Source organism: Methylophilus sp. Leaf416, from assembly GCF_001424665.1.
Lineage (GTDB): Bacteria > Pseudomonadota > Gammaproteobacteria > Burkholderiales > Methylophilaceae > Methylophilus.
On the sequence record NZ_LMQS01000004.1, the window covers coordinates 288358 to 519043 of the forward strand.

Consider the following 230686-nt stretch of genomic DNA (forward strand, 5'->3'; position numbering starts at 1 on the left):
GCACGCAGCGGCTTGCGATGCAGGTTGAAACGCATTTGCGACAACTCGGGATCAATCAGACGTTGCAGACCGAACTCAGAGGTCGGGCCATCCAGCTGCTCTACATCGCCACGTTCCATAATCCATTGCGCGCGCAAAGCAGGCAAACCGTTACGGATATCAATCTCTACTGCTGGGTCGGTATAAGGGCCGGAAGTGTCATATACCACTACCGGGGGATTAACATCACCGCCAAAACTGGAAGGCGTATCACTCAGCGAGATTTCACGGAACGGCACCTGGATGTCCGGACGTGAACCTTGTATGTAGATTTTGCGTGACTTAGCGAAAGGTTTGGTAGCCCCTTCATCAACTTTGGCATCCGCGTTGACGAATTTGATATTTTTGCTTTGAGAAATCTGGGATTGCGGAGTCTGGGACTGAAGGTTTTTGTCTATGGCGTTCATTGGCATCCTTAAAAGATAAAGACGTAAGGATGCGCGGAGATATGCATTCCCTACGGCGGAATAACCCGCATCAGGTTCGAAGGGTAACTCTCACTGTAAAAACTTCGAATGAAATGAAGGATTTACAGACCCCTAGCAAGGAACGAATTGTGCGCGAAAACGCCGGAGAACGCAAGTTTTCATGCATTGAATAATGCAGCATATTGACAGACAGACAGATCTGTCTACAATCACATTTCCCGACACAATAACAATACGGGAAACCCTTTTAAATCAGAGCTCAGGAGAGAAAAATGGACGTCTTATTGATAGGCGCAGTCGCTTGTACTACCGCTTTAATTTTATCCGCATGGTTGATGACTTTTGCACGCTGGTTTCCTATTCAGGGAATCGATGGCGGCTTTCTGGTCGATTACAAAACCATGATCCGTGCCCACGTGGATTACGCCTTGATGGCACTTTTCCAACTTGGCTTTTTTGCTGCATCCAAAACCGCTGGCATTGAATTACATCATTTTGCCTGTGTCTGCATGGCTATCGGCGGCTTTACCAACCCGACCATTTTCACCATTGCGGCATTTGATACCGATTTCTGGAGCAAAATGAAATGGAAGGTATTTTCTGCCATCAGTTTTATGCTGACCACCATCGGCTTTATGACGATTTGTTACCAGCTGATTTGTCACGTGCTGTGTCATTAACCACCTGAAAATCAGCACTGCCTGCCCCAGAAAAACCCTGCATCTGCGGGGTTTTCTGCTTTTCCGACACATGCAAAATACCGATGTATTTCAATCACCTAAATGGCGAAATAGCCTTTAAAAACAGCATTGTTCTCAATATTATTTATCGTATGCACAAGATAAAATATCGCTAGCACGATTAACATTTTTTATTGAGGGCAATCACCGCATGGATTGGTACAGTATTTTCTTTTTCAGGGAAGGATCGCCCACCGCCCTGCTCTATGGAACTTATAATCCATGGCTAGTGATACTATCCGCGCTGGTAGCCATCGGCACCTCGGTGCTGGCGCTACAGCTAACCCGCATTTCACAAAAACAAACTTCGCTGGTGTCACAGAAGTTTTCCATTATCGCCAGCTCAATCTCCCTTGGAGCAGGCATTTGGGCCATGCATTTTATCGGCATGCTGGCCTACGAAATCTGCACAAAAGTCACTTACAACCCGGAAGTCACCATGATTTCGATGATGCCCGGCATCCTGGCCTCTTATTACGCACTCAACCTGATGACAGAGAACCAGCTTGATTACAGTAAACTGATTAAAGGTGGGCTCTCAGTCGGCACCGGTATCGGTGCCATGCATTACACCGGCATGCTAGCCATGAAAATGGAGCCTGTGCTCAAATTTGACCTGGCCTGGGTATTGATGTCTGTCGTTGTGGTGATCAGTCTGGCCACCCTTTCATTATGGACAGGTATTTTCCTCAACCAGACAGGCAAGCTGCCAGCCAAAGTCAGCATCTTGCTAGGCGGTGCGTTAATGGGCAGTGCCATCACCGCCATGCATTACACCGGCATGGCCTCTGCGCGCTTTATCGGGCAGGCACAACCCGGTTTCAATCCTGAGGATAACCAATCCATTTCACTGGCACTAGGCATTACGCTGGTCACCATATTGATAGGCATCATTGCCGCGGCAATCAATGTGCTGATCAGTTACCGACAGGCCCTGGCGAGTGTTCAGGTCAGCGAAACCAGATTATCGACTATTTTGAATACTGCGGTGGATGGCATTGTGACTATCGACACCAGCGGTCAGATTATTTCCTGCAACGAAGCGGTGGAGCGGCTGTTTGGTTGGCAAAAATCCGACATTGAGGGCCAAAACATTTCGATGTTAATGCCCGAACCCGACTTTAAAAATCGCTGGCGTTACTTTAAAACCAATGCTGCAAATGCGCAGGCGCTAGGCGAAGGCCACGATCTAGATGCCATCAAAAAAGATGGTACGTTATTCCCCATTCGCCTGGCAATGGGCGAGGTCAAGCTGCCGAATGAAAGATTATTTGTTGGATTTATTACCGACCTCACGCAGCGTAAAACGATTGAAAAGGTGATCCGAGAAAAAGATCAGCAGATCCGCTCCATGATGAACAACATACCCGGCGTGACGTTCCGCTGCAATCTGGATGAGAACTGGAGTATGCGTCTGATCAGCGATGCTGCGCTGGAAATGACCGGCTGGGCAGTTGAAGACTTCCTGAATGGGTCAGTTAACTTTGCGCAATTGATTCATCCCGACGATGCCCAGCGGATCCAACCAATCGTGGAAGCAGCGGTTGGCAACCGTACCAACTATGCGATTGAATACAGGATTACTGACCGCAATGGTAATGAAAAGTGGATATCGGAGTTTGCCTCCGCCATTTACAGCAACGATGGTAGGGCCGAGGCACTTGACGGGGTTATGCTAGACGTGACCGAATCCAAACACAAAAATGCGGAGTTTGAAGGGATTGCCAATGCCATTAATAATTCCACCAGCATGGCCGAGTTCAGCATTGATGGTTTCGTGCTGAACGCCAATCGCAGCTTTCTGGACTTGCTCGGTTATGAGCTGGTTGAAATCCGCGGCCGCCATCATTCCATCCTTTGTCCACCGGACTTTGTCTCCACAGACCGCTATAAACAAAAGTGGATTTCGCTTAAAAAAGGTGAGTTTGTGCATGGCGAATTCTTGCGCTATGGCAAACATGGTAAGCAAATCTGGATTCATGCCTCCTATAGCCCGATACGCAATATAGATGGCAAGGTCATTAAAGTGGTGATGTTTATGATCGACATCAGTGAACGCAAACAGATGGAACAGGAAATGCTGCAGGCCAAGGATAAAGCTGAAGAGGCGGCCAATGTAAAAAGCACTTTCCTGGCCAATATGAGTCATGAAATCCGCACACCGATGAACTCGATTATCGGTTTCAGTGAATTGCTGCTCGACACCGCCATGCAGCAGGAGCAACGCAATTACTTGTCGACCATCAGCCAGTCGGCCAAGTCCCTGCTGCATTTGCTGAATGACATTCTCGATAGCGCCAAGCTGGAAAAAGGCATGCTGGAACTGGAAATACTGGATTTCTCCATGCGCGAACTGGTCGATAGCGTGATTTCATCTTTGTGGCTGCAAGCACGTAAAAAGCAGATCGAATTAAAGTTATCACTGGATCCGCAAGCCGCTGGTTATTACAAAGGTGCTGAACATCGCATCCGCCAGGTGTTAACCAATCTGCTCGGTAACGCGGTCAAGTTTACCGAATCCGGCTATGTCGAATTAAAAGTTTACCCCACGCCACATGGAGAAATACAGTTTGACCTGATAGATACTGGCATCGGCATTGATGCCGATCGTCTGGAAAGCATATTCGCGCCTTTTACCCAGGCGGATGCCACCATGAGCCGCCGTTTTGGCGGCACCGGACTAGGTACTACGATTAGTAAACAGCTGGTGGAACTGATGAATGGCCGTATCACTGCCGCCAGCACGCTGGGGCAAGGTAGTTGCTTTAGTGTCACCCTGCCTTTAGCAGAGGGCACGCGCAAAGAGAGCCCGATTGAGCTTAATCCCAGCCAGAATTTCCTGCCTTCACTGAATATTCTGGCAGCTGATGATATTGAACAAAATCGCAAACTGTTACATATCATGCTCGAGAAACAGGGCCATAGAGTCACACTGGCCACCAACGGCCAAGAAGTCATAGACGCCCTGCAAACCCGGGCATTTGATATTATTTTGATGGATGTACAGATGCCGGTGGTCGATGGTTTAACCGCCAGCATTCGCATTCGCGAGATGGAACGCGAAGCAGGCTGGGATAGAACGCCGATTATCGCCTTGACGGCCAGCGTTCTGGAGCAGGACCGTTTAGCAGCCAAACAGGCCGATATGGATGGATTCAGTTCCAAACCTATTGAATTACCGTTATTGCTGGCCGAAATGGCGCGGGTGCTGCATGGCGTGACTGTCTCACCACCCGCGACTCACATTGCACAAACCATGACCCAGCAAGATATCGACCTCAACAAAGGCGTGATGTTGTGGGGCGACCTACAGATTTATTTGCATGAGGTCGGCCAATATTTGCTGGAAACGCCAAGGCACATAGATAACTTAACCGACGCTATACAGGCGAATGACCTTGCAACATTAAAGCTCATCGCACATGCCAATAAAGGCGTGAGCGCCAATCTTGCCCTACCGAAAATGCAGTCTATTTATCATGCACTGGAACATATCACAGAAGAAACCTGGCAAGAATCTGGGGCATTGATTGAGAAGTTGCAGACATTTGCCCAAGCATTGCAGCAAGCGTTTACTTCATTGCAAGACTTGCAACCAGCAATTGTTGGAAACCCCGCTGCCAGTGAAGACACGGATATAGACCAGATCATCAGCTGGTTGAAAGCACTACGCACGTTGGCTGCCATGGCAGAACTGGATGATGCGCTGGCAAACAAACTGATGCGGCATGCCCCTGCCGACTGGCGCGAAGCAAGCAATGCCATTGTGCAATCTCTGAACGAGTTTGATTTTGAACAAGCAGTGATGCAGATCGACCAACTACTGGAGACCCAGACACAAGGAATACCTTCATGACGGATTATATTACCCAGCAACCGCGGATTCTGATTGTCGACGACGAACCGCTCAACCTGAAAGTACTCAAGCAAGTTTTGCAGGACGACTATCGCTTAAGCTTTGCCAAGAATGGTATGGATGCACTGGAGCTGGTGAAAAAAGAAAAGCCGCGGCTGATTTTGCTCGACGTCATGATGCCTGGCATGACCGGTTTTGAAGTCTGCAAACAGTTGAAAGATGACCCTGACACCCAGACCATCCCGGTGATTTTTGTCACCGCGCTGGCGGATGAAACCGATGAGTCACAAGGATTTAAAGCCGGTGGCGTTGATTATATTAACAAGCCGATTTCACCTGCTATTGTGCGGGCGCGTGTCAAAACCCATTTGTCACTGATTCATATCGACGAGTTGAAAAGCACGCACCTGGAACTGATCCAACGCCTGGGACGTGCAGCAGAATTCAAGGACAATGAAACCGGTATGCATGTGATCCGCATGAGCCATGTCTCTGGCCGGATAGCCCTGGAAATGGGCATGGATGCGGGCTTTGCCGAACAACTGGTACATGCAGCGCCTATGCATGACATCGGCAAAATTGGTATCCCCGACCAGGTACTACTTAAACCCGGCAAACTGGATGAGGAGGAACTGGCCACCATGCGTACCCATCCTCAACTGGGGGCAGATATCCTGGATAAATCCACTTCACCGCTGATCAAACTGGCCTATACCGTCGCCTTGTATCACCATGAAAAATGGGATGGCACCGGCTACCCATATGGTTTAAAAGGGGAAGAGATTCCGATTGAAGCCCGCATTGTGGCCATCGCCGATGTGTTTGATGCGCTCCTGAGCAAACGCCCTTACAAAGAGGCCTGGCCAATTGATAAGGTAGTAGAAGAAATCAAATCACAAAGCAACCGACACTTTGACCCGGCGGTGGTAGAAGCCCTGCTGAACTGTTTACCAGATTTGATCGCCATTAACGCAAAATGGCGCGAAGAGTAATCTTCACGCCATCTTTTTCCTGTTAAACCTCAACCCTCTCGCCAATCAGATGGCGTTAGGAAAGATGGTCATTAACCCAGTTTGCTTTTCAGCAACTCATTGACCTGTGCCGGGTTGGCCTTGCCTTTAGATGCTTTCATGCACTGACCCACCAGCGCATTAAAGGCTTTTTCTTTACCGGCTTTGTATTCTTCGACCATGGCCTGGTTTGCCGCCAGCACGTCATTAATAATCGCTTCAATCGCGCCGGTGTCTGAAACTTGTTTGAGGCCTTTGGCTTCGATAATGGCATCCACCTCGCCTTCACCTGCCCATAATCCCTCAAACACCTGTTTAGCAGCATTGTTAGAAATAGTGTTGTCAGCAATCCGCTTGAGTAATGCTGCGAGCTGGCCAGCGGAAACCGGACTCTCGGCAACCGTTTTTTCTTCCGCATTGAGTTTGGCCGATAGTGCGCCCATCACCCAGTTAGCAGCCTGTTTGGCGTCGCCACCCGCATTCACTACAGCAACGAAATAATCAGCCACTGCACGTGAACTGGTCAGGTTACTGGCATCATAACCGGAGAGTTGGTACTCACTGGTAAAACGCGCTTGTAACGCTTGCGGCAATTCCGGCATATCTGCTCTGACGCGTGTTTTATCAGCTTCTGTCACTTCCAGCGGCAGCAAATCGGGGTCCGGGAAATAACGGTAATCGTTGGCTTCTTCCTTGGAACGCATGGCGCGGGTTTCGCCGGTGTCCGGGTTAAACAGGATAGTGGCTTGTTGAATGGTACCGCCATCTTCCAGTGTTTCGATCTGCCACTGGGTTTCGTACTCAATCGCCTGCAACATGAATTTGAACGAGTTGAGGTTCTTGATTTCGCGGCGGGTGCCCAGTTTTTCTGTACCTTTTGGACGCACTGACACGTTAACGTCGCAACGGAACGAACCTTCCTGCATGTTACCGTCGCAAATGCCTATCCATTGCACCAGTTCGTGCAGTTTTTTTGCATAGGCAACCGCTTCCGCCGCACTGCGCATATCCGGTTCCGTCACGATTTCCAGCAATGGCGTACCCGCGCGGTTTAAATCGATACCGGACATACCTTCAACCGCATCGTGCACGGATTTACCGGCATCTTCTTCCAGATGCGCACGGGTGATGTTGATGACTTTTTCGTAAGCTTCAGTATTTTTACCTGCAGGCACCTGGATAGTGATTTTGCCTTTGCCAACCACCGGCAATTCGAACTGGCTGATCTGGTAGCCTTTAGGCAAATCCGGGTAAAAGTAATTCTTGCGAGCGAAAATGCTGCGGGGCGCAATGTCGGCATCGATAGCCAGGCCAAACTTGATCGCGCATTCCACGGACTGTTTATTGAGGACCGGCAACACACCCGGCAACGCAATACTCACTTCACAAGCTTGCGTGTTTGGCTCAGCACCATACGTGGTCGAAGCGCCACTGAATTGTTTGGACTTGGTTTGTAACTGCACATGGGTTTCCAACCCGATCACGACTTCCCACTGCATTTAGATGTTCTCCAATGCTACTGGCATTTGGGTATGCCAGTCTGTTACTTGTTGATAGGCGTGGCCGACATCCAGCATTCGCGCTTCATCAAAATAATTACCGATAATCTGCAAGCCGACTGGCAGCGGTTTACCATCGCCATTTTGGGCAAAGCCGGCAGGAATACTCATGCCAGGCAAACCGGCCAGGTTGACGGCAATGGTATACAAATCTTCGAGGTACATAGCGACCGGGTCGCTGGTCTTCTCCCCGGCCTTAAAGGCTGTCGAAGGGGCAGCGGGCCCCATGATCACATCACAGTGCTTGAATGCTTCCACAAAATCCTGCGCAATCAGGCGGCGGATTTGCTGGGCTTTCAGGTAGTAGGCATCGTAGTAACCGGCGCTCAATACATAGGTACCAATCAGGATACGGCGCTTAACCTCGGCACCAAAGCCTTCGGCGCGCGACTTCATGTACATTTCCTGCAGGTCATTGTATTCGGCAGCGCGGTGACCGTAACGCACACCGTCATAGCGAGACAAATTGCTGGAAGCTTCTGCAGGCGCCAGCACGTAGTACACCGGGATAGACAGGTTGTTATTCGGCAGGCTGATATCCACGATTTCAGCGCCCAGTTTTTTGTATTCGGCAATCGCCGTTTCAATCACTTTGGCAACATCAGCACTCAGGCCTTCGGCAAAGTACTCTTTTGGCAGGCCGATACGCAGGCCTTTTAACGGTTGCTCGCCATGCATGTGGGCGAGGCCACGCGTGTAATCTTCTTTTTCGCGGTTGACGCTGGTGGAGTCACGTTCGTCGAAACCAGCCATCACATTGAGCATTAGGGCACAGTCTTCAGCCGACTTAGCCATCGGACCTGCCTGGTCTAATGACGAAGCAAACGCGATCATGCCATAGCGGGAGACTAAGCCATAAGTAGGCTTCAAACCAGTGAAGCCACACAGGGAGGCGGGTTGACGGATGGAACCACCGGTGTCAGTACCAGTCGCTGCTGCGCACAAGCGCGCCGCGACAGCAGCTGCGGAACCGCCCGAGCTACCACCAGGTACGCGGTCAAAGTCCCAGGGGTTTTTCACGCCACCAAAGTAACTGGTCTCGTTGGAGGAGCCCATGGCGAATTCGTCCATATTGGTTTTGCCAAGGTTCACGGCGCCGGCAGCATCAAACTGGCTGATCACATGTGCGTCATAAGGCGCAATAAAGGTTTCCAGCATTTTCGAGCTGCAAGTGGTGCGCCAGCCTTTGGCACAAAAAATGTCTTTTTGGGCGAGCGGAATACCCGTCAGCGGCCCGAAGTCACCGGCAGCAATACGCGCATCAGCGGCCTTGGCCTGGGTTATGGTTTTTTCTTCATCCAGCGTGATAAAAGCATTGATGGTCGGATTGAGTTGCGTCACGCGCTGCAAGTAGGCTTGCGTGAGCTCGACACTGGAAATTTGCTTGCTGGCCAACTGTTGGCCCAGCTGTTTAAGGCTACTGTTAATCATCATTAAAACCGTAAAGGAGGTGGCGACTTAATTATTTGATCACTGCGTTTGATCAATGTTTATTCAATGACCTTGGGCACGAGATATAACCCATCTTGCGTGGCAGGGGCAATTGACTGGAACAGTTCGCGCTGATTGGTTTGGGTGACCACGTCTTCACGCAAGCGCTGCGTGACATCCTGTGAGTGCGACATAGGCGCAATTCCGGCGGTATCTACTGCTTGCATTTGCTCGATCAGCCCTAAAATGCCGGAAAGTTTATTTAAAGTTTCTTGCGCTTCAGTGTCACTGACTTCGATGCGAGCCAGATGCGCTATACGTTTAATGTCTTCAAGATTGAGTGCCATAGAGGATAAGTCTTCAAGAATTCGAAATCACATCTTAATTTCATGTGCGTTTTGCGCTATTATACCTTGATTTCAAGCCACACTCGGCTGGCGCTTCAAAAGTCGGAATTTTACAGGATAAAACATGTTCGGTGCACTTAACAGCTACTTCTCCAATGATCTCGCAATCGACCTTGGCACAGCCAACACCCTGATTTACGTGCGCGGCAAGGGTGTGGTGCTGGACGAGCCGTCTGTCGTTGCCATTCGTACCGAGGGCGGGCCCAACGGTAAAAAAGTGTTGCTGGCAGTGGGTTCCGATGCGAAAAGCATGCTGGGACGTGCGCCAGCCAACATCCAGGCGATCCGCCCGATGAAGGATGGTGTGATTGCCGACTTCACCATCACCGAGCAAATGCTCAAGTTTTTTATCCGTAAAGTACATGAATCCCGCTGGTTCTCACCCAGCCCACGCATCATCATCTGTGTACCGGTAGGTTCCACCCAGGTTGAACGCCGTGCGATTAAAGAGTCTGCCGAGCGCGCCGGCGCCAAACAGGTTTTCCTGATTGAAGAGCCAATGGCTGCTGCCATTGGTGCTGACATGCCGGTGGCTGAAGCGACTGGTTCCATGGTGGTGGATATTGGCGGCGGCACCACGGAAGTTGGCGTGATTTCACTGGGTGGTATTGTGTACGCCAAATCCGAACGCGTCGGTGGCGACAAGTTTGACCAGGCGATTATCGACTACATCCGCCGTAACTACGGCATGCAGATTTCCGAACCTACCGCCGAAGCAATCAAGAAAAGAATCGGCTCCGCTTTCCCGGGTTCTGAAGTGCTGGAAATGGAAGTCACCGGTCGCAACCTGGCGGAAGGCCTGCCACGTAAATTCACGATTTCAAGCAACGAAATCCTGGAAGCACTTACCGAGCCTCTGAACTCTATCGTCGGTGCAGTGAAATCCGCACTGGAACAAACGCCACCAGAACTGGGTGCCGATATTGCTGAAAAAGGCATGGTACTGACCGGTGGTGGCGCGTTACTGCGTGACCTGGATCGTTTGCTGGTGGAAGAAACCGGCTTGCCGGTCATCGTTGCTGAAGACCCATTGACTTGTGTGGCCCGTGGTTGTGGCCGTGCATTGGAAGAAATGGATAAATTGGGCAATGTGTTTGCCAGTGAGTAATGTAAGGCCCGGCTGGCGATACCCTCATTATGCTCAAAGGCATACACCAACAGCTTGATCCGCACGAATCCCCGGCCTTTTTTATCCAGGGGCCGCGGCCTTTTTCACGCCTGATGTTTTTTTGCGCATTGTCTCTGGTCATGATGGCCATCGATGCACGTTTTGACTATTTGAGCCAGGTGCGGCAATGGTTTAGCGCCGCCCTGCATCCGCTGGAAATTGTCGCCAGCGCCCCGAATGAGTGGGGTCGCAACATTAATACCTACTTTACCTCGCATAACCAATTGATCCAGGAAAACTTCAAGCTCAAGCAACAAGGTTTGATTGATAACGCAGCGCTACAGCGCCTGGCGACCGTGGATGCAGAAAATGTGCACTTACGCACACTGCTGTCAGGTGATGCGCCTATCATCCCTAAAGCGACACTGGGTGAAGTGATGCATATGGGACGCGACCCGTTCAGCAATATCATCACACTCAACCGTGGCAGCCGTCACGACATCACACCTGGACAAGCAGTGGTGGACGAGCAAGGCGTGGTTGGCCAGATCACCCGGGTTTACCCGTTCACCAGTGAAGTCACGCTGATTACCGATAAAAAACTGTCCATCCCTATACAGATTGAACGCAATCAATTGCGCGCGATTGCTTTCGGCGAAGGCAAGCGCAACACGCTGGATATCCCTTACCTGCCAACCAGCGTGGATATTAAAGTCGGCGATAAACTGGTCACCTCAGGCATTGATGGTGTATATCCAGCCGGCTTGGCCGTGGCGGTAGTGACACAGATTAAACAAAGCCAGGATTCACCGTTTGCCAAAATCGTCAGCCGCCCGATTGCCGGCGTCAACAACCATAAACATGTGCTGATTCTGAAAATCCCTGAGTCACCGGCAATTAATCCGGTGACAGACAACAAGCCGGTATTGCCGCGCAATAATGCGCAACATCTCGATCAATCGGTGGTCGATGTACTGCAAAAAAATAATGCGGCGGTAGATCCGCATCCAGTCACCGAACTGCCTAGTTTGGACTCCACAGACACTGACCCCGCTGCCGTGAATGCGATAACGCCGCCAGCCAGCACGCAGACAAATAATGGCAGCACTAATACTGCCACGCCTAACAGCACATCACCACCTAACAGCCAAGCGCCAACTGCACCGGAGCGTCCATGAAACCGGTAAAATTCAGCACCTTCTTTTTTACCTTGCTGGTTGGCTTGGTGTTCCAGTTATATCCATGGTCAAACTCCGGAGTGATTATCCGCCCTGACTTCCTGCTGGTGATTGCGCTTTACTGGCTGCTGCAGGCGCCCTATCACTGCAATATCGGCTGGGTATGGTTTGCAGGGTTACTGGTAGACCTGGCTACCGGCAGCCTGCTCGGCCAGCACGCACTGACATTTTCGATTACTGCTTTTCTTGGTTTGATTTACCAACGCCGCCTGGTGCTGTTCAACCGCTGGCAGTTGCATCTATACCTGATCTTCCTGTTCGGCATGCAACGCATATTGATTATGCTGCTGAAGCTTTTTGCCGGTAGCGAGATGCCTGACTGGACCTATGGCTTGCCGATCATTTCCGACCTGATCCTCTGGCAAATCATGATTGTGTGGTTTGGCGAATTATCGCGCCCGAAAAAGTTATAAGCGCATGGGGTACAGCACCGAACTCAAGAACCACCAGAACGAACAGCACAAGTTCCGGGTTCGCCTGGTTTTCCTGGTATTAGCGGTCATTGCCGCTTTTTCTGCTTTAGCAGGCCGTTTTTATTTTTTACAGGTCTACCGCTACGACTATTACCAGACGCTGGCAGAAAACAACCGCATCTCGATTGTGCCAATCACGCCTAACCGCGGCCTGATTTCTGACCGTAACGGTATTATCCTGGCGCATAACTTTTTTGTGTATACGCTGGAAATCACGCCCTCCAAAACCGACGACTTGCAGGACACCATTGAAGAGTTAGGCCAGCTGGTAGAAGTCTCGCCAATCGACCTCAAGCGATTTAAGAAATTGCGTAGCCAAAGCCATACCTTTGAGAGTATCCCGATTCGTACCCACCTGAACGAGTATGAAGCGGCCAAATTTGCGGTAAACCGCTTCCGTTTTCCGGGCGTAGAATTAAAATCACGACTGTTCAGGCACTATCCTTATGGCACACTGGGTACGCATGCGATTGGCTATATTAGCCGCATCAACGAGAATGACCTCAAGCAACTCAAAGAAAATAACCAGCTTTCCAATTACAAAGGCACCGAGCATATCGGCAAGGCCGGTGTTGAGCAGGCTTATGAAGAGCAATTGCATGGTATCACCGGTTTCCAGCAAGTAGAGATTGACGCGGATGGGCGCGCAGTTCGGGTGCTTTCCAGCGCATCGCCAACGTCTGGTAACAATATTGTGCTATCAATGGACGCCAAATTGCAGGAAATCGCCGAGCATGAATTTGCCGGCAGGCGTGGCGCATTGGTTGCCATTCAACCTAAAACCGGCGAAGTGCTGGCGATGGCAAGTATGCCGTCATTTGATGCCAACCTGTTTGTGGATGGTATTGATTACGACAACTGGAACCTGCTGAATAATTCACTGGATAAACCATTGATCAACCGCAGCCTGAAAGGCATTTACCCGCCAGGCTCGACTTTTAAACCATTTGTGGCGCTGGCGGGGTTAGAGTCCGGCAAGCGCCAGCCGCCTTTTGCCATCAGCGACCCTGGCTATTTCATGTTGCCAAATAGCCGTCACCGTTACCGCGACTGGAAGCCTTCCGGTCATGGCGCGGTCGATATGCGCCGGGCAATTACCGTTTCCTGTGATACCTTTTTCTACGGGTTGGCGATGGAACTGGGCATAGACCGCCTGACCGATTTTGTACGCCATTTTGGGTTTGGCGAAAAAACCAATATCGATATCCAAGGCGAATTGTCAGGATTACTGCCCACACCAGCCTGGAAGAAGAAACGCTTTAAACAACCGTGGTATATGGGTGAAACCGTGATTGTTGGTATCGGGCAAGGGTATACCTTGGTGACACCTATGCAACTCGCGCATGCCACTGCCATGCTAGCCAACAGTGGCAAATCTATCCGGCCGCATCTGGTAAATGCCATCGTTAACTCGAAAACCAACCAGGTCAGCTTATTGCCGCATGCAATTGCCGACCAGTTGAATTTGAGCGCCAATAATCTGGAAATCGTCAAGCTGGGCATGATGGATGTAACCCAGCCAGGCGGCACTGCCGCTGCGATTGGTACCAATGCAGGTTATTTAATCGCGGCCAAAACCGGTACCGCACAAGTGGTCGGTATCAAACAAAACGAGAAATATAACGAAAAACTGATTAACGAACGGCACCGCGACCACGCCTGGTTTATTTCGTATGCGCCTGCCGAAGACCCGAAAATCGCAGTCGCCGTGATTGTAGAAAACGGTAGCCATGGTGGCTCAACAGCCGGCCCGATTGCGCGCAAGGTGATGGATTATTATTTACTTGGCAAAGTACCGGTTGACCCGGCCGCTGCAGCAGTGCCGGAAGTCACCATTACCAATGCGCCAGAAGTAGAAGAGGAGCCACATGATTAGGCAATTGATCGTCCGCTTTATACGGCATGTAGACTCTGTCCTGCTCGCCACTGTTCTGATGGTGCTGGTGGTGGCATTGATGGTGCTGTATAGCGCATCTGGCCAGGCGCTGACCAAAGTGAACGCGCAAATCGTGAATATCATGATCATGATGGGCGTCATGCTGCTGGTAGCCAATACACAACCGCAATTCATTGAGCGCATTGCGCTGCCGGTGTATTTGTTTGGTCTGACACTGCTGCTGGCTGTCGCCTTGATAGGTGACATCAGCCATGGTGCGCGGCGCTGGTTAAACCTGGGTGTGACCAAAATCCAGCCTTCAGAACTGATGAAGCTGGCCGTGCCCATCATGTTGTCCTGGTATTTTTCCAAACGCGAAAGTATGTTGCGTACCGGCGATTACTTAGTCGCCGGGGTGATTCTGCTGGTGCCGGTACTATTGATTGCAAAGCAGCCTGATCTGGGTACTGCCACCCTGGTATTTGCTTCCGGATTTTTTGTAATTTTCCTGGCTGGCCTGAGCTGGAAATTTATCTTCGGTAGCGCGATTGCCTTTGGTGCTGCCTTGCCGATTTTGTGGTCTATGCTGCACGACTATCAACGGCGCAGGGTTGAAATCCTGGTCGACCCGAGCCAGGATCCATTGGGTGCGGGCTACCATATTATCCAGGCCACCATTGCGATTGGTTCCGGTGGGATGACCGGCAAAGGTTGGCTGAATGGCACCCAATCACAACTGGACTTTGTACCTGAACGCACCACCGACTTTATTTTTGCCGTATTCGCTGAAGAATTTGGCCTGGTCGGCTGCTGCCTGTTGTTACTGCTGTTCACCATTATCATTGGCCGCGCTTTTATTATTGCCTCGCAAGCCAAAAATACTTTTTCACGCTTGCTGGCAGGCAGTATTGCCGCCACCTTCTTCACTTATTGTTTTGTGAATATGGGCATGGTCAGCGGCATTTTACCGGTGGTGGGCATTCCGTTGCCATTGGTCAGTTATGGCGGTACTTCTTTGTTGACCCTGGGCCTGAGCCTGGGCTTGCTAATGAGTGTGCAATCGCATAAACGACTGGTTGCCACCGACTAGTGTACTTTGTGAGGACAAGATGTCTTTTAATTCAAAACTGATAGCGATTGCGTTGCTAAGCAGCCTGCTGGCTGCCTGTAACAGCAGTATGCCACCACGCCAGACATCTCCGTCTCAGCCACCAACCAGCAAATCGACACCCGCAGAAAGACCACGCGCCACACCTCCCATGGCGTCTTCACCTTCTGCCCCGCCTGTCATGGGTCCGCGCATCATCAACATTGACCCAAAACCGGAATTTGAAGGCAATGCTACCGATGGCATAGACCCGAACACGCCGTTGGAAACGTCAGTGACGCCCAGGCTGGACCCTATCGTCAAATCCACGACCAAGCCTTATATCGTCAATGGCGAGACCATTACACCGATGTCAGCTATCGCCACGCCTTTTACCCAGACCGGCCACGCTTCATGGTATGGCAAAAAATTTCATGGCCGCAAAACCGCCAGCGGTGAAGTCTATGATATGTTCAAACTCTCTGCCGCACATAAAACCCTGCCTATTCCCAGCTATGTGCGCGTAACCAATCTCAGTAACCGCAAGTCGGTCATTGTCAGGGTCAATGACCGCGGGCCGTTCGGGCGTCCGCGGGTAATTGATCTGTCTTATGCCGCAGCAAAACAGCTGGATATTATCCAGCATGGTTCCAGCCAGGTAGAAGTGACCCTGATAGATACGACACAGCAGACACCCGAACCCTTGCAGCCATCTACTGAAACCGTTCAAGTGACCAGGCAGATCATCCAGCCGGTATCAGCAGGCGCTTCACCGGCAAGCGTGCCTTCACCGGCAAGCACACCTTCTACAGCAAATACCTCCGCTGCAAACATTCCTGCAAACGGACTGGAAGCCAATGGTATTTACATCCAGGTTGGCGCTTTTGGCCAGGAAGAAAATGCCGACCGATTGCAGAAGCGCATCTTCACCGCCATCCCCGAGACACAAACCCTGCTCAACAAAGTGTATAATGGCAAGCTGTTCCAGGTCGTACTGGGACCGTATCCAGATCACGCATTGGCAGCACAGGCGGCCAGTCAGATGCGTGACCAATTGCAGTTACCTGCACTTATTTTTTCCCGGTAATTGTTTTTTCACGAGAAGTTTTTCTGCGTGAAGTTTGTATCCCGTAAGGGGTTTTTCTCATTGACTGTTTATCTCGTTAAGTGACTAACCATGTGGCGCTCTTGTATTGCTGTTCTATTTTCACTCCCATTCATTACGCTGGCCGCTGAAGCCATTACCCTCAATGTGCCGTCGCCGACACTGGCTGCCAAAGCCTTTGTATTGCGCGATGCCAATACAGGTGGATTGTTGGCGGCCAATAACCCGGATATGCCGGTAGAACCAGCATCGCTGACCAAGGTAATGACAGCCTACTTGGCTTTTGAAGCAGTCAAGCAAAAGCGCTTGTCACTGACACAAACATTGCCGGTAAGCCATAAAGCCTGGAAGGTCGAAGGGTCCAAAATGTTTATCGACACCACCATGACGGTGACAGTCGATGAGCTGCTGCATGGCCTGATTATCCAATCCGGTAACGATGCTGCCATTACGCTGGCTGAAGGGATTGCCGGTAGTGAAGAGTTATTTGCCACACTGATGAATAAAAAAGCCGTGGCATTGGGCATGAAAAACAGCCATTTCATTAACTCAACCGGCTTGCCTGACCCTACCCATACCACCACAGCGCGTGATTTGTCGATCCTGGCCAATGCCTTGATCCGAGACTTCCCTCAAGATTACGCGCGCTTATACTCACAAAAATCTTACACCTATAACAAGATTACCCAGCCTAATCGTAACCGCTTGCTGTTCCTAGACCCGACTGTCGATGGCATGAAAACCGGCCACACCGAATCTGCGGGTTACTGCCTGATTTCTTCTGCCAAACGCGATGATTTCCGCCTGATTTCTGTCGTTTTGGGCACGACTTCAGACAATGTACGTGCCGCCGAAAGCCAGAAGCTGCTGAACTTCGGCTTCCGTTTCTTTGAATCCAAACTGATCTACCCGGCCGCTAAAGCCATCACCCGTCAAAAAGTCTGGAAAGGAACTGAAAGCGAAGTCGATTTGACAGTTGCCAAGCCTGTTTACCTGACTTTGCCACAAGGCGAATATGCCAATATGAAAGCCAACGTACGGATTGCCAAGCCGCTGGAAGCGCCACTGAAAGCCCAGCAAGCAGTAGGTAAAATCGAGTTTACCTTGAACGGAAAAGTCGTCCACAGTGTGCCATTGGTGACCATGCAGGCGGTAGAAGCCAGCAATATCTTTTCACGCATGATTGACCAAGTGCGTTTGTATTTGCAATAACATGTTTCAACAGGTGACCGTATGAGCGAACCAGATAAACCATCTTCTGAACAAACGCCTGTAGCAGAAGAGACCCTGATTGAGTTTCCCTGTGACTTTCCGATCAAAGTCATGGGTGAAACACATGATGACTTCACCAGTGAAGTGACCAAAACCATACAGCGGCACCTGCCTGAGTTTGGTGCCCATTTAATCGAGATGCGCGGCAGCAGCGCGGGCAAATACCTGAGCCTGACTTGCATGGTGTACGTCACCTCCAAACCGCAACTGGATGATATCTATCGCAGCCTGACCTCGCACCCGATGGTCAAGGTCGTGCTTTAGTCACCCTTTCAAAATCACATGCCTGCTCTGGAAATTCGCCAGCTGGGCCTGACTGACTATGCAGTCACCCTGGCCGAAATGCAGGCTTACACCGCGCAACGCAATAGCAGCTCTGCTGACCAGTTGTGGGTAACTGAACACCCGCCGGTTTATACGCTGGGCCTTAATCGGCGCGGGGTTAGATTGCCTGATAACGATATCCCCGTCGTAAATGTAGACCGTGGCGGCAAAATCACTTATCACGGCCCAGGCCAGTTAATTATTTATTGCCTGATAGACCTCGCACGTAGCCACTTGAATGTGCGGCAACTTGTCTCCATCTTGGAAAACAGCCTGATAGAATTCCTGGCCGTCCATGGCGTGACTGCTGAAGCACGTCCTGATGCGCCAGGCGTTTATGTGTCCGGTAAAAAAATAGCGTCGTTAGGGCTACGCCTTAAAAATCAGTGCTGTTATCATGGCTTAAGCTTGAATATTGATATGGATTTGCAGCCGTTTGCCGACATAGACCCCTGCGGTTATGCCGGCATGCAAATGACACAAACCAAAGAATTACAGATTCCGTTAGCCATGGCTGAGATTGCCGCAGCGTTAACTCAAACACTGAAAGAGAAACTGGCGCATGTCAGATAAATGCCAAACTGAACGCCCGGCGAAAAAAGTGGCGGGTGTCAAAGAAATTGACGCCGCGAAAACCTCACGTATCCCGATAAAAATCGTGCCCATGCCGGTATTGCGCAAGCCGGAGTGGATACGCATGAAAGTGCCGGATTCAGCGCGCTTCCAGGAAATCAAACAGGTTTTGCGTGACAACAACCTGCACACCGTCTGTGAAGAAGCCAGTTGCCCGAACATAGGCGAATGCTTTAGTGGCGGCACCGCCACTTTTATGATCCTGGGTGATATCTGCACCCGCCGCTGCCCGTTTTGCGATGTGGCACACGGCAAACCCCTGCCGCCTGACCCGAATGAACCGGAAAACCTGGCGCGTACCATTGCACAGATGAAACTGCGTTATGTCGTGGTCACTTCGGTAGACCGCGATGATTTGCCCGATGGCGGTGCGCAGCATTTTGTCGATTGCATACGCGCGATCCGTGCCCAATCCCCACACATCAAAATTGAAATCCTGGTACCGGACTTCCGTGGCCGCCTGGATGTGTCTCTGAAAATCCTGCGTGAAGCGCCGCCGGATGTGATGAATCACAATCTGGAAACGGTGCCGCGCTTATATAAACAAGCTCGCCCCGGGTCTGATTACCAGCACTCACTCAACCTGCTCAAGCAGTTCAGCGAGATGTATCCGCATGTGCCGGCCAAATCCGGCCTCATGCTGGGCCTGGGTGAAACTGATGAAGAAATTCTGGAAGTGATGCGTGACCTGCGTGCGCACAATGTCAGCATGCTAACCCTGGGGCAATATCTGCAACCAAGCGTGCATCACCTGCCCGTGCTGCGTTATGTGACACCTGATACGTTTGCCTGGTTTAAAGAGCAGGCAGACAGCATGGGGTTTGATAATGCTGCCAGCGGTCCGATGGTACGCAGCAGCTATCATGCAGACCAGCAGGCACATGCAGTCATCGCCCAGGAAGCATAAATTAAAAGCCCGCTGGCCCTCATCCTTGAAAAACCCAGCCTAAGAAGATACGTACAGGAGCAAGATATGGTTCCCCATTTAACCACCGCCTTAAGCGGTCCGTTGGACAGTCTGGAAAAACGCATTTTACAAGCCATGCCGGATATCGAACACTGGTTTCGTACTCAGTGGCAGGAAGTTGCCGCGCCATTTTATGCCAGTGTGGATCTGCGTAATTCGGGCTTCAAACTCGCACCGGTAGATACCAATTTGTTTCCAGGCGGATTCAATAACCTGAACCCGGAATTTCTTAGTTTATCGGTACATGCCGCTCAGGTTGCGGTGGAGAAAGTCTGCCCGGATGCACGCAGATTGTTGCTGATCCCGGAAAACCATACCCGTAACACTTACTATCTGCGCAACGTTGTTGAACTGTGTCATATTCTGAAATCGGCGGGTATGGAGGTGCGCGTTGGCAGCCTGTCACCCGAGATCACTGAAGTGACCAGGCTGGAAACCCACGATGGCCTGCCTTTGATTCTGGAACCGCTGGTACGCGAAAAAAATCGCCTCAAACTCAATGCTGCTTCTTTTGAAGGTATCGATTATCCGGCATTCGATAGCTGTGCCATCCTGCTCAATAATGATTTATCAGGTGGCGTACCGGATATGCTGCAAAACCTGGAGCAGACTTTAATTCCACCTTTACATGCCGGCTGGTTTACCCGCCGCAAATCGCAACATTTTGCCGCTTATGACAAAGTGGTAGCCAACTTTGCCAAGCTGCTGGATGTCGACCCGTGGCAGCTAAACCCTTATTTTGACACCGCCAGCGGCATTGATTTCCATCAGCGCGTCGGTGAAGACCAACTGGCTGAAAAAGTCGATGCCATGCTCAAGAAAATCCAGGCTAAATATGACGAATACGGCATTACCCATGCCCCGTTTGTGATTGTAAAAGCCGATGCCGGCACTTATGGTATGGGTATCATGAGTGTGAAATCTGCCGACGAAGTGCGTGACCTCAACCGCAAAACGCGCAACAAAATGTCAGTCATCAAAGAAGGCATGGAAGTCTCTGAAGTGATGATACAGGAAGGCGTATATACCTTTGAGAACATCAATGATGCGGTGGCGGAACCCGTGGTCTATATGATGGATCACTTTGTGGTCGGCGGCTTTTACCGCGTGCACACCAGCCGCGGCGTGGATGAAAACCTAAATGCTCCCGGCATGCAGTTTGTGCCACTGGCATTTGAAAAGCCCTGTACCCTGCCCGACTGTTCCGACGCCCCAGATGCACCGCCTAACCGCTTTTATGCCTATGGCGTAGTGGCGCGCCTGGCACTGCTGGCCGCCGGAATGGAACTGCAGGAAAATGACCACTGACCGCATAAACGACTCGAAGGTGCATGATGAAACTGCTGTTTATCCTCGACCCGCTGCATAAACTAACCGTTTATAAAGACACCAGTCTCGCCATCATGCGTGCCGCGCATGCGCGTGGGCACGAGCTATGGGTATGTGAACAACAGGACTGGCACTTGCAGCGTGAAGTTTCACTGGTGGATGCGCAGCCGTTTGCATTTGAGGGTAGTGGCTGGGTAGTCGGCGAGAAAAACACGTATATGCCGACTGCTTTTGATGCCGTATTGATGCGCAAAGACCCACCGTTCGATAACGAATATTTATATAGCACCTATTTGCTGGAATTCGCCCAGCAACAAGGTGCACGCATCATCAATGACCCCGCATCCATACGCGGCTGGAACGAGAAGCTATCCGTAGCCCGCTTTCCGCAATTTGCACCGCCTTTTATCGTCACCAGCCAGCGGGAAAAGATACTGGCTTTTCTGGCCGAGCATGACGATATCATTGTCAAACCGCTGGATGGCATGGGTGGCAGCGGTATTTTTCGTTTGCGTAAAGACGACCCAAATATTTTCGCCATCCTGGAAACACTTACCCAATTTCAAACCCAGACCATCATGGTGCAGCGTTACATCCCGGAGATAGTCAAAGGCGATAAACGTATCCTGATCATCAATGGCGAGCCTCTACCATATGCACTTGCCCGTATCCCCAAAGCCGGCGAAACCCGTGGCAACCTCGCTGCCGGCGGTAAAGGCGTCGCACAACCATTAAGTGCTCGTGACTTGGAGATCGCCGAAACCGTTGGTAAAACCCTCCAACAACACGGTCTGTTTTTAGTCGGGCTGGATGTGATTGGTGATTATTTAACGGAAGTGAATGTCACCAGCCCGACCGGTATGGTGGAAATTGCGGCACAATCCAGGGAATGGGCAGAGCCTTGTGACCCCGCGCAAGTAATGGTGGAGGCGTTAGAGAAAATGGTCGTCAATTAAAGTCATCTGAATTCACTGGCGGTCCGGACGCTTATTACCCTTTACCAGCAAGCCTCACCTGATCAAAATACTTATTTCAAAAATTACGTCACCATTGACGAGCAAACAAGCCTCCGTGCAGGTCGCAAGTCACCAACATCCCGCCTGCAATGCTTAAAGATTAATTTTTTAATTAATCAGTTCAATATTCCTCTTCTTAAACCAGGCTTTTCCTATCAATTTTGATAATATGGTTTAACAGTTTAAAAATGCTTTATATCATCGATTGCTGCTTCAGGAGTGTCATCAATGCGAGTGTTAGTGCTAGGTTCCGGTGTGATTGGCGTGACAAGCGCCTATTACCTGGCATTGAAAGGCTTTGATGTCACCGTTGTTGATCGGCAGCCGGCAGTCGGCCTGGAAACGAGTTTTGCGAATGCCGGGCAGATTTCACCCGGTTATTCTGCGCCATGGGCTGGCCCCGGTGTGCCGCTAAAAGCATTTCAATGGTTGTTTCAGCGCTATGCGCCGCTCTCCATCCGTCCGGACTTAAGCCGGTGGCAATTGCAATGGATGTCCCAGTTTCTCAAAAACTGCTCACTTGAACGCTACACCCTGAACAAATCACGTATGGTACGACTGGCGGAATATAGCCGTGATTGCCTGCGTGAGTTGCGTGCTGACACTGGCATCCAGTATGAGCAGCGCAGCCGGGGGACCTTGCAAGTTTTTCGAACCCAAAAACAGCTTGATGTTGAATTCAAAGATATTGCGGTGCTCAGTGAAATGGGCGTGCCTTTTCAACATGTGGACCCTGATGGCTGCGCGCTGATTGAGCCTGCTTTAATTCATGTGAAAGACCAACTATTAGGCGGCCTGCATTTACCGGATGATGAGACCGGTGATTGCCAATTGTTTACCACCCGCTTGGCCGCGCTTGCACAGACCATGGGGGTCAAATTCAGGCAGGAAGCCACTATCAATCGCCTGATCACCCAGCAAAATCTATTGTCAGGTGTTGAAATTAAAACAACCCACGGAATCGAGAATTTGGATGCAGATCACTATGTGATCGCCCTCGGTAGTTACTCGCGCGAGCTGATGCTAAGCCTGGGCTTAAACTTGCCGGTCTACCCGGTGAAAGGCTATTCGCTGACCGTGCCGATTATTAATAGTGATGCCGCGCCTGTTTCCACGGTGATGGATGAAACCTACAAAGTTGCCATCACCCGCTTTGACCAACGTATACGTGTGGGCGGCATGGCCGAATTGGCAGGCTTTGACTTGACGCTGAATCCGCGTCGCCGTTTAACACTGGAAAAAGTGTTGAGTGGATTATTCCCTCAAGCCGGTGATGTCTCTCAAGCCAGTTTCTGGACAGGCTTGCGCCCGATGACACCGGATGGCACGCCGATTATCGGCCAGGCAAATAGCATGTATCCAAACGTTTGGTTGAACACCGGGCATGGCACCTTAGGTTGGACCATGGCTTGCGGTTCTGGCAAAGTACTGGCTGACCTGATTGCCCAAGATAAACCAGCGATTGAAACTAGCGACCTTCAATATTCGCGCTACAAAAGATAAACATTGGTACAGATGTTTCTCAATCGCGCTGAAGCATACAGTGATTACATCAGCAAGAATTCTTTCGGCACAGGTAACGGCGGAATCTCTTTATCACCCAATGCTTCTTTGGTTTCAATCTCAATCACATCTGCCAGCGCACTGATCGGTAAAGCATTGGCGCCCATGCCAAATGGCTCTTCGAGTTCGTTACCCAAGGCATCCAGGCCAAAAAAAGTATAGGCAGCCAGCGCAGTAACGAAAGGAGTCGCCCAGCCCAGCGTGTTGGCAAAACAAAACGGTAACAAAAAGCAGAATGTGTAGGCCGTTCTGTGCAGCAGCAAGGTATAGCCAAACGGGATTGGCGTATTTTGAATACGCTCGCACGAAGCCTGTACCAACGCCAGTTTTTGCACCAGCTCATCCAGCATGTTGAACTGGATAGTGTCTATGCGGTGGCTATGTAATGCCTGAATCAGCACAGATTCCATCGCCCGCAGAATCGACTCGGGTGGATTTCTGCTGTTTTTATATTCCTTGAATACCGGCTCGGTGAGGTAGGTTTGAATTTTGTACGCGGAATTGGTCGGCCTGAGTTGTACCAGCAACGCTTGTGCATAGGCAATATTACCTTGCAGTAAAATTCTGCGCGGCGATTGGTCGGCTGCTTCATTCGTATTCAGTATCTGGCTCAAGCGGGCGAGGCTGCGCGAAGTCAGTACAAATTCGCCCCAGATTTTTCTCGCCTCCCACCAGCGTTCGTAACAGGCATTGTTCCTGAACGCCAGAAAAATGGACAAGGTAATGCCCAGCAAGGCAAACGGCCCGCCATCGAACTTGGGCAGCCAGCCCGGCTCGTAGGTATACACAGCGACAATAAGGGTAGAGAGCGTAGCGACAAATATCAGCAGTGGCATGATACGCAGCACGATTGAACCCTTGATAATAAAAAACAGTTCAAGCAAATGGGGCCTGGGTCTGACGATCAAATGGTTTCTCCCGCGAATCGAACTATTGTTGTGATGATATACTCGATGATTAAAGTGTATCGGCAAGCTGCTTAATTACATTGCTAAAATAAGCATGGAATTACAGCGGGTTTAAGCGCTTTTTTGTTACCTGTCACCTTCATAACCGTCAGTGAGTAAATGATGATGTTGAAATGGAAAGATGTACTCAAGTTTGCCAGAGAAGGCAATCCTGAGCCAAATTACAGAGTGCGTAAATCAGTGGATGAATGGCGTGCAATACTGGATGAAGATGTCTTCACCATCGCCCGCCTGAGTGCTACCGAACGCCCTTTTTCTTCAGAAATGTGTGAAGCTTTCACGCCAGGACGTTATGCCTGTGCCTGTTGCGAGCAAGAGTTGTTCGATTCAGGACAAAAGTTTGAATCTTCCTCAGGTTGGCCATCGTTTGACCAGCCGCTGACACCCAATGCGATTGCTTACATCGAAGATGGCAGCCACGGCATGCACCGCATCGAAGTGAAATGTAATGTTTGCGACGCACATCTGGGACATGTGTTTCCCGATGGCAAAACGGAAAGTGGCTTACGCTACTGTATTAATGGCAAAGCGACTACGTTTGTGAGTGCTTAAATAAAAGGCCCCGGCTGATGCGATCAACCGGGGCCTTTTCATTTCTAATCAAACCAGGCTTTATTTACCCAGTCTCCTGCCAAAGCTTACTGCATAAGAAGTCGGACGGGCCAGCAGGATAGGATCCTGGCTAGCTTCAATCCCTTCTGTCAATTGGAGTGGATTAAACATCAGTGTTTTCTCTTTTGCCTTGCTATCCGCAACCAGAGATTTCAGGGTCAAAGTGCCTAATTCAACGATCTTGCGGCTTTCGGGCCATTGAACCGTCGCATTGTTAACTTCATCCCCTTTATCCGCAATTTGCAGCAGCAGCTTGTATTGCACGGCGTTTGCTTTCACACGTTCGCCGATATCTGTCATCAGGTAATCCGGCGCCGCGGCATCTGCTGCTTCCTTGGTTAAATATTGCGCACCTGCCACCGGGATAATCTGGTAACGGCCATAAACACTTTGGCCAGCCGCGTTGGTAAATTTAAAAGCATTCACGCCAAAAAATGGCTGTGTTGCAAAGCTGACCGGCGCTGGCTTGGGTGTGGTCACAAATTTCAAAGCTGCCGGATGTGAGCCTAAAAACTGTTCTACAGGACTTGGTTTAGCGGTGCTATTTTGCGAATCGCGCACGGCATTGAGCAAGCCTAAAAAGTCTTCTGGCGTCGCCGCGGGAAAATTATTCACCGAGATACTGACAATATCTGTGCTCAAGCCATCAGGCAGTTGAAAACGGATAGCGATCCCTTTGGGGAAGGCATTGCCATTGGCATCCGGGATATTAGGTACACCAGTCGCATCAGAGAAACGCACCAGCACCGGGCTGTCGGCTTTCTGTAAATGCGCGGCTTTGCTGATACTGGCGGCCTGTGCAGATGGCTGGAAAGTGCCTTCCAGCATCACGCCTTTGGCATGGTTAGAGCGGAATCCGGCATGTGGTCCACCCGAAAGGGTGGTTAAGGTATCGACCAATTGCTCGGTCACCGGTTTTTCCTCTGCCATGGCTGGCATTGCAGTGATAATTGAAGCTGCTGATAACACGCTGATAAGTATTTTTATTTTCATGATGATGTCCTTTCAATCTGTAGATAAGTAAAAATTAACACTGTAAAACAAGTAATGCAAAATTAAATAGTGCGCTATATTTATGCCAAAAAAAATGTAAAACAACCCCCACTACGAAAAAATTTCTTCTAGCCCGCGTGCTGTATCAAATGGTTACGTAACACCTTCATTCTGTCGCGCAGCGACATGAGCTCTTCAACCGGGCAACCCATAGCGCATAGCATCTCATCCATAATGTTGGATGCCTGCTCACGCAAACTGCGTCCGCTATCAGTCAGGCAAATAATCACCTGTCGCTCATCTTTACTAGAACGCACTCTTTGTAACAATTCGGCGGATTCCAGCCGCTTTAACAAAGGCGTCAAGGTTGCCGAATCCAGAAACAGCTGTTCGCCAATGTCGCTCACTGTGCGCTGGTCACTTTCCCACAACACCAGCATTACCAGATATTGCGAATAAGTGAGCCCCAATTTTTTCAGTAAAGGCCGGTAAGCCTTGTTGATTGCCAGCGATAAGGAATACACAGCAAAGCATAACTGCTCGTTTAAAATGGGTGTTTTGCTTGCTGTTGTGCTACTCATAAAAAAGATTATAAATAGCGCGCTATTAAATGGCAATAAAAATAAAAATTATTTTCTGAAATAATCCAACAAGGTCTGGATCATAAAATTGCCTTTTTTGTGCATTCTGATTTTGCTCATTTCAATCTCCTTTATTAAGTATATGAAAAGCATGGTAAAACCAACCAGCCACTAAGGGAAGTTGAATGTTTTTATAGCAATGATTAGCGAAAGTTATCGCTGTCAGGTGGGAGAATTAAATCCGTCCAGCGGATTGATGGCAAATGACAGGTCATCACCAATATCGATATCAATCTCGTTCTGGCTTTCCCAGCGTTCGAGCCAGATTGAGAAATCTTTTTCCGGCATGGGCTTGCCGATAAAATATCCCTGGCCTTCATTACAGCCGAGTTTGGATAGCTGACCAAGCACCTCTTCGTTCTCGATGCCCTCTGCGACTACTGTGAGCCCCAGGTTATGTGCCAGGTCGATGGTTGATTTCACAATACTGGCATCACTGGCGTTTTTATCCATGAACATGACAAACGAACGGTCAATTTTAAGCTCTTGCACAGGTAATTGCCTCAGGTAGGCTAATGATGAATATCCTGTACCAAAATCATCAATCGCCAGGTGCAAGCCCATCGATGCCAGTTTCCTTACCACGGTTTCAGCACGCTCCGGGTCCTGCATCAGACTGCCCTCCGTGATCTCCAGTTTAAGGGCTTTTGCATCCAGCCTATGCGTCTTTAGCAAAGCTTCAATCTGCTGAGGCAGTTCCATATTGTTGAGATCACGGGTAGATAAATTCACTGCCAGAGTCATGTACAAACCCTGGCTACGATAATCAGCTAACACTTGGCAGGCACGCTGCAGCATCCAGTTGGTAATCTCACTGATAATGCCAGTCTGTTCAGCAAACGGAATAAACTGGTCAGGGAAAATCATGCCTTTTTCGGGATGTACCCAGCGGATCAAAGCTTCGCCACCCAGGGTCTTACGCGTTTTGACATCAATTTTCGGCTGGATATACAGCAATAACTGATCTTTCTGGATAGCTTCTTTCAAGTCTGAAATCAGGGTCAAGGTTTCCGATTGGTCAATCTCCAGCGCGGTGTTGTATACAATCCAGTCTGCCTTCTTGACTTTGGATTCATGCAAGGCCGTTTCCGCATGGTTGAGTAACTCTTCTTCACTGACGCCATGCTCCGGGTAAAGCGCAATCCCCATGGCGATACGCACATCGATCGCCTGACCTTGTACATTGACCGGCGTATCGAAAATACGGTTAACTTTTTCGGCATATTTGGTCGCTTTGGCCTGATCGGTGTGTTGCAGCATCACGGCAAATTCATCTGCATCCAGACGAGCGACGACATCCTCCCCGGAAAGTACATTTTGTTTCAACACCTGACCGACATGGCGCAATAAATCATCACCAAAATCCCTGCCCAGGGTTTTATTGATAGGCTTGAAACGGTGGATATTAATCACAATCACACTCAGCGATTGCCGGGTTTCTGCATGCCGGGTAATTGACTGGCTTAGCCCCTGGGTTAACGCCAGGCGGTTCGAGAGACCGGTCAACTCATCGTTAAACGCCAGTCGCTGGATACGCAGCGTACGCTGCAACACCGCTTCGCGCATGCTATTGAGTGCTTTGCCCAGGTAACCGACTTCATCAATGCTATTCACATGGATTTCTTTTTCATAGTTACCCATGGCGATTTCGTCTGCATTTTTAACCAGCTCGGCAATCGGCTCCGTGGTCTTGCGAGAGACATACCAGATCAGGGCGGCAAAAATCAGTACGCCGACAAAAGTTAGGACCACCATGTTTTGAAATAAGGTGTTCAGGTCGCGCGTGAAAGGAGCGACAGAGCCTTGCAGCACCACCAGCAACACCTCATCTTTGGTTTCGTGCAAAGAACGGATTTTGAGTTGATAGGTTTGGCCTTGTAAATCGACTTTGTGCAGTGATAATCTTTGGCGATAAATATCTGAGACAGTTTTAACCAGCACATTAGAAAGCCGGTTGGTACCGGTGCCACTCATCAGTTGCCATTCATGTTCACGGGTTTTTTGCAGGAATGACACATCCAGATGCGTCAGTTGCTTGATCTGGTCAGCCAGCCGGCCATCCACAGCAAAGCCCATCACAATCCAGCCGATCACATCTGGCGCTTTGACCGGCACGGTAATCAGCTGGTAGGGTTTACCTTCAACAATATCAAACTGCAGGGTGCCATTCTGGTTATGCAGGATTGCCTGTTTTGCATCTTCACTGGCTTGCAGGTCAAACATGGCTTTTTCGCTATTGGCCGTGCCAATCACCAGGTCTTCACTATTGCTAATGTAAAAAGCAATCTGCGCATGTATACGCCCCTGATAATTCTCCAGCGCTGACTCTATGGTTTCGGCATCGTTGCTGGCTACCGCATCGCGGAATGCATAGTCAGCGGCCAGCACTTGGGTGGCTTGTTTCAGGCTTTGGGTATTGTGTTGCAGCAGGTTAACAAACACGCGTTCGCCGACGTTAATCTGCTCTTCGGCAAGCTCATTTGCGTGCTTAACTAGTGCGTATTTGAGCGGTATCAGACCGGCAAGCTGGATAGCGACAACGACGGAAAGAAATGTAAACGCTATTCGTGAGCGAATATGTTTGAATTTAATCATTCAGATTTATTTTATGGAATGGACACTTTAACTTCTGTAGCACCCTCAATTTTAACTTTTTGCTCGGCAACCGGTTTATTCACCCCAGGCAATAATACTTGGTAAGAATATTGACCATCGCTTAATTTAATGACGGCCCTGCCCTTGTCATCTGTTTTCGCAAAGAATGGTGTATCTACAACGTAGATGTACCCTACCATAGAATCATGAATGTTGCATCCTAAGGTCACCAAACCGGCTTGGTTAAATAACACGGGATCAGCCGCTACGCCGGAATATAGTTTTAGCTCAAACTTCTTGGCTGGCGAGAACGAATATACATGGTGCCTGAAGCTGTCTTCGTTAGGAAAATTAATGCTGGTGCCAGTTTGCACAATGGTCACTTTTGGGTTAAACATTTTGTTCTTTTGCACAATTTTACCCATGGCATTCGGGTTGCTGGCGGGCGTTTTACCATCATAAAAAACCACTACTGCATCCTCTACCGGATTACCCGACGCACTCAAAACAATCACTGTAACATCGGCATGGGCCATGCCAAAAAAAGTCATTGTGCTGACCACCCACAGCTTACGCATTACTACTGTCAACATGCGTGTTTCCTTCACTTTTGAATTGAAACTACATCTTAATCGGTTACTACATCATATTTCATCGGTGCCAATATTCTCAGCAACTCATTTTTTTCTCTAGTGCCTACGCCATTCGCATCCATGCGCTCACGCAAAACATCTACCATAATCTCAAATTCGGCTACCGTGTTGTGCAAATCCGCATGAGACTTCTTCATCGTCTCACCTTCATACACGCAATTGCCACCGGTTTTCACACACAGAAAATTAGTCACACTTTCTTTCAAGGTTTTCATTTTCACGCCCTCAAATGAGCGACTGGTACGCGGGTCTTTGCTGACGATATCCAGGGTTTGATTAGATAACCTGCTCAACATGGGCAAGCCGCCTATCCGCTGGAACAAGGTGGCTTCCGGCTTGGGTTGCGCCACACACCCTGCACATATCAATATTGCCATCGCGATCACATAATAACGCATTGATTTTTTCCCTATTCTTTCGATCAATTACCACATCTTACAGTGGAGCTGTCGAAAGTAATTTGAAAAAAAGCCGATATTCCACAGTTTGTTCTCACAATGATATTTATCGCAATGTCGGATAATGCATCAATCATTAAATAAACAAGACATTTATTATGACTAACACTACATCCATTTCATATGTGCTGTCAGCCTTGGTTGCCCTAGGTGCACTTTCGCCGGCTGTTCATGCAGGTGACCGCTTGCTTGCGACAGGAGGTGTGACGCAGGTGGAAGGTTCTGCCGGTGGCGGTTTAATGCCGTGGGCAGTGATTAGCGGTTACGGTACTGACAAGCAAGTCGGTGGCTCGGCATTTTATACTCATGCCGAAACCAAAGCCGATTACAAATTAAATTCAGCCGGTATTTCACTGGGCTTTGTTAACCGTGTGGAAGTCAGTGCAGCACAAACAAGATTTGGCCTAGGCGATACCGTGCCAGGCAAAGAAATTCGCTTGAATACGCTAGGTGTTAAATTGCGCCTCATCGGTGATGCCATTTATGACCAGGATAGCTGGATGCCGCAGATTTCAGTGGGCGCTCAATATAAATATAATGAAAATTATGACTTAGTCCCTAAATCGTTAGGTGCCAAAGATCGTAGCGGTGTCGATTACTACGTGGCTGCCAGCAAACTATTTCTCGGCGCAGCCAATGGCTATAACCTGCTTGTGAATGCCAACTTGCATGCAACAAAAGCAAACCAGTTTGGTTTGCTGGGGTTTGGTGGCGACAGACGCGACAGTTATCGTATTTACCCTGCAGTGTCTGCGGCGGTGATGTTGTCGGATAGTTTTTTGGTAGGTACGGAATTACGCTTCAAACCTGATAATCTTTCGGCTGCTGAAGAGAAAAAAGCGCAAGATATTTTCCTGACCTGGTTTCCACATAGAAACGTGTCTGTAACTGGCGCTTATATAGACTTAGGCACGATTGCCACCAAAGAGAACCAGACCGGCTGGTATTTATCTGGCCAGTTTAACTATTAATAAGGTGTAGTGAATTTAAAGGCTGAGCCCGCAGGAAGTTTGTAGCGTCTTATCCAAGCGCTTAAACTCCTCACCATTGCCTGTGGCAAACGCGTAAGGGTTGGTCAACAAATAGCGATTGTACTTCACCTGTCTTGCCGAATATTTTTCCGCCAGGCCTCGACTGTAACAGTCGCAAGCGGCTTCAGTACTGCTGGCGTGGAATTGTTGCTGGCAGCTTGCTTGAGCAGATTGCAATTCCGCTGGTGACCATTCTGCATGCGTTTCCTGCACATTGGTCCTTGCTTGTGTAAGCATGGCATACATCAATTCAACACTGGCCCGTAATTTACCTAATGGAGCAGTTTGCAAAACCTCTTTTCGCAAAGGCTGCAAGTTAGTTGGGTCTACAAAAAAATCTGCTTCGACATCCTCTCGCTCAGGTATCTGGTAACCCTGAGCAGCAAGCATAATCTGTTTAGCTGGTTCCGCCTGCAGCAAGGCTTGCGCTTCAGCAATATCTTTAGCGGGCAGTGTCAACTGCCAGTGTACCTGACAATCATCACCAGCTTTTGAATGCATATGACGATGAATCAATTGGTCAGATACAGCATCGCCAAAGGCCGGTGGGATACGCTGTAGCAGATATTGCATTTCCTTGTCTGCCAATGCTTGCAACGATTGTTGATCCAAACAAGCCTGTAGCGGTAAGCAACTAACTAATAACACACCACCAACGTAGCGGATAAATCCAGAAGTGCTTGAAAATATGTTCATTGTAGTCAAGGGTAATGATTGTTGCGATTTTTGAGCGAGTCCCGGCTAAAAAGTTTAAGGTCTCAAACATAAATAAACGGTACTATACAAATGACAACGGGCGCTGATAGCGCCCGTTTTTCGTAGCAAAGAACAATTATTTGTTCATTACGTACATAGTTACTTCAAAGCCGAAACGCATTTCGGTAGCAGCTGGTTTTGTCCACATGATTAATTTCCTTTAATTAGTTTCGTTTTAGCGTTTGCTATTACGTGTGTCCATATTAAAACTGGCACCTAAGCTTGTCGTGCTTAAACTGCGCAACATGCCATCATGATTTTCATGAGACTACGCTAAGCACGCTTTCCGGCACGCAAGTTTTTGAGCTTGCTCAATAACTTGCGCATGCCTTTGCGGCCTATGGTGCGTTTCAAATGTACTTTAAAATCATAGAGATAGAATGGCAGCAAAGTGCCTATATTCAAGCTGTGTCCGGACATGCCCAGGTAGAGCGCCAAAAATTGTTTGCGGCCATCCCAGTGCAGTTTTTGTACCGCACGGGTGAGATCGGCAATTCGTTCACTATACGTCGTCGCAGTTGGGTGAGCATGCAAGCGGGCAGTATCAATCAATGAAAACGTCAGGCCATCATCTTGTTTGCTGACCAGGATGTTACCGCCGGAAAAATCCCTAAAATAAATACCTGAAGCGTGCATATGCAAGCAGAATCGCGCAAACGACTGGTACAAGCTAAGCGCCGGCACCTCATTAAACTGTTCTGCGCCTTGACTGAAAGCAATAAACGCCTGGGCGATAGTGAAATCGTGCGTCACGAACTCACAAATAAAGAAATTCTGCTTGAGTGAAGTGTCATCTGCACGCTCGAAATAAGCCAGTGGCATGGCTGTGCCTACACCGCGACGCAATAATTCCATGGCGCCATTCCAGCTACGTTTGGCTTTGCTTGGCTTGAGCCGATCAAGCAAGGTCTTGTGCCAGTGCATGCGGATTGGCTGTTTGACAGTGACTTTTCTTTCAGCCACTTTGCCTGATCTCTGACTGGTTAATTCCTTATGGCTCAACCTTGGGTCGGCAATCGGCCAGATCGCATTCCTGGCATGGCGTAACGCCTGCTCTTTGGCGGGCGCTTTCAGCGTGCCTGGATGCCAGGCATACCATAATTGCGCTGCCTGCTCTTTGCTCTCCGCCAGGATCATGCCGCGCCAGTCGCCTTCCTGCACCGGGAAATATTGCATGCCTTGAATGTGAGCGTGAATAATTGTTTGCGACAGCTTGGGATGAGTTGTATGCAACTCAACCGTTTCAGCTGCATCCCACATAAGGTATACAGGCATTTCGGTAATCAGCGCAGGTTGTGCAATGGCCTGGCCATTGCGATTGATACACTCAACCTGGCGCAAGCTGGATTCCGCATACACCTGATTTAAAACCGCACAGTGGCCATTGACCGTCCATGCGATATGAAACTGTTTTTGATGTTTGCGTAACTGATGAATTTCCAGGCCATTGCCGGTGGCTAGCGGCCCTACATATTCGGCACCATTCAGCCAGCGCGCCACGGTACGCAGTGCAGAAAAACTCGGATTGCGCTGGTATTCATGCAGGTTGCCATCGGCTGACTGATAATAGGCTACGCGCTCCAGTGCTGGATACCGCGCATCATCCAGGCCGTCGTTGATCACACCTTCACGGTGGCAAATCATCGCTCCCCAATTCGCCTGTTGCAAGGCGCCGGAAGCAGCCAGCAACGTGAAGTAGCGCGTGACGTAATCAGCCTGCTTTTGTCCGCCATCGGGCAAATGCCGCTGGATGCGGTAAATCGCCCAGAAAGCCACCGGCGAAATCAGTGTTTCTACCCCGTAATCCGCGCCGATTTTTTGTAGCAGGCGGGCTTTTTTAATCAGGTTAAACTTGAAATAACGCGTCCAGCGGAACTGGAAAATGCGGTGATCAGGCTGCTCGGGCTCAATCACACGTTCAACAAACAGGTTGTTGCTGTGGATATCCGGCAGCAAATGCTCCGCCTGCAGCTTTTTGAAAGCGCTAATGTTATACAACGGCTCAAAATCCTGGATATTCGGACCGACCACTTTCACACCATATTGGCGGGCCAGTCGATGCGCAATCTGCCAGGCATGCATAAAGCCAGGCCAGTGATAACCGGACCAGCGCTTGCGGTTAATGGTATTGCCGATTTCCAAACTGGCAATCTGGCTGGCATATTGCTGCAAGAATTGTTCGACAAACTGCTGCCATCTGGCCTGCACTTGTCCATCCAGCATATGTTTGGCAATGGCGAACGGCTGCACTAAATGCACATCCACAATCAGGCTGGCATCCAGCAGTCGCTGCAATAGCCGGATCTGGTGCACATACATATCATCATCGCCAATATCCAACCGTACGCGACCCAAGCCCAACGCTGCCAGTTGCGCCAGCACATAGTCATCGGTTTCAGGTTGCGTATTCGTCGCCACGCAGATACCGACAAAATGCGCAGGCACCGCATGATTCTTCTGCGGCAGGTGGCTGTTTTTGAGCCACAACCCGCCTTTAAAAATATAAGACAGCCCATCCAGCAGCACCTGGCTGGTTAGCATTGACGGCAAAGGGGAACGTTTCAAACCAACCTCTTACTCTGGCAAGCGATAACGCTGCTCTTTATACAACAAGGCCGGCAACAAGGCATTGGCCAGAGCCCGCTCGGATAAAGCCGGCGCATCGGCGGGTACAGCGGTGTTCTGCAGCTTTTTGCTGTTAGGCTCGTAATGCCCGTAAGCCGGCGCCTTGTCCTCACGTAACACCACCACTTCATTCTGCGCTATGCTGGCTCCCGTTTGCTGCATCCAGCCATAGTTATAGTTGTATTGCATCATGGCGCGGCCGCGGTAATCGGCATTGATATTGGATAAATCATGACCGGTCATCGGGTGCTGCGCGGCGATGCCCATTAATGACAACACAGTCACCGGCAAATCGATCTGGCTGGCGATGGCTTCCACCGTTTTGGGCTGTACCGCACCGCCTAAAATCAACGCCGGGATATGAAAATGCTCGATCGGCACCAGCGAATCACCGCGCACGCGGATATCGTGATCAGCCACAATCAGGAACACCGTATCATTCCAGTATGGGCTGGCCTTGGCTTTCTTGAAAAATTCGCCTATCGCATAATCTGCGTATTTCACCGCATTATTATCAGTCGCTTTCGGTTGCTCAAAAAGCTCGATACGGCCATCGGGGAATTCAAACGGCGCATGGTTGGATGAGCTGAATGCCAAGGTGAAAAATGGTTTTCCGCTGGCATGGTGCGCAAGCAATTGCTCATGGGTTTTATTGAGTAAATCTTCATCGGAAGCACCCCAGCTGGCCACAAATGCCGGATTCTTGAAATCCGGCTGGTCGGTAATCTGCTGGAAACCGTTGCCCATGAAGAAGCTGCGCATATTGTCAAAGTGCGACTCGCCGCCGTAAATAAACTCGGTGTGGTAGCCCTGTTTGCCTAATAAGGAAGCCAGTGTAAAGAAGTTGCCCTGGCTTAAGCCCAGTTTGACTGTACTGTCTGCCGGTGTAGGCTGAAAGCCGGTGACCACCGCTTCAATGCCACGTACAGAACGCGTACCCGTGGCATACAAATGCGTAAACCAGATACCTTCGGATTTAAGTTGTTCCAGGTTAGGCGTGACTTGTTTTCCGCCCAGCGATTCAACAAAACCTGCGCCCAGGCTTTCTTGCAACAGAATTACCAGGTTTAATGGCTTATCGCGTTTAACTGAGGGCACCAGCGTGGTTAAAGTGGGGATATCGCCTTCTTTTGCACCGGTGATCGCAAATATTTTTTCACGCGGCAATTTGCCATACATTTCGCTCGATTTAGCTTCATGCTGCAGGCTGTAAGCAGCGTAAAAAACCGAATAGGTAGAATTCAAAATCAGGCTGTTGACCATGCTGTCCTGCGTAATCGCAAACAGGGCGGGGTTAGCCGGTCTATGGGTCAAGGTCGAGCGTACTGCGAAAGCGGTCAGCACTAATATGAAAGGGAATATCAGCCATACCTGGACATTTGACCAGGTGGATTCAGCTTCACGCCAGGGTTTGAATAACTTGGCAACCAGCACTAACGCGATCAACGTCATCATCAGGCCAAAAAATAATTCAACCTTGAAGCCTTGCCACAACATGCCAAATACTTCATGCGGATACTTGAGGTATTCCACAAAAATCCGGTTTGGGCGGATATCGTATTCGAGAATAAATCCTGGCGTGGCGGCTTCCAGAAACACCAGCAATACCAGTGAAAGCAGCACCCACCAGAAGGTAAACGTACGCCAGACATGGAACAATTTGCGGGTGGCGAGGATGGGCGAAAGCAATACCGGAATAATGGCAAGCAAGCCAAGCTGAATCAAATCAACGCGCACACCTTGTAGCAATATCTGGCAAAGCTCGCCAGTCGCCAGCACACGCTCCCATTTCCAGCCTACCAGCCCTAAGCGGGTCAGGGAAAGAAAAACCAGGCCGGCCACAAACATTACAATTAGCGGCGCGTATGGCCCAAACCAATGACCAAACGCCCATAATTTTGATTGTGAACGGCGCTTACCGAAATAACTTGTTCGCATGTTGTGCTTAATCAGAATTGATTTAAGCGTGTAATTATAACGGGTTATTGCGCAATGTTATTGCAAAGTGCCAGATACCTTGCCAGCCTCCTGGCTGTCAAGCTAAACGCTATCTTGCAGTGACTTGTTTTTCCTCAGGTCAAGATAGACAGCCGATAGCAACACCACCGGAATCACAAAGCCTACCAACAGAGGGATTAAATCCACCAGCATATCCACAATACCGGTCTGGCTGGTAAATGCACTCCATAATTTAGCTAGTAGTGGAATCACGGTAAATAACAAAGTCGGCACCAAAAACCAGATAGTGCTGGTGGCACCACGCTTGGCTAGTCTTGCGGAGACATAAGAAACGACCGCAACGACCAATGCTGCACCCGCACCCCACACCGCACCGGCGACTACGGTAATCCAGGTACCAACCTGGTATAACAACAAGCAAATCAGGGCAGTTAAGACAAGTTTTCGATTAATTGACACTGACATAAGAGGCCTTTTTATTATGTAAAAAATTATAGGACGACATTTAACAGATAATTAACGAAGCAATAAGTTGCGTCCAAACAGTTTTTTTAGCTATTTATAGCCTGAAATATTCAGGATTTGGGGCGGGAAACGAATGTATGGTCTCTTAATTAATCTTGGACCACACTGCCAATGCCTGCAGATCTTCATAAATCGGAATTTCAGGGTTCACATCCAGTATTCCTCTGTCGATGAGTGACACAGCACGCTGGCAGTTTTCCCGTTTGCCGCTTTTACCTACCCAGGCAGCAATGGTCGCCTCGCCTTCTTTACGCACAATGGACGAGTATTCTTTAAGCACCGCGTCCCTTGCGACAACGCCGCCTGAAGCATCCGCAGCTTCCATTTTTTTCGCAACGTATTTTGTCGAGGCGTCGTAATATTTGGCATTGCGCTCCTGCCAGATATTCACGTACTCTCTTGGGGTTTCAAGCCGGCCCAACATAGACAGGCATTCAACCCCTATCCTGCCAACAACAAAATTGGCCGCACCCATAAATGCCGATGCCACATTTCGTGATTCTGTCTCTAGAGGATCTGTTTCCTGTGCATTGGCATCGCATATCAAAAGATTGGTTAACAGCGCAACCAAAATCAGAGAATTCTTTTTCATAAATAGCATCTGCTTTCATCAGTTTTTAACCTGCCAGCAAAACGTAAGTGATCTAGAATGTTGATCATACCTTAGCTTTTTGTCCGGTTTATGAACAGCTTGTGCAAGCTTCGTTTTAGCAATAAAAACAAAAACCACAGCAGCCCAATCACACTAAGCAAAAACAATATAGCCGGTAGCGGAATCAGGGCCGGGGCTTGCGGTTTCAGCGCCAGGCCATTTTTTAATTTATCCGGCAACGGATTAGGCGTGACCGGGATGATTTTCCACTGGCTTCTATCGGCAGGTGCCTGTTTCAAATATTGCTCGAAGCTATATACCGGCGCCAGGCCTGTAACCCGGCTGGAAGGAATCTGCGGGATGCGTACAAAATAAATCGCTTCGATCTGGCTTGCGATTGCTTGCATTTCAGGTGAAGCCAGGGTTTGTGTGCTGCCGGTATGGGAAATATTGAGCAGGTCGTTGCCTATGGCATCAAACGCCACCGCAGGGAACAAGCGGGTCATTTCCGTATTCAGGTAATCGTAGATGGCACGGCCTTTGGTCAGGCTGCGTTCAGTCGCAGCCATGTACCAATAAGCAGCACTGGCTTTAAGTAAGCTTTCGCCACCGATTTCCGGTACTTTCCAGCCCAGGTTGTGCAACACATCAACACTGATACCTGCGCAGTTATTCAAGGCATGGTCATACACAAAATCATTGCGGTAAAAATGCTGGTAGGTGCGGTTGCTTGCCGCTTGAATAGTGGCCGGCACAGTTGGCTGCGAGAACACGGCCACCAGCATGTATGACGGGCGGTAAAACGCCTGCCCGCTGTTGAGGTCCGCCATGTATTTATCAAACGGGGTCACCCCGGCAATAATGCCTTTTTCACTATTGGTGGCCAGGTTGTAATAGTTGTTCACCAGCCAGTGATGGTAACTGCCATCGGCAGAAATGATGCCGGTTGTAAGCGCGAAGTGACCGCCGTGCGCTTCATCGTCGTCGCCTTGCGCACCATTTAATAACACGCCTAATACCGCTTTACCTGTGAATGACTGCGCAACGCCTGGCGCTTTTTGCCACAATAACCGGCTTTCATGCGGGCTATGCGCGCCACCCTGCTCATATTGCACCAGCTGTTTGAGGGATTCACCTCGTTGCAAGGGCTGAGCCTGGGCTTGCAGGTTAAGACGAAAATCTTCCGGCCAGAGAGTGCGCGCCACGATAGCCTGCCCAACTTGCTCGCCACGAATGCTCAGGGCTCGTTGCGCGTAAAAGGCCTGTGTGTCCTGATTCCAGTAAGACAGATTGGTCGGGATTTTTGGCACGATTCCAAACGGCATTTCTTTGCCATCACCTAACTGCAAACGCTTTCCATCGCCTGATAAACGCGTATGTGTCCAATGGTGGGTCGAGCCGGTCCACACGACATCTGGCAATGCATGCAAATCCAGAGAAGCTACATCATCAGCACCGCGTTTATCCAGTGAAAAGCTGGTCAATGATTGACCGGCTGCCGGCACTGCCACAATTACATTTTTGAAATACCATTGTGCCTGCGGCAAACTCTGGCAATGCGCGCACGGCATACTCAGGGTTATAAACTGCTCGCTGTCATACTGCCCTAAGGGATGTTTCAAAGCCTCACCTGCCTGCGCCGCCACTAACACCTGGGAGCAACCCAGTACCCACCAACCCCATTTCCCCATGCGAGTTGCCCTTACTCTGACGCAAACCAGCGTTTAATATACGCCACGCTACTGAACCAGTATTCCGGCTGGCGCAGGCATAAATAACCCGCTACCAGCAGATTCAAACCGGCAGTCACTGAAAACAATTGTGGAATACTTAAGCCCTGGCCAAATAACAATAGCGAAAAACCAGCTGAAAGCACCATAAACAAGGCATTCATAATATTGTTGGCGGCAATCACCCGCGATTGATAGCGCGCCTCAACCCGTGATTGCAGCAGGACGTAAAGAGGCACAATATAAAGACCACCACTCACGCCGAGCAAAGCCACATCTAGCAGCATGCGCCAGTAGTCCAGCTGGCTGATGGCTTGCAGCGACCAGCCTGGATTAGCCAAAAACTGTTGCTGGATGCTGCCTGCAGTAGAGGCGAAATCCCAGGCGAACAGCGACATGCCAGCGGCACCTAACATCACCAGTCCAAGCTCCTGCTTGCCTTTGGAGAGTTTTTCGCACCAGATCGACCCTATGCCCACGCCTACCGAAAAGATGGATAACAAGGCAATAAAATCGCGTTCGCTGCCATGCAAACCATCTTTTGCCAGGTTGGGAAACTGGGCCAGTAAAGTTGCGCCAAAAAACCAGAACCAGGAGATGGCGACGATACCCACCCACAAGATTTGTTGCGCCCAGAAGAGTCGCACGTTATTGATTGTTTCGCTGATGGGATTCCAGTTGATTTTCATCTCGGGCACTGGCGCTGGTGACAGCGGAATACTGCGGCTGATGTGGTAGCCGGAGATAGCGATCAGCAAAATACTCATGCTGGTGAAGAACTCATGTTGCGACAGGCTGCCTAGCCAGGCACCTAATACTTGCCCTAACAGAATCGCGACGAAGCTGCCCATTTCCACCAGGCCATTACCTGCGGTCAATTCATGCGCTTTCAGGTGTTGAGGCAAGTATGAATATTTCACCGGGCCAAACATGGTGGAATGCACACCCATCAGAAACAAGGCCAGCGCCAGCATGGCCAGGCTATGGATCATAAAGCCGATGCTGGCGAACAGCATGATGGCAATCTCAAGCAGTTTGACCAGGCGGATAATCTGCGACTTCTCATATTTATCCGCCAGTTGACCGGCAGAGGCCGAAAACAGGAAAAACGGCAGGATAAACAGGCCGGGCAGCAAAGTAACCAGGGTACTGCCATCCAGCGTGGTCAGGCTGGCGGTGTTGAATGCTACCTGCGTAATCAATGCGGTTTTGAATACATTATCGTTAAATGCGCCTAATCCCTGGGTCCAGAAAAATGGGCGGAAACGGTTTTGCGTAAGTAAGCTGAATTGGTTATTCATGATGGATTCTTCAAAGTCGCTCAAATAATGACCTGGTTTCGAAAACGTGAGGTGAAAACGCTTGCCCCTCAATAGTAAGCAAACGCTTGAGGGCAAAGTCGTACAGAAGAGGATTTGTTTGTTTCAAACCCAATAAAAAGGGTTTGTGTTCATCGGCCAGCCAGCCGTCCGCAATCAAGGTATTGATATTGGTCAGTGGCATAATGCCGGGCAACGGGTAATCCGAGCCATTCACCAGTCTAGGGTGCCAATCCTGGCGGGCAATCAGCGTGGGCAACACCCAGGCATGATTAATCAGGGTAGTCGCAGAAATATCGCCAAACACGAGTGATTGATAATCTGGCGTATCCATCATGCGGGTGAATAAATCGAAGCTTTTCACGACGCGGTCGCCATGATCAAGGTCTTCATCGCTCCCATCGCTGGCGCAATGCGCAAGTACCACTTTTACACCCTGGTCCAGCGCCTGCCGCATGCGTAGCGGGTTACCATAGGTTTGGTCACCACCGGCAACCGCGCTTTCCTTGCCGGTATGACTGATGATAGGCAAGTTCAGGCTAGCCAGCTTTTTATAAAAAGCCGCACACTTTTTTGAGGCAGGGTCTATGCCCATGCCTGAAGGCAGCCATTTGATGGCACGGGCGCCATTCTCATAGACTTTATCCAGTTCATCCAGCGCATCGGGGCGGTAGGGATGAATACTCGCTACCCACTCAAACCGGTCCGGCAACTGGCTGGCAATGTTTGCTGCATAGGTATTGGAAACATGGAAAATGGAAGAAGCTTCCAGAATCTGCCCCGCGTGGTCGCGGTACCAGTCAAAGGCATACAGCATGAGTTTGACGCCCACGGGCATCGCAGTCACCAATTGCGTCATTTTCTCGACTGTGGATTCATCGATACGCGCCGGGTCAGCACAGGTGCCATTCATATAAAACGCTTTTTGCAGCTTTAACGATGGATGCATCCAGCTATCCATATCCGGATTAAACCAGGTTTCATTGCTGGCATCGCCCACGCCTACCAGGTGCACATGCATGTCCCACACCTGGTCTGGCCTGATGCCCTGCCAGATTTTTTGATAGGTCGGGTGTTGCAGCATACTGTCTGGCATGCCTGCCAGACAAGGGTTACTTAATCCGGCATCAGGCCAATAGCGCCAGGCGGCGTGACCGATGCCAGCGAAGGCCAGGCCTCCCGCTGCCAGCAAGAACTGTCGCCGGTTCATTGCTGCTCTTCAGCCATTTGTTTCAAGGTCACATAATCCGTCTTGCCGGTGCCCAGCAGCGGAATCGCATCTACCTTGATAATTTTCCTGGCAATGGCGATTTCCGGTGCACCCAGATTTTTGGCGACCACTTGTAAGTCTTCCCGTTTGAGTGCCGCATCGGTGGTGAACAGCACGATATTCTCACCCCGGTTGGCGTTGGATTGCGTTGTCGCCGCATGTTGCTGCTCCGGCGCTGCCGTATTGGCGATTTTCTCGACCATTTCCAGGGAGACCATCTCACCCGCTATTTTGGCAAAGCGTTTGACGCGACCTTTGATATGGATAAATCCTTCCTGGTCGACTTCTACCACGTCACCGGTGTCATACCAGCCATTGGCCGGTGGAATAAGTTTGCCAGGCTCGTCATACAGGTAGTAGCCCTGCATGATATTTTCGCCTTTGACATGCAACTGGCCGCCATTTTCAATGCCCGGCACAGGCTCAAGCCTGTATTCCATACCAGGGCAAAACTGGCCTACCGTACCGTATTTGTTCGCCATCGGCGTGTTGGCTGATACCACCGGCGCGCATTCGGTCGTGCCATACCCTTCTAAAACACGGATGCCAAATTTCTCGCTATACACCTTGCGCACTTCTTCATTCAGTTTTTCAGCACCCGCCACCACAATCCTTAATTTATAAAAATCATATGGGTGAGCGAAGCGTGCATAGTTGGCGAGGAAGGTATTGGTGGAGAAAAACACCGTGCAGTTTTTCTCATAAATCACTTCCGGAATCACCTTGTATTGCAGCGGTGACGGAAACAGCATGATGCGGATACCGTTGAGCAAGGGCAGCAAGGTGCCGGTAAAGCCAAACGCGTGAAACATCGGCAGTGACATCATGAATTTGTCGCTGGCGTTAAAATCCAGCATGGCCATGATCTGGTGAATATTGGCCAGGATACTTTTGTGGCTGTGCACCACACCCTTGGGTTTGCCTTCAGAACCCGAGGTAAACAGGATAACGGCCGTATCTCCCGTTTGTGCAGGCACCATCACAGCACGTGGAAAATGCAGCGCATAGCCCATTAACCAGGCTTTGTCCCATAAGCTAAACTGCGCGCGCAAATCTTCAAGGTAGACAATCTTGATGTCTTTTAACTGCGCGACCACCTCTTGCAGTTTGGCGGTTTCCAGAAACTTGCGCGAGGTCATCACGGTACGGACTTTGGCAGCAATACAGGCATTTTGCAGGCCGGCAGTACCAGCCGTGTAATTGAGCATGGCAGGGATACGCTTGAACGCAGTCATGCCCAAAATTAGCGCAGCGGTATTCGTCACATTCGGCATCAGCACGCCAACGGCTTCATTCGGCTGGCTTACTTTGCAGGCCAACCGGCCCAAGGCCAGGCTTTTCTTAAGGAGATCCTGGTAAGTTTCTTCCACCAGATTCAAGTCTTCGATCACCTTCATACCGCTGCCGGATTTGGCGATAGTTTCCAGTAAAGTCTCAAATAAAGTGGTGCTTTGCTTGGTCTGGTACAGCAGGTTCTGCATGATCTTGCGCATGACTACGCCGGCAATGCGGCGGCGTTGCTTGCTGGTAAGCGGTGCCTCACCCCCGGAATCAGTATTTATTTCAGTGGTTGGCAATACCGTCAGCGTTACTTTAGGAAATAATTTACGCGGATGTGCGGCAGACAACCGACCAAAATAAGATTGCGCAGCGCCTTCCACCCGCACCGGCAATACTTTGACGGCGGTTTTTGCGGCCACAAAACCGGGGCCATCATAGACTTTCATCAGGGCACCGGTTGAGGTAATACGCCCTTCCGGAAAGATCACGACGTTTTCACCTGCATTTAAACGCTGGATTACTTTTTTCATGGCTAACGGGCTGGTCGGGTTGACTGCCACATGGGGCGTCAGACTCAAGATCCCTCTGAAAAACGGATTCTTTAACACGTCACTGTGTACAACAAACGTCGCGCGCTTGGGTAAAAACAGGCCAATCAGCATGCCATCCAGTAAAGATTCATGATTGGCGATAATCAGTAAGCGGTCTTCCGCCGGAATATTTTCAAGGCCTAATACACGTACTCTAAATACCAAACGGCATAACACTCTCAAAATGCTGGCAAGCATCCAATTCCCCTTATATCTCTTCTTTTAGATAAGTCATCACGTTTTGCAGCGCCTGCTGCATCCAGTCTTTTTTGACCCAGAAATACACTTCGCGGCCAATTTTCTCGCTTTGCAAGGCGCCGCCGCGTTCAAGCACCTTCAGGTGATGTGTGACGGCGGTGCGACTGAGTTTTGAATTCTCGGCAATTTGTAAAATGGTCAGGCGCTCGTTCTTGTCAAACGATAGCAAAATTCGTTGCCGGTGTGCATCACCTAATGCAACAAACAGGTCCGAAATATCCGACCAGGCTTCCGGGATATGTGTGATTAACTTCATAACTAAATAATTAGTTATATAGTTATTTATGTCAAGCATTTTTTAATGCTTTCGAAATAAATTTACTATTGAGAATGAAAATGCTTGGTCAGTAATTGCAGCATGGCTTCATCGCCGGGTTGCCCGGCACTGATCACTTTTAGGCCATGTGACTGCGCTTGTTCAGCAATGCGGTCATGATTCACAAACAGCGGCACAGCCTTAAGCCAGTCTGATTCGCCAGCCACATCAAGCAAAAAACGTAACGCTTCCGAGCTGGTAATAATAATGGCCTGTAACTGGTTGCCGGCATAAGCCTGCGCCAATACATCCGCATTTTTCTGCGGGTTGACACGCCTGTAACATTCTCCGAACACCACATCGGCACCGCGTTGTTTCAAGGTATCGGCCAATACTTCACGCCCACCGACACCACGGACTATCAACACACGCTGACCCTGCATCTGTTGCAATTCCGGCAATGCCAGCAGCGATTCGCTATCGAAACGGTCAGACGGCTTTAATACTTCAGCCACCCCAAAAGACCCTAAAGCGCTAGCTGTGGTTGGCCCAATCGCAGCGAACTTCAATCTGGCAGGCAGTGAAGCTTGTTGCAACAACGGCATGCCATATTGCACAGCATTGCTACTGATAAAAATGGCCCAGTCAAACTGGTCCAGCGGTGTGATGGCAGCATGGAATGCTGAGAGATCAGGCAGGCTGGCGATATCCAGCAACGGGAATGAGATCACCGAACCACCTGCCTGTGCAATCGCCGCATTCAGTTTGGTCGCCTGTTCCGGCGGGCGGGTGACTGCAATATGCACACCTGCCAGCGGCTGCGTCATTTTACGCCGTCCAGCGCTGCCAGGATCTTATCCGCCCCACGGGCGACCAGCTGTTGCGCCAATTGCTGGCCTAGCTTCTCTGCCAACACGGCATCACCAGTAACGGATTCTTTGAGCATCTGCTGACCATCAACGCTGGCGACAAACCCTTGCATAGAAATCGTATCGCCCTGTTTAGTCGCATAAGCCCCCAGCGGTACTGTACAGCTGCCGGCCAACGCACGACTAAATCCACGCTCGGCCTCTACGCATAGTTGGGTATCAACATGGTTGAGCGGCGCCAGAATCTCGATCAAATCGGTGCGGCTGGCGTTGATTTCAATGCCTAAAGCGCCCTGGCCTACCGCCGGGATACTGTGTGCCGGATCAATAAAGCCTTTAATACGCTCACCCAGGCCCAGGCGGATCAAACCGGCAGCTGCCAGAATAATGGCGGCATACTGGTTTTCATCCAGCTTACGCAAACGCGTTTGTACATTGCCGCGCAAGGATTCTATTTTCAGGCGAGGGAAACGCGCCTGAATCTGGCTTTGTCGGCGCAAGCTGGAAGTGCCGACGATGCTGCCATCCGGCAACTCTTCCAGGCTGGCATAGGTATTGGAGACAAATGCATCTCGCGGATCTTCACGCTCACCGGTAGCTGCTAATGCAAAACCTTCCGGTAAATGCATGGGTACGTCTTTCATGCTGTGCACGGCGAGATCAGCACTACCATCCGCCAGTGCATTTTCCAGCTCTTTTACAAACAAGCCTTTGCCGCCTATGCGAGATAAAGGTGAATCCAGAATCTGGTCGCCGGTCGTGGTCATGCCTAAAATGCTGACGTCACACTGCGGGTAAAGCGCTTGTAAGCGGGCCTGGATATGTCTGGCTTGCCACATCGCCAATGCACTTTCACGCGAGGCAATCACCAGGGATTTTGGAGGGTTAACGGTAGTCATTCCGCCATTTTAACATAGGGGATTGGCCGTCTGCGCAGCTTCAATACCAGCTGCTTTTTCAAGAACCTTTTACGCCACAGCCCGGTCGGATTGAGTTATGCTAACGAAGCTTTACAGCAGAAACTTTGCTAAGGAAACACGAAATTAAGTTGTTACGCAGGCAAATTGCTGCGTTGCGCGGTACTCATCCTGACTCCCGCTCACTTATTTTGTCTTTCCTAAAATTAAAGTATTAACGATAAAAACGGAGGGCTGCCATGCAGTATCAAATCGATATTTTTCTTTCTTCACTCAATCAATTCTGGATTGAGCTAGTCAACTTTGTCCCCAAATTGCTCGCAGTCATTGTCATCCTGTTTTTCGGCTGGCTGGTCGCTAAACTGGTGCGTATAGGCGTGAAACGTCTGCTGGAAATTACCCAGTTTGACGCCTTTGCCAAACGTTCCGGCCTCGAATCATTTATGCGTAGCGCCAATTTGAATGTCACGCTCAGTGGCATCATCAGCCAGGTAGTTTACTGGTTGGTCATTTTGCTGTTTGTGATTACCTGCGCCAATTCACTTGGCATGACAGAAGTGGCGATGTTATTGCGTGAACTGGCCAGCTACCTGCCACACATTATTGTCGCTATCCTGGTCGTGATCTTCGGTACCTTGTTTGCTCGTTTTATCAACCGCCTGGTGTTTGCTTGGTTGCACAGCATTAAATTCGAGCAAGCGCTGATCATCAGTACGTCAGCTGAATATTGCATTCAGATTCTGGCGATTTTCATTGGTCTGGAACAATTAGGGATAGGCATGCAATTGATTCACGCCCTGTTTGTGATCGTATTTGGTGCCGTGTTCCTGGCACTGGCGATTGCGTTTGGGCTGGGCGGTAAAGACTGGGCTGCAAAAGTGATTGAACAAGCAGAACAGAAGAAAAACCTTAAATAGATATGGTTTAAATTTTAGCTAGCGATTCAGGGCCGTTCTATACGGCCCTGATCATATGCTGGTGTCTACGGCTGACCACAAGTGTTTCTGGAATACCTTTAATCAGCACCACCCAACTCAATTCGCCAGGCTCTTCGGTTTCTGCATTTTGCTGTATACGTTGTTTTTCATACCCGGTTATCGCGTGCTTTGCTACCAGCGCATTCCTGTGTACACGCACAAATCGGTCAGCGTAATTCTGCTCCAGCTGGTTTAGCGACATTTCCAGCAAGTAGCTTTTTGACTGTGTCCGTACCGTGACATATTTCAACTCAGCACGGAAATACAATACTTCATCCACCGCAATCAGCAACACCCTGCCACGCTCATGTATGCTCAAATGCTGCCGCGTCTCCTGCAATGATTGCAGGCCTTGCGACTGCTTTAAATTCAATGGGCGCGCTTTGGTTAAAGCTGCGGATAAACGCTCGGCCCGTATGGGTTTTAACAGGTAATCAATGGCATTCAGGTCAAACGCCTGCAAGGCATAATGATCGTAAGCAGTGGTAAAAATCAGGTTGGGCGGTCTTGGTAATTGACGGATATGTTGCGCCAGCTCAATGCCATCCATCACCGGCATACGGATATCCACCAAAGCGATATCCACCTGCTGGTTTTGTAATACTGCCATCGCTTCTAAACCATTCGCAGCTTCGCCAACTACCGTATAACCACCAATATCGCCGACCAGGTCGCGCAAGCGCTGTCTTGCCAGCGGCTCGTCGTCGACAATCAGCAATTGCTGCCTAGCCATGCGAAACCTCGGATAAAGGCCGGGTCGGGATGCTGATCTCAACCACATATTGCCCGTGCTCTTCATATTGCCTGAGCTGGGCTTCCAGGTCGTAATGCAACCGCAAACGTTCACGGATATTTTTGAGCGCCATTTTGTTGCCACCGGTTTTTTCCGGGCGCGGCGACAGCGGGTTACTGATACGCAACAGCAGGCTTTGGGCGCTGGTAGTGATATTGATCACGATAGTGCCGCCCTGAGACAGCGTTTCTATCCCGTGGTATACCGCATTTTCCAGTAGCGGTTGCAGAATCAATGGCGGGATCATCAGTGTGGAAGGTATTTCCGCAATATGCCATTCAACCTGCAAACGTTCATCCAGGCGCAGCTTTTCAATACTCAGATACTGCTGGCAAAGTGTGATTTCCTGCGACAACGGCACCAGTGCGCGATTATCCGCCATGAGCACGCGGAACAGCTCCGCCATATCTTCCAGTGCAGTCTCGGCACGTTGCGGCTGGCTGCGTATCAGCGACAATACTGCATTCAGGCTATTGAATAAAAAGTGCGGGCGGATGCGTGCCTGCAATGCCTGCAAGCGGGCTTCGGCAATGGCCGGGGAATAGGCGCGCTGCAATAAATCCAGGTAATACAGGCTTAAGGCGATATCCCCCAGACAAAGCAGCAGGATTTGTGTGTATTGTGTCGTCGCTAGCGGCGAAATCCACACATGATATGCATAGGCTGACAAAGAAGTGAGCACTAACGTTAATGTTGTTATAGCAGCCAAGCCGGCAATATAAGGTAACCTTAGGATGATCGGATAAAGCAGGGTCAAGCCGCCCATGGTCAATAGCAGCGGCGGTAACCATTGCCCCGCCAATTGCACCAGGTCACTGGCCCAGAGCCCAACGCTCCATCCCGGCTGGCCATCATAGACCGTTAATAATCCCAGCAAACCGGCATGCATTAACAGCACGCGTAAATGTATGCCCAGATTACGGAAATTCGGGATGCGGTTAGTTTTACGCACTAAGGGATGTCCGTTCATGAAACTCGGAGCGAGCAAAAGCGCTAACGAGTTGTCCGTAAAGCTTACTGCCAGCTGCGCCAGTTTTTCCAAACACAACCTCGCAACCGTGCTGCATGACGCATACTACGGTTAATGCGTTCCGTGCGCCTCGCACTTTATCTCGCTCAATCACTTAATCGCGCGTTTCATTTATAATGTCGTGCCAGCATCATAAGTATTAAGCGCCAGTGGCGCAAGCATGCGCTAGACGCCCAATTTCTGGCAGAAAGAATTTTTGCTTTGACAACTTCGCAATCCACACCACAATCTTCGCTGCATCAAAAAGACCAGGCCTGGTCCGGTCGTTTCAATGAGCCGGTGGCTGAGCTGGTCAAACGTTACACCGCTTCGGTTCACTTCGACAAACGCCTGGCTGCATTTGATATCCAGGGTTCGATCGCGCATGCGACCATGCTAGGTGCGCAAAACATTATTTCTACACAGGATGTTGAAGATATCAAACGCGGCCTCGGCGAAATCCTGGCCGAGATTGAAGCCGGCCAATTTGAATGGCTGCTGGATCTTGAAGATGTGCACCTGAACATCGAAAGACGCCTGACCGAGAAAATCGGCGATGCCGGCAAACGCCTGCACACCGGCCGCTCACGTAATGACCAGGTCGCCACCGATGTACGCTTATGGTTGCGTAGCGTGGTTGATGACACCATTGCCGGTATCCGTGCCCTGCAAACCTCTCTGCTGGATCTGGCAGAACAAAATGCCGCCACCATTATGCCAGGCTTCACTCATCTGCAAGTGGCGCAACCGGTGACTTTCGGCCATCACCTGATGGCCTATTTTGAAATGCTGAACCGCGATGCCGAACGCTTTGCCGATGCACGCAAGCGTATCAACCGCCTGCCGCTAGGTGCTGCTGCCTTGGCCGGTACCAGCTACCCGATCAACCGTGAACTGGTCGCCGAATTACTAGGCTTTGATAGCGTCTGCCAGAACTCGCTGGACGCGGTATCCGACCGTGATTTCGCGATTGAATTTAATGCCGCCGCCTCGCTGCTGATGATGCACCTGTCACGCTTTTCCGAAGAACTGATTTTATGGATGAGCCCAAGATTCGGTTTTATCGATATTGCCGACCGCTTCTGTACCGGCTCTTCCATCATGCCGCAAAAGAAAAACCCGGATGTGCCGGAACTGGTACGCGGTAAAACCGGCCGTGTCTACGGCCACCTGATCGGCTTGCTGACCCTGATGAAAGGCCAGCCTCTGGCCTATAACAAAGACAACCAGGAAGATAAAGAGCCACTGTTTGACGTGGCCGACACCCTGCTGGTGACATTGCAGATTTACGCCGACATGCTGCGCGGCATCACCGTCAAAGCCGACAATATGCGCCAGGCCGCACTGGAAGGCTTTGCCACCGCCACAGACCTGGCTGACTACCTGGTGAAAAAAGGCATGCCTTTCCGTGATGCGCACGAAGTGGTCGCCCACGCCGTCAAAGCGGGCGTGGAATCCGGCCGTGACCTGGCAGAATTCAGCCTGGCAGAGTTACAGGCATTCAGCGCAACAATTGGTGATGATGTATTTGAAGTCCTGACGCTCGAAGGCTCAGTCGCCAGCCGTAACCACACCGGCGGCACCGCCCCCGAACAAGTCCGCCGCGCCATCGCGCAAGCCAGGGAACAGTTAGGGCGCTGATGACACGCCTGCCTCATCTCCAGTGGAATCGCAGATCACATTGGCTGATGATGGCGGGAGTAATCCTTTGCTTCGCTTTGATGACAGGTCTGCGTCATCAACCAGCGCAAGCCGCGTTCGGCATTGCCAATCCCAAGCACGAACAATCCATGTTATGGCCGCTGTTACCGGGCGAGAGCATCAACAGCCTGGCCGCCAAACTGTATCCGCAAAGCCCAGTGTTGCAGCAGCGCTTTGTGCAGCAATCACTCACCTTTAGCCGTGGCCGTGGCATTCTGCTGACTGCCGATCAGCGCGTGGACTCTGCGCAATTGATTGCAGTGCCGAATGCACAGGCTTTGCATACGGTGACGCATCGCATTAAGAAAGCGGATGAGGCAGACCCGCAAGTGTTTGCTACGCCGACAGGGTTGGTGATGAGTTTGCAGATGCGGCAGTGGGAGCAATCGGGAAGTATCTTTCCTAGCTTGAGTTTGCCGTCTATTCAGGTACCAGCATGGATGAAACTGAATAATGTAAAATCTTCGGCATCGGGATTAACAGCCCAGGTGCGGTATAACTTTCAGTCGAATATTAAGGCGCTGGGGCATATGTCGGTGAAGAGTTTATCCAAACAACCGCATTTGGTGATGATTATTAGTAGTGGGTTATTGTTGCTTGTGTTGATAGTGGTTTGGGGATTACAGAGGAAACGTGATTCTTCGCTCATAGATTAGCTTGATGGATTCTTTCTCGCCTGCCGGCAATCTTTTGCCTGAAGCAATATTCCTTTTCGCCTCTAGGCGACCCTCTTTCTTATGCTTGTCCATAAGAAAGAAGGCAAAGAACACGACACCCTAGCTTCCGCTTGTTTCCTGTGTTGCTCATCAGCATGGGCGGCCAACGAAACTCGCCCTGACAAGCCACACCCAACGTGGCTTGTTGCGGAACTCAAACAGACGCTGGCCGACACCTCCCACGCTGACTGCGCTACTCGGCGCGTCAGATAGGGGCCCGTGAAAAACACTACGCATTCAGTTAGGCTGAGACTCGTCGCATTCATCCCCGCTCAGTCATTCAAATAAAAACAACAAAACATATGGAATTGGTTTGTTGGTTTTAGCATTTGAAATTAAAACAGTTACTTAGCGCTCTCTGTCCTTTGCATTAACCACTGTTTCAACGTGATGGTTTCAATGGGCCCCTATCTGACGCGCCGAGTAGCGCAGTCAAAACAAGATGAAGGGAGCGTTTGTTTGAGTCCCGCAGCAGCTCACGTATTTTGTGAGCTGCCAGGTCGAGTTTCGCGACCGCTTGTTTTGACGAGCAACACAGGAATCAAGCGGAAGCTAGGGTGCATTTCTTTTGGTTAGCTTTTCTTTGGGCAAGCAAAGAAAAGTAACTCGCCAAGAGGCGAAAGAGAATGCTGAATATCCTGAAGAATTACTTATTTAAGATATACAGCAAGCGCAGGATCCGCTCTTCGATTACAACCAAGCAAAGCATTCCCCTTGCCTGGATTCCGGCCTTCGCCGGAATGACGGAATGCTGCAGGGCTCACCGATTCTGCCTAAAGCAACCATGCTGTAAGCACACAGCAGGCCCTGCAACATTGTGCCGCGCCAACTGCATTCGAAACTTACCTATTCTGGCAAAAACATTTCCAACAACGTATTCAAAAACCGCTGCCCCAGCAACGTAGGTTTAATCACTCCCCCAACCTGCTCCAGCAACCCCTTCTGCTGCGCCAGCTGTAACTGCGCCTGAATCACCCTTAACGGCAATCCCGTCCGTTGCTGGAACAAGCCCGCTTCCACCCCATCCACCAGCCTTAACGCATTCATCATAAATTCAAACGCCAGATCCTCACGCCCAATCTGCCATTCACTATCCACCACCTGCCCTGTCGTCACAGATTCCACATATCTCTTCGGATGTTTATGCCGGCTCTGGCGAATGATCTTGTCATGAAAACTCAGCTTGGAATGCGCCCCTGCCCCGATGCCCAGGTAATCGCCAAAGGTCCAGTAATTGAGGTTGTGCTGACATTGCTGACCGGGCTGGGCAAAGCCTGATGTTTCGTAATGCTGGTAGCCATTAGCGGCAAGTATCTTCTCAATCTCTTCCTGCATGGTGGCGCTGGTATCGTCATCCGGCAGGCTCGGTGGCGTGCGGTGAAAAGGTGTGTTGGGTTCCAGCGTCAGGTGGTAGAACGACAGATGCGCGGGCTTGATATGGCAGGCAGTTTCAGCATCTAGCAATGCATCTTCCAGGCTCTGCTCTGGCAATGCATACATCACATCCAGGTTGACCTTTTCGAAGGTATTTAACGCCAGCTCAGCTGCTGCCAGCGCCTGCTCCCTGTCATGGATACGGCCCAGCGCTTTGAGATATTGCGGCTGGAAACTCTGGATACCCAGCGAAACCCGGTTTACCCCAGCATCACGATACCCTTTGAAATTGGCGATATCCACTGTGCCGGGGTTGGCTTCCAGCGTGACTTCGGCGCCATACTCCAGCGGCGTCAGCATGCGCACATGACTCAGGATTTTATCGATCGACTCGGCAGAGAAAATGCTGGGCGTGCCACCACCAAAAAACACGCTGCGGATTTTGCGGCCCCACACCAGTGGCGTGGCTTGTTCGAGGTCGGCAATCAGTGCATCGACATAGGCGGCTTCAGGGATTTCCTGGCGTGCTTCGTGGGAGTTGAAGTCGCAGTATGGGCATTTACGTACACACCAGGGAATATGAATATACAGCGAAAGCGGCGGCGGGTTGGTGAGGCCGCTCAGCGTGACGTCGCCTTGCAAGGGCGCGTCACTCAAACTGTTGGCAGGGTAAATCGGGATCATGTGCGTATTTTACCGCGTAACCGTGAGACAACCGGCGTTTATATGCTTTGCAATAATGCCCTTGGCGGCTGGTTAAACTGGTTACGCGCCACCAGCCAGGCCGAGAACGGCACCAGCACAATCGCGGCCAGCAATGCCTGGACACTTAACCAGGCGTTGAACTGGTATTCCATATCCAGCACCAGCGTCGCCAGGTAATAGGCAGCAATATTGGTAAAAATATTGGCGACGACACTGGCCAATATGCCTATGCATAAAAATTCCACAAGCATGGCCAGTACCACCTGTTTTCTTGAAGCACCCAGCACCCGCATCAATGTGCTTTCGCGCACCCTCTCCTCGCGGGTTGCCATCAGGGCGGCATACAACACTGCCAGGCCTGCCAGCAGGCTAAAGCCGAATACGAATTCAATCGCATAACTCATTTTGCTGATCAGGCTTTGAATCTGCTCCATCACTGCGGCGACATTGATAATGGTCAGATTGGGGAATTTCCTGACCAACTGGTTCAGCGCTTCTTCCTTGCCTTCAGGCAGGTGGAAGCTGGTGAGGTAATTGGCAGCATAATCATTAAGCACTTTCGGTGGTGTCACCGCAAAAAAGTTAACGTGCATGCTGTTCCACTCCACCTTGCGCAAGCTGGAAATGGTCAGTTCTAGCTGTGTACCCGCCACATCATAAGTCAACTTATCGCCCAGCTTTAAATTGAGCGTCTCGGCAAGCCCCTGTTCTAGAGACAGCAGCGGTTTGCCAGCATCTTCGGCCTGCCACCATTGCCCGGCCACCAGCTCGTTATCGGCCTGCATCTGCGCTGCCCAAGATAAATTGAATTCGCGCTCGGCCAGGCGTTTGGCGCGGTCATCTTTGTAATTCTCGATATTGAGCGGTTTGCCATTCACCGCTTGTAAGCGTGCGCGCACCATGGGGAAAATGTCAGCATGCTGGATGGCATTCGCAGTGAGCACCTGATTGATACCCGGAATCTGGTCTGCCTGGATATTGATCACAAAGCGGTTAGGCGCATCTGCCGGTAACGAGCTTTGCCAGTTTTTCAGCAGGTCACTACGCACGAATGCCAGCAATAATATCGCCATCAGGCCCATGCTTAAGCCAACTACCTGGGCGATGGTCAGGATGGGGCGGCGCCTTAAGCCCATCAAACCCAGCTTGATCACGCCGAAATTCTGCACACTGAATGACTGTACCAGTCGCAACCCGGCCAATGCCAGCAAACCTGCTACCACGACCAATGCCAATAACGCAGCGAATACAATCCCGGCCAGTTTGATATCCCCTGCATGCCAGAACACCAGCCCTGCCAGCACCAGGAATGCAGGGATAAATACAATGACATTCATACGCACATTGCCTTCCAGGTCCTGGCGCAAAATGCGTAATGCCGGTACTGCGCGCAGGCGCATCAGTTGCGGCCACACCACAGTCAGCAAGGTGGCAAATCCGGTAGCCAAACCTAGAAAAACTGGCATCCAGCCGGGTGCGGGTAACGTCTCTACAAACAGGCGGCCCGCCAGGATGGCTAAGCCGTATTGCGCGGCAAACCCCAGCAAACACCCGACCAAACTGCCGACCAACGCCAGCAGCAAGGTTTGGTAAAGCAGAATCTGCGTAATCAGTTTTTTTGTCGCGCCGAAGCAACGCATCAGCGCATACGCATCCAGGCTTTTCTGTACATAGGGGATACTCGCCAGCAACATCGCCACCATCGCCAGAATCACGCCGACCATGGAGGCAATACCGAGGAACTGTTGGGCCTTGTTAAGCGCATTGCGCATTTCCGGGCGGGCACTGCGAATATCATCTACGCGCTCACCTCGGGCTAACTGCGGTTTCAGCCATTCGGCGTAGTCTTCCATCGCCTGGTTCACCACTGCGCCATCCATATTGGCTGCAACCAGCAACTGGTATTTCACGCGGCTGCCAAATTGCACCAGATTAGTGGCAGGCACATCGGCGCTGTTCATAAATAACCGCGGCGCAATACTGAACATATCACCGCCACGCGATGGCTCCTGCAATACAAATGCCGCGAGTGTAAACTGGCTTTCACCAACGCTGACCTCTTCGCCTATCTTCAATGCGAGTTTTTGCGCCAGTCGTGGCTCCATCCACACCGTGCCGGGCACAGGAATATCTGTCGAAGATGGTTCCGCTTTTCCCGAGGTCGTTGACTGCTTGCTGATGGTTAAATGACCACGTAACGGAAAACCAGCTTCCACCGCCTTAATCTCGGCCAGCTCACTACGCTCACCTTTCAGCACCATGCTGGAAAATTCCAGTGCCTGCGTGGTCTGGTACTGGCGGCGTTGCGCTTCCACCAGGTAAGCTGGCGGAATAGCATGGTCAGAATTCACCACCAGATCAGCCCCCAGCAGCACATTGCCCTGGGTTTGCATGCTGGACTTGATACGGTCAGTAAAAAAACTGACTGAGGTGGTCGCCGTGACTGCCAATATCAGCGCAAACAGCAATACACGGATTTCGCCGGAAGACCACAGGCTGCGAAACTGGCGCCAGGCAATCGAGAACGCCAGCATTAATGTACTCCCGCATGCGTGTCGGCAATAGTGATCTCACTGAGCACGCCATTCTGCAAATTCAGCACCCGCTGACAACGCCTTGCCAGGTTCATATCATGCGTCACCAGCACCAGCGTCGTACCGCTCTTCGCGTTTAGATCGAACAGCAATTTGATAATTGCTTCCCCGGTCGCGACATCCAGATTACCGGTCGGCTCATCCGCAAATAAAATAGAAGGCTTGGCCGCAAATGCCCGGGCAATCGCCACCCGCTGCTGTTCGCCACCTGATAACTGTTTTGGGTAATGTGTGCCACGCGCTGCCAAGCCTACGCTTTCCAGTGCCGCTATCGCAATCGCCTGCGCATCACGGCGACCTGCTAACTGCAAAGGCAACATCACATTTTCCAGCGCGGTCAGTGAGCCCAGCAACTGGAATGATTGAAACACAAAGCCCATATGCTCGGCACGTACAGCCGCACGGCCATCTTCATCCATCCGCCCAATATCTTTCCCAGCAATCAGGACTTTTCCGCTACTAGGCGTATCCAACCCCGCCAGCAGGCCCAGCAAAGTAGATTTACCGGAACCGGAACTCCCAATGATTGCCAGCCTCTCACCCTTGGGTACGGCAAGATTCAAATTGGTCAAAATGGGGATTGTTGTATCATTGCTCACAACAGATTTACTTAAAGACAGCGCTTCAACAGCATAAGGGCTTTGCATTAATGATGTTCCGATTTCTAAAGATATTAGTCGTGTTACCTGGTTTACTATTTACTCATTTAGCTATGGCAGATGCCACATCCAAACCAACGATACTGGTATTTGGCGATAGCTTATCTGCCGCCTACAGAATCCCACAGGCACAAGGCTGGGTCAGTCTGCTGGGACAACGAGTGAAAGACAACCAATTGCCCTATGAAGTTGCCAACGCCAGTGTCAGTGGTGAAACAACGGCGGGTGGACTCAGCAGATTACCTGCTGCACTCAAGCAGTTTAAACCCAGTATCGTCGTGATAGAACTAGGCGCCAATGACGGCCTGCGTGCCTTACCGCTGGATGCAATGAAAAACAATCTGGAAAAAATGATTCAGGCCAGCCAGCAAGCCAATGCGCAAGTGGTGTTATTAGGCATGTTTATTCCACCGAATTATGGCCCGAAATACACCAATGGTTTTAAGGCGGTTTACCTGGATTTATCAGAAAAATATAAAACGCCATTTATCCCGTTTTTCCTGGATGGAATTAGTGGGCACAGTGATCTGGTGCTGGAGGATGGGCTGCATCCTAATGTGAATGCTCAGCGTAAGATATTGGAAAATGTTTGGCCGACTTTGAAACCATTAACAATAAGCAATATTAAGCCCCCAAGATAATTAATAGATATTTTCTTTCAGGCTTTAATATTGGAGAGACATGACTTAAAACATCAATGGTTTACGTTTCACTAGTTAGTTGAACGTCAGATGACGAATCTAACCCCTCCTCTAGGCGGACTCGCCTAAATTCTTTTAGAACTTGTTTACCGAGCTTTGTAAGCGTCCAATAACGGTTTTTATCATTTACTGAGTGTTTTTTTCTTGAAGGTTCTACTAAATCTAAGGCTGCCATGTCTGCAATCATGTCTGAGACAATATTTGAACCAATAGGAAAATTTTTATAGTAATTAGTATCAGAAACGGCTAATGCTATATTTTGTGCTACACCTAAGTCAGTATTTTCAGTAATAAGATTTGCTGCTGAATAATGAAAAATATCAGCTAAGGTGTTTGTGTAGCGAGTTGCATCATCCCACGAACTTGTTTTACGTACTTTGAATTTGCGTGAGTTATTGGAAAGAATTCTAATAGTTGATCTAACTTCATCCAGTTGTTCTTCACGCTGTTTCCGCAGATTTTGTGTTTCTTCTCTCAAGGCTGCATTTTCACTGCTTAGTCTGCTGAGTTCTTTTATTACTTCTGGTCCAGTAGCTTCATTCGCTCTTACCCAACCAGTTCTAGGATTTGCAGTTATCGATTTCATAAGTGAAATCGAAACTTTTCCATGTAATTCTTCTTTATTTTTCCAAAAGTGAATTAGCCTACCTTTTACTTTCTGTTTAAAAGAGGTTAGTTTCTTTTGCCCTGCGGAATCTTCCTCATGCCGACTTTTTGGCCACGGGGCATCGTCATCAATTACAAAACCTAATACAGGTACCCCTTTTAATACTGCATAATCAAATTCTTTTTCAGTGTAACTTATTCCTTCAGTGGTAACTGAACCATACCGATGAGCCACTATGAGTACGTAATAATCGATTTCGTCAATCTGACGCGCAATTAACTTCCATTGTTCATCATCTGCCGCGCTGAACATTTCCATCCCAACTGGTATATGCCCCATTTCGAGTACCGCTTTAATGACTTGCTCTCTTTCATCAATAAGATCGCTATATGTTGAGCTTACGAAAATTTGATATTTTTTTGTCATTTTTCTCTCTTATTAATAATCAATATTGAGTTTTTAACATTTAGCAAAATCCGTGTATCAGTTTACATATATTAAAGTGAGTCGATAATAATATAAGCTGCATTACTAAAACTAAACTTCTTGTAATATAAACAAAAATGCATCTCCATACTTCTTCAGTTTCGCCTGCCCTATCCCACTAATCTGCCCCATATCATCCAAGGTCTGCGGTTTGCGGTTATGGATTTCCAGCAGCGTACTATCGTGAAAAATCACATACGGCGGCACGCCTTGCTCTCTTGCCAGTTCCAACCGTTTGGCTTTAAGTGCTTGCCACAGTGAGTCATCATTGGCACCTTCAAATGCTTCTTTAGCGCGGGCACTGCGTTCGGCTTTGCCCATGCGTTTTTCGGGTTCGGTGTCGCGGCGTAGCCAGACTTCTTGCTCGCCTTTTAATACTGGCCTTGCAGCTTCAGTCAGTTTTAAGCCGCCGTAGGCTGCCATATCTGCCTCCAGTAATCCCGCGGCAATCAGCTGGCGATAGACACCGCTCCACTGGTTTTGATTGAGGGTTTTACCTATGCCGAAGGTGCTGACTTTATCGTGATTAAAGCGCTCAACTTGCGCAGTGACTTTGCCGGTAAGTACGTCGATTAAATGGCCGACGCCAAATCTTTGGCCAGTGCGGAATACGCAGGAAAGTGCCATTTGCGCGACTTGGGTGGCTTGCCAGGTTTCTATCGGGTGCAGGCAGTTGTCGCATTGTTCGCAGGCGCCGGGGTGACTTTCGCCGAAGTAGCGCAAAATGCTTTGGTGGCGACAGGCGGTAGATTCGCAGTAGCCTAGCAAGGCGTCCAGCTTTAACCTTTCCAGCCGTTTGCGTTCTTCGGAGGCTTCGCCGCTATCCAGCATTTGCCGCATGGAGACGACATCACCCATGCCGTAAACCATCCACGCGTTTGCTTGCAGGCCATCGCGCCCGGCGCGGCCGGTTTCCTGGTAGTAGCCTTCCATGCTTTTTGGCAGGTCCAGATGCGCGACAAAGCGGACGTTGGGTTTATCGATGCCCATGCCGAACGCGATGGTCGCCACCATGATGATGCCTTCTTCACGCAGGAAGCGGCGCTGATGGTGTTCGCGTAATTGCGCGGGCAAACCGGCATGATAAGGCAGTGCCGACCAGCCTTTTTCAACCAGCCAGGCGGCGGTTTCTTCCACTTTTTTGCGCGATAAACAATAAATGATGCCAGCGTCGTTGGCGTGTTCACGTTCCAGAAATGCCTGCAACTGCTGGCGCGCATTGTTTTTAATGCCGACGTGGTAGCGGATATTCGGGCGGTCAAAACTGGAAACGAACTGGCGGGCGTTTTCGAGGTTGAGCTGGCTGATGATCTCGGCACGGGTCGGTGCATCAGCCGTGGCGGTCAGCGCGATACGCGGCACATCGGGGAAGCGATTGTGCAGCACGGTGAGCTGGCGATATTCTGGCCGGAAATCATGGCCCCATTGCGAGACACAATGCGCTTCATCAATCGCAAACAATGCGAGGCCTGTGTGCTGCTGCACTTCATCAAGCAGGCTTAAAAAGCTGCCGACCATCAGGCGCTCGGGTGCCACGTACAATAATTTGATTTCACCGCTCACGACTTCACGGGTGATGCGGGTATTATCTTCAGCGCTTAAACTGGAATTCAGGAAGGCAGCGTTGACGCCTAACTGTTGCAAGGCCTCAACCTGATCTTGCATCAGGGCGATCAATGGTGAGACTACGAGAGCAAGGCCATCTCGGGCCAAGGCAGGTATTTGGTAACACAGCGATTTACCACCGCCGGTAGGCATGAGCACCAGCGCATCCTGCCCGGCAATCACATGTTCAACGATGGCTTGTTGCTGATGGCGAAACTGGTTGTAACCGAAAACGTCGTGGAGGATTTGTTGCGGTGAGGAGCTTGCCATGTTGGCAAGCCTATATCTTGTTGTAAGGATTAACTAAAGTATCGACGAGCGCATGCAAAGCCTGGCGCATCTGTTCTTCGCTGACTTCCATCAGCAAGCCATCTTCCAGCGCATCCTGGGCGATCTGTTTGAGTTCATCAAAGTTTTCAGACATGACTTTGACTTTTTCAGTACAGGAAACCACCGAGCCGTCGTCACGCACCCATTTGGGCCACTCATTTGTCATATGCTGTTTCTTTCACCTACGTGTGCTTTCAGTTACTTTTTTTACTGACTTTTCTCTAAAGCTTGCAGCAATTTTACCAAGGCCTGGCCTCTGTGGCTCATTTTGCTTTTTACTTCCAGCGGTAATTCAGCCACGGTCTTGCGTGTTTCCAAATCCATAAACAAGGGGTCATAGCCAAACCCTTCTGACCCGCGAAACTCGCGCAAGATTTCACCCATCCAAACGCCATCGGCAATAATCGGTTGCGGATCGTTGGGCGACCGCACCAACACCAGCACACTATAAAAATAGGCACGGCGGTCACTTTCGCGCGACATCACTGTGAGCAGTTTATCGTTGTTGCGTTCATCCTGCGTCAACAGGCTACCTGATGGTTGTGGGCCTGCATAACGTGCGGAGATCACACCTGGTGCGCCATGCAGGGCATTCACGCATAAACCGGAATCATCAGCCAGTGCCGGTAAACCGGTATGCTGGCTGGCATGCCGTGCTTTGGCCAGGGCATTTTCAACAAAGGTTTCATACGGCTCCGGGCACTCCGGTACATTGAATTCAGATTGCGACACAATCTCAATATTCAAGGGGGACAGAACATGCGCGATTTCGCGGATTTTGTTTTTGTTGCCGGAGGCGATGACCAGTTTGTTGAACGCTAGTGCCATGTTATTTCGCTAATGCCTGTTGTTGCAGTTTAGATAATTCGGCAATGCCTTTGGCTGCCAGATCCAGCATTTCGTTCATCGCGTCGCGGCTGAAAGGTTCGCCTTCGGCGGTGCCCTGAATTTCGACAAAACCGCCGCTGCCGGTCATGACTACATTCATGTCGGTATCACAGTCGGAGTCTTCAATATAATCCAGATCCAGCACCGGAATACCCTGGTAAACACCGACCGAAATCGCACCGACTGAATCTTTAATCGGGCTTTCAGTGAGCAAACCTTTTGCCAGCAAAGTGCTGACGGCATCGACCATCGCCACATAAGCGCCGGTGATGCTGGCTGTGCGCGTCCCGCCATCGGCCTGGATCACGTCACAGTCAAAATGGATGGTGCGCTCGCCCAGCTTTTGCATATCGATCACCGCGCGCAGACTGCGGCCGATCAGGCGCTGGATTTCCTGGGTGCGACCGGTTTGCTTGCCACGGGCAGCTTCGCGATCCATACGTGAACCGGTAGAACGTGGCAGCATGCCGTATTCGGCAGTCACCCAGCCTTGGTTTTTGCCTTTGAGGAAGCCGGGCACTTTTTCTTCGATACTGGCGGTGCAAATCACATGGGTATCGCCAAATTTGACCAAGACTGAGCCTTCGGCGTGTTTGGTGTAGCTGCGGATGATTTCTATGCTGCGCAACTGGTCGTTGGCACGTTGGCTGGGTCTGGTCATTTCAAATTTTCCTGTCTGTTTCAAGTTTCTTGTTTTTTGAGATGCTGGCCGGTTCTGCCCAGCGCATCCTGTATATCGGCAATGGCCTTTTCAATTTCGTCATCGGTCAGATCAAGCGCATGCGGGTGCGGCATGGTCCCGGCATGGTTGAGCATGGTGGTCGTCCCGTCACCTGGTAAATCCAGGGTAGACACTGCCAGTGGGGCGGTATTTCTTTCACCCCACTGCAAGGCGATGGCACTCATGTTATCACCGACGGTAATGCTGGCGGTATCGGCATCATCCAGCAGGCGCGTGACGCCATCCTGCATATTGGCGGCCAGCATATGCTGCGCCATGGTGATGGCAGGCACCGTATTCCATACACCATCCGAGCATAGCAAAATGACATCGCCCTCGCTGAGCGGCATAGGGTCAGCCAGGTCAACTTGCGGCGGTTTGTCGCCACCCAGGCAATTATAGATTTTGTTGCGATGCGGGTGTCGCTCAATCTGCTCGGCGGTGATCCTGCCTTCACGCAATAGCGATTGCACTACGGAGTGATCCTGGGTCTGGAACTCTTCCAGGCCGTTGCGGTATAAATAGAGACGGGAATCGCCGACATGCGCACAAAACAGTTTGTTGTGCTGGATCAAGGCGACAACGATTGTCGTGCGCGGCGATTCGGATAACTTCTTGCGCACACGCACATTCTCAATCACGTCGTGCACCTGGCCGATCTGTTCACGAAGAAACTGCGCCGGCTGCGCGATGAGCGGGTCAGATTCGCGCTGGAAGGCTTCCACCATGGTTTTGACTGCAATTTCGGCCGCGACATCGCCATGCTGGTGACCACCCATTCCATCGGCCAACACCATCAAAATGGAATGCCTGTGATAGGAGTATGCCAGCCGATCCTGGTTATACGGACGCGGCCCCTGGCGGCTGCCTTGCGCAATTGAAAACTTCATGGCATCAAGCGTTTCGTCAAATGTTTCATAGTGGTTTGGTGAGCACTTTAATAATTTTATCGACCAGGGAGCCACGGGCGTCATCTGCCACATGCACCTCTATCATTTTTTTCTGCAATGAAAACACACTTTGCGGCCGTTGCAGGTAATCAATATGCATACAGTCATCAATAATCGATAACAGTTTTTCTGAATAAATTTGCTTGCCTAGCTGTATCGCCGGCACCAGTGTATCTTCATTGAGGCGGATATTGGCGGCCAGCGGCGATGAACGTTGCAGGCAGGCATACATGCTGGCACCTATGCTGTAAATATCGCTCCACGGGCCCAAATGCTTGCGGTCTATGTATTGTTCCGGCGGTGCAAAACCCGGCGTGTAAGTCGGCGCCAGTGTCACCTCGGACAAGGCCTGGCGTGCCGAACCGAAGTCCAGCAACACCGGCGAGCCATCCAGTCGTATATAAATATTGGCCGGTTTGATATCCAGGTGCAGCAGTTTACGGCTATGCACCTCACGCAAACCATTTAGCAATTCAACAAACATGCGGATCATGAAGTTTTCCGGCACCGGCTGCGTTAACGCCATGATGTAATCCTGCAGCGATTTGCCGCGCTCGTATTTCATCACCATATACACAGTGTTATTGGCGCGGAAGAAGTTTTTCACGCGCACAATATTCTTGTGCTCGATATTGGCCAGCGCCAGCCCTTCTTCAAAAAAGCACTTCATGCCATGTTTATACGCGGCTTCATTTTTACCGTTAGAACGGATATGCGTCTGGCCATCGCGCTTGGCCAGTGTCACCGGCATATACTCTTTGATGGCGACAGTATTTTTCTGTTTATCCTGTGCCAGATAGACGAAGCTGAACCCGCCCAGACTCAGCACCCGTGTAATGGTGTAGTCATGCAACACGGTGCCTACTGGCAGTGCAATATCGATTTTATTGGCGAGCTTCACTTAATGGTTAACGTACTTATCATGGCTTTTATTGAGGAAAACACGAAATAAACTGTGTTAACTTGTTATAACGCTATTTTCGCATATCGATACCGCATTTGATACAATCCCCCGCTTAGCTCGGAGCGAATAATGACTTCCAAAAAGAATACCAATCATCAACCCATTTTAAGTATGACTGGCTTTGCCAACAGCGAAACCCGCTTTCCGGCAGGCCTGTTACTGATCGAATTGCGCGCAGTGAATCATCGTTACCTGGAGTTGAATGTCAAAATTGAAGACAGCTTGCGCCAGTTTGAACCGTTGGTGCGCGAACAGCTGCAGACCAGGCTTGGCCGTGGCAAAGTGGAATGCCGGTTGAGCCTGAAAAGCGATAGCGCAAGTACCAGTAAACTGGCGCTGAACCCAACCATGGTCGCGCAGATTGCACAGACTTTGAAAGACCTGAACCAGCACTTCCCACAAGCACAGCCGGTAAATCTGGTGGATATTTTCAAGTTACCGGGCGTATTGCAAACTGAGGCGGTAGATACTGAAGCCATGGCAGAAAGTCTGCAACAGGGACTGAGCCAGACGATAGACGAACTGATTGCCGCGCGCCAGCGTGAAGGCGAAAAACTCAAACAGGTATTGCTGGACAGGCTGCAAGGCGTGCGTGAGCAAATCAGCATTGTGAAGCCGTTATTACCGCAAGCGATTCAGCAATATCAGGAAAAACTCACCGCCAAATTGCGCGAAGCGATGCAAGCCGATGATGACCGCGTGCGCCAGGAAATCGTGTTGTATGCGCAGCGCACCGATGTGGATGAGGAGCTGGCGAGACTGAATTCGCACATTACCGAGATGGACCGTATTCTTAGCGTTGGTGGCGCCGTCGGTAAAAAGCTGGATTTCCTGATGCAGGAAATGAACCGTGAAGCGAATACACTGGGCTCAAAATCAGTAGCGATTGAAACCACCCAGGTGTCCATGCAGTTAAAAGTGCTGATCGAGCAAATGCGCGAACAAATCCAGAATATTGAATAAATGCAACAATTTGCATAATAATTAAGCCACTTCGCCTGCAAAGTGGCTTAACCCTACTGGCATGATGGTATAGTCAGATCACTCCAAGAAAACATAGGGTCTAGAACCATGCCTCTTCTCCGCTATGCTTTACCTTTCTGTGTCTATGTCTTGACCAGCGTATTTCCCCAACTTTCCGTTGCTGAAATTACCACCCTGACTATCCCGGACCAGGGCTGGGCGATTAGCTTCGACGCACCTCCGCTCCGGCCGGTCAGGGAAGCGGATTCAAACGATCACTATATGTATTATGGCAACGCCAATTTCTTCTCGGTAGTAATCAATGTGGATACGCCAGCGTGCGATGGCGGTGACTCACATGAAAATGTACTGAACTGCTTTTGGACTAAGGCCAGTAAAGAACCGTTGATCAACCAGGCCAGCGTGCAAAAAAGCTGCAACAGCAATTACTGCAAACTCAGCTATGAGCTGGAAAACAGTTTTCAGGATAAAAATATCAAACAACGGCATGTCTATTTTCTATTTGCCTATCGCAACAAGTGGAACAATGTGCATATTTCTTATGTCAATCCCACCGAAGTGGATTTAAAGGTTCTGGAAAAATTTGAGCAATCGTTCAGCTACAAATAAGCACTTTCAAGACCTTTACGGATCCAACTTCTAAAATATCGCACCAATAACCGCATCCTCACACGCACCTTAATGGTGCATTAAGTATGTTCTCGAAATCATGTTTTTACTTAACTCAATGATTTAAAACTATTTTTCTGGCTGGCACACACCTTGCTGATATCAGATACAAATAATGTAAAGGTCATGGACCATGACGCAAACGGCCAAACAGTTTTTTGATGAAATGCAGGGGTATGGTGGCAATGTACGTGGCATCTACCAGGCTTACGACCGCTGGTTGAGTGCTGTACCTACACAGCAATTGGCGGCTAAACGGGCTGAAGCCGAAGTATTGTTCCGCCGTGTCGGCATTACTTTTAATGTCTACGGTGAAGAAGACGGAGCCGAGCGCCTGATTCCGTTTGACGTGATCCCGCGCATGATTTCTGCCAGTGAATGGGCGCATCTCTCCAAAGGTGCGGTGCAACGTGTCCGCGCCCTGAATATGTTCCTGCATGATATTTACCATGACCAGGAAATTATCAAGGCCGGCATTGTGCCGCACAGCATTTTGACCAACTCGCAATACCGCCCGGAAATGGTCGGTGTGAATGTGCCAAACCAGATTTATGCACATGTAGCCGGGATTGACCTGGTACGCACCAGCGAATCGCAGTTCTATGTACTGGAAGATAACCTGCGTACGCCGTCTGGCGTATCGTACATGCTGGAAGACCGCAAAATGATGATGCGGTTGTTCCCTGATTTATTCAAAAAATACCCGATTGCCCCTGTCGAACACTACCCGCATGTGCTGCTAAACAATTTGCGCTCTGTCGCGCAGACCGGGGTCACTGACCCGACCGTGGTATTACTTTCTCCTGGCGCCTACAACAGCGCCTACTTTGAACATGCCTTCCTCGCCCAGCAAATGGGTATTGAACTGGTGGAAGGCCAGGATTTGTTTGTCCGCAATAACGCCGTCTATATGCGCACCACGCAAGGCCCGCAACGGGTGGACGTGATTTACCGCCGCATCGACGACGACTACCTTGACCCTCTGGTATTCAAGCCCGACTCCATGCTGGGCGTGCCGGGTCTGCTCTCCGTCTACCGCAATGGTGGCGTCACATTGGCTAACGCCGTAGGTACCGGCGTGGCCGATGACAAGGCAACATATATTTATGTGCCGGAGATGATTAAATTTTACCTGGGTGAGTCTCCCATCCTGCAGAACGTACCTACGTATCAACTCAGCAAGGAAGATGATCTGGCCTATGTGCTGGATCATCTGCCCGAGCTGGTCGTCAAGGAAGTGCAAGGCTCAGGCGGCTACGGCATGCTGGTCGGCCCGACTGCCAGTAAAAGCGAAATTGAAGAATTCAGGCTACGCATTGTTTCCAAGCCATCAAACTACATTGCACAACCTACATTAGCTTTATCAACCTGCCCTACACTGGTTGACCAAGGAATTGCGCCACGCCATGTGGATCTGCGCCCATTTGTGCTGTCAGGCAAAACTGTCAGCGTGGTGCCCGGCGGATTGTCGCGCGTGGCCCTCAAGCAAGGCTCGTTAGTGGTCAATTCGTCACAAGGTGGCGGCACCAAGGATACCTGGGTGCTGGAGCGCGATGATGTGTATGCCGACCAAATGCAGTCGCAAATGGCTGCTCAACAGTTATCTCAAGAGGCCGTGATATGTTAAGCCGCACCGCAGATCATTTATATTGGATGGCGCGTTATATCGAGCGGGCCGAAAACGTGGCGCGCGTGCTGGATGTGACTTACGGTATGTCGCTGCTACCTTCCGATGCCAGCAACGATGAAGAATTATGGGACAGCGTGCTGGAAATCGCCGGCGTCAGGGATATTTACGAGGCGAGTTATAAAGATATCAGCGCTGCACAAGTGATTCAACACCTGGTGATGGATAGCCAAAATCCTTCCAGCATTTACAGCTCGTTGCGCAGTGCCCGCGAAAATGCGCGCGCCGTGCGGGTAGCGATGACAGTAGAAACCTGGGAAAACATGAACACGCTGTGGCTGGAGTTTGACCAGTTTATCAAACAGGACCTGACGCAATCCGGGTTGAGCGAGTTTTGCGAATGGGTAAAGAGCCGCTCCCACCTGTTCCGCGGCGTGTGTTTCGGCACCATGTTGCGCGACGAGGCGTTCAGCTTTGTCCGGCTGGGCACTTTTATGGAGCGTGCCGACAACACTGCCCGCCTGCTGGATGTGAAATACGAGTTTTTAATCCCCATGCAGGAAGCCAATGAGGGCGCGGTGGATTATTACGAATGGAGCGCTGTGTTGCGCTCAGTCGCTGCTTTCCAGGCTTACCAGAAGGTTTACCGCGATGCGATTGAGCCAACCAAAGTCTCTGAATTATTAATACTGCGCGAGGATATGCCGCGCTCATTACATGCCTGCTACGCCGAGATTATGCCGATTTTGCGGCAGGTTGCCGGCAGCCGGCAAACCGAGGCTGAGCGCCTGGCCGGGCAAATGCATGCCAAACTGCATTACGGTCGCATGCTGGATATCGTCAAAGATGGTGTACATCACTTTCTGGATGAATTTATCCTGGCTAACCGCAAACTGGGTGAAGAGATTCAGCGCAACTTCTTAAGTGCAACTGCATGATCAACACTATGATGGCTTTAAGCCGGATTGTTCAGCTTGATAGCGAAATAGGTATATCGTTATTGTGCAGACACGATTGCGGCGCTTTTTAAGCCAAGGCTAGTATGCTGCTGAATATTGAGCATCACACCCAGTATATCTATAGCGAAGCGGTGCAATACACCATTCAGCAACTGCGCCTGACGCCACGCGATGGCCTGGGTCAGCACGTCAAACATTGGGACATTAAAGTCAACGGTCAGTGCCACGCGTTTGAAGATACTTATGGCAATCTTACGCATACCCTGGTGATCGACCAGCCGCATACAGAATTAATGATCTCGGTGGCAGGCGAAGTGGAAACCGGCGTTTTAGGTTTGGCCACCCACCAGCCGTTGCCGGTGGAACTGTATCTGCGGGAGTCACCCCTGACCCAGGCAGATGCTGCGATGACGGACTTTGCGAAACAGTATGCACAAGCACCTGTGACTGAGTTGATGTATGCATTGCGTGACAAAATGCATTACATAAAAGGGGTCACCCAGGTAAATACACCAGCAGCCGAAGCTTTCCGGCTGGGTAAAGGCGTCTGCCAGGACCACGCACATGCCTTTCTCGGTTGTTGCCGCAGCCTGGGCATGCCGGCACGCTATGTCAGCGGCTACCTGTTTACCGAAGATGGCAGCCTGATGCAAACTCATGCCTGGGTCGAGGTCTGGCAGAATGAACAATGGCTGGGGCTGGATGTTTCAAATGGCTTATTAACCAATGAAACTCACGTACGGCTGGCTGTCGGCCTGGATTACCGTAGTGCGAGCCCGGTGACTGGTACCCGCATCGGCGGCGGCAAGGAAGGCATGTCGAGCATGGTCAGCGTTAATCAGCTGGCAACGGTCACGCATGAACAGCGTAAACGCCAGACTGACCAGTTGTATCAACAGGCTCTCTCCGCGCAACAATAGACCCCATCCCGCCCATATTGATGGCCAACTCGCAACAGTGGAGTCGTGCAGACCGCCCGTGCTATCATGTCACTTTAGCGACTCCGCTTTTTCTTCCATACCGTTATGACATATTGTGTAGGTATCCTGCTGGAACAAGGGCTGGTGCTCGCGTCTGACACACGCACCAATGCGGGTGTTGACCAGGTAGCCATAGCCCCCAAAACGCATGTTTTCGAGCAAACGGGTGAGCGTGTGATTGTGCTACTCACGGCGGGCAATCTGGCGATTACCCAATCTGTTGTGAATTTATTGCGTGAACAGCTTAAGGAACCCGAGCCGGAAACCGCAAATTTATACAGCGTGCATTCCATGTTTGAAGCCGCCAGTGTGGTGGGCGCAGCCATGCGCAGCATTTATCATCGCGATGGCGAAACGCTGAAGGAACATGGTATCGATTTCACTGCCAGCATTCTGGTGGCCGGGCAAATCAAGGGTGAAAAACCACGCCTGTTCAATGTCTATGCGGCGGGCAATTTTATCGAGGCCACCTCGGATACGCCCTATTTGCAGATTGGCGAAACCAAATATGGCAAGCCGATTATTGACCGCGTCATCAACCACAAAACCGATATGATGGAAGCGGTGAAATGTGTGCTGATTTCATTTGATTCCACTATCCGCAGCAATATCTCTGTTGCCATGCCTATTGATTTGATGATTTACCGTACTGACACGCTGACCGCGGATTGCCGTCAACGCCTGACCGAACGTGACCCGTATTACGCCAGCGTACACAAAGGCTGGGGCGAAGGCTTGAGAGCAGTATTCTCTTCCCTGCCTAATCCAGAATGGGGCTCACAATGAGTCATGGCCATCTATTTGTCATTTCTGCAGCATCAGGTGCCGGTAAAACCAGCCTGGTGCGTGCCATGCTGGCGCAAGATCCCTTACTGAAACTCTCAGTCTCGCACACCACGCGCGAACCGCGTCCGGGGGAAGAAGACGGTATCCACTACCATTTTGTCCCTGAATCGGCATTTATGGAGATTCTGGATAAGGGTGGCTTTCTTGAAAGTGCGCATGTACACAGCGCGCGCTATGGCACTGCGCAAACCGAAGTTGAAAGTGCCTTGGCCGAGGGGCGTGACGTTATTCTGGAAATTGACTGGCAAGGGGCACAACAGATCCGCAACCTGTTTCCGCAAGTGACTTCGATTTTTATCTTGCCACCTTCGATTGAAGCACTGTCACATCGCCTGAATGCACGCGGCCAGGATAGCGAGGCCGTGATTGCCAAGCGTTTGGCGGCTGCGCGTGAGGAGATGCGTCACGTGCATGAGTTTGATTATGTTACAATAAATGACAATTTTGACGTGGCTCTACAGGATTTAATGGCTATCGTGCGTGCCAAGCGCTTGCAGCTTGACCGCCAGGTTGCCTGCCACGCGTCACTGATTCAATTACTCACCTGATACCAGCGCAATCCGCCGCTGATCTGTGATTCAATACAATATAAAGGTTTTATATGGCTCGTATTACCGTCGATGATTGCTTGGACAATATCCCTAATCGTTTTCAATTAACCCTGGTAGCCGCTTACCGCGCCCGACAGATCGCTAACGGTTCCGACCCGCTGGTTGCCGGTTACGCGCAAAAAGACAAGCCAACCGTGATTGCCCTGCGTGAAATTGCCGCAGGCAAAATCGGCGTTGAACTTCTGGAAAAAAAAGGGCAGGCTTAAGCAGTCATGCCGCATACCCAAGGTGAACATTCCTATCGCAAGTCTAAATCACCTTTAGAAGCGGCAGACTTACTCCCGGCTGACCGTGAGGATTCCCCCCTCACGCAGCTGATCCGGAAATACCTTAACGAAGAAGAAGTACAGCTGGTCTGGCAGGCCTATCGCTATGCCGAACAAGCGCATGCCGGTCAAACCCGTAAAACCGGCGAACCTTACATCACCCACCCTATTTCTGTCGCCTGCATCCTGGCGAAGCTGCACCTCGATTTGCCCACCCTGCTGGCTGCTCTTCTGCACGACGTGGTGGAAGATACCGAGGTAAATAGTGCGGAAATCGCAGAAAAATTTGGCAAGCAAGTCGCCGACCTCGTCGATGGCCTGACCAAGCTGGATAAAGTCGAACTGCAAACCGCGACTCAGGCCCAGGCAGAGAATTTCCGCAAAATGTTGCTGGCCATGAGCCAGGATGTGCGCGTCATCCTGGTTAAACTGGCAGACCGCCTGCATAACATGCAAACCATGGACGCCATGCGTCCGGAAAAGCAAAAACGCATTGCGCGCGAGACACTGGATATTTATGCGCCGATTGCCAATCGACTGGGCCTGAACCCCATCTTTCATGAACTGGAAGATCTTAGCCTCAAGTATTTATATCCCAACCGCTACCGCGTGATTGATAAGGCCATCCGCACCGCGCGCGGCAACCGCAAGGAAGTGATTGGCAAGATTCTGGAATCCATTCAGAATCAGCTTAAACAATATCAACTTGAATTTAATGTAGAAGGTCGCGAGAAGCACCTTTACAGCATTTACAAGAAGATGAGTGAAAAATCGATGAAATTGTCGCAAATTGGTGACATTTACGGTTTTCGCGTGGTTGTAAAAGACACTGCCGCCTGCTATCTGGCATTGGGCGCATTACATGCTTTGTACAAGCCCATTCCAGGCCGTTTTAAAGACTATATTGCCATTCCCAAAGCCAATGGCTACCAATCTTTGCATACCACGCTGTTTGGCCCGTTCGGCACGCCGATAGAAGTACAGATCCGCAGCCAGGAAATGCACAATATCGCCGATGCGGGCGTGGCCGCGCACTGGTTGTACAAAACGACCGATGCACACCTGACCAAGCTGCAGCAGCAAACCCACCAGTGGCTGCAACGGCTGGTGGAAATCCAGACCGAAAGTGACGACAGCCATGAGTTCCTGGAGAACTTCAAGGTGGATCTTTTCCCGGATGAAGTGTATATATTCACGCCTAAAGGCAACATTATGGCCTTGCCACGCGGTTCTACCGCGGTGGATTTTGCTTACGCCGTGCACTCTGATGTCGGCAATAGTTGCGTGGCGGTTAAAATCAATAACGAGCTGGCGCCATTACGGACTGAAATGCGCAATGGTGACCATGTGGAAATCATCACCGCGCCACTGGCTAAACCCAACCCGGCCTGGCTGAATTATGTGGTCACCGGCAAAGCACGTTCGCATATCCGCCATTACCTGAAAACGGTGAAAGTCGAAGAATCTGCCCAGCTTGGTGAGCGTATGCTGAATGTCGCTTTGCGCGCCATGCATATCCAGCCGGGTGATATTTCGGACAAGCAATGGCAAAAAGTCATGAATGACTACGGCGCCAAAACCAGGCAAATGATTCTGACCGATATCGGGCTGGGCAAACGTAACAGCCTGATGGTTGCGCACCAGTTGCTGGCGCATCCGGCGGACACTGAAGATAAAACAAGCAAGACGCTGGATACCATTACCATCCGTGGTTCAGAAGGCATGGCAGTGCAATTTGCCCCCTGCTGCCGGCCGATTCCGGGCGACCCTATCCTGGGCTTTATCAATAAAGACAAAGGGCTGGTCATTCATACCCATGATTGCCAGGCAATCCGCAAATTCAAGCTGGATCCGGAAAAATGGCTGGATGTGGAATGGGATGCCGACCCGAAAAAACTGTTCAGCGTCAACCTGCGTATTTCTGTGGTCGACGAACGCGGTATGCTGGCCAAAATTGCAGCCACCATTGCCAATGCCGATGCCAACATTGATAACGTCAGTGTCGAATCCAGCGATGGCAGCCAGTATTCCAATGTGAACTTTACCTTACAGGTGCACAACCGCGTACATCTGGCGACCCTGATCCGCAACCTTCGCAAGATCCAGCAAGTGGTGCGCATTAACCGGGTCAAGGGCAACCAGCTAGAACAACGTATCCAGTAAACGGCGGGTGAATGGCCAGCATGCCTTCCTTGAGCGATATCCGAGGTTTCACCCCTGCCGTACGCAGCCAGCTGGAAAAACTGGCTATACACACGCCGCAGGCCTTGCTGCTGCATTTACCGCTACGCTATCTGGATGAAACCCATGTCACCGCCATCCGCGATTTGCGGCAGGGAGAACAGGCGCAGATTGAAGGCATGGTGGTGCATAACGAAGTCAGTTACAAGCCACGCAAAATGCTCAATGTGCGGGTGCAGGATGATACCGGCATCATCAATTTACGCTTTATCCACTTTTATCCCAGCCAGATTGCCGCTATGCAGACCGGTACCCGCATCCGCGCTTTTGGCGAAGTGCGCCCCGGCTTTTTCGGCTATGAGATGGTGCACCCGCAGCAACGCAAGGTCAAAGAAGATACCCCGGTCAGCACTGCCCTGACACCGGTCTACCCGACCACCGCGGGTCTTAGCCAGAACACCATCCGCAAAGCGGTGAACCTGGTGTTAAAAGCGGAGTATTTGCAGGAAACATTACCTGCCTGGGTATACACACCGTTGCAGTTACCAGACTTTGCCAGCAGCCTGCAACTACTGCACCAGCCCAGCCCGGAAATCGCCTTACCTACCCTGGAAAACCATAGTCATCCCGCCTGGCAACGGCTGGCCTATGACGAGTTACTGGCGCAGCAATTATCCATGCGCCAGCACTATGCCCGCCGTAAACAGGCACTCGCGCCGGCAACGCCGCGCTCCCAAACATTGAATGCACGTTTACTGGCTAGCCTCCCATTTGAACTCACCACGGCACAACAAAAAGTCATCACCGAAATCAGCAATGACCTGAGCCAGCCACACCCTATGCAACGGCTGTTGCTTGGCGATGTCGGCAGCGGGAAAACCATCGTTGCATGCCTGGCAGCATTACAGATGATAGAACATGGCTGGCAGGTAGCCATGATGGCACCGACTGAAATCCTCGCTGAACAGCATTACAAAAAACTGAGTAGCTGGTTAACGCCTTTAGGTATAGAGATTGCCTGGCTGACGGGCAGCCAGAATAAAAAAACGCGTGAGCAATCACTGGCGCGCATTGCCAATGGTGACGCTATTTTAGCGGTAGGCACGCATGCTCTATTTCAGGAAGAAGTGCAGTTTAAACAATTAGGGTTAGCGATTGTAGATGAGCAACATCGCTTCGGCGTGCACCAGCGCTTAGCATTGCGCAAAAAAGGCCAGCGTAGCGATCTGGAACCGCACCAGTTGATGATGTCCGCCACACCTATTCCACGTACGCTTTCCATGAGTTATTACGCCGACCTTGATGTATCGGTGATTGATGAGCTGCCGCCCGGCCGTACCCCCGTGGCAACCAAACTGGTGGCGGATGACCGCCGCGACGAGATATTACAGCGTGTACGCGAGGCTTGCGCCCAGGGCCATCAGGCTTACTGGGTGTGCCCGTTGATTGAAGAGTCGGAAACCCTGCAATTGCAAACCGCCAATGATACCTATGCGTATATGCAGCAGGCATTTCCTGAGCTGCAGGTGGGCTTGGTGCATGGGCGCATGAAGTCAGCCGAAAAGCAGGCAGTGATGCAGGCTTTTTCTGCCAACCAGATCCATCTGCTGGTGGCCACCACGGTGATTGAAGTGGGTGTGGATGTGCCAAACGCCAGCCTGATGGTGATAGAGCATGCCGAGCGCATGGGTTTAAGCCAATTGCACCAGTTACGTGGCCGTGTGGGTCGCGGCGCGGCCAAAAGTACCTGCATTTTGCTATATAACAAACAGCAATGTTCACAGATAGGCCGCGCCAGGCTGAAGGTGATTTACGAAAGCAATGATGGCTTCCATATTGCGCAAGCCGATCTGCATATCCGTGGTCCGGGCGAATTGCTGGGCATCCGTCAAAGCGGTGTGCCCATGCTGAAAATTGCCGACCTGGAACGGGATGTAGAATTACTGCAAGCAGCCAAGCAAATGGCGGATCAGCTGTTACAACGCGAACCGCAGGCGGTGGCAGCACATCTGCAACGCTGGTTGAGTCATGGCGACGAACTGGTAAAAGTGTAAGTCAGTAACCAACGGTTTAGCTACGTGCGGGCTTAGAATTCAGCTGTGGGTGAGGCTTTTTGTCGCTTCTTGGTTTTTGCTTTATCTTCCGGTGCCAGCCGGGATTGCTGGCTGCGGGAATGGACCAGTCCTGTATGCAAGCTTGATTCAAACTCTCCCAGCGGCAATGGCCGGCTATACAAATAGCCCTGGAACAGCCTACAACCCATGGTTTGTAACAAGGCTTGTTGCTGCTGCATTTCAACGCCTTCAGCGATGACAGTCTGACCCAGGTTTTTCGCCATATTGATAATGGTTTCTACAATGAAACTGTCATAAGCATTATGCTGGATATCCTTGATAAAACTCTTATCGATTTTCAGCTCATCCAGTGGCAAACGTTTCAGCACGGATAATGAAGATTGACCGGTGCCAAAATCATCCAGCGAAAATGTCATGCCCAGCGCTTTCAATGCCTGGATTTTAATGATGATTTCTTCCACATTCCTGACCATCAGGCTCTCGGTCAGCTCCAGCTTCAACAAGCGCGGATCACAACCACTGCCTAACACCGTATCACTCACTATTTCCACAAAATCCGGCTGGTTGAATTGCACCGCGCTGACATTGACTGAAAGTGTCAGTGTGCGTGTCAGGGGCGCCTCGGCCCATTGCTTGAGTTGCCGGCATGCCTGCTGGATCACCCAATGCCCTATAGGTACAATCTCGCCGGTTTCTTCCGCAATCGGGATAAACTGATCGGGTGGAATCATACCCAGGGTAGGATGCTGCCAGCGCAATAATACTTCCGCGCCTATAGGTCTATGCGTTTCATCGACCTGTACCTGGAAATAGAGTAATAACTGGTTACCCTGCAGGGCAAACGCCAGGTCATTCTCCAGTGTGGCACGCATTTCAATCGCCGGGTGCAGCAGCTCGTCGTACATCTGGATACTGTTCAGGTTATCGGATTTTTTCGCCTGGTACATGGCTATATCCGCACGCCTCAACACCTCTTCTTCACTGTAATCATCACTGTGAAACAGGCAAATGCCTATGCTAGGCGTTGTACGGTATTTGCTTTGCTGCAACTGGAAAGGCTGAGAAAACACCGCCATCATTTTTTCAGCGGTCACCTGCGCAGCCCTGATCGCTTCAGCCTTGTCGCACCCCAGTTCATCCAGCACGGCGATAAATTCGTCGCCACCCATGCGCGCGATGGTGTCTTTTTTGCGCAAGCACTGCTGCAACCTGGCAGCCACTTGCTGCAACAACTCATCGCCGGCCTGGTGGCCCATGCTGTCATTCAGGCCTTTAAAATTATTCAAATCCAGCGATAACACTGCCCCGTGACATTGCCCGCGTGCGCACCGCACAAAGGCCTGCTGCAAGCGGTCTGACAGCAAGCGCCGGTTTGGTAACTCGGTCAGGAAATCATAATAGGCCAACTGATGCACTTTTTTGTTATCGAGATTGGATGCAATGCGCAACGAGATATTTTCACGCAGGCTTTTGGCCAGCGCATTCCCGGCCACGCTGACATAAATCACATACACAATAAACAGCACTGCCAGCGCAATAGACACAGAAGTGCCATGGGTGAGAAAACGCGGAATCATAAATACCACGATGCCGCCGGTGAACAGGTTGGATGTGAAGCTATCTACCGAATAAATAATGATACCGGCACCAGACACTCCGACCAGTGCAAAAATCAGGAATGCCTGGTTGGCAGGTGCCGCTTCAGGGAACAGTAATATGCCGGCCAGGCCCCAGGCTAACCCGCAAAAGCCGGTATTGAAACGAAACCATTGTAACCAGTGCATGCTATGCAATGTACGCCGCTGATCCTTGTAATACTTGAAGGTAAGGTAACCACGGCTGCCATAGGCACTCAGGAAAATGACAGACCAGATGATGAGAATGCTGGAATTGATCAGGTGAAGTTGCGTGAGTAACAGCGCGGCCATGACCACGATGGCTGCCATCAGTGACCTACGATTATTCGCATACAGCATTTCCACAATTTCTGCGTTTAATGCTGCTGATTCCGCCGCTTTATCCAACTTGCGACCCCCTGAGTGTAGTTATGTTTTATTCAACGGTCATTCGGCTCTACACTTTAATTGATGCAAGGTATTGATTACCTAGCCTTCATGCTGAGATCATGCGCCTAAAGCGATACAAAAACACTATTACAAAGCGAGGTTTTGCGAAAGATTAATTAAAATTGGTTTAAATAAGACACGCTAGGGCCTATTGACGCTATTCAATTGTCGATGTTGGCGTGTGAAGTGCAGTTTGATTATTTCCAACAAGCGCCGAATAACGATGAGTGCTCATGCCAGATGCAACCCTGAGGGCTGGAGTCATTTATTCGTTTCGCCATGTTGTCAATCGCTTGTGTAGCCAGCTATACCTTGTTGCTCTTTCCGCATTGCTCTTTCCGCCTAGCGCAACGAATAAATGCTTTCCAGCAGCGGCAACTGAAAGAGTGTTAACAGGCCCTAGTTAACGATGCAGCCAATTTCTCATTAATTTTGCATAGCGGGGCATGACGACATACACCATCAGCATGACAACGACCCCTGTGATCACCAACGTATGCAACAGGTAAATTTGCGGGAAACCCACTTTATCCATCAGCGGTATCATCCCCAGGGAGACCAAACTTACCAGCGGAAAAATGGCCGACCAGGTCATTAAAAATTGCTTCCAGCGCACTGGCACCGAAGCTTTGGCCGCTTCAGGCACAAACAGGAAATCCAGGCCACTTTTAATCTGGTAGCTATCTTTGGCATTCAGTATGTGTTCAATTTTGGCAATCAGTTGCTGACGGCTGGGTGATGCCATCCATTGTTTAAGATGTTGTTCGCTGTCGTAACGGATAATCACAGAATAAGTATCCGAGTAACCAGCAATCGGACGTATCAGATGCCAGTCCAGCGCACCCTCTGACGCACGGCAGGCAGGGCCGATCTCTTCCAGCCATTGTTCATAAGCTGCCTGCTGCGCTTCACTGACGCGATGGGTAATGATGGCGCTGGCACCATGTTGCATGGTGATTGAATCTTGCTGGCGCATATCTGTGGTCCTTTCTTATTATTTGTCAAAATGCGCTTTGCGCGCAAACATCAGAGTGTCTCTTTAAACTGTGTTTTTAATTCTGCTACCGCCACCTCTATAAAGGCGCGTAGTTTGGGCGGCATAAAACGTTGTTGCGGGTAAACCAGATGCACCGCGTCCGCACGCCCCAACCAGGCAGGTAGTACACGCACCAATTGCTGGCTACGCTGCGCAGGCTGGCAGATGAAGGTAGGCAACAAGGCGACGCCCTGCCCATTTTCGGCCATGGCCTTGATCACGCCAATACTGTTCACCAGCGTGCGCCCGCTCATGGGCACACTTATTTCACTCTGTTCATTGCTGAGCAACCATTGCTCGCGGCCCATCGGTGTAAATTGCAAGCAAGTGTGCGCATGCAAATGGGGCGGCGCTTCCAAGGCCGGTGCCTGCTGTAAATATAGCGGACTGGCAAATAATGCCCACTGGATAGACCCTAATGATTTAGCAATCAGGCTGGAATCACGTAACTCGCCGGTGCGGATCGCAACATCCACGCCTTCTGCAATCAGGTCAACATAACGGTCGGTTAATAACATCTCCAGCACCAGGTCGGGGTACTCAGTTTGCACCCGCTTCACCAGCCCAGCCAGCAAGGCGTCACCCAGATCGGCAGGTGCAGTGACTTTCAACATGCCTTGTGGCTGTAACCGCGCGGCATCCAGTGCCGCTTCGGCTTCCATCAAATATCCCAGCCCTATGGATGCCTGCTCATAATATAGCGTCCCGGCCTCGGTCAGGTGCAATCGCCTGGTAGTGCGTTGCAGCAAGGTCACGCCCAGCCTTTTTTCGAGTCGTGCCACCCGGGTACTGATCGTAGAAGTCGGTAAGCCTAATTGCCGCGCTGCCGCACTAAAACTCCCGGCCTGCACTACTTTCACGAATACCGCTGCTTCGTTAAAGTCCATGATTGTTCAATTAAATGAAAAGTAATTTCACATTTAACCATCTAGTGCCTTAAAAGTCATGTGTTTATAGTGAGAACCATCGCAACACGACATGAATTCACAAGGAGCACATCATGAAAAAACTGGCTTTTATCAAACGTAGTAATGGCAACCACTGGGTAGGCGATGGCTTTCCGGTGCAGAGCATTTTTTCCTACCGTGATATCGCGGAAGAAATGTCTCCATTCCTGCTGATGGATTACGCAGGTCCTGCCCGCTTCGAGCCGACTGAACAACGTCGTGGTGTAGGGCAACACCCGCACCGTGGATTTGAAACAGTAACCATCGTTTACGACGGCCAGGTTTCACACCATGACTCGACCAATGCCGGTGGCACCATCGGTCCTGGTGAAGTGCAATGGATGACGGCTGGTAAAGGCATCATTCACGAGGAATATCACGGCGATGACTACGCGAAAAATGGTGGCCCATTTGAAATGATTCAGTTATAGGTGAATTTGCCTGCCAAAGACAAACTGACGCAGCCAGGCTACCAGGGTATTACCAAAGCGGATATCCCGGAAGTGGCATTACCTGCTGAAGCAGGCAAAGTACGGGTGATTGCCGGTGAATATGCCGGACAAACCGGCCCGGCCAAAACCTTCAGTGCCATGAATGTATGGGATGTACGTTTGAATGCAGGTACCCGCACGGTATTCAATTTGCCGGAAGGGCATACCACTGCCATTTTCGTACTCAAAGGCGCAGTGAAAACCGGCAGTGTGCATACCATCCGCCCTTCTGAACTGGCCGTCATGCAGCGCGAAGGTACCGAGCTGGTATTGCAGGCACAGCAGGACACCGTGTTATTGCTGCTGAATGGCGAACCATTGAACGAGCCGGTGGTAGGTCATGGCCCGTTTGTCATGAACACCTGGGAAGAAATAGACCAGGCCATTAATGATTACAACCTGGGCCGCTTTGCGACTGCTTAAACAAGCTTTTTTAAACCTGAAGTTCACACACTAAAACTATATTTTTGAGAGGATTTATCATGAGCAACAACAAACCTTACGTACGTCTTGACCGTGACAATGCAGTAGTACTGCTGGTTGACCACCAGGCCGGCTTGTTATCGCTGGTACGCGATATTGAGCCGGACCGTTTCAAGAACAATGTGCTGGCGCTGGCGGATGCGGCCAAGTTTTTCAACTTGCCTACCATCCTCACCACCAGCTTTGAAACCGGCCCGAATGGCCCGCTGATGCCGGAATTGAAAGCCTTGTTTCCGGATGCGCCCTACATCGCCCGTCCCGGCCAGATCAATGCCTGGGATAACGAAGACTTTGTCAAAGCCATCAAGGCCACCGGCAAGAAGCAGCTGATTATCGCCGGGGTGGTGACTGAAGTATGCGTGGCTTTCCCGGCACTGTCTGCCATTGAAGAAGGATTCGAAGTATTTGTGGTGGGTGACGCTTCCGGCACCTTTAACGAACTGACTCGCGATGCAGCCTGGCGCCGCATGGAAGCCGCCGGCGCGCAAATGATGACCTGGTTTGGGGTGGCCTGCGAACTGCATCGCGACTGGCGCCGTGATATTGAAGGGCTGGGGACTTTGTGCGCCAACCATATCCCGGATTACCGCAACCTGATGACTGCCTACAATACCTTGCAAGCTAAATAATCTTGCCTGAAAAATCAAAAGACCCTCCACAGGGTCTTTTTGTTTATGCGACATCATTTAACAGCATAGTGATGCGAGCACATCACATAAAGATAATCCTACAAAACAATGAGAAAAACCCTTATTAAAAATTTACATTCTCAAGCGTAAGCTGCAATTGTCGCGTTTGAAATGAATTTCGCATTCATGTTCACAACAAGACAAACACGGCAGCCATAGCGGCTGCCGTTTGCACTCTCCATTAACACTTGGAAGGAGTATTCAAATGCCCAGAGGATCCAGCCAAAAGCGTGAACGCGAATACGACAAACTAAAAACCGAGTTTAAAAAAGAGCATCGCTACCCTGGTCGCGAAGAAGAAGTGGCTGCCAGGATTGTGAACAAGCAAAGAAAACATGCAGGTGAAACTAAATCGTCATAAGCCTTACTAAACAAAATACATTTTAATCAATATAAGGTGGATTATCGCCGGATAAAAGCCTGGGTTTCACAGGTAGCAATCATAAAACGTATCAGTAGCGCAGTTGACCTAAAAGTTTTTGAATAACGTACATAAACAAGTTTGTTTTTACAAACACAAACTTGAGTTTGAGAAGGCGGGGTTTGTATGCAAAAAACTGCGGATATTGGAATATCACCCCTCAACTATCACCCGGCCTATGAAGTGCTGGATGAAAGCGAAACAAAACGAAGAGGGAACCTGCAATATACATTACGGAAAATTTCGGAGACGAATGACCGTCATTCTGTCTATTCCACGCGCAGTGTGCATACCAGTAGCCATGGCCTGATTTATGGCGAAATGGAAATCTACGACAACCTGCCTGAGCAACTGGCACAAGGCATGTTTGCCCAGCCGAAAAAACTGCCATTAGTCATGCGCTTTTCCACGGTACCTGGCGATATACTGAATGACAAACTGTGCACGCCCCGTAGCCTCGCTATCAAGATTCTCGGGGTAGAAGGTGAACGCCTCAGCGGTAGCGAAGACGCCACTACGCAGAATTTCCTGTTTGTGAATGGCTCCAGCTTTTTGTCATCCAGCGTGCAGCATTTTCTATCTAACCTGAAAATATTAGCCACTACGGATAACAGCCCGGAATTTAAGGATTTCCTTGCGCAAATTTTGCAATCCACCTCCAAATTGATTGACTCCTTGAGTGGCGGCCGACAACGTTTGCTGAATTGCGAGGGTCAACCGGAAACCAATATCCTGGGCGAAACCTATTTCAGCCAGGATCCCATCCTGTATGGCAACTATATGGCCAAAGTGGCACTGGTGCCGGTTGCGCCTGCCCTGCTCGCACTTACCAACAAGCCGGTGGATATCAGTTTTGCCTCTGACAGCCTGAAAAAATCGGTCGTCGATTTCTTTATCACCAACACTGCAGTATGGGAGTTGCGGGTGCAGCTTTGCACCGATATCAACAAAATGCCAATTGAAGACGCTACTGTGATCTGGTCAGAAGAGGTCTCTCCTTACCTGCCGATTGCCAGGATTACCGCCAAACCGCAAATAGCCTGGAGCCCTTACCGCTCCAAAGTAGTGGATAGCGGTATGATGTTCTCTCCATGGCATGGCATCAAATCCCACCGGCCACTGGGTTCGGTGACGCGTTTAAGGAAAATGACTTACGAAATGTCCAAAAGCGCCAGCAGTATCCCGGGCGCGAAAACGATATCCGAACCTACGAATCTTGATGATTTGTGCTGATACTGAATAAAAACTTCGGCATTAAAAACGGCGACCAATGGGTCGCCGTTTTATTTAGCTGTTGTTACACCGCAGGCTGTCCACGCAAGCGATATGCCAGTAAATCGGGCAAATAGGTCGCGATGACCATCAGCGCTGCCAAGATCAGGAACAACCATTTCACGGAATAGCTGGTCACGAACTTGGCTGCCGGTGTTTGCGATTGCACAAACTCATAAAACGCCGGTTGGTCTACACCTGCCACATACTGGCCTTTGATATCAGTCGCCAGTTCTTTCAAATGCTCCACATCCTGGCTGGATAAATAGCGGTCAAACTCGGCATAGGCCACCGGTGGGTCGGGGTCATCTTTACTGGCGTCATTGTAATTGACACCACCACCCGCGCTTTCAGCAGCGGCATCTGTCCCCCAGTAACCGATAAACTTGTTATTGGCATTAAAGCGCTTGATCGGTGAAGGCTCGGTGCTGCCGACGCCGACAAAAATCACATTCTTGCCTATGCGAACATCACTGATATCCAGCTTGTTGATGCCATTGGCTTTCGGTGCTTCATCACCATCGGTAAAAAACAGCATCTGCGCCGGAATATTCAGGTAATCGAACGTCGCCTCCGCCGCTTTCACGCCAAACGTCATACGGCTGTTGCCGCTCCACGCCATGCGCCATTCCAGGTGATTAATGCTATCGGTAATGATATCGAAGTTAGCGCATACTTCCAGTGGCATAAATAACAGGGCTACATTTTCGGCAGCAAATACACCGACGCTGACATAGGTGCCGCAAGGTGAGGTTTTCACCACCTGCTTCATCAGATGCTGGGTATAGGCTAAGCGTGTCGCCGGCTTATCGCCGATCTTCATATCCTCCGCATTCATACTCTGCGAGATATCGGCCAGCAGCAGATAGTTATGCACTTCCTGCTTGAGCTGGATTTCCGGCTTCACCAACGCTAATACCAGGAAAGCCGCTGCAGCCAGCAAAAAGACCGTTTCGTAGTTTTGTTTCAGGCGGTTATACAGTCGCTTCATGGCAAACCCTGTGGCAAGTTGCTGATTTCCAGGCCGGAAGGATCCTGCGGCACGGTTTTAATATGCCTGGGAATCACGCCGTGCAATAAGCTCAGATTGAATTTGGCTGCCTGGTTGGCCGGATTTAACCTGAGCGCCTGCTCGTAAGAAGCGCGCGCCTGCAGGTAATCAAACTTTGCCTGTTCCTGGATAGATCCATCGGCTTCTACCAGACGTTGCAAGCCTGAGCGGAACAGGTGGTTAGCGATATTGAATTGAATCTGCGATTTCAGGTTCTGGTCAGGTTCAAAGCCATGCTCATCCTGTTTTTTTGGCGCTTCCAGCAATTGGCCAAAATTCTGGCTGGCATGCTTGAAGTTGCCGGTTTTCCCTTGCTGGTAAGCATCGGCAAATTTCCGGTGAAATGCAAACTGGTCACCATCCAGCACCTCGCCGCTTTGCAAAGTGCTATTGGCCCTGGCAATCTGACTGACCTTGAAGCCTTCGTACACACTGCCGACCAGACCAACGAAAAAGAGCAATCCCAGCACCTGGTTTTTACGCGTTAAACGTGTGTGCGTTATATGGTTTTTCATTCATATACCCTCAAATTTTTAATGCCCAGGATCAACAACACCAGCACCAGTGCACTGATCACAAATATGTTCGAATAATCAAATCCGGCGATGGTTTCGGTATATTTAATGACTTTTTTCTCACGTGTATCAATGTCATTAATCGCCGACTGCAAGGTTTCCGGATTGTCCGCTTCGTAGGCTTTGTATTTCAGCCCCAGTGACTGGAAGTACTTATGCAGAACAATAGAGTTAGGCGTGCGCCCTTCGTCATATTGCTCTTTGGAGAAAATACTCGCCTCGCCCGGCTCGCGTAACATGATCCAGTAGATACTCAGCTTGCGGCTCTTCAGGCGCTCGCTGAGCAGAAATTTCACGCGTGGACTGAGCTTACCGGCACCATCTGACAGCAAAATCACGGCACGGGAACCTGAGTTCTGGATGTTATCGAACAGGCCCACCGCTTCGGTCAACCCGGCGCCGATATTGGTCTGGTTTAACGACGGGCTGGTTGCCGCCACAATCGCGGCATGGATCGCATCGCGGTTGGTGGTGATTTTGATGCCGTATAACGCCGAGTTAGTGAAGCCGACCACACCCATCATGTCGTTTGGCCGCGAATCAATAAATTGCGTGATGATGCGGCGCGCGGTGGCGGATTTGATCTCCGCCACATGGCCGGACGAATCACCGGCAAACGGGTGATCCATACTGACGCTACGATCTATCACCATCACCGTTTGCGCACCCTTGCCTACCCGCTGCACCTGTTCATCAGAACCTCTGGGCGCAGCCAGTGCAATCACAATACACAGCAACAGCAAAGACATCACCACCTTGACCGCCAGATTCAGCCGGTCAGAAAACAGGTCTTCAGGCATAAGATCCAGCCAGCTGTAATGCTGGCCTTGGTGGCCTTTTAGCCAGAACGGCAGCAGCGCAATTGGCAGCAGCGCAAATGCCCACGGATGCAAAATAATCATGCTACGCCCCGCTCGCAATCACGCAGCTGCTTGCTGAGCTGCACCAGCTGCGCAATCACCTGGCGGCTGTCACGCGGTTTGACGTCATACAAGGATTGATTAGACGCTTCAAAAAATTGTGTGATTTCGCTTCGCAAGCCTTTAAAGCCCGGGCGTAAATTCACGAATTCTTCGATATCCCGCGCAAAGATATTGGCACCATAATGCTGGTTAAATGCCTGGTGCAAATACACCAACGCTTTTTTCTCTTCCACCGCCGTTTTTGGTCTGGAAGATTTCGCCAGGCGTTTGAGTTGGCGATGTGCGCGGGCAAACGCGCCGCCCATAAACGGTAACCAGTGACCATCGGCATTGATATAAAGCAGCGCTGCCAAACTGGCAACCAGCAAGGTTAAGAACAGGCCCAACCGTTGCTGATCTGCACGGCTATCAATCAACGGTGTTTTAAATTCAGGCAGGAGATTTTTCCTGGCCGTGGCGGTGCCGCCAGTCACCAATGGTGAGAACCAGAATCCCCAGGCAGGTACTTCTACTGTGCTGGCCGCCGCGCCGGTGAATGTGAGTTTCTGCGCAGGCAAGTGCATTACGCTGGGGTATGCACTGACAGCAAATACCTGGTAGCTGAGTTGCAAGGTGTATTGAGTGTGGCCGGATTGAGGCTGGCTTTGTAACGCCACCCCGACCAACTCAATGCCGTCATGCTTGCTGCCCTTTTTGGGCAAGGCATTTTCGGCCAGTGTCATCGCTGTTGGCGCCTCCACTACCACCGTCCTGCGCAGTACATCACCAATATGCACACCATTGGTCGATGGCGGATTTTTGACTGTTACCGTCAGTTGCGATACCGGCTTTTCTGCCTTCACCGTCTCTTCAGCCAGCACGATATGGGCTGTGAATAACAGGCTGGCAACTAGCAACAGACATTGCAGCGGCTTGTGCTTAAGCTTAGTCGTGACCTTGGTTATGTTTGAAATCTGATTTAGCATCATTGTCTAATTCGCTTATTTAATCGTGTCAAAGTGGCTTGCTTTACAGGGCCTGCTCAAAATAATGCGTCATCAGTTCCGGCCGGTAATCGCCGTGCATGAACAACGCCGGGCTGTCAAAGCGCAAAAACAAGGCTTCCAGCGCCAGCCTGCGCGCATTGAACGCATCCACGAATTTGGCCTTTACCTCGCTACGGAAAAACAGTGTGCGGTTGCGCCCGGTTTCCAGGTCTATCATGGTGCCAAAGCCAAACTTGGGCAGCTTTTTGTATTCCTCATCGTTCCACAACACAACCGGGATCACCTTGTGCGCCGACATCGCTGACAAGGTTTTTTCAATCACACTGAGCGGCATATGGAAGTCTGATATCCAGAACACCAGCGCCCGCGTCTGGCCTAAAAAGTTAGGCATATCCGCCACACCTTCCACCCCTATGCGCAGATGCTGGTAGTCATGCAACATGGCGATAGTGGCTTTGCTCTGGTGCAGGTTGCGGCTTAACGGCAAGGTGTAGTCTTCAAGCACCTGCTGGTTATAACCGATAAACCCGAACAAATCGCCGGCGTGATAAGCCGAATTCGCCACTGCCGTCGCGACTTCCATCGCGGTATCCAGCTTGCGCTTGTGCCCGCGAAACTGCATGGAACTGGATAAATCGCACACCGCATAAATCGGCGTGGTGCTGTCCTGGTTAAATTGCCGCACCTTCACCTGCTCAAACGGGTCGCGTATGGTCTGGCGCAAGTCCATACGCCGCGCATCCGGGTAATCCACCAAATTCACCGTACCGCGGTAATCTGAACCGATGCCGCGCTGCGTGCCTGGATGATCCCCCAGCTGTATGCTGTCCGACTTCCAGCCGATCACATACTCAAACGGCTGTGCATAGCCAGCTTCATCGACCAGCGCCGGCGCTTTCTTATCAGCTTTTTTGAATGAACGTAGCATGTGGGTTTTTCTTTCAATGCCTGCTTAGGCCGCTTTGCTGAAGGTCAGGCTAGGTACCGCAATCGTGCGGATGATGTTATTGGTCAACTCACGCGCCAGTGCCGTCCTGCGGTTTTCATACGCGGCATTGAACACCAGCCGGTGCGAGATCACTTCGTGGAACACGGCATGAATATCTTCCGGATACAAACTGTCACGGCCATTCAGCCAGGCATTCACACGCGCCGCTTTCATCAGCATACCCATGCCGCGCGGGCTGGCCCCGGCCTGGATCAACCGCGAGATATCGACACTATCCATGGTCACGCCAAATTTTTCCGGGTTCACCGTCGCATCCCACAAATCCATGGTGTACTCCTCCAGCACATCGCTGGATTGAATGTGGTCTTGCAAGCGGTCTGAAAACGCATTCAGCTGGTCGAATTTGAGGATATCGCTTTCCACCTGTTGCGTCAGTTTTTCGGCATGCTGGAACTTGGTATTGAATACCAGTGATTTTTTCAGCTCGCGGTCAGCGGGAATCTCAATCGGGATTTCCATCATGAAACGGTCACGCGCCGCAGAAGGGATTTCAAACGTCTCGTTCTTCTCCACCTGGTTACGGTCGGCAAACACAATCATGTGCGGCATGCGGTATTCTTTTTTGAACGCGCTGATATGACGCTCGGCCATCACCCGCAGCATCAGGGCATGCACCTGTGGCCGTGCACGGTTGATCTCGTTAAAGAAAAACACAGACAAGTTTTCACCCGCGCGCAACAACGGGCCTTCATCAATCTGCGGACGTCCGTCCGGGCCGAGGAAGGTGTGGTAAATCAGGTCATTCGGCATCAGGTCCACCGTGCCTTCGATCCGCTCGTAAGCGCCACCGATACCGCGCGCAATGGATTGCAGCAAGGTGGTTTTACCCACGCCGACGCCGCCATCCAGCAACACATGACCACGGGCAAAAATCGCAATGTTCATCAAACGAATGGCTTTGCTCTGACCGACAATCACCTGGTTGACCTGCTTTTCCAGGTTGAGTGCATGGTTACGCCAATCTGCCAATTGAATATCCAGAGGAGCTGACATGAATGTTTCCTTTAATAGAATGTTTCAAAAATGTAACAGAATGTAACTAGTCCACAATCCTCCAGTTTTGAGAACATTGCTGGTCCAGTTAAATATGCGATATAGTGAAGGTTACATAGTCCAGATTTTTAGCAATAGCTAGGGATTTTTTCCCGCTGTTTGAAATGTTCAGGGGTCGAGGGAGGCGTGAAAAATGCTACGTTCGTGGAGTCTTAAATTAACCATTACCGACACTTCCGGCTTGCCGGTCTATCTGCAGATTGCGCAGCAGATCATGGAAGAAATCCAGCGTGGCCGCCTGGCGCCCTCCACCGCCATGCCAGGCACGCGCGAACTGGCAGAGAAACTGCAGGTCAACCGCAAAACGGTGATCCTGGCCTATGATGAACTGATCGCCCAGGGCTGGCTGGTGTCCGAGCAACGCCGGGGCTCATTCGTTTCCGCCAACCTGCCCAACTTCAACGCACAACCGCAAACCGCCAAAACCAGCAAACAGCCCGCCAATGTGGTCGAAGGGCCAACGCATCCGCTGTTGAACTACCAGTCTCCGGAAGCCGGCGTGATTGATTTTAATGATGGCATCCCTGACTCGCGGCTGATCCCGTTCAATATCCTGTCCCGCGCCTTCCGCCATGCCTTGATCGGCTCCAGCAAAAATCTGGGTTACGGCGACCCGCGCGGCACGCTGGCATTGCGGCAATCGATTGCCACCATGCTGAATATGGAAAGAGGCCTGAGCGTAGCTATCGACCAGATCTGTATCGCGCGCGGCAGCCAGATGGGTATCTTCCTGGCGGCGCGTGTGTTAACCAGGCCGAATGATTATGTAGTGGTAGAACAGTTGAGCTACCCGGCGGCGAAAGAAGCCTTCAGGTCCTGCGGTGCCAATATCCTTACCGTAGGGCAAGACAAGCATGGCATTGATGTCGTCGCGCTGGAAAAACTGTGCAAGCAGCACACTATCCGCGCCATTTATGTTACGCCGCACCATCAGTTTCCCACTACCGTGATCATGACGGCGGAACGCCGCCTGAAGTTGCTGATGCTGGCCGAGCAATATGACTTTACGATTGTTGAGGACGATTACGACCACGAATTCCACTTCTCGCACCACCCGGTGTTTCCACTTACCAGCACCAACCATGGTGGCCGCGTCATTTATGTCGGCTCCCTCTCCAAAGTGCTCGCTCCCGGTCTGCGTGTTGGTTACCTTGTGGCCACGCCCGGCCTGATAGACCGTTGTGCCAAAGAAGTCATGCTGATAGACCGGCAAGGCAATTCCATTACCGAGCTGGCAGTCGCCGAGCTGATGAATTCCGGCGAGATCAAACGCCATATCCGCCGCACATTCAAGATCTATAACGAACGCCGAACCCTGCTGATTGCGCTGATCAAAAAAGAACTCAAGGAATACGTCACCTTTGATGCACCCGATGGTGGGCTGGCAATCTGGTTGCGACTGAAAGAAGGTTTTGATGTAGAAAAAGTGGCTGAGCAGGCGTTAAAACACAAAGTGCGCATCCTGCCCGGCACCCTGTTTTCAGAATCGCAGCAAAGCGTACATGCGATCCGCCTGGGGTTTGGCAGCCTGACTACGGTGGAGCTGGAGAAAGGAGTGCTGGGCTTAAAAGCCGCTTTTACTGGCAGCTGAATCACTTCGCAAATCAGCTGTTGATGCATTTCCAACATATTGATATTTAAGAAAATTTAAATATGTCCGAAAACATATATTACAAGCAATTTAATTTTAATGGTGGGAAGATACACATAGATCAATATTGGAATATTCGGTCATGTCATGAAAAATATTCAACATCAGCATATTGAGAGCGATCAATACATCCAGACATTGATCGATAACTTCCCTTTCATGGTCTGGCTCAAGGATGAGAACAGCCGCATCCTGGTGGCGAACACTGCCTATGCCAACATGGTAGGTGTAACCTCAAGCGCTGAGTTGATCGGCAAGACGGATTTTGATTTTTTCCCGCCTGAGCTGGCGCAGGAATATGTCGATGGTGATCACTGGGCCATGCGCAGCACCGCACCGAGTGCAGTGACGGTGCCGATCAAAAATTCCGAAGGTGAGTATTACTGGATAGAGTCTTACAAATCTGCGGTGGTGGTCGATGGTAAAGTGGTCGGCTCTCTTGGTTACGCCAGGGATGTCACCGAGAATATCCAGAAAGAGCACGAATACAAATCCATTGTAGAAAACTCATCCAATTGCATTGCCAAATACAACAGCGATTGCCAGCGCATCTTTCTCAATAACGCCAACTCCGCATTTTATGAAGTCGATTGCGCCAGCCTGATCGGCAAAACCCCCTCGCAATATCCCGGTGGCGACTTCGCCACCGCCTTTGAGCAAAGTATCCGCGAAGTGTTTCAAAGCGGTGAAGACCAGCATGTTGCCTTCAGGCTGATCACCAGCAATGGCAAACATAAAATCATGGATACGGTATTAACCCCCGAATTCAATGCCAACCAGGAAGTGAAAGCCGTGATCGCCATCGGGCAGGACATGACGCAGTCGTATGAAAACCTCGACCGCATCCATCACCTGGCTTATTTTGATTCCATCACCAAACTGCCCAACCGCATTGCCTTGCTCGAAGTATTGAATCAATGCCTCAATCAATCGCCGTCAGAAGCTTCGTTTGCGTTTCTGATGCTGGACCTGGATGGCTTCAAGGCGGTGAATGATCTGCTCGGCCACGCCGAGGGTGATTTGCTGTTATACGAGATGGCCAGGCGTATCGAACGCGCCGTGCGCCCGACTGACACTGTTGCTCGGCTGGGCGGCGACGAGTTTGCGATTTTGCTTTCTCAAGTGAAAGACCCGAAAAATGCCGGCATGGTTGCGAAAAAGATTCTTGAATCCATCAAACAGCCTATCCTTATCCGCGGCACAGAACTGTTTATTTCCGCCAGCATAGGCATTGTCGTGTGCCCCGAGCACAGCAACGTGGTCAGCGATATCGTCAAATTCTCCGATATCGCCATGTACAAGGCCAAAAAGCACGGCAGAAACAACTACCAGTTTTATTCGTCTGATCTATCGCAAACCACGATTGAGCGCATAGACATCGAGCGCTCATTACGCACCGCCCTGCAAAACGATGAATTCCTGCTGCACTACCAGCCACAGGTGAATTTGGAGACCAACAAAATCGTAGGTGTAGAAGCCCTATTAAGATGGCACCGTAACCACAGCGAAATGATCCCGCCAAACCGGTTTATCGGCATCGCCGAAGATTCAGGCTTCATCATCGAGATCGGCGAGTGGATTATGCAAACCGCATTTAAAGATGCCGTCAGGTGGAACACCGGCCGCGAAGAGCCCATCACCGTCGCCATCAACTTATCCAGCCGCCAGTTTATCCATAACAATTTGCTCAACTCCATCAAGCACCTGTTAAAGAAAACCCATTGCAACCCGGCATGGATCACCCTGGAAATCACCGAAAGCCTGCTACTGAGTGACAGCGCATACATTAGAAAAACCCTGAAAATCCTGGATAGCATGGGCTTTAGAATCTCTCTGGATGACTTCGGCACCGGCTATTCAGCACTCAGTTATCTCAGTAAATTCCCCGTCAGCGAAATCAAAATCGATCAGTCATTTGTGCAAGGCATTGCAGATAACAACGACCACCGGCTGATTGTGCAGGCGATTATTTCAATGGCGAAAAGTTTGGGTAAAGAGTTGGTTGCTGAAGGGGTGGAGACTGCTGAACAAGCTAAATATTTAGAAAGCTGTGACTGCAAAGTGGTGCAAGGATATTTCTTCAGTAAGCCTAAGCCGTTTGATGAGATTGATATGTAACTTCATTCGGCAAGGCTTTCTTGGTTAATAAATACTTAAGTAGTCACTTTCTAGCAAATAACTTAAGAAACTTATTATTAAACCGATAATCTTAATTGCAGATTATTGTTTTTTACCTGTATAGTTCGGTTTGTTCCTTTGCCTAAGGCTTTGGTACGTGGCAGCGCCTCAGTCGCCATAAGACTGGGGCATTTTCATATCTAGCGCTTTGGTTTTCTTGTCTCGAGTAAAACGCTCGTTTGCTTCAGTCTCGTCAAATAATCTAAATCTGTAATCGCGTATGCTGTTATAAACTCAAATGGCTTTCCGTTTTTAACAGGGTCATTTAGTACGACTAGGTAGTTTTCTTCATTGACCAAAAAAGTACGTCTTTTCAACGTTTGGCCACGGTCACTTTGTCTACTCGATCCATACCTGAAAATAGTGCCCGCAGTTGCATCTAAAACTTGTTCAATCCATAGCATACGTTTTGCACGCTCTATTGAAAAATGCTCATGGTCCAAACCTTGGCGATAGTTTTGCGTATCAGTAAAAGCATGATCAAAACGAAAGCTTGAGAACTTAATCTGAGCCCCTGTCCAGTCTGTCCATATTCTTGGTTGCCCACTCGCATCTTTTACGTAGTGCGACAGATAGACTTCCCGATATCTTGCAACTAAGGCATCACCTTCAAGCCCTTCAAACTCAAGAAAAGGCCACAGAGGTTGGTAAACCAAGATTTACCTCCCAATCCACTGAAAGATATTAAACTTCGGCTCCGCCTTTGCAGTTGAAAACCTCAAGTTGGCTTTCCCCAAACCTTCAGCCAACTGGTGGCAGAATTGTAATTTTGCCTCGCTGGTTTCCCGCTTATTCCACTGATAGCCAACGGCACCAATCAACAAATCTACCAATTGCGTTAATGGTTGCTCTTGAGAGTCCACTGGCTCCAGGCACTCAATACGCGCCCGTCCACTTAGCTTTCTTTTAAGCATTTCTCTTAAATTGGCAAAGCAGTTTCTATCCGAGTTTTGCTGCCAATCTAAATACAAGTAATAGACCTCTTGCGGCTCTAACCAATGTACAAGTAGTTGATAATAGAGCTTATAGAATCCCAGCTCCTTATCCCCCTCATTAAACCTGTCGTGATCTAGCGTTGTTCTATCAATCACAATGCATCTAAAACTTAAATCTTGGCTATTGAGAAAATAATCAATCAATGCCAAATAAAATGCCAATTTATTGGGTGAAACCTTGCTCCAACCAAATTCACCTTGGGTTGCATATTGTTTTTTCAGAAGATGAATATCGTGAATAATTTCACGCTTTCTGTCCCGTGGACAGCACAAAGCACCAATCACCGCATATCTATCGGCTTTATCTGATGTATGTCTACTTTCATCACAATAGACGTTAAAAACACTTTGTTGCGCTGGTTCCATAAAACGCTCCTAAGCCACCGCCTGCGCCACAAAAGCATCTGCAATGACTTGTTTTTGCTGGTTGGCTTGTTGAATGCGGGTTTTGAGTTGGTCGCATAGTGCAATGAGGGCATCGACTTTGGCGACGATGCGGTGTTGTTCGGCTAATGGAGGTAAGCAAAAAATCATATTTGATACCTGTATCGTTGATATATGGGGTACCCCATTACTTCTGCCAGGATCAATACTTTCCACAAAAAACTTTGATTTTAGCCATATAGCAAGATACTCAGTTATAACTGAATTTTGTAAACTGGATATCCTTGCCACTCGCTGTAACAATAAGCAAGGTACATCTGCTTTTGAAATTACAGCGTACTTCAAACCTGTTGTAATAATTGGACGATCAAGACTTAGTACTATATCTCCGACTTCTAGGTTGTATTCTTTAAAATTCGCAGCACGTTCATCCGAAATTTTTACAACGTCATCCCAATTAGCTACTGAGTGAGAAATATTTATATTTCGAAGTAGTCTTACTCCAGAAGCTTCAAACCACTCACTCTTAAAGGCATAGCCATTTAAAAATGATAAAACCTCAGCTTTTCGAACAAGCTCCCACGCTTTCGGCAATTCAAACGGTTTTTCATCCTCACCAATCGGCGCAAGCGGTTTTTCTTTTTTGAGTTTTCCTTCTGCAATTAATTTGGCTTTTTCGGCTTGGATGCGTTTGAGTAGTGCGCTGGCGGGTTCGTCGTTGGGGTCTTGCGGGACGAGTTTGCCCATGACGGCGAGTTGTAGCAGGGTTTGTTTGAGGGCGTCTATGCTGGCTTCGGTGGTTAAGAGCACATCAAAATGCGCGTAGATGCGTTGCCAGTTGGCGTTAAATTCTGCGGCGTTTTGGCTTTGGGTGAGCGTGGCAAGCAGTTGGCTCACCAAGATTTCATGCGCTTCTTGTGCGTTGCTGTATTGTTGCTCTAATTGGTCGCATAGTGCCATTAGTTCATCTACTTTGGCGACGATGCGATGTTGTTCGGCGAGTGGTGGAATTGGTAAATTTAGTAATATAAGTGAGCTTTTTTGAAGATTATTAATTCCAATACCCTTGCCGTAACCAGCAACAACTTTTCTATAGTATGGAGTTTGAAAAAAATAACTAAAATAATTAAATAGCTCTATTGAATATGACCTAACCACGCCACAAAAGGCACCAAATCCACCATCAAAATCAATTTGTGCTTGTGCCGCTTTACCAACAAGATCAGCGCTACCGCTCGACATTGCAATTACTATGTCGCCTTTTTTTATAAACTGACTTTCACTTAAAAATTTTCTTGGAACATATACAGGCTTATCAAAATTCAAAATACGATCTATGTTGTTACCCCTTAATAAGGGCACATGCTCGTCGATTTGGTCGTCGCTTGCATCTGACCTCCCATAAGTAACACCGCGTATTACATCAGCCACCTCATTTAATTCTGTCCATTCCCATCCAATAGGCAATTCAAAAGGTTTTTCTTTCTCATTTCTCGTCGCAAAGGGCTTTTCTTTTTTGAGTTTTCCTTCTGCTATCAGTTTGGCTTTCTCGGCTTGGATGCGTTTAAGTAGTTCGCTGGCGGGTTCATCAGTGGGATATTGCGGCACCAATTTACCACGCACCGCCAACTCTAAAATTAACTCACGTAGTTTTTTTACACCATAGACACTGCCTGCATTGCCACTGGCTCTGCCACGGCCTGATTTTTTCTCAGTATCCGCCGCTGTCCAAATAGCCATATGTTGGGTGAGCAGGTTTGCAATATTTGCCATGCTTAGTTGCCCTGTGTGCTTGAGGCTAAGGCTTCGCCCAAGATGGTTTTAAGCTGGTCACGCAAACTGGTTATATCTTGTTGCATGGTGTGGTATTGCGCTAACAGCACTTCAGGGTCGTGCGTGATTTGTTCGCCAACATGCGGGTTTTTACAATCGAGGTTGTAATTGCGGGCTTGAATATCGGCAAGACTGACTTTCCAAGCTTGTTCGTTTTCCTGTCTGGTGCTAAAGCTGTCCCTCTCATTGCCCCACCAGTTGGCGAGCGTTTCAAACTCTTCTACCTTCATGGGTTTGGTTTTATTGTAGGCTTTAATCCCACTTGGAAGCTGTTGCTCGTAAAACCAGATGTGTTGCGTGGGGGTGCCTTTGGTAAAAAACAGCAGGTTGGTTTTAATGCTGGTGTAAGGTGCAAACACGCTATTAGGCAGGCGCACGATGGTGTGCAAGTTGCAATCTTGCAGCAGTTTTTCTTTGATGCGAGTTTTAATGCCTTCGCCAAACAAAAAGCCATCTGGCAACACCAGTGCAGCACGGCCACCTGTTTTGAGCAGTTGCATAATCAGCACTAAAAACAAATCGGCGGTTTCGCGGGTTCTAAAGGTGGCGGGGAAGTTGGTTTCAATGCCGTCTTCTTCCATGCCGCCAAATGGTGGGTTGGTGATGACTACATTTACACGGTCTTTAGGCTCCCAGCTAATCAGTGGGCGCGCCAAGGTGTTGTCGTGGAGGATATTGCTGGGCACTTCGATGCCATGCAATATCATATTGGTGGTGCATAGCATGTGCGGCAGTGGCTTTTTCTCTATGCCGTGAATGCTGGCTTGCAGCTTGGCTTCGTCTTCCACCGTTTTCACATCTTTTTTACGAATATGCTCGATGGTGCAACTTAAAAAGCCGCCTGTGCCACATGCAGGGTCCATCACTTTTTCACCCAGACGTGGGTTAGCCATACGCACCATAAACTCAGTCACGGCGCGTGGCGTATAAAACTCACCTGCATTGCCTGCCGCTTGCAAATCGCGCAGGAGTTGTTCGTACATATCACCAAACAAATGGCGCTCTTTTGCTTTGTTAAAATCCACGCCCTCCTGAATTTTATTAATCACCTGGCGCAAGAGTTGGCCAGATTTCATGTAATTGTAGGCATCTTCAAACACTGACCGCATCACGTAAGCACTCTGATCGTTGCCTTTGGCTGTGAGATTTTGCAAAGCTGGGAATAGCTCGTTATCGACAAACTGTTTCAACGCATCGCCTGTTATGCCTTCGGGATTTGCTGCCCAGTTACGCCACCGGAATTTCTCGGGCAATGGTGATTGATAATCATCATTTAAAAGCTCCCACGTGAGTTCACGGTCATCGAATATCTTTAAAAACAGCATCCAGACCAATTGGCCTAAACGTTGCGCGTCGCCATCGACGCCCACGTCTTTGCGCATGATGTCTTGAATGGATTTAATAGTGCTAGAAATGGACATTTAATTATTCCAACCCAACTTATGCCCAATAAATGTTGATAGTAAAGAAAAGACTATGCCCGCTAGAGTGATCATAATTGTTAATTTTATATTTTGATTTTGATGCCGCTCAGCAATAAGTACGCTCTCTTTAAAATGTAGAAGGCTTTGCATTGCCTCAAGTTGACGTAACAACTCATCATTTAATCTTGATATTTGCCACTGACCTTCAAATGCCTCCCAAAATGCTCTCAACTCCGCGTTTTCCAGTTTAATTGGGTATCTTGAATAATACTGTATGTTGAATTTAGCGGCGCTTTCACAAACATTTAGAATTCTGGTGTTATTCTCCTCACTTACTGAGCGAGCACTTTCGGATAGTTGATTCATCACCAGCTTATATGCATGTGCAAGACCACTAATTAACACCGCTCTTTCAAATTGTCCTGGGGTTTCAGAGGCATAAATAAAACCTTTTCTCACGGTTGCTATATGCCCATTCGAAGACGTTTTAACAAAATCCTCTTTCGTTAGACTCTTAGTTTCCAACATTTCATTAGAGTATTGAACTATTTCATCCGACAGTTCTTTCTCATGGCAAAGAAACCCTTCACCGAGATTCCGAACCTTCGGCTTTTCATCAGAAAACTTCACTTGAATGATTTTTTTGTATGGCGAATCTATGAAGAAAACTAAGGTCCAATTTTTGTTTTTATCCTCATAGAACTTAAACGACTTTGCTAGTGACTCATCAAAAAATACAATTTTATTTCCACTAATTTTTAATTCTGTGTAACTTTGTTCTTTCAGGAGATATTCAGGATTGTATTGGTAATAAGCTACTTTATTTTTAATTTCCGTCACTTCATTTTCCTACGCGTATAGTTGCTGCTCAAGTTCGATTACGGCATTGAGATAGCCTTGTTTACCACCAAAAGCTGAAATCAATTCCGGGGCGCTACCCATCGTTCTAAATGGATCAAGGGTCAGGATTTTAATATCTTCAATGTTCTCGACGCCAGTATCAGCGTATTTATCCAGCAAGGCTACTAATACTTGTCTGGCTTGCGCACCGTAGTTGGCAAAATAATTACGCTTTTTGACCTGCTCAGCCCGCTCTTTGCGAGTGAGTGGTGGCTGATCAAAAGCGACATGGCATACCAAATCAAACGGGTCAAAATCTTTGCCAACTTCTTCGGCCAATGCATCGAGCAAAATGCCATGTGACTCAAATTCTTGAATCAAAGCGGCTTTACGCTCAGCACTGCTCCATGTTTTTAAAAAGTCGTCCAAACTTTGATAATCTTTATGAACTTGATTTTTGGTGTAATCACGTATGGATTCGGTGATTAACTTACCCTCTGGGCCGTAATACTGCACCCGTTGCGCAACCACGTGAACCGGCACATTATCGACAACATACTTCACACGCCCTTTTGATTCACCACCAACAGTAATATCCGGTTTTTCAGGATTGGGCAATGGTAAAGCTGGATCTTCAATTTCGTCCGGCGGCACTGGTAATTGCCCCCCATCAGGTTCAAAAATCACAACTGGCTCGCCATCAAAATTTTTATCCGCAAATAACTCGGTGGCTTTTTTGAAATCCATGATCGTGAACCAAAATTTGCCGTAGTCTTCATTGATACGCGTACCACGACCAATAATCTGCTTGAACTCAGTCATGGATTTGATGTGCTGATCCAAAACTACCAATTTGCAGGTTTGTGCATCCACCCCTGTGGTCATGAGTTTGGAGGTGGTGGCAATGACAGGGTAACGCTCTTCTGGATTGATAAAGTTATCTAGCTCAGCCTTACCTTCGTTTTCATCCCCCGTAATACGCATGACGTATTTACGATTTTCTCTGACACGATCAGGATTTAAATTCACCAGCGCCTGGCGCATACGCTCGGCATGGTCAATGTCGTCACAAAAAACGATGGTTTTCGCAAATGGATCTGTTTCAGTTAGAAACTCGGTAATTTTTTGCGCCACTAATTGAGTGCGCTTTTCTAGGACCAGTGTTTTATCCATATCAGACTGATTGTAGATACGGTCTTCAATAACTTGGCCCCTTTTATCGATCTGTCCTGCAGTTGGACGCCATCCTTGAAGATCTTTATCTATGTCTATACGCACAACTTTGTATGGCGCAAGAAACCCATCTTCGATACCTTGTTTTAGCGTGTAGCTATAAACAGGATCACCAAAATAGGTAATGCTCGAAACCTCTTTGGTTTCTTTGGGTGTGGCCGTGAGGCCAATGTGCGTAGCATTGCTGAAGTATGCCAATACATCACGCCATGCTGAATCCTCTGCCGCACTGCCTCGATGACACTCATCTATCACGATTAGATCAAAGAAGTCTGGACTGAATTGTTTGTAGATATTTTTGTCTTCTTCGTTACCTGTAACCGCTTGATAAAGTGAAAGATAAATCTCATAGGCTTTATCAATTTGGCGTTTACTGATTTTGGTCATGGCGGGACCAAAGGGCTTGAAGTCATTGTTTTTAGTTTGATCGACCAGGATGTTACGGTCTGCTAAAAACAAAATGCGCTTTTTAGCACCAGATTTCCAAAGGCGCCAAATAATCTGAAAAGCAGTATACGTTTTGCCTGTACCAGTCGCCATGACTAGCAAAACACGTTGTTGCCCTTTGGCGACAGCCTCAATTGTCTTATTGATAGCATTTGCTTGATAGTAGCGTGGTGCTCGCCCTGTGCCATCATCGTAATATGGCATCTCAACAGTAGCTTTAGCCTCTTCTGTGACAATGCCTTTCCAATCACAATAGCGTTGCCACAACTCCTCAGGATTGGGGAAGTTATCTAAAGCGAGTTCTAGCTCTACAGCATGACCATTTCCTGTTCGATCATGCATCAAAAATGCATCCCCATTGCTACTAAATACAAATGGGATTTCCAGGATTTCAGCATAATTAAGCGCTTGTTGCATGCCAGCGCCTACGCTATACGAATTCTCTTTGGCTTCAATGATAGCAATAGGAATATTGCTTTTGTAATAGAGAATGTAATCAGCGCGTTTGCGTTCACCACGGCTATGCAGCTTGCCTCGCACAATAATTCGGCCATTGGTAAAGCTCACTTCTTCACGTACTTGCGTTTGGATATCCCAGCCAGCATTTTGAATCGCTGGAGTAATAAACTTGGTACAGATGTCGCGTTCGGACAGTTTCTGAGCCACCACATCCTCCCCTTGAATTAGTTTTTTTGACATCGTAACAAAAATGAAAGCCCGCTGTCGGGCTTTTATTTGATGGCAATGCTTCTATTGGTATAGCACAAAGACACCTTGAAACTTAGATGTCGCTTTTGATTCACTGATAATCTGCGCAGTGACTATAATTTTTGCCCTGCACTTTTCCTGATAAGTCCTTTCAAAACTCTCCCAATCATCCGCTGATTGAAAACTCGCCAAACATTCAAAATCGGTTTTCACCGGCAATAGATAATCAATCTCCTGGCGCTTGATCACCAGGTTACCTTTTAAGCCTGCTTGCTCAATTTTTGACTGCACTAACGACCAGGCCGTGGTGATTGAAATAGCCGCAATGCTGCCGCCAAACACGATATCGAGATGGTTTTTGTTTAAGGCATAAGAGCCTTGCACGGTGAGTTGGTGATCTTCGATTCTTGCGATTTTTATCCCCAGGTTTTTGGTTTGCGGGATAAGCTTGAATAAGGTGTTTTCAAAGTTTTGTTCCAGTTGGCCCATGGTGTTTCCTTTTCTAACTATTGTTATTTAAATTTTTTCATTCAACTTTGGCTGGCTTTGCAGCAAACGGCATTCGGCAAATAACTCGGCGACCCATTCAATAAATGTGCGCACTTTGGTTGAGAGGTGCCGGTTTTGCGGGTAGAGCGCATTCAGCGGCAGGCTGCCAGTGGGGTAATCACCCAGCACTCTCTCTAACTTACCTTCATTTAAATAGCCTTGCACCATAAAAGTGGGTACCTGACATACCCCTATACCCGCCAGTGCGGCGGCGACGATCGCATCGCCATTGTTGATGGCGAGTTTGCGGTTGGTGGGGACTTCTTGCTCTTCGCCTGCGTGTTCAAGGATGAAATTGCGCACTTTGCCGGTTTTGGATGAAAAGAAGTGTACGGCCTGATGGCGTTGCAGGTCGTCATGATGGGTGGGCCTGCCGTAGGTTTGCAGGTATTCCGGCGAGGCGACCAGCAGGAATTGCATGGTGCCTACCCGCCTGGCGACCAGGGTGGAATCCAGCGGATGACCGACGCGGATCACGCAATCGACGCCTTCTTCCAGCAGGTCAATTGGCCTGTCGTCACACCCGATTTCGAGCTGGATTTCAGGGTAGCGTTTTAAAAAGTCTTGCAGCGCGGGGATGATTACCAGCCGGCCCAGCGGCGTCGGCACATCTACCCGCAGGCGGCCTTTGGGGTTGCTGGTGGCCTGGTGCAGGGCCGCTTCGGTTTCTTCCAGCTCGTTCAACAGCCTGATTGCCCGTTCGTAATAGGCAGCGCCATCGGTGGTGACGCTGATGCGGCGGGTGGTTCTGTGCAGCAGCTTGACCCGCAGGCGTTTTTCCAGCGCCAGCACTTGCGCGGAGACCGTGGTTTTGGGCAGGTTTAATGACATGGCGGCTTTGGTGAAGCTTTCCAGCTCCACTACCCGCGTGAATGCCAGCATGGTGTCGAATCTATCCATCAATGCCTTAAATGACTTATCGATTGTGCAATAAATTAACACAGTGATTGCTAATTTAGTCTATTTATCTCGGATTTTTAATTATTTATAGTGGTTACCAGTTTCAAACAAGCTTATAAACAAGCATTCACATTTTTAATTAAGGAGATTTTCATGAGCAAGAAACTTGAAGGTAAAGTCGCAGTCGTTACTGGTGCATCTAAAGGCATAGGCGCAGAAATCGCCAAACGGTTTGCGCAGGATGGCGCGGCGGTGGTGGTCAATTATTTTTCCAGCAAGGCGGGTGCCGATAAGGTAGTCGCAGAAATCACCCAGGCCGGTGGCAAAGCAGTGGCAGTCGGCGGTAACGTCGGTGAAGCGGGTGCGGCTGAAGCGATTATCAATGCGGCGATTACTAACTTCGGCAGGCTGGATATCCTGGTGAATAACTCCGGTATCTACGAATTTGGCACCATTGAGCAAATCACGCCTGAACACTTTCACAAACAATTCGATACCAACGTATTGGGCTTGTTGTTAACTACCCAGGCAGCGGTGAAACATCTCGGCGAAGGCGGCAGCATTATCAATATCGGTTCTGTGGTGAGCCGTTTAACACCTCCTGGTGCTGCGGTGTATACGGCTACCAAAGGCGCAGTGGATGCGATCACCGGTTCATTGTCCAAAGAATTGGGGCCACGCAAGATCCGCGTGAATGCCCTGAACCCTGGCCTGGTCAAAACCGAAGGCACACAAACGGCTGGCGTGATCGGCTCAGAAATGGAAAGTGGTTATGTGGCGCAAACACCATTGGGTCGCACCGGGCAGCCAAGAGATATTGCCGCGATTGCATCTTTCCTGGCTTCGGATGACTCATACTGGTTAACCGGCGAACAGTTGCTGGCTGGTGGCGGTTTGCGCTAAGACTGAAAGATTTAAGGTAGCACTGAAAGGCAAAACAAATGATCAACTTATATACATGGGCGACACCAAATGGCCGCAAGATTTCCATCATGCTGGAAGAGCTAGGCGTGGACTATGAGGTGAGCCCGGTTGATCTGGGCAAGCTGCAACAATACTCGCCGGAGTTTGGGGCGATTTCGCCCAACCACAAAATTCCGGCGATTGTCGACACCGAACCAGGCAAAGATCCTGTGGTGATTTTTGAGAGTGGTGCCATCCTGACCTACCTGGCCGAAAAACACGGCCAGTTTCTGGCCCCGTCAGGCCAGGCGCGTTACACCACGTTTGAATGGTTGCACTGGCAGACCAGCGCTTTGGGGCCCATGCTGGGCCAGCTGGGTTTCTTTGCCGTGCGCAGCCAGGAAAAAGCACCGCTTGCGATTACCAGATTTACCGAAGAAGCGGACAGGCTGCTGAACGTGATGGACAAGCAACTGCAAAGCAACACTTACCTGGCGGGTAGCGAATATTCGATTGCCGACATTGCCAGTTATGCGTGGACACTGGCGGCGACCGGTTACCTGAAAGAGGTGCTCAAGGACTCTCTGGCGACCAAACCGGCATTGCATCGCTGGCTGCAAACCGTAGGCGAAAGGCCTGCGGTACAACGGGGGATGGCGATCCCCCGAATTTGAAACCGGTTAACATTTAAAAATGGATTTTGAAATCATCGAGGTGATTAAGCTTTGTCGAATAAAGCATTGATGTGGACCACCACTTTTCAAACACCTGCAACCAGCCAACCGGTGACGTTGCAGGGTTTCGGCACGCCAGGTAAAAGACCCGGTCAAACCAGATCACCGGTAGTGATTTTTTTCCACGGCGGGCTGTTTAATGCGGGCAATATAGAGGAAGCTTTTGCGCTGGCGACTGCGCTCACCGATCAGGCGCTCACCGATCAGGCAAATCAGGCGCTTGTGGTGTGTGTGGATTATCCCTTAGCCCCTGAAGTGAAATTCCCCGCCACCATTGAAGTCGCCTTCGCTGCACTCCAATGGGTAGTTGACAATGCCAGGCAGATTGGCGCAGACAGCAAGCGGATATTTGTTGCCGGTGAGCATGCGGGTGGCAACCTGGCAGCGGTAGTTGCCATGCTATTTCGCGACCGTGCGATGACCTTTAACAAGCAAACAATTTTGGCGGGCCAAGTACTGATCAACCCGATGCTGGATGCGCTACAGACTTCGAAATCGATGGGCAATGCGGCCGATAGCCCATGCCGGCGTGCCTGGGCGGAATATATTCCCACCGCCAGTGATTGCACCCACCCTTACGCTTCACCGTTGCACTCATGCCGCCTGGGCGGGCTGGCGCCTGCAACCATTATGACGACTGAATCTCACCCGCTGCGGGATGAAGCTGAAGCGTATGCGGCGAAATTGTTACTGGCGGGGGTGCCGGTGCAGGTGCGCAGGTTGGGAGATAGTACACACCCTCTGACTTCACCGCTGCACCCTTGTTTCAACAATTTGACCCAGCTGATCCGGCAAGTACTGCTGGATAAAAGTATTGCTGGATAAAAGCTAGCCAACAAGGCTGATATTGTTAAATGTCATTCTCGCTACTCAACTCCCCTGGCGATAATTGACCCTCTTCAACTTCTGCTGCGATTTCAGCCGAGTGTGACCCGGGTGGCTGCTTGTCATTTTTCTTGTGGGTTTTGGGCGGTAACAGCGAGGTTTCATCCAGGACTGGTGTTTCAGGTGGGTGTGCATGGTTATTGGATTTATCATTCTTGTCTGGCATACGGTTCTCCCTCTAATTTCTAAACAAAAAGCTTACTCACTGGTCAGACAAGGCATCCGCGTTTGTGTTTCATGGTAAGTGTATTCTATTGCCTAAATTTACTGTCTTAACCTATGTCATCACCCACTTTGCAGTTACACAGTTTGCCATTGCAGCGTTTGCCTTTACCGAATGGATTCCGGCCGCAGGATTTCCTGACTTTTCATGGTCGGGACAAACTGGCGGTATCGGAGAAAGTCACCGGCAACACGCTGGAAAAAGCGATTGTGTGGAGAGACCGCCCTGCCCTGTTAACGCTAGTGTTTGATTTGCCTGTAGTGAAATATCAACTGGCGCTGGATGACCCGCTGCTGGAGATTAGTGAGGAAGAAACACTGCAGCTGGTGCAACATATACTGGGGCTTACGCAAGCGATTGCCGGGTTTGAACAGGCCTTTGCAACGCACCCATTGCTTAGTGCAATAATTGCCGAGCAAGCAGGGCTACGCGTGCCGGTAAGTGTCAGCCCGTTTGAAGCGCTGACGTGGGCGATTATCGGCCAGCAGGTGAGCTTGAGTGCGGCGATTGCCATGCGGCGTAAATTTATCCAGCAGGCAAATATCAGGCATTCTTCAGGTTTTTATTGCTACCCTTCACCAGCGAAGGTTTCGCAAATGTCGGTCGAATCATTGCGGCTGGCAGGTCTGTCACAAAGCAAGGCGAATACGCTGTTGAAAGTGAGTGAGCTGATGCTTACCGGGCATTTACCACTGGATGACTGGCTGCATCACCAGGCATCGCCCGAGCTGATCGCTAATAGCCTGGCTGCCATCAAAGGCATTGGGCCGTGGACTATCAGTTACGCACTACTCAGGGGCTATGGCTGGCTGGATGGCTCGTTACATGGGGATGCCGCGGTACGGCGCGCGATCAGGGGATTGATGGCACTGGAGCAGTTGAGCGATAAAGAGGCTGAGCAATGGCTCAAACCTTTCAGCCCGTGGCGCGCTTTGCTGGCTGCACATTTATGGGCCTGGCAATCGCGCTCACCTGGCTGATTCAATGATCTGGGATTTAAAAAGTTAGGGCTTGATGATATTCAAATCAAGCCGGGCAAGGCATGCCTGCATTTACCCATTGTTTCACTGCTGCGACCGTTTGCTCTTTGGTGAGCGGCGGCACACTGCGGTTGCCACCCGGGTTCCAGCCCCAGGCGACCAGCTTGTCATCAGCAAAGTGAGTAATCAGTTTCTGGCCGTCTTTACCGCCATTGCGGGCCGGATCTTTCAGTACCATGCACAGGTCTTTGGGTGAAAGACCGATAAATACCATTTTGTTTTCCGGTGACGGCAATTGCCAGTGTGGCGCACCCGGTGGCGCATGCATGCCCATCACGGCGGGGGAGTTTTTTTGCTGGTGGCAGGAGCTGCATTCCATCGCTGGCATGCCTTTACCATCCATCCCGCGCTGTACCAGCATGGCGTGCGGTTTGCCCTGGTCATATTGCAAGGGCTGATCACCGGGAATATGGCAGTTTTGGCAGCGTGGGTGTTGCAGGACAGAACGGATAGGCTCAAACAGTTGTGCCGGCTCGGCGCCGATGACGGCTGCAGCATATAGTGCACTATACACCACCAGGAGTCCGGACCATAAGTTGTTGTTTTTTGGGCGGTACATACAGTCTTCTCCTTGGCCGGTTCAAATCTATCAGCTGGTGCAAAGGCCTGACATCAATGCCAGGCCAGTCATGATTATTTTTTATACGTCTCCGCCATGCAAATCAGGCGAACGAAAGCTCGTGCCAGATAGATTTGTCATTGGCGGCAACGGGATCGTCAAAGCTATTCTGGTGTGATTTGATCTTTCCATTTTCTGTGTAGAAAGTCAGCTCGAACTTGTTAGTCACCGGCAAGTTCTGGAAAGGACCTGAAGGGTCAAATGAGCGGTATTGCAGGCACAGGTAGATACCAGGTTCGATCAGCAGGTCAAACCGTTGACCATAGGCTGAGTTAGTGGATACATCTGTTTGCTTGAAACCGTAGGCTAGCGCATCCCGTCTGACGTGATACCAATCCTGCTCGTTGCATGCCTGATTAATCGAGAAACTCAATACTTCAAATATTTGTTCTGCAAATTCGTTCGGGGTACGCATACTCGTTCAACCTGTTTTTATTAATTAAAATCACTACTGAAGATGGCGGTAGTGTAGGTTGAAATTTGTAGGATAAAAACTGGCGGAAATCTGATTTTATTGTCAGATAAATCTGGCAAAAGCCTGGCGGGATATTGTGCGGAGTTTGCTGATGCCGAAGAGATTGATGGGCGAGTAATTTTATGGGGTAGATATGAGCTGCAATGCAGCCTTCAGTTCACCTGCATTGATCTGCCTGACCAGTCGCTCTTGCTCAATGCCGTCTTTTAAAAAAATTAGCGTCGGCCATAATTTAACCTTGAATGAACGGCCCAGCCTGCGGCCTTTGCCATCTTCGATTTTAATATGCTGCACCTGCGGAAACTGGCTGAGGCCAGATGTGATCGCTGGTTGCGCGGCCTGGCAGTGACCACACCAGCCGGTACCGAATTCGAGTACCACTGCACCTATCAATGCATCGACTTGTTCACGGCTTGGTTCTGGTAAAGGCTGTGCTTCAAACATGAATCGAGTAACTAAGTTTAAACGGCGACGTTTTTAAAGTTGAACTGAACGCCCGAGTCACTTTGCACGATCTCGCATTGCTCAGAAATATTGGCTACCCAATCCCAATTTTTTAACAGGCCGGTGTTGATGGTCTGCGTGCCAGCGCATGCCTTGTTCCAGGTGAACTGGATGCTGTTTCCCTGCGCCCTGATCTGCAGTTTTTTCTCTGTGCCTTGTTTGTCCGCCAGAAGGATGATGCCTGCACACAGGAGTACCCTGGCTTCCTGTGCCGGCAACATCTGCTGTTCAGACACATGATTAGCAATAATAAGATTGTTGGTATAGCACTCCATCTTGAGCAGCTCTACACACTCACTGACCAGCTCATCGGCGGGCAATTGAAACGGACTATCCTGGGCAACCCAGGTGAACAAATTCTGGGTGGCGTTGGTTAAAATCTTGGCATTGAGTTTGATTTCATCGACTTGTGTCTGAATATATGCCGCATCTGCGCTGCCAGCATGTACTTTTCTGCTCAGCACATGCGAGAGCAGCGTGATCGGTTGTAATTTACCGAGCATCTTGTGGCGAAGGCCGGGCATTACGCGGTTGATCACTTCGTTTCTCAACTGATCGAATAATGCGGTGTCGGCCACTATGCTCATTGCCTGGTCCCGGAAAAGCGCTCAATGGCGGCCATAAAAGCATCCATCTCGAGCGGTTTTTGGCTCCACTCTACCGAAAACGGCAACGCTTCACAGTGCTGCTCGCCATAGCCGGAACAGACCATAATGCCAATGGCCGGCTGGATAGTTTTCGAGATTTTTGCCAGTTCAATGCCCGACATCCCGGGCAGGCTGACGTCTGTGATCAGCAGGTCAATGGCGGATGGCTGCCGCAAAATATCCAGCGCATGATGAGCCTCGCTGGCAGTGACGATGGCATGCCCCTGCAATTCCAGCAATTCGCTCAAAATTTCCCGCGTATCGAGATCGTCTTCAACAATCAGTATATTCATGCATAGTTTTCTATTGATTAACTTAAAATTGATCGTTTAGTTTTGGGTACATTTATTCATTCGCTGTGCCCGGCTACGCTTTGCAGGGGCAAACGGAGGGTAAATGTACTGCCGACATCTTTCTGGCTGAGCACAGTGATTTCACCACCATGCGCTTCAGCTAATTTACGCGAAATATACAGACCCAGGCCTAAGCCGGCTCTCACTTCGTTACCAGAGGCGCGTTCAAATGCCTCGAATATATTCTTTTGCTCATGTTCGGAGATACCAATCCCCTGGTCAGTGACTTGTACGATAGCTAACTCGCCTTCGCGTTTTAAAGCCACCTGCACCGGCTTACCTTTGCCATACCTAATGGCATTCGTGATCAGGTTGATAATAATCTGTTCTATGCGGAATGCATCCCAATAACCGGCCACTTCTGTTTCTGCTTCCAGCTGGATTACTGTACCAGCCTCTTTTGCGAGCGGCGTCAGGTCTTCAGCAACTTGCCTCACCAGTACCGACAAATTCGCATCGCTCGGCTGGATGGAAAGTTTGCCATTTTTGATCCGGGAGACATCCAGCATATCTTCAATCAGCCGGATAATGCTTTTTATTTGCCGTTCGCCGCGTCCTAGCATTTTGTGCAGGTTTTCAGGCGTGAATGCCGAGAGATTATTCTTGGCTAATTGCGCGCGCCTGACCTGTACTTCCATGAATAGCGTATTCAGCGGCGTGCGCATTTCATGCGCCACCAGGGACATAAACTCCTCACGCATGTTCAGTGAATGTTGCAGCTCCTGCTGGGTAGATCTTAGCTGGCCCAACAAAAACTCCTGCTCGCGCCGGCTTTCTTCCAGGGCCTTGACCTGGTGCTCAAACGCCACGCGGTGGCGGAACAACTCGACAAATACGTTCGCTTTGCTTTGGACCGCATTGATGTCTAATGGTTTATACAACACATCCACCGCACCCGCGCCATAGCCTTTAAAAGCGTAATTCAGCTCCATGCCGGCGGCGGTGACGAATACGATAGGCACATGTTTTGTTTTTTCGGTGCCGCGCATCAGCTCGGCCAGCTGGAAGCCATCCATTTCCGGCATTTCGACATCGACCATTGCCAGTGCGAAGTCATGTGCCAGTAACAGCTCCAGCGCGTCGATACCACTACTGGCCTGCATGATGATCCGGTCAGGCGCACGCAGGATGGCATCCAGTGCCCGCAGGTTTTCAGGCAGGTCATCGACGATCAACAACTTGATTTTTTCGTTACTATCTCGCATGTCCATCCATAAATTGCAGCAATAACTGCCTAATGCCGGATAATCCTTCAATCAGATCCGGCGTTTGTAATTTGATGGCTTCGCTCGGCATAGTACCCGATTTTGCTTCCCCCGGTGTTTGCACCACCGTAAAGCCACCGTACTGCTTAATCGTTTTCATGCCCATGGCTCCATCCAGATTTGCCCCGGTCAATAATATTCCCAGCAGGCCAGGGCCATAAGCCTGCGCTGCACTTTCCATCAGGAGGTCTATCGATGGTCTTGAATAATTCACCGGCCTTTCACAACTCAGGGAAAATGTGGCGTCACCCTCTACCAGTAAGTGGTAACCGGCCGGTGCAAAATAGAGCCTGCCATTGAGGATAGTGGCTTTATCCTCGGCATCCATTACTTTAATGCGTGTCCATTGCTGGAAAACTTCAGCCAGGTTACTTTCATGGTGATCAGGCAGGTGGATGACACAGATGATAGGCAAGGGATAATCTGGTGGCAGAGGACAGAATAATTTCATCATGGCTTCTATGCCACCGGCAGAAGCCCCCACTACCACGGCTTTAATCGCCTGCAGCCGCGCTTTTGCCTGATGGTCACTGTCCATTAGAGCTTCCTGAACAGCTTATCTTTTTTCACGATCGCTTCAAACTGATGTGAACAGGAGGAGAAGTCCAGGCTTTCTTTATGCCCTAGCCCAAGGAAACCGCGCCTGCACAATGACTCGTGAAACAGGTTATAAGCTCGGCTCTGCAAAGCCTTGTTAAAGTAAATAACCACGTTACGGCATGAAACAAAATGGGTTTCCGAGAACACTGAATCGGTCGCCAGGCTGTGATCGGAAAAAGTGATTTTTTCTGCCAGGGCTTTATCAAACAAGGCTCCGCCATAAGCGCCGGTATAGTATTTTTCCAGGGTAAATTTACCGCCCGCTGCCTGGTAATTTTTGGTGTAAAGCGCCATTTTATCCAGCGCGAATACGCCTTTTTTGGCTTTTTCCAGCGACACAGGATTGATGTCGGTGGCATAGATAATACTGCGCTCCAACAAGCCTTCTTCCTGTAACAAAATCGCCAGCGAGTAGGCTTCTTCACCCGTGCTGCAACCTGCCACCCAGATCTTGAGTGAGGGATAGGTTTTTAAAACCGGCACCACTTGTTCGCGCACCGACAGGAAATATGAGGGATCCCTGAACATCTCGCTGACGGGAATGGTGAGATATTGCAGCAACTGCATAAACACGGCCGGGTCATGCAGTACCTGGTCTTGCAGCTGTGAGATGGACTCGCAGCGCAACGCACTCATGCCCTGCTCTATCCTTCTCTTCTGCGAGGCTTTGGAGTAGTTCCTGAAATCATAGTTGTACTTGAGATAAATCGCCTCAATCAACAACTTGATTTCAATGTCTGCGTCCGGCAACTGCATGCTTACAAGCGCTCCAGGTTTGGTATCCAGATGCGTAGCAGGGATTGCAGCCTGTCTATATCCAGCGGCTTAGCCAGATAGTCACTGGCACCGGCCTTCATACATAGTTCCTGGTCATCCTTCATCGCTTTTGCTGTCAAGGCGATAATAGGCAGACGGGCAAATTCAGGCTTTTTCCTGATCTCGCGCATGGCTTCGTAACCATCCATTTCCGGCATCATGATATCCATCAGCACCAGGTCGATATCTTGCAGCTGCTGCAGTTTTTCAATCGCTTCCCGCCCGTTGCGCGCAATATCCACATGCAGGCCCTTATGTTCAAGGACTTTGGTCAGCGCAAAAATGTTGCGTACATCATCATCCACCACCAGAATTCTCCTGCCTTCAAACACGCGGTCACGGTTCCTGATGGTTTTGAGCATGGATTGATGTTCAGCCGATAGCTGAGATTCGACTTTATGCAGGAACAAAGTGACTTCATCCAGCAGGCGTTCAGGAGACCTGGCACCCTTGATGATGATGGAGTTGGAATATTTGAGTAATTCCATTTCCTCTTCCCGCGTCAGGTTACGGCCGGTGTAAACAATCACCGGCGGGTACGAGAGAATTTTCTCGGTGGACATGCGCTGTAGCAGCTGGTTGCCCTTCATGTCCGGCAGTTTCAAGTCGATGATCATGCAATCAAATACTTGTGTTTGCAGTTGTTGCAGGGCTTCTTCACCCAGCTCAACCGCCACGATCTCGATATCGTCATCGGCTAGTAACTGGATGACGCTTTCACGCTGCCTTGCATCATCTTCAACCAGCAGCACGCGTTTGATCTGCTGGGTATATTTTTCTTCCAGCTTTAAAAACACTTCTTTTAACTCGGCCCGTGATTTTGGTTTCAGGGCAAAGCCAATCGCTCCCAGTTGCAAGGCCGCATCCTGTTGCTCAGCCGCGGAGACGGCGTGCACGGGAATGTGCCGGGTTTCAGGGTTTTCCTTGAGCTGTTGCAATACCGTCAAGCCAGAAGCATCCGGCAAGCGGATATCCAGCAGGATCGCCTGTGGTTTATGGGTTTTTGCCAGCCACAAACCCTGGGAAGCGTTATTTGCCACCAGACAGCTGTACTGCATTTCATGCGCGATGTCATACAGAATCTTGGCGAAATCCTTATCATCTTCGATCACCAGCGCGAGTCGGTTAGCATGTTGGATATTGTTGCGGTCATCGGGGAACGCAGGCAGGGCCATGGCCTCTGGTTCCGACGTTTTCGGCGCTACCGCTACCGGCGCGGCCGCTGGTTTTACCTCAGCGACACGTACCGGTGTGTCTGCGGTTTCGCTGACCACCAGCGGACAAGTTAGGGTAAATGCGCTGCCACTGCCGGGCGTACTTTCCAGCGTCAGCTCGCCACCGAGTAACCTGGCCAGGTCACGCGAGATGGATAAGCCAAGGCCGGTGCCGCCGTATTTACGGCTGATCGAGCCATCCGCCTGATGGAATGCTTCAAAGATATTTTGCTGCTGGTCTTTGGCAATGCCAATGCCGGTATCACGCACCGTAAAGGCAACCTGGTCATTGCCATGCGCTGCAATCGACAGCGTTACTTCGCCATTTGCCGTAAATTTAAAAGCATTGGAAAGCAGGTTTTTTAATATCTGTTCCAGCCTGAATTTATCGGTGGTAATGCTCAGAGGTGCATCCTGGCTGACCGTTACCTGGAATTGCAATTCCTTTTCTTTGGCGACAGGCTCAAAACTTATTTTCATCGCGTCTGCCACACTTTGCGTGGTGACCGGCAGAAGATTCAGCTCCAGCTTGCCTGCCTCCACCTTGGAGATATCCAGGATATCGTTGATCAGGTTAAGCAAGTCATTGCCTGACGCATAAATGGTTTCAGCAAAAGTCACCTGTTCTTCATTCAGGTTGCCTTGCGCGTTATCCGCCAGCAATTTTGAAAGGATCAGCGCACTGTTCAGCGGCGTGCGCAGCTCGTGCGACATATTCGCCAGGAACTCGGATTTATACTGGCTGGATGACTGTAATTCTTCGGCTTTTTTCTCTAATTCTTTTTGTGCCGCAATCAGGGATTCATTCCGTTGATCAATCAATGTTGCCTGGTGCGCCAGCTGCTCATTGGTTTGTTCCAGTTCCGCTTTCTGGTTTTCCAGCATGGAATGGGATTCTTCGAGGATAGTCGATTGTTCCTCCAGCTCTTCATTCGCCGTTTTGAGCTCTTCCTGCTGGACCTGAAGTTCCTCATTCAATTGCTGCACTTCGGCATAGGCACGTTGCAGGCGTTGTTTGGCAATCGTGGCCTCAATCGCCGAGCCCAGATTATTGGCAATAAACTCCAGCAGGGCCAAATGCTTTTCCGGGATTGCTTCCAGGAAGCCCAGTTCCATGACCGCATTTACCTGTCCGTCACTTTTCAACGGAATGATGACAATGCCGTTGGCCGGAGCCGAACCCAGCGCAGAATGGATGCTGAGGTAGGTTTCGGGCAGATTATTCAGCTGCATGATCTCGCCGGTAAGCGCCACCTGCCCCACAAGGCCTTCATGTTTGAGTATATGCTCGGCAGGCAAGCCAGAATTGTCCGTGAAGCCGTAGGCAGCGAACAGGCTCAGCGTGCCATCCTCCTTGTATTCGTAGAGGGCGCCGACCTTCATAGGCACATATTTGGACAGAATGGCCAGCGCTGTTTTACCCAGTTCCGGCAATGCAAGTTGCCCTAGCCCGCTTTGCACGATTTCCGCCTGCCCCTGGCGCAGACGGCTTTGTTCCTGCAGATACTCAGCATGCTCGGCCTGCTTATTCAATATTTCGCTGTAATTTCTGGAAAGTCCCATCAGGTCTTTGCGACCCATCAGGGCCAGCACGCCGCTGACCAGCAGGCTGATAATCAGGAAAGCAACCACACTCGTGTACGTGGTGCTGATGGCCTTGTCATTTCTTTCCTTGAGCAGGCGTTGCTCGGCTTCCAGCGTCTGGCTCAGGTCTTTTCGCAACTCATCAAACTGCACCTTGCCGCGTTGCGAGCGGACCACGGATAAATAGTCCTGGTTATTCTGGCGCAGCTCTATCATGGATTGCGCATATTTATCCCACTCGGTAATCTGGCTCTTGATCTTGCGGAAGCGGGCCACCTGGTAATCGTTATCCACCACCATCTTGATCAGGCTATCCAGCTCGGCTTGCACCAGCGGACGGGCCACCTGGTAAGGCGTCAGGAACACTGGATCGCCCGCAAGCAAATAACCTCGCATGCCTGACTCCATATCGGTAGAAAGCTTGGCAGTTTCATTGATTTTGCCGATGACTTTCTGTGTATGCTCCACCCAGTTCAAGGCGGATAGCAGGTTGAAAATCAGCACAACAAATATAATCGCGCTCAGGACACCAAGCGCTAAAGGCAATGTGATATTGCGGATAAGAATCCTGCGGAAACCGATTTGGTCTACTTGTTGCTGTTCTGTCATTGCTGTTCCTGGAAATATCTCTGCTTAACCCAATAAAGATACCGTAGATAGCATGGTATGGCTAGCCATAGCCACGATTTGGCCGGAAAAGATTTGTTTGCAACATCGCCGCTAAAATCTGTCAGTCATTTTGTGTACAAAAATCCGCGTTTATTATTCAGCTAAGGTAAGGATAATAATGGCTTCCATGATTCGGGCTTGTGTGATAATTTCCCCTAAAAAATTAACGTGAACTTGGCTGGTCGGCATTCAGTTGATGTATCACAACCAGTAGAAACTCATCATTAAGGCCCCTCCATGGATTCTTCCCATTTTCTCGTCCAAGCAGCAATATATCTGTCTGCCGCCCTCATTCTGGTCCCCATCTTCAAAAGGCTGGGCCTGGGCTCGGTACTCGGTTATTTAATTGCCGGCATCCTGATTGGCCCGTATGCGATGAAACTGATTGCAGATCCGGAGCATGTGCTGCACTTTGCTGAGTTTGGGGTGGTGCTGATGCTGTTCCTGATCGGCCTTGAACTCGAATCGCAAAAGGTATGGGAATTACGCAAGCTGTTATTTGGCCTGGGCGGTATGCAGGTAACACTGACCATACTGGTAGTGACAGTGATTGCTCACACCCTGAGGTTTAGCTGGAGCGAATCCATTATTATTGGTATGGGGGTGGCGATGTCCTCGACCGCGATTGGACTCACCGCGCTGATTGAAAAGAAGCAGTTGCACACCTCAGGCGGGCAAGCTGCTTTTGCGACTCTGCTGTTCCAGGATTTATCTGTCATTCCCTTATTTATGTTGCTGGCATTTCTGGCGCCCGACCGTTCTGCCTCCAGCTTTGATCTGCTGGCAGTCACTAAAGCGATCGCCGTGATTGTCGCCATCGTTCTTGCCAGCCGGACGGTATTGCGCCCCATTATGCGTGCCATCGCGCAGACCGGCGTGAGGGAAATTTTTGTCGCCTTTTCACTGTTGCTGGTGATCGGTATTTCGCTGGCGATGGAATCGGTGGGCTTATCAATGGCTCTCGGAACCTTTTTAGCTGGCGTACTACTGGCTGATTCGGAATACCGCTATGAGCTCAGGCTGGATATTGAGCCGGTGAAAGGTTTGCTGTTGGGCCTCTTTTTTATTGCGGTCGGCATGACGGTGGATTTATCACTGGTGGCCAATCAGCCTCTGCTGATTTTCGGCTTCGCATTATTGATTGTCGCCATCAAAATTGGCGTGCTGATGGGGCTGGGCTGGGTGTTTAAATATTCCCTGCGTGACAAATTATTGTTCGGTTTTTCCATTTCGCAAATCGGCGAGTTTGCTTTTGTTATTTTTGGCCTGGCCTTGGCGCAAAACTCTATTTCACGCGAAACCTACAATATCCTGAATGCGATTGTCGCCGTCTCCATGCTGACCACGCCTATCCTGCTGTTACTGTATGACCGCTTTCTAAGCCTGCAATGCAGTGAACGGCCTAAAGATGCTATCCCGGAAAATAACAGTGTCATCATTGCCGGCTTCGGACGTTTTGGCCAGATCGTGGGCCGCGTGCTGGTTGCCAAAGGGATTACGCCGACCTTGATTGATAATGACCCTAACCAGGTCGATTTGATGCGTGATTTTGGCTGGCGTTGTTATTACGGTGATGCGTCGCGACTGGATTTGCTGGAAGAAGCAGGTATCGCCGAAGCGAAATTGCTGGTGATTGCCGTGAATGATTCTGCCGCTGCGCTGGAGATGGCGAAACTGGTCAAGGAGCGCTGGCCTGCCGTGGCGATTGTCGCCAGGGCCAGAAGCCGTACCGACGCGTTTGATTTGCGCGAACTGGATTTAAACCCGATCCGGGAAACCTTTTATTCTTCACTGGAAGCCGCCAGACAATCTTTGCTGGCGATTGGCGAAAGCGCCAGCGTGGCTGAAAAAGTCGTCAGGCAATTTGAAAAGCATGACCTGGATCAGCTTGAGGCTACATTGAAAATCCGCCATGACCGCAAAGCCATTTCCAGTCTGATGGAACAGGGCCGGCAGGATTTGAAAACTTTACTTGAGCTGGAAAGCCCTAATACCGAGACGTAAAGATATTCCTACAAAACTTAGAGTATTTGCCCTATAAATTTTTCTATTTTTTGCCGTTAATGTTCATATATCACGAGCAGCGGAATTAACGCTAATTTTGCTAAGGAACAGTGCAGTGGCTTCTACGGAAGCCCCTTTTTATGCCCAATTGATGAGCGAGCCTTTCATGAAAATAGAATTCAAAAAATCAGAAATGCAATCCAGCCTGGATTTTGTATATATCAACGGTGTATTAGCAGGTGAGTTTATTTCTGATGTGGAAAAGGAATCCTATTTGTTTGTGCCTGACGAAGGCGATCGCATATTGCTTACGCGTGTTGCTTATGACGAGGCATGCAAACTTCTCACTGGTGAATTGACGCAGTTGTATATTTATCGTGGGGCGAAAGCCGCGTGATGACTTTGTGGATAGCCTCTGGATTTATAACTTCAGGATCTTACTCAATTTCCGAAAATAAGTTGTCACTCGCTAGCTGCAGCACTGACTATTGTCAGTCCCAGTTTAAGATCGTTCACTAACTGTTCATAGTATTGCTGTTTCGCCGCTTCATCCTTTGTACGCAGGATAAATGATGGGTGATAAGTCACTAGCGCCTGCCTACCCTCTGGCAAAGTAAACAGTTTTCCCCGATTGCTTTCCATCTCCAGCGCTACGCCAGTAATTGCATGTGCCGCGACCGTTCCCAACGCAATCACAACCCTTGGCTTTACAATGGCCATTTCCCCTTGTAACCACGGCCAATAAGTCTTGATATCACCGATACCAGGCAACATACGCACCCGGCGCGTGCCTTGCAGCTTGAATTTATAGTGCTTGAGTGCATTGGTGATATAAGTGTCTGATCGCTGTATACCTGAATGCAGTAAAGCCTGGTTCAGCAGTTTCCCGGCCGGACCAATAAACGGCTCACCCGCCAGATCTTCCTGTTCGCCCGGTTGTTCTCCCAGCAGCATCAGAGAAGCTGGCACCGCACCAATGCCTAATACCGCTTGCGTGGCATGCACCGCAAGCGGAAATTCTTGCGCCAGCATACTTTCATTCCATCTGCGTAATGCAGCGATTGCCTGTGTTTCGTCTACAGGGATGGCGCTCTGCCTGCTGCCTACATACTTGACTACTTTACGCTGCGGCACCGTCGGTTCGGCTGCAATCATGCTATCCATGCGTTGCGAGGAGTTCGCTATCAACTCGGCTATCAACGGCGCTTCCGGCAGATTGCGCCAGTATTTTTTGGGCATTTGCGACTGCATGGCTGATATTTTGAGCCTTGCCGGGTTAAAGATACTGCGGTAATACGAGCGCCATAAGTCCTCGCCGGCATCATCAGCCGGTGCATCGGCTTTGCTAGCCCCCGGACTATAACTTAATGCTGTGCCATCCCAATGCATGCAGATGGAAGGCGTAAGTATGGACCAGCGCATATTGGTAAATCGCCCGGTGAAGAACGGTGCTGAAGCTTCGACGATGTGATGACTGGGCTCAAACCAGGCCACAAACTCGGATTCTTCACCCTCAATCTCTATTTCGCGGAATCGTACAAAGGCCTTCATTTTATGCAGATCACGGCGTACGGCTTTGATCATGAATTGAATGCGCGCTACATCCGGATCGAATGAAATCCGCAATAGTTTCTGCTCTTCTCTCAATCGCCACAACAGACGGTACAACAAGCCAAAACGGGTCGGGTCGCTGTGCAAGATGGCTTTACGGCAAAGCTCGATAAAATCGCGTGGGACCTTGAATTGAGTGACTGGAAACTGACTAACCTGTGGTTGGCTAATTTGTGATTGGCTGGAATGGAGAGGGACTGATGGCGATTGATCAAATAACTGATTATGCTGCCTATCCGGCTTGAATTCAGGGCTATCGAATAAACCGCCGCCCTCATCACCCACCCGCCATTCGATATTTTCAGGTGCGATGCCTTGAGCTAGCAAAGCCCGGGCAGCGTTGCGCCAGCCTTCAAAATCGGTTTCATTGGCTAGCCGGACTACCTGCATGTGGCCTTCTGAATACGTTGAGTCTGCAAGAAGAGATAGCTCGATAAGCTAGAACGGTTCGAACAGGCCAAACTGTTGCGGGGCTATCGATTGCTGCAAGCGCTGTTTCAGGTTGTTGTCATCCAGGCTACGGCCAGGATGATAATCAGGCAGCATCACGAACGGCAGCACTTTTTTCAGTGAAACGCGCAAACGCGCCAGATCCTCGTAACGGATGGGTCGTACTCTGCGAGCAGTGACAATGCGGGCAACGCTGGTCACCCCCAACCCAGGTACGCGCAACAACATCGCCTTGGGTGCACGGTTAAGGTCAACCGGAAACTGCTCGCGATGCTGCAATGCCCAGGCTGTTTTCGGGTCGACATCGAGATCGAGCATACCATCCTGGCCGGTCACTATCTCTTGAGCATCAAACCCGTAAAAGCGTAACAACCAGTCGGCCTGATATAGCCGGTGCTCGCGTACCAGCGGTGGCGCTTTCAGCGGCAGCACTTTACTGGCATCAGGTATCGGGCTGAAGGCCGAGTAGTAGACACGCCGCAAGCGGAACGCACCATAGAGGTTGGCGCTGGTATCGAGAATGGCGCGATCGTCTGTCGTATCCGCACCGACGATCATCTGTGTGCTCTGGCCGCCGGGGGCGAAGCGCGGGGGCTTTTTGCCAGTCAGCGTTTTATCTTTGCTCTCGTCTATCTTGAGCCGCAAATGACCCATGGAACGGCGTATGGCCTGCCCATCTTTTTCAGGCGCCAGCGTACGCAGGCTGGCGATAGTAGGCAGCTCGACATTGATACTGAGGCGGTCAGCATACAAACCGGCGCGGGCCATCAGTTCAGGGCTGGCATCGGGAATCGTTTTCAGGTGGATATAACCGCGAAAGTCGTGCTCTTCGCGTAGTACCCGCGCCACCTCCACCACTTGCTCCATGGTGTAGTCCGGATTGCGGATAATACCTGAACTCAGAAAAAGTCCTTCAATGTAGTTGCGCCGATAAAAGCTCAGCGTGAGGTTAACAACTTCCTTTATACTGAAGCGTGCACGGGGCACATTGCTGCTGACGCGGTTAACGCAATAGACGCAGTCATACACACAGAAATTGGTTAGCAAAATTTTCAGTAGTGAAATACAGCGGCCATCAGGCGCGTAGCTGTGACATATGCCCATGCCAGTAGTTGAGCCTATGCCTTTGCCGCCTGTCGAAGTACGCTTGTCGGTACCGCTGGAGGCACACGAAGCATCGTATTTAGCGGCGTCAGCCAGTATTTCGAGTTTTTGCTTAAGCTCCATGCCGGTCTTTTTGAGTGGGTTTCTTAAATGAAAGTACAACAGAAATATGACCCGGCAACGGCTCCTTGGTTCTGGATTTAGCCATTTAGAATTATGTTTTTCTATAAGCTAGTCGCGCGTACCGCAAGTGTGACGTCTCCCTTCAAAACCCTAACCAATATCTAAAAGTACGAGTTCATCATTCATCATATTGACGAAAAACTACTTATATCCTCAACAAGAAAAAGGCCCCATGAGGAGCCTTTAACTTATTACCATTTGATCGGATTTTTTATTTGATCAGACGCTAGATGCTGTTAAACATCCAGTGAGCCTACACTCAACGCATTGCTTTCAATAAATGCGCGGCGTGGTTCTACGTTATCGCCCATCAATGTAGTAAAGATTTCATCAGCACTGATGGCATCGTCAATTTGCACTTTGAGCAAGCGACGCACGGTTGGGTCCATGGTGGTTTCCCACAGCTGCTCCGGATTCATCTCTCCCAGGCCTTTATAGCGCTGGATGTTGAGGTTATGTCTCGCTTCACCTAATAACCAATCCAACGCCTGTTTAAAGGTACTGACGCGTTGCTCTTTCTCGCCGCGCTTGATCAATGCACCTTCACCCAGAAGGTTATTCACCAGCTGCGAGGTACGGTTGATCTGGCGGTAATCCCCGCTGCCGACAAATTCTGCATCAATCACACAACTTTGCAGGTTGCCGTGCACGAATTTATTCACCTCCAGACGGTAGGCGCTGGTTTCGGTATCCTGGACCACGATCACTTCGGAACCAATGGCACCGAGGATAGGACGCAATTTACTGGCAGCTTCATTAGCGGTGGCTTCGGTGCTTAAGTCCAGCTCACCCAGGTCTTGAATGGCGCGCAATACGCTTTCATCATACAGGTTGGCAATACGACGGATCACCGCTTCAGTCAGCACCATCTGTTTGGCAATGCTGGTCAGCGCATCGTCTTTCAAGCTTTCACCACCTTCACGGGTCAGCAACTCGGCACCTTTAAGCGCTGAGTTCAGCAGGTATTCATCCAGCTCGTGTTCATCTTTCAGGTAACGCTCATCACGGCCCTGTTTGACTTTGTAGAGCGGTGGTTGTGCAATGTAAATATGACCGCGCTCTACCAGCTCAGGCATCTGGCGGTAGAAGAAGGTCAACAGCAAAGTACGGATATGGGCACCATCGACGTCAGCATCGGTCATGATGATGATACGGTGGTAACGCAGTTTATCGACATTAAAATCCGCTTTGCCAATGCTGGTACCCAAGGCAGTAATCAGCGTGGCAATTTCTTGAGAGCCCAGCAGCTTGTCAAAACGGGCTTTTTCTACGTTAAGGATTTTACCTTTGAGTGGCAGGATAGCCTGGTTTTTACGGTCACGGCCTTGTTTGGCTGAACCACCCGCAGAGTCACCCTCGACCAGGTAGATTTCGCACAATGAAGGATCTTTTTCCTGGCAATCGGCCAGTTTACCTGGCAAGCCCATCGTGTCCATCACGCCTTTACGGCGGGTAATTTCACGCGCCTTACGGGCGGCTTCACGCGCACGGGCAGCTTCTACAATTTTGCCACAGACGATTTTGGCATCGACCGGATTTTCAGCTAAAAACTCTGCCAGTTTGGCAGACACAATCTCAGACACTACCGGCTGTACTTCACTGGAAACCAGTTTGTCCTTGGTCTGGGATGAGAACTTGGGATCAGGTACCTTGACCGACAATACACAAGTAATGCCTTCACGCATGTCATCGCCAGTGGTTTCCACTTTGGCTTTTTTAGCGAATTCGTTTTGCTCGATATATTGATTCAAAGTCCGCGTCATGGCTGTACGCAAACCGGTTAAATGGGTACCACCGTCGCGTTGCGGAATATTATTGGTGAAACATTGCACCGTTTCTGAGTAGCTGTCATTCCATTGCATGGCGACTTCTACCGTCATATTGTCTTTTTCACTGATTGCGTAAAACACTTTTGGGTGCAAAACAGTTTTGCTGCGGTTCATATATTCCACAAAACCTTTGATACCGCCGCTGAATTCGAAGTTTTCTGACTTGCCGGTACGCTGATCGATCAATTCGATTTTTACACCATTGTTCAGGAAAGATAATTCGCGGATACGTTTGGCAAGGATTTCAAAGTGGTATTCAACCAGCACAAAGGTATCAACGGAAGCCAGAAAATGCACTTCAGTCCCTTTTTTGTCAGTAGTGCCGGTAACGGCCAACGGCGCTTGTGGCACACCACGCTGAAACTCCATCTGGTGTACTTTACCTTTGCGGTAAATTTTCAGCCTTAACCAGTCTGACAAGGCATTCACTACGGACACACCCACGCCATGCAGACCACCAGACACCTTGTATGAGTTCTGGTCAAACTTGCCACCGGCATGTAACTCAGTCATCACGATTTCAGCAGCAGAACGCTTGGGCTCGTGTTTGTCGTCTTCCTTGATATCAGTGGGGATACCGCGACCGTTATCAGAAATACTGATGGAATTATCAGGGTGGATAATCACTTTAATGTCGTCGCAATGACCAGCCAAAGCTTCATCAATCGCGTTATCCAATACTTCAAACACCATATGGTGCAGGCCGGAACCGTCTGACGTGTCACCGATATACATGCCTGGACGCTTACGCACTGCGTCCAAACCTTCTAAAATCTTGATACTGTCTGAGTTATATTCTTGTGGCTGTGCCATAACAAAAGTTTCTTTATTTGATTAAAAGACGATTGAAACCAATACATTCCCTGTTTCACGTGAAACAGGGTAATCCTGCATTATATGCGCATTGGCATCACAACGTATTTATAGTTGGTATCGCTGGCAGTGGTGATCAGGCAACTGCTATTGGCATCAGCAAACGCAAACTGGATGTTTTCATCGCCCAGATTGTTCAAGACATCAATCAGGTAAGTGACATTAAAACCAATATCCAACGCTGCTTTGCTGTAATCAATATCCAATTCTTCTTCGGCTTCTTCCTGCTCAGTGTTGGTGCTGATCAGCTTAAGCTGCCCATCGGTGATCACCATGCGGATACTGCGATATTTTTCGTTAGATAAAATTGACGCACGTTGCAAGGCACTCAAAATTGCCTGGCGATTGACTTCAAACGTATTCTGGTGACCATTGGGGATTACGCGGTTGTAATCAGGGAATTTGCCATCGATCACTTTACTGATCAGTTGAATATCACCAAATTCAAAACTAACCTGGCCATTCAATAAATCAATCACTACCGGTGAATCAGATTGTTCATCCAGTAATTTGGTTAATTCCAACACGGTCTTGCGCGGCAGGATTACTTCAGTTTTTTCAAACTCCTGGTCCAGTGTTGTATTGGTATAACTCAGGCGGTGACCATCGGTACCCACTACATGCAACTGGTTACCTTGCACTTCCATCAACAGGCCGTTCAGGTAATAGCGGATATCCTGTTGCGCCATAGCAAATTCAACCTGTTTCAACAGGCGTTTCAGTTCTGATTGCGCCAGGCTGAAACTGATGTTCTGGCCGCTGGCTTTGCTCATTAAAGGATAATCCGCAGCAGGCAAGGTTTGCAGGTTAAATCTGCTCTTGCCTGCTTTCAGGGTGATGCGGTTATCCTGGTTATTCATTTCTATCGTGGTGCTGTCAGGCAATGAACGGCAGATATCCAGTAATTTCTTGGCAGAGATGGTAGTACTCAACTCACCCTCAACGCCACTATTTACTTTTAGCGAAATCTGCATTTCCAGGTCGGTCGCCGTCAAATGCATTTCCTGTTGTTTGATGTTAATCAACAAATTGGAAAGTATCGGTAACGTATGTCTGCGTTCTACGATTCCGGTGACATTGTTAAGTGGTTTTAGCAATACTTCACGGCTGATTTTGATTTGCATGGCCTGACCTAATTAATAACTTTATTTCAATATATAAAAGATAAGAATAATAGTAATGATACGATTATTTGTGGGTAACTTAAAAACCTATTAAAATTCAACCACTTGTTGCACTGTTAGCTTGTGCATAAATTGCGGTTTAAACCTGCATTGTTTGTGCCTGGTATTGTAAACTGAATTTATCCTGGCTTTACGCAATATTTAAACACAGTTCATTCGCATCTTATCCACAGCTTTTGTTTTCAATCTGTTGCTTTAATCCCTGATGACTAATCTCTAATTACCTGCGTTAAAAAACCGATATCTCTAGCGAGTGTCTGGTCATTTAAACGCAATTGTTCAATTTCGTCACAGGCATGCATCACTGTTGTATGGTGACGTCCGCCAAAAGCTTCGCCTATCTCCGGAAAGCTGTGATTGGTTAGTTCCCTGGCTAATGACATGGCTACCTGGCGTGGCCGAGCCACATTGCGTGAGCGTTTTTTGCTGAACATATCACTGACTTTAATCTTGTAATAGTCAGCCACCGTTTTTTGTATGTTCTCTATGGTAATCTGGCGGCCACGCACTGCGATCAGATCACGTAAGGCATCTTTGGCCAAATGTACATCGATGGCATGGCCGGTAAAGTTAGCCATGGCGATAATACGGTTGAGTGCACCTTCAAGTTCACGTACGCTGGAACGGATCTGTTTGGCAACAAAAAACGCCACATCTTCATGCAGGTTGATTTTGAGCGTCTCGGCTTTTTTACGCAGGATGGCTACGCGCATTTCCAGTTCCGGTGGCTCAACAGCCACGGTCAGGCCCCAGCTGAAGCGCGTGCGCAAACGTTCATCCATATCCACGATTTCTTTTGGATAGGTATCACAGGTGATTACGATCTGTTTTTTTTCTTCAATCAAGGTATTGAACGCGTAAAAAAACTCTTCTTGCGTCCGCGTTTTCTTGGCGAAGAATTGAATGTCATCGATCAGCAATAAATCCAGGGAATGGTATTGCTGTTTAAATTCATCAAACGCTTTATTTTCGTAAGCTTTCACCACATCCGATACATAGCGCTCGGCATGCAGGTAGCGGATATTGGCATCCGGTTTAACTTTTTTCAGCTCGTTACCAATCGCCTGTAGCAAATGCGTTTTACCCAGCCCTACTCCACCATAAATAAATAGCGGGTTATAGGCTTGGCCCGGATTACCGGCAACTTGTATCGCGGCCGCACGTGCCAATTGATTGGCGCGCCCCGTCACATAGTTATCAAACAGGAAACTGTTATTCAGCCCGCTGCTCTTTTCAGCTTTTAAATTTTTAACCGGCGCACGGCTAGGCAGTGGTTTCTTTTCTGCAATTCTTTCCAGTGCTCTTGGCGGGAGTTTCGCTGAAGGTTTTTCACTAGTACCAGAATCAATTTTTATAGAAGGCATACCTGCGGCTGGATTCACCAAACCCGGTTCGGTTTGCAAAATGCTGCTATCGACAATCAGTTCAACCACGACTGAGGTGGAGAGTTCGTGTGCAATGGTTTCAATGCGGGTGAAGAACTTGCTTTTCACCCATTGCATCACAAACTTGTTAGGCGCAACAATTTGCACAGCCTGACCATTCACGCGTGCTCGCAGGGGTTTAATCCAGGTATTGTATTGTTGTGCGGACAGTTCCTGTTCGAACTTCAGCAGACAATGCGCCCAAAAATTTTCCATTGCTCCAGTGTTTTTCAATATCATGCAAAAAGCTTACTCCTGCTAGTCAGCCTTGGAGAAGTTTGCGTTTTATTCTTTATAATTGCCAGGAAAGAGTGGCAGAAGTGGGAATCAGAGCTATTCAACTGCATGATTCACGGGGAACATTCTAAACGTTTTAGCATGAGTTATCCACAGCCTGCACCGATAAAAATATAAAAAAAATCATTGACATAGTCTGTCGAAATCATGTTTAATTAAGGGTTTTCGAAATCGGCAAAATTCAGCTGGGAAATCAGCAGAGCCGAAACAGATTTTAACTGCCGGGATTATTCCCTACTTGGCACAGGAGCTAAATAATGAAACGTACCTACCAACCATCTAAAACACGTCGTGCCCGTACCCATGGCTTTCTGGTGCGCATGAAAACCAAAGGTGGCCGTGCAGTCATTGCTGCCCGTCGCGCTAAAGGCCGTAAACGCCTGGGTCTGTAATCCCCGGTATGGCATTGCTTAGTCAATGCATGACATTATAAAAGCCATGACATTGTACAACCTTAGAAAAACGGATGAATTTTCATCCGTTTTTACTTTCAGGAAACGGTTATATGGCGAGTGGTTGCTTGCGAATATAAAACCAAACCAGCAAGCGCAGCACCGTTACGGTCTGGTGGTCTCAAAAAAAATTGCCAAGCTCGCGGTCAGCCGTAATTACATGAAGCGCGTACTGCGCGAGTTGTTAAGAAATCAACCATCACCGGCAACAAGCGGTTATGATGTCGTGCTTCAGGTACGGAAGAAATTTCAGCACGCGGATTTTCCTGCAGTACAACGAGATCTTTCGCTTTTGCTGGTTAAGCTAAAAAAAACGGCTGTTGTTTCCTGATAAATCCGATGAAAATGGTACTGATTACTTTGATTAAGTGTTACCAGTGGGGCTTGAGTCCCTGGCTGGGGCGTCAATGCCGTTTTCATCCAACCTGTTCACACTATGCGATTGAAGCTTTAGAACGCTATGGCGCTGTTAAAGGCTCAAGATTGGCATTGGCACGTATTGGCCGCTGTCATCCTTGGCATCCCGGTGGTGTGGATCCTCTTCCTTGACTTGTAAAAACGAAACCTTATGGATACTCGCCGTTTAATTCTGTTCGTCATTTTTTCTTTCTCCATCATGCTGCTATGGGATGCCTGGCAGAAAGAACACGCGCCTGAAACCCCTGCGACGCAAACTGCCGCGACCCCACAAGGTGCCCCTGCGGATAAGCCGCAAGAAAATGGCGGCTTCAGCCTTAAAAAAGGTGAACGCATTACGGTAAAGACCGATCTTTATTCAGCGGTGATTGATACCGTTGGTGGTGATTTGCGTCAGTTGTCTTTACTTGAACATAAAGCAGATGACAACTCAGGCCCCTATGAGCTGATGAGTGATCAAAGCAAGGAAAAACTCTATGTCGCACAGACCGGCCTGAAAGGTAATGGCCTGCCTACGCATTACGAGACGTTTACTGCAGCCAATACCAGCTATGTGATGCAAGAGAGTGAAAACTCACTTGAAGTGCGTTTGACTGCGCCGGAAACTAATGGCATTGCAGTAGACAAGATTTACATTTTCCATCGTGGCCAGTACCAGATTGATGTGCGCTACGAGATCAAAAACAACAGTGCACAAGCGATTTCTCCTTCAGTGTATTACCAGATTATTCATGACCGTGAATCTAACCAGGGCTCAAAAATGATGCCAACCTTTACCGGTGGCGCCTACTTCAATGAGGCTGATAAATATAACAAGGTCAAATTCGATGACATGGCGAAAAAGGATATCTCCCTTACCGCCAAAGATGGTTGGGTTGGCTTGGTTCAGCACTATTTTGTGAGTGCCTGGATTCCGCAATCCAAAGCAGAACAGAAGTTCTACACTACCAAACTCAGTGAAAGTGATTTTTCAATCGGTACTATTTTACCGGTGGGGGAAATTGCTGCCGGCAGTAGCAAAACAGTCGATGCAAGATTATTCACAGGCCCGCAGGAGCAGGATGCTCTGGAAGCAGCTGCACCTGGCATGGAATATGTGGTTGATTACGGTATTCTGACCATCATTGCCAAACCATTGATGTGGTTGTTGACCCATATATATGACCTGGTCAAAAACTGGGGTGTAGCTATTATTATCCTGACAGTATTAATCAAGGCTGCTTTCTTCAAGCTATCTGCCTCCGGTTACCGCAATATGGCCCATTTGCGTGAAATGGCACCACGCATGCAGGCGTTAAAAGACAAGTTTGGCGATGACAAACAAAAGCTCCAGCAAGCCATGATGGAAATGTATCGTACTGAGAAAATTAACCCTATGGGTGGCTGTCTGCCTATTCTGGTGCAAATTCCGGTATTTATTTCCCTTTACTGGGTATTGCTGGGCTCAGTGCAACTCCGTCACGCCCCTTTCTTCGGCTGGATACAGGATTTGTCAGCGACTGATCCGTACTTCATCCTGCCTATCCTGATGGGTGCGACCATGATTATTCAAACCACTTTGAATCCACCACCTACCGATCCTATCCAGGCCAAGGTCATGAAAATCATGCCGGTGCTGTTCAGTGTGTTCTTTTTCTTCTTCCCGGCCGGTCTGGTGTTGTATTGGCTGGTGAACAATATTCTTTCCATCTGGCAACAATGGGCGATTAACCGCATGATACATGCGGAAACAATTGCCAAAAAAGGGCATGGCAAGTAATCAACAACCGGGTAACGTAAACTTAGGAAATGCCAGTGCAGAAATGACTCCGGCTGGCCTTAAGCTACCAAACCCTCCCCCTATTGATACAAGCACCGAAACCATTGCCGCTATTGCCACCGCACCCGGTGCCGGGGGCATTGGTGTTGTCAGGGTCTCAGGTCCATTATCCAGGCAGATAGCTGAACAAGTCCTTGGTCACTGCCCTGCTCCAAGGCTAGCTGCCTATTTACCTTTTCTGCAAGCTGATGGCAGCCTGATTGATCGCGGCATTGCCATTTATTTCCCTAATCCACACTCTTATACAGGTGAAGATGTACTAGAGCTACAGGCTCATGGTGGTACAGCGCTGATGCAAATCCTGCTGGCGCGTTGTGTAGAGTGTGGAGCACGCCATGCGTTGGCAGGTGAATTTACCCAACGAGCTTACCTGAATGACAAAATCGATTTGGCGCAAGCCGAAGCAGTGGCTGATTTAATCAACGCCGCTACCGCTGAAGCAGCACGCAGTGCCGTTCGATCACTATCCGGCGAATTTTCACAAGCTATTCAAACACTATTGCAGCAATTGATAGACTTACGGATGTATGTAGAGGCTTGTTTAGATTTCCCTGAAGAGGATATAGATTTCATTAGTCAGGGTCGTGTATTGGAAAAGCTGCAAGCCAATCAGCAAACTTTACATACTATCCATACCAAAGCCAGGCAAGGTGCCCTCTTACGCGAGGGTTTAAATGTCGTCTTGATAGGTCAGCCCAATGTAGGGAAATCCAGCTTACTGAATGCCTTATCTGGTGAAGATATTGCTATTGTGACGCCAATCGCCGGCACCACGCGCGATACGATTAAAAACGTCATTCAAATCCAAGGTGTGCCGTTACATATCATTGATACGGCAGGTCTGCGCGAGACTGAAGATATCGTTGAACAGGTAGGTATTGAACGCACCTGGAAAGCCATCGAATCCGCGCAAGTGGCTTTATTGCTGATAGATAGCCAGCATGGCATTGGGCCATATGAAACCAGGATTCTTCAAAAGTTACCAGCTGAAATCCAAAAAATATGGGTACATAACAAGATAGATGTTTCACGTGAAACATCTCGTGTAGAAAATCGAGAAAAAGAGACACACTTGTTTTTATCAGCCAAGACAGGCGAAGGTATTGCTGCCTTGCAAGAAACGCTTCTTAAAATTGTAGGTTATCAACCGGGAAGTGAGGGTGTGTTTATGGCGCGCGCACGACACCTTCAAGCATTGCAACAAGTGGAGTTACATCTGGATTTCGCATCAAAACAAATGCATGCTGCTGAACTGATTGCCGAAGAATTGCGTAGTGCACAGGAGGCGCTGGCATCAATCACCGGCGAATTTACTCCTGACGATTTGCTGGGCGAGATATTCAGCAGATTTTGTATTGGTAAGTAAAACAAATAAAAACCCGCCTTAGCGGGTTTTTTTCTGTCGGGGAAACGGCGTATTTCTCCGGCTGTAGCGTTCATCAATCAGGCAAACGCGCTTGGACCCGGTAATCATGGCCCAGATCAAATTGTCTTTATGAATAAAGCTTTCAAACAAGACACCTAATACATGAATGACAACTACACCTAACCAGGTCCAGGTAACATAGTGGTGTATTACTTTGGCTAATTCATCATCTATGAATCCCCAGCCGCTGTTATAGACGATACAACCTGAACCTACTGCCAAAATACCTAAACCCAGCATCGCATAAATTGCAATTGAACCTACGGGATTATGGCCCACATAATGCCTGGCTGTGCCTTTAAGCAGTTTGAATAGGTGCTTTACTGCCCAGACAGGGTTTAACGGGAAGCTTTGGAAATTGGCGTAGCCAGTAGCGACTACGCCCCAGATAATGCGCGCAATGATTAGGGTGCCGGCGACATAGCCTGCATAAGCATGGTGTAACCTATCCCACATGGAGCTATGGGTATAAAACGCATAAGCAAAAGCCGCCACCAGGGACCAGTGGAATATACGTATAAATGGATCCCAAACGTAGCGTAGCATTCCGTGAGGTTACCCTGGCTTAATTATTTAGTTGGTTTTGTTTCTGTTAACAGATAAGCAATAAAGTTGGCCTTTTCGGCTGGTGCGCAATCTGCGCCTAAAATATCATTGCAGTGTTTGGTAAACTCTTCTTCTACTTTATCAATATCAGTGAAGCGTTTAGTGTTAACACGTGGTGCTAATGGAGGAATTTCTTTATTGGTGACAATGTTCTTACCCACGTTAGCAGGATTGTTGGTGTGGCAGGATGCGCACGCAGCCTCACGGCCACTTGCCGTTTGGAATTTACGGTTAAAAAATATTTTCCCATCCGTAATTGATGGCGCTTTGAACGATGGGTTAACTGACTGCGCAATATTGGTATATTTATAGACCAATTTTTCAGCATTAGTAACATCAGCCAACGCGTTTACAGAAAAAAGTACCCCGAATACAGCAATAATTGTTTTGATTTTCATGGTAAGAGCTCCTTTGGTTATTATTGGAACGAATTTTATTAGTTTTATGTTAAGTAAATATGGCTTGCTTGTAATTGATTTGTATTAAACCGTAATTAATTTGTATGAAATCTGTATTAAAAGCCAGTACATATGTAACTTGGAACTGATTAAGTGTTAATTAAATATCAGTCAGGCCTAGTTTACGCTAAAATCTCATCTCTTTTAAAATCAAATAGTTTAATCACTTTATGATGGATTTTCCTGATAAATTCGATGTGATTGTTGTCGGTGGTGGCCATGCCGGTACCGAAGCAGCGTTGGCAGCTGCACGCATGGGTCAGAAAACGCTGCTGCTGACCCATAACATTGAGACGTTGGGACAAATGTCCTGCAATCCATCGATTGGTGGGATTGGTAAAGGTCATTTGGTTAAAGAGGTGGATGCACTTGGCGGCGCCATGGCTGCCGCCACCGATATTGGTGGTATTCAATTCCGTATCCTGAATTCAAGCAAGGGCCCTGCTGTGCGTGCAACACGTGCACAGGCTGACCGTATTCTCTATAAAGCTGCAATACGCTATCGTCTGGAAAATCAACCTAACTTGTGGCTGTTCCAGCAAGCGGTGGACGATATCATTTTAGAAGGTGAAAAAGCGGTTGGTGTGGTAACCCAGATCGGGCTCCGTTTTCATTCAAAATCTGTGGTGCTGACAGCCGGTACTTTTCTGGGTGGTTTGGTGCACGTTGGTTTACAGAACTACAGTGCCGGACGCGCCGGAGACCCGCCATCTATTTCACTGGCTGCCAGGTTGCGTGAGATTGGACTCCCCGCCGGTCGCCTTAAAACAGGTACCCCACCCCGTATTGATGGACGCACTATTAATTACAGTGTCATGACCGAGCAACCTGGTGATACGCCGGTGCCAGTCTTTTCGTTTTTGGGTAATACAGCACAACATCCACAACAACTACCCTGCTGGATTACACATACCAATCAGCAAACACACGACATTATACGTAGCGGTCTGGATCGCTCACCCATGTATACGGGCGTGATTGAAGGTGTGGGTCCTCGTTATTGCCCTTCCGTTGAAGATAAGATTCACCGTTTTGCAGACAAAGAGTCGCATCAGGTATTTTTAGAGCCTGAAGGTTTGACCACGCATGAGATTTATCCCAATGGTATTTCAACCAGTTTGCCGTTTGATATCCAGTTGTCTCTGGTACGTTCCATCCGTGGATTAGAGGGTGCACATATCCTGCGCCCCGGATACGCCATAGAATATGACTATTATGACCCTAGGGGTTTGAAATCTACCCTGGAAACTAAAACAGTAAATGGCTTGTTTTTTGCCGGCCAGATTAATGGCACTACCGGATATGAAGAAGCTGCGGCTCAAGGATTATTGGCAGGTGCCAATGCTGCATTGTATGCGCAAGATAAAGAAGGCTGGTGCCCTTCCCGTGAGCAAGCGTATTTAGGCGTGTTAGTAGATGACTTGATCACAACCGGTGTAAATGAGCCATACCGCATGTTTACCAGTCGTGCAGAGTATCGTTTGCAACTGCGTGAAGACAACGCAGATATGCGTTTGACTGAAATAGGTCGCAAGCTCGGGTTGGTGGATGATATGCGTTGGGAAGCTTTCAGTAAAAAGCAGGAAGCGGTAGAGCGTGAGCAGGCAAGATTAAAACGTACATTCCTGCAACCAGAAAATGGACAAGCAAATACTTTAAGCCAAAATAAAATTGTTTCACGTGAAACACAATTGGAAGTTTTTGGGAAGGCGTTGGAGCATGAGTATTCATTGTTTGAATTATTACGTCGGCCAGAAATTACTTATCAGTCTTTATTAGACATTGTTCCATCTCCTGAGTCATTGGCCGATGAGGTTATTGAGCAGGTTGAAATTGCAGCCAAGTATCAAGGATATATTGACCGGCAGAATGAAGAAATCGCGAGACAGAAAAATAGTGAACACATTAAGTTGGGTGAGGCTATTCAATATGATGATGTGCATGGCTTAAGTAATGAAGCGCGGCAAAAACTATTGGCGCAGAAACCTGAAACGATAGGTCAGGCCAGCCGTATCCAAGGTATTACGCCAGCAACAATTTCATTACTGTTGGTTTATCTCAAACGCAAGCAGAAAAAACAGAGTCTCTCTGGCGATATCGCTGCTGCATGACAAGTTTGGATTCGAAATTAGCGGAAGGCGTGGTAGCGCTGGGTTTGGAGTCGGTTGTCACAACCGATATGCAGGCGAAATGTTTGGCCTATATGGCTTTACTGCAAAAATGGAACAAAGTCTATAACCTGACCGCAATCCGCGATCCACAGGAAATGCTGGCACTGCATATACTGGATAGCTTAAGCGTGTTGCCATATGTGGAGTCAGGAAATTTGCTGGATGTAGGCAGTGGCGGTGGTTTGCCGGGGCTGATCATTGCAATCACGCGACCAGACGTGCAAGTGACCACCATTGATACCGTGCAGAAAAAAGCCATTTTTATGCGCCAGGTTAAAGCTGAGTTAGGGTTGGAGAATGTGCAGGTGGTGCATAGCCGTGTTGAGGCTTATCAGCCACCCTCACCTTTTGGACAAGTGATTTCCAGGGCGTTTTCAGACATTGCCTTGTTAAGAAGATTGACTATGCATCTAGTGATGCCGCATGGTCGCTGGCTGGCAATGAAGGGGGTAATCCCTATAGAAGAGTTGCAACTCGCCAGTATTATCCCCTCAAAAGTTATTCGTTTGCAGGTGCCAACACTGCAAGCGGAAAGACATTTAATTGTGTTTGAGAATTCATAATGAAAATAATTGCGATCACCAACCAAAAAGGCGGCGTCGGTAAAACAACTACTTGCGTAAATTTGGCAGCCAGCCTGGCCGAACATGGTAAAAAAGTGTTGTTGGTCGACCTTGATCCGCAAGGTAATGCCAGTACCGGTAGTGGAATAGACAAGGCGCATCTAAAAGGCAGTATTTACCAGGTGTTGATCGGCAATAATACTTTGCAGGAGGTCATCCTGCGCGCAGAAGCGGCGAAGTTTGATGTGGCGCCTTCTAACCGTGATCTGGCTGGTGCCGAGGTTGAGCTGGTGAATGAAATGGCGCGTGAAACCCGCTTAAAGAATGCCATTTTAAAGCTCGGCGATAGTTATGAATATGTATTGCTGGATTGTCCACCCTCTTTAAATCTTGTAACGGTGAATGCATTAACTGCTGCGCATTCGGTGATGATTCCAATGCAATGTGAATACTATGCTTTGGAGGGTCTTTCAGACCTGGTCAACACTATCAAGAAAGTGCGCGCTCACTTAAACCCGGTTTTGGAGATCGAAGGTTTGTTGCGTACCATGTTTGATAATCGCAATATGCTGGCGCAGCAGGTGTCTGCGCAACTGGTCAACCATTTCGGTAAAAAAGTCTACCAAACCATCATTCCGCGGAATGTGCGTTTGGCAGAGGCGCCAAGTTACGGCATGCCGGTGCTACTCTATGATCGGGCATCCAAAGGTGCCCAGGCTTATCTTGAGTTGGCCCAGGAACTCATCCAGAAAAATTAAATTTATAAACTTTAAAGACATTCAATACGAGGAATCAGCAGTATGGTGAAGCTCAAAGGACTAGGACGGGGATTAGATGCATTGTTATCCGGTGATGTAGAAACCATCGCTCAATCGGATAGCTTACGCACGTTGCATGTCAGCCAGCTACAACCGGGCAAATATCAGCCACGCTCTTACATGAACGAAGAAGCCTTGCAAACTCTGGCAGACTCCATCAGTACGCAAGGCATTATGCAACCGATTCTGGTGCGCGAGATTGCCGAAGATAAGTTTGAAATTATTGCCGGTGAACGCCGCTGGCGCGCATCGCAAAAAGCCGGTTTGACAGAAGTCCCGGTGCTGGTGCGTGACATTGCTGATGAAGCTGCCCTCGCAATGGCACTGATTGAAAATATCCAGCGCGAAAACCTGAACCCGCTCGAAGAAGCCATGGGTATCAAACGACTGATTGACGAGTTCGATATGACGCATGAAAAAGCGGCAGAAGCAGTAGGTCGTTCTCGGGTGGCAGTGTCAAACTTGTTGCGTTTACTGACACTTACACCTATGGTCCAGGATATGCTGCTGGATAACCAGATTGATATGGGTCATGCGCGTGCTTTAATCGGTGTTGAACCTGCTCAGCAAATTCTGCTGGCTAATAAAGTGGTTCAAGATGGTTTATCGGTACGTGAAGTTGAGCGCCTCATGCAGCAAGCGCCTGGTGCAAAAAAGAAAGCCCAGGAAAAAGTTCAGCCGGATATTGCTACCTTGCAGACTGAATTAAGTGAACAGCTGGGTGCTGGCGTCAATATCAGTGCTAAAACCAATGGTTCGGGTGTGTTGAAACTGAGCTATGCAAATTTAGACCAGCTGGATGATTGGATAGCAAAACTCACCGGTAAATGAATAAAAGTTCCAGCGGAAAGCAAAATTTTATCGACGAAAACGATTTTTCCAGCACATTCAGATAGTTATGTTGTAATGGGCGCTTGACTTCATACGGTGAATAATTCAAAATCTCGCGTCTTTGTAGCAATTTGCCTTGATTTTTAACATTCAAACCCCATGACCACCCCGGAAACCACTCAGTCCGATGCGCAGATGTATCGCAATATGCTGCGCTGGCAGATGATGGCAACTGTAGTAGTGATAGTAGCGGCGGTTTTGATTTCTGGCATTCCAGCAGGTATTTCAGCTTTACTTGGCGGCGCGGCTGTCATTCTGGGCGCCTGGTTTGCTGCGAAAATTGCAGTACGGGCAAAGGCAAAAGCCGACCCGACTGCGGTGTTGCTGAACATGTTGAAGGCTGAAGCAGTAAAAATTTTGATTATCGCGGTTTTACTATTTGCGGTATTCAAGTTGTATCAATCGTTGGTGCCGTTTGCACTGATTGCCGGTTTGGCGGCCGCTGCCCTGTTCTCTGGTGCTGCCCTGGCAAAAGTGCAAACACCCGTGTAGACAAGATTATTTAAAATAGTTTGAGATTATGACAACCGAACACACACAACAAGCCGAGCACGCGTTGACCCCTTCCAGCTACATCCAGCACCACCTGGGTTTCAATGCGCAATCTGTAGGTGATACCAGCTTTTGGACATTGCATGTGGATACGCTGGCGATGTCGGTCATTCTGGGTTTGGTGGTGATGGGTTTGGTCTGGCTGGTTGCTCGCGGTGCCACTTCTGGCGTGCCTAGCAAGGGTCAGGCATTTGTTGAATTGGTATTTGGCTTTATTGATGACCAGGTTAAAAATATTTTCCACGGTGATCGTCACAAGTTTATTGCGCCAACAGCGCTGACTGTGTTCTTGTGGGTATTTGCCATGAACGCCATGGACTTCCTGCCGGTAGATATTTTTGCAAAAGGCATTCATGCACTGGGTTTTGAACACTGGCGTGCAGTCCCTACTTCAGACATTAATACTACATTTGCGTTGGCATTGGCTGTCTGGTTCCTGATGATTTTCTTCTCAATTAAAGCCAAAGGCCTGGGTGGCTGGATCCACGAATTGTTCTGTGCGCCGTTCGGTTCTGCCAAGTTTTTCAAACCAAAAAGCTTTCTTGGCTTTGTTGGTCTCGTTTTAAGCCCTTTGTTGTTCGTCGCAAACTTCGCTTTTAACCTCATCGAATACGTTTCAAAACCACTTTCCCACTCATTGCGTTTGTTCGGCAACATGTATGCCGGCGAAGTTATTTTCCTGTTGTTAGGCCTGTGGGCAGCAACCGGCGTGACTGGCGCAATTGCAGGGGCAATTCTGGGTGCTGGCTGGTCTATCTTCCACATCCTGATCGTGGCGTTGCAAGCATTTATTTTCATGATGTTGACTGTGGTGTATTTAGCCATGGCACATGAGTCGCACTAGTTTTAATTTTTAAGTTTGTAGTTGTTTTTATTTCTTTACATAAGAGAGGGTAATACATAATGGAAGCTTTAGCATTGATTCAGGCCTACACAGGCATTGGTATCGGTTTGATCATCGGTTTGGGTGCTGCTGGTGCCTGTATCGGTATTGGTATTATGTGTGCAAGTTTCCTTGAAGGTGCTGCACGTCAACCAGAAATGATTCCAGCATTGCAAGGTAAAGTATTCTTGCTGTTGGGTCTTATCGATGCGTCCTTCATTATCGGTGTTGGTTTGGCCATGATGTTTGCGTTCGCAAACCCATTGTTGAGCGTTGTTGCACAGTAATTAACGCCAGGTAGGGTTTAAGTAGTGACTTAAACCTTTCAACAACCCAGTAAGATGGATCAAAAATGAATATTAATTTCACACTCATCGCGCAAGCTATCGCATTTGCAGTGTTGATTTGGTTCACAGTGAAATTCGTTTGGCCGCCGCTGTTAAAAGCGATTGAAACACGCCAAAAGGAAATTGCAGATGGTTTAGCTGCTGCACAAGAAGGCAGAAGTGCCTTGGAAGTAGCGGCTAAAAAATCTGACGCGACACTGAATGAAGCAAAACAAAAAGCAAGTGAGATTATTGGGCAAGCTGAAAAACGCGCTGCACAAATCATCGATGAAGCTAAGGGTAATGCCAAAGCTGAAGGTGAACGCATCATAGCTGGTGCTAAGGCCGAGATTGATCAGGAAGTGAACCGCGCTAAAGAAGGCCTGCGCGCTCAAGTTTCTACACTGGCTGTAGCCGGTGCAGAAAAAATCCTGCGTAAAGAGATCGATGCCAAAGCACATAGCGAGATGTTGTCTAAACTTGCTGCGGAACTATAAGGATAAAACATGGCTGAACTCTCAACCATTGCAAGGCCTTATGCTGTTGCCGCCTATAAGTTGGGCAAAGAAAAAAAGGCACTGGCAAAGTGGTCTGAAATGCTGGCATTTGCTGCCGGGGTTGCATCAGATGTATACATGAAGACGCTGATTGATAGTCCCAAACTGAACGCTGCTGATATTGAAGCGGCGTTCCTTAAAGTGGGCGGTGACAATCTCGACGATCATGGGCAAAATTTAATCAAAATCTTGGTTGAATACGGCCGTTTATCCTTATTGCCTGCCATTGCTGAAGCTTTTGAGGCTTTGAAAGCACAAGATGAAGGCACGCTGGACGCTGAAATTATTGCTGCTGCAAAACTGACAGCTGCGCAGACTAAAGATTTGGTCAAACGTCTGGAAGCCAAGTTCGGCAAGAAGATTGAAGCAAGCGTTTCCGTAGATCCGGAAATCATCGGCGGCATCAAAATTATTGTTGGCGACACGGTCATCGACGCGTCTGTCCAAGGTCAGTTACAAAATTTAGCCTATACGCTAACAGCATAAGGCATAGGAGATTTAAATGCAGTTATCAACATCAGAGATTAGCGAGCTCATCAAGAGCCGTTTGGAAAACTTCTCTACTACCGCTGAAGCGCGTACCCAAGGTACTGTGATTTCTGTGACAGACGGCATTGTGCGTATTCACGGTTTGTCCAATGTTATGGCCGGCGAGATGATTGAGTTTCCAGGCAACACATTTGGTCTGGCATTGAACCTGGAGCGTGACTCTGTAGGTGCCGTGGTGCTGGGTGATTATGAGCACATTACCGAAGGTGACGTTTGTAAATGTACCGGTCGTATTCTGGAAGTCCCAGTAGGCCCGGAACTGATTGGCCGTGTAGTGAACTCACTGGGTCAACCTATTGATGGTAAAGGTCCGGTTAAAACCAAGTTAACCGACAAGATTGAAAAAATTGCGCCAGGCGTGATTGCACGTAAATCTGTATCACAACCTGTACAAACCGGCCTGAAATCTATCGATTCCATGGTTCCAGTTGGTCGCGGCCAGCGTGAATTGATCATTGGTGACCGTCAGACTGGTAAAACAGCGGTTGCTGTAGATGCAATCATCAACCAGAAAGGTCAGAACATGACCTGTATCTACGTAGCGATTGGCCAGAAAGCCTCTACCATTGCTAACGTGGTGCGTAAGCTTGAAGAGCATGGTGCGATGGCTTACACCATTATCGTAGCTGCTTCTGCTTCTGACTCTGCTGCATTGCAATTCCTGGCACCTTATGCCGGTTGTACCATGGGTGAATACTTCCGTGACCGTGGCGAAGACGCATTGATCGTTTACGATGACTTGTCCAAACAAGCCGTTGCTTACCGTCAGATTTCCCTGTTGCTGCGCCGTCCACCAGGCCGTGAAGCATACCCAGGTGACGTGTTCTACATTCACTCACGTTTGTTAGAGCGTGCTGCACGTGTAAACGAAGAATATGTAGAGAAATTCACTGAAGGTAAAGTTAAAGGCAAAACAGGTTCATTGACTGCATTGCCAGTGATTGAAACGCAAGCCGGTGACGTATCCGCATTCGTGCCAACCAACGTGATCTCGATTACCGATGGCCAGATCTTCCTGGAAACTGACTTGTTCAACGCAGGTGTGCGTCCAGCGATCAACGCCGGTATTTCCGTATCCCGCGTGGGTGGTGCTGCACAAACCAAGATCATCAAAAAACTGGGTGGCGGTGTGCGTCTGGCATTGGCACAGTATCGTGAACTGGCTGCGTTTGCGCAGTTCGCGTCCGACCTGGATGAAGCAACTCGTAAACAGCTGGACCGTGGTCGCATGTTTACCGAGTTGATGAAACAGGCGCAATACTCGCCATTGAGCGTTGCGGCGATGGGCGTAAGCTTGTTTGCAGCAAACAAAGGTTACTTTGACGATGTACCTACCAACAAGGTACTGGCATTTGAAAATGCGTTGCATGGCTTCTTGAACTCCAAGTACAAGAACATCATTGATGCGATTGATTCCAGTAAAGATCTGAGTGGCGACAACGAGAAAGCATTGGAAGCTGCGATTCAAGATTTCAAAGCAACCAACGCTTATTAATCTCTGACACTTCGACTTAGGAACCTAATATGGCAGGTAGTAAAGAGATTAGAACCAAGATCAAGAGTGTAGAAAATACACGCAAGATCACCAAGGCGATGGAGATGGTGGCCGCTTCTAAAATGCGTAAAGCGCAGGACAGAATGCGTGCTTCCCGCCCTTATGCGGATAAAATCCGCAATGTGGCGGCTCACCTCTCTTTTGCACAATCTGAGTATAGGCATCCGTTTCTGATTAAGCGTGATGTGGTGAAAAATATCGGTCTGATTGTGGTCAGTTCAGACAAAGGCCTGTGCGGCGGTTTGAATACCAACGTCTTGCGTTTGTCGCTGAACCAGATGAAAGCCTGGGAAGCTGAAGGCAAAGGCATCAGCGTCAGCGCGATAGGTAACAAAGGCTATGGCTTTATGAACCGCATCGGCGCACAGGTCAAATCACATATCACAGGTCTGGGCGATACACCGCAATTGGAGAAACTGATCGGCAGCATCAAAGTGATGCTGGATGCTTACATTGCCGGTGAAATTGATCAGTTATACATCTGCTATACCAAGTTCATTAATACCATGAAGCAAGAGCCGACCATGCAGCAACTGCTGCCATTGTCTGGTGAGCAACTGGGCAGCCCTAACGGCCATTGGGATTACATCTATGAGCCGGAAGCTAAACCAGTGGTGGATGAGTTGATGACACGTTACATTGAGTCACTGATTTACAACGCAGTGGCCGAAAACATGGCATCAGAGCAATCTGCACGTATGGTGGCGATGAAGTCTGCGTCCGACAACGCGAAGAGCGTGATTGGCGAACTGAAACTGGTGTACAACAAAGCCCGTCAGGCTGCGATTACCAAAGAGATTTCAGAAATCGTCGGCGGTGCGGCAGCGGTTTCATCCTAAGGCGTGCGCTTTAAGCGTAAGTGAAAGAATTCAATTAGATCTGACTCATACAGTTAGGAAAAGAAAATGGCAAAGGCAAATCAAGTAGTAACAGGTAAAGTAGTGCAGTGTATTGGCGCTGTGGTTGACGTGGAATTTCCACGCGATCAAATGCCTAAAGTATTCGATGCATTGATCATTGATGATAAAAACTCCAATGCAGAAGCCGGTTTAACACTGGAAGTGCAACAACAGCTGGGTGACGGCGTGGTGCGTACCATCGCCATGGGTTCCTCAGACGGTCTGGCACGCGGTACCGCATTTAAAAACACCGGCGGTGCGATTTCCGTGCCGGTTGGTGAAGGTACTTTGGGTCGTATCATGGACGTATTGGGTCGCCCAATCGACGAAGTGGGTCCAATCGATTCTACAGAATTCCGTTCTATCCACCAGAAAGCCCCGGCTTTTGAAGAGCTCTCTCCATCTGTAGACTTGCTGGAAACAGGCATCAAGGTGATTGACCTGGTTTGCCCGTTTGCTAAAGGCGGTAAAGTGGGTCTGTTCGGCGGTGCCGGTGTAGGTAAAACCGTGAACATGCTGGAACTGATCAACAACATTGCTAAACAGCACTCCGGTTTGTCCGTGTTTGCCGGTGTGGGTGAGCGTACCCGTGAAGGTAACGACTTCTACCACGAGATGGCAGATGCTGGCGTGATCAAGCTGGACAACATGAAAGAATCAAAAGTAGCCATGGTGTTCGGTCAGATGAACGAGCCTCCAGGCAACCGTCTGCGCGTTGCTTTATCCGGCTTGACCATGGCTGAAAAATTCCGTGACGAAGGCCGTGACGTATTGTTCTTCGTGGATAACATCTACCGTTACACACTGGCCGGTACTGAAGTATCTGCGTTGCTGGGCCGTATGCCTTCAGCGGTAGGTTACCAACCTACCCTGGCTGATGAAATGGGCCGCCTGCAAGAGCGTATTACTTCAACCAAAGTGGGTTCCATTACTTCTATCCAGGCGGTATACGTACCAGCGGATGACTTGACCGACCCATCACCAGCTACCACTTTCCAGCATTTGGACTCTACAGTTGTATTGTCACGTGACATTGCTTCCCTGGGTATCTACCCGGCTGTTGATCCACTGGATTCAACCTCACGTCAGCTGGATCCACTGGTTGTTGGCGAAGAGCACTATAACGTCGCACGTTCAGTGCAGTCTACTCTGCAACGTTACAAAGAATTGCGCGACATTATCGCGATTCTGGGTATGGACGAGTTATCTCCAGAAGATAAACTGTCTGTAGGCCGTGCACGTAAAATCCAGCGTTTCCTGTCACAACCTTTCCACGTGGCTGAAGTATTTACCGGCGCGCCAGGTAAATACGTACCATTAAAAGAAACCATCAAAGGCTTCAAGGCGATTGTTGCCGGCGAATACGACCACTTGCCTGAGCAAGCGTTCTACATGGTGGGTGGTATCGAAGAAGCTGTTGAGAAAGCTAAAACACTGAACTAATCATTTGGTATGCAGGCAGGTGGTTTTCACCTGCTTGTTTAATGAATTTCAGTGAAACAGAAAAGAGAACATTATGGCAAATACTGTGCATATCGATGTAGTAAGCGCTGAAGAGTCTATCTTCTCCGGCGAAGCTGAATTTGTCGTGGCACCAGCAGGCGGCGGTGAAGTAGGTATCTACCCAAACCATGCCCCTATGATTACTACCATCAAGCCAGGTGCTTTGCGTATCAAGCAAGCTGCTGATCAAGAAGAAACCCTGATTTTTATTTCTGGCGGCATGCTGGAAGTGCAACCAGGCGTGATCACTGTGTTGGCTGATACTGCGATTCGCGGCCAGGATTTGGACGAAGCCAAAGCCATTGCTGCTAAAGAAGCGGCTGAAGAAGCATTGAGAAATCGTTCTTCAGAAATTGACTATGCAACAGCACAAGCTGAACTGGCTGAAGCGGTGGCTCAAATACAGGCAATCCAAAAATTACGTAAATCTGTACATTAAGAAATAGCAAACAAAATAACAGGCGACTCTCGAGTCGCCTTTTTTGTTTCTGAGCTAAAATAACACTATGACCGACCTGAACATTATTATCCTGGCCGCCGGTAAAGGCACGCGCATGCGGTCCGACCTGCCTAAGGTATTGCATGCCATCGGTGGCAAGCCGATTTTGCATCATGTGATTGATGCGGCACGACAACTTGATCCTAAGAAAATCATTGTTGTGTATGGTTTTGGTGGTGAGCAGGTGCAGCAGCAAACGCCTGGTGAAGATTTGAATTGGGTGTTACAGGCAGAACAATTGGGCACCGGTCATGCCGTACAACAAGCCCTGCCCTTGCTGGCAGATAACGGTTCTACGTTGATACTGCTAGGCGATGTGCCTTTAGTAGATGTAGATGCTTGCCGTGAAATGTTGCAACAGGCAGGTCAGCATTTAGTCGTGCAGACTTTTATCAAGGATGACCCGACCGGCTATGGCCGTATCGTGCGTAATGCCGATGAGCAAGTGCTGGCGATTGTTGAGCATAAAGATGCCAGCGAAGCACAACGGGCTATTCAAGAGGTGAATACCGGCATCATGGCGATGCCGAATGCGCAGCTAAAAAGCTGGCTGTCACAAATTTCTAACCACAATGCACAAAATGAATATTATTTGACCGATATTATTTCGCTATCTGTGAAAGAAGGCCGCACGGTTTTACCACAAGTGGTCGCAGATGCCTGGTCGGTGACCGGTATCAACTCCAAGCTGGATTTACATGATATTGAGCGTGAATTCCAGAACCGTAAAGCCAGAGCATTAATGACGCATGGAGTGACTTTGCTGGATGCCAAACGTATTGATATTCGCGGTGATTTAACTTGCGGCCGTGATGTGATTATCGATGTGAATTGTATCTTTGAAGGCGATGTAACGCTTGAAGATGGTGTCCATATCGGCTCGAATTGTGTGATTAAACAAGCCTTCATTGCAAAAGGCACCAGGTTGGCCGCTTTTACGCATATTGAAAATGCAACTGTGGGCGCGGAGAGTAGCGTAGGTCCATTTGCTCGCTTGCGCCCAGGTACAAAGTTATCTGAAAAAACCCATATTGGTAACTTTGTAGAACTGAAAAATGCGCGAGTTGGCATTGGCAGTAAAGTAAATCACCTGAGTTATGTCGGCGATGCAGAAGTCGGTGCCAACGTGAATATCGGTGCCGGTGTCATTACTTGTAATTATGATGGCGCGAACAAACATAAAACCATCATAGAAGACGATGTATTCGTAGGCTCGGATACCCAACTGGTGGCGCCAGTCACAGTAGAAAAAGGCGCAACCATTGCAGCAGGTTCTACCATTACTAAAAATGTCCCGGCTGACTCGCTGACCCTGTGTCGTGCAAGAGAGCAACGTTCAATTCAAGGATGGAAACGTCCACAAAAGGTGAAAAAATAAGATGTGTGGCATCGTCGGTGCGGTTGCAAACAGGAATATCGTTCCATTATTGATCGAGGGTTTGAGCCGTCTTGAGTACAGGGGCTATGACTCAGCAGGCATAGCCGTGCTAAACAACCAAATTGAGCGCGTACGCTCGGTTGGGCGTGTGGCCGAACTTGAGAACAAATCCCGTGGCTTGGAAAGCCATATTGGCATCGGGCATACGCGTTGGGCTACCCATGGTGGCGTCACCGAGCAGAATGCGCATCCACATGTCTCGCCAGCGCAGGACAATGCGCAAATTGCTGTGGTACACAACGGCATTATTGAAAACCACGATGAGCAACGCGATCGCCTGATTGCTTTGGGCTATCAGTTTTATTCACAAACAGATACCGAAGTGATTGCGCATTTGGTGCATCACTACTATCAGCAAACCAAAGATTTACTGAAAGCGGTTCAACAAGCAATTACAGAATTAACCGGCGCTTATGCCATCAGCGTGGTCGCCCTGGATAATCCCCGGCAATTAGTGGTTGCCCGCCTCGGTTGCCCGTTACTGATTGGATTGGGAGAACAGGAAAATTTTGTAGCCTCTGACGTGTCTGCGGTTTTATCTGCGACACGTAAAGTCATTTACATGGAAGACGGTGACGTCGCTACTTTAAGCACAGATGCTGTAGTCATCTATGACAAGCAAGGTGACATCGTCCAACGTAAAGTGCATATGAGTGATGTTTCTCTCGCCTCACTTGAGCTTGGCCCGTACAGTCATTTCATGCAGAAGGAGATCCACGAACAACCTCGCGCAATCAGCGATACCATAGAGGCGCTGATTGATGATGGAGCCTTTAGAAGTGAGTTGTTTGGTACTGCAGCTTCCGCGACGTTCCAGCAGGTAGATAGCGTTTTGATCCTGGCCGCGGGTACTAGTTATTACGCGGGTTTGACAGCCAAATACTGGCTGGAAAGCATCGCTAAAATCCCGACATCGGTAGAAATTGCAAGTGAATATCGTTATCGCGAGTCAGTACCTAATCCTAAACAGTTAGTGGTCACTATCTCGCAATCCGGTGAAACACTGGATACCATGGAAGCCCTCAAGCATGCTCAGAAACTCGGGCATACGCATACCCTGGCGATTTGCAATGTCCAGGAAAGTGCCATCCCGCGTGCTTCTTCACTGATTTTTTACACACGTGCCGGCGCTGAAATTGGTGTCGCCAGTACTAAAGCTTTCACAACACAGTTGATCGCTTTGTTTGTGCTCTCGGTAACGCTGGCTAAAGAACGCGGTTTACTGGCAGCGGAGCAAGAACAGGCTTACCTGACCGACTTGCGCCAATTAACAAGCAGCGTGCAGATTGCGCTTAACCTTGAACCGCAAATCCGCGAATGGGCGGCTAGATTTGGCGATAAGGAGCATGCTTTATTCCTGGGGCGTGGCATCCATTTCCCGATTGCAATGGAAGGTGCGCTCAAGCTTAAAGAAATTTCGTATATCCATGCCGAAGCTTACCCGGCAGGTGAATTGAAACATGGCCCGCTGGCTTTGGTCGATAGTAATATGCCGGTGGTAGTGATTGCGCCTAACGATGCACTGCTGGAAAAAGTGAAATCCAATATGCAGGAAGTCAAAGCACGCGGTGGCGAATTGTTCGTATTCGCGGACGCTGACAGTCATTTCCATGGCTCCGAAGGCGTGCATGTGATTCGTACACCCCGCCATGTCGGGGTGTTATCACCAATCTTGCACGTGATTCCGGTGCAGATACTGGCGTATCATGCGGCCTTGCTTAAAGGTACTGACGTGGATAAACCCCGCAATCTGGCCAAGAGCGTCACAGTAGAATAGTTACAAACCGTGAAAAGCCCCTGCAATTGGGGCTTTTTTGCGGATAAGAAATAGATTGCTCTCAATTAGACTTGTCACCGGGCACTGGAAAGCGGTGCTAATGAGGAATGTAGTCATGACCACAACACATCAAAGTATTATCGGGCGCCAGCCTATTGTTAATGATAAGCAGGAAATCATTGGCTATGAATTCTTTTTCAGAAAAGAGTCTGATGGCAGTGATACACCATTTGAAGAAGATATTCAGACCTGCGCCAAAATTCTCTCCACCGCCATGGATGAAATGCATGAAAGCTGGCTATTGGGCCAGCAGCTGGCATTTATCAATGTCGATCACGTCATGCTGGCTAGCGAGTTTCTGGAGTTGATGCCTGCTGAAAAAACGGTGCTGGAGATTGTGCACGAGGTCAATATCACCTCAGAAATTATCGCACGCTGCCAGGCATTGAAAACAGCCAAATTCAAAATCGCGCTGGATAACCCGCAACGCCATCCACACCTGGAAGCACTGGTGCCGATCGCCGATTACATCAAGCTGGATATGCGCGATGTGGATATTGAAGAAGCCAGGACTTGGCTGAAAAAATACCAAAAGCCAAATTGCAAATTAATCGCAGAAAAAGTTGAGCAAAATGCCCAATTCAAGAACCTGCAAGAGGCAGGTTATCAGCAGTTCCAAGGCTACTTTTATGCCAGACCGGAAAACCTGAATGCGAAGGTGATCAACCCCAGCTTTGAGGGCGTACTGAATTTATTAAACCTGGTCAGCCAGGATGCGGACAATAAATCGATAGAAAACGGTTTTAAGCGCGACACTACCCTTAGCTACAAATTACTACGTTACATTAACTCAGTGGGTTTTGGCTTGTCCTGTGAAGTGCAGTCGATTGGCCACGCTTTAACCATACTCGGTCGTAACCAGTTGTATCGCTGGCTGACGCTGCTGATGGTCACGGCGGGTAATAACAGCACCTCCCCCGCATTGATGAAAACTTCCATTACCCGTGGTCGCCTGACCGAATTGCTGGGTGAGCCTTTCTTCGAGAAAAGCGATCGCGACAACCTGTTTGTGGTTGGCGTATTTTCTTTGCTGGATGTTATGCTAAAAGTCCCGATGGAAGACATCCTGGATAAGTTACAGTTACCAGAGTCAATCATGGATGCATTGACCAGGCGCGAAGGTATTTTCGGCCCTTTCCTCAAACTGACCGAAGCCTGTGAAGACGCTAATAGCAAGGAAATACTGCACCTGGCAGAAATGCTGCAGCTGAATCCGGATAAGGTCAACCAGTGCCATATGGAAGCCCTGGCCTGGACAGAAAAGTTGGGCGTTTAAAAAGCAGATACGTTTTATCCTCTTGAAAAAAACCAGCGAATTCCCATATTGAAAGTACAGATGCTTGCAGTTTGAGGTCTGTGAATCAGTTAATCGCTTAATTTTTTAAAAGGATAAACTTATGCGTACTTATGACTTAACTCCTCTCTATCGCACCGCTATTGGTTTTGATCGCTTGGCAAAAATGCTTAATGACGGCCAGCGCAGTGAAAACGAAATCAGCTATCCACCCTATAACATCGAACTGGTCGATGAAAATGCCTACAAAATCGTGATGGCCATCGCCGGCTTCCAGCTAAACGAGCTGGAGATCGAAACCGAACATCAAACCTTGCGTGTGACTGGCCGTAAAGCCAAGAAAGAACAGGAAACCACTTTCCTGCACCGTGGTATAGCCAATCGCGATTTTGAACATAAATTCCAATTGGCAGACCATGTCAAAGTGACCGGCGCCAATCTCGAAAACGGTTTATTGAGTATCGCTCTTGTGCGTGAAATTCCGGAAGCGCTCAAGCCGCGCAAGATTGAAATCGGCACGCAGGTGCAATCCAATGTTTCAAATTTCATTGAGCAAAAAGCTGCCTGATTAGCGGCTAGTTAAAAAAGGGCCCGCCGGGCCCTTTTTTCATATCTGCACTTCAATACCCGGATTCGGTTACGTTTAAGCAAGCGCACTTCAGTGATGCGTATTAAAATACGTTTTTAGAAAATTTTGAAGGCTTGTCAATCTTATGGCCCAATATGTCATGTCCATGCTCCGCGTGAGCAAAATCGTGCCTCCTAAGCGGCAGATTATTAAAAACATTTCCCTGTCATTTTTCCCGGGCGCCAAAATTGGCCTGCTGGGCCTGAACGGCTCCGGAAAATCGACTGTATTGCGCATCATGGCAGGTGCCGACAAAGAATACGAAGGCGAAGTGCAATGGCAGCCCAATCTGTCGATTGGCTATTTACCGCAGGAGCCTGAGCTTGACCCTGAAAAAACGGTGCGCCAGGAAGTGGAATCTGGCCTTGGCGCTGTGATGGAAGCCAAGCAAAAGCTGGAAGAGATCTATGCAGCCTATGCCGAGCCGGATGCGGATTTTGACAAGCTGGCGGAGGAACAAGCCAAGTATGAAAATATACTGACAGCTAGCGGCAGTGATGTTGAGCAGCAGCTGGAAATTGCCGCCGATGCGTTGCGACTGCCACCGTGGGATGCCAAGATAGGTCCATTGTCTGGCGGTGAAAAGCGCCGTGTCGCTTTGTGCAAGCTGTTGTTATCCCGGCCGGACATGTTACTGCTGGACGAGCCGACCAACCATTTGGATGCCGAATCTGTCGATTGGCTGGAGCAGTTCCTGGTGCGCTTCCCTGGAACTGTGGTTGCCGTCACGCATGACCGTTACTTCCTGGATAATGCCGCTGAATGGATTCTGGAGCTGGATCGCGGCGAAGGTATTCCCTGGAAAGGCAACTATTCAAACTGGCTGGAGCAAAAAGAAGATCGCCTGGCACAGGAACATAAACAGGAAGATGCCCATCGCAAAGCCATGAAACAAGAGCTGGAATGGGTGCGTCAAGGTGCGAAAGCCCGCCAGTCAAAAAGCAAGGCGCGTCTTGCCCGTTATGAAGAAATGTCCAGCGTCGAATATCAGCGCCGCAACGAAACGCAGGAAATCTTTATTCCGCCAGGTGAGCGCCTGGGCAACCAGGTCATTGAATTCAATAATGTCTCCAAAGGTTTTGGCGACCGCCTGCTGATTGATAACCTGTCTTTCAGTATTCCTCCCGGCGCGATTGTAGGGGTGATCGGCCCTAACGGTGCCGGTAAATCTACCCTGTTCCGTATGTTGCAAGGCCAGGAGCAACCGGATAGCGGCGAGATCATCACCGGCCCTACCGTAAAATTAGCCGCTGTAGATCAAAGTCGCGAGGGCCTGGATAATAACAAAACGGTATTTGATGTGATTTCAGGTGGCCTGGATATGCTGAATGTTGGCAAATTTGAAATGCCAAGCCGCGCGTACATTGGGCGTTTTAACTTTAAAGGCGGTGACCAGCAGAAAATCGTTGGTCAACTTTCCGGTGGTGAACGTGGCCGCTTGCATCTGGCGAAAACCCTGATTTCCGGTGCCAACGTGTTGCTGCTGGATGAACCTTCAAATGACCTCGATGTGGAAACGCTACGTGCACTGGAAGATGCGTTGCTGGAGTTTTCTGGTTGCGTACTGGTGACCTCGCATGACCGCTGGTTTCTGGATAGGATTGCGACTCACATTCTGGCTGCGGAAGGCGACTCGCAATGGACGTTCTTCAACGGTAACTATCAGGAATACGAAGCCGACAAGAAAAAACGTCTGGGCGAAGAAGGTGCCAAACCTAAACGCATCCGTTACAAACCAATTGCTCGTTAAAAATAAAAAGCCCATTCACTCGAATGGGCTTTTTTGTAATCGGCTACGAAGATTTCCGCTTTATATTGTTCAAAGTAAGATAGTCAAAGCCTCGCCTTGTGCGGGGCTTTTTTCATAATAAAGTCCCACAAACCCGCAGGCAGTAAACGTATCAGTCTGGCGACAATCCCCATTTGCCAGGGAATCACGGTAAAGCGTTTTTGTGCAGCGATAGCATGGATAGCTTTGTTGGCAAATACATCTGCCTCCATCAGGAATGGCATGGGATAAGTATTAATATCCGTCATAGGGGTACGGATATAGCCGGGTGCGATGGTAGTCACGGAGATATTGTTTAACTGCATTTCCACGCGCAAGCTTTCAAGGTAGGTAATCGCTGCGGCTTTACTTGCACTGTAAGCCCCTGACCCCGGCAAGCCACGGATGCCAGCCACGCTCGCGATGCCTACCAATTGCGCCAGTTCACCTTGCCTTGCGGATTTTTTCATTGCGTTGATAAAGGGCTGGAAGGTATGGACCAGGCCCATGACATTGGTATCAAACACGGCCTGGAAGGCGGGAATGTCCTCCTGGTATTCTGTCAGCGTACCGCGGCTGACACCGGCATTGCCGATCACAATATGCGGTGTGCCAACATTTGCCAACAACTCGCTGGCAATTGTTTGCATGCGCTCAACATCACGCACGTCTGCGACATAGGCATGCACCTGGCTGCCATACGCAGTCATTATTTCATTTTGCAGGCTATCCAGCGCGGATTGTTTACGGCCTATGAGTGTCAGTATGCATTGTGCGCCATAATGCCGGGCATACGCCTTTGCCAGGGCTTGCCCAATACCGCTGGAGGCGCCGGTAATAACGATATGAAGTTGAGAAGGCACTGGCTTAAATCTTACAGAAAAAAATGGTTGGGTTAGAATGCCATAAAACAACACGGGGAAACAATCATGAATCTGGAAAAAGTGATTTTTGGGTTTTTTATTATTTTGGCCATGACGCTCAACTTCGGTTTTTTTGTCGGCCAGATTGATAATCCCCAACACCATTTGCACTATGAGTTATATGCGGCCATTGTGGTCAACCTCATTGCGACCGTACTTAAGTTTGGAGACCGTACCCAGATTGGCGCCATTCACCTGGCGACCAGCCTAGTGGCAGATCTGCAGCTGATTGCCGCTGCCATTATCTGGACCGCAGCCGGCACCCAGTCCGCAGCGCCAGAAGTGATCGTCGGCGTTGTATCACTGTCGGGTGGTGCTTTTCTGGCCAATATCACATCCGTGATTCTACTGATCTACGAAACCGTCACCCTGCGCCGCTAGTATCTCAGCAATGAACCTCAATCAGATCATTTTCCTGATTTTGCGGCGCATGCGTGCGCCGCTGTTGATGGTGATCATCAGCTACGCCATTGCACTGATTGGCTTTGTGCTGATTTCCGGGATTGATGATCAAGGCCGACCTTATCACCTGAGCTTTTTCGATGCATTTTATATCCTGAGCTATACCGCCACCACGATAGGTTTTGGCGAAATCCCCTACCCGTTCACCGGTCACCAACGCATGTGGATGACCTTCTCCATTTATTTCACTGTGATTGCCTGGTTTTATGCCATCGGGGCGATTATTGGTTTGTTCCAGGAGGCTTCCCTGCAGCAGGCAATCAAAACCGCCAGATTCCAGCGCGATGTCTGTAATCTGATGGAACCTTTTTACCTGATTTGCGGCTATGGTGAAACGGGCAGTGAGCTGGTGCGTGCGCTGGATAAAAATGAACTACGGGTAGTGGTACTGGAAATCAATCCCGAACGGATAAATGAACTTGGCATGAATGAATACCAGTTCTATGTGCCCCATTTGTGCGCAGATGCGAAATTGTCAGAAGTTTTGCTATACGCCGGAATCAAAAATCCTATGTGCAGGGGCGTGGCGGCATTAACTGATGACGATCATGCCAACCTGGCCATTTCAGTGGCAGTGAAATTGATCAAACCAGAGCTGCCGGTGCTGGCCAGGGTAGAAAATGATGTGGTGGCGGCCAATATGGCATCATTCGGTACCGACCATATTATCAATCCATACAAGATTTTTGGTGAGCATTTGGCGATGCGCTTGAATGCGCTGGGCACTTACCTGTTGCACGAATGGCTGACCAGGGCACCGGGCGATGCGATAGAACCACCGGCGGCGATCCCTAAAGGCAAATGGATTGCCTGTGGCTTTGGCCGTTTCGGCAAATCGGTAGTCAATAGCCTGCAAAAGGATGTTGTGGATGTCACCATTATTGAAGCGGATCCTAAAGGTACCCAATGCGAGCACTGTATTGTTGGCAGCGGCGTAGAGTCACATATCCTCCAGCAAGCAGGTGTGGAGCAGGCAGTTGGCATTGTGGCTGGGACTGACAATGATATTAATAACCTGTCGATCGTCATGACGGCGCAGGAGGTGAATCCGGAATTGTTTGTGATTATCCGCAAAAACAAGCGTCACAACGACCCCTTGTTCCAGCACTTTAATGCCGATATCACCATGCAGCCGAGTGACGTGATTGCGCATACCTGTTTGTCTTATATGGTCTCACCGATGCTGGCTGAATTCCTGGCGACTGCACGGCATCAAACCAATGCCTGGGCCAATGCGGTGATTGCTCAACTGGTTTCCAAATTAGGCGAGCAAGTGCCGGATACCTGGGATATCACGATAGGAGACGAGATGGCTTTTGCCGTGTGCGCGTTGATGCGGCAAGGCCTGCAACCTACCCTCAAACATCTGGTGACGAGTCCTTCCGGCAAGCGGCACGAAATGCCGGTAGTACCATTAATGCTGGTGCGCGGTGAGCAAAAGTCCATGTTACCGGAGCTTTCTACTCCGCTGCAATTGGGCGACAAGATCTTATGCTGTGGGATGGACCAGGCAAAGTCGATACAACGTTACGTCATGCATGACATCAAAACCTTGCATTACATCGTCACCGGCACCGAAATGCCAGAAACCTGGATAGGTCGCTGGTTAAAATCAAAAAATTAAAGTTTTAAAAATCAACAATGTAAAATTAATATGGTGAAGTTTTGTCAAATTCACAAAGAATTCACACCCATCAGATTTAAATTTTCGGCATGATTGAATTTTTGCTGAAACAAATAATAGCAACATCTCCGCACCGAGTGCGTTTTCAAAGTGGGGATCGTTCCTGAATTTTGAAAGCTGTATGACCGAGTTACTGATAACCTCCGCCAAGGGTGCGCTTAAAACCCAACCTGTTTTTCTGCTTATCATCCTATTGAGTTTGACGGTGGCGAGTTATCTGAATAAAGGATTCAATAGCATTACACAATCACTACTTTTTGTTGCAGTAGTGCTTATAGCCTACAAGTTTCGGCGGTGGTATATAGACTCCAAAAAGCGAGTCTTGATCAATAAAGCCAGCAGGGAAATAGAAGTGATTACTTATACTATTTTTGGCACTCGGCTTCATAAACGCTATCCAATTATGTATTTTGGCGCTATCAGATCTTATATTTCATTAGGTAACAGAGCGAAAAATGTGGTCGAACTCGTCACTAATGATGGTGCCCGTAGTTTGCACCTAACGGCTTTTTTATCGAGTGGTGCCAGGAAATTCTGGTCGTCTAAACTTGAAACTGAAAATCCCGAAGCGGCAAATTTAGTCACTACGGTTGCCAGTTTTATCCCTGTGCAAAACCTCGGCTTTGTTGGGCATCATATTGGCAAGCTGCCAGTAGAAAAAGCCAGAAATAGCTTCTTTAAAAAGATATTCAAATGATTTTGATGTCATGATCCCCATCTACACGCCACAAACTGAGTCTGAGGTCGCGGTTATTTCATCCATGCTGGATGCATATGAAATTCCGTATTACATACGGGGTGGTGCTTTTAGCAAGCTTTACCCTGGCTTGCAAATAAAAGACTACAACATGCAAACCTTTATGGTGCCAGATGAGTTTCAAGCGTTTGCACTGGAATTATTAAACGATTTTATTAATCCAACACCGCAGGAAGAGGCTGTTGAAACACAATTTTCCATCACCAGAGTTTTAAGGGTATTAATGGAAATCACCTTGATGGGCTGTGTTTACAGGTAAGCGCTGGAATAAAAATAAGTCAGAAGACAGTCAAAGCTCTGATGAATAAATGAGTTTCTCTCTCAGCAACAGGAGAGCGTTTTTAAAGACGCAAGCCAACAAAAAGCCCTGCAAATGCAGGGCTTTTATTTCAAGCTAAGGCTTATTTCTTGGCTTTATCTTTGCGAACATTGTTGATAATAAAATCCGCAGTTTGCAGAGCAGCATCATTACCGCCCGCCATTGAGCTACCTGTAATATATTTGCCGTCAATCACCAGACTAGGGACACCAGTCGCACCAGAAGCCTTGAAAACTTGCATGGCTTTATTCAATTGCATATTGGTAGCAAAAGATTTAAAAGCTTTTTCAACCTTGATTTTGTCCAGCCCGCCTTGCTTGATGACCCAGTCAATCGTCGCTGCTTCATCCGCAGGGTTCAATGTTTTGCTTTTATGGATCGCATCAAATAATTGGCTATGCAGTTTATCTAATACGCCCAGTTCCTGCATGGCGTAAAAGGCCTTCGCCATCGGCGCCCAGCCGGCATTAGGCAACGCTGGTACACGCTTGAAATATACGTCTGCTGGTAGTTTTTTAACCCATGCTTCCAGCGGTTGTTCCATATGGTAACAATGCGGACAGCCATACCAGAAAATTTCCATCACTTCGATTTTGCTTGGCTGGTCAGTCGCAATTTGTTGCGTGACCTGGTCAAACTGTACGCCCATTTGTGGGTCCGCTGAAACTGCAGTGGAGGTCAGTCCGGCCAGCAGCATCAAACTAAACAACATTTTTTTCATAAAATTAGCTTCCTTGTTCGAAAGTGATGTTTAACTTATCTGATAATTTACAAACTGATGATTTAACGTAGCCAGGTAACAATGCGATGACAGCCCAAGTGTAATGGCTGTGATTAATGTGCAGAAGACTCGATATTGACCTTGATCAGATTGGCCTGGAATCCATTGGTTTCGAGGTCATGGCTGATTTTACTGATTTTGGCCAAATCACGCAGCGGACCAATGCGCACCCGGTGCATGGTACCTTTATTAGGAATATCAGCTGTCTGCACAAACGCTTCAAAGCCGACCAAAGCCAGGCGGGTTTTCAGGTTGTTGGCATCATCTTCTTTGGCGAATGCGCCGACCTGGATGAAGTAACTTTCCTGCTTGATGGTCGGGTTCTTTTTGACCTGTTCTTCACTGATTTTGCTCTCGGTGTCTGGCAAAATGGTGTAAAAATCAAACTTGTTCGGGTCTTCAATCGCCGCGCTGCCGGGTTTGACTTCTTCTTCAGTGACGGTGTTTTTAATCGGTAATTCTTGCTGGCCTTCGTCTTTTTTAAAGGCACTGGAGAAAGGGCTATGATCGCCCTTGATATAAATGATCAACGCCACTGTGAGGGCGACACCCAGGAAAAGCCCTACCAGCAGGCCGTTAAAAAACGAGCTGCCGCTACTTTTAGATTTGGGCTTTGCTTGTGAGGGTTTGTAATCGCGACTCATGTGTACTATTCAACCATTCAATTCGGTGAGTTATTCCAACTAATCAATTTTCATCTCATTCAATTAAGCAATGCTAATGCGCTTAATGCTGACGGGCTTACATTTTATCCGGCGCACTCACACCCAACAGGTACAAACCGTTACGTAGTACGGTGCGCGTAGCGGTGATCAGTGCCAGACGTGCCTGTTTAATTTGCACATCATCCACCAAAAATTTGGTGTCATTGTAATAACTATGCAGGGCACTGGCTAGTTCTTTGAGGTAATTGGCTACCATATGTGGCGCCGACGCCTGGCAAGCAGTGACCACTACTTCCGGGTATTGGCTTAAGGCCTGCATCAATGCGGTTTCGGCAGCACTCTCCAAAGGCGAAAGATCTGCATTTGCCAGAGTGGTGCTATCGCCAGCCCATTGATTAAGCACACTGCAAATCCGCGCATGCGCATATTGAATGTAATACACCGGATTGTCGTTGGTTTGCGCACGGGCCAGGTCAATATCAAACACCAGTTGTGAATCTGCACTACGCGCGGCCAGGAAATAGCGCGTGGCGTCACAACCCACCTCTTCGATGAGGTCACGTAAGGTGACATAACTGCCGGCGCGTTTGGATAATTTAACTTCTTCACCACCACGCATCACGGTGACCATCTGGTGCAGGACGTACTCCGGCCAGTCTTGTGGAATGCCGGTATTCAATGCCTGCAAGCCGGCGCGTACACGCGTTATGGTGCTGTGGTGATCGGCGCCCTGCTCGTTAATGACGCGCTTGAAACCACGGTTCCATTTTTCGCGGTGGTAAGCGACATCGGGTACAAAATAAGTATAACCACCTTCTTTTTTGCGCATGACGCGGTCTTTGTCGTCGCCGAAATCGGTAGTGCGCAACCACAGCGCGTCATCCTGCTCGTAAGTGTGACCACTGCTGATTAACGCTTGGACCGCATTTTCGACTTTGCCTTCGGTGTACAAAGCACTTTCCAGCGAAAACACATCGAATTTGATCTGGAAAGCCTGTAAATCGAGGTCTTGCTCATGGCGTAGATAAGCCACGGCAAACTTGCGGATGGATTCGGCATCATTGACATCGCCGCTGGCTGTCACCGCCATATCGTCAGCGGTAACAGTTTCCTTCGCCAGGTAAGCCTTGGCAATATCGCCAATGTATTCGCCTCGGTAACCATCTTCAGGAAAGCGCGCATCGTCAGGCGCAATGCCAAGGGCGCGGGCATGCACTGACTTGGTCAGGTTATCAATCTGCGCACCGGCGTCGTTGTAATAAAACTCGCGTGTCACATCCCAGCCATTGGCATCCAGCAAGCGGCACAGGCAATCGCCCACCGCTGCGCCACGGCCATGGCCTACGTGCAGCGGACCGGTCGGATTCGCGGAAACGAATTCGACCTGCACTTTTGCCTGCTGGCCTGAAGTATTGCGGCCAAACGCTTCGCCTGCCTGGAAAATATTTTTGACAATGTCCTGCTTGCTTTGCGCAGAAAGGAAGAAATTAATAAATCCAGCACCCGCGATTTCCACTTTACTGATCACGCTATTGGCAGGCAGGTTATCAATAATGGTTTGTGCAATCGCACGTGGATTCTGCTTGAGAGGCTTGGCTAATTGCATGGCAATGTTGCTGGCGAAGTCACCGTGCTCGGCAGATTTTGGCCGCTCAAGAATGATATTCAGGCTGGAGGTGTCTTCCACCAGCGGAGTCACCGCTTGCAGAATCAATTCTGTGATCGTTTGTTTCAAGGTTAAAATGGTGCGGAATAGTCAAACCGCCATTTTAACCTAATAAACCACTTTCACCCATGTGTTCCGCAGCCCTTTCCACTCAGGTCACCTCACCCGCCCGCATTGTCCGCGTGGTGCTGGATGTGCCATTGGATCGCCAGTTTGATTACCTGAACCCGGGTTTGGATATCCGTGAAGGTAATCGCGTGGTGGTGCCTTTTGCCGGGCGGCAACTGATCGGCATTGTGATGGCATTGCCTGCGCAAAGCGATGTACCAGAACACAAGTTGAAAGCGGTGATCCAGGGTTTCGAAGATGTGCCGTTCGATGCCGCCACGCTGAAATTATTGCGTTTTTGCGCGGATTATTATCATTACCCATTCGGCCAGACGGTGCTTTCCAGTTTGCCCTTGCGTTTGCGGCAAACCAAACCTGCGGTTTCACGCAAAATGTGGGTATATGCATTGGCGCAACCGGTACCTGAAGATCTGGTCGGCAAACGCCAGTTGATTCTTTCAAAATTGATTACTGTGTTGCAGCAGCATAAAGAATGCAGCGAACGTCTACTAGCTGAAGTGTCTTCGGGTTGGCGCAAAGCCATTCAACCCTTGCTTGAAACCGGACTGGTGAGCAGGCGTGAAGTATTGGCGATACGGCCTTCCCTGCCCGCCTCTGACCATGAACCGGTATTGAATGAAGAGCAGGCCCATGCGGTTAATTGCATAGTGAAAGACTTAAGCCGCTTCCAGCCTTGGCTATTGTTTGGAGTCACAGGTTCAGGAAAAACAGAAGTCTATATCCGTTTGTTGCAAGCTGTATTGGCTGAACCTGAATCCCAGGTATTAATTATGGTGCCGGAGATCAACCTCACTCCGCAATTGGAAGGACGTTTCCGGAGCAGGTTGAGCCAATTCCCATTGGTGACTCTACACAGCCACTTAAGTGAGAGTGAGCGCTTGCAACATTGGCAGGCAGCACAGTCTGGCGAAGCACGTATTGTGATTGGCACGCGCTTAAGTGTGTTTACGCCTATGCCTCATCTTAAGCTGATGATTCTTGATGAGGAGCACGACAGCTCGTATAAGCAGCAGGATGGCATGCGCTACCACGCGCGTGATGTGGCTTTGGTGCGGGCAAAACAATGTGGGATTCCGGTAGTGCTTGGGAGTGCAACGCCATCGCTGGAAAGCTGGTACAACGCGATTGGCGATGTAGAAAAATCCAAGCACCCCAATAAAAAACCTTCCTACCGATTGCTGACCCTCAATCATCGTGCAGCTGCACAGGCGCAATTGCCGCGCATATTTTGTGTAGATACCACGCACTCACCGCCCGAAGCCGGATTAACGCCGCAATTAAAACAGGCGATCACGCAACGCCTTGAGCGTGGTGAACAGAGCTTGCTGTTTATCAATCGCCGTGGCTATGCGCCGGTGCTGCATTGCTCTGCCTGCCAGTGGCTGGCAGATTGCCGCCGCTGTTCAGCCAAAGTGGTGCTGCACCTGCGGCAACGGCTTTTGCGCTGCCACCATTGCGGTGATGAGCAGCCTGTTCCCCTGCAATGCCCGAGTTGCGGTAATCCGGATTTACGTCCGGTAGGCCAGGCGACCCAGCGGGTAGAAGAAACCTTGCAACAGCTTTTTCCTCAGGCGCGAATTGCCCGCGTTGATAAGGATACGATTCAAGGTAAAGATGCACTCACCGAGGTACTGTCTGCAGTGCATGCCGGAAAAATTGATATTCTCATCGGCACACAAATGTTGGCCAAAGGTCATGACTTTGCCAATCTCACCTTGGTAGGGGTGCTCGATACCGACAGTGCGCTATACAGCCCGGATTATCGTGCCAGTGAGCGCTTGTTTGCCCAGCTGATGCAAGTGTCCGGGCGAGCAGGACGCGGCGACAAACCGGGCGAGGTCCTGATACAAACCGCTTTCCCGCAGCACCCATTGTTTGGCGCTTTACAACAGCAAAACTATGCCGAATTTGCTGACAGTTTGCTGCAAGAGCGCATCACGCTGCAATTTCCCCCAGCTGCTTACATTGCCGTCATGAAAGCCGAAGCTGCTGACTATGCGCTGGTGGAGCAATTTTTAACTGATTTGACGCTGTCCGCACGTGAATTTATCGCGCAGCAAGGGGGTGTTTTGTCTGAAAAGCCGGTGATTTACGACCCCGTGCGGCCAGTCATTGCCCGCTTAAATCGCATGGAGCGTGGCTATGTGATGATGCAGTGCACGCAACGCAATCCCATTCAGCAACTTTTGCATGCCGCAGTTGCTTGGGCAAGGCAGCATCCCTTGCAGGCAAAGATACGCTGGGTGGTCGATGTAGATGCGCTGGATTATTGATTTTGCAGGGTTTTTACAACAATTAAACAGTCCCGCCAGTAAAAATTGTAAAATATTGTAGTCAATACGTTGAACTTTGTATCGTAAATTTCACAGTGCGATATGATAAGGGCTTGATTAAAGGGTGTAAGAAGGAAAAATTTTGAAAAAACAAATAACTCGTTGGAGTGTAGTCAATTTGTTGGCTGTAGGTTACACCATGCAAGCTTTCGCTGGTGGTGTGCAATTACCGGACATACAAAATATCCAACAGAACTTGCCAAGGCCAGTGTTCCCGCAGCCTGCGCCGATTATTCAGGTGCCTGAAGAAACGCCCGCGCAAGAAAAGAAACAAAAAAAATCCAGCCTCAAGATTGTCGTCAAAGAATTTAAGTTTTCTGGTAACAAACAATTCACAAGTGAAGAGCTGGCTGCGCAAGTTCAATACCTGACGGGCCACGAAATTGGCATGAAAGAACTCAATGAAGCAGTCGGCACTGTGCGCAATTACTATCGCCAGCGTGGTTTTTTGCTCACGCAAGTCTACTTGCCCACCCAGGATTTGCAGAAATCCACTGAGACAGAATCTGTGGTTGAGCTTTCTATTCTTGAAGGCACCTTGGGTGAAGTGAAAGCAGAAGCTGGTAAGGGCCTAGATCAGGAATATTTTCAGTCACTTTCCCAATATGGTCTGGAAAAAGGCGAAGTACTCAATGAACGTAATCTAGTGCGTAACCTGATGGTGATGAATGGCCTGCCAGGTATCCAGGTTACTTCGCAGCTTAACCCGGGTGAGGCAGTTGGTAGTTCTGACGTTGCTGTCTCAGTTGAGCCACGCGTTTCATACAGCGGTTTTGTGAGTGCTAATAATTATGGCAACCGTTTTACCAATCGCGAAACATTGGGCTTTGGCCTGGCAGTGAACAACCTGAGAGGACGTGGTGATCAGCTGGCAATGGTTGGTAAGTTTTCAAACGATGGGGGACAGCGCTCGCTAAGTAGCCTTTATTTCACTCCGGTGGGTGATGCAGGAACGATATTGAATGTGGCGTACAGCTATGTTGATTACAAGCTTGGCAAAGATTTTAAAATTTTCGATGCCTCTGGTGATGCGCATTATTTCTATGGTTCTCTGGAGCATCCGCTGTTGCGTGAAACCAAAAAAGGTATTGCATTCAAAGTCGGTAGCAATTACAAAATTCTGGATGATGATGTAGATTTTTTCTTGATTAATAATCGACGTGATATTGCCAGCCTTGAGCTAGGCCTAGTCGGTGACTGGATCAATGAAAGCGGTAGTGTGGCTTATCAGTGGGGAATTATCCTGACGCAAGGTAATGTCTCTTTTAAAGATGGTGCTGCCAAAGCGAATGACAGAGACCAGCTGAATACTCAAGGAAGTTTCATTAAATGGAACTGGACATCGAGCCGTACCCAAGTGTTTGAAAATGGCATTAACTGGATTGTCCGTGCGGATTATCAAGGCACTGACAGTAATCTGGATATTGCTGAAAGATTCGGTATTGGCGCGATTAACCGTTGGAGACAGTACTCTGAGATTCCGAGCCAGGCTGACCAGGGCTGGATGGTAGGCACCGATATCCGCAGAACATTTGTTTCAACGGCTGCAGATGTAGTCCCTTATATTCAATCTGTGACACCATTCGCGTTTTACGACGCAGGTCGTGGCAGGCTCAATCACGATCCTGCTGGCGGTGATAATCATGTCCGGTCAAATCACATAGGTGTGGGTACGGATATTCAATTCCCCGCACAGTGGATATTAACTACCACTTATTCTCAGCAAAAGCGAGATCTTGATGGTGCTGCCAGTGACACTGAATATCAATTGTGGGCGCAACTGCGTAAAAACTTTTAGATCGTTGCAAAGTCGCTTGGCAAGTTCATAATACAAAATATATAAAATAATTAATCTTGGCCCATTAGTCATACTGGGCTACAGACAAAAAAAACATCCTGAATCAAACTATTGATTATCAGGAATAAGAGAAGTTATGGAAGACCACTGATCCTAAAGGATCAGTGGAATGCCTTTGAGGAGAATGTCATGAAAGCAGCATCCCTAAACCACGTTTATCGTTTGATCTGGAGTAAGGTTCAACAAGCATGGGTCGCCGTTGCCGAAGGCACACGTACTAGCGGCAAGTCTTCATTGCATGGCCAAGTGAATGACTCTAAAGAGTCAGGCAAATGCATCTCTTCAAGAGAAGTATTTTTTACTTCAGATACAAAATGGCGTGTAGCGATTGCAACTGCTTTCGCTGCAACTTTAATGCCTTTCTCATCATTTGCGGATACAAATGTGGTTGCTGGCGTTGTCGCAGGTGACCTCAGTATCAAAGACATCAGCGCTACTCATACTCAATATACCCATACGGCCAACGTCAATATTGTTAATTTCTACAAATTCGGTGTGCTTGAAGGTCATCAGCTGGATGTAGTCATGCCAGATGCTGGTCGAGCACTGTACCGTGTGCTTGGAAATAGCGCTTCGGAAATAATGGGTAAATTAAACTCTAACGGCAGCCTGTTTTTGATTAACCAGAATGGTGTTTTGTTTGGTCCAAATGCTGAAGTTAACGTTGGCAATATTGTTGCATCTACATTAAATCTCTCTAATGACGATTTCCTTAAGGGCCGCTACCATTTTACCGGGGGCGATACTGCCGGGAACGTGATTAATAAGGGCGCAATCAAAGCCGCTGACGAAGGCTATATCGTCATGCTGGGTAAAAAAGTTGAAAACGCAGGCACACTGGTTGCGAGTAACGGTAGCGTGGTATTAGCCTCTGCCAAAGAAGCAGTGCTGGATTTTTACGGTAATGGCCTGGTAAGAGCCAACTTGACGGCCGAAGCTGTTGAAGGAATCGTAAAAAATAGCGGATTGATCCAGGCAAATGGTGGCATTGTGCAATTAGCCACGAATGCCCGCTCTGCTGCAATTAACGTCACCGGCATCATCGAAGCTAACCAACTGGTTGAGCGCAATGGCGTGATCCGCCTTGAAGGTGGCGATAACTCCAAGGTAGAAGTTTCCGGTAAATTGCTTGCCAAAGGTGAAAATACGTCTGGCGGCACCATTGAAGTCACCGGTGAGCAGGTCGCCTTAATGAATGGCGCTTTGCTTGATGCTTCCGGCGATAAGGGCGGCGGTAAAGTTCTGGTAGGTGGTGATTATCAGGGCGGAAATGCTTCTGTGTATAACGCCAGAACTACATACATTGCGACTGGCGCGACGATCAAAGCAGACGCGATTAAAGAAGGTAATGGCGGTAAAGTGATTGTATGGGCAAACCATGCTACCCGTTTCTATGGGTCTATCTCTGCACAAGGTGGCTTGCTGGGTGGTAATGGCGGCTTCACAGAAGTTTCTGGTAAGAATTACCTGGACTTCGCAGGGCGCGTCAATCTTTCAGCTGTGAATGGTGACCGGGGTACTTTATTACTTGACCCTGAAAATATCACACTGGTGAATGGACCGGCGTCCAACACCTCGGGATTCCAGCCAGGAGTGGATAATCAGCAAGCCTATACTGACAATTCCGGCCAAGACAGTGTGTTCAATGTTGGTGCAGGAGGCAGTTTTACAGGTGTAGGTAACAATGCCAATATCGTGCTGCAGGCCAATAAAGACATCAATGTGAATTCCGAATTTAATCTGGGGACTGCTACAGGAAATACTGATGTGAGTCTAACCCTATTGGCTAAAAATGATGTTAATTTAAACGCCAACATTATTGCTGATGGTGCCGGATTCGTGGCTATCACTGCAGACTCTGATGGCAATAACACCGGTAACTTGAATCTGAAAGCCGATATCGTGACTGATAAAGGTGTGGTATCCCTGGCAGGTGCAAACATTATCCAGACCAACGGTAGTGATGTCACCACCAATGGCGGCATGGTCATGATCGGCTCAAACGGCAATGTCAACCTGGGCGACATGAAAATCAATACCTATGATCAAAGTGCCGGTTCCACGCGTGCCACCGGTGGTAATGTACTGCTGCTAGGTACAAATATCTCTATGTCGGGTGAAATCAATACAGCGAATCCTGCGGCCAGCGGCGTGACTTATAGCGGTGGTCAGGGCGGTAATGTAGGTGTGATCTCCTTCAACAATATTGATCTTGGAGATACCAAAATCAATGTGGCAGGCGAATCTACCACTGCCACAACCATACCGGTGAACGGCTCTAACATGGCCATTTCAGGCAATATCATTATCGGTGCCAGCAACAATCTCACCATGAATAACGGTAGTCTGAATACCAACGGCATGGGTCAGACAGGCGCAGGTACAGATGTGAATTTCACGGGTAACGTTGTCGTGGCCGCCAATGGCAATGCAAACCTGGGTACTACTCAAATTGATACTTCCGGTTCGACACCTGCAAACAGTAATGGCATCAACGGTGGTGCCGCCCTGTTGACAGGCCAGAATGTGACAGTTGGTAATATCAATACCAACGGGTCTGCTCCAACCAGCGCCAACGGCACTGGCGGTGCTGGCGGTCAGGTCGTCGCCATCGCTAACAACGGCAGCGTTAAAGTTGGTGATATCACTGCTGGCGGTGCCGCTTCAAATGGTACCGGCAATGCAGGTAACGGTGGCAACGTGAATCTGACTTCTGTAGGCGGAACGGTAACCCTACAATCCATCGATACCCGTGGTGGTGTGGCTGGTGGGTCAGGCACCTCCGGTAATGGCGGTACTGTTGATATCAACGGCAATGCGCTGATCGCAATCAATGCAGTGATTGATAGCCGAGGCGCCACCGGTGGTAATGTGAACTTTAACGGCACTGTGGATTCCGTAGCGGCAGGCAATCGTGCGCTGACTGTGAATACCAACGGCACAACCAACTTTACGCAATCCGTAGGCGCAACCAAAGAACTGGCAAGTTTGACGACGGATGCCGGCGGCACTACCGAGATCTTTGGTTCCACCATGAAAACCACAGGTAACCAGACCTACAACGACAGGGTTAACCTGCATACCGCTACCACATTTGAGACCACAGCTGGCGGCAACGTGGCTTTGAATGATGTGATCAACGCTGCAGGTAATGCAGTGATTGTGAAAACCGGTACTGGCGACTTTACTGCTAACAATGCTGCTAACCAGTTTGCCTCAATCCAGGTGGTGAATGGACGTAATGTGAGTGTGCGGGATACCGATGACATCACTGTTGAGTCTGCAGACATGACAGGTGACTTGCTGGTGCGTGCGGCCAGAGATTTGACGCTCAATGGCAACATAGTTACTACAAGTGGCACCGCGACCGCAGTGCAGCTGGTGGCAGAGCGTAATTTTAACAATGCTGGCAATGGCTCGATTTCAACCGGTGCTGGAGGCAGATGGCTGGTGTATTCAACCAGTCCAGTAGCTGATACTCGTGGTGCTGCACTGACAGCTAGCTATGATTTCACGCAATATAACGCCAGTTTTGGTGACACCATTCTGGGTGCCAACGATGGATTTGTCTACAAGGTCGCACCTACTGTGAACGTGACATTGAATGGCACAAGTACCAAGCCATTTGATGGAAATAATACGGTAACAGACTTGTCCGGTCTCAATGTTAATCTGTCAGGTTTCTTTAACAATGACCAGGCTGGTGCCGCAACCCCTATCACTGGGGCAACATTTGATAACCCATCAGTCGGTACCAATAAACCGATTGCCGGAACCTATGACCTGAATGCTCCGGGTGTGATTGTGACTGCAGAGGGTAAACAGGTGTATGGTTATCAGTTTGTTGAAACTTCTAATGCCACAGGCAGTATCACTGATACCGGGGGCGGAACACCGCCAGCACTGGGTTTCGCTTCTCCCCGTGATGATGCCGGCTTGGGTGGGCTGATCCCTAATAATCCGATATTGAACACGATGTTCATCGTTTCTCTGAACCCTGCTGCTGGTGATGAAGAAGATTTAGATGCGATCGCTTGTCCTGCCAACGAAGACAGTCTGGGCAGTACGCCTATCCTGAATTCAGGTGTGAAACTGCCGGATGGCGTCAGCTCGAATTGTATTTAATTCAGCTCGCCTAGTTTAGTGGCCTCATTAAAGCCGGACAGTTGTCCGGCTTTTTCTTTATGGCGGTGACATTTTGTTTTGTGTGCTTAGCCAACCAAGTGAAATACAAGTAAAATAATGGCTATTCGCGGCTGTAGTTCAATGGTAGAACGCCAGCTTCCCAAGCTTGATACGCGGGTTCGATTCCCGTCAGCCGCTCCAAAGGAATTTTCATGGCTAACACTCCTCCAACCGTTCTTACATTTGCAGCAACAGACCCCAGCAGTGGTGCCGGTGTGCAAGCCGACATTATGGCGCTTGCCAGTATTGGTTGCTATCCACTGTCAGTGATTACCGGTATCACGGTGCAGGATACCGTGGGCGTGGAAAGCGTCATGCCGCTGGATGCTGACTGGATCAATGACCAGGCGCGTACCATTCTTGAAGATGTTTCCGTAAGCGCATTCAAGCTGGGTTTGCTTGGTAGCGTAGAAAATGTCGCCATCATCGCCGAAATCGTCGCAGATTATCCTGATGTGCCGTTGATCATTGACCCTATCCTTACCTCGGGGCGGGGTGATGAGCTGTCTAATGAAGAAATGCAGGCGGCGATGTGTGAATTACTGTTCCCGCAGGCAACCTTGATCACGCCAAACAGCCTGGAGGCAAGACGACTCGCCTATTACGACGAGGGCGATGAAGTAAAGCATAGTTCGCTGGAAGAATGCGCGTTGCGCCTGCTTGAAATGGGCACCGAATACGTGATGATCACCGGCACCCATGAACGCTCAATTGATGTGGTCAACAGCCTGTATGGCATGCAGTTAAGCAATATGCCTGGCCTGATCAAGGACTATCACTGGGAACGTTTACCAGGAAGCTATCATGGTTCCGGCTGTACGCTGACCAGCGCGATTACTGCTTGCCTTGCACATGGTTTAAGTATTGAAGAAGCCGTGCATGAAGCACAGGAATTCACCTGGCAGACCTTGCGCCACTCTTTCCGTCCGGGCATGGGTCAATTTATCCCGGACCGGTTCTTTTGGGCACGCGAAACCGAGGAACAGGAAAAAGCCAGTGAGCTACAGCATTAACGGGCTCTACCTGGTCACGCCAGACTGTAACGATACAGAATTACTGTGTAGGCAAGTCAAACAGGCAATACAAGGCGGCGTATCCATCGTCCAGTACCGGCACAAAACTGCCAGTGACACATTAAGGTTTGAGCAGGCAAGTGCGCTGTTGAGCATTTGTCGCCAGGCCAATATCCCTTTTTTGATTAATGATCACGTAGCTCTGGCCATCAGCCTTGATGCGGATGGCGTGCATATTGGCCAGTATGACGGGGCGATCGCAGAAGCAAAGGCCTCGCTTGGTGTCGATAAAATCATAGGTGCTTCCTGCTACAATCGATTCGAACTGGCCGAGCAGGCGCAAGCCGCAGGCGCAGGCTACATCGCATTTGGCGCTTGTTACCCTTCATCCACCAAGCCAGATGCGCCGCGCGCTACGTTAGACTTATTCTCTCAGGCCAAGCGTTCGCTCTCCGTGCCCGTAGTTGGTATAGGTGGAATTACGCTGGAGAACGCGCCACCACTGATTGCTGCCGGTGCAGATGCGCTGGCAGTGATTACAGATATTTTCCAGGCCAGCGATATTTCAGCGCGCTGTCGCCAATACCTGCCATTATTTGCGAAAAATTGAGTTTTTCGCTGCCACTTTTGCTTCAGTCATGTCCGCTATCATTTTAAGCTGTAGCTTAATTAAAGCTTGTTTGGAATTAAAGCTTGTTTGGTAAAATGCATTCGTTAAATTGATTCGGTAAACTCTATGCATATTCACATTCTCGGTATTTGCGGTACGTTTATGGGCGGCATCGCCGTGCTCGCCAAAGCGGCCGGGCACCGTGTCACCGGGTGTGATGCCAATGTTTACCCACCCATGAGTACACAACTCGAAGCACAGGGCATTGAGTTGATCGAAGGCTTTGACCCCAGCCAGACCGCATTTAAACCCGATATGTATGTGATCGGTAATGTGGTCGCGCGCGGAAATCCTTTAATGGAAGAAATCCTCAATCAGGGCCTGCCTTACATTTCCGGCCCGCAATGGCTGGCTGAGCATGTGTTGCAAGGTAAATGGGTATTAGCAGTTGCCGGCACACATGGTAAAACTACGACTTCTTCGATGCTGGCCTGGGTGCTTGAATACGCCGGTCTGGCGCCAGGTTTTCTGATCGGTGGCGTGCCGGAGAATTTTGGGGTGTCTGCCCGTTTGCCGCAAACACCCAGGCAAGACCCCAAGTCTGTCTCGCCTTTTTTTGTGATTGAGGCCGACGAATACGACACCGCCTTTTTCGACAAGCGTTCCAAATTTGTGCATTATCGGCCACGCACCGCGGTGCTGAATAACCTTGAATTTGATCACGCCGATATTTTTGAAGACCTGCCAGCGATTGAAAAACAGTTTCACCATCTGGTACGCACTGTGCCGCAACTAGGCCTGGTGGTGGCAAACCAGCAGGAAAGTCTGGACCGCGTATTAGCGCGTGGCTGCTGGAGCGGAGTGGAACGCATAGATAGTGCTCAAGGCTGGCAAGTAGGCAATGTGGATGTGCAAGGACGTTTTGATGTATTTTTTAACGGTGAACGCCAGGGCAATGTCAGCTGGAACTTGATGGGTGAACATAACCGCAGCAACGCGCTGGCCGTGATCGCCGCTGCTCGTCACGTTGGTGTCGCGCCTTGTATTGCGATAGAAGCATTGAATGAATTTAAAAATGTTAAGCGCCGCATGGAAATCAAAGGCGTCGTTAACAACATCACCGTCTATGATGACTTTGCCCATCATCCCACTGCAATTGCCACTACAGTTGCCGGCTTACGTGCCAAAGTGGGCAAAGCCCGTATCCTGGCCGTGCTCGAGCCACGTTCAAACACCATGAAACTGGGGGTGATGAAGGACGCATTGCCGGAGAGCCTGCGGGAGGCCGATGCCGTTTTTTGCTATGCCAATCACCTGGGTTGGGATGCTGCGGCCGCCCTCGCTCCCATGCAAAGCAAAGCACAAACCTTTGATGATTTATCCCAATTAGTGCAAGCCGTCAGCCGCTTGGCGCAACCTGGTGACCAGATACTGGTGATGAGTAACGGCGGCTTTGGTGGCGTACATCAGCAATTACTACAGGCATTGCAGGGCTAACCAGGCGGCAGATGCCCTATGCGCTTTCGTGAACGTTCACCTCTGGTATGGGCTTTATGGTTTTCGCTGATCGCGCATGCAGTGTTATTGACGCTACATTTTCAACCTGAATTAAAAGCGCTTAAAGACCAGATTCCTTCACTCAAGGTGATGCTGGTGAACAGTAAAACCCGGCAGGCGCCTGAAAAAGCCGATGCGCTGGCGCAAGCCAATCTTGACCGAGGCGGCAATACCGATGAAAAGCGGCAGATGAAGAGCCCGCTGCCCAGCGTGCAGAAAATGCCGGCGACTACGCCGCAAGCCACAGAAGCTACTATGCAGCCGGCAGTGCCTGCCACGCCGCAAGATGCTGAGTTGCAGCGACACCAGCAACGGGTTGCGCAACTGGAACAGGAGGCACAGGCGTTATTGACGCAGCTTAAAGCGAGCCAGGTAGTAAACAGCGTACAAGCGCCGCCCTTGTCACAAACGCAGGCTGCCACCAGAAAGCCAACGCCACAAGCCCTGAATCAACCGGTGCAAACGCAACAGGAAATCATGGCCTTGCAGGAAATGGCAAAACTGGAAGCTTTGATCGCCAAACAGCAAGATGCTTACGAGATGCGTCCTAAACGGCAGTTTATTGGTGCGCGCACCCGCGAGTACCGGTTTGCCAACTACGTGGATCAATGGCGGCAAAAAATCGAGCAGGTAGGTAATCTTAATTATCCTGAAGCGGCGCGTACGCAAAAACTGTATGGAAAGTTGCAATTAACCGTGGCAATCCGTGCTGATGGCAGTATCGAAAGCATTAAAATCCAGCAGAGTTCTGGAAAGCGTCTGCTGGATGAATCCGCACGCCGCATTGTCCAACTCGCTGCGCCGTTCCCGGTATTTCCTGAGGGTATTCGCAAGGATACCGATGTGCTCAGCATTACCCGCACCTGGACATTCAGTAAGGAAGACCAACTTTCAACAGAATAAAGCGTCTAATCTTTTCTGTTGCAGGTCTTTTTCTGTGTTATTTTTCATTGATCATTATGTATGAGCGACACCAGAAAGTAATCTTATGAATCAAAGTCACTTTCAATATCACGTATTTTTTTGTCTCAACCAGCGCGAAAAAGGCGAAGACTGCTGCATGAACCGCGGCGCTGAAGCGGCCTTTGATTACATGAAAAAATCGGTAAAAAAACAAGGCCTGGCAGGCACAGGCAAAGTCCGCATTAACCGCGCCGGTTGCCTGGACCGTTGTGGCGAGGGGCCGGTGATGGTCATCTATCCGCAAGCAGTTTGGTATACCTTTGTTGATAATGAAGATATCGATGAAATTATCGAAAGCCATCTGCAACATGGCAAAATCGTAGAGCGCCTGGTGGTTTAAGGCTTTACGCATGCTGTTACTGTGGTTTAAAAGGCTGAGCGTCACGCTGCTGGTCGTCATGATCGTGACAGTGTTAGCATTGGCCGGCTGGATCTGGCAACCCTATGACAGCGAGGCCTGGCGCGTCAGACTGCCGGTGGCTGGCGGAGTGCAGGTACGTGTCGTGCCATTGTTAATGCTGGCTACTTCAGCACCAGGGCGCTGGTTGTTAGACAGGCAGGCATTTAATTTACACTACGGCGATATCCAGTTGTCCGACGAAAATGGGTTAAGGGCGCGCTGCAAACATTGCTGGATAGAAGCAAAATCCGTCAGCGACCAGCCAGTAGTCATCCCTATGGTAGAACTATGGCTGCGAATGGAACAGCAGCATATTCACGGCTACCTTTCAGTGGGTGACACCCAGCCGCTGTTTAAAATAGATTTCAGCGGCAAAGTCAGCATGCGCAGCTTGAAGTTGACATGGGTATTACCGCAAACACCCTTGCAAGCCTTGCTTACACCGTTACAGGCCCATTCCCCGGTGATACGCGATGCCATCGTTTCAGGTTCGCTATCCGCTTCAGGTACCCTGCGTTGGCCCAAGAAGGAGTGGAGCGCACAACCGCATTTAAATGCGATGGCTGTCTCCGGGCTGAATATAAGTGCCGCTACCACGCTACCTATACAATACGATTGCCCGTTACTGGATGAACATAAGCATCCGGAAAACATGCAATGGGTGTCCTACGAAAAACTCGGGCGCTGGTTGCCGGTGGCTGCCATCATCGCCGAGGATGCCGAATTCAAGCATCATCCCGGTTATGTCATGGCACAAATGCAGCATTTGTTAGGCAAGGAAAGCGCCGATAAACAGGTGGGTGGCAGTACCATTACCCAGCAATTGGCGAAATACATGTTCACTAACGGCGAGCGTACCTGGAAGCGCAAAATAGAAGAGTTGCTCTATGCCGTGCAACTGGAGTCTGCACTGACCAAAACCGATATCCTGGAGCTTTACCTGAATACGGTGGATTTAGGCCCAAGTCTTTGCGGGGCACATGCTGCCGCCCGCTATTATTTCGATCTGTCACCGGATAAATTGAATCCTATGCAGGCGGCGTGGCTGGCTGGCATTATCAGTAATCCGCATCGCGCCTGGAAAAAACAGTATATCCAGCAGCAGCCGGATTTAAAGCGCGCGGAAGATATCCTGCATTTTATGCCGCGCAGTGCACGTAAAGATCCGGGTAGCCTGAATTTTCGTCCGGTGAAAGCCGCCGGATAACTTACAATAGCACTTTATTTCCCAACCAAGTCGGGACCTGTATTTTGAGTACAATCAAACTGAATAAATCCCCTGATGGCAGTGACGAAGCACCAAAGCGTAGCAAACCGGTGCGTCGCGCCTCACCCACCTTGCGTGACCGCACACAACCACCGCCTAAACCTGCGCCTAGAACGGTTGAGAAAGCATCATCTGCCGACAGGCAAAATAGCCATACTGAAAAACCGGCGCGCCAGGACCGCAGCCGGCAAGAGGGCAAGCCAGGCGATAAATCCCATGCGCGTAAAGACACACGTAATGAACCCCGCAGGGAGTCCCGGAACGACTCTCAGCATCATTCTCGCAAAGAATATAACGCCGATCGCCCTGTACGGCGCGATGATGCTGCGCCCAGACGTCCGGTCGCACCCACAGATCCGGATGCCCAACCTCGTTTATCCAAAGTGATGGCGGACCGCGGCCTGTGCTCACGCCGTGAAGCCGATGACTGGATTGTCAACGGCTGGGTCAAGGTGAATGGCGAAATTATCGAGGCCCTGGGGACCCGTATAGACCCGGACGCCGAGATCATTATCAGCACCTATGCGAAGGAATATCAGGCGGAAAATGTCACCATCTTGCTGCACAAGCCGGTAGGTTATGTCAGCGGCCAGGCGGAAGATGGCTATGAACCCGCAGTAGTACTGGTGAAACCAGAAAATCAGTGGTCGGAAGACCCAACCCAGAAAACTTTTCACAGAGGTATTTATCACGGCCTGGCGCCCGCCGGACGGTTGGATATTGACTCCACCGGCTTGCTGGTACTGACGCAGGATGGTCGAATTGCCCGCGTGTTGATCGGTGATGATTCCAGTGTAGAAAAAGAATACCTGGTGCGGGTAGAGGGTGAGCTGAGTGCCAACGGCATGGCAAAATTGAATCATGGTTTGAGTCTGGATGGCGTACAGCTGAAACCAGCTAAGGTGTCGTGGCAGAATGAGGATCAGTTGCGGTTTGTATTGCGTGAAGGACGTAAGCGGCAGATTCGCAGGATGTGTGAGCTGGTGGGCTTGAAGGTGGTTGGTTTGAAGCGGATCCGCATTGGGCGGATTAGTTTGGGTAAGTTGCCGGCGGGGCAGTGGCGATACTTAGCGGAGCATGAGAAGTTTTGATGGGTTATGCGTGGAAGCAGTGAGTCGCCGCATCAGTTCGTCATTCCGGCGGAGGCCGGAATCCAGGCGAGGTGGATGCTTAGCTTGGGTTTAATCGAAGAGCTAATCTTGGGAGTGCGGTTAGCTTTTAATACGCATTGCTTCAGATATTAGGCATTTTATTTCGCTTCTCAGCGAGTTACTTTTCTTTGCATGCCCAAAGAATAAGTAACCAAAAGAAAAGGCACCCTAGCTTCCGCTTGTTTCCTGCGTTGCTCATCAACGTGGGCGGCCAACGAAACTCGCCCTGATAAGCCACACACAGCGTGGCTTATTGCGGAACTCGAACAGACGCTGGCCGAAGGCTCCCACGCTGACTGCGCTACTCGGCGCGTCAAATAGGGGCCCATTAAAAGCACACGCTTTCCATTTGAGTTTAATTCTATTGATTGCATCACGCTCAATCACTGTGAAAAAGAAACAAAAGAATTAGATTTATAAGAATTTGAGTTTTGTCTTCAAAGCTCAAAACGCACTTAGCGCCCTTTAACCTCACATGCCTAATCCATGTTTCATCGTGATGGGTTTAACCGGGCCCCTATCTGACGCGCCGAGTAGCGGAGTCAAAACAAGGAGGAAGGGAGCGTTTGTTTGAGTCCCGCAGCAGCTCACGGTTAGTGTGAGCTGCCAGGTCGAGTTTCGCGACCGCTTGTTTTGACGAGCAACGCAGGGAACAAGCGGAAGCTAGGGTGCCCTTTACTTTGGTGCCTTTGCTTTGGGCAAGCAAAGGAAAGACACTCGCCTAGAGGCGAAAAAAAATGTTTCAATACAAAATAAAAAATAACCGCCAATAGGCAAAAATAAGAAAAGTAACTCACTAGGAACCACAATGGGATTATTCGACAACTTAGCCAATAACGTGATGACCAAAGTCATGGGCGATAAAGCCCCCATGGCAAAACTGGCCATGGAGCTATTCCAGCAATACGGCGGCCTCCCCGGCATTCTGCAAACCCTGAAGAACGGTGGGTTATCCGAGCAGGTAGACTCCTGGATAGGCAAAGGCCCGAATTCAGATGTGTCCGCCCAGCAGATAGGGGCAGCGCTAGGCACTAGTGTATTAACCAGTATCGCCACCAAACTGGAAATCAGTAAAGAAGAACTCACTAGCAAAATTGCGGAATATATTCCGAATGTCGTCGATCAACTGACTCCCAATGGCGTAGTAGAGAATAATCCGGCACTGATCATGTCCAGATTAATGGGGATGCTCAAACAAAAATAGCGGGCTACTGCCCGCTATTTTGTGTAGCTCGTTATCACACTATGCAATATTTCTCCCGGTAATTCTGAATCGCCGGGAAATATTGCGCCAGGCTGTCATTCCCTTGCAAGTATGCAAACAGATCGGTCAGTTTGGCAATGCTCACTACAGGCATCTTATTGGTTTGTTCAACTTCCTGCACTGCCGATAACTCGCCGAGGCCTTTTTCCTGTCTGTCTAAAGCAATGCTTACGCCACATGGGACGGCCCCCGCCTGCCGTATCATTTCCACAGATTCACGGATAGACGTCCCGGCCGAAATCACGTCATCAATAATCAGTACGCGGCCTTTGAGGGTAGCCCCCACCAGCGTACCGCCTTCGCCGTGATCCTTGGCTTCCTTACGGTTATAAGCATAAGAGTAATTATGGCCCATGCGGGCAAAGGCGATACTGATGGCAGCCACCAGAGGAATCCCCTTGTAAGCCGGGCCAAACAGCATGTCGAATTTCAATCCAGACTGTAGAATGCTGTGTGCGTAAAACTCACCCAGTTTAAGTAGGCTTTCACCGTCATCAAACAGGCCGGCGTTGAAAAAATACGGGCTTAAGCGCCCGGCTTTGGTTTTGAATTCGCCGAAGCGCAACACCTGTTTCTGGATGGAAAAAGCAATAAAATCGGCACTGAGTGTATTTGCAGTCATTTGAAGATAAAACAGAAAGAATGTGAACGATGCGTATTATAACCTTGAACCTGAATGGCATACGGTCAGCCTGTAACAAAGGCTTTTTGCCCTGGCTGGCGGCAAGTGGCGCGGATATTGTCTGTCTGCAGGAGCTGAAAGCACAGGCAGGCGATATGCAGCCAGACATGCTGCAACCGCCGGGATATCACGGCTATTTCCACTATGCCGAAAAAAAGGGTTACAGCGGCGTTGGCATTTACAGCAAACAACCAGCGGATAAGGTAATTATTGGCTTGGGTCATGCCCATATTGATGCTGAAGGCCGCTATCTCGAGTGCCAGTACGGCAACTTAAGCGTAGTGTCTCTGTACCTGCCGAGCGGCTCCAGCGGTGAAGAACGCCAGCAATTCAAATTCAAGATGCTGGAATTGTTTTTGCCGCATCTGGAACAGCTGATTGCATGTGGCCGCGAGATCGTCATTTGTGGAGACTGGAATATCGCGCATCAGGAAATTGACCTCAAAAATTACAAAGGCAATCGCAAAAACTCAGGCTTTTTGCCGGAAGAACGCGCATGGATGACCGAGGTGCTGGGGCGTGTTGGCTGGGTAGATGTATATCGTAGCCTCTACCCGCAAACCACAGAAGAATCTTATACCTGGTGGAGTAACCGCGGCCAGGCCTGGGCAAAAAATGTGGGGTGGCGGATTGATTATCAGCTTGCTACGCAAGAGTTAGCGAAGCGCGCTACGGCGGTGAGTGTGTATAAAACGGAGCGGTTTAGTGATCATGCGCCGCTGATTGTGGATTACCAGGATTAATTGGTTTTTACAGGCGGCTTTTGTGGAATCTGCTCTGTGCACTTTCACGGGTCGTCATTCTGGCGGAGGGTGAAGCAGTGTTTTGTACAGCATGCTGTACGCTTGCGGAATGGCAGGTTTACGCAAAGGCCAACGTCTTAGATTGTCATTCTGGCGGAGCCCAGAATCCAGGCGAGGTTGATGCTAAGCTTTGTGAAATCGAAGAGCGAGTTTTGCACTTTCTTGAGTTTGGTTTTTTTTAATAATAATTTCCTAGGAATATTCAGTATTTTCTTTCGCCCCTCGGCGAGTTACTTTTCTTTGCTTGCCCAAAGAAAACGTAACCAAAAGAAATGCACCCTAGCTTCCGCTTATTTCCTGCGTTGCTCATCAAAATAAGCGGTCACGAAACTCATCCTAGCGGCCTGCACACTACGCAGGCCACCGCGGGATTCGGACAGTCGCTCCCTTCTTCCTTATTTTGCCTGCGCTACTCGGCGCGTCAGATAGGGGCCCGTTTAAAACCACCACGATCAGATATCGGCTAGACACAAGGGTCTGCGGACGCTGAGGGAGTTATAAGCTTCGAAGACCAAATTCAAATTCTAGTAAATCTAGTTCTTTCGATTGTTTTTCTGCAGTCTTTGAGCGGGGTGCAATGAGATATATACAACAGAAGTGAAGGCGTGTGGTTTCTCTGGCCCCTATCTGACGCGCCGAGTAGCGCAGTTAGCGTGGAGGTGTCGGCCAGCGTCTGTTTGAGTTCCGCAACAAGCCGCGTTCTGGGTGGCTTGTCAGGGCGAGTTTCGTTGGCCGCCCGCATAGAGTCCGGTTACGGACGAAAGTCCTGGTTCGAGCAACGCAGGAAACAAGCGGAAGCTAGGGTGTCTTGTTCTTTGCCTTCTTTCTTATGGACAAGCATAAGAAAGAAGGTCGCCTAGAGGCGAAAAGAATCGTTTATAAGTTCATCAGAACGTAATAAGCTTCTAATACTGCTAATTAGGTCTTACTGAAAATTCTGACATAGGTACTACTCCTTCAACCACCTAGCGATATCCATCGCAAAATAAGTCAAAACCCCATCTGCCCCCGCACGTTTAAACCCGAGCATTGCCTCCAGCACACACGCCTTCTCATCCAGCCAGCCATTCTGCGCTGCAGCCTTCAGCATGGCATACTCACCACTCACATGATAAGCATAGGTCGGTACGCCAAACTCTTCTTTCACGCGACGCACTATATCCAGATACGGCATGCCCGGTTTCACCATGACCATATCCGCACCCTCTTCAAGGTCCAAAGCCACTTCTTTCAATGCTTCATCCGAGTTGGCCGGATCCATTTGGTAATTGTATTTATTGCTTTTGCCAAGGTTGCCGGCAGAGCCCACTGCGTCACGGAAAGGGCCATAAAAGGCAGAAGCATATTTAGCCGAATAAGCCAGGATACGTGTGTAGATATAACCTTCCTCTTCAAGCGCATCACGAATAGCACCGATACGGCCATCCATCATGTCTGAAGGGGCAACGATGTCGGCGCCGGCTTCTGCATGGCATAGCGCCTGTTTCACAAGCACTTCTACGGTTTCGTCATTCAACACATAGCCGGTATCGTCAATCAGGCCATCTTGCCCGTGCGTGGTGTAAGGATCCAAGGCTACATCAGTAATGATACCCAGATCAGGGAAGGATTGTTTGAGTGCGCGTACCGTACGTGGTACCAGGCCTTCAGGGTTATAAGCTTCTTTGGCATCCAAGCTTTTGTATTCTTGCGGGACTACCGGGAATAAAGCTAAAGCAGGAATACCAAGTTTTACACATTCTTCAGCAGTTTTCAGCAGGCCATCTATGCTTTGGCGATAAACGCCTGGCATGGATTTCACCTCTTCGATTTTAGCTTCGCCTTCGAGGACGAAAACCGGGTAAATCAGGTCATTCACGGTGAGGACGTTTTCACGCATTAAACGGCGTGAAAAATCATCTTTACGCATGCGACGAGGGCGGATAGCTAGAAATTGGTTCAAAATAATCTCCATATTTGCCTAACCGCGCAACGGCGTTAGGCGGAGGATTAAGGATAGTACAAGTTGTTCTGAATAATCCGATAACAACTTGATTAAAACTGGTTAGGCAAATACCTTCGCAAGTTCGGCACCAGGATTTTCCTGACGCATAAATGCTTCACCGACCAGGAAGGTATTTACAGCATTGTCGCGCATCAATTTGACATCGTCAGCGGTGAAAATTCCGCTCTCGGTCACCACGATCTTGTCGCTGGCGATTTTATCCAACAGACCCAGTGTGGTATCCAGCGTGACTTCAAATGTACGCAGGTTACGGTTATTGATACCCAGTAATGGCGTGGTCAACTGTACCGCTTGTGCCAGCTCTTCGCCATTGTGCACTTCTACCAGCACTGCCATGCCCAGGCTATGCGCGACGCTTTCCAGTTGTTGCATTTGTGGCAGTGTAAGTGCGGCGGCAATCAGCAAAATACAATCAGCACCCATGGCACGGGCTTCATAGACTTGGTAGACATCTACCATAAAGTCTTTGCGTAGCACTGGTAGAGTACAAGCTGCGCGGGCCTGTTTCAGGTAATCGGCAGAGCCCTGGAAATATTGCTCGTCAGTCAGGACCGATAAACAGGCAGCGCCACCTTGCTCATAGCTGGCGGCAATTTCTGCTGGCTTAAAATCTTCGCGAATCACACCTTTGGAGGGACTGGCTTTTTTAATCTCGGCAATCACGGCAGCTTTGCCTTCAGCAATCTTATTGCGAATCGCACCGACAAAGTCACGCGCGGGTGCTTGTTGTGCAGCCAGTGCCTGGAGTTCTGCCAAAGATATTTTCCCTTGCGCGGCAGCAATCTCTTCAGCTTTGGTTGCCAGGATTTTATTTAAGATATCACTCATAAGTTTGTCCGTTAACTCTAATCCAACCACCTTGACGACCTTGCGGATCATGATGCGTCCAATGCATGATGCCGCCCTTGGGGTTGTAAATATATTCACCTCTAAACACGACTGGATCACCGACGTTTAACTGCTCGACGCGAGGAGCTAGATCGATATTGTGTGCAAATAACAATGTCTGTTCAGGCGTAATGCTCACAAGAAAGCGCTGATGCCTTGCACCCTTGGTGTCATCCGGTAATAGCTTTTTCACAACGCCGCTACCTTCCAGCCAGACATGGCTTTGCTTGTGCGCAAATGCCTGTTTAATGGCTGCATTGTCTTCAGTGATCAGACCAGAAGACAGTGATTGCAGGTTAATCGTCTGCGCCTGCGATTTCACCTCAACGGTTGATTGCGGCTGATTGCTTACGGTCTGTTGCGACGCTTGCTGGCAAGCTGCCAGTAAACATAACACCGCAATCAGCAAATAATGCTTCATGCGGCTTGGCTCAACGCCTTTAATTGCTGCAATTTATTCAACGCATTGCCCGAATCAATTGACGCTGCCGCTTGTGCAATCCCTGACGATAAATCTTTAGCAAGCCCAGAAACATAAATGGCGGCGCCAGCATTCAGCAACACAATATCTCTTGCCGGACCTTTTTCGCCAGATAACAGGCCAAGGATAATTTCGCTGGAATGCTGCGCGCTTTCAACGCGTATGCTGTTGATATCATGCAATGGCATGCCAAACTGCGCTGGATTCACTGTGTATTCCGTGATGCTCCCATTTTTGAGTTCGGACACGTAGGTGTCTGCAGAAAAAGAGATTTCATCCATTTCATCGGCGCTATGCACGACCATCACATGTTCGCTGCCTAGTTGCTTTAAAGTTTGCGCTAATAATGGCACCAGATCACGGTGGAACACGCCCATGACCTGGCGTTTGGCACCGGCCGGATTGGTCATTGGCCCCAGCAGGTTAAACATGGTACGCACACCCAGCTCCCGACGTACCGGCGCCGCATATTTCATGGCAGAGTGGTGGTTGGGCGCAAACATAAAGCCGATACCTGCCTCATTGACACAGCGCACCACCTGTTCAGGTGTCAGAGCGATATTCACTCCCAGCGCTTCCAGCACATCGGCGGAGCCACTTTTTGAAGAAGCCGCCCGGCCGCCATGCTTGGCGATTTTTGCGCCTGCACCTGCGGCCACAAAGGCTGATGCAGTCGAGACGTTAAATACCTTGTTCGGCGCGCCGCCAGTACCACAGGTATCAATCAAGTGACGGGTATCGCTGATATCCACTTTGCTGGAAAGCTCGCGCATCATTTGTGCCGCTGCGGCGATTTCGGTCACGGTTTCGCCTTTGACACGTAGGGCAGACAAGAAACCGGCAATCTGGATCTGGGTAAACTCCCCGCTCATGATCTGGCGCATGATTTCCAGCATTTCTTCATGCGTGAAATCGGTGTGGTCTATCAGCCGCTGTATTGCGATTTTAGGCGTGATGGCCATTAATAGCCTTTCAGGAAGTTATCCAGCAATGCATGCCCGTGTTCGGTCAGAATCGACTCCGGGTGGAACTGCACGCCTTCTATCGCCAGGGTTTTATGCCGGACGCCCATGATCTCGCCATCGTCAGTCCAGGCGGTGATTTCCAGGCAATCCGGAATGGTTTCGCGCTCAATCACCAGCGAATGGTAGCGGGTGGCCGTATACGGGTTAGGCAGGTTTCTGAACACACCGGCATTGGTATGGCGGATCAATGAAGTTTTACCATGCATCAGCGTTTTGGCTTTGATGATGTTGCCGCCAAAGGCCTGGCCTATGCTCTGGTGACCCAAGCACACGCCCAGCAAAGGAATCTTGCCGGCAAACTCGTGAATGAGTGGCACCGAAATCCCGGCCTCATTTGGCGTACACGGGCCTGGAGAAATCACGATTTTTTCCGGTTGCATCGCTTTGATCTGCTCCAGCGTGATCTCATCGTTTCTGTGCACATGCACGTCTTGTCCCAACTCGCCCAGGTATTGCACCAGGTTGTAGGTAAAAGAGTCATAGTTATCGATCATTAACAACATATTCAGGCTCCTTTTCCTGTTAATTGGGCTGCGCTATCCAGACCGGCTTGTACTAACTCGGCGGCACGGATAACGGCTTTGGCCTTATTCTGGGTTTCATCCCATTCATTTTGCGGAATCGAATCTGCCACAATGCCTGCCCCAGCCTGTACATAGAGTTTTTTGTCTTTAATGACGGCGGTACGGATGGCAATCGCCACATCCATATCGCCGTTAAATCCCAGGTAACCAACCGCACCAGCGTAAATACCTCGCTTGGATGGCTCCAGTTCTTCAATGATTTCCATGGCGCGTACTTTCGGTGCACCGGAAACTGTGCCTGCGGTGAAAGTCGCTTTCAGCACATCAATCGCATCCAGTCCCGGTTTAAGCTGGCCTTCGACATTGCTGACGATGTGCATGACATGTGAATAACGCTCAATCGTCATATTGTCGGTGACCTTTACTGTCCCCGTTAGCGCGACACGGCCAACATCATTACGGCCCAAATCCATTAATTGCACATGCTCGGCACGCTCTTTAGGGTCAGCCAGCAGCTCGGCTTCCAGTGCCAGGTCATGGTCGCGGTTTTTGCCGCGTGGGCGTGTACCGGCAATCGGGCGAGAGGTGACAGTGGTGTTATCCAGCCTCACCAGGATTTCCGGCGAAGCGCCGACTACGTGATGGTCACCCATATCGTAGTAGAACATATATGGGGATGGATTCAGGCTGCGCAATGCGCGGTAAAGGCTGAGCGGAGAAGCGTCAAAATCCTGTGACATGCGCTGGCTAAGTACCACCTGCATGATGTCGCCTTCCAGGATATATTGCTGGGCGGTTTTCACTGCCGTCTTGAAGTTGTCTTCACCAAATTCTGATAATGCCTGGGTTTTACTGGTAGGCAGCGCCGCCGGGATTTCGACCTGGGCACGCAGTTTTGCCAGTAATGCCTGCATACGATCACGTGCAGCTTCGTAGGCATTCGGCTGCGCCGGGTCGGCATAGACAATAAAATACAGTTTGCTGGACAGGTTATCGATAACGGCGATTTGTTCAGACACCATTAGCAGGATATCCGGCGTGCCTATCGCATCCGGCTTTTTCTGCTTGCCCAGGCGTTTCTCAATATATTGAATCGTCTCGTAACCAAAATAACCGGCCAGGCCACCGGTAAAACGGGGCAAACCTTCATACGGCGGTGTTTTAAACCTTGCCTGGTAGGCTTTGATAAAGTCCAGCGGGTTTTGGTCGTTATGCGACTCGATGACTGTGTCGTCGTGGATCACCTGCAATTGCCTGTCACGCACCTCAATGCGTGTGGTGGCAGGCAGGCCGATAATTGAATAGCGGCCAAAGCGTTCGCCGCCTTGTACGCTTTCAAGCAAATAAGAGTAGGGTTGGTTAGCCAGCTTGAGATACAGCGACAGCGGCGTATCGAGGTCGGCAAAGGTTTCCATCACCAGCGGGATACGGTTGTACCCTTGCGCCGCCAGCGCGTCAAATTCGGTCTTGCTCAGAGTGCTTAACATGATGCTTTTTCCAGATTGTTCGTTGAGTGTGTTGCTTCATCAGAGGCAACAGATTAGTGCAAATAACGCGAACTATTTTTTTTTAAGGCAGGGCGCCTGCGGGCTGTCCCTAGTCTAGCTAAGTTAGCCCCGCCACGAACGACGCCAGCTTAACACTGGCCAACTGGAAGAATGATGAGCACAAAACATCATGATATTTAAATAGTTTTTTATCCCCGCTTTAAGAGAGCGGGTAACTCCAGCAAGTCCACCACCTCGGTGAGCTGCTGCACCGTGGCATCCACGGTTGCCTCGTCAATCGGGCGACCCTGATTATACCCATAAGGCACGGTGACTACAAAGCATCCTGCTGCCTGCGCTGCCTGGATATCGGTTTCCGAGTCCCCTACCAGCACGGCCTCAGCGGGCAACACGCCTAGTTTTTGGCAAATATGCAACAGCGGCAGCGGGTCGGGTTTCTTTTTGGGTAAAGTATCGCCTGAAACGACGATTTTAAAAAAATCGGCCAGGTCGGCTTTTTCCAGCAAAGGCATAGTAAATTTTTCGGGTTTATTGGTTACGCAGGCGAGCAGGTAACCATGCGCCTTCAATTGCTGTAGAGCTGCAACCACGGTGGGAAATGGCTGGCTGTCAGTTGCATTTTTCTCGTAAAAATCATGGTATAGCGGCTGAGCTTGGGTAAACAGTTCAGCGTCGGGTTCTTCATGCGGATTCCCGGTCAGGCAACGCTTGATCAGGTTTTGCACGCCTTCACCAATATAGGTGCTGATCTGTGCCTGTGGCAGCATAGGCTTGCCTAGTGCCACCAGCATACGATTGGCGGCTTCGGCAATTTGCGGTGCGGTATCAAGCAGGGTACCGTCCAGATCGAACATCACCAGCTTGACTTGAAACCGCATCACAACAGACTTTTATAAAATTAAACAGTCGCTAAAGAAGCGCGCATCGCCGCTACAACAGTGTCGTATCGGTTAGGGTCGGTGTCTTTAGGTGAACCGAAAATCGCGCTACCGGCTACAAATGTATCAGCACCGGCTTTGGCGATGTCAGCGATGTTGTTGGCGTTTACGCCACCATCCACTTCCAGCCAGATCTGGCGGCCGGTTTTCTCGTAGTAGGCATCAATACGTGCACGTGCTTCTTTTAATTTGTTCAGTGTTTCCGGAATGAATTTCTGGCCGCCAAAACCCGGGTTAACCGACATCAGCAAAATCATGTCGACTTTGTCCATCACGTAATCAAGGTAGTGCAATGGTGTTGCCGGATTGAATACCAGGCCCGATTTACAGCCGCTATCACGCACCAGCGCCAGACTGCGGTCAATGTGGTCAGACGCTTCCGGGTGGAAAGTGATGATATCGGCACCGGCTTTGGCGAAGTCAGGAATAATGCGGTCAACCGGTTTTACCATCAGGTGCACGTCGATCAATGCGCCGACGTTATGTGACAAATCGCGAATGGCATCGCATACGAGCGGTCCAATCGTCAGGTTAGGCACATAGTGATTGTCCATCACGTCAAAGTGGACGATGTCGGTACCGGATTTGATCACGTTTTCAATTTCTTCACCTAATTTGGCGAAGTTGGCAGAAAGAATACTGGGGGCAATGCGAAAAGTTTTGTCCATGCTGGTGTTCCGTATCTGAAGTTCAATGAAATAAATCTGAGAAAACACGTAATCAGCGGCTACGCGGGCAAATTGCTGCGTTCCGTGCGCCTTGCACTTTATCCCGCCACTTGCTTATTTCGAGTTTTCTGAAAATTTTTATTGTAAAACCAATATTTTACCGTCATTCGGAGTCAAATACCATTCCACGCCAAATTGACAGGATTCTTGCTTGCTAACCGCTAATGTAAGAAAATGTCGGCACCTTTGCTACGGGCACCAATCGAATCAACCATGAACGACCTGCATGCGTTAGTTTATTTATCTCTTTGCCTGCTCTCAAAGGTAAAATAGCGCTATGCAACTGTTTACCATTGGTGTGAACCACACCACCGCACCAATCGCTATCCGCGAAAACGTTGCGTTCAACAACGAAAACCTGCCGCATGCGCTGGAAGATCTGACGCGCCACAACGTGTCCGAAGTTGCCATTCTTTCCACCTGCAACCGTACTGAAATCTATGTGCAGTCTATCCGGCCAGAAACCGTCATCGACTGGCTTGCCAACTACCACAAGCTGGAAGCTCAGCAGTTGATGCCTTATACCTACACACTGAGCAGCCACGAAGCGGTCAAACATGCATTCCGCGTTGCCAGTGGCCTGGATAGCATGGTGCTGGGTGAGGCGCAAATTCTTGGGCAGTTCAAGCAATCGGTAAAAATTGCACAGGATGTTGGTACATTGGGCACCATGCTGCACAAATTGTTCCAGCGTACGTTTGAAGTCGCCAAAGAAGTACGCACCAATACCGATATTGGCGGCAGCTCGATTTCGATGGCCGCCGCCGCGGTGAAACTGGCACAACGTATTTTTGGTGACCTAAGCGCACAGAGCGTGCTGTTTATCGGTGCCGGTGAAATGATAGAGCTGTGTGCCGACCATTTTGCCGCACAAAAACCGAAAAAAATCACTGTCGCTAACCGCACCCTGGAGCGTGGCGAACAACTTGCAGACAAAATCCGCAGCCAGGGTTTGAATATGCAGGCTATTTTGCTGAATGACCTGCCAGAACGCTTTCACGAGTTTGATATTGTGATTACCAGTACAGCCAGCCAGTTACCACTGGTAGGCTTGGGCATGGTGGAGCGCGCGATCAAGATGCGTAAACACCGTCCGATGTTTATGGTCGATTTGGCAGTACCACGCGATATTGAGCCTGAAGTCTCAGCATTAGACGATGTGTTTTTATACACGGTAGATGACCTGGCGCAAGTCGTCTCGGAAGGCATAGGTAATCGCCAGGAAGCGGCGGTGAATGCCGAGTTGATCGTCAACGCACGTGTAGAGCACTTTATGCATTGGCTCAAGCAGCGCGAAGCAGTGCCCACAATTAAAGCCCTGCGTGACCAGGCGGATACAGTGCGGAAAGCCGAACTTGAAAAAGCACTCAAGCTGCTGCAAAAAGGCGAATCGCCGGAAAAAGCGCTCGAACAACTCAGCAATGCACTGACCAATAAGTTTTTACATGGCCCCAGTCATGTGCTCAACAATAGCCAAGGCGATGCTCATGCGCATATCGAGCATCTGGTGAAACAACTTTTCCAGTTAAAAGATTAATTTAATTGAGTATGACCAAAGCTGGCGGAAGACATTGCAGCCAGTATTGAATTTTAGGCAAACAAGATGAAACCAAGTATGTTGCAAAAGCTCGCTAACTTAAGCGAGCGCCTCGAAGAAATTAACCGCCTGCTGAGCAGCGAAGGCGTGACTGACAACATGGATAATTACCGCAAGATCATGCAGGAGCATACGGAAATCACGCCTATTGTTGAGCAATATCATATTTATGTACAAACCGAATCCGACCTGAAAGAAGCGCATGCCATGCTTTCAGACCCGGAGATGAAAGAGTTTGCACAGGAAGAGATAGAGAGTAGCAAGCAGCGTCTGGAAGAGGTGGAATTGGCATTGCAAAAACTGTTACTGCCCAAAGACCCCAACGACGATAAAAGTATTTTCCTCGAAGTGCGTGCCGGCACCGGTGGTGATGAATCCGGCCTGTTTGCCGGCGATCTGTTCCGCATGTACTCGCGCTATGCTGACCGCCAGGGTTGGAAGGTGGAAATTGTCTCTGCCAACGAAGGTGAAGTGGGTGGTTACAAGGAGATTATTGCCAAGATCAATGGTTATGGTGCCTACTCAAAACTCAAATTCGAATCCGGTGGTCACCGCGTACAACGCGTGCCGGATACTGAAACCCAGGGCCGTATCCACACCTCGGCCTGTACGGTAGCCATTCTGCCTGAAGTGGAAGAAGTCGGTGATGTGGAAATTAATCCCGCCGATATCCGTATCGATACCTTCCGTGCCAGTGGTGCCGGTGGCCAGCACATCAACAAGACCGATTCTGCTGTGCGCATTACTCATGCACCTACCGGCATTGTCGTGGAATGTCAGGATGGCCGCAGCCAGCACGCCAACAAGGCACAAGCGATGCAGGTATTGGCGGCACGTATCAAAGCCAAACAAGTGGATGAACAGCAAAACAAGATCGCCTCGGAACGCCGCAACCTGATTGGTTCCGGTGACCGCTCGGAACGTATCCGTACTTACAATTACCCGCAAGGCCGGATTACCGACCACCGTATCAACCTGACTTTGTACAAGATTGAAGCGATTACCGAAGGTGATATGGACGAGTTGATAGGCGCCCTTTCCAATGAGTACCAGGCTGATCTGCTGGCGAGCCTGGGTGAAGAAAACTAAGCTTGGCATTTGACCACGCTATGACACAAACAGACGACAAGCATCAAGGTGGTTGCCTCTGCGAAGCAGTGCGCTATGAGATTGCAGGTACCATCGAAAAAGTGGTTTATTGCCATTGCCAGCGTTGCCGCAAAGCGAGCGGTTCAGCCTTCGCAGCAGTTGCGCCGGTTTTGCAATCTCATTTTGTCATCACGCGTGGCCAGCAGCATTTAAAAAACTATCGCACTGAAGCTGGTGTAAATCGGACGTTTTGTGGTTTGTGCGGCTCTCCGATCATCGCTTACCGGGACAGTGATCCCGCTGTCTTGAGGGTGCGAATAGGGTCGCTGGATACGCCGCTGGAAGAAAAAGTTTCTGCGCACATATTCGTTGCGTCCAAAGCTGAATGGCATGACATTCATGATGATGCGCCGCAATATGATGAACGCCCTTACTAGCAATACTTATGCATCAATTCCGTCTCCCCACCGCACCGCGCAGTATCCAAAAAGACCAGCCGATCAAATTTATTCTGGATAGTGAAGCAATCGATTGCCTGGCACATAATATTGCGCTGGTGCATGCAGGATTTGATGAGCAGGCATTCAAGCAGTTAGCGCTTACCAACATTGCGCCGCTTGGTTTTATGGACCGTTCAGCACATATTGCGGCCGCGCTGAAAGCTACTCTCCCTGCCAAATTTGCCGATGCGACTGAAGTATTAATTAAAACGTTGACCCCAGCTAACGTGCATACCGAGCGCCTTGGGCTGAGCGTGTTTTTTTATCTGCCACATACCCGTTTTGTGGCGGAATATGGCCGTGATGTTTCGCACAACGCAGGTGAAGATCCGTTTGATACAGCCATGCATGCACAGTATGAATTAACCCGACGCTTTACCGCTGAATTCTCCATCCGCCCATTCCTGATTCATGACTTTGACCGCACGCTCAACCAGATTACGCAATGGCTGGATGACCCGGATCCGCATGTGCGGCGCTTATGCTCGGAAGGTACCCGTTCCCGTTTGCCATGGGGGGCGCGCATTCCGCAACTGATTAAAGATCCGACGCCAACCTTGCCCATTCTGGATGCATTGAAAAGTGATCCTAGTCTTTATGTGAGACGCAGTGTGGCCAATCATTTGGGGGATATTGCCAAAGACCACCCCGAGATTGCCTTTGAACTATGTGACCGCTGGTTGAGTAACGCCGATAAAGAATTGAAGTGGGTCATCCGCCACGCAGTACGCCACCCGGCCAAACAAGGAAATGCCACGGCCATTGCCCTGCGTAAAGCCGCCGGAGGCAGATAGGATGACACAACCTGTGCAACAACTATTGCAGTACGCGCGGCAACGATTGACAGAATCTGTTGCCGCGGCTGAGGCCAGTGTGGAGGCGCAAATACTGCTGATGCATGTGCTGGACGTTAACAGGGCCTGGTTGCTGGCACATGCGACTGATGCGGTGACTGAACAACAGGCTACAGATTTTAACCAGCTGGTACAACGCCGTATGCAAGGCGAACCGGTGGCCTATATTCTTGGGTATCGCGAATTCTATGGCCTTAAGCTCAAGGTCACGCCAGCGACGCTGATTCCCCGCCCGGATACTGAAACCCTGGTAGAAGCAGCATTACAGAAAATTTCCAAACCCATGCAGATATTGGATCTGGGCACCGGTACTGGCGCCATTTCACTGGCAATTGCAAATCAAGCCCCACATTCAAAGGTAATAGCGGTGGATGCTTCAGAATCTGCATTAGCAGTAGCCGAAGCTAACATGCGTGACCTGCAACTAAGCAATCTAACCTTGTTGCATAGTGACTGGTTTTCACAGCTTGGCCAGCAGTCTTTTGACCTGATTGTTAGCAATCCACCGTATATCGAATCTGCTGACCAGCATTTATCGCAAGGTGATTTACGCTTTGAACCGCTGTCTGCGCTGGCCGCAGGCGAAGATGGCCTGGCGGATATACGGCAGATCATCGCAAAAGCACCATCACATTTGAATAATAGTGGCTGGCTGATGCTGGAACATGGCTATAACCAGGCGGATGCTGTGCAGCAGCTCTATCAGGCAGCTGGATTTTTGAATATTCAAACCTTACACGATCTGGGCGGCAATCCCAGAGTCACGCTGGCGCAATGGCTGGCAACTTGACTACGGCTAGTAAACAATTCCCCTTAAAAGTAATTCCCCGCTGTGCACGATTCTTGCTGCAACCGGTCTATATCACTGCAGCAAGAAAGGCCGCTTATGTTTAATTTCAGTGCAATAAAAGCTGTCCTGTTTGATCTCGATGGTGTTTTATATATTGGTGACCAATTGATTCCGGGCGCTTTGGCTGCGGTTGCTCAGTTGCGCAAAGCCGGCATCGCCGTGCGCTTTGTAACCAATACCAGCACGCTGTCGCTAGACTCTTTACAACAAAAGCTAAACCGGCTGGGCTTCAATACGGTGCCTGAAGAAATCATGAGTGCACCACAAGCGACCATCCAGCATTTGAAAAAACAGCCTAACCCGGTGTGCAAGTTGCTCCTGGCTGAAGACATTAAAAAAGATTTTGCCTGTTTTGACCAATCTGAAACTGCAGCCAATTATGTGGTGGTAGGCGATATCGGCGATCAATGGTCTTATGCATTGCTGAATGAGGTATTCCATTGCCTGGTGAATGGTGCGCAACTCATTGCTATTCATAAAAACCGTTTTTGGCAGACCGAAAGCGGGTTGCAGATGGATATCGGGGCATTTGTGACCGGCCTGGAATATGCCAGTAATACCAAAGCCATGCTGATGGGTAAGCCTTCCCGCCATTTTTTCAATATTGTTGTGGACTCGCTGCGCATGAAACCTTCTGAAGTGATGATGGTGGGCGATGATATTGATGCCGATGTTGGCGGCGCTCAGGATGCCGGTTTGCACGGTGTGCTGGTGAAAACTGGCAAATACCGTGAAACCTATACACGGCTTTCTGCCGTAAACCCGGATGCGATGATTAACTCGGTGGCCGAGCTGCCTGCTTTACTAGGTTGCCTTTCTGCGGCACCGCAATAAAAGCCGAGGCAAGCTGACTCGCCGTTAAGCATGCTGCATAGTATAATCGCGGCATGTCTGAATCGAACTCTGTTGGTATTGTTAAAGCGCAGGTGGCGCATTTCAACGAACCACTCGCTTTGCAAAGCGGCGCCATCTTGCCGCAATACCATCTTGCCTATGAAACCTACGGCGAACTAAACGCGACCAAATCGAATGCGGTGCTTATTTGCCACGCACTGTCTGGCAATCACCACGTAGCTGGTCGTTATTCAGAAGATGACAAATACCCAGGCTGGTGGGATAACCTGATTGGCCCCGGCAGGCCGCTGGATACCAACAAATTTTTCGTGATCGGCCTGAATAACCTGGGTGGCTGTCACGGCAGTAGTGGCCCTTCCAGTGTCGATCCGCTGACCGACCGGCCTTACAGTGCAACGTTTCCAGTGGTGACTGTTGAAGACTGGGTGGAGTCGCAAGCGCGCTTACTGGATTACCTTGGAATTGAGCAGCTGGCTGCTGTCATTGGCGGTAGCCTTGGCGGAATGCAAGCCCTGCAATGGAATATTGCCTATCCAGAACGCGTGCGTCACGCGTTCGTCATTGCTTCAGCCCCTAACCTTACCGCCCAGAATATGGCTTTTAATGAAGTCGCACGCCAGGCGATTATTACTGACCCCGAGTTTTATGAAGGTGATTATTACAACCATGGCACAGTACCGCGCCGAGGCTTGCGCATCGCGCGTATGTTAGGTCATATCACTTATCTTTCCGATGATGTGATGGGTGAAAAATTCGGCCGTAAATTACGCCATGGCGAGCTTAAGTACAGCTTCGATGTTGAGTTCGAAATGGAGTCTTACCTGCGTTACCAGGGCGATAAATTCGCCGGTGAATTTGATGCGAATACCTATTTGCGCATGACGCGGGCACTGGATTATTTTGATCCGGCAAAAGCGTTTGGCGGCGATTTAAGCCAGGCGCTCAAACATGCAAAAGCCAAATTCATTGTAATTTCGTTCACTACCGATTGGCGTTTTTCACCAAGTCGTTCTCGCGAAATTGTGCAGGCACTGCTGGATAACGCGTTGCCGGTGAAATATGCTGAAGTCACCTCAGCACATGGTCATGATGCCTTCCTGATGCCGGACCCGCATTATCACGACATCATGCGTGCTTACCTTGAGCAGGTAAAAGTATGAAAAATGCAAATATAACAAATATTCGCCCAGATTTTGCATTAATTACAAACTGGGTGCGCGCAAAAACCAAGGTGCTGGATTTAGGTTGTGGGGATGGCACCTTGCTGACGCATTTACATGAAACCCTGGATACCACAGGTTATGGCATCGAAAAAGACGATGCCAACTGGCTGGAAGCGCTGAAAAACGGTGTCGATGTGATCCAGATGAACCTTGAAGAAGGTCTTTCCGGGTTTGAAGACCAGTCGTTTGATACGGTGATCCTGTCGCAGACCTTGCAAGCCATGCACAATACCGAAACTATTGTTGAAGAAATGCTGCGTGTCGGCCGCGAAGCGATTGTGACTTTCCCCAACTTTGGTTATTGGCGTAACCGTTTACAAATCGCCACCGGTAATATGCCGGTATCGAAAACCCTACCTTATCAATGGTACGACACGCCTAATGTACACTTATGTACGATTCACGATTTTGATGAATTTTGCAATAATCACCACATACAAGTGATTGAACGTAAAGTCATTACCGACGGTGAAGATGTGCATGTACTGCCAAATCTGATGGGCAACCTGGCTATGTACCGCCTTAAGAGTAATCATACATAAATCAGCTTCTTTGCTATGGGAAGTAGTTTTCTCTCACATTTCTCATCGACTGCTTAATCCGCGTTGATTCAATGCCAACGCTGCACGCCCTTCACTTCAACTGAAGATTTAATTTTTAAACAACACGCGCTTGACTAATCCTGATATTTGTCGATAATGATAATAGTTCCCATTATCATTTAACTGGGAATACATGGTAAAGACGTTTGTGAGTAACGCGGCCAGTTAACAATTCTGGCACTTATTAAAGATGCCAGTCATTAATAATTACTCAAAAGGAAGTTAGTCATATGAAAGCTAAATATCTCAGCATCGTTATCGGTGCAAGCCTGTTCGCAATCGCTGGTCTGGCACAAGCCAATACCACTTATAGCAGTTTCGTTGACATTGCCAATTCTGTTTCTTTCGACGGCTGGAACCAGCTTAACCGTAACCGTGTTGATAATAATGGCGCTGCTAATCCATTGACTGCAGCCCAGCTGGCAGCGGGAACAGCTGGTAACGTGGCAGGTTCAGGCGATGCATTGCTGACGCAAATTTCCGGCAGCTACTACCCCGCCGGCTTCGGTTTGTACGGCGATGGGAACCTGACCTTTACTGATAATACTGTTTCAAACAACATCGGCTCACTGGTATTCCAGGGCATCGTTAATGACTTTAATGCTTCATTCGGTGGTGAGGCCTATACCATTACGCTGAGCTACAACGGCGGTAACCAGGCGATTGCCGGCGCATTGGTAAACTTTGGGAATACTGGTACTGTGGATGACTATTACCGCTACTCCTGGGATCTGAGTGGTGTTTCTACCCCCATCACTTCTTACACTCTGAGTTTCAGCGCTGGCTTCTCACAAGCACTGGCTTTCCAGGTGGATCAGGTGGCATCAGCGTCCGCCGTTCCTGAGGCTGATAGCTACGCCATGATGTTACTGGGTCTTGGCGTGATGGGTTTTGTAGCTTGTCGTCGCAGCAAGTAAGCTCAAAATAAAGTCATGAAAAAAAGCCCCGGTTGTTGCCGGGGCTTTTTATTGTCTGATCAAGCCAGGTGTAATGCTTTCAAACGACGATAAAGTGTATTCCTGCTCATACCCAGCTGGCGTGCAGCGGCGGAAACATTTCCAGCATGCTGTTGCATAGCCAAACGTATAACCTCATCAGATTGCGCCTTTAAAGTTAATGCAGGACGCACCGCTTGGTGACTGATGGCTGCATCTTCAAGCTCATCCATAAAGTCCTGCGTCAAATGCATCAAATCTATGACCGCGCCATCCGCTAAAGCCAGTGCAGTGCGCAACACATTATGCAATTGCCGCACATTGCCTGGCCATGGGTGACGGGCAAACAAAGCCATGACTTCTGCACTGATTTCACTCTCTGGTGACTGCTCAACCTGCAAAATTAAACTGATCAGGCGCTGTAAATCCTGGCGCTGGCGTAAGGCTGGCAATTGCACTGCCAGTCCATTAATACGGTAGTACAAATCACTACGGAATTCCCCTGCAGTGACTTTATCTTTCAGTTTCTGGTTGGTCGCGCTGATCAGCATAAAGTTAACCGGAATCGACTTGCTGGAGCCCAGCGGTGTCACGCAGCGCTCTTGCAGCACGCGTAACAAACGCGCCTGTAGTGACAAGGGCATATCGCCAATTTCATCCAGGAACAGCGTGCCGCCATCAGCCTGCTGGATTTTGCCAGAATTACCTTTGCGCTTAGCGCCGGTATAAGCGCCTTCTTCATAGCCAAACAGTTCGGCTTCTATCAGGCCTTCGGGCAAGGCAGCGCAATTGACCGCAATAAAAGGTTGGTCGCGACGTGCGCTGGCATCATGAATCGCACGAGAAAATAATTCTTTTCCGGCGCCCGTTTCACCTAATACCAGCATGGGAATATCGCGATTCAATACTTGCTTGACTTGAGAGATGGCCAGTTTAAGCTGTGCATCGCCAGTATCGAGCATTTCCAGGCTGGCCGCAGATTCCCGTGGTTGGGAAACCGCTGGGCGTGAACGCGTGCTGGTTTGAACGGAAGCACGTGCAAACAGTCGGGCGCCATTCCGCAATTGCATGGGGAATAACAAATCACCACCCTGGCAGCGTTGTTTGAATGTCACCCAAGATTCATCGAACACATCGCTGAATTGCACCCGCCGCTTAGCCAGCACATCTTCATCCAGAGGCAAGCCGAACTGGAATTGTCCGCTACGATTGATGGCACGCAACTGGCCATCACTATCAAATAACGCCAGGCCTTCCCATAGCGTACCGATAAATTCTGATCGTGCATGAAAATGCACGCCTATCTCACCTTGTGCAGTGGCATGAAACAAACGGTTCTCGACCATTTGCGCTGCCATTTTCACCAGTGCCAGCGTGTGTTGCTGTGGCTGGTTCAAATCATTGGATACATCTAATGTAGCCACTAACTGGTTATTGGCTGCAAAGATCGGTACTGCCGAGCAGCTGAGTGAGTGGTGATAGGCCATAAAGTGCTCAGCACCCTGCACGCTGATGGGGGCACGCTCAACCAGCGCTGTGCCTATGGCATTTGTCCCGCGATGCTCTTCACTCCAGGAAGCACCAGGTAATAAAGAAGCACGGATGTCGCCCTGCTCCACGCCTTCACCCATGGTGCGCAGGATCACACCTTCATTGTCCGTGAGAATGACCAGGCTACGCGTATGTGCAATCTGCCCGCTTAAGGTCATCATTTCAGGTTCAGCATGCGTGAGCAACAAACGATTTTGCTCTAGCCGTTGTGCTAATTCTTGCGCGGTGATGATCTGGTCATGTGCTGGTGCCTGCTCATCTACACCTTTGACCATGCAACGACGCCATGAGCGTTCAATCGCTTCGGCAATGGCCAGTTGATCGTCGCGCATGACTGGCAACGATGTATGTGTAGAGGCTGGAGAAAACTTTGACATCACTGCTTGAACACCTGTATCACGCGATTGAACAACTGTATCAGTTTGACACACCACTGAACAGTTTTCACCGTTCCAGAATGCATGACCGTAGCTGGTACCTAAGAATAACCTTTTGATTTTAATTCATTTTTTTCATTACCTCAAATAAAATTCATGTCTGGCACAGGGGTTGCAATCAATGGTCTGCGAGTAACAAAAGAAGCATTTGCTTACTGGCGTATAACTCATTTATTCCAGCTTCAAACACACCATTTTGGAGGTATGTATGCAACACCAAATCAAGCTTGCCATCACTGCAATGATGCTAGCCGGCATGAGCACCAGTGTATGGGCCAATGCCGAACTGGACGCCATGATGAAGGATGACAACCAATGGGCCATGGCGCGTAAAGATTACGCCAACCAGGGTTACAGCAAACTGTCACAAATCAACAAAGGCAATGTCAAAAACGTCAAACTGGCCTGGTCATTCGCGACCGGCGTTAACCGGGGTCACGAAGGTGCGCCGTTGGTTATTGGCAATACCATGTACATCCATACCGCATTTCCGAACAACGTCTATGCGCTGGACCTGGACAACAACCAGAAGATCCGCTGGTCTTATTTCCCTAAACAGGATCCGGACGTGCAGTCTGTTTTGTGCTGTGACAACGTAAACAAAGGCCTGGGTTACGGCGACGGTAAGATTTTCCTGCAACAGAATAATGGTGTGCTGGTGGCGCTGGATGCCAAAACCGGTGCCAAAATATGGGACGTAAAGGTCAACGACCCGAAAACAGGCGCGGCCAATACCAATGTCCCTCACGTATTTAAAGACAAAGTGGTGACTGGCTGTTCAGGCGGCGAATTCGGCGTACGTTGCCATATTTCTGCTTATAGCATCAAAGATGGCAGCCTGTTATGGAAAGCCTATAGCACAGGCCCGGATAGCGAAATGCTGATTGGTAAAGACTTTAACAAAGAGAATCCGCATTACAGCGCCTTATCTGTTTACCAGGATGTGAATGGTGGCAACAAAGAGGGCGGTTCTTTCAAGCCTCTGGATAAATCGCAACTGAAATATCCTGAAGCTGACCTCGGCGTACGTACCTGGCATAAACCGCAACAGCAAAAAGATGGGTGGCAGAATGGTGGCGGCCCAACCTGGGGCTGGTACTCCTATGACCCGAAACTCAACCTGATGTACTACGGTACCGGTAATCCTGGTACCTGGAACCCGGACGTACGGCCAGGCGACAACAAATGGTCAATGACGATTTTCGCGCGTGACCTCGACACCGGCATGGCGCGCTGGGCTTACCAGATGACGCCACATGATGAGTGGGATTATGACGGCATGAACGAAATCATCCTGTGGGAAGCCAACGGTAAACAACTGGCGTCTCATTTTGACCGTAATGGTTTTGGCTATACCTTTGACCGCACCAACGGCAGCTTGCTGGTGGCAGAGAAAATGCATCCTTTTGTCAACTGGGCCAGCAAGATTGACTTGAAAACCGGTATTCCGGTGAAAGATGCCAAATATTCTACCCATCAGGATTACAACGCCAAAGGTATTTGTCCATCAGCTCTGGGCGTGAAAGATGAACAACCGGCAGCTTACTCACCGAAGAACAAAATGTTTTACGTGCCACTGAACCATGTATGTATGACGTACGAGCCGGTTGAATCCAAATACGTGGCCGGCCAGCCATGGGTAGGCGCTACCTTGACCATGTTTGCCGGCCCGGACGGTGTGATGGGCGGCTTTATGGCCTGGGATGCGCTGAAGGGTAAAGCGCAGTGGTATAACAAAGAGAAATTCTCTGCCTGGGGTGGTGCGCTGGTGACTTCAACTGACCTGGTGTTTTACGGGACGTTGGACCGTTGGGTAAAAGCACTGGATGCCAAAACTGGTAAAGAATTGTGGAAGTTCCAGGTGGGTTCCGGTGTGGTTGGCAACATGATCACTTACGGTCACAAAGGCAAGCAATATGTAGGCGTATTGTCAGGGATTGGCGGCTGGGCTGGAGTTGCGATGAATCTGGGCCTGACCAATGAAACCGATGGCTTGGGGGCTGCTGGTGGCTACAAAGAGCTGACCAAGTACAACGCGGCACCTGGTGGTGGCGCAATGAACGTGTTCAGCCTGTAATACATTTTTCAAGGAATGACTCTATGCATTTATTCATTAAAAGCCTGGCAATGACTACCCTGTTGGGGATGACAGCTTCTGTCATGGCAGGTAGTAATGCCGAAGCACTGGCGCAAAAAAGTAATTGTCTGATGTGCCACAGTGTGGATAAAAAAATCCTGGGACCAGCCTATAAGGATGTTGCCGCCAAATACAAAGGCGACAAATCTGCGGAGGCAAAATTGATCCAGAAAGTAAAAGCCGGCGGCAGTGGCGCGTGGGGTGATATGCCCATGCCGCCTAACAGCCCGCAGGTAAAGGACGAAGATATTAAAACCTTGGTCCAGTGGATACTCAGTTTGTAGGGGTTTTTCCACAAAGTATTGTTTGACCATTTGATCTCCGAGTGTGCCAACCCGCAAGGGTTGGCTTTTTTTTACCTGGCGAATGTCTGCCTGACAAAAGCGATTACAATACGGACATGACCATCGCACAAACCCTGTTTACACGCCGCATGCTGATGTGTGTGGCGCTTGGCTTCAGCTCCGGCCTACCTCTTTACCTTTTACTGCAGTTATTACCCGCCTGGCTACGCAGCGAAGGGCTCAATTTAAAAACCATTGCCGCGTTCGCATTTATGCAACTGCCGTATACCTGGAAATTTCTATGGGCACCGTTGATGGACCGCTATACATTACTGGCAAGCCTGGGCCGCAGACGTAGCTGGATACTGTTCACTCAATTTGCATTGTTGGGCTCCATCATTGCACTTGGCTCGTTTCAACCAGCATTTGATATCACCGCGGTTGCATTACTGGCAACACTGGTCGCTTTATTCTCCGCCAGCCAGGATATTGTGATTGATGCCTACCGACGCGAAATACTGAGCGACGAAGAATTGGGTTTGGGCAACAGTATTCATGTGAATGCCTACCGTATCGCCGGATTAGTCCCTGGCTCACTGGCATTAATCCTGGCCGACCATATGGCCTGGTCGCAAGTGTTTCTGATTGTGGGTTTATTTATGCTACCCGGCATAGGCTTTACCCTGTGGTCACAAGAACCAGCGGCCGCCAGCATGCCAAAAACATTGCTGGCTTCCGTGGTCGAACCCTTTAAGGAATTTATCCATCGCAGTGGCTGGCAACATGCAGTCTGGGTATTGCTGTTTATTCTGTTGTATAAACTGGGTGACAGCATGGCCACAGCACTCGCTACACCGTTCTATATTGATATGGGTTTCAGCAAAACCGATATCGGTGCGATTGCCAAAGGCAGCGGCCTGGTGATGCAGATTGCCGGTGCTTTTGTCGGCGGCTTGTGGATGCTCAAGTTAGGTATTAATCGCGGCTTATGGGTATTTGGTGTCATACAGGCATTAGCTATTTTTGGTTTTGCCTGGCTGGCACAAAGCGGGCCTTTTACTGAGATTGGCGCTGCCGAGCGTAGCATGCTGGCATTTGTGATTGGTGCCGAGGCGTTTGGCATCGGCTTGGGAACCGCGGCATATGTGGCTTATATGGCGCGTGAAACCAACCCTGCATATACAGCGACACAACTGGCATTGTTTACCAGTTTGTCGGCAGTGCCGCGTTCGGTGTTTAATGCACTTACCGGCGGGATGGTAGAAAATTTGGGGTGGGAACAGTTTTTTTATGTGTGTATGTTGCTGACCATTCCGGGGATGGTGTTGTTGTTTAAGGTAGCGCCGTGGCGGGCACGGTAAAGTCTGGAAGTTAAATTCTTTGGTTAGTCGCCCCGGTGCAGATATAGCATAGGGGTCCGCGTAGCAAGCTTTGTGGCTGCTACACCCTTCGCCAGAATCAAAGTGCCTTACAAACTATTTAAGTTAGAACTTTCAGCCAATAAAAAAGCGCCCCGATTCCTCAAGGCGCTTTTTCTTTTTTACAGCGCAATTACTTCAAATCAAACCTATCTGCATTCATTACTTTAGTCCATGCTTTCACAAAATCCTGCACAAACTTCTGTTTGGCATCATCCTGCGCATACACTTCCGCATAAGAACGCAGAATAGAGTTAGAGCCAAATACCAGATCCACACGTGTTGCAGTCCACTTCACGTTACCGGTAGCCCGCTCACGCACTTCATACAAATTGCTGCCTACTGGTTTCCAGGTGTACTGCATATCCGTCAAATTCACAAAAAAGTCATTGCTAAGCACGCCGGGCCTGTCGGTAAACACACCATGTTTGCTAGCACCATAATTGGTATCCAACACCCGCATACCACCAACCAAAACCACCATTTCCGGCGCTGTCAGCCCCATCAGCTGGGTGCGGTCCAGCAGTAGCTCTTCAGCTGTCGGCACATAATCCGCCTTCTGCCAGTTGCGGAAACCATCGTGCAGTGGCTCCAGCACAGAGAAAGACTCCACATCTGTCATCTCATCAGTGGCATCGCCCCTGCCTGGCGCAAACGGCACTTCAACCGCCACGCCTGCTGCATTGGCCGCCTGCTCAATGGCCGCTGAGCCACCTAGCACAATCAAGTCCGCCAGGCTTACGGGTTGGTTAAAAGCTGCCCGTATGCCTTCAAGTACGGCCAGTACTTTCTGCAACCTGGCTGGCTCATTGCCTTGCCAGTCTTTTTGCGGTGCCAGACGGATACGTGCACCATTGGCACCACCACGGAAATCGGATGCGCGGAATGTACGTGCGCTATCCCAGGCGGTAGCCACCAGTTCAGCAATCGTCAGGCCACTCGCCAGGATCTGCGCTTTCAAGGTTGCGATATCCGCGGCACTCAAGTTAGCGTTGCCAGCTGGCGTTGGATCCTGCCAGATCAAGTCTTCCTGCGGCACATCCGGCCCCAGGTAGCGAGCTTTCGGACCTAGATCACGATGCGTCAATTTAAACCAGGCACGTGCAAATACTTCGGAAAAATAAGCCTGGTCACGGTAAAAACGCTCCGAAATTTCGCGGTAAACCGGATCCTTGATCATCGCCATATCCGCATCTGTCATGATCGGGTTATAGCGGATGGACGGATCTTCCACGTCGACAGGTTTATCTTCTTCCTTAATATTCACCGGCTCATACTGCCATGCGCCTGCTGGGCTCTTTCTCAGCTCCCATTCATGTTCGAACAGCATTTTGAAATAACCGTTATCCCAGCGGGTAGGGTGTGTAGTCCAGGCGCCTTCAATACCGCTGGTAACTGAATCACGGCCTATGCCGCGGGTGGTATGGTTATTCCAACCCATGCCTTGCTCTTCAACGCTGGCCGCTTCCGGGTCCGGGCCTAAGTTTGCTGCTATGCCATTACCATGCGATTTGCCTACGGTATGACCACCAGCAGTCAGCGCAACGGTTTCTTCATCGTTCATCGCCATCCGGTCAAAGGTTTCGCGGATATCCCTCGCTGTGCGTAATGGGTCCGGGTTGCCATCTACCCCTTCCGGATTTACATATATGAGCCCCATCATTACGGCGGCCAGCGGATTTTCCAGATCGCGTTCACCTGTATAACGGCTACCGGGAGCGCCTGTTTTAGCTAGCCATTCTTTTTCGTTGCCCCAATAAATATCTTTTTCCGGATGCCAGATATCGGCGCGGCCACCGGCAAAGCCAAAGGTTTTCAGACCCATGGACTCATACGCAATCGTGCCGGCCAGTACAATCAAATCGGCCCAGGAAAGCTTGTTACCGTATTTTTTCTTGATCGGCCATAACAGGCGGCGCGCTTTATCCAGGTTAACGTTATCCGGCCAGCTGTTCAGTGGCGCAAAACGCTGGTTACCGGTGCCGGCTCCGCCACGGCCATCGGCGACGCGATAAGTCCCGGCCGCATGCCATGACAAACGAATCATCAATCCACCATAATGCCCCCAATCAGCAGGCCACCATGACTGGCTATCGGTCATCAGTGCATGCAGGTCGGCTTTCACTGCCGCTAAATCCAGCTTTTTAAATTCCTCGGCATAATTAAAATCTTCACCCAGCGGATTGGTTTTGCTATCTTGTTGATGCAAGATATCCAGATTTAGCGCATTTGGCCACCAGCTGGTATTTGATTTCTCGGTGGCGGTGTTTCCCCCATGTGCAAATGGACATTTGCCTGTGGTATTTTGCTGATTTTCCATTTTTTTGAGCTCCTTTTCTTATTGACTGACCACCCTTGAGTGACCATGCGATAAATATACTACTTGTTAAATATTACGATAATCGTTTTCTAGGTAATGAATATGGTTTATCTAGTTGCTGGCAGCGTAAGCCGCCAATACTTCCTGCAACTGGGATAAATCCTGAAGCCACCTGTTAATCATTTTTGCCTCCATGAATCAATGTTGTCTGATGCATGGAGGCCATTCTAGGCAAGCCACTTCAATTTGTATAATTGTATGTTTTGATACTATTGATTGATAAAATTAATAGATTTACACTAATGGCCTCTTCACAGCAGTGAGAAAAACATGACCCTGATTGAACTGAAGTTTGTGCTGGCAGTAGCGCAGGAACGCAATTTTCGCCGGGCGGCTGAGAAATGTTTTGTCACACAACCGGCATTAAGCCTTGGCATCAAAAAGCTGGAAGAGGAATTAGGCGTTTTGCTGTTTGAGCGTAACCGTAATGACGTGACACCAACGCCGATAGGTGAACAGATCATTGAGCAGGCGAACACCGTGCTGGAGCAAGCGGCAAAAATCAAGGAAATGGCCAAGCATGGCAGCGACCCGTTGAATGGGCCTTTCAAGCTGGGCATGATCCATTCGGTAGGCCCTTACCTGTTGCCGGAAATGATTCCGCCATTGGTTAAAACTGCACCAAATATGCCGCTGGAAGTAGAAGAAAATATTACCGCTACACTGGAACAGCAATTAAGGAATGGCGTGATTGACGCGGCAGTCGTGGCCTTGCCGTTTAATGTGCCCGGGATTGAAATCACACCGCTTTATGATGAAGATTTTAATGTGGTGGTGCCAGCCAGCCACCCATGGGCACAACGTAAAACAGTGAATCCGGATGAATTAGGCAACGAAAAAGTGCTATTACTGAATAGTGGGCATTGCTTTAGCAACCAGGTGACACAGGCTTGCCCTGAACTAGGTCGTAAGGGCGAGGTGCTACAAGGTAATTCTTTGGAGACTATACGTAATATGGTGGCTTCCAACCTGGGGATTACGGTGTTGCCAGCCATGGCGACTGTCGCACGTTACCAGAATCCGCTGATTCGGGTGATTCCATTCACCAAACCGGTGCCTAGCAGGAGGATTGCATTGGCCTGGCGTAAAAGTTTTGTGCGCACGGCTGCAATTGAGGTGTTGGGAAAAGTGATGTCAGACATCGGCGCGCAGGCGAAAAGCACTGGCGGATAATATTTCTGGAATTTAATAAGCAATCGCGACGCGGAACCCGGTCACGGCTTTTTCGGAGATACCAAGGCTGGTTTTAACCGGTTGCTCCTGTTGTCCCGCCAGGCCTTCAGAAACCTTGGCAGTTGCAGGCAAATATTCCTTAGGTGTCAGGACTTTGCGCAATACCGGTTCGTCAGCCATATTGGTCAGCGTCAGTTCTATCATCGGGTAAGTTTGAGACACCGCACCGTGATTGATCAATACGCTGGAAAATACCAGTACCCCTTCGCGCTCCCTGTGTTCCTGAATGTCGGCATCATCAATGGTTAATTGCGTAATATCCTTAGGCAATGCCACCGCGCAATGTGCCAATTTGCAAGCCGACTGCAGCAGCGGTTTGGTAAAAGGATAATTAGCGGCCAGGCTTGTGCGTGTGAAATAAACAGACTGCAACAGGAGGGTTACTAGCATTAAGCAGGCTAACAGTGGAAACACCCATGGTGCTTTGGGTTTTTCTGCGGCTGCTGGCCACTCTTCGCTCAGGGAAACATTACGCAAAAATTCCGGAATGGCTTTTGTATCAGCTTCTTCGCGCCCAAGATTCCAGTTCAATGCCCGGATCTGTTGAGTATCTTGAGCGGCATCCTCCTGGGTCGTGAGCGGAGCATCCAACTCTGCTGTTGGGCTATCCAGTGTCGCTTCAGGAGCAGGGTAGCTATCAGAACCATAAGTATCCGAGACATAAGCATCTGAGCTGTGCGCTCCAGAATTCTCTGAACTTGCATGCTCGACTTCTGTTGAAGCTGTCTGGGAGATGTCTGCTTCAGGTGTCACGTACTGCGTGTTGCTGGTTTCAGTGACTTCTGGTGTAAATGTCTCTGCCGGTGTGTCGTCGGTCAGTGCAATCGATTCAATTGCTGGAGTGGGTTCTGCAGGTGCGACTGATTCGTCCGCCGCAATGGTTTCTGTTGCTTCTGTCGAGTCAATCAGCGAAGAGCGTGCATCAAACACATGATTGCATTCACCACAACGTACTTTGCCGGCATAGGCTTGCAGTTGTTCGTCGTTGACTTCAAATTGTGTTTGGCAGGCAGGGCACGCCGTGATTAGAGACATTTTCTGGTTCCCGTCAGCAAGACCCATCCATCTTGCTGGATGGGGGCATCCATTTCAAACCACTCTGAGTAATGCGTCAGCAACATTTCCTGCTGACTATCCAATATGCCGGATAATGCAACTTTGCCGCCATTTTTGCAAGATTTGGCAATCACCGGCGCCAATACCATCAAGGCACTGGAAAGAATATTGGCGACCACAATATCAAATGGCTCATGCAGATACTCTGCAGAATCATAAAATAGCGCTTCCACCTGGTTATTGGCGGCATTGTCACGGCTGGCGATGACCGCCTGCGTATCAATGTCCACACCAATCACCTGGCCGGCGCCCAGTTTTTTTGCCGCAATCGCGAGGATGCCGGAGCCACAACCGTAATCCAGTACATTGGCCTGAGCCAATTCGGATTTAGGTAATTGTGCCAGCCAGCTCAAACATAAATGCGTGGTGGGATGGCTACCGGTACCAAATGCCAGACCGGGATCCAGCACAATATTGATTGCCTCCGCATTGGGCGCCTGGTGCCATGATGGCACAATCCATAAATTATCAGTCACACGAATCGGGTCGAATTGCGCCTGGGTTGCACGCACCCAATCCTGCTCTTCAATCTGTTCCAACTGGTATTTCAAACCATCCAGCTGCAACTCGGATTGCACTGTGGCTAGCAAAGCCGTCACATCCGCGTCAGCTTCCAGCATGGCAGTCACGATATTCTGTTGCCAGATACCTGGTGGTGGATCGCCCGGCTCACCAAAAATGGCTTGTTCAGCCATGGTGTCCGCATGCGCGTCTTCAATGCTGACAGACAGTGCGCCATGTTCCATCAACACATCGCTGAGCGACTCCGCCTGTGGCTCGGTCGATTGAATTTTAAGTAACAGCCAATGCACAATTACTTAGCGCTGATGCCCAGCTTCTGTTCAAGATAGTGAATGCTGGTGCCGCCTTGCTGAAACGCCAGATCAGACATCAGGTCAGAATGCAGTTCCTTGTTGGTTTTAATACCTTCGACATACAGTTCAGACAAAGCTACGCGCATTCTGGCAATCGCTTGCTCGCGGGTGGCACCGTGCGTGATCAATTTACCGATCATGGAATCGTAATGTGGGGGCACTGTATAACCGCCATATACATGAGTGTCCATGCGCACGCCAGGTCCACCTGGCATATGGAAGCGGTTAATGAAACCAGGAGAAGGCACAAAATTGTAAGGATCTTCGGCGTTAATCCGGCACTCAATGGCATGACCATTCAATACGATGTCACGCTGACGGAAAGGAAGTTTTTCACCGGCGGCAATAAAGATTTGCTGTTGTACCAGATCAATCCCGGTAATCATCTCGGTCACCGTATGCTCTACTTGCAAACGGGTGTTCATCTCAATGAAATAGAATTCGCCGTTTTCATACAGGAACTCAAAGGTGCCAGCACCACGATATTTGATTTTGCGGCAGGCTTCGGCACAACGTTCACCTATCTTGTCGCGCAATCTTGCTGGTAATAAAGGTGAAGGCGCTTCTTCAATGATTTTCTGGTGACGACGTTGCATGGAGCAATCACGGTCACCCAGGAACACCGCATTGCCATGTTCGTCGGCCAGTATCTGGATTTCAATATGGCGCGGGTTTTCCAGGAATTTTTCCATGTAAACCACCGGGTTACCAAAAGCGCTTTGCGCTTCGGCTTTGGTCATATTGACTGCATTTATTAACGCCGCTTCAGTATGCACCACGCGCATACCGCGGCCACCTCCGCCACCAGCCGCTTTGATAATGACCGGGTAACCGACACGTTTGGCTGTTTTAACAATTTCAGCAGGATCATCAGGCAAAGCACCATCTGAACCAGGTACGCAAGGCACGCCAGCTTTTTTCATGGCATCCTTGGCGGAAACCTTATCGCCCATCAGGCGGATTGTTTCAGCACGTGGCCCAATAAACACGAAACCACTTTGCTCCACACGCTCGGCAAAGTCGGCATTTTCAGACAAAAAGCCATAACCCGGGTGTATCGCCTGCGCATCTGTTACTTCAGCAGCGCTGATGACTGCCGGAACATTCAGGTAACTTTTAGCGGAAGGAGCTGGGCCAATACAGACGGACTCGTCAGCCAATTTAACATATTTGGCATCGCGGTCGGCCTCGGAGTGCACGGCTACGGTTTTGATCCCCAGTTCACGGCAGGCACGTTGCACACGCAAGGCTATTTCGCCTCGGTTTGCAATCAGTATTTTCTCGAACATTTTTAACTCCGCGTCTTCATAGCTGCCTGGCTATTAGCCACGGCGCATTTTAATTTTGTTGCAGTACAACCTGTCGATAGCTGGCTGCCACGTTGGGCAATCAGAATTTTTTCTAACATATATATCAATCAGCGAATCTTAACCAATCAGGAATAATGGTTCGCCGTATTCCACTGGTTGGCCGTTTTCAACAAAGATTTTCTTGATCACGCCGGCATACTCACTCTCAATTTCATTGAGTAGCTTCATCGCCTCGATAATACATACCGTTTCACCGGCATTCACGCTGCTGCCAACGTCAACAAATGCTTTGGCATCAGGAGAAGAGGCGCGGTAGAAAGTACCAACCATAGGTGATTTCACTACTTTGCCTTCTGGCTCCGGCGCTGGTGCGCTAGCAGTAGCGCCGGCAGGCGCAGCAGCTGGTGCTGCACTAGCCGGGGCAGCCTGGGCAGGCGCAGTTACATATTGTGTAACCGGCGCAACGCCAGTGATGGTGCGGCTGATACGTACTTTTTCTTCACCTTCGGTCAGTTCCAGTTCGGAAATTCCCGATTCCTCGACCAGATCAATCAATTTTTTGAGTTTGCGTAAATCCATAGAAACCTCGATTTAGAATGTTTTAATTATAGTTGTTGGATATGGCGATAAGCGGCGTAATAGCCTTCCGCGCCCAAACCGCAGATGACGGCCGTCGCGATATCGCTGAAATAAGAGTGATGCCTGAATGGCTCCCGTGCGTGCACATTGGAAAGATGTACTTCAATAAACGGTACTTTCACCGCTGAAATTGCATCACGAATCGCCACCGAAGTATGTGTGAAAGCCGCAGGATTGATGATGACATAATCCACGCGGTTAACAGACAATGTGTGTATCTTCTCAATAATATCCGCTTCAGAATTGCTCTGAAAGGTTTCCAGCCGTGCCTGATCTGCGTGCGCCAGTGCATGCAACCCCTGGTCGATATCTGCCAGGGTCTGGTTGCCATAATGCTGTGGCTCGCGAGTGCCAAGCATGTTGAGATTAGGTCCATGAATCACCAGGATAGATTTGGTGCCCATTTCACATGCCTTTTAAAGAGAAAGATACAACCTTCATGGCGCGAAGTTTGCCGAAGTTATTGCATTTTGTCCAGCAGAATTCGTCAATTACACAAAAGTGAAACATCGCTAATTTTGCTGTTAAGTGCGGGATCTTTGCTCCGAACATGCAGCGATTAAAGCATTGTATTCAATCAAATAACAGTTTGAATAGCCTACAACTTAAGTGCTTTTTGCAGCATTTCGCTGTTAACGCGGCCAAAGAAAATATGGGTGATTTCGCCCTGTGCAGAGACAATCACCGTATATGGCAAGACGCCTTTATTGTTACCCAAGGTCTCTGCCAGAGGCATGCCTTCATTTTCGGCAATCAGCAATGGATAGGACACCGGTGTGCTTTCGACAAACTCATGCACAGCTGCAGCTTCATCAATGGCCACGCCCAATACCGTAATGTCGGGGTGTGCAGTGGCAAGTTCAGAAATCTCCGGCATTTCATCACGGCAAGGCTCGCACCAGGTAGCCCAGAAATTGAGGATCATAGGCTTGCCTTTGAATTGTGCTAACGGGTATGACTTACCTTTTTGATCGCTTAAGGTGGTATTCCAGAGCGCACTTACCGCAGTTTTATCAGGTAACGTCGTATCTGCGCCCATAAACTGATGGCGGTTCAGGTAAAGCCAGCGGAACCCGCTGCCAAGGACGACGATCAGCAGGACGGTCATTACGATACGCGCGACGTTACGCATGGTTAGGTCCTCCAAGTGCACGCAGTATTTTCAGGAAACGATCCGCATCGTGATAGCCTTTGATGACTGGTTGTAAAGGCTGGCCTTGACTATCAAAAAAGATGATACCCGGTGGGCCAAACAATTCGAATTTTTTAAGCAATGCTGCATCCTGCGCATTATTTGCTGTCACGTCTGCCTGCAATAGCACTATTTGATTTAATTCAGCCTGCACCTGATGATTTGTGAATACAAATTGCTCATATTCTTTACATGACACACACCAGTCAGCATAAAAATCCAGCATCACGCGCTTGCCTTGTGCGGCGTGCACGGCTTGATCAAGTTCTTGCACATTACGCACACGTTGAAACTGTACTGCCTGCCTGCCAGTTTGTGGGGCGGACGCAAGATTCTGCAATGGCCTCAGTGGTGAACTTGCTCCTGACCAGGCCCCGATCAGCAAAGCAACGCCATACAGCAATAAAAAGACTGCCGCGCCTTTAATAAGCCTTTGCGCGGTACTGGCAGTCGTCGGCAACGGGTCAATGGCACGCAAATAAATAGCCGGTATGATACAAAGTGCTGCCCACAACAACATCTGCACACTGGTTGGCAAAATAGGGCTGATCACCCAGATAGCGACAGCCAGCATTAGTACGCCAAACAGGCGGCGGATGGTGTTCATCCATTCGCCCGCTTTTGGCAGGATTGATCCTGCAGAAGCACCAATCAACAGTAAAGGCATGCCCATACCCAATGAGAGTGAAAACAGTGCAACGGCACCGAGAACCACATCATGGGTTTGACTGATATAGAGTAAAGCGCCCGCCAAAGGCGCGGCCACGCATGGGCTGATAATCAGGGCAGAGATGGCGCCCATCAGAAAGTCGCTGAGCAAATGTCCGCCTTTAAACCGGTGACTCCAGTTAAAGAAAGCATTTTCTATGGCACTTGGCAGTTTAAGCTCATAAAAACCGAACATGGAAAAAGACAAGGCCACAAAAATCAATGCGCCGGCAGTTAATGCCCATGGTGTTTGCAGGGCATTACTCAATAGTTGTCCGGATAAGCCGGCCGCCACACCTGCCAGGGTGTAGGTCAGGCACATGCCCAAGGTGTAGGCAAGCGATAAAGTGAATGCTTTGGCGCGTGAGGCTTGTGCGTTTTTACCGACAATAATGCCTGACAAAATCGGAATCATTGGGAACACGCATGGCGTAAAGGCGAGCAGTAAACCGGCGCCAAAGAAACCAGCCACGATTTGCCACCAGTGTCCGGAAGAAAGCAGTTTTTCAGATACGCCATCGTCAACTTCTAATGCTGATGGCTGGCTGCTAGTGACTGAAACTGGCGAAGCAGATGGCGTTAATGGCAGGGATTTGGTCTGCGGCGGATAGCACAGCCCTTTTTCGCTGCAACCCTGGTAACGTATTTGTAGCATCGCGGGCGCCGTGTCGGGGAAAACCACTTCTGCGGCGGTATCATGATGAAAAACCTGTTGCTGGCCGAAATTGGGATCATTTTTACTTTCGCCTGGCGGCAACGAAATGGTCGCTTTTTGATCTGCCGGTAACAGTTGTATGCGTTCACGATACAGATAATGACCAGGCGCGATAATAAATTTCACTTGCGCGTGTGTTTGATCCACCAGCACAGCTTCTACCTTGAACGCTTTATCTACCGGCAAAAACTCTTCAGCGTCTTCATCGGTAAATAGTTGGGAGAACCTTGAATCCGCGTGCACCGGTAGTGCAGTTGCCAGTAGCATCGCCAGGGTCGCCCACGCTTTAATCCATTTAGTGATCATTATCTTGCACCTTAATTAACCATGACCTATCAATCATGGCCTTATGCCAGCGTTTCAGCCGCAACCCAACGCAGATATTCCGGCAAACCCTCGTTGACATGGATAGCTACAATCTCGGGAAGTTCATAAGGATGCAATTCGCGAATTTTATCTGCCAATGCTGTATAGCCTTGCTGAGTGGTTTTAATCGTTAACTTTACTTCTTCTGCGGTTTCGATTTGGCCCTGCCAGCGGTAAACCGATTTGACAGGGCTTGAAATATTCACACATGCCGCCAACTGTGCACTAACCAGCGCTTGCGCCAGGCTTTCTGCGCATGCCATATCCGGCACATGGGTAAACACGATTATAATTTGCTCTTTTGGCGTCATGTGCGCTGACTCACCACAGGATTACTGACATGCGTTTTATCATCTTTGCTATTTTACTGGCTTTTCCGTTTCTGGAGATAGCGGTCCTGATTGAACTTAGTCAGCGGTATGGCTGGTGGGTGCTCGCTTACCTAATGATTATTGGTTTTCTTGGCCTCCAATTGATACGTGCTGAAAAAAACCTTATTGCAGCGCGTATGTTTCAACAGCTAGCGGCTGGTGGCAACCCGATTTCAGCCATGTTTTCAACCGCTCGCAATATGTTTGCCGGTGTGCTTTTGCTTATTCCCGGGGTCATCAGTGACGTGATTGCAGTGGTGTTATTGTTCATGCCAGCGAATAAGGCTGCTTCTGGCAGTACATCAAATAAGACTGGGTTTCAAGCCAGCGCCAATGATGAGGCGATTGAAGGTGAGTATACTGAAATCAAAGAAGCCAAACCCAAAGACAACGTCGTGCATCTGCCAAAAAAAGATTAAGTCATCCTAAACTTCAAGCCTTACCAAGAAAAATCTCTACAATATAAGCCATGAACCGGGTATTGATAGAAAACAGCGGCCACACGTTTGAAGTGCGCCCAAGCCAAACTGTGCTGGAAGCCGCAATAGAGGCGGGCATCAACATGCCTTATGGCTGCCGCAATGGCGCCTGTGGAGCCTGCAAAGGCAAAGTGCTTACTGGCAAAGTTTTCCATGACGACTATCAGGGCAGTGCCATGAGCGATGAAGAGCTGGCCAGCGGGCAAGCACTGTTTTGTTGTGCGCGACCATTGGAAGACCTGGTGATTGAATGCCGCCAGATTGATATGGTGCAAGGAATCAAACCACGGATTTTACCCGTGCGCGTTCAGAAAAAAGAGCAACTAACCGACGATGTCATGGTGTTGCACCTGCAATTGCCAGCCACTGAACCACTCACCTTTATGGCAGGGCAGTATCTGGAATTTTTGCTCAAAGACGGCCGCCGTCGTGCTTTTTCCATCGCTAACGCCCCGCATGAAGCAGGTTTCATTGAATTGCATATTCGCAAAATTGCAGGCGGCCAGTTTACTGAGCAGGTTTTCAGCGAAATGCCATTAAAAACCATATTGCGTGTTGAAGCACCGTTAGGCAGTTTTTTCTTACGTGAACAAAATGAAAAACCCATCATCATGGTCGCCGGTGGCACTGGATTCGCCCCAATCAAAGGCATGATAGAGCATATGATTTACCAGGGTATCCGGCGGCCGGTGTTGTTGTATCGTGGTGCCCGCCAGGTGACTGATCTATATATGGATGAACTCTGCCGGCGTTGGGCGGAATTTATGCCAAACATTACTTATATCCCGGTGATTTCAGAGAGTGAAACGGACGATGACTGGCAAGGCCGGCGTGGGCTGGTGCATCAAGCAGTCCTTGAAGACCATGCGGATTTGAGTGGCTTTGAAGTGTATATCTGCGGGGCGCCAGGCATGGTAGATATTGCTAAAGAGACTTTTATTGCGCAAGGATTGCCGGAAGAAGAGTTTTACAGCGATGCGTTTACGTTCGCGCCGAAATAATCTGGCTGAGATTTTGTTTCAATTGAAGGTTTTGGTCACTAAAAACATCTCACCTTTTCGACCCTAGGCAAGTGATTTTTCTTTGCTTGCTCAAAGAAAAATCATCAACAGAAAGACGGTCGCCGAGGTCGATAAGATTAGTACGTCACACAATTTCTTATCACACAAGGAAACTGAACATTTCCCAAAGAATACAATCCCAAGCCATATCCAAACAAACCAATACCCTAATTTTTCCAACACACTAAATCTAGTTTGCTCTGTCTGCTAGAATATAACCATGGATATTTACTTAATGCTGAAGGCCATCATCATGGGCCTGGTCGAAGGCGCGACCGAATTTATACCTGTTAGCAGCACCGGACATTTGATTATTGCAGGTGAATGGTTAAATTTTCTGGATAAAGATAAACGGGATGTGTTTGAAATCATGATACAGCTAGGTGCAGTGCTTGCTGTCTGTGTCGAGTTCCGGCAACGCTTGATACAAACGGTGCAACGTATTCAAACCGATCCTGACGCGCAACACCTGGTGCGTAACCTGGTTATCGCTTTCCTGCCCGCCGCCATCCTTGGCCTGGCTTTCCATCATCAAATCAAAGAATTTCTATTTTCATCCTTCACTGTCGGTATTGCGTTGATTGTCGGCGGTATATTGATTTTAATCATTGAAAAATTTGTGCCACCCGGCAAGGTGCAAGATATTGACCATATCAGTTTAAAACAGGCGTTGCAGATTGGGTTTGCCCAGTCACTGGCGCTGATCCCAGGGGTGTCACGTTCTGGTGCGACAATTCTTGGTGGTATGTGCTTTGGCCTGAGTCGACAAACGGCTACTGAGTTTTCTTTCTTCCTTGCCCTGCCTATTATGTTTGCGGCGACTGGTTATGACTTACTAAAGGCGCGTGATTTGTTGTCTTTAGATGATGCCTTTATTTTCCTGATTGGCTTTGTCACTGCGTTCTTATCTGCGCTGGTAGTGATCCGCGCCCTGATTAAATTTGTCAGTCAGCATTCTTTCGCGGTGTTTGCCTGGTATCGCATCGTGTTCGGTATCCTTATCTTGTTGTTTTTTGCACACTAATCAAGCTGCATATTCACTTAAGGTGTAATGAATGAAAAATACACTTCTGAAAAAAATTCTCTATACAGTGGCCGCCATTTTTGGCGTGGCACTGCTGTTGGTAATTTATCTTGCGGTGACGTTTGATCCTAACGATTACAAGTCGACCGTGATCCAGTTAGTGAAAGACAAAAAGCAGCGTACCCTGGATATCAAAGGTGATATCAAGCTAAGCTTTTGGCCTAAAATCGGGGCTGACCTGGGTGAAATTACTTTATCCGAGCATCAGTCAGATAAGCAGTTTGCCGCAATCAAGGGCGCCAAAGTGGCACTTGCAGTCTTGCCACTGCTAAGAAAAGAAATTGTGGTGGATACCGTGTATCTGGACGGTGTGCAAGCCAATGTTATCCAGCATGCCGATGGCAGTTTCAACTTCGATGATCTGCTGAGCAAAGACGAGGAGGAGTCACAGCAGATTAATTTTGACGTGCAAGGCGTTAAGGTCACCAATACACAAGTCAGCTACATTAATGAAGCCAGTGGTGCGAAATACACTGTGGACCAGTTTAACCTGACCACCGGGCAAGTGGCGCTTAAAACGCCGTTTGACTTGTCGGCTGATTTCCATCTGGTGGCCAACCAGCCGGTGGTGGATGCACTGGCAAAGATTAAAGCCAATGTAATGGTTGACCCCGAAGCCAAACATTTTGTGGTCAAAGGCCTGGACGCCACTATCAAAGGCGCTTTGCTGGATGGAAAAGACGTCAATGTCACAGCCCAGGGTGCGGTGGATATCGACGCAGCGCAAACCGCGCTGAATGTTTCCGGTTTGAAGCTGGCCATGCAGGGTGATTTTAATGGTGCCAAACGCGATGTCAGTTTGCAGGCGCCTGCGCTGGCAGTAAACCCCAAGCAGATTTCCAGCGAAAAAGTAATACTGGCGCTTAAGCAGCAGGATGCACAAGGTGATATCAATATGGATATCATCCTCGCTGAATTAAAAGGTAATCAGCAGGCGGTGGAGAGTAAAGGCATTACTGCTGATGTGAAAGTCAACGCCGGTGCCCGCAACGTTGACGGTCATTTTGAGTCTCCAGTGAAAGCAAACCTGGCGGATATGGTGTTTGATGTGCCGGCACTGGCAGGTAAGTTTGATATAAAAGATCCGGCTTTACCGAATGGTGCCATGCAAGGCCAGTTTAAGCTCTCAGCCAACGCTGATGTAAAGCAGGAAAAAGTTAAAACCACTTTTAACCTCAACCTGGCCGAAACCAAACTAAATGGCGATGTCAGTGTGGCGGGTTTTAAAACGCCGCATATCGGCTTTAAAGTACATGCGGATACTTTAAACCTGAATGCTTTATTGGGTAATAACAATGCCAAGAAAGCGGAATCTAAAACAACCGCTGCCAAAGCAGATACCAACCCTGGTAAACCAGCTGACCTCAGTGCATTAAAAACCTTATTCCTGGATGGCAGTATCAATATCGGCAAGATTATTTACAGTCCATACACGCTAACGGGATTGAATGTGGGCATCAAAGCCGATGGTCAGAAACTGGCGTTGCAAGGCCTGGATGTCAAACTGGATGATTCACGTATTCACGGTAATGTGGGTATCAGCCAATTCAACAAGCCGCTATATACGTTTGACCTGAATATCGACAAACTGGACTTGAACCGGTATTTGCCACAGCAAACGCAAACGGCCACGGCTGAAAATAAACCTGCCGCCAAAACTGCAAGTACTGAAGAACAGCCGCTGGATTTATCCGCTCTCAAAGCACTAAATGCGCAGGGAAATATCCGTATCGGCTGGTTGAAATATGGCAAGACTGAAGCTAAAAACCTGAATATTGGTTTGAAAGCCCAGGATGGCGTGGCGAGTCTTGACCCGTTGAATGTGGACGTTTACCAGGGGACTGTGCGCGGTGGTGTGAAAGTGGATGCCCGTGCGATACCTGCCATCGCTATCAAGCAAAGTCTGCAAAACATTGCGGTTGGCCCACTGCTGGTGGATACGATTAATAACGATATGTTGTCCGGCACCGGCAACGTTGATGTGGATGTCACTGCGCAAGGTAATACGGTGACTGCATTAAAAAAGTCGCTGGGCGGCTCGGTTGATTTGCGCATGGCCGATGGCGCCGTTAAGGGTTTTGACCTGGCAGGGACGATACGCGATGCCAAAGGCAAGCTTAATTTGCTCAAAGGCCAAGCGAATACTGCAGCCGATCAAACCAAAAAAACTGACTTTAGCGAGCTGACCGCCACTTTTAATATCAAGAATGGCGTCGCGCATAACGACGATCTGGCAATGAAGGCACCTATCTTCCGCCTGCCTAAAGGCGAAAGCAAAGGCGATATTGATATTGGCAAAGAACAGATTAATTACCTGGCAAAGCCTACGCTAGTCAACACGCTTAAAGGGCAAGGCGGCAAAGAAGCCGAGCAGCTTTCCGGAGTCGGTGTGCCTGTGAAGGTCACCGGCACATTTGCAGCGCCCAAGTTTGGCATTGATATGGCGGCTCTGGGACAGGCATTGGCTAAATCAGCAGCATTGGATGCTTTAACCAATAAGCTGGGCGGCGATAAAGCTGGAGCAGTGAAATCCCTCATTGGCGGTGAAAATAAAGCCGATGCTTTAAAAGGTTTGTTAAATGGCAAATCAAAAAACAGTGAAAAAAGCGCTGAAGGTGACGCTGCTAAATCTGACGCTGGCAGCAATAATGAAGAAGCCAAGCCTGCAGATAATGCAAAGCAAAAAGCTTTGAAAAAGCTATTGAATTTCTAGCGTGAGTCTTTTTGCAGAAAAACTGATCGCCTGGCAACAAGTGCATGGTCGGCATGACTTGCCGTGGCAGCAAACGCGTGATCCCTACGCAGTGTGGGTTTCAGAGATCATGTTGCAACAAACCCAAGTCAGTGCAGTGATTGGCTACTATGGTCGCTTCATGGCCCGGTTCCCCACCATTGCCAGCCTGGCAGAAGCTTCACAGGATGATGTGATGCAACACTGGAGCGGGCTAGGCTATTATTCCCGTGCCCGCAATCTGCACCATGCTGCACAAACCATTATGCGTGAGCATAATGGGATATTTCCGCAAGACTTTGACCAGATACAGACCCTCAAAGGCATAGGTCGCTCGACCGCGGCTGCTATTTCGGTATTTGCCTTCCAGCAACAACAAACTATTTTGGATGGTAATGTTAAACGGGTGCTAGCGCGATTACACGCGGTTGACGGCTGGCCAGGCCTGCCTACGGTAGAAAAGCAATTATGGTCTCTGGCAGAAAGCTTATTGCCAGAAAAAGAGCTGCCTGCATATATCCAAGGCTTAATGGATTTTGGGGCGACGTTCTGTAAACGAAGCAAACCGCGCTGTGTTGATTGCCCGATGCAGGATCAATGTGAGGCTTTTTTACAACAACGCGTATTGCAATTACCCGCATCAAAGCCGCGTAAAGCAATTCCGGAAAAGCAGACAACTATGCTGATGATTCTGGACGCCGGGGAGATATTACTGGAGAAGCGACCTAATCAGGGTATATGGGGCGGATTGTGGAGTTTGCCTGAAATAGTGCCAACGCAGGTTTCAGTGCAACAAGTCGAAGAGAGATATGGTATGCAAGCGGAGTCGCTAGAGGTATTGCCGGTGCTTTGGCATACCTTTACGCATTTCAAATTAGAAATTACACCGCAACCAATGCAACTGAGTGGTAAACGATCGTCATTGCCACCCAATATGCAGTGGCTATCTATGAATAATGCGATTGACGCTGCTTTACCAGCGCCAGTGCGAACATTAATTAAAACGCTGCAGCAAGCGCGGTATTAATGTTATTCAACATTAGCCAGACGGAACACATGACTGGCTAATTCAGATTGATTGGCTTTTACGTAATGCAGCAAATCCAGCCCATTCTCTGGCTTAATGCTAGCCTTTTGATAAATCACCGGTAATTCGAAAATAGAGATTTCACGTTCCACAATATTCAGGTTGTTATGAGCTGACCCCTGCAATACATCCAGTAATTTATCGTGGATATTGTCTGTCACGCGTGTGTATGGAAACAGTATCCAGAAATCAGTACCCTCACGACCCACCAGGTCAGACTTCCTGAACGAGTTCTGCAAGTCATGCGTGAGCGAAGAAAGCTGACGCAACGCCTCAGGTGCCCCGTAAGCCTCTCCCAGACTATTGTCATCGCCATAGGCAATTTTTACCAGGGCGATATTGAAGTCATCAGCGTGCCTGATCAGCACTTGGCAGATCCAGTCTAATGTATCAATAAAACGACTACATAACTGAATATCGGAAATCATGAAGAACCTCTAAATAATTATAATGATTGATATGATTGGCATAAAAAGAATGCTAAATCCAACGCTATCCTAGCAGAAACACCTTTATTAAGGCAGTGCAAAAAGCTTGAGAAAACCCTGCCTGTTTAAATTTATCCCGCGAATACACGGTGCAAATGTGTTGCAAATCTACAACAATCAAAAGTTGGACTAAGCAATTTGACGTATTAACTTGCGCCAAGCAGCCGCATTTTGCAAAAATTGCACTGACCTTCTTGGAAATGCTTGGAGCGATTCCGAGGGAGTTACTTGAGGTACGGATGTTTTTAAACATCTGGCCAAAAGCAATATCCTTACACAAGTTGTAAAAACAACATTTTTGGAGATTCGTATGAATACAAAATTAAACGTTGCAGTAGCAGCAGCTCTGTTCGCTGCAACTACTGGCGCTCAAGCTGGTATCGTTATCCCAGCTGGTGACTGGACACTGGACATCGGCGGTGTGGTTAACGCTTTCTACACAACAACTAAATTCAGTGGTGACACTGGTGCTGGTACTGGTCCTTTGGGCCTGGGTGCTGGTGATGCTAGCTCACAAAACAACATTACTACTGGTTTGTTGCCAAACTACCTGAGCGTTTCTGGTAAAACTCGCCAAAACGATCTGGATGTTGGTTTCACAATCAGCATTAACCCAGGTGCTTCAACAACTCAATCAGGCGTACAAGGCTCACAACAAGAAAACCGTCAGGCATTCTTGACATTCGGTGATGCTTCATGGGGTTCTATCAAAGTTGGTAAAGACTTAGGTATCTATGGTTCAGACGCTATTCTGAACGACATGACATTGCTGGGCGTGGGTGCTGGTGCTGGTAATCTGGCTGGTAACACAACTACTTTGGGTCGTATCGGTACTGGTTACATGTATGCTGACTGGAAATCACAAATTGCTTACACATCACCAAACTGGAATGGTTTCCAATTCACGGCTGGTGTAACACAAGGCTGGAATGCAGTTGCAGCATTGGGCGGCGCAGGTAGTACTGACCGCTCAGGTTCACAATCTGCATACGAAGCTAAAGCTTCTTACGAGTGGACAGGTGATGTCGCTGGTAAAGTGTGGACATCAGCAATCACACAGAACATCTCAGGTGTAGGTAACGCTGCTGGTGCAGCCACTACTCCAGGTGGTAAAGAAAGAGCCTGGGCTTGGGACGTAGGTACTACCGTTAATCTGGCTGGCTTCGGCTTGACTGGTTACTATGGTAAAGGCGAAGGTATCGGCCAAACTCTGCAATTCCAAGGTGGTTTAGATGCTAACGGTAACCGTCGTGAGTCTGATCAATGGTACGTGCAAGGCACTTATGCATTGCCAGGTGTAGGTACTAAATTGGGCGTGAGCTATGGTCGCTCTACATTAGATGGCAACAGCGTTGATGCATTTGACGAAGTTGAAGATTCTATGTGGACAGTTGGTGCTTACCACCCACTGACTAAGCACCTGAATTTGGTTGCTGAGTACTCACAAACTAAACGTGATTTAGACAACGTTGGTACACCAGATTTAGAAGGTAAAGCAAAAACTATCTCTCTGGGCGCAATCTTGTTCTTCTAGTTTGATGCAGATTATTCTGCACAAATCAAAGACATTAAAAACGGCAACTTCGGTTGCCGTTTTTTTATCTATAATTATGTCAAAACCTAATTAATTAGCAGTAAGACAACGATGAATTTGTATCCAGTTACTATTGTAGAAAATTTTTATGATGATCCTGATGCCGTGCGCACATTTGCATTAAGCCAGAAATATCAATATCGCCATCAGCTAAAAGATGTACCGTACGTTTTCCCTGGTGCGAGAACTAAAGATTTATCCGTAATCAACAAACCTTTATTTGAGCAGGTCAGCAATAAGATAATTTCGCTATTTCATAATCCCGACCATGAGCGTATGCGATGGGCTATTTCCACTAACTTTCAAAGTGTGAGTGAAGATTATGGCAGAGGAGTAATCCATACCGATGGTAATGCGGTATTTGCTGCTGTGTTGTATCTGAGTCCTGATGCACCTTTAGATTCAGGAACCTCATTATTTAAACGAAATAAGCAATTCGATCAGACTGCTTATGAAAAAGCGCTTAATGAAAATGATAAACGGTTTGCAGCTGGCACCATCGCGATGGATACCGGATATCACTCAATGTTCGATGAAATTGTACGGATTAATAATGTTTATAACACGTTGATTTTGTATGAAGGTCGGCATTATCATGCAGCCAACAAGTTCTTTGGGAAAACCTTAAAAGACTCTCGTCTTGCACAGGTCTTTTTTGTCAGTAGCATTGATGCACAAAAGCACAGCTCTTTCCCTATCTGGCGTAGTCAGCAAATCAAAATTTGATGACTAGTCATCAATCCCTAATTCCTGAATTTTCCTTGTGAGCGTGTTACGACCCATGCCAAGCTGATTGGCTGCCTCTATACGGCGGCCGTCGGTATGTGCCAATGCACGGGTAATTAAGATACGTTCAAACTCTTTGGTTTTGGCATCCAGAATATTTGTTTCTCCGCGGTTGAGTGCATCAGTCACTTCTTGCGCCAAAGCCTCTTGCCAGGAGCCGCCACTATTTTGCTTGCTCGAGTCTTCTTTCAATTCGGGTGGCAAATCGTTGACATCTACATTTTGCCCAGGTGCCATGACTGTTAACCAGTGACAGACGTTCTCTAATTGACGTACGTTACCGCTCCAGCTTACTGACATCAGGTATTTAAGTGCGGCGGGTGAAAGTTGCTTTGGTTCAACACCTAACTGCTGCGCACTGTGTGCCAGGAAATGCTTGGTCAGGAATGGAATATCCTCACGACGCTCACGTAGAGGTGGCAAGCGCAAGCGGATGACGTTCAAGCGGTGGAATAGATCCTCCCTGAACAAGCCTTGTTTTACCCGCTCTTCCAGATCCTGGTGAGTGGCGGCAATCACGCGTACATTGACTTTAATGGGTTGATGGCCGCCGACCCTATAGAATTGGCCATCTGACAGCACGCGTAATAGCCTGGTTTGCAGGTCTGCCGGCATGTCGCCGATTTCATCGAGAAACAGTGTGCCGGTGTCAGCCTGTTCAAAGCGCCCTCTCCTGGCGGCCGCAGCCCCGGTAAATGCGCCGCGTTCATGACCGAAAAGCTCTGACTCCAATAAGTCTTTTGGGATCGCTGCGGTGTTAATGGCAATAAACGGTTTATCAGCGCGTGGGCTATGTCTGTGCAAAGCGCTGGCGACCAGTTCTTTACCGCTACCGGATTCGCCATTAATCAGTACTGTCGAATGTGAGCGGCTCAAACGGCCTATGGCACGAAAGACTTCCTGCATGGCAGGCGCCTGCCCGATAATCTCAGGTGTAGGCTCATCATCTTCAACTTTTTCCACGGCCTGGCGCATGCTTTCATCAACCGCGCGTTTGATTATTTCGATTGCCTGGTCAACGTCGAAAGGCTTTGCCAGATATTCAAAAGCGCCGCCCTGGAAAGCTGCAACTGCGCTCTCCAGGTCTGAATACGCCGTCATGATAATGACCGGTATTTCAGGGTAACGTTGTTTAACCTCTGATAAAAAATCCAGCCCAGAGCCATTAGGCATGCGGATGTCGCTAACGATTACCTGTGGTTGCTCCCGGTTAAGCGCATTCAGTGCTTCAGCAGGTGATGAAAAGGTTTTAAATTCAAAATCGGTGCGGGCTAAGGCTTTTTCAAATACCCAGCGGATTGATTTGTCGTCATCTAAGATCCAGATTGGCTTCATGGTATTTCTCTTTAGAATTACTGTTTGATTAATATTAGTTCGAGTTAAATGCCGAAAGAGACTTCACGCAAAGACCTCATGGTTATGATTTAAATAACGTGCTTTCAATAGGCAATAGAATATGGAAAATAGTTTTTCCCGGCTGTGAATCACAATCGATCATGCCGTGGTGTTGGGTAATAAAGGTTTGTGCCAAGGCTAATCCCAAACCGGTTCCCCCTTCCCTGCCAGATACCAGCGGGTAAAAAATACGTTCTTTGATATCAGCGGGAATGCCGGGACCATTATCAATAATTTCCAGATGAATACCGACCCGGTAACGCTTTCGCGCCAGAGTAATTTGACGCTCTGCACGCGTGCGGAACGTAATGCTGGCATCTTTTGTGTGGTTTTGCTGCATGGCTTGCGCTGCATTACGTGCAATGTTCAGTACGGCCTGAATCAGCTTCTCGCGGTCGCCAATCAGTTCAGGCAAGCTGGTGTCGTAGTCGCGGATCACTCTAATATTGTTGGGAGATTCCGCCAGCAGTAGGCTACGTACGCGCTCAAGCACTTCATGGATATTGGTTGGCTCGTATTTGGGCACGCGATGCGGCACCAATAAGCGATCCATCAGGCTATGCAGACGGTCAGCTTCTTTAATAATGACCTGGGTATATTCTTTCAGGCTGGGTTGTGGCAATTCAAATTCAAGTAATTGCGCTGCGCCACGCAGGCCGCCTAAAGGGTTACGGATTTCATGTGCCAGGTTGCGTAGCAGTTCGGAATTGGCCTGTTGCTGAATCAACATGCGTTCTTCCCTTGCGATGCGTAACTGCTGATCCATTTGTACAAATTCCAGAATCAGCATGTCTTCAGACGTCTGGTTAATACTGGTTGAAATCGGCGTTACGGTGCAAGTGACTGCAGTGGTATGTCCACGCTGTGTAGTTAAAGTGAACTCGTGTTCGCGGAAAGGTCCTTGCGTTTGAATGGCATTGGTAACTGCCATTTGCAGGATTTCGCAATTCACAAATACATCGTGGATATGCAGGCCTTGAATTTGGTTGGCACTGAAGGCGAATAAAATCTCTGCGCTTGAATTGGCATAGGTTACTTCGAGCTGGTTATTCAGCAATATCACCGCAGTGGCAATATGCTCTAGCCCGTTAAACCCATTCGGAGAAATTTGAACCATATCCTTAGCTTTTAATGATCAGCTTGTTAAAGTAAGTGATGACGCCCTGTTTTAAAGCAAAAGCCAAGCCAATTCTATATGATTTATTTCATTCCAAATTAAAAACTCCCAAAATGGTGCATTTAGTGCGTAAGCTCTTTATTCAGCAAGTCAACATTGCGTTGATGAGCCTGGATTTCAGCCTCAATAATGCGTAATTTTTCTTCGTACTTAGCCACATTCCTAAAGGTTTTTCCATTCGCGGCTCTGTACACTTCCGGGATGTTTTTTTGCTCTTCATAAAGCTGCATTGCGTTCTCAAGTGCTTGTTTTTCTTGATCTAATTCCGTCATTAAAATTTCACGACGTTTAGCATCGCGTTGAGCCTGCACCTGATTATCCACTTTAGGAAAGTTGTTAGGGGTAGGTGTTTTGGCAGTAGACTTCTTTTGGGGTGTAACCGCAGGAGGTACAGTCTCTTTTGGTCCGCTAATCACTAACTCAGGCTTCTGTTTTCCTTCAGGCTTGATGTTGGTATAGGTGGTTACGCCATTGCTGTCAGTAAATTTGTAAATATCAGCGAAACTGGCGTGAGCTGCCAACAAGGTGGTGATAAAGTAAAAAAGTCTTTTCATGGCAATAGTTTAGAGTAGATTGTATAGCTTATCAACGTAGCTGAAATTCGAATGGTTGACGCTTGAGATAACCATAAAAAAACAGGGCAGCCGAAGCTGCCCTGTTTTGGTGCGCATCTTGCGATTAGCAGGAGTAGTACAAACCAAATTCAACAGGATGTGGTGTTTGACGTAACTTGGTCACTTCTTCCATTTTCAATGCAATGTAAGAATCAATCCAGTCATCTGAGAAAACGCCACCACGGGTCAAGAACTCGCGGTCTTTATCCAGATACTCAAGCGCTTGTTCAAGTGATGAACATACGGTCGGGATCAATGCATCTTCTTCTGGTGGCAGATGGTACAAGTCTTTAGTCGCTGGTTCACCTGGGTGAATCTTGTTCTGAACGCCATCAAGGCCCGCCATTAACAAGGCTGAAAAAGCCAAGTATGGGTTGGCAATAGGGTCTGGGAAACGCGCTTCAACACGGCGAGCTTTATCAGAATGTACGAATGGAATACGGATAGCTGCAGAACGGTTTTTAGCTGAGTAAGCCAGTTTTACCGGCGCTTCGTAATGCGGCACCAGGCGTTTATATGAGTTAGTACCTGGGTTAGTGATCGCATTCAATGCGCGCGCATGTTTGATAATGCCGCCGATGTAGTACAGGGCGAAATCGCTCAAACCGGCATAGCCATTGCCTGCAAACAGGTTTTTGCCATCTTTCCATACGGATTGGTGCACGTGCATACCAGAACCGTTATCGCCAAACATTGGTTTAGGCATAAAGGTAGCTGTTTTACCGTAAGCGTGAGCAGTGTTGGTAACCACGTATTTCAGGATTTGCGTCCAGTCAGCACGTTGTGTCAATGTTGCAAACTTGGTACCAATTTCACATTGGCCGGCAGTTGCTACTTCATGGTGGTGCACTTCAACTGGCACGCCCAGCTCTTCCAGGGTCAATACCATGGCAGAGCGGATGTCATGCAATGAGTCGACTGGTGGTACTGGGAAGTAACCGCCCTTAACGCCCGGGCGGTGGCCTGTGTTGCCGCCTTCGAATTTTTCACCTGATGACCAGGCTGCTTCTTCAGAATTGATTTTAACGAAGCTACCACCCATGGTGGCGTCCCATTGTACGCTGTCAAAGATAAAGAATTCTGGCTCAGGACCAAAATAGGCTGTGTCGCCCAGGCCGCTTGATTTCAAGTAAGCTTCAGCGCGTTTGGCCAGGCTACGTGGGTCACGGTCATAACCTTTACCATCGGTAGGGTCTACAACATCACAGGTCAGCACTAATGTTGGCTCGTCAAAAAACGGGTCAACGAATGCTGTGCTTGCATCAGGCATCAGTTGCATATCAGAAGCTTGAATGCCTTTCCATCCGGCGATGGAGGAACCGTCAAATGCATGGCCTTCAGTAAATTTATCTTCGTCGAAGTGAGAAACCGGCACGGTTACGTGCTGCTCTTTACCTCTGGTGTCGGTAAAACGGAAATCGACAAATTTGATGTCGTTTTCTGCAACCAATTTCATTACGTTTGCAACGGACATTACATTCTCCTCAATGATCAAGGTCTAAAACCGGTTTTTAAGTTGTACACGCAAAAAACGGGACATGTTGCGGATGTCCCGAAACGTGGGCAAATACACATAATGGATTTGGAATTCTGCTTAACACTGAATCCCGCTAAATCTTAGAGTGTAATATTAGCAGGAAGCATGCCACCCAAAAATATGCATTTTACGTGGTTTACAGGTAACCTGCATAAAATAGTAAAAACCGTTAGCACCATTTGTGTGCATTGCAACAAATTGAGCACAAAAGTGGTGCATTAGAGAAAGCTCTGGCTTTAAAGGTATACTCTTCACTTTAGTAAATAATGATCAAAACTAAAGGTGGTACCGTGAGTAATTTGGATGATATTTTAAGTAACGGCAATACGCGAGGAAAGCAAAGTAGCCTGCCTTACGCAGGTGCGTTAACCCCACAAGAAACATATACATTGATTGATCAAGGCAATGGCGTCGTGCTGGTGGATGTAAGATCGCGTGCAGAACTCGAATTGGTTGGCCGTGTGCCGCTAGCTAAACATATTGAGTGGGCTTCTTACCCGGGGATGGTGCCAAACCCTGATTTTGCAGCTCAGTTGCAAACACAAGTAGACAAAAATAGTACCGTTATTTTTATGTGTCGTACTGGTGGACGTAGCCATAACGCTGCACTATTGGCACAGCAATTGGGATATGGCAATGCATACAATATGCTGGAAGGGTTTGAAGGCGAAGCTAACGAATTCAAGCAGCGCACACTGATAAACGGCTGGAAACAAGCAGGTTTACCGTGGAATAACTAATTAAATAGCGTATAAGCCAAATCAATCGACCTCATCAAATCTTTAACGTATGTCCACCGAAAAATTCGCAGTGATTGGGCATCCAATCGAGCATAGCAAATCGCCTTTAATACATCAGGCTTTTGCCAGCCAATTCGGTAAATCCATTAGTTACGAAAAGCTGCTGTCACCGCTGGATGGATTTTCCGAAACGGTAAGCCGCCTGCTTTTAGAAGGTTACCGCGGTGCCAATATCACTGTGCCGTTCAAGTTTGAGGCGTTTGAAGCCAGTCACGTGCTCTCAGACCGGGCAACCGCTGCTGGCGCAGTAAATACTTTAAGTTTTAAACACGAGCAAATCATTGGCGATAATACCGATGGTTGTGGTTTGGTAAACGATATTCTCAAGCACTGGCAACGTAACATTAATGGGCAAAAGATTTTGCTGCTAGGCGCTGGCGGTGCGGCTCAAGGGGTGATATTGCCGCTATTGGTGCAGAAGCCGGCGCAGCTGACGGTAGCTAATCGCAGTCTGGATAAAGCACAGACCATGGTGCAGCGATTTGAAGCTGATGCGCAATTGAATCAGGCGAAGTTGGCAGTGCAAACGTTTGATGATCTAGCTGAAAATTATGACATTGTGATCAACGCGACTTCGGCCGGTTTGCAGGCAGAGGCACTGCCACTAAAGGATACGATTTTCGCGCATCACACCTTGGCTTATGACATGATGTATGGCCGTGAAACGCCTTTTATGCAGCAAGCCCGCGCAGCCAAAGCACAAGTCTCTGATGGCCTGGGTATGCTGGTAGAGCAAGCCGCCGAAGCCTTTTATATCTGGCATGGCTTACGTCCGGATACTGCACCCGTGATTCAATCATTCAGACAATACTGACTAGTTAAAAATAAACGTTAACGCCATGAAGCAAACCCTCAAACTGTTTTTCGGCATTCTGTTGTTATGGGTAGTGCTTTATCAAATATGGGTACTCGCACATATATTATGGTGGGTTGATCATAATCCTGAATCAACGGCCTTTATGGAAGCCAGGTTAGAGGCCATGCAGGAAGCCAAACCTGAAGCGCGGTTGCAACAAAAATGGGTGCCTTATGCGAGGATGAGTTCGCATTTAAAACGTGCGGTGATTGCAGCTGAAGATAGCAAGTTTATCGAGCACCAGGGTTTTGACTGGAACGGGATAGAAACTGCGTTTGAAAAAAACCTTAAAAAAGGCAGGATTGTGGCTGGCGGCTCAACCATCAGCCAGCAATTGGCAAAGAATCTCTTTTTGTCCGGGCACCGTACACCCTGGCGCAAAGTGCAGGAAGCCATCATTACCTTTATGCTCGAAAACCTGATGAGCAAACGCCGTATCCTGGAAATCTACCTGAACGTTATTGAGTGGGGTGATGGTGTGTTTGGCGCGGAAGCGGCGGCAAAACATTACTTTCACAGCAGCGCCAAAGCACTTGGCCCGAGTGAAGCTGCACGGTTGGCAGCCATGATCCCCAATCCACGCTTTTATGACAATCACCGCAGCACACGCTTTTTAAACCGCCATGCCGCCACCATACAGGCCCGCATGCGATTGGTGAAAGTGCCCTGACTTTCAGGCTTTATTTAAGCAATCAATCGCAGGCAATACGCCTAGAATCCATAGCAGAACTATTTGTATGTGGCACAAACCACATCCGCAGTCAGTGCAAAGCACTGCAGGGGAAAGGTTGCATGTTGACCTTAGCCCTTTACAGCGAGATGTTCCAACAAGGGTGTGAGGTAACGGCCAGTATAACTGGCCGTATTTTTTGCCAGTGTCTCAGGCGTGCCCACGCCAACAACCATACCACCGCCATCGCCCCCTTCCGGGCCCATATCAATCAGCCAGTCTGCTGTTTTAATCACATCCAGGTTGTGTTCAATGATGACTACCGTATTACCGGCATCGCGCAAGCGGTGAATGACGTCCAGCAATAACTGGATATCCGCAAAGTGCAGGCCAGTGGTTGGTTCATCAAGGATATATAAGGTACGGCCGGTGTCACGTTTGCTCAACTCCAGGGCCAGTTTCACCCGTTGGGCTTCGCCGCCAGACAAAGTTGTCGCTGACTGACCCAAAGTGATGTAACCCAGGCCCACGTCCAGCAGGGTTTTGAGTTTCCGCGCAATCACCGGCTGCGCATTGAAAAAGTCATGCGCCTGCTCAACTGTCATTTCCAGTACTTCACGGATATTCTTGCCTTTGAACTGGATTTCCAGCGTTTCACGGTTGTAACGGTGACCTTTACATACATCACAAGGTACATACACATCCGGCAAGAAGTGCATTTCCACGCGTAAAACGCCGTCGCCTTGGCAAGCCTCGCAGCGACCCCCTTTAACGTTGAATGAATAACGTCCCGGGCCATAGCCACGCGCCCGGCTTTCCGGCACGCTGGCAAACAGGTCTCGGATAGGTGTGAATAAGCCGGTATAAGTCGCCGGGTTTGAACGTGGCGTGCGGCCAATCGGGCTTTGATCAACATCGACAACTTTGTCGAAGAATTCCATGCCTTCGATGTCTTGATAAGGTGCCGGCTCGGTAGTGCTGCCATATAAGTGCGCGGCGACTGCACGGTATAACGTATCGTTAATCAAGGTTGATTTGCCGCTACCGGACACGCCTGTCACGCAGGTAAGCAGGCCCACTGGTATTTCGATACTGACATTTTTTAGGTTATTGCCTGTGGTGCCATTCAGTTTAACCATGCGCTCAGGGTCAGGTTGCGTACGTGGCAACTTAAACTGGATTTTCTTTTTGCCGCTGATATATTGCCCGGTCAAAGAATTAGGGTCAGCCTGAATCTCGGCTGCGGTGCCGGAGGAAACAATCCTGCCGCCATGTTCGCCTGCGCCTGGACCGATATCGACAATAAAATCGGCCAGCAGAATGGCGTCCTGGTCATGCTCTACCACAATCACGCTATTGCCCAAATCACGTAAACGTTTCAGGGTTTCCAGCAAGCGGTCATTATCACGTTGGTGCAGGCCAATGGATGGCTCATCGAGCACATACATCACGCCGGTAAGGCCGCTGCCGATTTGTGAAGCCAAGCGAATACGCTGCGCCTCGCCACCAGACAGTGTTTCCGCAGAACGTGAAAGCGACAGATATTCCAGACCGACGTTGGTCAGGAATTTCAGGCGGCTTTCAATTTCTTTGACGATTTTCTCTGCAATCGCCAGCTTCTGGCCATTGAGTTGCAGGGTTTCAAAAAAATTGAGCGCCTGTTTAAGCGGCACTTCGCAAATCTGGTGGATATTTCTATCACCTACTTTGACGTGACGTGCTTCTCTGCGCAAGCGGGTGCCGTGGCATTCCGGGCAAACTGTTGCATTGATATATTTGGCCAGCTCATCACGCACCGCTGTGGAATCGCTTTCGCGATAGCGGCGCTGAAGGTTATTGATAATGCCTTCGAAAGTATGTGATTTGCTGAAGAAAGTACCGCGTTCGTTCAGGTACTTGAAGGTAATCTGTTCACGGCCGGAACCAAACAACAAAGTTTGCTGAATTTCTTCAGGTAAATTTTCAAATGGCGCTTCCAGGTCAAAGTCATAATGCTGACTGAGGCTGGCCAGCATCTGGAAGTAAAACTGGTTACGTTTGTCCCAGCCTTTGATGGCGCCGCTGGCCAGGGATAAATGCGGAAAAGCCACCACACGTTTTGGGTCAAAGAAAGTCACGTTACCCAAGCCATCGCATTTCGGGCAAGCGCCCATCGGATTATTAAAGCTGAATAAACGCGGCTCCAGTTCAGCCAGTGAATAGTCACACACTGGGCAGGAAAACTTGGCTGAAAACAGATGCTCTTTCTCGGTATCGATTTCCAGCGCAATCGCTTTGCCATCAGCCAGTCGCAACGCAGTTTCGAACGATTCTGCAATACGCTGCTTCATGTCTTGCCGCACCTTGAGGCGGTCAACCACCACGTCCACGCTATGCTTGGTGGTTTTGGCTAGCTGCGGCAGCTCATCCATCTCGTAGACTTTGCCGTCAATACGCAGGCGGACAAAGCCTTGCGCTTTCAGCATGTCAAACAAATCCAGCTGTTCACCTTTGCGGTTGGCAACGACAGGTGCCAGGATCATGAGCTTGGTATCTTCTGGCAGCTTGAGCGTGCTGTCCACCATCTGGCTGACAGTTTGAGACTCTAATTTAATATGGTGGTCCGGGCATTCAGGATCACCGGCGCGTGCATACAGCAAGCGCAAGTAGTCATGAATTTCAGTGACCGTGCCTACTGTTGAACGCGGGTTATGTGAAGTGGATTTTTGTTCGATGGAAATCGCAGGAGACAAACCTTCAATCAGGTCAACATCCGGCTTGTCCATCCGTGCCAGAAACTGGCGTGCATAAGCCGACAGGCTTTCTACATAGCGGCGCTGGCCCTCCGCATACAAGGTATCGAAGGCGAGTGAGGATTTTCCTGAGCCGGAGAGGCCGGTGACAACCACAAGTTGGTTGCGTGGAATATCCAGATTGATGTTCTTCAGATTGTGGGTGCGCGCCCCGCGAATTTTGATAAATTCCATGATACTTTCACGAACAGACAGCCAACCTGATAATATACGCAATTATTCTGAATTTAGCCAAAGTTTCTTCTGGCGCCAACGTTCTTATTACTATTGTCCATGCAGTTCTCTGAAAAAATGACCCGGTTGGAAACGCGTGCAACGATTGCTCTCGCTTCCATCTACGGCTTACGCATGCTCGGCATGTTTTTAATCCTGCCAATTTTCGCTATCTATGCCGAAAAGCTCGAAGGCGGCAGTAACCATACCCTGATCGGCCTGGCACTTGGCGCTTACGGATTTATGCAGGTGATTTTCCAGCTACCGTTTGGCATCGCATCTGACCGTCTGGGCCGTAAAAAGCTGATTTATGTTGGCTTGATATTGTTTGCGATTGGCAGTATCTGCGCAGCAACCGCTACCGATATTTATATGGTGATCCTGGGGCGCGCCATTCAGGGCGTCGGGGCAATTTCTGCCGTTATCACTGCACTGGTGGCCGACTCTACCCGTGAAGAACACCGAACCCAGGCCATGGCCATGATAGGTGCTACGATTGGACTGACTTTTGCGGTTTCGTTAGTGCTTGGGCCAGTACTTAACCAGTATATCGGCGTGCCGGGAATGTTCTGGTTGATGGCAGCGTTATCGATTGTCGCGATTGCCGTAGTCAAATTTGGCGTGCCGACACCGGTCAATGCGCATGTACATTCAGATGCACAAGCAGTGCCGGCCAGAATGCGTGAAGTACTTAAAGATAAGCAATTGCTGCGTTTGAATTTTGGTACTTTCTGCCTGCATGGCGCGCAAATGGCGATGTTTATGGTGGTGCCTTTCGCGATCAAGCATAGCACCGGGATGAATGAGAACCTGCACTGGAAAATTTATTTGCCGGTGCTGATTGTTTCTTTCTTGTTGATGGTGCCGGTCATTATCTACGCAGAAAAAAAAGCCAAGCTGAAACCGGTGTTTGTCAGCGCGGTGGCATTGATGATGCTGACCCAGATTGCGTTCATTTTCAGCCTGAATTCTTTGACCGGTATTGTACTTGCCCTATTCAGTTATTTTCTGGCATTCAATATTCTTGAAGCCACCCTGCCTTCGCTAATCTCCAAAATGGCACCGGTGGCTGCCAAAGGCACGGCCATGGGCGTGCATAACACCGCGCAATCATTCGGTATGTTTTTAGGCGCGGCTATGGGTGGTTGCTTATCCAATTATTTTGGCAACAGTGCAGGTGGTGCGGTATTTTTACTCTGCGCAATCGCCATGCTGGTATGGCTGGGATTAGCGCTGGGCATGCAGCCGCCGCCCAGCGTCAAAACAAAAATGTTTAATATTCAAGGATATAACGATAGTCAGGCAGCGAAATTGGCGCAGGATATCCGCGCCATGGAAGGCGTTTTCGAAGCGGTCGCCATTCCCTCAGAGACGATGCTCATGGTAAAGTTAGAGAATCAGCGCAGTAAAGAATTTCAGGCGGCATTGTCGCAAGCAATCATGAACAGAATAGGGAGCTAGTCGTTATGGCATCAGTAAATAAAGTTATTTTGGTGGGCAATCTGGGGCGTGACCCAGAAGTGCGCTTTATGCCGAATGGCGAAGCGGTAGCTAATTTCAGTATTGCGACTACCGAAAACTGGAAAGACAAATCCGGCGTCAAGCAGGAAAAAACGGAATGGCACAACATTGTCATTTACCGCAAACTGGCCGAGATTGCCGGCGAATACCTGAAGAAAGGCCGTCCGGTCTATATTGAAGGACGTTTGCAAACGCGTAAATGGGAAAAAGATGGCGTCACCCGCTACACCACCGAAATTATTGCTGACCAGATGCAAATGCTGGGTTCAGGACGTGAAGGTGGTAGTACCTCATACGATGGTGGTGACATGGACCAAAGCGGCGGATCGGATAATTATAACCAGGCACCGGCCCGTCAGCCTGCTGCGAATAATGCCGGTGGCAATCGCAATGCGTTTAGTCAGCCAGCGAGTAAACCGGCTGGTAACTTTGACGATTTTGATGACGATATCCCATTCTAAAAAACGCATTTCCAAGATAGCATCTAAAGCCCGAAAGTTTTTCGGGCTTTTTATTTGTGGATTATCTTGGAATGAAAATGCGACTGCATTATAAAAAATGGTCAGCTCTACTGTTTATTTTTCCTCTTTTGATAAATGTGGCAGGCGCGCAAACGAATAAAAATTCAAGTTTGTCAGCGATAAAGCACATTAAAACTGCCAAGCTAGAAATGAGTGCGCATACCGAATACTTACGTGCATTGATGCTTGTCTTATATGAGCTAAACCCGGATGAGCTCGCCAAAAGCACACAGGTGGGCGCGCGGGAAATGACAGAATGGGTTTTTGATGGAAAAGCGAACTGGAGATTTGAGGGGGTCCGGCGACTGCAAAAAGCGCAGGCGATTGGATTGGCATTGGATCCCGATTTTGCAGGCGATCACATTCTCGCGTTAATTGTGGGTATTGAGACTTTGTTATTTGATGCCTATGGCGGCACCAATGAGTTTGATATACCAGAACTACAAAATGAGCAGAAACACATGCAGGCATTATGCGAATTGCAAAGAGTATTGCAAAAAACAACTACGCAGACCGATACCTCAAAAGCAATCACCGTTCTCGAAAAGCCAACTTCAAGGCGTGAGATTCAAAATACGCTGCTGGCAATAATCAAGCGCCTCAATGCTAAAAATGTTAAGCAAGCAGACCAGGCCTGTTTGCTAATCAATGATGTTGATTTACAGAATTAAGCGAGCCAAAGCGTGACTATCAAACACTACGGCCACTAGCTAGGACATGAGTTTCTAACAATTGTCCTCAAAGTAAGTGATCAACCCTACTTTCCTGATCAGACCAAATCACACTAGGCTTAGTTAGCCCTGCATCAAAATTTTACTCTGCGAAGTTGCAATTTTAACAATTGTTCATTTTATATCCCTTGTTTAACCCTTGCTGGCAAGCCTTGGTTGACATTGAATTCAAGGCAATTTTATAATCCGCCGTCTTGTTAACAAAAATTAGTAAGTTTAATTAATTGTAATCAATCAAATGGATTATCATGGCAAATCAGCCACTTTTTCGACAAGCCGCACTCGCAGCACAAAAGAACCACTGGCTAGGTACCATTCTGATTATCCGGCCTTTGAGCTACGGCTTGCTCACGCTGATCGCAATTCTGTTTGCCGCAATGGTAGTGGCATTCATGGTTTGGGGGACTTATACCAAACGTAGCGCGGTGGTTGGCCAATTGATGCCGGAAACCGGTCTGGTCAAAGTGTATGCGCCGCAATTTGGCATTGTGGTCGAAAAGCGGGTGCGAGAAGGACAAGCAGTCAAACGGGACGACGTTTTATTCGTTATTTCCAGTGAACGTTACTCTGACGACCAAAGCTCTATCCAAGCTTCTATCAGCATCCAGCACAAGCAGCAACGGCAATCATTAACAGACGAAATCGTTAAAACCCGCTTACAGCAACGTGATGAACAGCAAGCTTTGCAATCGCGCCTGGATGGAATCAAAGATGAGCTGGAACGGCTGGAAGTGCAATACAGTGCCCAGCAAACCCGGGTTCAACTAAGCGATGAAGCGCATAAACGTTATCAGGGCTTGTTGGAGAAAAATTATATTTCCCGTGAGCAAACCCAGCAAAAGCAGGAAGACTGGATAGATCAA

207 protein-coding genes, 1 tRNA gene, 1 pseudogene and 1 riboswitch (2 of these 210 running past the window's edge) are annotated in these 230686 nt (G+C 49.3%); of the genes and pseudogenes, 111 read left to right on the top strand and 98 right to left on the bottom strand.

The window, feature by feature from the left end:
- Positions 1-446 carry the 5' end (the start) of a phosphomethylpyrimidine synthase ThiC gene (thiC, locus tag ASG34_RS11095; protein ID WP_055830489.1) on the bottom strand. The gene continues 1480 nt to the left of window position 1, outside the view, so the window shows 446 of its 1926 coding nt (coding positions 1-446); the start codon lies at positions 444-446; its stop codon lies off the left edge, out of view.
- A 29-nt stretch (positions 447-475) separates the two neighbouring features.
- A riboswitch (TPP riboswitch) is annotated at positions 476-590 on the bottom strand.
- 149 nt (positions 591-739) lie between these two features.
- On the opposite strand from thiC, the gene ASG34_RS11100 reads away from it, so the two are divergent.
- The 3 genes from ASG34_RS11100 (at position 740) to ASG34_RS11110 (ending at position 6055) form a co-directional block, all read left to right on the top strand.
- Positions 740-1147 (top strand): hypothetical protein, encoded by a 408-nt coding sequence (locus ASG34_RS11100; protein ID WP_055830491.1) that lies wholly within the window; start codon positions 740-742, stop codon positions 1145-1147.
- Between the two features lie 211 nt (positions 1148-1358).
- The gene (locus ASG34_RS11105) at positions 1359-5063 is read left to right on the top strand and encodes a PAS domain S-box protein (RefSeq protein WP_055830493.1); all 3705 of its coding nucleotides are present in this window, start codon (positions 1359-1361) and stop codon (positions 5061-5063) included.
- Positions 5060-6055, top strand: coding sequence for a response regulator (locus ASG34_RS11110; RefSeq protein ID WP_055830495.1), 996 nt, complete (start codon positions 5060-5062; stop codon positions 6053-6055). The genes ASG34_RS11105 and ASG34_RS11110 overlap by 4 nt, the downstream gene beginning before the upstream one ends.
- A gap of 71 nt (positions 6056-6126) precedes the next feature.
- On the opposite strand, the gene gatB is transcribed toward ASG34_RS11110, so the two are convergent.
- Genes gatB through gatC form a run of 3 tightly spaced genes read right to left on the bottom strand, consistent with a single transcriptional unit; the run spans position 6127 to position 9410 of the window.
- Positions 6127-7572, bottom strand: a complete 1446-nt coding sequence (gene gatB, locus ASG34_RS11115) for an Asp-tRNA(Asn)/Glu-tRNA(Gln) amidotransferase subunit GatB (RefSeq protein WP_055830497.1) — start codon at positions 7570-7572, stop codon at positions 6127-6129.
- The gene (gene gatA, locus ASG34_RS11120) at positions 7573-9063 is read right to left on the bottom strand and encodes an Asp-tRNA(Asn)/Glu-tRNA(Gln) amidotransferase subunit GatA (RefSeq protein ID WP_055830905.1); all 1491 of its coding nucleotides are present in this window, start codon (positions 9061-9063) and stop codon (positions 7573-7575) included. It lies immediately after the preceding gene.
- A gap of 59 nt (positions 9064-9122) precedes the next feature.
- Positions 9123-9410, bottom strand: a complete 288-nt coding sequence (gene gatC, locus ASG34_RS11125; protein ID WP_055830499.1) for an Asp-tRNA(Asn)/Glu-tRNA(Gln) amidotransferase subunit GatC — start codon at positions 9408-9410, stop codon at positions 9123-9125.
- Between the two features lie 124 nt (positions 9411-9534).
- Here gatC and ASG34_RS11130 point away from each other — a divergent pair, with 124 nt between their 5' ends.
- From ASG34_RS11130 to ASG34_RS11190, 13 genes are all read left to right on the top strand, one after another.
- Positions 9535-10578: a rod shape-determining protein gene (locus ASG34_RS11130; RefSeq protein ID WP_055830500.1), complete on the top strand. Its 1044-nt coding sequence runs from the start codon at positions 9535-9537 to the stop codon at positions 10576-10578.
- Positions 10579-10607: 29 nt separating this feature from the next.
- On the top strand, positions 10608-11756 hold the full coding sequence (gene mreC / locus ASG34_RS11135; protein ID WP_055830502.1) for a rod shape-determining protein MreC: 1149 nt from the start codon (positions 10608-10610) through the stop codon (positions 11754-11756).
- Entirely contained in the window at positions 11753-12229 is a 477-nt protein-coding gene (mreD, locus tag ASG34_RS11140) for a rod shape-determining protein MreD (RefSeq protein WP_055830504.1), read from the top strand. Before mreC ends, mreD begins: the two co-directional genes overlap by 4 nt.
- A gap of 4 nt (positions 12230-12233) precedes the next feature.
- On the top strand, positions 12234-14165 hold the full coding sequence (gene mrdA / locus ASG34_RS11145; RefSeq protein ID WP_055830506.1) for a penicillin-binding protein 2: 1932 nt from the start codon (positions 12234-12236) through the stop codon (positions 14163-14165).
- Complete coding sequence (rodA, locus tag ASG34_RS11150; protein WP_055830508.1) at positions 14158-15255, top strand: rod shape-determining protein RodA; 1098 nt, start codon at positions 14158-14160, stop codon at positions 15253-15255. The genes mrdA and rodA overlap by 8 nt, the downstream gene beginning before the upstream one ends.
- A gap of 169 nt (positions 15256-15424) precedes the next feature.
- On the top strand, positions 15425-16339 hold the full coding sequence (locus tag ASG34_RS11155; RefSeq protein ID WP_442922439.1) for a septal ring lytic transglycosylase RlpA family protein: 915 nt from the start codon (positions 15425-15427) through the stop codon (positions 16337-16339).
- Between the two features lie 132 nt (positions 16340-16471).
- On the top strand, positions 16472-17569 hold the full coding sequence (locus ASG34_RS11160) for a D-alanyl-D-alanine carboxypeptidase family protein (RefSeq protein ID WP_055830907.1): 1098 nt from the start codon (positions 16472-16474) through the stop codon (positions 17567-17569).
- A gap of 21 nt (positions 17570-17590) precedes the next feature.
- A complete protein-coding gene (locus ASG34_RS11165; protein ID WP_055830512.1) occupies positions 17591-17893 on the top strand; it encodes an HP0495 family protein in 303 nt (100 codons plus the stop codon).
- A gap of 18 nt (positions 17894-17911) precedes the next feature.
- Positions 17912-18526 (top strand): lipoyl(octanoyl) transferase LipB, encoded by a 615-nt coding sequence (lipB, locus tag ASG34_RS11170; RefSeq protein ID WP_055830514.1) that lies wholly within the window; start codon positions 17912-17914, stop codon positions 18524-18526.
- Positions 18516-19493, top strand: a complete 978-nt coding sequence (gene lipA / locus ASG34_RS11175) for a lipoyl synthase (RefSeq protein ID WP_055830515.1) — start codon at positions 18516-18518, stop codon at positions 19491-19493. The genes lipB and lipA overlap by 11 nt, the downstream gene beginning before the upstream one ends.
- 66 nt (positions 19494-19559) lie before the next feature.
- Positions 19560-20861, top strand: coding sequence for a glutamate--cysteine ligase (gene gshA, locus ASG34_RS11180; protein WP_055830517.1), 1302 nt, complete (start codon positions 19560-19562; stop codon positions 20859-20861).
- A gap of 26 nt (positions 20862-20887) precedes the next feature.
- Positions 20888-21838, top strand: coding sequence for a glutathione synthase (gene gshB, locus ASG34_RS11185; protein ID WP_200934453.1), 951 nt, complete (start codon positions 20888-20890; stop codon positions 21836-21838).
- Positions 21839-22126: 288 nt separating this feature from the next.
- Positions 22127-23401, top strand: a complete 1275-nt coding sequence (locus tag ASG34_RS11190; protein WP_055830521.1) for a D-amino acid dehydrogenase — start codon at positions 22127-22129, stop codon at positions 23399-23401.
- A gap of 44 nt (positions 23402-23445) precedes the next feature.
- On the opposite strand, the gene ASG34_RS11195 is transcribed toward ASG34_RS11190, so the two are convergent.
- Positions 23446-24369 carry a bestrophin family protein gene (locus ASG34_RS11195; RefSeq protein ID WP_055830523.1) on the bottom strand — a complete coding sequence of 308 codons (924 nt, stop codon included), beginning with the start codon at positions 24367-24369 and terminating at the stop codon, positions 23446-23448.
- A 159-nt stretch (positions 24370-24528) separates the two neighbouring features.
- Here ASG34_RS11195 and msrB point away from each other — a divergent pair, with 159 nt between their 5' ends.
- On the top strand, positions 24529-24981 hold the full coding sequence (gene msrB / locus ASG34_RS11200; protein ID WP_235559785.1) for a peptide-methionine (R)-S-oxide reductase MsrB: 453 nt from the start codon (positions 24529-24531) through the stop codon (positions 24979-24981).
- A 60-nt stretch (positions 24982-25041) separates the two neighbouring features.
- Here the strand turns inward: msrB and ASG34_RS11205 are convergent, their stop codons facing one another.
- From ASG34_RS11205 to ASG34_RS11225, 5 genes are all read right to left on the bottom strand, one after another.
- Complete coding sequence (locus ASG34_RS11205) at positions 25042-26034, bottom strand: catalase family peroxidase (RefSeq protein WP_055830527.1); 993 nt, start codon at positions 26032-26034, stop codon at positions 25042-25044.
- A gap of 128 nt (positions 26035-26162) precedes the next feature.
- A complete protein-coding gene (locus ASG34_RS11210; RefSeq protein WP_055830529.1) occupies positions 26163-26615 on the bottom strand; it encodes a MarR family winged helix-turn-helix transcriptional regulator in 453 nt (150 codons plus the stop codon).
- Between the two features lie 222 nt (positions 26616-26837).
- Positions 26838-29270 carry a bifunctional diguanylate cyclase/phosphodiesterase gene (locus ASG34_RS11215; RefSeq protein ID WP_055830531.1) on the bottom strand — a complete coding sequence of 811 codons (2433 nt, stop codon included), beginning with the start codon at positions 29268-29270 and terminating at the stop codon, positions 26838-26840.
- 11 nt (positions 29271-29281) lie between these two features.
- Complete coding sequence (locus ASG34_RS11220; protein ID WP_088178525.1) at positions 29282-29863, bottom strand: methylamine utilization protein; 582 nt, start codon at positions 29861-29863, stop codon at positions 29282-29284.
- A 35-nt stretch (positions 29864-29898) separates the two neighbouring features.
- On the bottom strand, positions 29899-30321 hold the full coding sequence (locus ASG34_RS11225) for a group I truncated hemoglobin (RefSeq protein WP_055830533.1): 423 nt from the start codon (positions 30319-30321) through the stop codon (positions 29899-29901).
- Between the two features lie 158 nt (positions 30322-30479).
- On the opposite strand from ASG34_RS11225, the gene ASG34_RS11230 reads away from it, so the two are divergent.
- A complete protein-coding gene (locus ASG34_RS11230; RefSeq protein WP_082504880.1) occupies positions 30480-31352 on the top strand; it encodes a DUF3034 family protein in 873 nt (290 codons plus the stop codon).
- Between the two features lie 15 nt (positions 31353-31367).
- On the opposite strand, the gene ASG34_RS11235 is transcribed toward ASG34_RS11230, so the two are convergent.
- From ASG34_RS11235 to hemC, 13 genes are all read right to left on the bottom strand, one after another.
- Entirely contained in the window at positions 31368-32108 is a 741-nt protein-coding gene (locus tag ASG34_RS11235) for a hypothetical protein (RefSeq protein WP_156376484.1), read from the bottom strand.
- 136 nt (positions 32109-32244) lie between these two features.
- Positions 32245-32316: a pyrroloquinoline quinone precursor peptide PqqA gene (gene pqqA / locus ASG34_RS14230; RefSeq protein WP_081624291.1), complete on the bottom strand. Its 72-nt coding sequence runs from the start codon at positions 32314-32316 to the stop codon at positions 32245-32247.
- A 125-nt stretch (positions 32317-32441) separates the two neighbouring features.
- Positions 32442-34733, bottom strand: coding sequence for a lipopolysaccharide kinase InaA family protein (locus ASG34_RS11240; protein ID WP_327037587.1), 2292 nt, complete (start codon positions 34731-34733; stop codon positions 32442-32444).
- A gap of 9 nt (positions 34734-34742) precedes the next feature.
- Entirely contained in the window at positions 34743-36731 is a 1989-nt protein-coding gene (locus tag ASG34_RS11245) for an LTA synthase family protein (RefSeq protein WP_055830538.1), read from the bottom strand.
- Positions 36732-36833: 102 nt separating this feature from the next.
- The gene (locus ASG34_RS11250; protein WP_055830540.1) at positions 36834-37217 is read right to left on the bottom strand and encodes a hypothetical protein; all 384 of its coding nucleotides are present in this window, start codon (positions 37215-37217) and stop codon (positions 36834-36836) included.
- Positions 37218-37362: 145 nt separating this feature from the next.
- On the bottom strand, positions 37363-37869 hold the full coding sequence (locus ASG34_RS11255; protein WP_055830542.1) for a hypothetical protein: 507 nt from the start codon (positions 37867-37869) through the stop codon (positions 37363-37365).
- A 71-nt stretch (positions 37870-37940) separates the two neighbouring features.
- The gene (locus ASG34_RS11260; protein WP_055830543.1) at positions 37941-39560 is read right to left on the bottom strand and encodes a hypothetical protein; all 1620 of its coding nucleotides are present in this window, start codon (positions 39558-39560) and stop codon (positions 37941-37943) included.
- 11 nt (positions 39561-39571) lie between these two features.
- Positions 39572-40900 (bottom strand): MFS transporter, encoded by a 1329-nt coding sequence (locus ASG34_RS11265; protein ID WP_055830546.1) that lies wholly within the window; start codon positions 40898-40900, stop codon positions 39572-39574.
- 10 nt (positions 40901-40910) lie between these two features.
- The gene (locus ASG34_RS11270; RefSeq protein WP_055830548.1) at positions 40911-42128 is read right to left on the bottom strand and encodes an amidohydrolase family protein; all 1218 of its coding nucleotides are present in this window, start codon (positions 42126-42128) and stop codon (positions 40911-40913) included.
- Positions 42125-44257 (bottom strand): bifunctional acyl-ACP--phospholipid O-acyltransferase/long-chain-fatty-acid--ACP ligase, encoded by a 2133-nt coding sequence (gene aas / locus ASG34_RS11275; RefSeq protein ID WP_055830550.1) that lies wholly within the window; start codon positions 44255-44257, stop codon positions 42125-42127. Before aas ends, ASG34_RS11270 begins: the two co-directional genes overlap by 4 nt.
- A 10-nt stretch (positions 44258-44267) precedes the next feature.
- Entirely contained in the window at positions 44268-44573 is a 306-nt protein-coding gene (locus ASG34_RS11280; protein WP_055830552.1) for an ArsR/SmtB family transcription factor, read from the bottom strand.
- A gap of 65 nt (positions 44574-44638) precedes the next feature.
- Positions 44639-45400 carry a uroporphyrinogen-III synthase gene (locus ASG34_RS11285; RefSeq protein ID WP_055830554.1) on the bottom strand — a complete coding sequence of 254 codons (762 nt, stop codon included), beginning with the start codon at positions 45398-45400 and terminating at the stop codon, positions 44639-44641.
- The gene (gene hemC / locus ASG34_RS11290; protein WP_055830556.1) at positions 45397-46341 is read right to left on the bottom strand and encodes a hydroxymethylbilane synthase; all 945 of its coding nucleotides are present in this window, start codon (positions 46339-46341) and stop codon (positions 45397-45399) included. The genes ASG34_RS11285 and hemC overlap by 4 nt, the downstream gene beginning before the upstream one ends.
- Positions 46342-46598: 257 nt before the next feature.
- Here hemC and ASG34_RS11295 point away from each other — a divergent pair, with 257 nt between their 5' ends.
- Positions 46599-47276, top strand: a complete 678-nt coding sequence (locus ASG34_RS11295) for a mechanosensitive ion channel family protein (RefSeq protein ID WP_055830559.1) — start codon at positions 46599-46601, stop codon at positions 47274-47276.
- A 37-nt stretch (positions 47277-47313) separates the two neighbouring features.
- Here ASG34_RS11295 and ASG34_RS11300 read toward each other — a convergent pair whose 3' ends face one another.
- Together ASG34_RS11300 and ASG34_RS11305 are read right to left on the bottom strand one after the other, a co-directional pair.
- Positions 47314-48069, bottom strand: coding sequence for a LytR/AlgR family response regulator transcription factor (locus ASG34_RS11300; RefSeq protein ID WP_055830561.1), 756 nt, complete (start codon positions 48067-48069; stop codon positions 47314-47316).
- Positions 48062-49081, bottom strand: a complete 1020-nt coding sequence (locus ASG34_RS11305) for a sensor histidine kinase (RefSeq protein ID WP_055830916.1) — start codon at positions 49079-49081, stop codon at positions 48062-48064. Before ASG34_RS11305 ends, ASG34_RS11300 begins: the two co-directional genes overlap by 8 nt.
- Before the next feature lie 279 nt (positions 49082-49360).
- Between ASG34_RS11305 and argH the strand changes: the two genes are divergently transcribed.
- On the top strand, positions 49361-50779 hold the full coding sequence (gene argH / locus ASG34_RS11310) for an argininosuccinate lyase (RefSeq protein WP_055830563.1): 1419 nt from the start codon (positions 49361-49363) through the stop codon (positions 50777-50779).
- A complete protein-coding gene (locus ASG34_RS11315; RefSeq protein WP_235559786.1) occupies positions 50779-51495 on the top strand; it encodes a hypothetical protein in 717 nt (238 codons plus the stop codon). The genes argH and ASG34_RS11315 overlap by 1 nt, the downstream gene beginning before the upstream one ends.
- 906 nt (positions 51496-52401) lie before the next feature.
- On the opposite strand, the gene hemW is transcribed toward ASG34_RS11315, so the two are convergent.
- From hemW to ASG34_RS11330, 3 genes are read right to left on the bottom strand one after another with little or no spacing between them, the layout of a single operon-like run.
- Complete coding sequence (gene hemW, locus ASG34_RS11320; RefSeq protein WP_055830567.1) at positions 52402-53613, bottom strand: radical SAM family heme chaperone HemW; 1212 nt, start codon at positions 53611-53613, stop codon at positions 52402-52404.
- Positions 53614-53651: 38 nt separating this feature from the next.
- The gene (locus tag ASG34_RS11325; protein ID WP_055830568.1) at positions 53652-56168 is read right to left on the bottom strand and encodes an ABC transporter permease; all 2517 of its coding nucleotides are present in this window, start codon (positions 56166-56168) and stop codon (positions 53652-53654) included.
- On the bottom strand, positions 56168-56875 hold the full coding sequence (locus ASG34_RS11330; protein ID WP_055830570.1) for an ABC transporter ATP-binding protein: 708 nt from the start codon (positions 56873-56875) through the stop codon (positions 56168-56170). Before ASG34_RS11330 ends, ASG34_RS11325 begins: the two co-directional genes overlap by 1 nt.
- Before the next feature lie 65 nt (positions 56876-56940).
- On the opposite strand from ASG34_RS11330, the gene ASG34_RS11335 reads away from it, so the two are divergent.
- Entirely contained in the window at positions 56941-57528 is a 588-nt protein-coding gene (locus tag ASG34_RS11335; RefSeq protein ID WP_235559787.1) for an arylesterase, read from the top strand.
- A 61-nt stretch (positions 57529-57589) separates the two neighbouring features.
- Here ASG34_RS11335 and ASG34_RS11340 read toward each other — a convergent pair whose 3' ends face one another.
- From ASG34_RS11340 to ASG34_RS11370, 7 genes are all read right to left on the bottom strand, one after another.
- Positions 57590-58621 (bottom strand): DUF4062 domain-containing protein, encoded by a 1032-nt coding sequence (locus ASG34_RS11340; protein WP_055830574.1) that lies wholly within the window; start codon positions 58619-58621, stop codon positions 57590-57592.
- 111 nt (positions 58622-58732) lie between these two features.
- On the bottom strand, positions 58733-60556 hold the full coding sequence (recQ, locus tag ASG34_RS11345) for a DNA helicase RecQ (RefSeq protein WP_055830576.1): 1824 nt from the start codon (positions 60554-60556) through the stop codon (positions 58733-58735).
- A 10-nt stretch (positions 60557-60566) separates the two neighbouring features.
- On the bottom strand, positions 60567-60782 hold the full coding sequence (locus ASG34_RS11350; protein WP_055830578.1) for a hypothetical protein: 216 nt from the start codon (positions 60780-60782) through the stop codon (positions 60567-60569).
- 41 nt (positions 60783-60823) lie between these two features.
- Positions 60824-61444, bottom strand: coding sequence for an RdgB/HAM1 family non-canonical purine NTP pyrophosphatase (rdgB, locus tag ASG34_RS11355; protein WP_055830580.1), 621 nt, complete (start codon positions 61442-61444; stop codon positions 60824-60826).
- Position 61445: 1 nt separating this feature from the next.
- On the bottom strand, positions 61446-62165 hold the full coding sequence (gene rph, locus ASG34_RS11360; protein ID WP_055830582.1) for a ribonuclease PH: 720 nt from the start codon (positions 62163-62165) through the stop codon (positions 61446-61448).
- A gap of 20 nt (positions 62166-62185) precedes the next feature.
- Positions 62186-63115, bottom strand: a complete 930-nt coding sequence (locus ASG34_RS11365; protein ID WP_055830585.1) for a PP2C family protein-serine/threonine phosphatase — start codon at positions 63113-63115, stop codon at positions 62186-62188.
- Between the two features lie 25 nt (positions 63116-63140).
- Positions 63141-64076 (bottom strand): serine/threonine protein kinase, encoded by a 936-nt coding sequence (locus tag ASG34_RS11370; RefSeq protein ID WP_055830586.1) that lies wholly within the window; start codon positions 64074-64076, stop codon positions 63141-63143.
- Between the two features lie 132 nt (positions 64077-64208).
- Here ASG34_RS11370 and ASG34_RS11375 point away from each other — a divergent pair, with 132 nt between their 5' ends.
- From ASG34_RS11375 to recG, 10 genes are all read left to right on the top strand, one after another.
- Positions 64209-65102 carry a YicC/YloC family endoribonuclease gene (locus tag ASG34_RS11375; protein ID WP_055830588.1) on the top strand — a complete coding sequence of 298 codons (894 nt, stop codon included), beginning with the start codon at positions 64209-64211 and terminating at the stop codon, positions 65100-65102.
- A gap of 108 nt (positions 65103-65210) precedes the next feature.
- On the top strand, positions 65211-65732 hold the full coding sequence (locus ASG34_RS11380) for a hypothetical protein (RefSeq protein ID WP_055830590.1): 522 nt from the start codon (positions 65211-65213) through the stop codon (positions 65730-65732).
- Between the two features lie 193 nt (positions 65733-65925).
- Positions 65926-67419 carry a circularly permuted type 2 ATP-grasp protein gene (locus ASG34_RS11385; protein ID WP_055830591.1) on the top strand — a complete coding sequence of 498 codons (1494 nt, stop codon included), beginning with the start codon at positions 65926-65928 and terminating at the stop codon, positions 67417-67419.
- Complete coding sequence (locus tag ASG34_RS11390; RefSeq protein WP_055830594.1) at positions 67413-68357, top strand: alpha-E domain-containing protein; 945 nt, start codon at positions 67413-67415, stop codon at positions 68355-68357. The genes ASG34_RS11385 and ASG34_RS11390 overlap by 7 nt, the downstream gene beginning before the upstream one ends.
- A gap of 104 nt (positions 68358-68461) precedes the next feature.
- Positions 68462-69298, top strand: a complete 837-nt coding sequence (locus tag ASG34_RS11395; RefSeq protein WP_055830596.1) for a transglutaminase family protein — start codon at positions 68462-68464, stop codon at positions 69296-69298.
- Between the two features lie 105 nt (positions 69299-69403).
- Positions 69404-70144: a proteasome-type protease gene (locus tag ASG34_RS11400; RefSeq protein ID WP_055830598.1), complete on the top strand. Its 741-nt coding sequence runs from the start codon at positions 69404-69406 to the stop codon at positions 70142-70144.
- Positions 70141-70752 carry a guanylate kinase gene (gmk, locus tag ASG34_RS11405; protein WP_055830600.1) on the top strand — a complete coding sequence of 204 codons (612 nt, stop codon included), beginning with the start codon at positions 70141-70143 and terminating at the stop codon, positions 70750-70752. Before ASG34_RS11400 ends, gmk begins: the two co-directional genes overlap by 4 nt.
- 53 nt (positions 70753-70805) lie before the next feature.
- Complete coding sequence (gene rpoZ / locus ASG34_RS11410; RefSeq protein ID WP_055830603.1) at positions 70806-71021, top strand: DNA-directed RNA polymerase subunit omega; 216 nt, start codon at positions 70806-70808, stop codon at positions 71019-71021.
- A 6-nt stretch (positions 71022-71027) separates the two neighbouring features.
- A complete protein-coding gene (locus ASG34_RS11415) occupies positions 71028-73244 on the top strand; it encodes a RelA/SpoT family protein (RefSeq protein ID WP_055830605.1) in 2217 nt (738 codons plus the stop codon).
- 20 nt (positions 73245-73264) lie between these two features.
- Entirely contained in the window at positions 73265-75316 is a 2052-nt protein-coding gene (gene recG / locus ASG34_RS11420) for an ATP-dependent DNA helicase RecG (protein WP_055830918.1), read from the top strand.
- Between the two features lie 32 nt (positions 75317-75348).
- Here the strand turns inward: recG and ASG34_RS11425 are convergent, their stop codons facing one another.
- The 3 genes from ASG34_RS11425 to ASG34_RS11435 form a co-directional block, all read right to left on the bottom strand.
- Positions 75349-77361, bottom strand: a complete 2013-nt coding sequence (locus ASG34_RS11425; protein ID WP_235559788.1) for a putative bifunctional diguanylate cyclase/phosphodiesterase — start codon at positions 77359-77361, stop codon at positions 75349-75351.
- Between the two features lie 445 nt (positions 77362-77806).
- Entirely contained in the window at positions 77807-78379 is a 573-nt protein-coding gene (locus ASG34_RS11430; protein ID WP_055830607.1) for an antibiotic biosynthesis monooxygenase, read from the bottom strand.
- Positions 78380-78429: 50 nt separating this feature from the next.
- Positions 78430-79326 (bottom strand): LysR family transcriptional regulator, encoded by an 897-nt coding sequence (locus ASG34_RS11435; RefSeq protein WP_055830609.1) that lies wholly within the window; start codon positions 79324-79326, stop codon positions 78430-78432.
- 113 nt (positions 79327-79439) lie between these two features.
- Here ASG34_RS11435 and ASG34_RS11440 point away from each other — a divergent pair.
- The 4 genes and pseudogenes from ASG34_RS11440 (at position 79440) to ASG34_RS11450 (ending at position 82703) form a co-directional block, all read left to right on the top strand.
- Positions 79440-80300 (top strand): annotated as a pseudogene (locus tag ASG34_RS11440) (pirin family protein).
- Positions 80301-80359: 59 nt separating this feature from the next.
- Positions 80360-80989, top strand: coding sequence for an isochorismate family cysteine hydrolase YcaC (ycaC, locus tag ASG34_RS11445; protein WP_055830611.1), 630 nt, complete (start codon positions 80360-80362; stop codon positions 80987-80989).
- 265 nt (positions 80990-81254) lie between these two features.
- On the top strand, positions 81255-81410 hold the full coding sequence (locus ASG34_RS14075) for a hypothetical protein (protein ID WP_200934448.1): 156 nt from the start codon (positions 81255-81257) through the stop codon (positions 81408-81410).
- A gap of 186 nt (positions 81411-81596) precedes the next feature.
- Complete coding sequence (locus tag ASG34_RS11450) at positions 81597-82703, top strand: catalase family protein (protein ID WP_055830613.1); 1107 nt, start codon at positions 81597-81599, stop codon at positions 82701-82703.
- Between the two features lie 64 nt (positions 82704-82767).
- On the opposite strand, the gene ASG34_RS11455 is transcribed toward ASG34_RS11450, so the two are convergent.
- From ASG34_RS11455 to ASG34_RS11480, 6 genes are read right to left on the bottom strand one after another with little or no spacing between them, the layout of a single operon-like run.
- A complete protein-coding gene (locus ASG34_RS11455) occupies positions 82768-83733 on the bottom strand; it encodes a vWA domain-containing protein (RefSeq protein ID WP_055830615.1) in 966 nt (321 codons plus the stop codon).
- Positions 83730-84308 (bottom strand): hypothetical protein, encoded by a 579-nt coding sequence (locus ASG34_RS11460; RefSeq protein ID WP_055830616.1) that lies wholly within the window; start codon positions 84306-84308, stop codon positions 83730-83732. The genes ASG34_RS11455 and ASG34_RS11460 overlap by 4 nt, the downstream gene beginning before the upstream one ends.
- The gene (locus tag ASG34_RS11465; protein ID WP_055830618.1) at positions 84305-85270 is read right to left on the bottom strand and encodes a vWA domain-containing protein; all 966 of its coding nucleotides are present in this window, start codon (positions 85268-85270) and stop codon (positions 84305-84307) included. The genes ASG34_RS11460 and ASG34_RS11465 overlap by 4 nt, the downstream gene beginning before the upstream one ends.
- Positions 85267-86259 carry a hypothetical protein gene (locus ASG34_RS11470; RefSeq protein WP_235559789.1) on the bottom strand — a complete coding sequence of 331 codons (993 nt, stop codon included), beginning with the start codon at positions 86257-86259 and terminating at the stop codon, positions 85267-85269. Before ASG34_RS11470 ends, ASG34_RS11465 begins: the two co-directional genes overlap by 4 nt.
- A gap of 40 nt (positions 86260-86299) precedes the next feature.
- Positions 86300-87205: a DUF58 domain-containing protein gene (locus ASG34_RS11475; protein WP_055830620.1), complete on the bottom strand. Its 906-nt coding sequence runs from the start codon at positions 87203-87205 to the stop codon at positions 86300-86302.
- Between the two features lie 24 nt (positions 87206-87229).
- A complete protein-coding gene (locus ASG34_RS11480; protein WP_055830622.1) occupies positions 87230-88279 on the bottom strand; it encodes an AAA family ATPase in 1050 nt (349 codons plus the stop codon).
- Positions 88280-88472: 193 nt separating this feature from the next.
- Between ASG34_RS11480 and pdxR the strand changes: the two genes are divergently transcribed.
- Positions 88473-89930 (top strand): MocR-like pyridoxine biosynthesis transcription factor PdxR, encoded by a 1458-nt coding sequence (gene pdxR / locus ASG34_RS11485; protein WP_055830624.1) that lies wholly within the window; start codon positions 88473-88475, stop codon positions 89928-89930.
- A gap of 147 nt (positions 89931-90077) precedes the next feature.
- Positions 90078-92108: a sensor domain-containing protein gene (locus ASG34_RS11490; protein ID WP_055830626.1), complete on the top strand. Its 2031-nt coding sequence runs from the start codon at positions 90078-90080 to the stop codon at positions 92106-92108.
- Positions 92109-92308: 200 nt separating this feature from the next.
- Here the strand turns inward: ASG34_RS11490 and ASG34_RS11495 are convergent, their stop codons facing one another.
- The 8 genes from ASG34_RS11495 to ASG34_RS11530 are packed head-to-tail and all read right to left on the bottom strand — an operon-like array spanning position 92309 to position 101481.
- Positions 92309-92824 carry a hypothetical protein gene (locus tag ASG34_RS11495; protein ID WP_055830627.1) on the bottom strand — a complete coding sequence of 172 codons (516 nt, stop codon included), beginning with the start codon at positions 92822-92824 and terminating at the stop codon, positions 92309-92311.
- Between the two features lie 3 nt (positions 92825-92827).
- The gene (locus tag ASG34_RS11500) at positions 92828-93529 is read right to left on the bottom strand and encodes a DUF3800 domain-containing protein (RefSeq protein WP_055830629.1); all 702 of its coding nucleotides are present in this window, start codon (positions 93527-93529) and stop codon (positions 92828-92830) included.
- A 9-nt stretch (positions 93530-93538) separates the two neighbouring features.
- Complete coding sequence (locus ASG34_RS11505; protein ID WP_055830631.1) at positions 93539-95320, bottom strand: restriction endonuclease subunit S; 1782 nt, start codon at positions 95318-95320, stop codon at positions 93539-93541.
- A gap of 2 nt (positions 95321-95322) precedes the next feature.
- Positions 95323-96801 (bottom strand): type I restriction-modification system subunit M, encoded by a 1479-nt coding sequence (locus tag ASG34_RS11510; RefSeq protein WP_055830633.1) that lies wholly within the window; start codon positions 96799-96801, stop codon positions 95323-95325.
- On the bottom strand, positions 96802-97644 hold the full coding sequence (locus ASG34_RS11515; protein WP_055830635.1) for a hypothetical protein: 843 nt from the start codon (positions 97642-97644) through the stop codon (positions 96802-96804).
- A gap of 9 nt (positions 97645-97653) precedes the next feature.
- Positions 97654-100023, bottom strand: a complete 2370-nt coding sequence (hsdR, locus tag ASG34_RS11520; RefSeq protein ID WP_055830637.1) for an EcoAI/FtnUII family type I restriction enzme subunit R — start codon at positions 100021-100023, stop codon at positions 97654-97656.
- A 51-nt stretch (positions 100024-100074) separates the two neighbouring features.
- A complete protein-coding gene (locus tag ASG34_RS11525) occupies positions 100075-100521 on the bottom strand; it encodes a YiiD C-terminal domain-containing protein (protein ID WP_055830639.1) in 447 nt (148 codons plus the stop codon).
- A 27-nt stretch (positions 100522-100548) separates the two neighbouring features.
- Positions 100549-101481: a LysR family transcriptional regulator gene (locus tag ASG34_RS11530; RefSeq protein ID WP_055830640.1), complete on the bottom strand. Its 933-nt coding sequence runs from the start codon at positions 101479-101481 to the stop codon at positions 100549-100551.
- A gap of 153 nt (positions 101482-101634) precedes the next feature.
- Between ASG34_RS11530 and ASG34_RS11535 the strand changes: the two genes are divergently transcribed.
- Genes ASG34_RS11535 through ASG34_RS11545 form a run of 3 tightly spaced genes read left to right on the top strand, consistent with a single transcriptional unit; the run spans position 101635 to position 103943 of the window.
- A complete protein-coding gene (locus ASG34_RS11535; protein ID WP_055830643.1) occupies positions 101635-102384 on the top strand; it encodes a glucose 1-dehydrogenase in 750 nt (249 codons plus the stop codon).
- Between the two features lie 38 nt (positions 102385-102422).
- Positions 102423-103058 (top strand): glutathione S-transferase family protein, encoded by a 636-nt coding sequence (locus tag ASG34_RS11540; protein WP_055830645.1) that lies wholly within the window; start codon positions 102423-102425, stop codon positions 103056-103058.
- Positions 103059-103109: 51 nt separating this feature from the next.
- Positions 103110-103943, top strand: coding sequence for an alpha/beta hydrolase (locus ASG34_RS11545; RefSeq protein WP_235559790.1), 834 nt, complete (start codon positions 103110-103112; stop codon positions 103941-103943).
- 25 nt (positions 103944-103968) lie between these two features.
- On the opposite strand, the gene ASG34_RS11550 is transcribed toward ASG34_RS11545, so the two are convergent.
- Positions 103969-104169 (bottom strand): hypothetical protein, encoded by a 201-nt coding sequence (locus ASG34_RS11550; protein ID WP_055830648.1) that lies wholly within the window; start codon positions 104167-104169, stop codon positions 103969-103971.
- A gap of 113 nt (positions 104170-104282) precedes the next feature.
- On the opposite strand from ASG34_RS11550, the gene ASG34_RS11555 reads away from it, so the two are divergent.
- Complete coding sequence (locus ASG34_RS11555; RefSeq protein ID WP_055830650.1) at positions 104283-105206, top strand: DNA-3-methyladenine glycosylase family protein; 924 nt, start codon at positions 104283-104285, stop codon at positions 105204-105206.
- A gap of 46 nt (positions 105207-105252) precedes the next feature.
- Here ASG34_RS11555 and ASG34_RS11560 read toward each other — a convergent pair whose 3' ends face one another.
- The 9 genes from ASG34_RS11560 to ASG34_RS11600 all read right to left on the bottom strand — a co-directional run bounded on the left by ASG34_RS11560 (position 105253) and on the right by ASG34_RS11600 (position 113952).
- Positions 105253-105825 carry a hypothetical protein gene (locus tag ASG34_RS11560; protein WP_055830652.1) on the bottom strand — a complete coding sequence of 191 codons (573 nt, stop codon included), beginning with the start codon at positions 105823-105825 and terminating at the stop codon, positions 105253-105255.
- 103 nt (positions 105826-105928) lie between these two features.
- On the bottom strand, positions 105929-106300 hold the full coding sequence (locus ASG34_RS11565; RefSeq protein WP_055830654.1) for a hypothetical protein: 372 nt from the start codon (positions 106298-106300) through the stop codon (positions 105929-105931).
- 180 nt (positions 106301-106480) lie between these two features.
- Complete coding sequence (locus ASG34_RS11570; RefSeq protein WP_055830656.1) at positions 106481-106804, bottom strand: thioredoxin family protein; 324 nt, start codon at positions 106802-106804, stop codon at positions 106481-106483.
- Positions 106805-106821: 17 nt separating this feature from the next.
- A complete protein-coding gene (locus tag ASG34_RS11575; protein WP_055830658.1) occupies positions 106822-107451 on the bottom strand; it encodes a hypothetical protein in 630 nt (209 codons plus the stop codon).
- A complete protein-coding gene (locus ASG34_RS11580) occupies positions 107448-107804 on the bottom strand; it encodes a response regulator (RefSeq protein ID WP_055830660.1) in 357 nt (118 codons plus the stop codon). The genes ASG34_RS11575 and ASG34_RS11580 overlap by 4 nt, the downstream gene beginning before the upstream one ends.
- Positions 107805-107860: 56 nt before the next feature.
- Positions 107861-109069 carry a hybrid sensor histidine kinase/response regulator gene (locus ASG34_RS11585; RefSeq protein ID WP_055830922.1) on the bottom strand — a complete coding sequence of 403 codons (1209 nt, stop codon included), beginning with the start codon at positions 109067-109069 and terminating at the stop codon, positions 107861-107863.
- Positions 109059-109667 carry a chemotaxis protein CheB gene (locus tag ASG34_RS11590; protein ID WP_055830662.1) on the bottom strand — a complete coding sequence of 203 codons (609 nt, stop codon included), beginning with the start codon at positions 109665-109667 and terminating at the stop codon, positions 109059-109061. Before ASG34_RS11590 ends, ASG34_RS11585 begins: the two co-directional genes overlap by 11 nt.
- Positions 109667-110485 carry a CheR family methyltransferase gene (locus ASG34_RS11595; RefSeq protein ID WP_055830664.1) on the bottom strand — a complete coding sequence of 273 codons (819 nt, stop codon included), beginning with the start codon at positions 110483-110485 and terminating at the stop codon, positions 109667-109669. The genes ASG34_RS11590 and ASG34_RS11595 overlap by 1 nt, the downstream gene beginning before the upstream one ends.
- Positions 110486-110487: 2 nt before the next feature.
- On the bottom strand, positions 110488-113952 hold the full coding sequence (locus tag ASG34_RS11600) for a response regulator (RefSeq protein WP_055830666.1): 3465 nt from the start codon (positions 113950-113952) through the stop codon (positions 110488-110490).
- Between the two features lie 297 nt (positions 113953-114249).
- Here ASG34_RS11600 and ASG34_RS11605 point away from each other — a divergent pair, with 297 nt between their 5' ends.
- Together ASG34_RS11605 and ASG34_RS11610 are read left to right on the top strand one after the other, a co-directional pair.
- Positions 114250-116016: a monovalent cation:proton antiporter-2 (CPA2) family protein gene (locus ASG34_RS11605; RefSeq protein ID WP_055830668.1), complete on the top strand. Its 1767-nt coding sequence runs from the start codon at positions 114250-114252 to the stop codon at positions 116014-116016.
- 115 nt (positions 116017-116131) lie between these two features.
- Entirely contained in the window at positions 116132-116413 is a 282-nt protein-coding gene (locus tag ASG34_RS11610; protein ID WP_055830671.1) for a hypothetical protein, read from the top strand.
- A gap of 65 nt (positions 116414-116478) precedes the next feature.
- On the opposite strand, the gene ASG34_RS11615 is transcribed toward ASG34_RS11610, so the two are convergent.
- The 5 genes from ASG34_RS11615 to dnaA all read right to left on the bottom strand — a co-directional run bounded on the left by ASG34_RS11615 (position 116479) and on the right by dnaA (position 124890).
- Positions 116479-118017, bottom strand: a complete 1539-nt coding sequence (locus ASG34_RS11615) for a UdgX family uracil-DNA binding protein (RefSeq protein ID WP_055830672.1) — start codon at positions 118015-118017, stop codon at positions 116479-116481.
- A 48-nt stretch (positions 118018-118065) separates the two neighbouring features.
- Complete coding sequence (locus ASG34_RS11620) at positions 118066-119304, bottom strand: putative DNA modification/repair radical SAM protein (RefSeq protein ID WP_055830674.1); 1239 nt, start codon at positions 119302-119304, stop codon at positions 118066-118068.
- A 296-nt stretch (positions 119305-119600) separates the two neighbouring features.
- The gene (gene gyrB, locus ASG34_RS11625) at positions 119601-122006 is read right to left on the bottom strand and encodes a DNA topoisomerase (ATP-hydrolyzing) subunit B (RefSeq protein WP_055830676.1); all 2406 of its coding nucleotides are present in this window, start codon (positions 122004-122006) and stop codon (positions 119601-119603) included.
- Between the two features lie 80 nt (positions 122007-122086).
- The gene (dnaN, locus tag ASG34_RS11630; RefSeq protein ID WP_055830679.1) at positions 122087-123190 is read right to left on the bottom strand and encodes a DNA polymerase III subunit beta; all 1104 of its coding nucleotides are present in this window, start codon (positions 123188-123190) and stop codon (positions 122087-122089) included.
- 269 nt (positions 123191-123459) lie between these two features.
- On the bottom strand, positions 123460-124890 hold the full coding sequence (dnaA, locus tag ASG34_RS11635) for a chromosomal replication initiator protein DnaA (RefSeq protein WP_055830924.1): 1431 nt from the start codon (positions 124888-124890) through the stop codon (positions 123460-123462).
- A 338-nt stretch (positions 124891-125228) separates the two neighbouring features.
- Between dnaA and rpmH the strand changes: the two genes are divergently transcribed.
- The 5 genes from rpmH to mnmE are packed head-to-tail and all read left to right on the top strand — an operon-like array spanning position 125229 to position 129025.
- Entirely contained in the window at positions 125229-125363 is a 135-nt protein-coding gene (rpmH, locus tag ASG34_RS11640) for a 50S ribosomal protein L34 (RefSeq protein WP_018987191.1), read from the top strand.
- 25 nt (positions 125364-125388) lie between these two features.
- Positions 125389-125754, top strand: a complete 366-nt coding sequence (gene rnpA, locus ASG34_RS11645) for a ribonuclease P protein component (protein WP_235559791.1) — start codon at positions 125389-125391, stop codon at positions 125752-125754.
- A gap of 8 nt (positions 125755-125762) precedes the next feature.
- On the top strand, positions 125763-125972 hold the full coding sequence (yidD, locus tag ASG34_RS11650) for a membrane protein insertion efficiency factor YidD (RefSeq protein ID WP_055830680.1): 210 nt from the start codon (positions 125763-125765) through the stop codon (positions 125970-125972).
- 19 nt (positions 125973-125991) lie between these two features.
- Positions 125992-127599: a membrane protein insertase YidC gene (gene yidC, locus ASG34_RS11655; protein WP_055830683.1), complete on the top strand. Its 1608-nt coding sequence runs from the start codon at positions 125992-125994 to the stop codon at positions 127597-127599.
- 43 nt (positions 127600-127642) lie between these two features.
- Positions 127643-129025 (top strand): tRNA uridine-5-carboxymethylaminomethyl(34) synthesis GTPase MnmE, encoded by a 1383-nt coding sequence (gene mnmE, locus ASG34_RS11660; protein WP_055830928.1) that lies wholly within the window; start codon positions 127643-127645, stop codon positions 129023-129025.
- Between the two features lie 18 nt (positions 129026-129043).
- Here the strand turns inward: mnmE and ASG34_RS11665 are convergent, their stop codons facing one another.
- Entirely contained in the window at positions 129044-129631 is a 588-nt protein-coding gene (locus ASG34_RS11665; protein ID WP_082504882.1) for a cytochrome b/b6 domain-containing protein, read from the bottom strand.
- 23 nt (positions 129632-129654) lie between these two features.
- A complete protein-coding gene (gene cycA, locus ASG34_RS11670; protein ID WP_055830685.1) occupies positions 129655-130089 on the bottom strand; it encodes a cytochrome c'' in 435 nt (144 codons plus the stop codon).
- Positions 130090-130322: 233 nt separating this feature from the next.
- On the opposite strand from cycA, the gene mnmG reads away from it, so the two are divergent.
- The 18 genes from mnmG to ettA all read left to right on the top strand — a co-directional run bounded on the left by mnmG (position 130323) and on the right by ettA (position 148862).
- Entirely contained in the window at positions 130323-132260 is a 1938-nt protein-coding gene (gene mnmG, locus ASG34_RS11675) for a tRNA uridine-5-carboxymethylaminomethyl(34) synthesis enzyme MnmG (protein WP_055830932.1), read from the top strand.
- The gene (gene rsmG / locus ASG34_RS11680) at positions 132257-132883 is read left to right on the top strand and encodes a 16S rRNA (guanine(527)-N(7))-methyltransferase RsmG (protein ID WP_055830687.1); all 627 of its coding nucleotides are present in this window, start codon (positions 132257-132259) and stop codon (positions 132881-132883) included. Before mnmG ends, rsmG begins: the two co-directional genes overlap by 4 nt.
- A complete protein-coding gene (locus ASG34_RS11685; protein WP_055830689.1) occupies positions 132883-133641 on the top strand; it encodes a ParA family protein in 759 nt (252 codons plus the stop codon). Before rsmG ends, ASG34_RS11685 begins: the two co-directional genes overlap by 1 nt.
- Positions 133642-133683: 42 nt before the next feature.
- Entirely contained in the window at positions 133684-134532 is an 849-nt protein-coding gene (locus ASG34_RS11690; protein ID WP_055830691.1) for a ParB/RepB/Spo0J family partition protein, read from the top strand.
- 159 nt (positions 134533-134691) lie between these two features.
- Positions 134692-135084 carry an ATP synthase subunit I gene (locus ASG34_RS11695; RefSeq protein ID WP_055830693.1) on the top strand — a complete coding sequence of 131 codons (393 nt, stop codon included), beginning with the start codon at positions 134692-134694 and terminating at the stop codon, positions 135082-135084.
- A 28-nt stretch (positions 135085-135112) separates the two neighbouring features.
- Positions 135113-135988 carry a F0F1 ATP synthase subunit A gene (atpB, locus tag ASG34_RS11700; protein ID WP_055830695.1) on the top strand — a complete coding sequence of 292 codons (876 nt, stop codon included), beginning with the start codon at positions 135113-135115 and terminating at the stop codon, positions 135986-135988.
- Between the two features lie 59 nt (positions 135989-136047).
- Positions 136048-136314, top strand: a complete 267-nt coding sequence (gene atpE / locus ASG34_RS11705) for a F0F1 ATP synthase subunit C (protein ID WP_055830697.1) — start codon at positions 136048-136050, stop codon at positions 136312-136314.
- 65 nt (positions 136315-136379) lie between these two features.
- Positions 136380-136850: a F0F1 ATP synthase subunit B gene (locus ASG34_RS11710; RefSeq protein WP_055830699.1), complete on the top strand. Its 471-nt coding sequence runs from the start codon at positions 136380-136382 to the stop codon at positions 136848-136850.
- A 9-nt stretch (positions 136851-136859) separates the two neighbouring features.
- Complete coding sequence (locus ASG34_RS11715; protein ID WP_055830701.1) at positions 136860-137396, top strand: F0F1 ATP synthase subunit delta; 537 nt, start codon at positions 136860-136862, stop codon at positions 137394-137396.
- A 16-nt stretch (positions 137397-137412) separates the two neighbouring features.
- Complete coding sequence (gene atpA, locus ASG34_RS11720) at positions 137413-138954, top strand: F0F1 ATP synthase subunit alpha (protein ID WP_055830703.1); 1542 nt, start codon at positions 137413-137415, stop codon at positions 138952-138954.
- 29 nt (positions 138955-138983) lie between these two features.
- Entirely contained in the window at positions 138984-139853 is an 870-nt protein-coding gene (atpG, locus tag ASG34_RS11725; RefSeq protein ID WP_055830704.1) for a F0F1 ATP synthase subunit gamma, read from the top strand.
- A 66-nt stretch (positions 139854-139919) separates the two neighbouring features.
- Positions 139920-141356 carry a F0F1 ATP synthase subunit beta gene (gene atpD, locus ASG34_RS11730; RefSeq protein WP_055830708.1) on the top strand — a complete coding sequence of 479 codons (1437 nt, stop codon included), beginning with the start codon at positions 139920-139922 and terminating at the stop codon, positions 141354-141356.
- A gap of 73 nt (positions 141357-141429) precedes the next feature.
- Positions 141430-141855 (top strand): F0F1 ATP synthase subunit epsilon, encoded by a 426-nt coding sequence (locus ASG34_RS11735; RefSeq protein ID WP_055830710.1) that lies wholly within the window; start codon positions 141430-141432, stop codon positions 141853-141855.
- Between the two features lie 67 nt (positions 141856-141922).
- Positions 141923-143293 (top strand): bifunctional UDP-N-acetylglucosamine diphosphorylase/glucosamine-1-phosphate N-acetyltransferase GlmU, encoded by a 1371-nt coding sequence (glmU, locus tag ASG34_RS11740; RefSeq protein ID WP_055830712.1) that lies wholly within the window; start codon positions 141923-141925, stop codon positions 143291-143293.
- Position 143294: 1 nt separating this feature from the next.
- Positions 143295-145130, top strand: coding sequence for a glutamine--fructose-6-phosphate transaminase (isomerizing) (gene glmS, locus ASG34_RS11745; RefSeq protein WP_055830714.1), 1836 nt, complete (start codon positions 143295-143297; stop codon positions 145128-145130).
- A gap of 115 nt (positions 145131-145245) precedes the next feature.
- On the top strand, positions 145246-146466 hold the full coding sequence (locus ASG34_RS11750) for an EAL and HDOD domain-containing protein (protein WP_055830715.1): 1221 nt from the start codon (positions 145246-145248) through the stop codon (positions 146464-146466).
- 121 nt (positions 146467-146587) lie between these two features.
- Positions 146588-147052, top strand: coding sequence for an Hsp20 family protein (locus ASG34_RS11755; RefSeq protein WP_055830716.1), 465 nt, complete (start codon positions 146588-146590; stop codon positions 147050-147052).
- A 145-nt stretch (positions 147053-147197) separates the two neighbouring features.
- On the top strand, positions 147198-148862 hold the full coding sequence (gene ettA / locus ASG34_RS11760) for an energy-dependent translational throttle protein EttA (protein WP_055830717.1): 1665 nt from the start codon (positions 147198-147200) through the stop codon (positions 148860-148862).
- An 83-nt stretch (positions 148863-148945) separates the two neighbouring features.
- Here ettA and ASG34_RS11765 read toward each other — a convergent pair whose 3' ends face one another.
- Positions 148946-149743: an SDR family oxidoreductase gene (locus tag ASG34_RS11765; protein WP_055830934.1), complete on the bottom strand. Its 798-nt coding sequence runs from the start codon at positions 149741-149743 to the stop codon at positions 148946-148948.
- A gap of 66 nt (positions 149744-149809) precedes the next feature.
- Between ASG34_RS11765 and ASG34_RS11770 the strand changes: the two genes are divergently transcribed.
- The 4 genes from ASG34_RS11770 (at position 149810) to ASG34_RS11785 (ending at position 152965) form a co-directional block, all read left to right on the top strand.
- A complete protein-coding gene (locus tag ASG34_RS11770) occupies positions 149810-150184 on the top strand; it encodes a DUF6394 family protein (protein WP_055830719.1) in 375 nt (124 codons plus the stop codon).
- 10 nt (positions 150185-150194) lie between these two features.
- Entirely contained in the window at positions 150195-151889 is a 1695-nt protein-coding gene (locus tag ASG34_RS11775) for a potassium channel family protein (protein ID WP_055830721.1), read from the top strand.
- Between the two features lie 181 nt (positions 151890-152070).
- A complete protein-coding gene (locus ASG34_RS11780; RefSeq protein ID WP_055830723.1) occupies positions 152071-152646 on the top strand; it encodes a hypothetical protein in 576 nt (191 codons plus the stop codon).
- Positions 152647-152656: 10 nt separating this feature from the next.
- Complete coding sequence (locus tag ASG34_RS11785; protein WP_055830724.1) at positions 152657-152965, top strand: hypothetical protein; 309 nt, start codon at positions 152657-152659, stop codon at positions 152963-152965.
- A gap of 142 nt (positions 152966-153107) precedes the next feature.
- Here the strand turns inward: ASG34_RS11785 and ASG34_RS11790 are convergent, their stop codons facing one another.
- From ASG34_RS11790 to argS, 3 genes are all read right to left on the bottom strand, one after another.
- Positions 153108-153746: a thiol:disulfide interchange protein DsbA/DsbL gene (locus tag ASG34_RS11790; RefSeq protein WP_055830725.1), complete on the bottom strand. Its 639-nt coding sequence runs from the start codon at positions 153744-153746 to the stop codon at positions 153108-153110.
- Positions 153747-153859: 113 nt separating this feature from the next.
- Positions 153860-154450, bottom strand: coding sequence for an SPOR domain-containing protein (locus ASG34_RS11795; RefSeq protein ID WP_055830726.1), 591 nt, complete (start codon positions 154448-154450; stop codon positions 153860-153862).
- A gap of 97 nt (positions 154451-154547) precedes the next feature.
- Positions 154548-156206 carry an arginine--tRNA ligase gene (argS, locus tag ASG34_RS11800; RefSeq protein ID WP_055830728.1) on the bottom strand — a complete coding sequence of 553 codons (1659 nt, stop codon included), beginning with the start codon at positions 156204-156206 and terminating at the stop codon, positions 154548-154550.
- Positions 156207-156265: 59 nt separating this feature from the next.
- On the opposite strand from argS, the gene ASG34_RS11805 reads away from it, so the two are divergent.
- The 12 genes from ASG34_RS11805 (at position 156266) to ASG34_RS11860 (ending at position 172807) form a co-directional block, all read left to right on the top strand.
- Entirely contained in the window at positions 156266-158539 is a 2274-nt protein-coding gene (locus tag ASG34_RS11805; RefSeq protein ID WP_055830730.1) for a primosomal protein N', read from the top strand.
- 142 nt (positions 158540-158681) lie between these two features.
- Positions 158682-160397 (top strand): ShlB/FhaC/HecB family hemolysin secretion/activation protein, encoded by a 1716-nt coding sequence (locus ASG34_RS11810; protein WP_055830731.1) that lies wholly within the window; start codon positions 158682-158684, stop codon positions 160395-160397.
- Between the two features lie 189 nt (positions 160398-160586).
- Positions 160587-164582 carry a two-partner secretion domain-containing protein gene (locus tag ASG34_RS11815; RefSeq protein WP_055830732.1) on the top strand — a complete coding sequence of 1332 codons (3996 nt, stop codon included), beginning with the start codon at positions 160587-160589 and terminating at the stop codon, positions 164580-164582.
- 127 nt (positions 164583-164709) lie between these two features.
- Positions 164710-164783 (top strand) — tRNA-Gly (locus ASG34_RS11820).
- Between the two features lie 11 nt (positions 164784-164794).
- Positions 164795-165655: a bifunctional hydroxymethylpyrimidine kinase/phosphomethylpyrimidine kinase gene (gene thiD, locus ASG34_RS11825; RefSeq protein ID WP_055830738.1), complete on the top strand. Its 861-nt coding sequence runs from the start codon at positions 164795-164797 to the stop codon at positions 165653-165655.
- Positions 165639-166265, top strand: a complete 627-nt coding sequence (gene thiE, locus ASG34_RS11830; protein ID WP_055830740.1) for a thiamine phosphate synthase — start codon at positions 165639-165641, stop codon at positions 166263-166265. The genes thiD and thiE overlap by 17 nt, the downstream gene beginning before the upstream one ends.
- A 126-nt stretch (positions 166266-166391) precedes the next feature.
- A complete protein-coding gene (gene mpl / locus ASG34_RS11835; protein WP_055830742.1) occupies positions 166392-167762 on the top strand; it encodes a UDP-N-acetylmuramate:L-alanyl-gamma-D-glutamyl-meso-diaminopimelate ligase in 1371 nt (456 codons plus the stop codon).
- Between the two features lie 18 nt (positions 167763-167780).
- Complete coding sequence (locus tag ASG34_RS11840; RefSeq protein WP_055830744.1) at positions 167781-168725, top strand: energy transducer TonB; 945 nt, start codon at positions 167781-167783, stop codon at positions 168723-168725.
- A gap of 85 nt (positions 168726-168810) precedes the next feature.
- Positions 168811-169125 (top strand): (2Fe-2S) ferredoxin domain-containing protein, encoded by a 315-nt coding sequence (locus ASG34_RS11845; protein WP_055830746.1) that lies wholly within the window; start codon positions 168811-168813, stop codon positions 169123-169125.
- A 10-nt stretch (positions 169126-169135) separates the two neighbouring features.
- Complete coding sequence (locus ASG34_RS11850) at positions 169136-170392, top strand: biosynthetic peptidoglycan transglycosylase (RefSeq protein ID WP_055830748.1); 1257 nt, start codon at positions 169136-169138, stop codon at positions 170390-170392.
- 44 nt (positions 170393-170436) lie between these two features.
- Positions 170437-171543, top strand: coding sequence for a pseudouridine synthase (locus ASG34_RS11855; protein ID WP_055830750.1), 1107 nt, complete (start codon positions 170437-170439; stop codon positions 171541-171543).
- 868 nt (positions 171544-172411) lie between these two features.
- Positions 172412-172807 carry a YidB family protein gene (locus ASG34_RS11860; RefSeq protein WP_055830752.1) on the top strand — a complete coding sequence of 132 codons (396 nt, stop codon included), beginning with the start codon at positions 172412-172414 and terminating at the stop codon, positions 172805-172807.
- A gap of 34 nt (positions 172808-172841) precedes the next feature.
- Here ASG34_RS11860 and pyrE read toward each other — a convergent pair whose 3' ends face one another.
- Positions 172842-173489, bottom strand: a complete 648-nt coding sequence (pyrE, locus tag ASG34_RS11865; RefSeq protein WP_055830754.1) for an orotate phosphoribosyltransferase — start codon at positions 173487-173489, stop codon at positions 172842-172844.
- A gap of 29 nt (positions 173490-173518) precedes the next feature.
- On the opposite strand from pyrE, the gene ASG34_RS11870 reads away from it, so the two are divergent.
- Positions 173519-174292 (top strand): exodeoxyribonuclease III, encoded by a 774-nt coding sequence (locus tag ASG34_RS11870; protein ID WP_055830756.1) that lies wholly within the window; start codon positions 173519-173521, stop codon positions 174290-174292.
- 1009 nt (positions 174293-175301) lie between these two features.
- Here the strand turns inward: ASG34_RS11870 and hemB are convergent.
- The 8 genes from hemB to rpe all read right to left on the bottom strand — a co-directional run bounded on the left by hemB (position 175302) and on the right by rpe (position 182389).
- Positions 175302-176306, bottom strand: a complete 1005-nt coding sequence (hemB, locus tag ASG34_RS11875) for a porphobilinogen synthase (RefSeq protein WP_200934450.1) — start codon at positions 176304-176306, stop codon at positions 175302-175304.
- A gap of 90 nt (positions 176307-176396) precedes the next feature.
- A complete protein-coding gene (gene trpC, locus ASG34_RS11880) occupies positions 176397-177185 on the bottom strand; it encodes an indole-3-glycerol phosphate synthase TrpC (RefSeq protein WP_055830758.1) in 789 nt (262 codons plus the stop codon).
- Positions 177178-177666, bottom strand: coding sequence for a DUF3465 domain-containing protein (locus tag ASG34_RS11885; protein WP_055830760.1), 489 nt, complete (start codon positions 177664-177666; stop codon positions 177178-177180). Before ASG34_RS11885 ends, trpC begins: the two co-directional genes overlap by 8 nt.
- Positions 177663-178688 carry an anthranilate phosphoribosyltransferase gene (trpD, locus tag ASG34_RS11890; protein ID WP_055830762.1) on the bottom strand — a complete coding sequence of 342 codons (1026 nt, stop codon included), beginning with the start codon at positions 178686-178688 and terminating at the stop codon, positions 177663-177665. Before trpD ends, ASG34_RS11885 begins: the two co-directional genes overlap by 4 nt.
- On the bottom strand, positions 178688-179254 hold the full coding sequence (locus ASG34_RS11895) for an aminodeoxychorismate/anthranilate synthase component II (protein ID WP_055830764.1): 567 nt from the start codon (positions 179252-179254) through the stop codon (positions 178688-178690). Before ASG34_RS11895 ends, trpD begins: the two co-directional genes overlap by 1 nt.
- Positions 179255-179256: 2 nt before the next feature.
- Positions 179257-180762, bottom strand: coding sequence for an anthranilate synthase component I (trpE, locus tag ASG34_RS11900; RefSeq protein WP_055830766.1), 1506 nt, complete (start codon positions 180760-180762; stop codon positions 179257-179259).
- 209 nt (positions 180763-180971) lie between these two features.
- Positions 180972-181661 carry a phosphoglycolate phosphatase gene (locus ASG34_RS11905; RefSeq protein ID WP_055830767.1) on the bottom strand — a complete coding sequence of 230 codons (690 nt, stop codon included), beginning with the start codon at positions 181659-181661 and terminating at the stop codon, positions 180972-180974.
- A gap of 20 nt (positions 181662-181681) precedes the next feature.
- Positions 181682-182389, bottom strand: a complete 708-nt coding sequence (gene rpe / locus ASG34_RS11910; RefSeq protein ID WP_055830769.1) for a ribulose-phosphate 3-epimerase — start codon at positions 182387-182389, stop codon at positions 181682-181684.
- A 337-nt stretch (positions 182390-182726) separates the two neighbouring features.
- Between rpe and hemA the strand changes: the two genes are divergently transcribed.
- From hemA to ASG34_RS11955, 9 genes are all read left to right on the top strand, one after another.
- Entirely contained in the window at positions 182727-183986 is a 1260-nt protein-coding gene (hemA, locus tag ASG34_RS11915; RefSeq protein ID WP_055830771.1) for a glutamyl-tRNA reductase, read from the top strand.
- A 66-nt stretch (positions 183987-184052) separates the two neighbouring features.
- Positions 184053-185135 carry a peptide chain release factor 1 gene (gene prfA, locus ASG34_RS11920; protein WP_055830773.1) on the top strand — a complete coding sequence of 361 codons (1083 nt, stop codon included), beginning with the start codon at positions 184053-184055 and terminating at the stop codon, positions 185133-185135.
- Between the two features lie 20 nt (positions 185136-185155).
- Positions 185156-185572: a GFA family protein gene (locus ASG34_RS11925; protein ID WP_055830937.1), complete on the top strand. Its 417-nt coding sequence runs from the start codon at positions 185156-185158 to the stop codon at positions 185570-185572.
- 8 nt (positions 185573-185580) lie between these two features.
- Positions 185581-186429, top strand: a complete 849-nt coding sequence (locus ASG34_RS11930) for a hypothetical protein (RefSeq protein WP_055830776.1) — start codon at positions 185581-185583, stop codon at positions 186427-186429.
- A 1-nt stretch (position 186430) separates the two neighbouring features.
- The gene (gene prmC, locus ASG34_RS11935; protein WP_055830778.1) at positions 186431-187279 is read left to right on the top strand and encodes a peptide chain release factor N(5)-glutamine methyltransferase; all 849 of its coding nucleotides are present in this window, start codon (positions 186431-186433) and stop codon (positions 187277-187279) included.
- A gap of 96 nt (positions 187280-187375) precedes the next feature.
- Positions 187376-188173, top strand: coding sequence for a TIGR01458 family HAD-type hydrolase (locus ASG34_RS11940; RefSeq protein ID WP_055830780.1), 798 nt, complete (start codon positions 187376-187378; stop codon positions 188171-188173).
- Positions 188174-188226: 53 nt separating this feature from the next.
- The gene (gene metX / locus ASG34_RS11945; protein ID WP_055830781.1) at positions 188227-189354 is read left to right on the top strand and encodes a homoserine O-succinyltransferase MetX; all 1128 of its coding nucleotides are present in this window, start codon (positions 188227-188229) and stop codon (positions 189352-189354) included.
- Positions 189351-189959 (top strand): methionine biosynthesis protein MetW, encoded by a 609-nt coding sequence (gene metW / locus ASG34_RS11950; RefSeq protein ID WP_055830783.1) that lies wholly within the window; start codon positions 189351-189353, stop codon positions 189957-189959. Before metX ends, metW begins: the two co-directional genes overlap by 4 nt.
- Positions 189960-190249: 290 nt before the next feature.
- Positions 190250-190936, top strand: a complete 687-nt coding sequence (locus ASG34_RS11955) for a PEP-CTERM sorting domain-containing protein (RefSeq protein WP_055830785.1) — start codon at positions 190250-190252, stop codon at positions 190934-190936.
- A 59-nt stretch (positions 190937-190995) separates the two neighbouring features.
- Here the strand turns inward: ASG34_RS11955 and ASG34_RS11960 are convergent, their stop codons facing one another.
- Positions 190996-192882 carry a sigma-54-dependent Fis family transcriptional regulator gene (locus ASG34_RS11960; RefSeq protein WP_055830788.1) on the bottom strand — a complete coding sequence of 629 codons (1887 nt, stop codon included), beginning with the start codon at positions 192880-192882 and terminating at the stop codon, positions 190996-190998.
- Between the two features lie 268 nt (positions 192883-193150).
- Between ASG34_RS11960 and ASG34_RS11965 the strand changes: the two genes are divergently transcribed.
- The 3 genes from ASG34_RS11965 (at position 193151) to ASG34_RS11975 (ending at position 196724) form a co-directional block, all read left to right on the top strand.
- Positions 193151-195019: a methanol/ethanol family PQQ-dependent dehydrogenase gene (locus ASG34_RS11965; protein WP_055830790.1), complete on the top strand. Its 1869-nt coding sequence runs from the start codon at positions 193151-193153 to the stop codon at positions 195017-195019.
- A 50-nt stretch (positions 195020-195069) separates the two neighbouring features.
- Positions 195070-195363 carry a c-type cytochrome gene (locus ASG34_RS11970; protein WP_369814166.1) on the top strand — a complete coding sequence of 98 codons (294 nt, stop codon included), beginning with the start codon at positions 195070-195072 and terminating at the stop codon, positions 195361-195363.
- Positions 195364-195479: 116 nt separating this feature from the next.
- Positions 195480-196724: an AmpG family muropeptide MFS transporter gene (locus tag ASG34_RS11975; RefSeq protein WP_055830795.1), complete on the top strand. Its 1245-nt coding sequence runs from the start codon at positions 195480-195482 to the stop codon at positions 196722-196724.
- Between the two features lie 190 nt (positions 196725-196914).
- On the opposite strand, the gene katG is transcribed toward ASG34_RS11975, so the two are convergent.
- Positions 196915-199101 carry a catalase/peroxidase HPI gene (gene katG / locus ASG34_RS11980; RefSeq protein ID WP_055830796.1) on the bottom strand — a complete coding sequence of 729 codons (2187 nt, stop codon included), beginning with the start codon at positions 199099-199101 and terminating at the stop codon, positions 196915-196917.
- Between the two features lie 330 nt (positions 199102-199431).
- Between katG and ASG34_RS11985 the strand changes: the two genes are divergently transcribed.
- A complete protein-coding gene (locus ASG34_RS11985) occupies positions 199432-200334 on the top strand; it encodes a hydrogen peroxide-inducible genes activator (protein ID WP_055830797.1) in 903 nt (300 codons plus the stop codon).
- A gap of 12 nt (positions 200335-200346) precedes the next feature.
- On the opposite strand, the gene ASG34_RS11990 is transcribed toward ASG34_RS11985, so the two are convergent.
- From ASG34_RS11990 to cutA, 8 genes are all read right to left on the bottom strand, one after another.
- Positions 200347-201429: a DUF3426 domain-containing protein gene (locus ASG34_RS11990; RefSeq protein ID WP_055830799.1), complete on the bottom strand. Its 1083-nt coding sequence runs from the start codon at positions 201427-201429 to the stop codon at positions 200347-200349.
- A complete protein-coding gene (prmA, locus tag ASG34_RS11995; RefSeq protein ID WP_055830802.1) occupies positions 201420-202322 on the bottom strand; it encodes a 50S ribosomal protein L11 methyltransferase in 903 nt (300 codons plus the stop codon). Before prmA ends, ASG34_RS11990 begins: the two co-directional genes overlap by 10 nt.
- Before the next feature lie 2 nt (positions 202323-202324).
- A complete protein-coding gene (gene accC, locus ASG34_RS12000; protein ID WP_055830804.1) occupies positions 202325-203674 on the bottom strand; it encodes an acetyl-CoA carboxylase biotin carboxylase subunit in 1350 nt (449 codons plus the stop codon).
- 138 nt (positions 203675-203812) lie between these two features.
- Positions 203813-204274: an acetyl-CoA carboxylase biotin carboxyl carrier protein gene (gene accB, locus ASG34_RS12005; RefSeq protein WP_055830806.1), complete on the bottom strand. Its 462-nt coding sequence runs from the start codon at positions 204272-204274 to the stop codon at positions 203813-203815.
- Between the two features lie 26 nt (positions 204275-204300).
- Complete coding sequence (gene aroQ / locus ASG34_RS12010) at positions 204301-204738, bottom strand: type II 3-dehydroquinate dehydratase (protein WP_055830808.1); 438 nt, start codon at positions 204736-204738, stop codon at positions 204301-204303.
- A gap of 194 nt (positions 204739-204932) precedes the next feature.
- Positions 204933-205466, bottom strand: coding sequence for a TlpA family protein disulfide reductase (locus tag ASG34_RS12015; RefSeq protein ID WP_055830810.1), 534 nt, complete (start codon positions 205464-205466; stop codon positions 204933-204935).
- Positions 205459-207255 carry a protein-disulfide reductase DsbD gene (dsbD, locus tag ASG34_RS12020; protein ID WP_055830812.1) on the bottom strand — a complete coding sequence of 599 codons (1797 nt, stop codon included), beginning with the start codon at positions 207253-207255 and terminating at the stop codon, positions 205459-205461. Before dsbD ends, ASG34_RS12015 begins: the two co-directional genes overlap by 8 nt.
- A 41-nt stretch (positions 207256-207296) precedes the next feature.
- A complete protein-coding gene (cutA, locus tag ASG34_RS12025) occupies positions 207297-207626 on the bottom strand; it encodes a divalent-cation tolerance protein CutA (RefSeq protein WP_055830814.1) in 330 nt (109 codons plus the stop codon).
- A gap of 29 nt (positions 207627-207655) precedes the next feature.
- Here cutA and ASG34_RS12030 point away from each other — a divergent pair, with 29 nt between their 5' ends.
- The 5 genes from ASG34_RS12030 (at position 207656) to mutY (ending at position 214068) form a co-directional block, all read left to right on the top strand.
- Positions 207656-208105, top strand: coding sequence for an FxsA family protein (locus tag ASG34_RS12030; RefSeq protein WP_055830816.1), 450 nt, complete (start codon positions 207656-207658; stop codon positions 208103-208105).
- Positions 208106-208155: 50 nt separating this feature from the next.
- Positions 208156-209166: a CDP-6-deoxy-delta-3,4-glucoseen reductase gene (locus ASG34_RS12035; protein ID WP_055830817.1), complete on the top strand. Its 1011-nt coding sequence runs from the start codon at positions 208156-208158 to the stop codon at positions 209164-209166.
- A gap of 280 nt (positions 209167-209446) precedes the next feature.
- Positions 209447-210250 (top strand): undecaprenyl-diphosphate phosphatase, encoded by an 804-nt coding sequence (locus ASG34_RS12040; RefSeq protein WP_055830818.1) that lies wholly within the window; start codon positions 209447-209449, stop codon positions 210248-210250.
- A 31-nt stretch (positions 210251-210281) separates the two neighbouring features.
- A complete protein-coding gene (locus ASG34_RS12045; protein WP_055830819.1) occupies positions 210282-213023 on the top strand; it encodes an AsmA family protein in 2742 nt (913 codons plus the stop codon).
- A 1-nt stretch (position 213024) separates the two neighbouring features.
- Entirely contained in the window at positions 213025-214068 is a 1044-nt protein-coding gene (gene mutY / locus ASG34_RS12050) for an A/G-specific adenine glycosylase (RefSeq protein ID WP_055830820.1), read from the top strand.
- A 2-nt stretch (positions 214069-214070) separates the two neighbouring features.
- Here mutY and ASG34_RS12055 read toward each other — a convergent pair whose 3' ends face one another.
- The gene (locus ASG34_RS12055; protein WP_055830822.1) at positions 214071-214556 is read right to left on the bottom strand and encodes a hypothetical protein; all 486 of its coding nucleotides are present in this window, start codon (positions 214554-214556) and stop codon (positions 214071-214073) included.
- A 370-nt stretch (positions 214557-214926) separates the two neighbouring features.
- Between ASG34_RS12055 and ASG34_RS12060 the strand changes: the two genes are divergently transcribed.
- Positions 214927-216150 carry a porin gene (locus tag ASG34_RS12060; RefSeq protein WP_055830825.1) on the top strand — a complete coding sequence of 408 codons (1224 nt, stop codon included), beginning with the start codon at positions 214927-214929 and terminating at the stop codon, positions 216148-216150.
- A gap of 111 nt (positions 216151-216261) precedes the next feature.
- Positions 216262-216936, top strand: a complete 675-nt coding sequence (locus ASG34_RS12065) for a DUF6445 family protein (protein ID WP_055830827.1) — start codon at positions 216262-216264, stop codon at positions 216934-216936.
- Positions 216937-216939: 3 nt separating this feature from the next.
- Here the strand turns inward: ASG34_RS12065 and ntrC are convergent, their stop codons facing one another.
- The 4 genes from ntrC to glnA form a co-directional block, all read right to left on the bottom strand.
- A complete protein-coding gene (gene ntrC / locus ASG34_RS12070; protein WP_055830829.1) occupies positions 216940-218331 on the bottom strand; it encodes a nitrogen regulation protein NR(I) in 1392 nt (463 codons plus the stop codon).
- A gap of 82 nt (positions 218332-218413) precedes the next feature.
- Positions 218414-219508: a nitrogen regulation protein NR(II) gene (glnL, locus tag ASG34_RS12075; protein ID WP_055830831.1), complete on the bottom strand. Its 1095-nt coding sequence runs from the start codon at positions 219506-219508 to the stop codon at positions 218414-218416.
- A gap of 122 nt (positions 219509-219630) precedes the next feature.
- Positions 219631-220122 carry a DUF4124 domain-containing protein gene (locus ASG34_RS12080; RefSeq protein WP_055830833.1) on the bottom strand — a complete coding sequence of 164 codons (492 nt, stop codon included), beginning with the start codon at positions 220120-220122 and terminating at the stop codon, positions 219631-219633.
- Between the two features lie 124 nt (positions 220123-220246).
- On the bottom strand, positions 220247-221656 hold the full coding sequence (gene glnA / locus ASG34_RS12085) for a type I glutamate--ammonia ligase (protein WP_055830835.1): 1410 nt from the start codon (positions 221654-221656) through the stop codon (positions 220247-220249).
- 353 nt (positions 221657-222009) lie between these two features.
- On the opposite strand from glnA, the gene ASG34_RS12090 reads away from it, so the two are divergent.
- From ASG34_RS12090 to mtgA, 3 genes are read left to right on the top strand one after another with little or no spacing between them, the layout of a single operon-like run.
- Positions 222010-222459 carry a rhodanese-like domain-containing protein gene (locus ASG34_RS12090; protein ID WP_082504900.1) on the top strand — a complete coding sequence of 150 codons (450 nt, stop codon included), beginning with the start codon at positions 222010-222012 and terminating at the stop codon, positions 222457-222459.
- A 49-nt stretch (positions 222460-222508) separates the two neighbouring features.
- On the top strand, positions 222509-223333 hold the full coding sequence (gene aroE, locus ASG34_RS12095) for a shikimate dehydrogenase (protein ID WP_055830838.1): 825 nt from the start codon (positions 222509-222511) through the stop codon (positions 223331-223333).
- Between the two features lie 25 nt (positions 223334-223358).
- The gene (gene mtgA / locus ASG34_RS12100; RefSeq protein WP_055830840.1) at positions 223359-224045 is read left to right on the top strand and encodes a monofunctional biosynthetic peptidoglycan transglycosylase; all 687 of its coding nucleotides are present in this window, start codon (positions 223359-223361) and stop codon (positions 224043-224045) included.
- A 131-nt stretch (positions 224046-224176) separates the two neighbouring features.
- Here mtgA and uvrA read toward each other — a convergent pair whose 3' ends face one another.
- Entirely contained in the window at positions 224177-227011 is a 2835-nt protein-coding gene (gene uvrA, locus ASG34_RS12105; RefSeq protein ID WP_055830842.1) for an excinuclease ABC subunit UvrA, read from the bottom strand.
- A 99-nt stretch (positions 227012-227110) separates the two neighbouring features.
- On the opposite strand from uvrA, the gene ASG34_RS12110 reads away from it, so the two are divergent.
- From ASG34_RS12110 to ASG34_RS12125, 4 genes are all read left to right on the top strand, one after another.
- Entirely contained in the window at positions 227111-228511 is a 1401-nt protein-coding gene (locus tag ASG34_RS12110) for an MFS transporter (RefSeq protein ID WP_055830844.1), read from the top strand.
- 5 nt (positions 228512-228516) lie between these two features.
- Entirely contained in the window at positions 228517-229032 is a 516-nt protein-coding gene (gene ssb, locus ASG34_RS12115; RefSeq protein ID WP_055830846.1) for a single-stranded DNA-binding protein, read from the top strand.
- A 77-nt stretch (positions 229033-229109) separates the two neighbouring features.
- Positions 229110-229763: a hypothetical protein gene (locus ASG34_RS12120; RefSeq protein WP_055830848.1), complete on the top strand. Its 654-nt coding sequence runs from the start codon at positions 229110-229112 to the stop codon at positions 229761-229763.
- A gap of 308 nt (positions 229764-230071) precedes the next feature.
- On the top strand, positions 230072-230686 hold the 5' end (the start) of the coding sequence (locus ASG34_RS12125) for an HlyD family secretion protein (RefSeq protein WP_055830850.1). The gene runs 654 nt beyond the window's last position; 615 of the gene's 1269 nt are visible here — the first part of the coding sequence; its start codon is at positions 230072-230074; the stop codon falls past the right edge of the window.

Coding starts and splice junctions, on each gene's coding strand:
- ASG34_RS11100 (WP_055830491.1), top strand. CDS start 740: ATGGACGTCTTATTGATAGGCGCAGTCGCTTGTACTACCGCTTTAATT.
- ASG34_RS11105 (WP_055830493.1), top strand. CDS start 1,359: ATGGATTGGTACAGTATTTTCTTTTTCAGGGAAGGATCGCCCACCGCC.
- ASG34_RS11110 (WP_055830495.1), top strand. CDS start 5,060: ATGACGGATTATATTACCCAGCAACCGCGGATTCTGATTGTCGACGAC.
- gatB (WP_055830497.1), bottom strand. CDS start 7,572: ATGCAGTGGGAAGTCGTGATCGGGTTGGAAACCCATGTGCAGTTACAA.
- gatA (WP_055830905.1), bottom strand. CDS start 9,063: ATGATTAACAGTAGCCTTAAACAGCTGGGCCAACAGTTGGCCAGCAAG.
- gatC (WP_055830499.1), bottom strand. CDS start 9,410: ATGGCACTCAATCTTGAAGACATTAAACGTATAGCGCATCTGGCTCGC.
- ASG34_RS11130 (WP_055830500.1), top strand. CDS start 9,535: ATGTTCGGTGCACTTAACAGCTACTTCTCCAATGATCTCGCAATCGAC.
- mreC (WP_055830502.1), top strand. CDS start 10,608: ATGCTCAAAGGCATACACCAACAGCTTGATCCGCACGAATCCCCGGCC.
- mreD (WP_055830504.1), top strand. CDS start 11,753: ATGAAACCGGTAAAATTCAGCACCTTCTTTTTTACCTTGCTGGTTGGC.
- mrdA (WP_055830506.1), top strand. CDS start 12,234: ATGGGGTACAGCACCGAACTCAAGAACCACCAGAACGAACAGCACAAG.
- rodA (WP_055830508.1), top strand. CDS start 14,158: ATGATTAGGCAATTGATCGTCCGCTTTATACGGCATGTAGACTCTGTC.
- ASG34_RS11155 (WP_442922439.1), top strand. CDS start 15,425: ATGGCGTCTTCACCTTCTGCCCCGCCTGTCATGGGTCCGCGCATCATC.
- ASG34_RS11165 (WP_055830512.1), top strand. CDS start 17,591: ATGAGCGAACCAGATAAACCATCTTCTGAACAAACGCCTGTAGCAGAA.
- lipB (WP_055830514.1), top strand. CDS start 17,912: ATGCCTGCTCTGGAAATTCGCCAGCTGGGCCTGACTGACTATGCAGTC.
- lipA (WP_055830515.1), top strand. CDS start 18,516: ATGTCAGATAAATGCCAAACTGAACGCCCGGCGAAAAAAGTGGCGGGT.
- gshA (WP_055830517.1), top strand. CDS start 19,560: ATGGTTCCCCATTTAACCACCGCCTTAAGCGGTCCGTTGGACAGTCTG.
- gshB (WP_200934453.1), top strand. CDS start 20,888: ATGAAACTGCTGTTTATCCTCGACCCGCTGCATAAACTAACCGTTTAT.
- ASG34_RS11190 (WP_055830521.1), top strand. CDS start 22,127: ATGCGAGTGTTAGTGCTAGGTTCCGGTGTGATTGGCGTGACAAGCGCC.
- msrB (WP_235559785.1), top strand. CDS start 24,529: ATGATGATGTTGAAATGGAAAGATGTACTCAAGTTTGCCAGAGAAGGC.
- ASG34_RS11205 (WP_055830527.1), bottom strand. CDS start 26,034: ATGAAAATAAAAATACTTATCAGCGTGTTATCAGCAGCTTCAATTATC.
- ASG34_RS11210 (WP_055830529.1), bottom strand. CDS start 26,615: ATGAGTAGCACAACAGCAAGCAAAACACCCATTTTAAACGAGCAGTTA.
- ASG34_RS11215 (WP_055830531.1), bottom strand. CDS start 29,270: ATGATTAAATTCAAACATATTCGCTCACGAATAGCGTTTACATTTCTT.
- ASG34_RS11220 (WP_088178525.1), bottom strand. CDS start 29,863: ATGTTGACAGTAGTAATGCGTAAGCTGTGGGTGGTCAGCACAATGACT.
- ASG34_RS11225 (WP_055830533.1), bottom strand. CDS start 30,321: ATGCGTTATTATGTGATCGCGATGGCAATATTGATATGTGCAGGGTGT.
- ASG34_RS11230 (WP_082504880.1), top strand. CDS start 30,480: ATGACTAACACTACATCCATTTCATATGTGCTGTCAGCCTTGGTTGCC.
- ASG34_RS11235 (WP_156376484.1), bottom strand. CDS start 32,108: ATGAACATATTTTCAAGCACTTCTGGATTTATCCGCTACGTTGGTGGT.
- ASG34_RS11245 (WP_055830538.1), bottom strand. CDS start 36,731: ATGCGAACAAGTTATTTCGGTAAGCGCCGTTCACAATCAAAATTATGG.
- ASG34_RS11250 (WP_055830540.1), bottom strand. CDS start 37,217: ATGTCAGTGTCAATTAATCGAAAACTTGTCTTAACTGCCCTGATTTGC.
- ASG34_RS11255 (WP_055830542.1), bottom strand. CDS start 37,869: ATGAAAAAGAATTCTCTGATTTTGGTTGCGCTGTTAACCAATCTTTTG.
- ASG34_RS11260 (WP_055830543.1), bottom strand. CDS start 39,560: ATGGGGAAATGGGGTTGGTGGGTACTGGGTTGCTCCCAGGTGTTAGTG.
- ASG34_RS11265 (WP_055830546.1), bottom strand. CDS start 40,900: ATGAATAACCAATTCAGCTTACTTACGCAAAACCGTTTCCGCCCATTT.
- ASG34_RS11270 (WP_055830548.1), bottom strand. CDS start 42,128: ATGAACCGGCGACAGTTCTTGCTGGCAGCGGGAGGCCTGGCCTTCGCT.
- aas (WP_055830550.1), bottom strand. CDS start 44,257: ATGCTTGCCAGCATTTTGAGAGTGTTATGCCGTTTGGTATTTAGAGTA.
- ASG34_RS11280 (WP_055830552.1), bottom strand. CDS start 44,573: ATGAAGTTAATCACACATATCCCGGAAGCCTGGTCGGATATTTCGGAC.
- ASG34_RS11285 (WP_055830554.1), bottom strand. CDS start 45,400: ATGACGCAGCCGCTGGCAGGTGTGCATATTGCAGTCACCCGCCCGCCG.
- hemC (WP_055830556.1), bottom strand. CDS start 46,341: ATGACTACCGTTAACCCTCCAAAATCCCTGGTGATTGCCTCGCGTGAA.
- ASG34_RS11295 (WP_055830559.1), top strand. CDS start 46,599: ATGCAGTATCAAATCGATATTTTTCTTTCTTCACTCAATCAATTCTGG.
- ASG34_RS11300 (WP_055830561.1), bottom strand. CDS start 48,069: ATGGCTAGGCAGCAATTGCTGATTGTCGACGACGAGCCGCTGGCAAGA.
- ASG34_RS11315 (WP_235559786.1), top strand. CDS start 50,779: ATGACACGCCTGCCTCATCTCCAGTGGAATCGCAGATCACATTGGCTG.
- hemW (WP_055830567.1), bottom strand. CDS start 53,613: ATGATCCCGATTTACCCTGCCAACAGTTTGAGTGACGCGCCCTTGCAA.
- ASG34_RS11325 (WP_055830568.1), bottom strand. CDS start 56,168: ATGCTGGCGTTCTCGATTGCCTGGCGCCAGTTTCGCAGCCTGTGGTCT.
- ASG34_RS11330 (WP_055830570.1), bottom strand. CDS start 56,875: ATGCAAAGCCCTTATGCTGTTGAAGCGCTGTCTTTAAGTAAATCTGTT.
- ASG34_RS11335 (WP_235559787.1), top strand. CDS start 56,941: ATGGCAGATGCCACATCCAAACCAACGATACTGGTATTTGGCGATAGC.
- ASG34_RS11340 (WP_055830574.1), bottom strand. CDS start 58,621: ATGACAAAAAAATATCAAATTTTCGTAAGCTCAACATATAGCGATCTT.
- recQ (WP_055830576.1), bottom strand. CDS start 60,556: ATGGCAAGCTCCTCACCGCAACAAATCCTCCACGACGTTTTCGGTTAC.
- ASG34_RS11350 (WP_055830578.1), bottom strand. CDS start 60,782: ATGACAAATGAGTGGCCCAAATGGGTGCGTGACGACGGCTCGGTGGTT.
- rdgB (WP_055830580.1), bottom strand. CDS start 61,444: ATGGCACTAGCGTTCAACAAACTGGTCATCGCCTCCGGCAACAAAAAC.
- rph (WP_055830582.1), bottom strand. CDS start 62,165: ATGACCAGACCCAGCCAACGTGCCAACGACCAGTTGCGCAGCATAGAA.
- ASG34_RS11365 (WP_055830585.1), bottom strand. CDS start 63,115: ATGAAGTTTTCAATTGCGCAAGGCAGCCGCCAGGGGCCGCGTCCGTAT.
- ASG34_RS11375 (WP_055830588.1), top strand. CDS start 64,209: ATGACTTCCAAAAAGAATACCAATCATCAACCCATTTTAAGTATGACT.
- ASG34_RS11380 (WP_055830590.1), top strand. CDS start 65,211: ATGCCTCTTCTCCGCTATGCTTTACCTTTCTGTGTCTATGTCTTGACC.
- ASG34_RS11385 (WP_055830591.1), top strand. CDS start 65,926: ATGACGCAAACGGCCAAACAGTTTTTTGATGAAATGCAGGGGTATGGT.
- ASG34_RS11390 (WP_055830594.1), top strand. CDS start 67,413: ATGTTAAGCCGCACCGCAGATCATTTATATTGGATGGCGCGTTATATC.
- ASG34_RS11395 (WP_055830596.1), top strand. CDS start 68,462: ATGCTGCTGAATATTGAGCATCACACCCAGTATATCTATAGCGAAGCG.
- ASG34_RS11400 (WP_055830598.1), top strand. CDS start 69,404: ATGACATATTGTGTAGGTATCCTGCTGGAACAAGGGCTGGTGCTCGCG.
- gmk (WP_055830600.1), top strand. CDS start 70,141: ATGAGTCATGGCCATCTATTTGTCATTTCTGCAGCATCAGGTGCCGGT.
- rpoZ (WP_055830603.1), top strand. CDS start 70,806: ATGGCTCGTATTACCGTCGATGATTGCTTGGACAATATCCCTAATCGT.
- ASG34_RS11415 (WP_055830605.1), top strand. CDS start 71,028: ATGCCGCATACCCAAGGTGAACATTCCTATCGCAAGTCTAAATCACCT.
- recG (WP_055830918.1), top strand. CDS start 73,265: ATGCCTTCCTTGAGCGATATCCGAGGTTTCACCCCTGCCGTACGCAGC.
- ASG34_RS11430 (WP_055830607.1), bottom strand. CDS start 78,379: ATGCGCCAGCAAGATTCAATCACCATGCAACATGGTGCCAGCGCCATC.
- ASG34_RS11435 (WP_055830609.1), bottom strand. CDS start 79,326: ATGGACTTTAACGAAGCAGCGGTATTCGTGAAAGTAGTGCAGGCCGGG.
- ycaC (WP_055830611.1), top strand. CDS start 80,360: ATGAGCAACAACAAACCTTACGTACGTCTTGACCGTGACAATGCAGTA.
- ASG34_RS14075 (WP_200934448.1), top strand. CDS start 81,255: ATGCCCAGAGGATCCAGCCAAAAGCGTGAACGCGAATACGACAAACTA.
- ASG34_RS11450 (WP_055830613.1), top strand. CDS start 81,597: ATGCAAAAAACTGCGGATATTGGAATATCACCCCTCAACTATCACCCG.
- ASG34_RS11455 (WP_055830615.1), bottom strand. CDS start 83,733: ATGAAGCGACTGTATAACCGCCTGAAACAAAACTACGAAACGGTCTTT.
- ASG34_RS11460 (WP_055830616.1), bottom strand. CDS start 84,308: ATGAAAAACCATATAACGCACACACGTTTAACGCGTAAAAACCAGGTG.
- ASG34_RS11465 (WP_055830618.1), bottom strand. CDS start 85,270: ATGATTATTTTGCATCCGTGGGCATTTGCGCTGCTGCCAATTGCGCTG.
- ASG34_RS11470 (WP_235559789.1), bottom strand. CDS start 86,259: ATGATGCTAAATCAGATTTCAAACATAACCAAGGTCACGACTAAGCTT.
- ASG34_RS11475 (WP_055830620.1), bottom strand. CDS start 87,205: ATGCTACGTTCATTCAAAAAAGCTGATAAGAAAGCGCCGGCGCTGGTC.
- ASG34_RS11480 (WP_055830622.1), bottom strand. CDS start 88,279: ATGTCAGCTCCTCTGGATATTCAATTGGCAGATTGGCGTAACCATGCA.
- pdxR (WP_055830624.1), top strand. CDS start 88,473: ATGCTACGTTCGTGGAGTCTTAAATTAACCATTACCGACACTTCCGGC.
- ASG34_RS11490 (WP_055830626.1), top strand. CDS start 90,078: ATGAAAAATATTCAACATCAGCATATTGAGAGCGATCAATACATCCAG.
- ASG34_RS11500 (WP_055830629.1), bottom strand. CDS start 93,529: ATGGAACCAGCGCAACAAAGTGTTTTTAACGTCTATTGTGATGAAAGT.
- ASG34_RS11505 (WP_055830631.1), bottom strand. CDS start 95,320: ATGGCAAATATTGCAAACCTGCTCACCCAACATATGGCTATTTGGACA.
- ASG34_RS11510 (WP_055830633.1), bottom strand. CDS start 96,801: ATGTCCATTTCTAGCACTATTAAATCCATTCAAGACATCATGCGCAAA.
- hsdR (WP_055830637.1), bottom strand. CDS start 100,023: ATGTCAAAAAAACTAATTCAAGGGGAGGATGTGGTGGCTCAGAAACTG.
- ASG34_RS11525 (WP_055830639.1), bottom strand. CDS start 100,521: ATGGGCCAACTGGAACAAAACTTTGAAAACACCTTATTCAAGCTTATC.
- ASG34_RS11530 (WP_055830640.1), bottom strand. CDS start 101,481: ATGGATAGATTCGACACCATGCTGGCATTCACGCGGGTAGTGGAGCTG.
- ASG34_RS11535 (WP_055830643.1), top strand. CDS start 101,635: ATGAGCAAGAAACTTGAAGGTAAAGTCGCAGTCGTTACTGGTGCATCT.
- ASG34_RS11540 (WP_055830645.1), top strand. CDS start 102,423: ATGATCAACTTATATACATGGGCGACACCAAATGGCCGCAAGATTTCC.
- ASG34_RS11550 (WP_055830648.1), bottom strand. CDS start 104,169: ATGCCAGACAAGAATGATAAATCCAATAACCATGCACACCCACCTGAA.
- ASG34_RS11555 (WP_055830650.1), top strand. CDS start 104,283: ATGTCATCACCCACTTTGCAGTTACACAGTTTGCCATTGCAGCGTTTG.
- ASG34_RS11560 (WP_055830652.1), bottom strand. CDS start 105,825: ATGTACCGCCCAAAAAACAACAACTTATGGTCCGGACTCCTGGTGGTG.
- ASG34_RS11565 (WP_055830654.1), bottom strand. CDS start 106,300: ATGCGTACCCCGAACGAATTTGCAGAACAAATATTTGAAGTATTGAGT.
- ASG34_RS11570 (WP_055830656.1), bottom strand. CDS start 106,804: ATGTTTGAAGCACAGCCTTTACCAGAACCAAGCCGTGAACAAGTCGAT.
- ASG34_RS11575 (WP_055830658.1), bottom strand. CDS start 107,451: ATGAGCATAGTGGCCGACACCGCATTATTCGATCAGTTGAGAAACGAA.
- ASG34_RS11580 (WP_055830660.1), bottom strand. CDS start 107,804: ATGAATATACTGATTGTTGAAGACGATCTCGATACGCGGGAAATTTTG.
- ASG34_RS11585 (WP_055830922.1), bottom strand. CDS start 109,069: ATGCGAGATAGTAACGAAAAAATCAAGTTGTTGATCGTCGATGACCTG.
- ASG34_RS11590 (WP_055830662.1), bottom strand. CDS start 109,667: ATGGACAGTGACCATCAGGCAAAAGCGCGGCTGCAGGCGATTAAAGCC.
- ASG34_RS11595 (WP_055830664.1), bottom strand. CDS start 110,485: ATGCAGTTGCCGGACGCAGACATTGAAATCAAGTTGTTGATTGAGGCG.
- ASG34_RS11600 (WP_055830666.1), bottom strand. CDS start 113,952: ATGACAGAACAGCAACAAGTAGACCAAATCGGTTTCCGCAGGATTCTT.
- ASG34_RS11605 (WP_055830668.1), top strand. CDS start 114,250: ATGGATTCTTCCCATTTTCTCGTCCAAGCAGCAATATATCTGTCTGCC.
- ASG34_RS11615 (WP_055830672.1), bottom strand. CDS start 118,017: ATGCAGGTAGTCCGGCTAGCCAATGAAACCGATTTTGAAGGCTGGCGC.
- ASG34_RS11620 (WP_055830674.1), bottom strand. CDS start 119,304: ATGGAGCTTAAGCAAAAACTCGAAATACTGGCTGACGCCGCTAAATAC.
- gyrB (WP_055830676.1), bottom strand. CDS start 122,006: ATGGCACAGCCACAAGAATATAACTCAGACAGTATCAAGATTTTAGAA.
- dnaN (WP_055830679.1), bottom strand. CDS start 123,190: ATGCAAATCAAAATCAGCCGTGAAGTATTGCTAAAACCACTTAACAAT.
- dnaA (WP_055830924.1), bottom strand. CDS start 124,890: ATGGAAAATTTTTGGGCGCATTGTCTGCTGAAGTTCGAACAGGAACTG.
- rpmH (WP_018987191.1), top strand. CDS start 125,229: ATGAAACGTACCTACCAACCATCTAAAACACGTCGTGCCCGTACCCAT.
- rnpA (WP_235559791.1), top strand. CDS start 125,389: ATGCATGACATTATAAAAGCCATGACATTGTACAACCTTAGAAAAACG.
- yidD (WP_055830680.1), top strand. CDS start 125,763: ATGAAAATGGTACTGATTACTTTGATTAAGTGTTACCAGTGGGGCTTG.
- yidC (WP_055830683.1), top strand. CDS start 125,992: ATGGATACTCGCCGTTTAATTCTGTTCGTCATTTTTTCTTTCTCCATC.
- mnmE (WP_055830928.1), top strand. CDS start 127,643: ATGACTCCGGCTGGCCTTAAGCTACCAAACCCTCCCCCTATTGATACA.
- ASG34_RS11665 (WP_082504882.1), bottom strand. CDS start 129,631: ATGCTACGCTACGTTTGGGATCCATTTATACGTATATTCCACTGGTCC.
- cycA (WP_055830685.1), bottom strand. CDS start 130,089: ATGAAAATCAAAACAATTATTGCTGTATTCGGGGTACTTTTTTCTGTA.
- mnmG (WP_055830932.1), top strand. CDS start 130,323: ATGGATTTTCCTGATAAATTCGATGTGATTGTTGTCGGTGGTGGCCAT.
- rsmG (WP_055830687.1), top strand. CDS start 132,257: ATGACAAGTTTGGATTCGAAATTAGCGGAAGGCGTGGTAGCGCTGGGT.
- ASG34_RS11685 (WP_055830689.1), top strand. CDS start 132,883: ATGAAAATAATTGCGATCACCAACCAAAAAGGCGGCGTCGGTAAAACA.
- ASG34_RS11690 (WP_055830691.1), top strand. CDS start 133,684: ATGGTGAAGCTCAAAGGACTAGGACGGGGATTAGATGCATTGTTATCC.
- ASG34_RS11695 (WP_055830693.1), top strand. CDS start 134,692: ATGACCACCCCGGAAACCACTCAGTCCGATGCGCAGATGTATCGCAAT.
- atpB (WP_055830695.1), top strand. CDS start 135,113: ATGACAACCGAACACACACAACAAGCCGAGCACGCGTTGACCCCTTCC.
- atpE (WP_055830697.1), top strand. CDS start 136,048: ATGGAAGCTTTAGCATTGATTCAGGCCTACACAGGCATTGGTATCGGT.
- ASG34_RS11710 (WP_055830699.1), top strand. CDS start 136,380: ATGAATATTAATTTCACACTCATCGCGCAAGCTATCGCATTTGCAGTG.
- ASG34_RS11715 (WP_055830701.1), top strand. CDS start 136,860: ATGGCTGAACTCTCAACCATTGCAAGGCCTTATGCTGTTGCCGCCTAT.
- atpA (WP_055830703.1), top strand. CDS start 137,413: ATGCAGTTATCAACATCAGAGATTAGCGAGCTCATCAAGAGCCGTTTG.
- atpG (WP_055830704.1), top strand. CDS start 138,984: ATGGCAGGTAGTAAAGAGATTAGAACCAAGATCAAGAGTGTAGAAAAT.
- atpD (WP_055830708.1), top strand. CDS start 139,920: ATGGCAAAGGCAAATCAAGTAGTAACAGGTAAAGTAGTGCAGTGTATT.
- ASG34_RS11735 (WP_055830710.1), top strand. CDS start 141,430: ATGGCAAATACTGTGCATATCGATGTAGTAAGCGCTGAAGAGTCTATC.
- glmU (WP_055830712.1), top strand. CDS start 141,923: ATGACCGACCTGAACATTATTATCCTGGCCGCCGGTAAAGGCACGCGC.
- glmS (WP_055830714.1), top strand. CDS start 143,295: ATGTGTGGCATCGTCGGTGCGGTTGCAAACAGGAATATCGTTCCATTA.
- ASG34_RS11750 (WP_055830715.1), top strand. CDS start 145,246: ATGACCACAACACATCAAAGTATTATCGGGCGCCAGCCTATTGTTAAT.
- ASG34_RS11755 (WP_055830716.1), top strand. CDS start 146,588: ATGCGTACTTATGACTTAACTCCTCTCTATCGCACCGCTATTGGTTTT.
- ettA (WP_055830717.1), top strand. CDS start 147,198: ATGGCCCAATATGTCATGTCCATGCTCCGCGTGAGCAAAATCGTGCCT.
- ASG34_RS11770 (WP_055830719.1), top strand. CDS start 149,810: ATGAATCTGGAAAAAGTGATTTTTGGGTTTTTTATTATTTTGGCCATG.
- ASG34_RS11775 (WP_055830721.1), top strand. CDS start 150,195: ATGAACCTCAATCAGATCATTTTCCTGATTTTGCGGCGCATGCGTGCG.
- ASG34_RS11780 (WP_055830723.1), top strand. CDS start 152,071: ATGACCGAGTTACTGATAACCTCCGCCAAGGGTGCGCTTAAAACCCAA.
- ASG34_RS11785 (WP_055830724.1), top strand. CDS start 152,657: ATGATCCCCATCTACACGCCACAAACTGAGTCTGAGGTCGCGGTTATT.
- ASG34_RS11790 (WP_055830725.1), bottom strand. CDS start 153,746: ATGAAAAAAATGTTGTTTAGTTTGATGCTGCTGGCCGGACTGACCTCC.
- ASG34_RS11795 (WP_055830726.1), bottom strand. CDS start 154,450: ATGAGTCGCGATTACAAACCCTCACAAGCAAAGCCCAAATCTAAAAGT.
- ASG34_RS11805 (WP_055830730.1), top strand. CDS start 156,266: ATGTGTTCCGCAGCCCTTTCCACTCAGGTCACCTCACCCGCCCGCATT.
- ASG34_RS11815 (WP_055830732.1), top strand. CDS start 160,587: ATGAAAGCAGCATCCCTAAACCACGTTTATCGTTTGATCTGGAGTAAG.
- thiD (WP_055830738.1), top strand. CDS start 164,795: ATGGCTAACACTCCTCCAACCGTTCTTACATTTGCAGCAACAGACCCC.
- mpl (WP_055830742.1), top strand. CDS start 166,392: ATGCATATTCACATTCTCGGTATTTGCGGTACGTTTATGGGCGGCATC.
- ASG34_RS11840 (WP_055830744.1), top strand. CDS start 167,781: ATGCGCTTTCGTGAACGTTCACCTCTGGTATGGGCTTTATGGTTTTCG.
- ASG34_RS11845 (WP_055830746.1), top strand. CDS start 168,811: ATGAATCAAAGTCACTTTCAATATCACGTATTTTTTTGTCTCAACCAG.
- ASG34_RS11850 (WP_055830748.1), top strand. CDS start 169,136: ATGCTGTTACTGTGGTTTAAAAGGCTGAGCGTCACGCTGCTGGTCGTC.
- ASG34_RS11860 (WP_055830752.1), top strand. CDS start 172,412: ATGGGATTATTCGACAACTTAGCCAATAACGTGATGACCAAAGTCATG.
- pyrE (WP_055830754.1), bottom strand. CDS start 173,489: ATGACTGCAAATACACTCAGTGCCGATTTTATTGCTTTTTCCATCCAG.
- ASG34_RS11870 (WP_055830756.1), top strand. CDS start 173,519: ATGCGTATTATAACCTTGAACCTGAATGGCATACGGTCAGCCTGTAAC.
- hemB (WP_200934450.1), bottom strand. CDS start 176,306: ATGGAGATTATTTTGAACCAATTTCTAGCTATCCGCCCTCGTCGCATG.
- trpC (WP_055830758.1), bottom strand. CDS start 177,185: ATGAGTGATATCTTAAATAAAATCCTGGCAACCAAAGCTGAAGAGATT.
- ASG34_RS11885 (WP_055830760.1), bottom strand. CDS start 177,666: ATGAAGCATTATTTGCTGATTGCGGTGTTATGTTTACTGGCAGCTTGC.
- trpD (WP_055830762.1), bottom strand. CDS start 178,688: ATGGCCATCACGCCTAAAATCGCAATACAGCGGCTGATAGACCACACC.
- ASG34_RS11895 (WP_055830764.1), bottom strand. CDS start 179,254: ATGTTGTTAATGATCGATAACTATGACTCTTTTACCTACAACCTGGTG.
- trpE (WP_055830766.1), bottom strand. CDS start 180,762: ATGTTAAGCACTCTGAGCAAGACCGAATTTGACGCGCTGGCGGCGCAA.
- ASG34_RS11905 (WP_055830767.1), bottom strand. CDS start 181,661: ATGCGGTTTCAAGTCAAGCTGGTGATGTTCGATCTGGACGGTACCCTG.
- rpe (WP_055830769.1), bottom strand. CDS start 182,389: ATGGACAAAACTTTTCGCATTGCCCCCAGTATTCTTTCTGCCAACTTC.
- hemA (WP_055830771.1), top strand. CDS start 182,727: ATGCAACTGTTTACCATTGGTGTGAACCACACCACCGCACCAATCGCT.
- prfA (WP_055830773.1), top strand. CDS start 184,053: ATGAAACCAAGTATGTTGCAAAAGCTCGCTAACTTAAGCGAGCGCCTC.
- ASG34_RS11925 (WP_055830937.1), top strand. CDS start 185,156: ATGACACAAACAGACGACAAGCATCAAGGTGGTTGCCTCTGCGAAGCA.
- ASG34_RS11930 (WP_055830776.1), top strand. CDS start 185,581: ATGCATCAATTCCGTCTCCCCACCGCACCGCGCAGTATCCAAAAAGAC.
- prmC (WP_055830778.1), top strand. CDS start 186,431: ATGACACAACCTGTGCAACAACTATTGCAGTACGCGCGGCAACGATTG.
- ASG34_RS11940 (WP_055830780.1), top strand. CDS start 187,376: ATGTTTAATTTCAGTGCAATAAAAGCTGTCCTGTTTGATCTCGATGGT.
- metX (WP_055830781.1), top strand. CDS start 188,227: ATGTCTGAATCGAACTCTGTTGGTATTGTTAAAGCGCAGGTGGCGCAT.
- metW (WP_055830783.1), top strand. CDS start 189,351: ATGAAAAATGCAAATATAACAAATATTCGCCCAGATTTTGCATTAATT.
- ASG34_RS11955 (WP_055830785.1), top strand. CDS start 190,250: ATGAAAGCTAAATATCTCAGCATCGTTATCGGTGCAAGCCTGTTCGCA.
- ASG34_RS11960 (WP_055830788.1), bottom strand. CDS start 192,882: ATGTCAAAGTTTTCTCCAGCCTCTACACATACATCGTTGCCAGTCATG.
- ASG34_RS11965 (WP_055830790.1), top strand. CDS start 193,151: ATGCAACACCAAATCAAGCTTGCCATCACTGCAATGATGCTAGCCGGC.
- ASG34_RS11970 (WP_369814166.1), top strand. CDS start 195,070: ATGACTACCCTGTTGGGGATGACAGCTTCTGTCATGGCAGGTAGTAAT.
- ASG34_RS11975 (WP_055830795.1), top strand. CDS start 195,480: ATGACCATCGCACAAACCCTGTTTACACGCCGCATGCTGATGTGTGTG.
- katG (WP_055830796.1), bottom strand. CDS start 199,101: ATGGAAAATCAGCAAAATACCACAGGCAAATGTCCATTTGCACATGGG.
- ASG34_RS11985 (WP_055830797.1), top strand. CDS start 199,432: ATGACCCTGATTGAACTGAAGTTTGTGCTGGCAGTAGCGCAGGAACGC.
- ASG34_RS11990 (WP_055830799.1), bottom strand. CDS start 201,429: ATGTCTCTAATCACGGCGTGCCCTGCCTGCCAAACACAATTTGAAGTC.
- accC (WP_055830804.1), bottom strand. CDS start 203,674: ATGTTCGAGAAAATACTGATTGCAAACCGAGGCGAAATAGCCTTGCGT.
- accB (WP_055830806.1), bottom strand. CDS start 204,274: ATGGATTTACGCAAACTCAAAAAATTGATTGATCTGGTCGAGGAATCG.
- aroQ (WP_055830808.1), bottom strand. CDS start 204,738: ATGGGCACCAAATCTATCCTGGTGATTCATGGACCTAATCTCAACATG.
- ASG34_RS12015 (WP_055830810.1), bottom strand. CDS start 205,466: ATGCGTAACGTCGCGCGTATCGTAATGACCGTCCTGCTGATCGTCGTC.
- dsbD (WP_055830812.1), bottom strand. CDS start 207,255: ATGATCACTAAATGGATTAAAGCGTGGGCGACCCTGGCGATGCTACTG.
- cutA (WP_055830814.1), bottom strand. CDS start 207,626: ATGACGCCAAAAGAGCAAATTATAATCGTGTTTACCCATGTGCCGGAT.
- ASG34_RS12030 (WP_055830816.1), top strand. CDS start 207,656: ATGCGTTTTATCATCTTTGCTATTTTACTGGCTTTTCCGTTTCTGGAG.
- ASG34_RS12035 (WP_055830817.1), top strand. CDS start 208,156: ATGAACCGGGTATTGATAGAAAACAGCGGCCACACGTTTGAAGTGCGC.
- ASG34_RS12040 (WP_055830818.1), top strand. CDS start 209,447: ATGGATATTTACTTAATGCTGAAGGCCATCATCATGGGCCTGGTCGAA.
- ASG34_RS12045 (WP_055830819.1), top strand. CDS start 210,282: ATGAAAAATACACTTCTGAAAAAAATTCTCTATACAGTGGCCGCCATT.
- ASG34_RS12055 (WP_055830822.1), bottom strand. CDS start 214,556: ATGATTTCCGATATTCAGTTATGTAGTCGTTTTATTGATACATTAGAC.
- ASG34_RS12060 (WP_055830825.1), top strand. CDS start 214,927: ATGAATACAAAATTAAACGTTGCAGTAGCAGCAGCTCTGTTCGCTGCA.
- ASG34_RS12065 (WP_055830827.1), top strand. CDS start 216,262: ATGAATTTGTATCCAGTTACTATTGTAGAAAATTTTTATGATGATCCT.
- ntrC (WP_055830829.1), bottom strand. CDS start 218,331: ATGAAGCCAATCTGGATCTTAGATGACGACAAATCAATCCGCTGGGTA.
- glnL (WP_055830831.1), bottom strand. CDS start 219,508: ATGGTTCAAATTTCTCCGAATGGGTTTAACGGGCTAGAGCATATTGCC.
- ASG34_RS12080 (WP_055830833.1), bottom strand. CDS start 220,122: ATGAAAAGACTTTTTTACTTTATCACCACCTTGTTGGCAGCTCACGCC.
- glnA (WP_055830835.1), bottom strand. CDS start 221,656: ATGTCCGTTGCAAACGTAATGAAATTGGTTGCAGAAAACGACATCAAA.
- aroE (WP_055830838.1), top strand. CDS start 222,509: ATGTCCACCGAAAAATTCGCAGTGATTGGGCATCCAATCGAGCATAGC.
- mtgA (WP_055830840.1), top strand. CDS start 223,359: ATGAAGCAAACCCTCAAACTGTTTTTCGGCATTCTGTTGTTATGGGTA.
- uvrA (WP_055830842.1), bottom strand. CDS start 227,011: ATGGAATTTATCAAAATTCGCGGGGCGCGCACCCACAATCTGAAGAAC.
- ASG34_RS12110 (WP_055830844.1), top strand. CDS start 227,111: ATGCAGTTCTCTGAAAAAATGACCCGGTTGGAAACGCGTGCAACGATT.
- ssb (WP_055830846.1), top strand. CDS start 228,517: ATGGCATCAGTAAATAAAGTTATTTTGGTGGGCAATCTGGGGCGTGAC.
- ASG34_RS12120 (WP_055830848.1), top strand. CDS start 229,110: ATGCGACTGCATTATAAAAAATGGTCAGCTCTACTGTTTATTTTTCCT.